Here is a 230,686-nt window from a genome sequence, read left to right on the forward strand (position 1 = left end):
CATTTGAAAAATGATGCCGTTTGTATTGAAACATTGGCGGGAAATCAAGAGGGTAAGGGGAATAGAAAAAGGTTACTATCAAGAGATAGTAACCTTTACCTTTCTTATAAAAGAGATTGAGAGAATTTTAGTCAACAACGGTGATATGGTTGTTGCTAAATACATTCAATTCCAGCTTGTTCATGATGTATTGAATAGCTAACTGCGCTTTCACGGAGTTGCCCGAACCATCCAAAGGAGGAGCAAATGCGGCAATACCGAACTGTCCGGGCAGTACGCCCATCACACCGCCACCTACACCTGTTTTTGCAGGAATACCGGAAGTGTACATCCAGTCGCCGGTATGTTCGTAGAAACCTACGGCGGCAATCATGGCAGTGATTTTAGGAGCCAGGACGGCATCAAAAACTTCTTTTTTAGTCACAGGGTTCACACCACCGTTGGCGATTGTACCGGCTGCGATGGAAAGCTGCAATGCAGTAACTCCCAATGAACACTGGCGGGTGTAAAGGTCTAATGACATATCCGGGTCATCATAAATCCGGTTGTAATTCTTCAGCAGCCATGCGATAGAACGGTTGTTGAAGTTGGTGTCCGATTCCGACTTGTACAATTCATCAATCAGTTGCGGGGCACTGCCGCATAGGTCTGTCACATTTCCTACGATGGCATCCCATTTCTTGGCAGAGTCACCGATAGGTTGCACCATACTGCAGGCAGAGATGGCTCCGGCATTTACCAGTGGGGTAGACGGATGATCGTTCTCCAACAAGATAGCGATGATTGAATTGAAGGGCAAGCCTGTTGCGTCGGCTCCAATCTTGTCCAGAATTTCTTTAGCACCGTATTGACGCAGTGCCAGGATAGCCGTATGTACTTTGGATACGGATTCTATACCGAAGCGATAGTCAGTATCTCCCACATGGATGGTCTGCCCGTTGAGCAGGCAGACACTGATTCCAAAGAGATCCTTGTTGACATTTGCCAGATAAGGAATATAGTCGGCATTCTTGCCGCCGGTATTGGTCTTTACCTGATCGTATGCCTCCTGTACCACTTCTTTCAATTGAGCGAGTGTTACTTTTTTATCCATAGATCATTTTTATTTTTTTACGGTTTTACGACGACCACCGTGGTTGAACATCTTGACTTCTACCGGAAGATTCTTTTCTTGAGCCATACGGGTAGGAGTTGGATATTCCAGTTTTTCCAGTTCGGCGATGGCATTGTTGATGTCGCCCAGAAGCATATCTGCCATGTCACGGCTGAATCCCTGACGAACAACGACACGCATCACTACATAATCTTCCAGTTTAGAAGGCAATGTATAAGCAGGAACCATCCAACCATGTTGAGACAGTTTGTCTTGCAAATCATACAAAGTCCATTTGGCGCTCTTTGCATATTCCGGTTTCAGATACCAGATGAATAGCGGGTTCACAACATCTTCTGAGTAGTTAACGAACGGAACCATCTTGGCTATTTCACTATGGATATATTTGGCAATTTGCAGGGAGTTGTACTGCACTTCTTTGTAACCCTGGAATCCTAAGCGGATGAATTGATAATATTGTCCCAGAATTTGTGCGGCCGGACGAGAGAAGTTCAAACCTACCTGTGTAATGTTGGCGCCCAGATAGTTGACGCTGAATGACATTTCTTCGGGCAGATATTCTTTGCCTTTCCAACAAACCCATCCGAGTCCCGGATATACCAAACCAAACTTGTGGCCGGATACGCTGATAGAAAGTACCCATTTCAAACGGAAGTCCCATTTCTTTTCCGGATACAGGAACGGAAGGATGAAACCACCACTGGCGGCATCTACGTGGATAGGAATGTCATAACCGGTCTTGGCATTGTAAGCATCCAGAGCTTTATCCAATGCTTCGACATCATCATTCAATCCAGTCCATGTAACACCTTGAATCGGTACGATACAGATGGTGTTTTCATCACACATTTTCAAAGCTTCTTCGGGGTCAAGAGTGGTTTTTTCAAGTGTCAAAGGCACTTCACGCATTTCAATCTGCCACAACTGTGCAAACTTTTCCCAAACAACCTGGAAACCTGTAGAAATCACAAAGTTTGGTTTATCAAATGGTTTGCCCTGTGCTTGTCTTTTCTTACGCCAACGCAACCAGGCAGCTACACCACCCAACATACATGCTTCTGAAGAACCGATAGCCAAAGCACCTGTTTTCCAGGTATCTTTTTCAGGAGAGTTCCACAAGTTGGCAACGATGTTGATACATTTACCGTTCATCACAGCGATACGCGGATATTCTGTTTCATCAATGTAGTTGATGTTGATGGCCTCATTCATCAGCTTGGTAGCATATTCGTCCATATAAGTGGTAACGAAAGTAGCCAGATTCAAACGGGGCTGAGTTTGAGCAAATGTTTCATCTTTCACCATTTGATAGGCGACTTCAGGAGTAGTAGGTCCATCAGGTATTTTCTCTACCGGAGAGGGTTGTAACATTCTGTCTGAACCAAATACATCGGTTTTTGCATCACCTTTTCTGAAATTTAAATCTTCCATACTAATTTGTTTTTTTAAAGGTTTAGGGCGATGGGGATTTTCCCCGTCGAATTTCCCACAACAACAGCAGATAGGTTTGAAAGTTTCCGGCTTTTACATTATTTGGCGTTTATTAAGGGGGCGGGTTTTCCTGTATGGAAGAGCTTCCCGGCACATTGGCAGATCTTGCTTTGACTTCCTCCTAACAAAGGAACATTCTCATCGCAATGAGAAAAAATTCTCACTACGATGAGAAATTATTCTCATTACTATGAGAATTTTTTCTCAAAGGGATGAGAATGGTTTGAGAATAGAATCCTGCTCATAGCACCTTGTAGCATCATAATCCACTGATAACGGTTGACTGTTTTTTTATCTTATTCCTGAATTTTATTGATTCAAAGAATGGTTTTGATGCTTTTAAAGCAATAAAGTCCGGATATACGTCTTTTGAACTTTATAAGGCGACTATTGTTTTCTTCAAACCTAAACTTTTAACGAATAAGCATTATGAAGATACAGACGGGACGAGGAACAATTCCTCTTATTACTTTAATTGCCATCTGGTCTATTTCGGCATTGACTTCATTGCCGGGACTGGCTGTTTCACCTATATTGGGTGATCTTACGAAGATATTTCCGGAAGCTACGGATCTGGACATACAGATGTTGACTTCGCTGCCATCACTGCTCATTATTCCTTTTATATTGCTGGGTGGTAAACTGACAGAGAAAGTCGATTATGTCCGTGTATTAAAGGTCGGACTCTGGCTTTTTGCCGCGAGCGGCGTTTTGTATCTGATTTCCAATCGAATGTGGCAATTAATTGTGGTAAGTGCTTTGCTCGGTATCGGTTCCGGTTTGATTATCCCTTTATCTACCGGATTGGTTTCCAGATACTTTGTAGGAACCTATCGGGTGAAACAGTTCGGATTAAGCTCCGCTATTACTAATTTCACGTTAGTGATAGCAACTGCCGTAACGGGCTATCTTGCAGAAGTTAGCTGGCATTTGCCTTTCCTTGTCTATCTTCTCCCATTGATTTCTATTCTGCTGGTAGGACATTTGAAAGAAGACCGGACGGGAGAAGTCGCTTTTACACCCTCTCCTTCCTCTTCTGCAGATACTACAAAAGACAACGAAGCCTCCGAACAATCTACTTCCATAGATATAGGAGGTAGCAAATACGGTATTCACATCAAACATCTGATAGAGTTGATGCTCTTCTATGGCGTGATAACATATATCGTGGTAGTAGTGATCTTCAATCTACCTTTCTTAATGGAGAAACATCACTTCTCCAGTGGCAATTCCGGATTGATGATTTCGCTTTTCTTTCTGGCCATCACTGCTCCGGGTTTTTGCCTGGACAAGATTGTAGCCCTGCTGAAAGGACGTACAAAAGCATACAGCCTGCTGTCGATGGCATTAGGATTGTTATTAATCTGGATAGCTCCGATCGAATGGCTGATTATTCCCGGATGTATCCTGGTTGGTTTGGGATATGGCATTATTCAACCTATGCTTTATGATAAGACCACCCAGACCGCACTGCCGCAAAAGACCACATTGGCTTTGGCGTTTGTGATGATGATGAATTATCTGGCTATCTTGCTTTATCCCTTTATTGTCGATTTTTTCCAGTGGATATTCCATACCCAATCACAGGAGTTTCCTTTTATCTTTAATCTTCTGATAACTATTGTTACTCTTTTCTGGGCATATCGGCGCCGTAATACCTTTTTGTTTAACGACCAATTAAAATAGAAAATGAAGAATAAGAAACTGGAAGCCAATCTTAGCATGGCTGTCTCGAAAGTATTTAGCGGTTTAAATATGAATGCCTTAAAGTATCTTCTGCCTTTGTGGATGAGTCCATTGACAGGAGCCACGCTTCGTTGCACATTTGCAGCAGCTGCTTTTTGGGTGATCGGGTGGTTTATGCCTCCGGAGAAATCGTCAGCCAGAGATAAATGGCTCCTCTTTCTGTTGGGGGCTTTGGGACTTTACGGCTTTATGTTTCTCTATCTGGCCGGATTGAGTAAAACAACTCCTGTCTCCAGTTCCATATTTACCAGTCTCCAGCCTATTTGGGTTTTTCTTATCATGATATTCTTTTATAAGGAGAAGGCGGGCGCTAAAAAAATAATAGGAATTTCTATCGGTCTGATAGGAGCGTTGGTTTGCATCCTAACCCAGCAAAGCGATGATTTGGCCTCTGATGCTTTTACGGGGAATATGCTTTGTCTTCTAAGTTCTGTGGTGTATGCTGTCTATCTGATTCTTAGTCAGCGCATCCTCACGGCCATTGGAGCGATAACGATGTTGCGATATACCTTTTCCGGTGCTGCCGTGTCTGCCATTATAGTCACGTTTATTACAGGATTTGATGCCCCGGTATTCTCCATGCCGTTTCATTGGACGCCTTTCCTTATTCTGATGTTCGTATTGATTTTCCCGACCACTATCAGTTATATGCTGTTGCCTGTCGGTTTGAAATATCTGAAGACAACGGTCGTCGCTATCTACGGTTATCTGATTCTGATTGTGGCGACCATTACCTCCCTTGCTCTCGGACAAGACCGTTTTAGCTGGACGCAGACGTTTGCAATCATTTTTATTTGTATTGGAGTTTACCTGGTTGAAGTGGCCGAAAGTAAAGAAAAGTAAAGAAAAAAGGCATTCCATCACGGAATGCCTTTCATTATTTCATCATCATGTTTTATAGAGAGGAGTTGATTGCTTGCGCTATGGACTTGAATTCTTCATCCGACAATTTCAGTTTCGGATTCGAAAACAACATATCCGATTCCTTTTGAATAGGAATTAAATGAATATGTGCATGAGGTACTTCCAGTCCGATAACAGCTTCGCCTACCTTTTGGCAAGGGAATGCTTTTTTAATGGCACAGGCTACTTGCTTTGCAAACACATGCATAGCAGCCAGGTCTTCATCGCTCAAATCGAAAATATAGTCTACTTCCTGTTTGGGCACTACCAATGTATGTCCCTTTACCAACGGATTGATATCGAGAAAAGCAAAAAACTTGTCGTTTTCCGCCACCTTGTAGCAGGGGATTTCTCCTGCGATGATTCTACTGAATATTGTTGCCATAACTTTTATTGATAAATTAAGGCAAGCCCCACATGGAGACCTGCCTTTACGTTAAATTGATATGTTTACTACTTCCAGTGCAATTTTACCTTGTGGAACAGTAATTTCTGCTACATCACCCACCTTCTTGCCAAGCAGACCTTGTGCAATCGGGGTGTTAACGGAAATCTTTCCTTCCTTCAGGTTAGCTTCACTTTCTGAAACGATGGTATAAATCATCTTCATGCCATTCTTTACATTCTTCAGTTCCACCTTATTTAAAATCTGTACGGAATCTGTTTTCAATTTAGATTCATCGATGATTTTTGCATCTGCAATGGTAGCTTTCAATTTGTTGATACGCATTTCGAGCATACCTTGCGCTTCTTTTGCTGCATCGTATTCAGCGTTTTCAGACAAGTCTCCTTTATCTCTGGCTTCGGCTATTGCCGCAGAGATCTTCGGGCGTTCCACTGTTTCCAGTTCCTTCAGTTCCGCCATCAGTTTCTTGTAACCTTCTTCTGACATATAAGCCATGATGTTTTCCTCCTTTAATTGTTTTAAATGGTCATATAAACAAAAAAGAATTCCAACATGAGCCATGTTGGAACCCTCTTTTCATTATTTCTTTGCAAAGATAGCCTTTTAAGTGATACGTGTCAAGTGAAAAAAGATGCTATGTAACATATTTAAATGAAATATGCTAAATTATAACAACTTAGAGTAATGACTTGACAGCTGCTTCCAAATCCTTAATATCTTCGCCACGAAGCTTCAATTCGTTGTTACGATTAATCAAAAAGATAGATGGAACCTGACGAACATTATATACAGCTACGTTGGTAGAGTAAACTCCGTTTCCATCGCGCACACAGACCCATGGAAGGTTGTCTGCCGCTGTTTTCCAGTAGTGTTCGTCCGCGTCGAGAGATACCTGGTATATTTCCAGTCCTTCTTTAGCGTATGTATTATACAGTTCGCGAAGCATCAGGTTGTGAGGAGCTCCGGCAGGCGACTGGAATACAGAGAAATCGAGCAAAACGACTTTGCCTTTCAGGTCGGTCAGCTTGCGCACATTTCCTTTCACATCACGCAAGGCAATGTCGATAATACCGGTTTCTACGATTTTATCCTGCGGAATTTCCAGAGCTTTCGTTTGCGGCTGGCGCGTATTCTTCATTCCTTTGATTACAATATTATAAAGGTTCTTGGAACGTACCGCATGAGGGAACGCGTTGTTGAGGCTCGTAGCAACAGCTGCGAAGCATTTCACGTCGTCTTTATTGTTCAACGGATCGAATATCAGATAATTATTGAGCTTCTGGAACAGGGCAAAGTAAGCTGCCGCCGTGTTGGGAGCAGCAAAAATATAGTTCACTTTGACATCTTCCTTATAGTTGTTGAGCAATGTTGCCAAGCTGTCTTCAAACACATCATGCCCTATTCCGTTGCTGCGCAGGGATGCCAGTAAATTGTCCACCTCTTTTTGAAGGCGAATCTGCTTCAACGTCAGTTCTTTTATCTTATTGCTGTTTTCCGAACCTTCCACCGTATAAGTAGTAGAGAAATCCACATACGGAGCTTTGATTTGAATCGTTTCGATAGAATCTACAGAAAAATTGATGATTTTGTCGTCGATCCGCAAACGGTAAAATTCGGGTGACTCGGGACGAGGCTGCTTGAAACTGAATGTACCTTCCTCTTTCAGCTTCACTGAATCGAGCGGAACAATACCTTCCAGACCGGAAGCTTCGAGATAAAGCATTTTACCGTCGGCTCCTGATACATCCCCGTTCACCTGGAATTTAGGGCCGGAACTACAAGCAGTAATAGTAAGTGCGGCGAGCGCTGCAAAAGTAACCTTTTTCATATAGTGTGTGTTATTAACGAGATGCAAATATACTTCTTTTCGAGATTAGTCAAAGCATTTTGCTGTGTTCTTCATCCTAATTTTGAAAAAAAATCAGTTCGCCACTAACTTTTTACCTCATTTCCACCTAATTACCACGATAAATGTATATCTTTGCAGGAATTTTGAAAGAAAAAGTATAGATAAAACAATTTTTATGATTAACCCAATTGTTAAGACAATCGAGTTACCTGATGGAAGAACCATCACACTCGAGACGGGAAAGTTGGCAAAACAGGCAGACGGTTCTGTAATGCTCCGCATGGGAAACACCATGTTGTTAGCTACTGTTTGTGCCGCTAAAGATGCAGTTCCCGGAACAGATTTTATGCCTTTACAGGTAGAGTACAAAGAAAAATTTGCGGCATTCGGCCGTTTCCCTGGTGGTTTCACCAAGCGAGAAGGTAGAGCTTCTGATTATGAGATTCTCACTTGCCGTCTTGTCGACCGTGCTCTCCGTCCTTTATTCCCCGATAATTATCACGCAGAGGTATATGTGAACATCATCCTCTTTTCTGCTGATGGTGTGGATATGCCGGATGCATTGGCAGGACTTGCCGCTTCTGCAGCACTTGCCGTTTCAGATATTCCTTTCAACGGACCGATTTCTGAAGTACGTGTAGCACGTATCGACGGTCAGTTCGTTATCAATCCTACTTTTGAACAACTGGAAAAAGCTGATATGGATCTGATGGTAGCCGCTACTTATGAGAACATCATGATGGTAGAAGGTGAAATGCACGAAGTATCCGAAGCTGAATTGCTGGAAGCAATGAAAGTAGCTCACGAAGCTATCAAGGTTCATTGTAAAGCACAGATGGAGTTGACTGAAGAGGTTGGAAAAACAGTGAAACGTGAATACAACCATGAAGTGAACGACGAAGATTTGCGTAAGGCTGTTCGTGAAGCATGTTACGAAAAAGCTTACGCTGTTGCCGCTTCCGGAAACAATAACAAACACGAACGTTTTGCTGCTTTCGAAGCGATCCGTGAAGAATTCAAAGCTCAATTCTCTGAAGAAGAGTTGGACGAAAAGGGTGCGTTGATCGACCGTTACTACCACGATGTAGAAAAAGAAGCCATGCGCCGTTCTATCCTTGACGAAGGTAAGCGTTTGGATGGTCGTAAGACTACTGAAATCCGCCCGATCTGGTGTGAGGTTGGTCCTCTGCCTGGTCCTCACGGATCTGCTATCTTTACTCGTGGTGAAACACAATCACTGACTTCTGTAACTCTGGGTACCAAACTGGATGAGAAGATCATTGACGATGTTTTGGAACACGGAAAAGAACGTTTCTTATTACATTATAATTTCCCTCCTTTCTCTACAGGCGAAGCAAAAGCACAACGTGGTGTAGGCCGTCGCGAAATCGGTCACGGTCACTTGGCTTGGCGTGCTTTGAAAGGACAGATTCCTGCTGACTATCCGTATGTAGTACGTGTGGTTTCAGATATTCTCGAATCTAACGGTTCTTCTTCTATGGCTACTGTATGTGCCGGAACATTGGCATTGATGGATGCTGGTGTGAAGATCAAGAAACCGGTATCAGGTATCGCTATGGGATTGATTAAGAATCCGGGCGAAGAGAAATATGCTGTATTGTCTGATATCCTGGGTGACGAAGACCACTTGGGTGATATGGACTTCAAAGTAACAGGAACAAAAGATGGTATTACGGCTACTCAGATGGATATCAAGGTAGACGGTCTGTCTTACGAAATTCTGGAACGTGCTTTGAATCAGGCAAAAGAAGGACGTATGCACATCTTGGGTAAGATTACTGAAACAATCGCTGAACCACGTGCCGACCTGAAAGAACATGCTCCACGCATTGAAACGATGACAATTCCTAAAGAATTTATCGGTGCTGTAATCGGCCCTGGTGGAAAGATTATCCAAGGTATGCAGGAAGAAACCGGTGCTGTGATTACTATCGAAGAAATTGATGGTATGGGACGCATCGAAGTTTCCGGAACAAACAAAAAATGTATTGATAATGCAATGCGCATGATTAAAGCAATCGTTGCTGTTCCTGAAGTGGGCGAAGTTTATAAAGGTAAAGTTCGTTCTATTATGCCTTACGGTGCATTCATCGAATTCTTGCCGGGCAAGGATGGTTTGCTGCACATCTCTGAAATTGATTGGAAGCGTCTGGAAACAGTAGAAGAAGCTGGAATTAAGGAAGGTGATGAAATCGAAGTAAAACTGATTGATGTTGACCAGAAAACTGGTAAATTCAAACTTTCAAGAAAAGTGTTGATGCCAAGACCGGAAAAGAAGTAAAAGAGTCATATCTTCTATATAATGAATAGTCTGAAAACTAAGTTTTCAGACTATTTTTTTTAATTCCACTTTTCAGAAAGCATGGTATCAATGAGGCGATACCTTCCCCTTGAAGCGTGATTGTTCAAGGGCTTTTTTGTGTATGGATGTATAGGAATCTATTCGTTGCGAATTTCGAATATCGAAACTTGAATTTTGCGAATTGTGTGAAATTCGCAAATGCTGATGTGTTACCAATACGCTTTTTGCATTTTACAATATATGTGCCTTTGATTTGCATAATCAGTTGTTATTCAATTCGTTTATTGCTTATATCAGAAATGGATATAATTCATAGAGTTATGCGAATTCACGATATTTGCATATTGAGAATAGAGAGAGAATTTGATGTTGTGTAAAAGCAAACAATGAATGATGAAGAGTGGTAATAGAATATATAGAAATTGGCTTTACGCGTTATTGCTGATTGTCTTTTCTTCTTGTATAGATGAAACTTTCACCGAGAATTCTGTGGAAGGGACATTTCTGACAGTGAGAGGAATAACACCTCTGGGAGCTACACACGAGGGTACTCCGGAAGATCGGGTAGTGCGCACCCTGCGTATTCTGGCATTTGACAGAACAACGGGAAATAAGATTAGTAATGTATATTATACAGCATCAACAGGAGATATCATTCGGCATCCTATTGATCCGGGAATGTATGATTTTGTGTTTCTGGCTAATGAACCTCCCCATATACCGGTTAAAACGAAGTTGGAAGCCATAAGTAATTACAGTGATTTGGATCATATTGCTTATCCAGCAAGTTTTTTTTCATCGGAACAAGTCATTCCGATGATGCAGGAGATAAAGAAGGTAACCGTACTTTCCGATGGGCAGGGAGCCACATTGGAAAATGGTACGACAGTGTCCATGCTACTATTGGCTTTGGAGCGACTTGGAGTGAGGGTAGATGTTGAACTGAAGGCGGTAGATAATCTGAATGGTGCTTTTAAAGGAGTAATATTCAGTAATATCCCCAACCTTGTTCCGCTGACCGCAGGTTATGATGGTCCGGCTATTGAAAGGAATGTAGTACGTAAGTTTACCTTAACCGACAATGGAAATTATTTTGCCGACGGCACTCCTACGGTCGAATGGGGATGGGACAAGAAAGTCAACCGTATTATCTTGCCGGCAAGCGAACCGGCATCTGTCAATGATGAAGATGAGGCCGTGGTTTTCACGGTTGATATGTTGGATAATTATAGTCCTTCTTGTGAGTTGAAGATAAATTCGAGCCCGGTGAATTATAGTTTACCTAAAAATACGAAACTCGATCTGACAGGATATATACAAGACCCGTTGCAGGTAAATATTGTAGCGTCGAAGTGGGAAGACGTGGATGAAGATTGGGACATAGCAGGTATTAAAGTATTGAATGTCTCTACTTTGGAAGCCAGTATCACCGATTTTAATGGAGTGCGAATCTCTTTCAGTTCTAATATGCCGATAGTGAAAGTATTATCCGAACTATATGTGGGGGATACAGGGACGGCTAAAACTGAAACTGGAAAAATATTCAATGATCTTGTACTAAGATATAATGATACCAAAGACGATGGAACCACGATAACATATGCCACTTCCCGTTTTCTATACACTTATGACAGGACATCTCAAACTGGCTCGGGGTATATGGATATACTGCTTGATGAGCGGAATGTGAAAGATGCACAGGAAACTTATCGGATTATCCTGTCTGTAGAAGACGAAGATGGTGGTAAGCTACAAAGAGAAATAAAAGTCAAAACGAAGCAATACGGAAAGCGTTTTGATTTTAATTCGTATGGTTCCGGTTATATAGGTGCTTTTTTTAGAGATGATGAAACAGGCGAAAGAATTATTACCGGTCAACAGGGTGTGATAAGTGGAGCAGGAGAGCGCCCGGAAGATTTAGGAGCACCAGCCCCTTGGAAGGCGACTGTGGAAGCGGGTGATTTTGTTGTCTTGAGTTCTTCTCCAAGTTTTGATCCGCATGTAGGGACGGATGATCCGGGAAATCCTGAACATTATCAGGTGTTGCCTGATGCTTATAAAGGAGAAAAAGGTACTTATGTGGAGGGCAGGGGACGTATCTACTTCCGTATTGGTGTAAAAGAGAAAAATTCGGGAACGACTCCGAGATATGCTAAAATTAAAATAGAACGTTACGGTGGCAGATGGGGGACAGGAGACAATCAAGTGTGGTATAATACAGGATATATGTATATCCGGCAGGGAGAAGAGCCCGATTATATCATGCGACCGGGCACTGCGGACCCTATATCTAAAGGACCGCTAAAGGATGCTTCACGTAATTATGCTCGTAAAATATCACCTTTTAATCTGACTTCTCCGGCTTATTTTAGTGGCAGTAATGCTCTCTACACACCAGTGGATCATAAACAGGCTAAGTTTGTAAAATATCCAACTCAAGCAGGAGCTTTCTTCCAATGGGGGCTTCCTAAAAAGGCAGATCAGTCCTATTTCCGATTGGCTTATCATCCTACTGCTCTTACTATGGACTATTGGATTAGGGATATACTGTTTTTCGACGAATCGCATAAACTGTTTTTACCGGTATGGGGAGATGCTCCTGTGCCACCGGAAACTGTATATGATTATGGATACTCGGAGGTTTTTGAATCTTGTCCTGAAGGTTATCATCGTCCGTCGGACGGGTATATTGATAGGATTTCTTATAATGGCCCGTATCCCAATAATATAGATCAGGATAATGATCCTGTTATTGTGAATGCCTATAAAGAGGTTATAAAGACTCAAATAGTGGATTATAGTGATGAAATCGCTTTTTCCGAGTTACGTCAATCCTTGTTTATAAACCCGTTAAGTGGAGATGTCGGTGTGAATGAGAATATTGGAGGGTATGATGGTTCGGTAGAAGCAGGTGGAATTAAAGTAGACCGCTATCAAAACTTTTGGATAGATAGAAACGATCAGGTTGAAGCACAGGAACATATAAAATTCTTTATAGGGTTTTATGCCGATGGCTTTTTTGATCGACGACCTATCAAGATGGGACCGGGCGAGGGGAATTATCCTTATGGTGTATCGTCAGAGAATGCACAGGTTGCCTATTTTGGAATCTTGGTCTTTAATGAATCAAATAATGCTTCTGTTTTCTTCCCTTCGGCGGGAAGGCGGCGCAATCTGAATAGTACTTTGGAATATGCGGGGCAGACTGGTTATTATCATACCTCTTCCATAGCTGCATCATCTGCTGAAGATCCTCACGCTGTATGGAGTATGACTTTAGGTAAATGGCCAAATCCGGGACTTATGTATCAGTTGCCGACCTTTGGTCAATCTATTCGCTGTGTTAAAGATGAAACAGCTGGTACGAGATAGTCAATAGTATTTTGTTATCTGACTCTGACTTAATTTATTGCTTTGGTTAAGTCGAGTTTGTTTTTCTTTGCATTAAATCCCGTTTTAAAAAAAACGGGATTTTTTATTAGTATCATTTGGAGTTGAGCTGTTTTATATATAGAGCCAGTCTATATTAGATTTACCTGTTTCTTAAAACTTCTAAGAAGATGAAAGACAAACGATTATACCCTCTCCAAAAAAAGAATCGGAAAGTACCCCCATACTTCCCGATTCGAAACAGTCAAAAATCGACCTTAATCAATTTATTAACTTAACACGTCGCAAAGATATGAGAAAAATTTCTTTGAAAGAGCTTTTTTATTTAAAAAGTTTATGATACAGGCAAATATACCTGCAAATAAGGCTGTTTTTTCTTCCTTTAAAACCAAAGCTTTCTTCCTTTTAAAGGAACGACCCCTTCCTTTAAAAGGAAGAGGCCGTTGGTTTAAAAGGAACTGGTGGGGTATTTATATAGAAAAAAGGATTAATGATTTTTCGATTATATAGGTCGGTTTATTAGTTTGTTTTATACTCCTCTTCTATTCGTTTTATATGTGCGAGGTTTCTTTCCAGTAATTCATTTAGTTCGTGATTAGAAAAGCAAGCTCCTAGATAGATCGTGTTTTCTGCTTCAAAGTCAAATGGTTCATTGTCTTCATTCACCACAATCTCAATTTTTCCATGTGCATCTGTAGAGATTACTACATTGTATTTATCCATCAATCCTTTGAGCTCTTTTATGAATCTATATTCTTTGTTTGTTAATATTCTTTTCATGTCGGTTAGCTCTTTTGTTTTGCTATTCTTTTGTGTGGTAAAGTTCGTAATTATTTAACACATTACACGCTATTTGATGTATTCATTTTATTCTATTTGGCAGGTTGTAATATTCCTTTTATCCATATTATCACATCTATTCGTTTTTTTCGTATATTTGCTTCGAGCGAAACTTTTCATTTGTATATTTGTTGGATTTTAAAAAGAAAGAAAATAAAAATGGAAACAGAAGAATTGACAATTGGGAGAGTCCATCACGGACGCAATATACGTCGTACCCGTATTGAAAAGGATATGAACCAGGAGGGTTTGAGTGAATTAGTACATCTCTCACAGCCTGCTGTTTCTAAATATGAGAAGATGAGAGTGATTGATGATGAAATGTTGCAACGTTTTGCACGGGCGTTGAATGTGCCTTTCGATTATCTCAAGACTTTGGAGGAGGATGCACAGACGGTGGTGTTTGAGAATATTACAAATAATGGTAATGCAGCCACAAATGCTAATATTGGATTTGTTGATGAAGTTGGTGAGGACAATCGAGTTAACAATTTCAATCCTATCGACAAAATCACCGAACTTTATGAGCGTCTTTTAAAAGAAAAGGATGAAAAGTATGCCGCTTTAGAACGCCGTTTGCAGCATATTGAAGAAAGTCTGCAGAAATAAAAAAACAGATAAACTGAAAGGAATCGCAATATGATGAAACAAATACCTTATGGAATAACTGATTTTGGTCGAATCCGGAAACAAAATTATTATTATGTGGATAAGACGATGTTCATTGAAAAAATAGAAATGCAACCGCCTTATCTATTTCTGATACGTCCCCGTAGATTTGGAAAGAGTCTGACTTTGGCAATGTTAGAAACTTATTATGATGTAAGTTACGCAGAGCAGTTTGATGAACTGTTTGGTCAGTTATACATAGGCCAGCATCCGACGAAACTTCACAATCAGTTTCTCATTATGCGGTTTAACTTTTCAGAAGTGAGTTCTAATGTCAATGAGGTTGAACAATCGTTTAAACTTCATTGCTGTAACAAGCTGAAGGACTTCGTGTACAAATACGAGCGTTTGCTTGGAAAAGAAATCTGGGAGATTCTGGATGAAGGTACACAAAAAGACCCCGGTGCTTTTTTATCGGCAATCAGCACCTATGCTAGCCGTAAAGGAAATCTCCGCATTTATTTGCTTATTGATGAATACGATAATTTCACCAATACCATTCTTTCAACCTACGGTACCGAGTTTTATAGAAAAGCAACGCATGGTGAAGGTTTCATTCGTGGCTTCTTTAACGTGATAAAATCCGCTACAACAGGAACAGGGGCTGCCCTTGAACGGTTGTTTATTACCGGGGTGAGTCCGGTGACGATGGATGATGTCACAAGTGGATTTAATATCGGAACTAATATAACGACTGATCCTTGGTTTAATGATTTGGTTGGCTTTAGTGAGAAGGAATTGCGTGAAATGCTGACATATTATAAAGAGGAGGGAGTACTTGAAGAATCTATAGATGAAATAGTTGCCATGATGAAACCTAATTATGACAATTATTGCTTTAGTGAAGATACATTGGAGCAGTGTATGTTTAATTCCGATATGACTCTTTATTTTCTGAAATCTTTTGTACTTCATCATAAAAAGCCTAAAGAAATTGTAGACCCCAATATCCGTACCGACTTCAACAAACTGACATACTTGATAAAGCTCGATCACGGATTGGGAGAGAATTTTTCCGTTATAAAAGAGATAGCCGAGCAGGGAGAGATTACTACTGACATCGTTACTCATTTTTCTGCATTGGAGATGACGGATCCTAGTAACTTCAAGTCTTTGCTATTCTATTTCGGGCTTCTCTCCATTAAAGGTGTAGATATGGTGGGAAGACCCATTTTGCATGTGCCGAATTTAGTTGTAAGAGAGCAGCTATTTAATTTCTTGATACAAGGCTACATCAAGCACGGTATCTTTAAAATTGATATGAACAAGATGAGTGCTTTATTTGAGAATATGGCTTTCAGGGGGGACTGGAAACCTTTGTTCGATTTTATTGCCGACGCTGTTCGTGAGCAAAGTCGTATTCGTGAATATATTGAAGGTGAAGCGCATATTAAAGGTTTCTTGCTTGCGTATTTAGGAATGTATCGTTATTACCAGCTCTATCCGGAATACGAATTGAATAAAGGCTTTGCAGACTTCTTATTCAGACCTAGTCCGTCGGTTCCTGTATTGCCTCCTTTCACTTATCTGCTTGAGGTGAAATATGCAAAAGCCGGTGCTTCGGAAAAAGAAATACGTGTCCTTGCCGATGAGGCACGTGGGCAGTTGCTTCGTTATAGCGAAGACGAACTGGTGGCAGAAGCCAGAGCAAAAGGTGGGCTGAAGTTAATAACGATTGTTTGGCGTAGTTGGGAGCTTGCCTTATTGGAAGAAGTAACCCTTTCTTAAGAGACAAGTAGCATACGTGTTGCTATAAGGTGTGTGGCTCATCTATCTTTTCCTGATTTTGAAACGTTGATGAATAAGGAGATCATTTTTTCCTTTTAATGAATATCCCCTAATAAGTCTTGAAGAATAAAATTTGCCTCTGCTATGGATTTCCATAATAGAGGCAAACTTATCAACATGAAACTTAATTAAACAGTCCCTTGTTTTTTATGAATTTAACGAACCTTTTTTAGGACTTTAGAGAAGGAGTAAGGAAAACTTTCCTCTTCTGTTCCTCTGTTTAAATTGGGCTGACTTCCCATTTGGAAGTTGATGTTTCCTCCTTTTAATAAGTCTTCATTGTGTAGATAGTTCTTTTTATATTCTGTGCCGTTCAGATTCATTGTTTGAATATACATATTCTTCTTGTTGTTGTCGGTTGCCTGGATGATGAGGCTGTTACCGTTTTCAAGATGTAAGGTTGCCTTTTTAAAAAGAGGAGCACCAACGACGTATTCGCCGGTTCCCGGACATACGGGGTAAAAACCTAATGCGGAGAAAACATACCATGCCGAAGTTTGCCCGTTATCTTCATCTCCACAATATCCGTCAGGTCCCGGTGTGTACATTTTATCCATGACCTGGCGTAGCCAATACTGCGCTTTCCAGGGTTGACCGGCATAGTTGTATAGGTAGATCATGTGTTGGATTGGTTGGTTGCCATGCGCGTAATTCCCCATATTCATGATTGTCATTTCACGAATCTCATGAATAACCTGCCCGTAATAACTTTCATCAAAGACAGGAGGTACGGAGAATACAGAATCCAGCATAGTGATAAACATATCTTTTCCTCCCATTAAGTCAATTAATCCTTGTGGATCGTGGAATACAGACCATGAGTAGTGCCAGCTGTTTCCTTCGGTAAATGCATCCCCCCATTTCAATGGTGAGAATGGAGATTGGAATGTTCCATCTTCATTTTTTCCTCGCATGAGCTTGGAGTCTTTATCGAATACATTCTTATAGTTCATCGCCCGTTTGGCAAAGAGCTGTATTTCTTTTTCCGGTCGCTTTAATTCTTTGGCTAATTGATAGATACACCAGTCGTTGTAGGCATACTCCAAAGTTCTGGCAGTGTTTTCATTGATTTTTACGTCATAAGGGACATAACCCAGCTTATTATAATATTCGTATCCGCGTCTTCCTGTGGAAGATACGGTGGGATGTACGCTCTTTGTTCCGTGTATTAACCCTTCGTACAAGGTTTTCACATCTTCTACTTTAATACCTTTTAAATAAGCATCTGCCAGTACGGAAGCAGAATTATTTCCTATCATACAGTCTCTGTGTCCGGGGCTGGCCCATTCGGGGAAGAATCCGCTTTCTTTGTAGGTATTGATGAGCCCTTCCTGCATTTCTTTATTCATCGACGGATACATCAGATTCAGTAATGGGAAAAGACACCGGAAGGTATCCCAAAATCCGGTGTCGGTAAACATATATCCCGGTAGAACTTGCCCGTTATAAGGGCTGTAATGAACAGGTTTTCCGGCTTCGTCCAGTTCGTAGAATTTTCGGGGGAAAAGTAACGAACGGTATAAGCAGGAGTAGAAAGTGCGGTATTGATCGAGGTTTCCTCCTTCCACTTCGATTTTTCCCAGTACCTGGTTCCATGCTTTCTGTCCCTTTTGTTTTATCTGCTCCAGATTGTCATTTCCTAATTCTTTCATATTCCTTGCAGCCTGTTCGAAGCTGATAAAGGAAGAAGCGATGCGTGCATGTACTTGTTCTCCACGTTGAGTTTTAAAGCCTATAATGGCTCCTGCATGGTCAGTAGTCTGTTCGGTTGCATTTTCTTGAATGCTTCCATTATTCACAGTGGCTTTATAGGTGAAAGGCTTATCGAATTGAATAATGAAATAGTTCTTGAAGTTTTCGGGAACTCCTCCGCTATTGCGTGTACTATAACCGATAATTTTGTTTTCTTCTGGGATAATCTGAATAAAAGAACCTTTGTCAAATGCATCGACTGCAATATACGAATGTGCGTTTTCCGGGAAAGTGAACCGGAAGAGAACAGCACGTTCGGTCGGAGACATCTCCGTGACAATATCGTATTCGGCCAGATACACCTTGTAGTAATAAGGAGTTGCTTCTTCTCCTTTGTGTCCGAACCAGCTAGCCCGCTTTTCTTCGTCGAATTCAGGTTTACCCACCATCGGCATAATGGAGAACTGTCCGTAATCGTTTATCCATGGGCTGGGCTGATGGGTTTGTTTGAATCCACGGATTTTATTGGCTGTATAGACATATTGCCATCCGTCTCCCATTTTTCCGGTCTGTGGCGTCCAGAAATTCATTCCCCAAGGGCGGGCAATGGCGGGGTAGGTGTTACCTGTTGATAATTCAAAAGATGATTGTGTTCCCATTAACGGATTAACGTATTGTGTCCAGTCTTTGGACTGGGCAAGAAGCGTGCAGCTAAGCACTAAAAATAATAACCAACATTTCTTCATAATTTTCTTTTTGAGTTTATAGCTTGCGAAGTAATCACAGCGTTTTCATGTGTTGCCAACGTTGAATGTTCCAACGGGTTGAGACATGACAAAAGTATAGCTTCGTGGTTAAGGTCGTGGTTAAAATCGTGGTTAATGCGATGGCTAATAGGCGCTTTTTTTATTAACCCCGCTAAAGAAACTATCGCAAAAGTGTTTTTTTTACTATGTTATTCAACTATCTATGTGAAATAGACAAATATACCTTACTGTTATTATTTGTATTAGTGTCCTTTTTTGTCGAACCATGTATGTGCTCAAGGCTTAAAATTTCAGAGAGACGAAAATTCGATTGAAAACAGAACCTCATACAATGACTTTGCCTATAAAAGTCGCATGTTTAAAGACCGGCTTGATATTGCCATTGACTATGCGTCCACCCTGTAGGGAGGAAATAAGATAATAAAGGCATGAATCAACATGCCTTTATTATTCTCTTTATTCATTTTGCAGTAGTTTGTAATTCAAAGACATGTGTGCCTGGTTCCAAAGCAACTGTACGACTGTCTTTTATATTAGCAGGCATTGTGAATGTTGCTGTACAGTTAGCAGGAATTGTCACTTCATAAATTATCTTTTTCCCTTTACGTTTCCAATTGGAAACAATCAGACCACTTGGCGATTGATAACTGATGTTGGCGTAATTTAACCCTTTTACGAAATGGGGGGCAAGAAGAATATGCCTGAATCCAGGGTGTTCGGAGTCCGGTTTGATTCCTCCCAAAGCTTTATAGAACCATGCTCCAATCTCTCCGAACATCATGTGATTATCCGAAAATTCACCTGCGCCTTGGTAATCCCAGTTCTCTACCAGTGCCGTTGCTCCGTTGCTAATCCACCATCCCCAGGAAGGATAGTCTTTTTGAGCAGCCACCTGAAAAGCCAGATCGGCATAACCATTTTCACTTAAAGCATTCAACAATGCTTTGCAGCCTAATACTCCTACATCTACATGACATCCGTCTTTCTGTACTTTGTTCGCAAGATTTGCGGCTACTTTGGCTTTCATATCTTCCGGAACCACTCCCCACATAAGTGGAACACTTAATTCTGTCTGACTGCCTCCGGCATATATGCCAGTATCCCGGTTCAGGTATTTCTTGTTAATCGCTTCTTTGATATTTTCAGCTAAAGCAGTGTATTTTTCGTAGTCATCCTGTTTCCCGAATAGCTTGGCCGCATGTGCCAATATGTTGGTATCTACATAATAATAAACGGAAGAAGTTAGTTCTTTGGATGATAGTGTTTTGACAGGTACCCAGTCTCCGCGTCCCCAATCACTTAAATATTGCGGGCTATTACGATCTACATAATCTACATACCTTTTGATGTTTTCGTAACAGTCTTCCAGTAGTTTACTGTCTCCATAGAATAAATAGACATTCCAGGGAATAAGTGCGATTGTACTTGTCCAGTCAAGTCCGTTCTCTGTTCCATATCCCCATCCCGATGTCGGAATAATATCAGGGAGAACCCCGTTGGGTTGTTGTTCATCCCGATGATCTGCAAGCCACTTTTCATAGATAGTCAGTGCGTCATAGTTATACAATCCTGCTTCTATTCCCAGATGTCCGTCTCCTGTCCAACCGTTCTTTTCCCTTTGCGGGCAATCGGTAGGATATCCGAATAAATTAGAAAGATAAGATACATTTGTAGCCTTCCATATTTTATTAATGATTGGATCGGAGGTAGTTACATTTCCTACTTCCGGTACATCATTATGCATGAAATAACCGGTCAGGCATTCTTTCTTTAATTCCGTCGGCTCACTACATGACACTTCCACATACCTGAATCCTTTATAATTGAATTTAGGCATAAAGGTGTCTTTCCCTTTTCCGGAAAGGATATAAGTATCGGTTTGAAATAAATCCTCTTCATCCGTCGGACGATGGAAATTGCTGATACGTCCCAAATCTACTCTGCCGTTTGGTGAGAGCCGTTCGGCATGTATCAGCCGGACAATCGTTCCTGCTTTTCCTTCAATTTTCAGTTGTGTAACTCCTGCTATATTTCTTCCCAAATCGAATACATAGAGTGAATCATTCAATTTATTCATGTATTGTGCCGGGATTGTTTCTACATTCCGGATAGGATATAACTGTTGAGCCACTATATTCTGTGACGGAGCAGAGCGGAAACTGACATCTGTCCAAGACGAATCATCAAAATTTGCTGTATTCCAACCTTTCTGTTCCCGGTCTGCATCTTGGTTTTCACCGGTATAGATGTTATTGCGGATGATGCTTCCCCCTGATGTCCTCCAATCCAATCCGGTAGAGACGACTTCCGTAGTATTGTCATCGTAAGTGAGACGTAAATCTAAACAGAAAGTGGGACGATTTCTCCAGGGGGCATCGGCGAAGCCCCATACTCCCAATGCTTGGTGGTTGTACCAACCATTTCCCAAAATAACGCCGATTGCGTTTTTCCCTTTCCGGATATGAGATGTTACATCATACGTTACATATAATATTCTCCGGTCATATCGGGTGAGCATAGGATCCAGCCTATGATTTCCAACCTTTTCTCCATTAAGAAAGAGTTCATACAAACCACCTACTGCTATATAGGCACGGGCAACCTTAACAGGTTTGCCCGAATGAAAAACTTTACGAAAATAAGGTGAAGGGTGATGTTCTTTCGATTGTCGGTCGGTGATCCAAGCCCCTTGCCAGTTGTCGACTTTCATCATACCGGTTTCGAAAGCCTGTACTTTCGAACTTGTTTGAAGGGTATCTGGTTGCTCTTCTACCTGTACTTTCCAGAAATAACGTGTAAAGGGGAGGAGCTTGTTTCCTTGATAGTGGGATAGCGTACAATCTGATTCGACTATTCCGCTATCCCAACTATTTCCTTTACCTTGAGTGACAGCGAGAGAATCAGTCCCTACGATGATGCGGTATGAATGTTGTGTCACTCCTTGCCGGGAACTTTGGAGTTTCCAGGAAAAACGTGGATGGGTAGCATCTATTCCTAGTGGATTTACTAGATGTTCGCATTGCAAGGCGGTAGGTGTCATGGCTTCCTGCGCTCCTATTCCTACCATTCCATATAAGGAGCCGAGAAGGATAACAACGATTCGTTTCATCAGTTCACTCTTTATTTTCAATGATTTTATTTTAAAGTATTAATATATTGTTGGGTCTCTTCCGGATAATACTGCATCCGGATGCGCCAGATCAGCTCTTGTACAGATATCACTTTAAAATCATCGCCCAGATGACGTTCTACCAGTTTGGCTGCACTCGCTCCCTTCAGGTTACCTGTGTTCTGCGGGTTCATTTCCGAAGTTTCGCTTGGGTTTTGTCCCATATCATTGAAGTTACTCCATGCATGAAGTGAAATGACAGAGAATGTCTGTCCGTTCGTCTGGGCACTCTCTTTCATTAGTCTGGCAAGATACGCCGGAGAACCTTCGTTGCGCATATTGTTACCCTCATGGTTCCATAAAGCATAATGGGCGGTGATAACAGGTATGTGGAGTCCGTCTTTATTTGTCAGCCAATATGTTTTTCCTCCACCATCTGCGTAACCCGTCAGACTGATAACCAGAATACCTTCCAGTTGATCGTTGGCATCGATAAATGCCTGGTAGGCTTCTTTGCAAGCTTCTTCATTGGTGTAATCTTTCGCATGTAACCCCAATACTTTAATTCGGTGTTGACGCATGCTGGCAGCAACTTTCGCAGCAGCCTTTTTCAAGCTCTCTGAACGGCCTTCCGGCGCATCTTTCCCGAATGTGTCGATATACATATATCCACCTCCTAATGCTTCAATCAATGTATAGTTTGATTTCTGCATATTCATAATCTCCTTAAACTGGTCCGGTGACTGCATGGCTATGTTGATGACCGGAATACCGAATCCCATATACGTGGATTCTGCGTTTGGATCCATATAATACTCATCCACAAAGTGGTTCATCATCCATTGTACATTATCTCCGTCACTTAGATAAAATGAATAGAAATTTTTATGCAAGGAATAGTCTATATTCTTGGGATTGACTACTTTGGCAAGATTGGCCGACTGACGATTCTTATAGTCCAGTGAGGTAAATGCAAGATTATAGCTCCAGTCATTAGGTATCCAGATATGTCCGGTCAGTGATGCTGGCCCTACAAAATCCACTTCAGGAATAACCTGTTCCCAACCATAAACGGGAGCACCGGGAGCAAGCCAGGCAAGTACCTCTTTCAGTAGTTCTTTGTTTGCTCCGTCAGGTACGGCATAACTGCTATTTAAGTTAATGACAAAATATCCGTGTTGGATGGCAAAATCACGTAGTTCACCCGTATTGACCGGCATCAATACCAATCCTTCGTTGTTGCATTTATCCTTGAATTCTTCCCAAGCATTGCGGGTTGTTTTGTTACGGGCATCATACTTCATCTCATAACCTGCATTTTTAAACGTCTGTTCGTCGCGTACATCTACTATGATAGAATTGTGTACATGAGCGGCAACTGAAGCTACAATACTGCTTTCCGGATTATTCCGTACATCCGTCAATACATATCCTTCGAATAGATGTCGTACATTTCTTTTGAATCCGTCCTCATCCGGGTAAGTGTTGATAGCTAATTCAGTACCGGTTTGTAATCCCTGCTCTGTGACATCCATTGCCTGAACTCCGTTCAATGCCACCGCATAAGAATCCCTGTGTTCTTCATCTCTTAACCAGATACCTATATCACTTTTCCCTTCGTCTACCGCTCTGTTCACCAAACCGGCAATAGACTGACAAAGCAAATGATACTGTACTCCCTTGCTATCCAAGTCCGGAGCATTACGGTTAGAGCCTACCAGTGCATCAATGCATGACCAATAACGTGCCGGTTTTCTTTTCATTTCCGGAAAAGTGTATTGCCCTGCATCGTGAATAGGGTCAAACAACGTTTCATACGATATGGTGCCTTCCGAAGAACCATTCCCGTTATCTTCAATCTCATAATCATTATTATAGCCATACTTTACATCGGAATCATTACAACCGGTAATTGTTATTCCAAAGAAACATATTACTGCAAGTATATTCATTTTCAGGTTCATAGTGCTTTTATTTAAGATATTAATATTCTTATTGTTTTATTCTTTTTCGATGCCCCAGTTTGGATTAGGAGCAGCTCCCATAGTCAGTTCAAGTATACCACCTGCGACAATGTCTTTAAAATCAAGATAACATTTGTTGTACTCTCGATTATTGAGACGGGCTTTCTGGATATACCGGTTTGTTTTTGAATTGTTCAAAGTTCGAATGACAAACTTCTTACCTTTGAAATAATCCGGGTCCAGATGAATACGGATCTCGTTGAATACGGGACTGGTTATTTCATAACGCGTACTTCCGGGGCAGGAGGGATGTATCCCTGATGCAGCCAGCACATACCAAGCGGACATTTGTCCCACATCTTCGTTACCGACTATACCTTCCACTGCATTCCTGTAAGCCTTGTCACAAATATGGCGTGTCCATTTCTGTGTCAACCATGGAGCATCTAAATGATTGAACAAGAAAGGAACAAGGTGCACAGGTTCATTTGCATGATTGTAATATTGATTCCAAAGCAGACTCTCGGGAGCCTTTTCGAAAAAAGAAGATAAATCGTTCAAAGTTTTCTCTTTTCCTCCCATCAATTCAATCATACCCGGAATATCATGGGGGACAAACCATCCCTGTTGATACAAGTTAGACTCTACACATCCGTAACTTTCTATTGTGCGTGCATTTTCAGGCCATAAGTCATAAACACCGTCTGCATGGCGAGGACGGAACCATCCGACTTCCGGATCGAAAGTGTTACGATAGTTTTGCCCGCGGAGCATATAGTGAGAGGCGTCTTCCTTATGTCCTAAAGCAGTTGCCAGTTGTGACAAACACCAGTCAAAATAAGCATATTCCAGCGTTTCGGAAACGTTTAATACTATGTACCCCCGTTCTCCGTTACCAAATTTGTTGGCGGTATTTCGAGCATACTTATAGGCCTTATTTACGTCATATCCCCGTATCCCTTTTAGATAGGCGTCAGTCAGTACTGATAAAGCAGGATTACCAATCATGCAACCACTGTAGGAATTCAGAAATTCCCAGCGTTCGTAATATTCGTACCCACTTTGTTCGGCTAATGAAATTAATGAGTTTATTTCATCGTTCACCATCTTCGGGTTAATCAGAGTCTGGAGTGGAAACTGGCTGCGGAATACGTCCCAACCGCTGAAGATAGAGCGTTTGGTAAATCCTTCCTTTTCATACACTTTCCCGTCTCCTCCAACATATCTTCCATCCACGTCGGTAACAATACGGGGATCAATCATTGTATGATATAAAGCCGTATAGAAGACTGTTTTTTCCTCCTCACTGCCTCCCTTTGCTTCCATGCGAGACAGCTCATTGTTCCAGTTCTCAACCGCTTCCTGCCGGATTTCATCGAAGTCTTTTGCTGCGATTTCCTGCTTGTAGTTGTTCTCTGCCCCTACCATGTCGACAAATGAAATACCGACTTTCATGGTTACTTCTTCATTTGCTTCTGTTGCAAACTCTGTGAAAAAGCCGATATGTTTACCTTCTATTTCATTAACGTCTTTAATAATTGGCGCCTGGCTTACTTGCTGCAGATAGGAATCACTTACTACATCATCTTTCTTACGGTTCCAGTCATCCGGAATCTCTGCATTCCAGAAACCGTAGTGATTCAGTGGTTTGCTGAATACAGCGTAAAAATAGACTGTATAATCCGCTTTCCCATCACCATTTCCCCAACCGCCTCCTTCAGGAGTACACTTCATCCAGCCACGAATGGCGTGTTTATCTTTAACCTGAATGTATTGGGTAGTGGAAGTGCCTCCAACCCGTCGTGCCAGATCAATCTGGATACGGGATTGAGAGTTGGCAGGATAGGTAAACCGGAGAATACCACTATGTGAGGCGGCTGTTGCTTCCGCCTTGATGTTATAATCGGTCAGTGTAGCACAATAATAACCGGCGGAAGCTTCTTCCGAACTTTTGTCATACAACGAGCGGTATCCTTGGATGGAACCGTCTTCACGTCCTGCGATTAGCTGAAGCTTACCGGTAGTAGGCATAGTCAAGAAATTCCCCAAATCGCCATACCAGCCTACACCACTCATTTGTGTAAAGGCGAATCCCTCTATCGTTTTATGTTCATAGCTGTATCCGGAAGAATTATCTCCACCAGTGATGGTTTGAGGACTTACCTGAACCATGCCGTAGGGAGTTGTTGCTCCCGGAAAGGTTTTACCCATTCCATGATAAGTTCCGGCTAATCCGGTACTTGTGCTCGCTCCGATAAACGGATTGACATATTGCGACGGATTGGCTAATCTTTCATTACTACAACTCACTAGTAAGAAGGAAGCGACGATTACGCTGATAATATACCTCATTGTTCTCATTATTTATCTTTCTGTTACTACCATTCGATGCTGACTGCAATTCCGTCAGGATGATTCTCGCAAGAAAGCAGACAAGTTTTACTGCTTGCATCCCATTTCCATTCCACAGTCGACTGAAGTCTGTCGTCATTATTCGTGACTGTGCAACTCTTTGGGCGTGCGGGTAATAGGATACGCATCATTCCGGATGTATTCACAGGAGCTTTTCCTGTGAATGAATAAGTGTGCGCAGTACTTTTTTCATCGTATATCCTGCAGGAAGATGCTAGAACCTGGCTTTTCTTCTTTTTATCCACTCGATCCATGTCAATCAGTAAAGCCTGTGTACCGGGGGAAACTTCTTTTATTTCCAATACAGGTAATTGGGGATCAAAAAGGTCGATGTATTTCCCTTTTGCGATATACGGTTCATTAGTCACGCTTTCATCCAGTACTGCAATAATCTTATACATTCCTCGTTCAAGCACGAAAGAATTTTTAAAACAAAGAGATTCTTTCGTTTTCTTCTGGTAGAGGGTGGATACTGTTTTTACCAACTCTTCATCACCTCCGGCAGATAATACATATTCTTTCGGGTCGTTCCGGAGAATAAATACAGTTCCTTTTCCATACTTGTATTCTCCTGTTTGTGGAAAAGCTGTCATCTCCATCATTTCAAAGAGATGAGCGGAAGGATTTAGATAAGATTGGTTTCCTGTATTCCACCATTCCTGAACAGACTGAAATGGATCATTATCCCGGCCACTGTATACAAGTATGCCTCCTTGATGTACCCATTGAGAAATAAATTTATGGGCGTCCGGTGACATCGGTTTCATGTTCGAATAGGACATAAGAAGAATCTTCAGTTCTTTCCAGGTTTCGGGATATTCCACATTTTCTATATGTACGGTAGATACCGGTACTCCACGTTTCAGAAAAGGAAGAACTTGTCCTAAAAAGTTGGATAAATATGGATCGCTATACCCGGCATGTTCCGGAAAACGCTGGAACATTAATGAGTTGCTCATCAATGCGCTGATTCCCTTGTTGCCGCTGACTTGATTATCAGATACAGGCATGTGGTTCAGTGCATTAATCATAATCTGCATTTGGGTGGAATAATGGCGCGGAATTCGGATACGTTCGTCGCTATTGGCGCTTGCCCGATACCAACCCTCGTAGATTCGTTCCGGCCAAGGCATGATCTCATAGTTAGAGATACGGGGATAAAGCAGTTGTGCTGTAAAGGTAGCCTCGTAATTCTTTTTATAGTCACTCCAATCCCGTGGCTGGTCTTCGATCGGATCAGTCAGGAAAGTCATCTTACGTCCTGTAGGTGCTGTCATTGATTCCATGGAACCATATTCGACGAAGGCAGTTTCGAACACCCGTTCTTTTTGGATACCGCTGTAGAAATTAGGTTCCCGTGAAGTACCTGTCCATACCTGTGCGATGTATCCGTCCACACAATCCAAAGATGCGAGGCTGGCCTCCGGACTTACAATCATCCATTGAGAATAATTGAGAAGCGAATGAGTAGGCACATAGCAACGTACATTCATCCCTTTACTTCTACCATATTCTTTAGCGTAAGTGAATACCTCCTTCAAAGCATGATAATACAACTGGTATTTCAACTTATTCGACAAATAGGTATTATTCGGCGATTCATGTTGAGGCTGCCAATCAAAACCATAATATTTCTTCCATTCCCGTTTGAAAGCCTCGCTGTATCCACCACGTGCCCAGAATTCGGGCTCTTCCATATAGATGGCATCAATGCCTGCATCAATGGCCTTCTTTACATGTGCTTCTTTTATATAGGCCAGATAATTCTCTGTAGGAACAATGTAGGGCACTTGATGTCCGTGCCAGATAGTATCTCCTTCTTGCCTCACTTGTCCTTCGTCCATGTGAGGTACTCCGTCCCATTTTCCGGTAAAATAGTCCTGATATTCTCCCCAGGCGATCCCTGTCATGAAATGAGTGGTATATCCGCGATCGCGCCAGGAGTGTACACGTTGTGCAAAAGGTACGGCCCGCGTTTTGTCGGTCGGATTTCCATTGATTCCATATATGATGGCGACATCTCCTCTGTTATCCAGTGTCGGACGCCACGGCTGCGATGTCTGAAACATCGTTTGCTCTTTGGAATGTTGTGCAATACAACTTATACCACCGAAAGAGAATATACAAAACAGAATAAAACTACTTTTCAATACCATAATTTTTTGTTTAAGGTAGGTTTGCCCGGTGTTTTACTACCAGAGCAAACCACTGTCATCCATTTATTTTAGATTTACCCATTGAAAATTTCCTTTCAAAGAAGCGAAATACCTTCCTGTCAAATCTTCGACATTGTTGAAATCATCAGGGAGTCTGTTGAAAGGCCATCCGCACACCAGATCAGATTCGTCTCCGGTTACCAACAACTGATATTGAGCCAGTTTCTTAATATCCGATTCAGATTTGGCAGATTTCCAAATGTGGAAGTGCTTAATATATCCTTCTACTTTACGATCTCCCTTAATACCACTGACCGGATCCATTTGACCGAATGCCACCATTGCTGTATTTTCGAGAGTATTGGAGGTATAATTTCCTGCCATATCTGATTTTGCCCGTGTTGTCTTGAGTTCACCGTTCAGGTAGATTTTGCAGATGATCGGGCTACCGCTGCCGTTCGTTTCTCCGTTGAAACCTTTCTCATTCATTACGGCTGCAAAATGTACCCATTCGTTGAGCGTGTTGAATTCGAATCCTGGTTCCATCAAGTTCCAGTTATCGGAAGCATAACTCATACGTAATGATTTTTGGTCGAACAGATTTACGCACCAGCCTTTGCGATAATGGTTCGGATCGTTGTCATCTCCTTTCTCCACAAAGGTAGAAATGACGGAACCAAAACCTTCTTGAGATTTTACTTTCATCCAAAGTTCGATAGTGAAAGTCTGTTGTCCTTCCGAGCCAAAACGGGAGAAATTAGGACTGACTCCAAAATCAATATATCCGCCTTGATGACCATTCACATAAAGTTCGTAATCTTCGTTAGGATCCACATAGTCGGTAGTGCGGATGCTTTCTTTGAAATTGGAGATAGCCCGTTTGGTTTCTGCCAGTAGTTGCTCAAACTTACTTTTGGCAGGCTCCACATAACTTCCGTTTGACAGGTTCTCTATGACTTGTTCCAGTTTCTCAATGGCGCTATTAAGAATATCTTTACTTTCTTCGGGATACATTCCCTGTTGGAGACCATAAGGAGAATCGTCTCTTAATGCTGCCATTTCACTAATCTGCTCTTGAAACTTAGTAACATAAGTATTTATCATATCTTGCTCCGAACTATTTTTGTCATCGTCCGAACATGCCGAGAAAGATAAGGATACTACCATTGATAACATGAACATCAGAGTCATGTACCAGTTTGTATTATATCGTTTTTCCATATACGTTCTGTTTTTCATTTTATTAATTAATCCCATCCGATGTTTTGTACCAGATTTCTGTTTATGTTCAAGTCTTTCTGCGGAAGCGGGAAAAGATAATGCTTCTTTTCGAAGATGCGGTCTTCTACTTTCGTACGTACAAAGAAGTCGTTACCGTCTTTATTGATATTCATTCCATGAATCGCTTTACTTTCTGTTTCTTCGGCAATACACCATCTTCTCACGTCAAAATAGCGTTGAGTTTCGAATGAAAGTTCTACACGGCGTTCATCTCTGATGGCTTGACGCATATCTGCCGGAACGGGAATTTGTCCATTACCATTTCCATATTGAGGGATTCCGGCACGTTCGCGAATCAGGTTCAGATAAACGAGAATGTCCGGATTACCAGGATCACTTTCATTTAATGCTTCAGCGTAATCCAGATAAATCTGGGCTAAACGGATTAAAATACAAATGCGGTCGCTTACATCCCATTCAGCCAGCGGAGCTGATTTGCGTACTATATATCCCGTCTTCGAGTAGTCGTTAGAGTTACCTACCCCACGACCGGAATTACCACTATATTGCAGACTTGTATAAACCACTCCGTCACTTTCATTCAACCACTTCTGTCCGTCAAATGTGATATCGGCATAGAATCTCGGTTCACGTCCTACCCATGCTTTTAGTGCTCCTTTGGGAGCAAATATGCGTTTGGTTACAGGGTCCAGATAATCGGAAGACGAGAAACCATTATCTTCGTAGCCTGAAACCGTGTTGATAACAGGAGTTTTATTATCCGATTCATATCCGTTAATCGGTTTCAATCCGTTGGCCATGAAGTAAGAATCCACCATTTCCTGGGTAGCAGCCATACTACTGGAGGCACTGACACTACTGGGTAGTCCGAAATGTTTCGGAGTTCTTTCGTAATGAATATCTGACGCTTTCACTCTTTCTCTGAAAAAGATCATTTCGGCAGCCGAACCGGATGAAACATTCAGCATTTCTGAAATGTAACCTCTTACAGCTTCGCGATAAGACAAATAAGGATCTAATACACCGTTTGTCTTGATACGGCAGAGATCATAACCATTACCGACATAACGGTCTATAAATTCTTTCGCATCATTGGCTGCATCTGCCCATAACTGCTTCTTTTGTTCTTCACTGTAAGCGGGGAATAGTTTTTTTCCATCTTTGTTGGTTAATCCCGCATAGTATGGGTTACTTCCGTTGAAGAGATCACTGGCTGCCAACATTCTGGTTTGAAGGATGAATGTTTGCGCAATGGCTCTGTCAATATGTCCCAGACCATTATATTTTGAACTTAACGTTTTTGAGAGTTTGATATTGTCTATCAATCCTTCTCTTTTGGCTTCCTGCAGTTGAGTAATAATGTAATTGACTACTTCTTCCACACTGTTACGTGAGATTTGCAGGCTTTCTGCAGAAGCATTTTCCGAGATTACTTCCTCCAGGATAGGAACAGGCCCATATAACCGGAAGAGATAATAATAATAAATCGCTCTTAACGCTTTGGCTTCGGCCGTCCACTGGTCATAGTCTCCCGGTGACAAATTGGGACACCGGTAAAGGTTCTCTATAAATAAGGTGGCTGAACGTATTCCTTTGTAGTACTTATACCAATAATCATAAACGAAACCGGATTCAGGAGTATAGGAAGCATTGTTTATTTGTTGTGTTTCGCAGAAATCCCATGCAAATTCAGCTTCGTCACATCCTGCTACCCATGCACCGGAAGTACCTTGAGTATTAACACCGTTGGCAGAGTTTCGCTGACGAAACTCATCCGGTAGATAAGTGTACACAGAGGCTAAGTATTTCAAAGCCCCTTCGCGGGTTTCGAATATCTTCTCCAGAGAGAGCATGTCTTTCTCGGGCACCTGGTCGAAATAATCATTACAAGATGTTATTGTAAGTAATAACAGTATTAATGTACTCCAATTTATATATATCTTTTTCATATCTGTCTGCTTTTAAAAACTGAAATTAAGTCCTATCGTATATGCCGTCGTATTCGGATATTTGTTACCGTCATTCGTTCCCAGTTCAGGGTCCCACAGTTTCCAGCCGGAGATGGTAAACAGGTTGGTTCCCATCATATAGACACTTGCATTTTTGATATTCAATTTGTGGCATAAAGTCTCGGGGATACGATATGAAAGTTGCAGGCTTTTCAAACGGAAGAAACTCATATCTTTTAACCACCAGGTGCTGTTTACATAGTTATTCTGATTTCCCGGTGCATCGTTGCCATAAGAAAGGCGGGGATAGAATGCATTCTGGTTAGGATTATTTTCTGTCCAGCGGTCGTCGATATTACTGAAAACATTTCCAGCGGAAGAATTATTGAAGGCATGCACAAATCCGGAAATCAAACGGTCGGCTTTGGCAGTTCCCTGGAATAATGCTCCAATAGAGAAAGCTTTGTAATCAAGGTTGAATCCAAATCCATAGTTAATCTTGGGAATATCTCCGTTTCCTATCCAGGAAATATCATCATCATTGATAGTGCCGTCTCCATTCAGGTCTTTGTACTTGATATCACCGGCACGCACTTGGTTCAAGCCTACCTTATACGGAGTAGGGAAAGGTTGTGCCGTATTTTGTCTTTGCGCTTCCGGCAATGCCAGCCAGTTCTTTATGGCGTCGATATCCTGTTGCGTATATAGTCCGTTGGCGGTAAAGCCTTCCAGAGCTTTCAGGCTATGTCCCTCTCTGTTTCTCCAGGGAAACTTTTTGTCAGGAGTGTCATCATCCACCCAGACCACATCCGTATAAGTGAAATTACCTCTTACGGTCAGTGCCAGGTCTTTATTGAATTGCTTGAAATATTCCAGTGACAGGTCGTATCCTTTTGTTCTGGTTTTACCTACGTTGCCATAAGGTGTTTCCTGAAATCCGGCGAATCCGGGTAGGGAGTTGGTGCGGTTTAATAGAATTTGCTTTCTATTTTCCTTGTAGAAGTCAACAGTAACGGATAGCTCGTCACGGAAGAATTTCAAGTCGATACCTAAATCCTGCTTGTGAGCAATTTCCCAAGTTAAGGGAGTAGCTGGGTTTTTAATGCGGACTCCGTCAACTCCGACGTTGCTACCGAAAGTATCCCCATAGTCAGCCGCCCAGTCATATTGGTCAATATACATAAAACGTCTGGCTGCACCGTCCACGTCGCTGCTACCGACACGACCGTTTGTATAGCGTACCTTCATGAATGAAAATACATTTTGAATCGGTTCCCAGAATTTCTCGTTGGAGAGTACCCAGCCGACACCGAATGCAGGGAAAGTACCGAAGCGTTTGCTTTTAGGGAAGTTCTCCCCACCATTGTATCCGATATTGAATTCGGCAAAATAACGGTCGTGCCATGAATAAGTAGCCCGGCCGGCAATACCTTGCAGGCGATAAGGTAATGAACCAATAAAATCACCGGCGTCATTGATGGTTTTGCTTTGTTGGGTATATACGAACATTGCTCCTACACGATGCTTACCGAATACGCGGTCGTAATTCAGGGAAGCTTCGAGATTATCTTTGCGATAACCACCGAAAGTTCCACTGAAAGCTAGGGCATTACTACCCTGATCCCAAGTAGTTTTTAAGATGGGATTTCCGGCTGCATCATACGGTTCACCTGTGCGGTCGGCGAAGTAATATGTATTTTCTCTTTTTGTATAAGAGGATTCACGACGATTGGAAACGTCGTATGCATACATGACACTTAATTTTAACCCTTCGGTCAGCATACTTAAATCTTGGGTCAATCGTACATTCGCCATGATTTTATTATCTATCGTTTTGCGGTATCCTGTTTTAGTAGCTTCTGCATATGGATTACGGTTACCACCTTGCGTGTGGAGTCCCGGAACATATTCTACTCCATTAGCACGAAACATCACCGGGTACAAAACCGGGTTAACTTCGATGGTTGAGGAGAAAATCGATTCGGTATTAACTCCCGGATAATTACCATTCCCCAAATGTCCCTGTGCTCCGATTTCTACGGTAGTTGAACTGGTGACTTTCATAGACAGATTGGTGAGGAAGTTGTACCGGTCATAATTGATGCCCGTATTATAATTCTCATAATCATTTTCCCGTACCATTCCTTTTTCGTTGAAATAGCTGATAGAAGCATAGAATTGTGCCATTTGGCTACCTCCCCGTATATTTGCATTGACGCGTCGCTGATGTCCCCAATCTTTGAATACTACTTTTTGCCAGTCTACGTTCGGATATAGAAGCGGGTCCATGCCCGATTCTGTATTTTTAATGTAAGAGGGCAGATACATTGGCGATAACCCGTCGGTGGTTAATGCCTCGTTGGCTGTATTCATATAAGTGATACCATCAGCGAATTTAGGCTGTTTGGTGAATTGGGTAAAACTTTCGTAATAGTCTACATTGACTACCGGCTTGCCTATGATACCCGGTTTCGTTTTTACGATAACCACTCCATTTGCACCACGCACACCATACACAGCAGTAGCGGACGCATCTTTAAGTACGGTAATAGATTCTATATCTCCCGGATCGATATCATTGAACGGACGTTCCACTCCGTCCACAATCATCAGCGGGTTCGAATTGTTGGGCGTGGAATATCCTCGAATCCATATATCCGATGCATCCTTTCCCGGTTCTCCCGTACGCTGAACGGCAATAACGCCAGACAATCTACCCACCAAAGCGGAAGTCAGACTTGCGGAAGGCATTTTTATATCCGATACTTTCAATGAGGATTGCGAACCGATAGAACTGATTTTCCGTTGTTGGCTATAACCTACCACTACCAGTTCGTCCATTTCATTAATAGTTTCTTCCATGATAATGTCGTAAACGGAAGCACTACCGATATTGATTGTGACAGGATTGAATCCAATATAGGTAAATGCGACCTGTGGATTTTTATCTGATACATTCAATGTATATAGTCCGTCCAAATTAGAGATCGTTCCATTTTGAGTACCTTTCTCCATTACATTAACGCCAGGCAGTGGCTCACCTTCTTTATTAGTGACACGTCCTGTTATTCTTTTCGTTTTCGTCTGATTTTGCCATACGATCTCGCTGTCTGATTTGCCTTCCTTCTTTTCCGTCTTTTCTGATGCGGATGAAGGAATGCTTAAAAACATCAACAACAGAACCATTAAGGAACTTTTTGTCGAACAGGGTTTCAATGCATTTCTCATACAAGGTTAATTCAATTAATTATTTGACTACATTTCTTTTGTTATGAATCACTTTTCAGTGTTTTCATGTGTTGCCAACGTTGACTGTCCCAACCGGTTGAGACATGACAAAAGTATAGCTTCGGGGTTAAAGTCGTGGTTAAAATCGGATTAATGCGGCGGTTAATGGGGGCTTTTTTTGTTAACCCCGCTAAAGAAACTATCGCAAAAGTATTCTTTTTATTATGTTATTCAACTCTAAAAATATATCTTTGTTCCGCATGAATCTATAAGATCAGTCATCATCTATGTGGAATAGACAAATATACCTTACTGTTATTGTTTGTATTGGTGTTCTTTTTTTGTCGAATCATTTATGTGCTCAAGGCTTAAAATTTCAGAGAGACGAAAATTCGATTGAAAACAGAACCTCATACAATGTCTTTGCCTATAAAAGTCACACGTTTAAAGACCGGCTTGATATTGCCTTCGACTATGCGGCACCAGAAACGTCGATGAGAGGAAATGTGCTCCGTATCAAGAATGAAAAGCAGAATCTTATTTATACATTGTCCTTTAATAGTGAGGAACAGGATGTAATTTTCAAGCTGAATGAAGAAGGAAAACAGAATCTGGTTACGTTACATTTGAATAAGGAAGAGTTCAATCGCCGACGATGGCAACAGGTGCAAATCCTATTTAATCTGGTTAAAAACGACGTCACATTAAAGGTTAATAAAGAGAGATCAACTTGTCCGGACTTAAATTTTGCAGAGCAAAGCTGGAAGCCGGTGATGTATTTCGGACGTAGTGAATATATTATTGATATTCCTTCTTTCGGAATTCGTAATTTGTCCGTCAAAGATGATAAAACTACTTTCTTATTTCCCCTGAATGAAAACAAAGGAAATGAAGTGCACGATTTGGAGGGAAGCCGTATCGGTGAAGTGGTATGTCCGGTATGGATGATAAACGATGCTTATTTCTGGCGACATAAAGTAACCTTTGAATCGAATGAAGTGGCGGGGGCTATGTTTAATGTTCACAACCAGGAAATTTATTATTTTAATGACAAGCAGATAACAACTTATAATACAACGAACGGCACTTCCAACACGAAAGAATATGCTGCTCCTTGTCCGATGAAATTCCGTTTGGGCACGAGTTTTGTCGATACCGGGCAAGAACGGTTGTATGCTTATGAAGTTTATGATCCGCCTTTTAGCGGGTATGCAAGTGCATGGTATGATTGGCATAATAACCAGTGGACTCCATTGAGCTATGATGTTCTGCCTACACAACTGCATCATCATAGTGCCTTTTATGATGAGACCAATCATCGGTACATTATTTTTGGCGGTTTTGGTAACCATCGTTTTTCCAATCGGTTCTATGCGATGGATGTGGTGACAGGGAAATGGAGTGAAATCAAATATACGGGCGATCATATTGATCCGCGTTATTTTACTTCTATGGGATACGAACCGTCTTCCAATTCTCTGTATATCTTTGGAGGAATGGGGAATGAGTCCGGGGATCAGGCTATTGAGCGAAGATACTACTATGACCTCTACAAACTGGACTTGAATACGAATCATCTGAAAAAGATGTGGGAAATTAAATGGAATCAAGCAAACATGGTGCCGGTAAGAAATATGATTTTACCAGGGGATTCTACTTTCTATACTTTGTTCTATCCGGAACATTATTCCCAGTCGTATTTGTGCCTGTATCGGTTCTCCATATCCGATGGGTCTTACCAAGTATACGGTGATTCTATTCCTATGCGTTCTGATAAGATAGCAACCAATGCTAATCTTTATTACAATGCAAATAGAAACGAACTTTATGCAGTGACTTTAGAATTTGATAATCAAGATCAGGCATCAGTTTCCAATATTTATAGTCTCTCTTTTCCACCCATCACAAAAGAGCAGATGGAAGTAGACGACACTTCGAGTCTATTTTTCTGGATCATGCTTGTTGGCGTTATTGTCATTGCGGCTTTGTTGGCTGTTGTTTCTATTTATATTTTTATAAAAAGAAAGAATCGTTCCGAAAATCAAATTGATAATGAGGAACTGGAGTTGCCGGAGGGAGAAGGGGAAATTGTGGATAACCTGCATAATCGTCCTAATTCGATTTATTTATTTGGAAACTTTTCAGTCAGGGATCGGCATAATCGGGAAATTAATTACCTGTTCAGTCCTAAACTAAAACAAGCTTTCATCTTGATTTTCGAATATAGTCTTTCCGAAGGAATCACCTCGCAAGAATTGAGTGAACAATTATGGCCCGACAAGACAGAGAATAAGGTAAAGAATATCCGGGGAGTTACCCTGAACCATCTGCGGAAAACACTGGCTGAATTGGATGGCATTTCTCTTGTTTATGAGAAGAATGTTTTTCGTTTGATATTGCAGGAACCTTGTTATTGTGATTATCTGCAATGTATGGAGATATTGACGGGTAATCCTGTAGAAGAACAATATGAACGACTCTGTGAGATTGTATCGCAGGGAGCTTTCCTGAAATCATTGGATATTCCTTTATTCGACCATTTCAAGGCACTGGTGGAGGCGCAATTAGAACCTACATTAAGCAGACAGGCAGAAGTGTGGTATGAAGAAGAGAAATACACCAAAGCTATTGCGATGGCTAATGCTAGTTTTAATTTAGACCCGTTGAATGAAAAATCATTGCGTATAATCATCGGTGCTTATTGTAAGCAGGGGCTATATAAGGAGGCAAAGACCAGATATAAACTTTTTGCAAAGCAATATCAAATGCTACAGGGGGAAAACTATTCTGTAACTTTGCAGAGTTTATCAGGAGGAGTTGTCCTTAATTAAAGGAAACAATGTCGTATTTATAACTGAATAGCCTTTTTGTGCGACTGCCTATTTATAGATTTGTATCGGCAATTCCCCCTTTAGTGCTCCTATGGCATTAAATGCTAACGACTCCATTTCATTCTCTCCGGGATAAACATAGATGGGAGCCAGGAAAGAGATTCTCTTTTTCAGTCTTGAAATCACATGGTCCGAATAGGCGATACCTCCTGTCAGAAGGATGGCATCTATCTTCCCACAAAGTACGGTGGCACTGGCTCCTATTGCTTTTGCAACATTGTAAATCATGGCATCCAGTATCAGTTCCGCTTTTTTATCTCCTTCTTCGATAGATTGTATAATGGCGGGAACATCGGTTGTACCTAGATGGGCGGTCAGTCCGGCGCGTCCGGAGATACGTTTTTTCAATTCGTCTTTGGTGAGTTGACCGCTAAAACATAGGTCGATCAGTTGACCGGCGGGAAGTGTACCGGCACGTTCCGGTGAGAAAGGACCTTCACCGTCCAATGCATTGTTGGCGTCAATGGCTCGTCCGTGGTGATGGACTGCGACAGAGATGCCACCTCCCAGATGGCAGATAATTAAATCCAGATTTTCGTATTGGGTTCCCTGCTCTTTGGCAAAGCGGCGGGCGATTGCTTTCTGGTTTAATGCATGCCAGATGGTGATCTTCGGCATTAAAGGAGAACCTGTAATGCGTGCTATATCCTCCAGTTCATCCACCACTCCCGGATCAGCAATGAAAGCCGGACAGTTGGGTAATGTAGAAGCCAGTTCGCTGGCAATTAATCCTCCTAAGTTACAGGCATGGGTACGCATGGCATGTACGGTATCACGTTTCATGGCCTCATTTACCTCATACACTCCGCCCGGTATCGGTTTCACTAAACCGCCGCGTCCGATGATTGCATCAAAAGAAAAAGGTATCTTATTGTTTTCCAATTCTTGTAACACCAGGTTTTTCCGGAATTCAAACTGGTCTATCACCTCAGGAAAAGCGGATAGTTCTTCTACAGAATGTTTTATATTACTGACAAACAGCGGAGTTTCATTTTCGTAAACTGCTATTTTAGTAGAAGTAGAACCGGGGTTGATAACCAGAATTTTCATGAATAGTAGGCTTTTAGTGGTGAATTTAGAATGATGAGCCGGTGACTTGGCTGACTTGTTTTCTGCATTTGCAATCTCCTGACACTTGTAAGCATGCCATTGCAATGCTGTAATATTTGGACAAGCCGGAATCACTACGCGATGGAAGTACTACAGGGCAAATAGGACCTTGCAACAATCCTGCCATTTCTGCTTGTGCGAACAGAGAGACGGATTTGTAGAATGCATTACCCGATTCAATGTTCGGGAATATCAAGACATCTGCCTGTCCGTTGATAGGAGATACAATCCCTTTAATATCACCACTTGCTTGCTCGCAGGCAGTACGTACATCCAGCGGACCGTCAATAATCACATTTCCGAATTCTCCCGCTTCGGCAAGTTCTACGATATTCACATAATCTAGTGAATGAGGGAACTTGGCACTCACTTTTTCTGTGCAGTGAATCAATGCGACACGCGGTTGCTCGATGCCAAAGTGACGGCAGGTGCAGATAGCATACCAAATCATTTCTATACGTTGCTGTAAAGTAGGACGCGGAATGACAGCGGCATCCGAGAAGAAAAGCAGTTTATGGTAAGTAGGAATTTCCATTACTGCCAGATGCGTGAGGATTTTCCCTTTCGGTAACAAACCTTTTTCTTTGTCGAGTATGGCATGCAGTAAGTTGTCCGTATTGATAATCCCTTTCATCAAAATATCCGCTCCTCCTTCACGCACAATGCGGACAGCTTCGCGCGCCGCTTCATCCGGATTTTCTATGTGGATGGTTTTTACGTATTCAGGATATTGTTTGAGCGTGGGATATTTCTTCAGAATGGTAGAATCTCCAATCATCAGAAATTCTGCAATCCCTTCTTCCAAAGCACGGGAGATGGCATATTCAGTGTTAGGATCGTTCGCACAGACCACGGCAATTCGTTTTCTATGGTTTAGTTTTTTAAGATGAGCCGTTAACTGGGCAAAATTTAGAATAGGTTCCATAACGTTAGATTTTTAGCAAATATCAGAAAAATGATTGAAAAAATAATGATTATAACCCGAAAAATTACATCCATTATGTAACATTTTGCTATATTTTATTTGTTTTGGCTGTTGGATGTGCATGGAACCGTTTTTTCCTGTATTTTTGCAAATAAATCCCCCAATAAAATAAAAGCACCATGAAACAGTTTAAAAATCTATTATTTCTTAGTTTTATTCTCCTTTGTTGGACGCTTGTTTCCTGTAAAAGCAGCAAGACGTCTTCCGGTTGGTCTTTGATCTGGGAAGAGAACTTTAATCAGAAAAAGAGTTTCGATTCACAGGTCTGGAGCAAGATTCCACGAGGTAAGTCAGACTGGAATAACTATATGACAGACTTTGATTCCTGCTATGCCATGCGTAAAGGCAAACTGGTGTTGAGAGGTATTGTCAATCATACCCAACGCAATGACACTGCCCCTTATTTGACAGGTGGTGTGTATACAAAAGGTAAAAAGGCTTTTACGAACGGGCGTATTGAGATTTGTGCCAAGTTGAATGCGGCGGGAGGAGCATGGCCTGCCATCTGGATGTTGCCTGAAGGAGCGGCATGGCCATCTGGCGGTGAGATTGATATCATGGAACGTTTGAATAACGATTCTATTGCTTATCAGACAGTTCATTCCCATTACACTTATACGCTGGGGATCAAGGATCATCCGGTATCACATTCTACGGGAGTGATTCACCCTGACCGCTACAATATTTTTGCAGTCGAAATGTATCCGGATAGTCTTTCATTTTATGTCAATGATGTACATACGTTTACTTACCCCCGCATACAAACGAAAGAAGAAGGACAATTCCCTTTTAATCAGCCCTTTTATCTGCTGATTGATATGCAGTTGGGAGGTTCGTGGGTGGGAGCAGTCTCTCCCGAGGATCTTCCGGTAGAAATGGAAGTGGACTGGGTGCGTTTTTATCAACGAAAGTCAATAAAATAAGAACATATATGGATATTCAATTTCCTCCCTTTTTGCAGAAAGGTGATAAAGTGGTTATTGTATCACCTTCGAGTAAGATAGACCAACAATTCCTGAAAGGAGCCAAGAAACGGATGGAATCATGGGGCTTGAAAGTGGCTATAGGAAAACATGCCGGAAGTTCATCCGGAAGATATGCCGGGACAATCAAGCAGCGGCTGAAAGATTTGCAGGATGCGATGGACGACCCTAAAGTGAAAGCTATTCTTTGCAGCCGTGGAGGGTACGGGGCGGTACATTTGATCGATAAAATTGATTTTACGGCCTTTCGTGAACATCCGAAATGGTTACTGGGCTTTAGCGATATAACCGCTTTGCACAATCTGTTTCAGAAAAATGGATATGCTTCCCTTCATTCATTGATGGCCCGTCATCTTACGGTGGAACCGGAAGACGATCTTTGTGCGAACTATCTGAAGGATATTCTATTGGGAAATATTCCTTCTTACATGTGCGAGAAGCATAAACTGAACAAGCAGGGGACGGCACAAGGCGTTTTGCATGGCGGTAACATGGCGGTAGCCTACGGTTTGCGTGGCACTCCTTATGATATTCCGGCGGAAGGCACTATACTGTTTATTGAAGATGTTAGTGAACGTCCGCATGCCATCGAACGTATGATGTATAATTTGAAACTGGGGGGCGTATTAGAAAAACTGTCCGGATTGATTATCGGTCAATTTACAGAATATGAAGAAGACTGTTCGTTGGGCAAGGAACTGTATGCTGCTTTGGCAGATTTAGTAAAAGAGTATGATTATCCCGTGTGTTTCAATTTCCCGGTGGGACATGTGACTCATAATCTCCCGCTTATCAACGGTGCAAAAGTAGAGCTTGTGGTGGGAAAGAAAAATGTGGAACTAAAGTTTATATGTTAATAATCCATTCCATCTGAACGATGCTGTGGTGAAAATGACTAATTTTGAGGCTTTAATAGATAAAAGGACGATGAAAAAGAAAACTATGATAGTATTAATGAGTGCCTTTTTGTTATTATCAGCATTCTCTTGCGGTGGAGGTAACAAGGCAAATAGTACGAGTGAACAAGACGAAAAGACAGTTGTGAATGTACCTCAGTTTGATGCGGATAGTGCTTATTTGTATGTAAAGAATCAGGTAGATTTCGGACCTCGTGTTCCTAACACTAAAGAACATGTTGCCTGTGGCAATTACCTTGCCAGTCAATTAGAGGCTTTCGGTGCTCAAGTGACTAATCAATATGCTGATTTGATTGCTTATGACGGTACGCTGTTGAAAGCGAGAAACATTATCGGTTCTTATAAGCCGGAAAGTAAAAAGAGAATCGCTTTGTTTGCACATTGGGATACACGCCCATGGGCTGATAACGATCCTGGCGAGAAGAACCATAAAACTCCGATTCTGGGTGCAAATGATGGTGCCAGTGGGGTAGGAGCTTTGCTCGAAATAGCTCGTCTGGTCAATCAGCAACAACCGGAATTGGGGATTGATATCATTCTGTTGGATGCAGAGGACTATGGTGCGCCACAGTTTTATACAGGAAAGCATAAGGAGGAATTCTGGTGTCTGGGATCGCAGTATTGGGCACGTAATCCTCATGTACAAGGATATAATGCACGTTTTGGTATCCTGCTCGATATGGTAGGAGGTGAAGGCAGTGTGTTTATGAAAGAAGGGTATTCGGAAGAATTTGCTCCGGACATAAATAAGAAGGTTTGGAAAGCGGCAAAGAAAGCGGGTTACGGAAAGACTTTCATGGATGGAAACGGAGGATTTGTAACAGACGACCATCTGTTCATAAATCGTCTGGCACGTATTAAAACGATCGATATCATTCCCTACAATCAGGAAGGTGATTTTACCCCGACATGGCATACTGTCAATGACAATATGGAACATATTGATAAGAATACGTTGAAAGCAGTCGGTCAGACGGTATTGGAAGTGATTTACAATGAGAAATAATAGAATTGAGAAATAATATAATAAGGTGTTGATAGATTGATATGCCGGTTTTAAATACGGCATCTGCTATTCGCACACTGGTATATTGTCTAATTAAATAATTACTATAATGTCAATTAATGAACTACAAGATGAAGTGATTGCGGAATTCAGTGACTTCGACGATTGGATGGACCGTTATCAATTACTTATTGATCTGGGGAATGAGCAGGAACCACTTGAAGAAAAATATAAGACGGAACAAAATCTGATTGAAGGATGCCAGAGCAGGGTATGGCTTCAAGCGGATGATGTGGATGGTAAAATCGTTTTTAAAGCAGAAAGCGATGCTTTGATTGTAAAGGGGATTATTGCCTTGTTGATTAAAGTCCTTTCCGGACATACTCCTGATGAAATCTTAAATGCAGATCTTTATTTTATAGACAAGATCGGACTGAAAGAGCATCTATCGCCAACGCGTAGCAACGGTTTGCTGTCGATGGTAAAACAAATACGAATGTATGCATTAGCATTCAAAGCGAAAGAGGGGAAGTAAAAACTTCCCTTTTTTATTGCTGCTTTTGGGAAGTCAGGTGGTTCATGGTCAGTATGATACCGATAAACAGGAGGATTGACCCGAATAGGACGATGAGATACGGGGTACCGTTAATCAGGTCGTCCATATTTTCTGCTTCGGGATATTTGATGCTAAGATAGACTGACAATGAGTTGTTTAGTACATGCATCAGTATACAAGGTATCAGACTGCCTGTTTTGTAATAAGTCCATGCCAGCAGGATACCGATCAGAAAAGCCGGAAGGATCTGGGCGGGATTTATATGAAAGACACCGAACAGAAGTGCGGAAATCAGAATTGCTTTAGTCGGATTGTATTGCTGAAGTAAAGCGTGTGTAATGGCTCCGCGAAACAATAACTCTTCAAGTACGGGACCTACGATGGCTATTGCAAGAATGCCGCCCCAACCGGATTGGAGAATGTTGAAAGATTGTTCCATGATATTGGGAATCCAATCCAGCAGGCTCATTAGTGAGGAGACTGCAAACCCGCAAGTGAGGATTGCAATGGCACTACAGACCAGATAAGGGGCTGACACAGGTAACCATGTTGCCTTCTTTTTACTGATATAACCGGCTTTCCATAGATAAATACCCATCATAATCTGACCGGCTAGTTGTGCCGGGATCATAATCATTTGCGTCAGAGTGACTTTATCCAGATTTCCCGTGGTGACGAACAAATAGATCGTACAGGGAATCATAATCAGGATTGGAGCAATAATCTGCGCAATGAGAAGGTCTATTAATACTAACTTGATAGCCGTTTTCATGTTTTTTTATTTAGTGGTAAAGAAACTATAGATAAACATAGCTAACATGGATATAGCTATTACCACCAAAGAGATGCTCATAAATGACTTTTGCATAAGAATCTATTTTTTAAGAATTGTTTCTGTCTCTTCAGCATCCTTATGGAGCTGTGTTATTAACTCGTCGATACTGGAGAATTTCAGTTCGGGACGTGTCCGTTTAACAAAAGTAAGCCGGATGAATTTATCATATATGTCAGAATGGAAGTGGAGGATATTCACCTCAATCGTCCGGTTCGGACCATTGTCTATCGTCGGGCGGACACCTATATTCAGCATCCCCATATACGTTTCTCCGTCAAATGTTACCCATACGGCATATACGCCATCGGCAGGAATCAGTTTATCGGGATCATCCACCCGTAAATTGGCTGTTGGGAAACCTATCTTTCTGCCTACCTGATAGCCGCCTACTACGATCCCGTCAAGGAAATATTCATATTTCAGACAATGGGCGGCCAGGCTAACTTCTCCTTCATGAAGAAGTTTACGGATCAGGGAAGAGCTCACCGGAATGTTGGGCTCGTTCCCTATTTTTATATTGCTGGTATACGCTTTGGCGCGAATCACTTCTATGCCAATTTCTTTTCCATAACGTACATAATCCTCGAAGCCTTCGCTGCGGTTATGTCCGAAACGATGGTCATAGCCGATAACCAGATATTTTACCTGATAACGTTCTTTTAGCAACTGTGTCATAAACTCCCGGGCAGTGAGCCGGGAAATTTCCGGAGTGAAATCAAGCATCAGGCAGTAGTCTACCCCGATGTCTGCAAGCAGACTTATTTTTTCTTCGGGGGTAGTCAGAAGTTCCGGACGATACTCCGCATTCATCACTTTTCGGGGATGAACGGGAAAAGTAACCAATGCAGAGCGTAGACCTTTGGCGGCGGCTATCTCTTTCACTTGCTGAATCAGATAGCGATGTCCTGCATGTACTCCATCAAAGAAACCGATGGTAGCTACGCAGGGTTCCGGGGTAATTGCCGATGTGTCACGTATAATCTGCATATCTCTAAAATTATTTGAGGTTGAAAAGATGGCTCCAGTCTTCGCCTGCTTTCGCTGTATAGGTAGAAATTCCTAAATTTTGGGCTGTCTTACAGTTCATTTCAGAGTCATCAATAAAAAGCGTTTCTTTCGGCTCGATACCGGCATCCTCTATGATTGCCTTGAATATCTCCGGTTCGGGCTTGGCCATTTTCATTTCAAAAGAGAGATACGTTTTTTCAAAATAATCTTCCACCTTAAAGGTGCGGTAAGGAAACAAATGAGCGCATGTCCATTCCCAATGAATTTGGTTGGTATTGCTCAATAAATAGACGACATATTTCTCACGTAATTTTAATAATAAATCCAGTTTTTGTGTGGGTATATCTACCAGAAAGCTATTCCAGGCTGCATCTATTTGTTTGTCGCTAATTGCTTTGCCTATCATTTTACGAACTCCGTCGCGGAATTCGGCAGATGTAATCAATCCTTTTTCCTGTTGCATCAGGAGTCCGTCCTGGTTCTGGATATCCAGCAATTCATCCACGTTTTTGAGCCCTAACTTCTGAAAGTGCTCAATGCAACGTTGGCGGTCGAGATTGATAAGTACACCACCTAAATCAATAAGAAGGTTTTTTATTCCTTTACTTTTCATTTCTGTCTTTTTTGTGAATAATACGTTGAACAAGGCGAACAAGTTCTCCAACCCATAACACCGTGGACGAAACGCCTATAATAAGAAGCCAGGTTTGCCAGTCGAGCGGTTCCGTGCGGAATACGGCTCCACCGAACTGTACAATGAGGAATTGTCCGGCAAGAATAGCCAGTACAATAAGCTCCATCCCGTACGATTTGGAAAGTCCCTTGAATGCCGAATCGGTAGTACCGAATACACGGGCATTGAACAGATTCCAGAATTGCAGCATGACAAAGAAGGTGAAGAAAATAGTCAGGTTGTGTACATTCATTCCTTGCGTGCTGTGGTCGAAATAATAAATCATTCCGAGCAGTACGATGAGGAAGATAGAGCCCACGCCTATTATATTAGCCCGCATTGCCTTACTGATAATAAAATCGGTACTGCGACGAGGTTTCTCAAGCATCACCGTTTCGCTGGGTGGAATGGAGGCAAGAGCCAAAGCGGCAAAAGTATCCATAATCAGGTTCACCCATAACATTTGTGTTACAGTCAGCGGAAGTTCCGTACCGATTACGGAGCCTAGCAGAACGATAAGCAATGCCACAAAGTTGATCGTTAGCTGGAAAACGATGAAACGCTGGATATTTTTATACAGTGAACGTCCCCACATAACAGCGGTTCCGATACTGTTGAAGGAGTCATCGAGCAATGTAATATCACTGGCTTCTTTAGCTACAGAAGTACCTGTACCCATTGACAAACCTACTTGAGCATGATTCAAAGCCGGGGCATCATTCGTTCCGTCTCCGGTTACCGCTACCACTGCTCCTTTTTGTTGAAGCAGTTGTACCAGACGTTGTTTGTCTGTCGGACGGGCGCGAGACATGATTTTTAAGTCCATCACTCTGTCCAGTGCTTCTTCATCGCTCAATTCGGCAAATGCAACACCGGTGATTCGATTTCGTTCCGTATCAGTTTCAGGGTTCCAAAGACCTATCTGGCGTGCGATTTCCGTGGCAGTTCCCGGAGTGTCACCGGTCACGATTTTGATACCGATACCTGCAGACTGGCATTTCGCAACCGCAGCAGGTACATCCGGACGAATCGGGTCGGAGATGGCAACCACTCCCAAGAAATTGAGGTCGTTGGCTGAAACAAGTTCCGTGCAATCGTTCGGCTCATTTTCTCCGACAATCTTGAATGCAAATCCAAGTGTACGCATAGCCATATTCTGATAGCTCAACAGTTGTGCTTCCACTGTAGAACGATACTCTACCGCATCCACTTGCCGTCCATCCAGAACAACTTCTTTACACTTACCCAAAACAATTTCAGGAGCTCCTTTTATATAAAGTATTTTTTTGCCGATCAATGGAGATTCAACAAGAGTCGCCATGAATTTCCGTTCGGTAGAGAAGGTGAGTTGATCGAGAACATGAGCTTGTTCGCGGAGTTGCAGGTAATCTCTTCCCTGTTTGTTAAGCCAGAGCAATAAAGCCACTTCGGTTGGATTTCCTACGCCTTTGGGTTTTTCTCCATTGGTTGATTCTTCAAGGAAAGCTGTTGAATTGGCGCTGATTCCTTCTGCGATAAGTGCGCTGATATCGTCATCAGACAAGTCACTGCCATTTTTGATACCATAGAAATTGGGTTCGTGCACTTGCATCAGATTTTGAGTCAGTGTACCGGTTTTATCCGTACAAATCACGGTGATGGCTCCCATTGTTTCGCAAGCATGCATTTTCCGCACCAGATTGTTGGTGGAAAGCATACGACGCATGTTCAATGCCAGACTAAGCGTGACACTCATTGGCAATCCTTCAGGTACAGCTACTACAATCAGCGTAACTGCCATCATAAAATATTTCAGTGTCCGTTCGAAAACCGGAAGCCACTCATGCCATCCGTTCAGCGAACTGAAATCAAAATATAGTACTACATCTTTCACAAAGAAAATAAGGAAAGCCAGACCGGCAACGGTGAAACCGATCTTTCCGATCAGATTTGCGAGTTTGGTGAGCTGTATGTTCAGCGGGGTGGGTTCGAGGTTATCCTCTGTACTCTGTCGGGCTACTTTTCCGATTTCAGTAGCATCTCCCACATGCAGCACGCGCATGCTACCATGTCCATCCACCACTGTAGTGCCACGCATCACCAGATTGGAGGCATAAGTGGCTTCTTCATCAAAATCAGCTTCCACGGTAGTTTTATTAATAACAGGTTCTCCGGTCAAGTTGGATTCGTTCACTTGCAGAGAGATAGCTTCCAGCAACTCTCCATCAGCGGGAATTTCTTCACCTGTTTCCAGAATGACGATATCACCTACCACTATGTCTTTACGAGGGATTTCCTGTACGCGTCCGTTTCGGACCACTTTTACCAGGGTTTCTTCATTGACCGCATTCAGCAGATCGAACTTCTTACTGGCATCATATTCGAAGAAGAAACCGATTCCGGTAGCCAATAAGATAGCGGCTATAATTCCGATTGTTTCGGCATATTCGTTTTCGATGATGGAGATGATTAATGAGAAAGCGGCTGCTACTAATAATACACGGACAACCGGGTCTTCAAATTTTTCCAGATAAAGTTTCCAGAGAGAAGGACGCTTGGGGGGCGTTAACAGGTTAATACCATTTTTCTCCCTGCTTTGTAGGACTTCGTCATCAGTAAGTCCTAAATGATAATAGTCATTTTTATTTGTACTCATGCAGATACATGCGTTTAGTTTGAACCGCAAAAATACAACATAAAATTGTGATAGAATGTTTAATTAAAACTTTTTATGAAGTCGTTTTTGTTAGCGTGGTTTACCACATGACCGGTAAGGAATTGTAAACCAGAATGTAGAGCCTTCACCTTCTACGGAATCCGCCCCGATTTGACCGCCAAGTTTGGCGACAATAGTTTGAGATATGGAAAGTCCCAGTCCGGCTCCTTTTTTATCTTTATTCAGTTTCACGAAGCGCTCGAATACATCCGGTAATTTCTCTGCTGGAATTCCGGCTCCGGTATCCTTGACATAAAAGTAAAGCTCGGTGTTCCTAGCTTCATAGCCGAGGCGGATGCTACCTTCATGGGTGAACTTAATGGCGTTGCCGGCAAAGTTTGAAAGCACTTGTGCCACCCGGTTCCGATCTGTTTGAATCATGCAGGAAGAACAGGATGGTTCCGCTATAATTTGTATCTTTCCTCCGGCGTCATTAACCCTCATTTGAAAAAGTTGTTGTAAATCTGAAAGTAACTGGTTGACGTCAACCGTTGTCTGTACAAATTCCAATGTTCCGGCTTCGATTTTTGACATATCGAGAATGTCGTTGACCAGTTGCATCAGGAGGTCGGCATTCATTTTTATGATTTCTTGATATTGAGCCTTTTCCTCTTCTGTTGTTGCGCTGCCTAATACCTCTGCAAATCCGGTAATAGCATTGAGAGGGGTACGGATTTCATGGCTCATGTTGGCTAAAAAGGCAGAGTTTGAAATATCGGCTTTTTCTGCTTTTTCTTTGGCTAGTTGTAGTTCCTTTTCAGCTTGTTTTCGGCGGGTAACATCGTGTACGGTGATTACCATGTTCTCTTCTTCATTCAGAAGGAAGTAAGAACCGGATATGACTGCATCACATTCCACGGTAGTATTATCAGACGTAACTACGGATAAAGTGGCTTCAAGATCCGTGAAGTTTCGTCTCTGTTCGAAAGCTTGGCGTATGGCGGTACGTATCGGGCAAGAACCACAGAAACTATGTGTGCCGCAACCTCCTTCGGCTGCCAATGCATTGCGACATTGCAACAAGTCGCCCACTCTTTTCTCTTCTGTTCCTTTTCTGGTTCCGGTTTTTTGGTAATAGTTGGTCTTCAGTACCTTGAAATCATTGTCTATTAATAGGATAAAGGCATGCACATTTTTCAAGATGGCACCGGCGATATGGCTGGTACGTTCCAACTTTCTGGATTCACGGAACAATCGTTGTTGCATCCGCAGGCATTTCCTACGTTCCCATAAAAAACTGATTAGTAGGACTGCGCATAAAATTATTAAGGTAGACAATAGTGCTATAAGCATAGTATAATATTGTTGTTTTAGCTTGATAATATGACTACAAAGATAGTTTTTTTCTTTAGTTTAAAAATAGTGTTGAACAAATATCTTGCTATTTGTGTTATATTATTTAGAAAACCAATTAAAAATACGAACGTTATGAAAAAGTACATTTGCACGGTCTGTGAATATATTTACGACCCCGAACAAGGAGATCCGGAAAGTGGAATTGAACCGGGAACAGCATTTGAAGATATTCCTGATGATTGGACTTGTCCATTATGTGGAGTCGGAAAAGAAGACTTTGAACCGTACGAAGGATAAAACCAAGAGAGAGATTTATTAAGAGGAGAATGACTGGGTGTATAAATATATACCCGGTCATTTTTTATTTTTATGGTTGGAAATTATTCTGCTGATTATAAATGTGATATCTTTGATGCAAAAAACGGAAGTTATGTATAATAGAGCAACCGTCATAACCGATCTAAGGTATCTATCATACCCTGTAATCTTTGTATTATTGATATTCAGCCTTTTGATGGCTGGTTGTAGCGACGATGAGAATGAAGAGCAACCTCCTGCTCCGGATGTTCCGGATTATAGCACGCTTGTAGTAAAAGATATACAGAATATACCTGCGGACTTCACATTTGACCGGGTTGAGGTGAAAGTGACGGGTGTTGATTGGCAAGTGATTGAGACTCTTAGCTTTCCTTATGAGAACGGGCAAATAGTAATGACACTTCCCACTAGTTTTCCTTCGGAAAAGCTTCAGACAGTAGACCGGCGTAATGGTATGGGTGGTTACTGGACCGGAACCTCAGATGATGCGGACGCTCTTGTGGCGACGTTAGGAGATTTCTTTGTTTTTAATGGAGATAAAAGGGTGGGGCGAATTGCTATTTCCAACTGGTCAGGTAAAGGGTCTTCTGCCGGAAAAGCTACATTGGTGAGTTATCAGTATGCCGACCGTCCTTTTACATTGACAGGCAGTGACAAATCATACTATTATAGTAACTGCTCTTTTAATAAGGGATGGAATATTTTTGCCAATATAAATCCGGCCTCGGAAGGCGGGACTGCAAAAGTGCTTCGTACAACTACTGTTCCGGAATCTACATTGTTCTGGCGTTTGGCTGAATCATACGTATATAATTGATTTTATAAAAGATACTATTAGATATAAAAAGGAGAATCAGGTATGTATTGATACTACTGATTCTCCTTTTTTATTCTTTATTTTATCTGTTAAGAAGCTCTTTTCTCTTTCACATCACTGCTGGCTTCTACTACATTCACTACATAGTCACCAAGTTTCTCGCATTCGGCGATAATATCCATGTAGTAAACTCCCATCTGATAATCATATTCTTTGTTGTTCACATCCAGAATATTCTGATTCTTCAGTTGGTTACGATAATTATTAATTTCGTTTTCGATGTTGAAGGATTTGTTGATGTCAATGCTCTGATGCTCCGGTTTTTCTACTACCACAATCATTTGGGCAAGTGCATCGTTAGTCAACTTCATCATGAAATGAATATGCTCATATTGTTTCTCGGTAAAGTCTTGATTAGTCTGACGTTTCCGGTTGATGGTACGTGCCAGATTATAGCAGCTGTCGCCAATACTTTCAATTTCTGTCACTTCACGCAACATGGCGCGTATCTGTAACTTACTTTCAGAACTCAAACGGCCTTCGGATACCTGATTCAGGTAGTTGGCTATTTCAAGTTCCATATTGTCGCTGATATTTTCATATTTCTCTATCCGGCTGAACAGCTTATTGAAATCGTCATCCTTTTCCGTATGCAACAGATCCTGCACCATGCCGAACATCCGGTGGGTACGTTCTGCGAAAAGATGGATTTCCTTACGTGCCTGAAGGATAGAAAGTTCAGCAGTGGAAAGCATACCACCAGTGATAAACCGCAGGCGAGGTTCTTCGTCTTCTTCTTTCGGATGAATTAAAGCGCATACGGTACGCTCAATCAGTTTCACACCCCAAATCAGGATACAGACGTTGCAGATATTGAAGATAGAGTGGAAAGCAGATAGCTTGTAGGAAATAGCAACCTCTGGATTACTGCTTTGAAAGAAGGTGTCTACTACCCAGTTTACTAGATCCATGAAAGGATGGAAGACAATCAATACCCAAATGACCCCAAACACGTTAAAAACAAAATGGGCCAATGCTGCCCGCTTAGCCTGTGTGTTGGCTGTAAGTGCGGCAAGATTGGCCGTGATTGTAGTTCCGATGTTCTCTCCTAATACAAGTGCTGCTCCCAGTTCCAGACTAATCCAGCCGTTGGCACACATAATTAATGTGATTGCCATGGTGGCTGCTGAGGCCTGCACAATCATGGTCAGTATGGTACCGATGAGCAAAAACAGAATAATGGAGAAGAATCCCATATCTGTGTAGTTCTGTACGAAGGCGAGCATTTCCGGGTTGGCATTGAGGTCGGGGGCGTTTGCTTTTAAATAAGAGAGCCCCATGAAAAGGAAAGAAAAACCGAAAATGAATTCACCGATGGACTTGCGGTTGCTTTTGCCGGAGAAGATAAGCGGAAGGGCGATGGCTAGAAGTGGAAGAGCAAAGGCAGCCATGTCGACCTTAAATCCGAAAATTGAAATGATCCAGGCAGTTACAGTAGTACCGATATTGGCACCCATAATAACGCTGATGGATTCGGCAAGTGTAAGTAACCCGGCGTTCACGAAACTAACGACCATCACCGTCGTTGCTGAAGAAGACTGGATAAGGGCTGTAATCAACACTCCTGTTAGAACTCCCGTTACCCGGTTGGTGGTCATTGCCGTTAGAATACTTCGCAATCTATCACCCGCGACCTTTTGTAAGCCCTCGCTCATGATTTTCATTCCGTAGAGGAAGAGTCCCAATGAGCCTATGAGCTTTAAAAAATCATAAAAAGAATATTCCATCTATAATATTTTTAATGGTTATTTGTTCTCAATCTGATTATAAGTATATTAGTCCCAAATTATTCACCTTTTAACGAACTCGATGAAACAGATGTTACAAATATGTTGCAAAAATAACAATAATTCCAAAGAATTCCCTATCGGAAGCTCACTTTTGGATATTTATTACGGTTTTAATCTTAATTTTCCTTATCAAGTAGTGAGTGCCAAGGTCAATAATCGCTCCGAGGGACTTAATTTCAGAGTATATAATAATAAGGATGTAGAGTTTCTGGATGTGAGAGATCAGTCCGGTATGCGTACTTATGTCCGTTCGCTTTGTTTTGTCTTGTTTAAGGCTGTCACGGAACTCTTTCCTGAAGGAAAATTGTTTGTGGAACATCCTGTATCAAAAGGTTATTTCTGTAATTTGCGGATTGGACGCCCCATTGAGCTCGAAGATGTGACGCGTATCAAGCAACGGATGCAGGAGATCATTGCGGAAAATATTCCTTATCACCGCATTGAATGTCATACGGCGGAGGCGGTACGGGTTTTCAGCGAGCGGGGAATGAATGATAAAGTGAGGTTACTTGAAACTTCCGGTTCTCTTTATACCTATTATTATACGTTGGGTGATACTATTGATTATTATTATGGTAATCTGCTGCCCAGCACCGGATATCTTAAATTGTTCGATATTGTGAAGTATTATGACGGGTTGCTACTCCGAATTCCGAGCCGGGAAAACCCGAATATGCTCGAAGAGGTCGTGAAGCAGGAAAAAATGCTGGATGTCTTTAAAGAATATCTGAACTGGAGTTATATCATGGGGCTTAATAATGCCGGAGATTTTAATCTTGCCTGTGAAGAAGGACATGCCACTGACTTGATTAATGTGGCGGAAGCATTGCAGGAGAAAAAGATAGCACAGATAGCCGATACTATCTTCCATCGTGGTGAAAACGGCAACCGGGTAAAACTGGTATTGATTGCCGGACCGTCTTCTTCGGGAAAGACAACATTCAGCAAACGGCTTTCTATTCAGCTGATGACAAATGGCTTGAAGCCATTCCCGATCTCTTTGGATAATTATTTCGTAGACCGTGAGGAAACCCCTTTGGATGAAAACGGAAACTATGATTATGAATCACTTTATGCGCTCGATCTGGAATTGTTTAATCAACAGCTGCAGGCGCTTCTTCGTGGCGAGGAGGTGGAATTGCCCCGTTTTAATTTCTCTCTTGGCAAAAAGGAATATAAAGGTGATAAACTGAAAATAGAAGATAATACCATTCTGATTCTGGAAGGTATTCATGCCTTAAATCCGGAACTGACACCGCATATACCAGCCGAACGGAAATTCAAGATTTACGTTTCAGCATTGACCACTATTTCGTTGGATGACCATAACTGGATTCCAACTACTGACAACCGCTTGTTGCGCCGTATCATCCGCGACTTTAATTATCGGGGATATTCTGCACGTGAAACCATATCACGCTGGCCTAGTGTACGTGCCGGTGAAGACAAATGGATATTCCCTTATCAGGAGAATGCTGATGTCATGTTTAATTCAGCGCTGCTTTTTGAGTTTGCTGTACTTCGATTGCATGCCGAGCCTATTTTGATGGGTGTTCCGCGTAACTGTCCTGAATATTGCGAAGCCTACCGGTTGTTGAAGTTTATCAAATACTTTGTTCCGGTACAGGATAAGGAAATTCCGCCTACTTCTTTGTTGCGTGAATTTTTAGGAGGAAGCAGCTTTAAATATTAAGCAGAAAAATTAGGATATATTCGTGAATTGTGTTTCCTTTGCAGAAAATACAAATAAACCTTTTGTTGTAGTGAAGCAAGGGAACACAAAAATAAACAATATTTGAGTGATATTTAGGGAAAGAATGTTATGGTTGTTATGCAAAACTTTAAAATATTGAACCTTTGATTACTTTTGCTGTTAAGAAGGGACTACATGCAACAAAAAAAATGTGAATATGATTTTTTATAATAGTCTTTTAGCAAAGTGGTTCTTAGGAAAAGGGAAGAAACACTATTTTATGTTAGGCTGGTTTTTCTTTACCCGCTATAAATATCTGGAAGTCTGGGAAGATATGGAACTCCGAATTCATGCCAGACAGTATTGGGAATGTTTTTCTTTAACCCTGATACCAGCACTTATTTTATCGTTACTGTTTTCATGGTGGTGGATGGTGTTACCATTCGTGACTTATCACATACTTTATTGGTTTGAAAAGATCATCTGTTACCATTCTATCTTTAATTGGGAGGCGATGAAACATTGTGGCGATACGCTTTATCTCAGGAAGAGAAAAGCGTATGCCTGGAGGAAATGGTACGGGAAGAAAGATTTGCCCGCATCCAGATGGAATGATTAAAACTTCACTTTAAATGCTTCTTTATCCAAAGCAGATGTCCATACTCGGTATCGTTGGAAGTCCAATGCTCATTAATGGGAGTAATCAGTGCTTCTTTCGGACAGTTTAGTACATTGTATACGATGTAGCTGGTTGTCGGAGGACATACATCATCGTTGAATCCCCATGTCATATAGGTATCTGCTTTGATTAATTTCGCAAAGTTCACAACATCATAATAGGCCATTGTCTTTATTTTTTCAGGAGTATCCATATCTACCGAATTCCTGAAAAAATGAGGATATCCGCCGGCACGTCCGGCTTTATAGCCTGCCATGTCACTTAATGCAGGATGATTGGCGACACAGGCTGTCACCCGTTGATCCAGTCCCGCAGTGATTAATGCCAAGGCTCCTCCCTGGCTACCTCCTTGTGCTATTACGTTTTTACCATCCCACTCCGGTAGGGAAGTCAGGAAATCAATAGCGCGTACACAGGCCAGATATACTCGTTTCATATAATAATTGTCGCGGCTATCGAGTCCATTGGTTAAGTAGCCGTTCTCTCTGCCATTAAAAGCATTGCTGATTTCTTTGAATGCTTCGTCACTCATTTCCGGATGAAGGCCGTGTATCTCGATCTCAAAACGGATGCAGCCTTGCTCTGCATAATATTTGTGTCGCAGTGGTTCTTTGATTGTTTTGATTCCTGCTCCCGGAGGGCATAATACAACTGGAAATTTACCCTCTTTCTTTGGATAGAACAAATATCCGTAGACGCATTGCCCACGTTTGTTCAATTGCAGCTTTACGAGATAACAATCTATTTTATCGGTTGAGTACTTTTCTACATGTTCTTTGGTGTACGTTAGAGGAAATTCTTTTTGTTCCGCTTTCGCTTTTTCCCAGAATTCATTGAAATCGGAAGGCATGGTAGTGTACGGAAGAAGCTTTTCCGGTGAAAATCCAACTTTTACATGGTGTGAATAAGTCTTTCCATCCACGGTGGCTTTCAGTCGACAATCACGGAAGCCGGGTTCTTTCATTGTGCCGAGAGGAATTACGGCTTTGCCGTTTTTCAAAGTCACACTCCCTTTGGTGTCAGCGGTAGGCATCATGTCTCCTCCTATTTCATAGGTGACGGTTACGTTATCCCTGGGGATACCATATTTATAGAATTGTACTTCTACAGTTGCTTTTTCTCCCGTTTTATAGAGCCAGTCGGCATGGTTGGGAACTGTGACCCAAAGTACATCACTTTTATAAGGGTAGTTTTCGGCTACGGCAGATAACAAAGTTAGTGACAATAGCCATACGGATAAAAGTAGTCTCTTCATGGTGTTATTCATTGTTTTTATGGATTTGAAATAGTAAGTTGTTTTAATTCTGTTGCAATATTACGCAAGATTCGGGAAAAGGAGGGTAGAAAAAATGTGATTTTAGATGGACTATTTGGTACCCTGACAAAAAATAGCGGAAGTTTTTCACCAGGATGAAAAGCTTCCGCTATCGAACAGAAGAAAGGTTCTTCTTTTATCTGGATGGAACCTTTTATCTTAAAGCTTCCACTTCTTCCGGCGTCAAAGGTATTTTCTTACCCAGTCTGCGGGCACCGGTTTCTGTAATCAGATAATCTTCTTCATTGCGGATACCGCCGAAGTTCTTATAAGTTTCCACTACATCATAGTTAATGAAATCAGTGAATTTCTTTTCTGCTTTCCACATATCGATCAATTCCGGAATAAAGTAAATACCCGGTTCTACCGTATGTACGAATCCCGGCTCCAATGGGATGGCGAGGCGTTGCGATTTGCGACCGAACTGTGTGCTCTTCGGCTGGCCGTTGTAACCTACCCATATCTCTCCCAGATTCTCCATATCATGTACATCCAATCCCATCATGTGACCTAATCCGTGCGGATAGAACAACGCATGGGCACCTTCGCGTACAGCATCCTCGGTATTCCCTTTCATCAATCCGAGCGCCTTCATGCCATCCACCATGACGCGGGCCGACAGCTCATATACGTCCATATAAGGAATACCCGGACGGAGAGCCTTTACGGATTCCAGGTGCATGGCGTTCTGAATCTCGTATACTTCACGCTGACGGATAGTGAACTTCTTATCGGCAGGAATGGTAGATGACATATCACCCGCATAACCTGATTCTACTTCTGCACCGGCATCGATTAAGAACAAATCACCCGGTTTCACTTTATTTCCGTGATAATGATTGTGCAGAGTCTGCCCGTTGATAGTGGCAATTGTAGCGAATGAGAGCTGGCAGTTATTAGATTCGGCCACCCGATTCATTTCAGCTACCACTTCATATTCGTACATACCCGGACGAAGTACCTTCATGGCTGTAATATGCATATCGGCAGTTACATCGCAAGCCTTTTCTATTTCTACGATTTCTTCTGCAGATTTATAGTTGCGTTGAGCAATCACGGCACGGATGAATGGAACAGAACCTTCCTGATGTGCGGGAGGAATACCCAGCCAGTCCATCAGTTTCAGTTTATGTTCAGGACGGTAAGGAGGCAGATAGTGAACTGCTTTCCCTTTCTGTACACACTGATGGAGATAGCTTACAATGTCAGCAGACGGCATCAGATTTTTTACGCCTACACGTTCGCATTTTTCGTGTAATGTCGGCTGTGATCCCATCCATACGATTGCGTCGATAGACAACTCATCACCAAAGATAATTTCTTTGTCTTCATCTATATCAATAATAGCCGAAAGTCCGGCACATGAAAGTCCGAAATAATAAAGGAAAGTGGAATCCTGACGATAACGGAATGTGTTATCTTCGTAATTCAGTCCGCACTCGTCATTTCCGAGAAATAACAACACTCCGGAGCCTAAGTTCTTTTTTAGCAGGGCTCTCCGCTGCATATACGTTTCTTTGGCAAACATATTGTCCTAGTTTTTAAGTTCGTGCAACAAAGATAACGAATTTTGTGTTATAGGATTAAAAATTATCTCCCTAATCTGTGTAATCTCTCGTTAAAAAGTTACTTTTGTAGCGAGAAACAGTAGAAAGCAAAAACGAATATGGCACAAGGTTCCCGTCAAATACAATCTCAGGCGCAACAGCAGGTACAGACGCTCTCGCCCCAGCAGATTCTGGTCGTGAAACTGTTGGAGCTTCCCGCAGTAGAGTTGGAAGACCGTATCCATGCTGAACTGCTTGAAAATCCGGCACTTGAAGAAGGTAAAGAAGAGAGTGCTACGGATAATGAATATTCCGATACCGAGAATGCAGAGGATGGCATGGATAGCGATGCCAATGACTATGATTCTTTGAGTGACTATCTGACAGAAGACGATATTCCCGATTATAAATTGCAAGAGAACAACCGTTCGAAAGATGAACAGGCGGAGGATATTCCATTTTCCGACTCCACCTCTTTTTATGAAATCCTGAAAGAACAGTTGCGTGAACGCAACCTGACAGAGCACCAGTGTGACTTGGTGGAATACCTGATCGGTTCATTGGATGATGACGGATTGCTTCGCAAATCTTTGGAAAGTATCTGCGACGAACTGGCGATTTATGCCGGTATCGAATCGACCGAAGAAGAACTGGAAGAAGCATTGAACATCTTACAGGACTTCGATCCGGCAGGTATCGGTGCGCGTAGTCTTCAGGAATGTCTGTTGATACAGATTCGCCGGAAAAAAGAAGAAGAGAAAACTCCCAGTCCTATCTTGAATCTGGAAGAAAGGATTATCAGAGAATGTTACGAAGAATTCACCCGTAAACATTGGGAGAAGATTATAAAGAAACTGGATATTGATGAAGAGACTTTCCAGGAAACCATTACTGAAATAACCAAACTGAATCCACGTCCGGGAGCTTCTTTAGGAGAAGCAATCGGCAGGAATCTCCAGCAGATAGTTCCCGATTTTATGGTGGAAACGTATGATGACGGAACCATCAATGTAAGCCTCAATAACCGCAATGTTCCCGAACTCCGTATGAGTCGTGACTTCACGGAAATGGTGGAGGAGCATACAAAAAACAGGGCTAACCAGTCTAAGGAATCTAAAGAAGCGATGATGTTTCTGAAACAGAAAATGGATGCGGCACAAGGATTTATCGATGCTGTCCGTCAGCGTCAGAATACCTTGATGACTACCATGCAGGCGATTATCGACCTGCAACGTCCTTTCTTCTTGGAAGGAGATGAATCGCTATTGAAACCGATGATTCTGAAAGACGTGGCGGAACGTACGGGATTGGATATTTCGACAATCTCCCGTGTGAGTAACAGTAAATATGTACAGACGAATTACGGTATCTATCCGCTCAAATACTTTTTCAGCGACGGATATACTACAGAGGATGGCGAAGAGATGTCTGTCCGTGAGATTCGTAAGATCCTGAAAGAGTGTATTGAAGGCGAGGACAAGAAGAAACCCCTGACCGATGATGAATTGGCGGATATATTGAAAGAGAAAGGTTATCCCATTGCCCGCAGGACAGTAGCCAAATACCGTCAACAACTGAATATCCCCGTGGCGAGACTACGGAAATGAGAGTATAAAGTATTAAGTATAAAGTATTAAGTATAAAGTATTAAGTATTAGTGCTGATGGACAGAGAGAGAGAACATATCATAGCGGATAAGACGATGTTGCAGGTGGCGAGAGTCACTTCGATGGTCTTTACTCCATTTTCTATTCCGTTTTTATCGTTTCTGGTGTTATTCCTGTTTTCTTATCTTCGTATCATGCCGATACAATATAAGTTGATAGTGTTGGGAATCGTTTACTGCTTCACCATACTGACACCTACTATTACCATTTTCCTGTTTCGTAAAATCAATGGATTTGCCCGTCAGGAGTTGAGTGAACGCAAGAAACGTTATGTGCCTATTCTACTGACCATCATCTCGTATGTGTTCTGTCTGCTGATGATGCGTAAGCTGAATATCCCGTGGTATATGACTGGTATCATTCTTGCTTCCCTGGTAGTGTCTATCATTTGCATTGCAGTAAACCTCAAATGGAAGTTGAGCGAGCACATGGCAGGAATGGGCGGGGTGATTGGAGGCTTGATTTCTTTCAGCGCCTTGTTCGGTTACAATCCGGTCGTATGGCTATGCCTGTTTATTTTGATTGCCGGTATATTGGGCTCTGCACGCATTGTTCTGGGGCATCACACGCTGGGTGAGGTGCTTTCCGGTTTTGCTGTCGGTCTGATATGTGCCCTTTTGGTACTTCATCCGGTGAGTAACATCTTATTTCGAGTATTTTTATTTTAAAACAGTATAAATCCTAAAAACTAATCATCATGAACTTTCCACAGAATTTAAAGTACACGAACGAACACGAATGGATTCGCGTTGAAGGAGACATTGCATACGTTGGTATCACCGATTATGCACAGGAACAATTGGGCGATATTGTGTTCGTAGATATCCCGACTGTTGGTGAAACGTTGGAAGCCGGTGAAACTTTCGGAACGATTGAAGTAGTGAAAACTATTTCCGATCTTTTCCTGCCGATAGCAGGTGAGGTGCTCGAACAAAATGAAGCATTGGAAGAAAACCCGGAACTGGTTAATAAAGATCCCTATGGCGAAGGTTGGTTGATTAAAGTGAAGCCGGCTGATGTGAAAGCGGTAGAAGATCTGCTGGATGCTGAAGCCTATAAAGCCGTGGTAAACGGATAGTGCAAACAGAAATATAACTAATATAAGTTGAATGTAGCTGAACCCCCTCTCTTCGTGAAAGGGCTGTGAAGAGGCTTTTAATTTTTATTCTATGACTCCAATTGTAAGTATTATCATGGGCAGCACGTCCGACCTTCCTGTTATGGAGAAGGCTGCACAGCTGCTGAATGATATGCATGTACCGTTCGAAATGAACGCTCTTTCTGCTCACCGCACGCCCGAAGCTGTGGAAGAGTTTGCGAAGAATGCCCGCAACCGTGGCATTAAAGTAATTATCGCTGCTGCCGGAATGGCTGCCGCCCTTCCCGGTGTAATTGCGGCTAACACTACATTGCCGGTGATCGGAGTACCTGTAAAAGGTTCCGTGCTCGATGGTGTGGACGCACTTTATTCTATCATTCAGATGCCTCCGGGCATTCCTGTAGCAACGGTTGCCATCAACGGAGCGATGAATGCCGCTATCCTTGCCATCCAGATGCTGGCATTGAGCGATGAGAAACTGGCAGAAGCTTTTGCTGCTTACAAGGAAGGACTGAAAAAGAAAATCGTAAAAGCAAACGAAGAACTGAAAGAAGTGAAGTTTGAATATAAAACGAACTAATGGATCTATTCAATTATTTTCGAAGAGAAACCACAGAAGTAAATATTGGGGCTGTGCCGTTGGGCGGCCCCAATTCTATTCGTGTCCAGTCGATGACAAACACGTCTACGCAGGATACACAGGCTTGTGTGGAACAGGCGAAACGTATTGTTGATGCAGGTGGAGAGTATGTCCGCCTCACAACCCAGGGCATCAAAGAAGCCGAAAACCTGATGAACATTAATATCGGACTGCGTAGCCAGGGATATATGGTTCCGTTGGTTGCCGATGTGCATTTCAATCCGAAAGTGGCAGACGTGGCTGCTCAATACGCCGAAAAGGTGCGAATCAATCCGGGAAATTATGTAGATGCTGCGCGTACTTTTAAAAAACTGGAATATACAGACGAGGAGTATGCGCAGGAAATACAGAAAATCCATGACCGGTTTGTCCCGTTCCTGAATATCTGTAAAGAGAATCACACAGCTATCCGGATCGGAGTAAATCATGGCTCTCTGTCCGATCGTATCATGTCCCGTTATGGCGATACCCCCGCAGGGATGGTAGAGTCCTGCATGGAGTTTCTCCGTATCTGTGTAGAGGAAAACTTCACGGATGTGGTGATTTCTATCAAGGCTTCTAATACGGTAGTCATGGTAAAAACCGTCCGCCTGTTGGTAGACGTCATGGAAAAAGAAGGGATGGCTTTCCCATTACACCTCGGGGTGACAGAAGCCGGAGATGGAGAAGACGGACGTATCAAGTCCGCCCTTGGCATCGGTGCGCTGTTGAGTGACGGATTGGGAGATACTATTCGGGTATCTTTGAGCGAAGCTCCTGAAGCAGAAATTCCGGTGGCCCGTAAACTGGTGGATTATGTTCTGTTGAGGCAGGATCATCCTTATATTCCGGGATTGGAAGCACCGGAATTCAATTATCTGTCTCCCGAACGTCGCAAGACAAAAGCCGTCCGTAATATCGGAGGTGAACATGTACCTGTGGTTATTGCCGACCGCATGGACGGGAAGACAGAGGTAAACCCGCAATTCACACCGGACTATATTTACGCCGGAAGAACCTTGCCCGATCAACGGGAAGACGGAGTAGAATATATTCTTGATGCGGATGTATGGCAGGGAGAAGACGGAAGCTGGCCTGCATTCAATCATGCACAGCTGCCGTTAATGAGAGAATGCAATGCAGAGCTTAAATTCCTGTTTATGCCCTACATGGCACAAACGGATGAAGTGATAGCCTGTCTGAAACATCATCCGGAGGTAGTGATTGTCTCCCAAAGCAATCATCCGAACCGTTTGGGTGAGCACCGTGCACTGGTACATCAACTAATGACGGAAGGTTTACAAAATCCGGTTGTCTTCTTCCAGCATTATTCGGAAGATGATGCGGAGAATTTGCAGATAAAGTCCGCAGCCGATATGGGAGCCTTGATTTTTGACGGTCTTTGTGATGGCATCTTCCTGTTCAATCAGGGTAACTTGAGCCATGCCGTCGTTGATGCTACTGCTTTCGGAATCTTGCAGGCTGGACGTACCCGCACCTCCAAAACAGAATATATATCTTGTCCCGGTTGCGGCCGTACACTTTACGACTTGGAAAAGACTATTGCCCGTATCAAGGCAGCCACTTCACATTTGAAAGGGCTGAAGATCGGCATCATGGGATGTATTGTGAATGGTCCGGGTGAGATGGCAGATGCAGACTATGGCTATGTAGGAGCAGGACGGGGGAAAATCAGTCTCTATAAAGGCAAGGTGTGCGTAGAGAAAAATATTCCTGAAGAAGAAGCGGTAGAACGACTTCTGGAGTTTATCCGGACAGACCGGGAAGAAAACCAACAATGATATTGATTAGATATGGATTACACGGATGAATACGGATTTAGTTAAAATCAGGAGTAGGAATCCGCATAGTCCATATCTAAATAAAAGCCATTTTAGAAGGTAATATTTATATCTTTCCCATTCTCTGTGTGATATGTTTTCACGGGCTTTCCATTACGTAACACACAGGTCTTTATTTTATTTCCTTGTCGTTCAACGATAATATCAAACGGCGAAAATGCAAATGCCGAAACATTATTCAATCTCATCGAATTCCATTTATCAGGTAGTTGTGGACAGAGTGAGAATGAATTAAATCCTGTCGGACGAATACCAAAAATACCTTCGGTTACTATACGGCAATACAAAGCACTTTCGGCTGACAAATGCCGTTGGTTTCCTTCGGGCCAGGCCTCGATAGGATATGGAACATGTTCCCCAAGCAGGCGTTGCTGTGAGTAATATGCCATGTGTTCCATTGCCCTTTCCCTTGCTCCTGCGCTATACACTCCTCGTAGAGCGTAAAGAGTAGACCTGTCCCAGAAAGTATCTGTTCCGGCTTGCGTCAATAAGCCGTCTTTGCTCCACAAACGGGGAGAGAACAATGCTTCAACGGTTCCTGTCTTCTTTTCAAAGATCCCGACTGTCAGAGGGATAGCTATCCATGAACGTAAAATATCATTGCCTTCATAATAGCGGTAACTGTCGAAACCTTCTATATGGCTGCCAAAATAATTGTTTATATTATTTCTTAATACTTTCGCCTGCCGGGCATATTCTTTTGAAACAGAAGACTGCTTGCCAAGTTCTTTGGCAAGATAGTTTGCCGATACCAGAGCGTCATAATACAAACTTGATGTACAAAGGTTTGCGTTACCTGCAGGAAAGCGTCCTTCAAGTTCATCAGCATCTGAAGTCACAACTCCGGAAGCATTTATTTTTCTTTTGCAGTATTCCAGACACCACTCAATCAAGGGCCATAACTCTTGTGCTTCCTTTTTATTTGCTTTGGCTAGTGCATAACGGGCGGCCCCATAAGCTATCATCGCTGCATCGCCACGATCGCCAGCCCCGTTCCAGGTATCCTTCCCCTCGGCAATGATAGAGCTGGGTATGGGTTTGTAATCAGGATTCATGAAGCGGGCAAACAGCCTGAATGAGTTTAATGCGGACGCGTTTCCGGTATCATAACCCAGAAAGGGAAAGAAAGGATTGGCATACTCCGCTTGGTCATTCGCCCAAACAGCTGCATAATATGATTCTCCTCCGGGGCTGTGCATGAATCCTCCTTCGGTAGCAAAAATACTCTCTGCTGCTCTTACTTTAGCAAAAGCAAATGCAGTATTTACTACCGGATCAGGGGAGACAAAGCTAAGATTGTTCCATATCTTGTCGACAAAAGCCATTCGTTTATGTTCCTCGTCTGCCAGATCGACTATCAATTCATTCTCTCCTTTTTTATAAGCCTGAACAGAAGCATCGAAAGTCAATGATTCTTTAGGAGCAATAGTGTATAAACAGTCTTCCTTATTTTGTATAGACGTAACTATAGTGTATGATCCATCCACTCCTTTTGCTGGATCGGTTTTGTAAACGGCTTTTTGAAAAGGTACAATAACAGAAATCGGTTTCGATGAGATATTCTTGACCGTATAACGTTCACAAAGCATCGGTTTGTCTGTTGAAGGAAAGAATGATCTCGTAAGTTCGACTACAGGTACTGGCTCTCTACTGCGTGCCGTACCTGTATTCTGGTATCCAATAGCGAAAAGGCTTACTACCGTGAGTCGTCCGTCGATACATATCGATTTCACTTTTTCATTGTTGAGAGCCATACCATTAACCAACAACAAAGAGGCGTAATCAATTGCAAATCGTTGCATCAGGCTTGCATGTGTATTGTTGGGTATCGTTCGCAACATAGGCCATATCATTGAACGTTCCATCACAAATTGCCCATCGCCGTTTACGCCATAACGTAATACCGCTGAAACCTTTAAACCGCTCATTTCAATATGGTCATAATGGGGGAGCCGACTGTCTATCTGCCATTCTATCGCCCCACTATCCAGGATACGCCAGCGAGGTGTAGCATTAGCATAATCTGCAAGGCAGAACAATACAAAAAGCAATAAAACGATTTTCATCCTTTTGGTAAACATACTATTAGTCTATTTCTATATAATCGAGATAAAACTGTCCGTTATCACCAGCGTCCCGTTGAAAGGCTATTTGATTTATGCCGGCTGCCAACGATACCTGAACCATTTTTTCGCTCCAGTTGGATTGTTCCTGAAATCCAAGTTGAGATTGTTTTTGACCGTTGACATATAAGCTACACGTAGCTGTCCCTTTGGAATAGTTGTAGCCCATGACATGCAATGTATATGTACCGGCGGCATCAACCTCTACATCAAACTCAACACGTGCATTTACGTTTTCAAGTCCTTTGACATAAAAGCCTTCGACTTTAACATTCTGATTGTTATCGTCTTCTGTCTCACCCTCATTGCTACAACCTGTGCAAACCAGTAATAGGGCGAGAACTACAAACCATAAATATTGAGGGTATCTTTTCATAATCATTATCTATTTATAACTGCACCATTTCTAAGTGAGGCAACAGCCGCTTTGTATCTCTTTGAATTGGTTTTGATACGTAAAACCTTACATGAATGTGGTTCAAGTCTCACAGAGTACCGACCCGACATTGCACCTAAATCCTGATGCAGCCACAAATCACGTACATTCTTCACCTTTCCACCTTTAATTCCCAGTTCTTTTTCAAAATCAATACCATATTCAAGTGCTGTTGCTTCTCTATTAAACAGTCCGACAATCCAATCTCCATCAGGAAGTTGTCCTATCCATCTCGAACTGTTTTGTTTATCCCATATACTGGTACTAAGTGGCTTACCTACAAAACCGACTTTATTTAATTCCAGCATCTCTGTGTTTTTGTAGAATTTGGCGCAATCACCAATCGTATTATACTGATCGGTGATACCAATTGGAGAACCGCTAACCAGCAACATTGAGATATGAAACTCTCTTTCGGCATCGCTTGCCAATGTGTTGAGTTGAACAAAATCGGGATCCATTATAGTTTGTCCTTTCACCCCGATAATATCAGCCCATCCGATTAATCCATCAAAAGCACTCCGGTATTTATCACCTTGTCCGCTTTCGTTAACCTGTCCGCGCTCTTTGTCGCTGATAAACCACCATCCGCCACCGTCACAGTCAGTACTTATGCGAATCATATCCGCATAAATAATCTCGTTGCGGGCATCGTTGCGGCAATTAGGAACAGAGTAACTAAGCAACATTTCATCTCCGGCTTCTTCAGCCATCCATTTCAATGCCTTGATGTATCTATTGGTTCCGTAATCCCGTTCATAGTAACCAAGAAAGTCTATCTTCAGCAACTCTATTCCCTGATCTATCATTGTTCTGATACAGCCTTTCACCCACTGTTCCGCTCCTGGTTTGTCAGTATCTATCCAGTACAGATGATCTTCAAACTTTGTAGTGCCCACCACATCAGTTATCGGAATGGAAGTTCCTTTGATATTATTATTCTGCACATAGGCAGCTTTAGGTACCCATAATGGGTTGAAATAGAATCCGAATCTCATGCCTTTACTTTTGAGATAATCGCCCCAATACTTCAGTCCGTATGTCCACGAACTGTCATATTTGGTCAGATAACCATATTGATCTATAGAATTGAGGTTAAATAACCAACCGTCAGTAGCTGCCATATCATATCCATAAGGTAAAAACTCCTCGGCAAGCCAGTCGATATTCTTTTTCCAAACATCTTCAGGCATTGATGTTCCATACCAGAAATTGTATTGGTACATATTCCAAAACAATGGTCCGCTGCCTCGCTTCGTAAATTTGCTTTCTCTGGCAAAGATACCTGCTGGTATTGTAAGCAATACCAGCAAAAGTGTTAAAAATTTAAATCTGTGTTTCATCTTATTGAATTATTTTTCCAATCATTGTAGAAAGTTGTTTTACTTGCAATTCGGCCATACCGACAACGATGTAATCCACACCGTTGAGGCCATAGGGAGCGTTGTATGCACTGGAAATTACAATTTTCAGGAATCGTCCCTTTTGTGGCGTTATCGTTTCACTGTCACCGAACCAGATGGTTTCATTCTGTCGTGGAGTGTTCTCTTTAGAAAAGAGAAGCGTCCAGTTATTCAGTGCCACAGCCGAGTAATCAGCAGATGTTCCTCCATCGGCAATCGTTTTGAATAAAAATTGAGGATCGTCCGAAACATAGAAATCTATCTTCTTAATGTTCGCGTTATCTCTTCGTTGAGTCAGTCCGATATCGCTTACTTCTATTGAATTCTTCATATCTATGACAATTGTGATAGGTGTTCTCATTCCATCAAAACAATGATAATCAGTGAAGCCATAGTGATAGTCGTCTTTATTATTGAATCCATTGACATCTTTTCCCCAATAACTCGAATGCCAGTGATTGTCGAAAATTCCATCTATGATGGCTCCGGCCCCGATATTATCCCCATCCGTTGATGATGGGTTCTCCATCTTCTGGTCGCTGTTGCATAGCAATATTTTCCATTCCCTGTTGTCGGGAATAACTTGCGGATCGGCAGGTACCACAACAGTCAGGTAATAAATCTCGTCCGATACCTCTATTTGTGGGGACGAGGGAGCTGCAAACTTCAACGGAAGAAGATATTGTTTATCTTTTTGCAATGTTGAACTTGCTACTGTCAATGTCGTTGTCGCATCATCATTGCCATTTGCAAAAGAAAAATCATTCACATGGTAGGCACCTGCGGGAAGCGCTTCATAATTGGTTGAATGAAAATCATTATATGCAGACACCAGTTGCGCGTTTTGTGAGAAATCGAGTCCGCAAGAGAAATTGGATATATTATCTGCAATTTCGGCTTTGAGTTTTACACTCATTGAACTATATGTCGCACTTTCAATCTGTATATCCTTTTTTCCCCATTCCACTTGCTGCCCGTTTATATCAAAAACATATAAAACCCGGTTCATTTCAACATTCACAATACCCTCTTCTGTACTTTCCAACTGGAGTGCCAAAACAAGTTTGGATTCAGGTGCCGATTTGATTAACTGATATATTTTAGCTACATCAAAATTCAGATAAAGATATTTCGACGTCTCGTTAGTTACAAATGTTAGTTCGTGAACTCCGTCTTTAAATGAATATGCATCAGGCGTTATTGTCTTGTAACTTTGATTTTCGGGCTGGCTATAATTTTCATCGATTTCCTGCTGCGTCAATGCACGGACGTTAACCGTTGCAGTCAAAGACGGGTCACTTCCTGCCTTAATGACCAGAAGAGGCTCTTCGACCATATTTTCAGAAGCCTGCCAACTAAAAATATGCTTGCCCTCGTTCTTGAAATACAATATTTTGTGATATTCTTCAGGGAATAACTTATCATTCGAATATTCGTTGCTACATGAATATACAATCTGACATACACCAAGTATTAAAATTAATTTCAATAATATCGTTTTCATAATTCTGGTAATTCTAAATTAATATTCGGGCGACTGTACTAGTTGGGGATTGCTGTATATCTCCGAGTCATTGATCGGAAGAAGATACATTTTGTTGGTCCACATAAAAGGTTGGTCCACCTTTACTCTTTGGTTAAACTCACGGAACGATGGATCTTTTTTTGCGATGGCATTAAGACCTTCACGGACACCGGCTTTGAATACCTCCGGAGCAATTGTCCAACGCCGGGCATCAAAATAGCGGTGTCCTTCAAACCATAGTTCGGCATAACGTTCACTGCGCACCCAATCCATTAAACTCATATCAGAGTTTATGTCAGATAATTCTAAATCGGGAATACCTGCACGATTACGAACAATGTTCAGGTTGTCCAAGACATCTTGTTTGCTGTTCAATGCAGCATGACATTCCGCCAGATTGAGGTATAATTCCGCCAAACGTATGACTGCCAGTGGAGTATGAGCGTAATTATTGCCATTATCTTGAGAACGCCATTGGAAGTTAGGTTGTATTCTCTTTTTGGAAAAATATCCGGTTGCATTATTATCTCTATTATATCTGTCAGGGTTGTACCCATGTTTTTGCGAGTTACGCGCTTCAAGTATCAGTGGTGAGCCATCGGCTATGAACGAACTATATTCACCTCCATCGTAACAAACCCATGCATAGAAACGCGGTTCACGATTGACATTCAGTTTTATGATATCCGGATTGGACAAACCAGCCGATTCAAACCAGTCCGATTTATCGGGAAAAGTATGATCGTATTGGGGCAATTTTCCATTCTTTGTATAAAATCTCTCAACAGAATTCAAGAAAACAGCAATACCTCCCCATCCTCCTACAGGAGAGCCGTTGTAAGTGGTGACGCCATGAGGTATTTGTGAATAGATGCCATAGTTGTCACCGCTTCCGATGGCAAAGATTACTTCTTTATTGCCATCAGTCTCACGTGTCGTATTGAGGTAACGCATGAGCATTACCGACTCTTTAAACTGGTCATCAACCCCCTCTATATTAGGTAATGGAACTCCTTGGTTTATTCTGATACTGGTGGAAGTGGCAAGGTCGAACAGTTTGCGGTTACCTTGAGTCAGTGCCCAATCAAGAGCCTCGTTGCAAGCTGTCAGGGCGCGTTTCCATTTGTTTTCATCGTATGTTCTGCTGACTAATTCCTTTCCATATCCCGGAGTCTCAAAGTTAGTGTTCTTCCAGTTTGAATAAGGGAACGAGCCATTCCACAGGGGGGAGGCGGCATAAACCAACAATCGCGCTTTTAAGGCTTTGCAAGCTGTTGAAGTAGCACGTCCCAGTTCGCTGTTCTGTACTGTTGGCGGTAATTCGAAGGCAGCCCGGTCAAACCATTCGGCTATGGAGTCTACACATACGTCGAAATGCGATCTGCCCGGAAAATCCTTTTTGTCAAGGTTTTGATTGTAATGTTCAGTCACTAAGGGTATAGGTCCGTATGACTCTAGTAACATAAAATGGTAGAGTGCCCGACAGAACAAAGCTTCGGCTTTCCAGCGTCTTTTATCGCTCTCGGTTACTCCCGTCGGGTTGCTCTTGTCAAGCTGATCCATGAATAGATGACATCGTCCTATTCCATCGTAACAACTATTCCACGGGGCGGTTTGACTGGAAGGAGAAAGCTGGTTCCATGCCGCTTTCTGTCCGTCGTCAGCCCATAGTAAGGGGCGGGCATATTCATCGGTCGAGTTGATGAATGAGTTTTCGACTGTGTAAAACCACTCGAAATAAGTATAGCATGAATGAAGGAAACCCAATGTGGAAGCTCTGTCTTTCATTGCGTCGGGCAAGTCGGCTGTTTCATCCGGGACAACGTCCAGATAGTTGCAAGAAGCCATGCAACATGCGGCAGTCACACTTAGTATGAATCGTGATATGATCTTAATGGTTTTCATATTTTATATTTTGGTTATATAGAACTTAGAATTTTAGCTGCACTCCAATATTGATAGTCCGTTGAAAGGGATACGCATTCCATGACAATTCCGGGTCCCATTCTTTAAAAGGACTCCACACAGCCAGGTTATCCCCATTGATATAAACACGGCAGTACGGAAAACTATATCCGAGTTCAAGGGTCTTAAAACGGATAAAACGTCCGTTGTGCATCCAGTAGGTGCTGTTGACAGAGTTGTTTGCCACTTGACTGTCAGTAATACCTAATCGTGGAAATTTCGCATCCGGATTCGGATTGGCTTCGCTCCAGTAGTCGTTGGCGATAAACTGCATCACGTTTCGATCACCGGTCGAAGCATCACCGCGAAATGGCATAATGCCTGATACCATGATTGTCCGTTGGGCAGAACCATTGAAAAACATTCCGAAATCGAAAGATTTATATGTCACGTCTAGCCCGATTCCATACTGAATGCGCGGCACGTTGCCATATTGCGAAATCATAACCTGATCTTTTGAGTTTATTTTGCCATCACCGTTCACATCGCGATATTTGATATCACCTGGCATTACCGTACTTCCCAATTCATCCTGCGAAGGGCTCATTTCTATATCCGCCTGGTCTTTGAATAACCCTTCGGCAATATATCCTATCGTATTACTCAAGGGTTTACCAGTTTCCGACTGCCACACGTAAGGGTAATCCGGTTCATCTTTGTAGATGTATTTATTCTTGTTGTATGTTAAATTGAAACGTAGGTCCATATTTAAATCATTGGTGATTTTCTTTCGCCAATTGACAGCCAGCTCGATGCCTCGATTGTCTACTTTACCAATGTTACTCCATGGCACAGCATTAGCGTATCCCAGTAGTCTTGGAAAAGAACCTCGTTTGAGAAGGATGCGATCTCGTTTGTCATGAAAATAGTCGAAAACAATATTAAGCTGGTTGAATAGATTCATGTCTATACCGATATCGAACTTTTTCACTCTTTCCCAATGTGCATTTCTGACAGCATAATATGAAACGCTGGGTCCTTTGGCGACAACACTTCCATCAGGTCCGGTTCCATAACTCAAATCGTCGAGCTTTATATCATTTATATAGAGAAAGTGGGCAGCTCCCGCACTTTTTCCCGTATCATCGCTGCCTACCAGTCCATAAGATCCCCGGAGCTTGAGGAAAGACACAATTGAACGCAATGGAGTCCAGAAATCCTCGTTACTGATAACCCAGCCTAAAGATATGGCGGGAAATAGCTCGAACCGTTCTCCTTCTGCCAGACGTTCCGTTCCGTTATAACCGCAATTTATTTCGGCCAGATATTTCTGGTCGTAATCGTAGGTGATACGGGCAGATAATCCTTGGTTACGGTTGGGTAATACGCTGGATCTGTATTCACGCATCATATACATCAACATTCCCGATACGGCATGTCGGCCGAACTGCCTGCTGTAATTGATGCGTCCGTCCATATAAAAGGTATTGTCCTGGTAGCGCTCTATATCCGACTGGGATATATATTCAGATCCCGAAGTCAGTTGCTCCAATGCATAAAGGTCGGGCGAATCGACATTCCAACTACCATCCTGTACGCGATAGTAATAGGGAGCAAGTGATTTGGTATAAGATGAGTTTGAATAGTTTTTCCAGTTAACCAGAATAGAGGCGGAAAGTCCCTTTGTCACAAAATCAAAGTTCTGATTAATACGGACAGAGGTGTTGATGGTATTATGATTGGATCCTCTGAAATTATTTATCATATATGCATAAGGGTTGTTATACATCGAATTTCCACTAAGCATTGCCCCTCCGAAACGTATATGCTTGTCACCTTCTTCTGCCGGAAAAGATGCCGGAAATGCCACCGGATTGGTGTTGTAGGTAAGATAGAACAGGTCGGAAGTCGAAAAAGACGGTCCTTTGGCATATCCTATCTGGTCGTTCATGCGTAGCTCGACAGTGGTTGTCGGAGTCATTTTATAGGATATGTTACTTTGGAAAATGTACTCCCATCTGTTGATGTTCGTATCAAAAGAGTAACGCTTGGGGGAGTTGAGCATGCCGCTATCATGATTTGCTTGCAAACTCATGTAATAGGTAACCTTCGAACTACCTCCCTGTACATTAATGTTTGCCCGTTGATTCATGGTCGAGTTTTTGAAAAGCAGGTCATACCAATCCACGTTCGGATAAACATACGGATTGATTCCGCTTCTTGTATATTCTATGACGTCATCCGAATATTTGGGTGTTGCGCTTGGAGTACGAGTCACCAAGGCTTCATTGTACATATTCATAAACGTAGGACCATCGACGAACTTCAACGTGTTTGCCGGCCTTAGAAATGAGTTTTCGAACGTGATATTTATCTGTGCCCGCGTGTTTTCCATACCGTCTTTCGTTTTGATAAGCAGCACTCCATTAGCACCGCGAGCGCCATAAATAGCAGTTGCCGATGCATCCTTCAGGATTGAAAAGCTGGCAATCGATTCGGTAGGGATATTATTAAGGTCGCCACTCGAAATTTCGATATCATCCATCAGAATTAAAGGTGTTGCACGTCCCCCGAATGTTCCGATTCCCCTGATATAGAAATCGGATACGGAACCCGGTTCTCCACTGGTGGTCATCGATACCACCCCTGCCAGCTTTCCCGTAAGATTATTGGTCAGTGAAGAACTCGGTGCACGCAATTCTACACCTTTTACAGTAGAAATAGCACCGGTTACGGATACTTTTTTCTGTGTGCCGGCTCCTACCACCACCACTTCATCCAGCACCTCGTTGTCCGATTGCATTTTCACTTTCAAAACTCCCAAATCGCCTACACTCAATACCTGCTGTTTGTATCCGATATAAGAAAATGTTAACTCTGTATTATTTGAAACCTCTATTGAAAACTTACCATCTAAATCTGTAATTGTTCCTGTTCCCGGAGAATCTTTTACAGAAATACTGACCCCCACCAAAGGATCGCTGGAAGAAGCATCCGTAACGGTTCCTACCAATTTGCGCTTTTGTTGTTTCGAATCCTGCGGACGTTGCTGTGTAGGCAACTCTTCTCTTTTCAGAGAAATCTGCCGGTCTTTAATTTCATACCGGACATCTGTATTCTTAAATAACTGATCGAGAATAACGGTTATCGGTTGGTCCTTTACAGACAAACTGACTATACGTTTCGTATCAATCGCTTTGCTATAATAGAAAAAGATAAATTCACTGTTTTTTTCTATATAATCAAGCACTTCCTTAACGGTTTTATTCCGCATTTCAATCGTTAAATTTTTCTGTTGAGCATACGCTCCTATGTTCACCGCATAAGAGTGTAAAGAAAGAAAACAAACACTAAAAAGAAATAATATGCGAGCCATTCTCACCCTTGTAAGAAATATGCTACTGGTATTTTTCATATATTTACAACGTTTTTAAGAAATTAAACAATAAAATGTTGTTTGATTTTTCGGCTGGATGATACTGCAATTATCATTCAGCCTTCTTTTTAAGGACTTTTGTTTCTCATAATATTACGTATAAAGGTTTAACAATAAATGAACTATACTTATTTCTTCCTCACATATATTTTATCACCCACTTCTTTATATTCTATGGGGGCAGAATAAGATATAGTATGTAAGACGTCTTCAAGTTTATCTTTTAAATCCAGCTTTCCGGAAACCTGCATTCTCTCCACCTCCGTATCCAATACGAATTCTTTGCCGTAGTATAGATTTAATTTTCTAAAGACCTTATCCAAAGAATCGTCCGTGTACATTAGAATATTCTTTATCCAACAGATATAAGGCTCAACATCTACATTTTGAGGAGTGTCTAGTTGATCGCTATGAATGTTAACCAGTTCTCCCGGAGCGAGTTTGACCTGTTGCCGATTGTGGCTTTTTATATTCACACTTCCTTCCACCAACACCACGGAAGACGTTTTCTCCGATGAATATGCCGATATATTGAATGAAGTACCTAATACCTGTACTTGAAAATCTTTAGTTCTCACTATGAAGGGGGCCTTCTCATTGCGGCGTACATCGAGGAACACTTCTCCTTCAACATAAATTTCACGCTGGTCTCTTTCAAAATGAGTTGGATAAATCACCCGTGTTCCTGAATTTACCCATAGATGAGTTCCGTCTGATAAAGTCAATTGAGTCCTTTTCCCTTTAGGAGTTATCAGCTGGTTGAATTCGGGCTTCTTCTTTTGTGGCTGAATCTGATTGACTGTATCAGAGTTGACCACCACCAAACCATTCTGTGAATAAATGATATTTGCATCGGTATCACTCACCTCTATATTCTTTTCTCCCGGTATCAGCAATAGAATATCTTCTTGTAATGGGGCTGCCTGCATTTTCAATGCGAAATCGGCTAATGCGCTGTCGTCTGCATGGTAATAAGAGATGAACTGTTTACCCAGCCAAAACATACATAGCAGGATTGCGGCAGCTGATGAGTAAGTTGCCGCATAAAGTAATCGTCGATGCAACTTTTTCTTTTTGGTTGCATGGATTTGTTTTTCGATAAGTCTCCATGATTCATCCAGTTCGGTCGTTGAGACATTTCTCTCCTGTTTCCGAACATGTAGAATTACTTTGCGTATCACTTGATGTATATTTGCTTTCTTGCCTTCCATTTTTTTGCTTTTATATTTAAAACGGGAGAAAAGAAAAAGTCTACTCACTTTTCTTTCATTTTTTTGCAGAAAAAGATTTCTTCAGTAAATTGAGGGAACCGGACAAAGGAAATAGTAGCGTTTAAGAAAGAAAAAAAGGAAGGAAAAAGAGATATTCTTTTAAGGTCATTTTAGAGCGAAGGCTCGTCAGTGCGCGGGATACTAAATTCATGGCAGATTGGGGATTAATCTCCAGGACAGCTGCAACTTCTCTATAGGATAAGCCTTTAATGTAACGAAGGTAAATCGCCATCCGTTGATTCTCGGACAGTTGTTTATAAGCCTCTTGCAGATTTTTAATCATTTGTATATCTTCATCATTATCCTTAAATAAAACTTCCAGTGAGGTGTCTTCTATCGTTAAGTCGAAGGGAAGTGCATTGATGTCTTCGGTGGATTTTAAAGATGAAAGTTTATCGAATATAAGGTTTTTCAAAGAAGTCAGCAGATAGGAACGTACATAATCGGTGGGAGACAAACGGGTGCTGCTGCAAAGTTTCACGAAAAGATCCTGAATGCAGTCTTTAACAAATTCTTCATCTGAAACATATTTGAGTCCAAAATTCAATAGAAGCTCGTAATGTCTCTTATACAATACCTCTAATGGCTTCGTGTCACCTTTCAACATGATGTTCCATAAGGTGATGTCTTTCATATTATAATAAGATTCCCGTTGCACTGAAATATATTAGTTTGCGGCAAAAGTAACAAAAAAACTTCTCGAAACAAGGTTTATCCGGAGATTTTCCCGTAACCTAACTCTATGATAGTAAAAGAATTGTAAAAGGGTTTCATTGCAGTATGCTTTCTTTGTTACGATCATATTTGTTCTTTGAAAAATGATAAAACTTAATCTTTTATATTAGTAACTGTGATTACTGTAACCACGGTTACAAAGATGTTTATTCTGAAGGGAACAGCAAACTTTTTCTTTCTTTTATAAATTCTTTACCCTCCCCAATTAAAAATTTTATGATCGTTCTTATTGATTTATACCTGTTTTATTGTCAAACTGTCAGGATTGTATTTAAGTATTTGAATATCAGTATTATATCACCTGATAATAGATGCTGATAATAGGCTGACAATAAAATATATCTACTTTTACTGTCAGCCTTATTTTTATCTCTTATGATACCTTTAATAACTTGATAAACAATAACTTTATGGGAATATTCCGAAATAATACCGCATTTTTCTAATAGCTTTCCAAAGTGATATCCTTTCATTAATATACCTATATAGTTCCGCTAACATGCCTGTATAGTTCCTCTAGAGTGTCGGTATTGTTCCACTAAAGTACCGGTATCTTTAGTTCGTCACAGCCGTGGTAACTTCTTCTCACGGCCGTGACGAATTCCTACCACGGCCGTGGGAAGATCTCGTCACGGCCGTGGGGAGTTAACAATACCTACACTTTAACAGGGAAAACGCATTATACTCTTTCCTTAATCTTTTATACATTTATCTTACACCAATATTGTCTTTTCATCTTATTAATAAGATATTTATCTTTCATTTACAATATTATTTGAGTACATTTACGTGATTATAAATCACAATTAAAATGAAGCAAGAAACTAAAAGAAAGATTGAGATCAGCAACCTACATGAATTTGCTGATTCATTAATATTGATAGATAACCGGATAGACCGTTGTAAAAAACATCAGGCCAGTACCATTGTTCTTATTGCAATTTCTGCTGTTATATGTGGCGCTGATACTTGGAATTCAATAGAAGACTTTGGTAAAAGTAAAGAATCTTTTTTTGCAGCCAAGCTTTCCAATTTTAATGGTATCCCTTCCCATGATACATTTAATCGCTTTTTCTCGGCATTAGATCCTTTAAAATTTGAAGAATCTTATAGGCAATGGGTCCAAAGCATTCTCAAATGTTATTCGGGGCATATAGCCATTGATGGTAAAACCATACGAGGAGCCTATGAATCCGAACAGGACAAGCGTCATCGTAAACAAGGAGTGCTTCCTGATTCGAATACGGGAAAGTACAAATTGCATGTCATCAGTGCATTTGCAACAGAACTGGGAATCTCCCTTGGACAGTTATGTACACAAGAAAAGGAAAATGAGATAGTTGTCATTCCTGAATTATTAGATATGTTGTGTATAAAAGATTGTATTATTACAATTGACGCTTTAGGATGCCAGCGTACAATTGCAGAGAAAGTCATAAAGGGAGAAGGTGACTACATTTTTATAGTGAAAGATAATCAACCGAAATTAAAGGAAATAGTACTGTCAGTAACAGAAAGTATTGTATCAAAAGGTACAACAGTACGATTTGACAAATATGAGACGCATGAAGAAGGACATGGCAGGAATGAGTCGAGAATCTGCTATTGCTGCAACGATCCTGGTTTTCTGGGAGCAGATATTAGAAAGAAGTGGAAAAATATACAGTCTTTCGGATATATAGAGAATACCAGAAATACAAACAAAGGCACTACAGTGGAAAAAAGATGTTTTATATCTTCCTTGGAACCTGATGCGCAGAAGATACTTAAAAATAGTAGAGAACACTGGGAAATTGAGAATAATCTACATTGGCAGCTAGATGTCAATTTCCATGAAGATAATACCAGAAGAAGAAATATATCAGCATTAAACTTCTCCGTACTGGCGAAAATTGCATTGGCTACATTAAGAAACAACAAAAGAGAGATACCAATCAATAGAAAAAGATTAATAGCAGGGTGGGATAATGAATTCTTATGGGAACTTATTTTACATGATTTATAATGCGTTTTCCCTGCTACACTTTAATGAAACAATACCTGCTTGGTAAGTGAAAGATACCGGCTATGTAGCATTCATTTAATAAGGGCGTATTCATTTTATAAAGCGTATGTGTTCCTTATGCCGATGGTATTGTTACTGTAGACAATGATAGTCTTCAGTAGTTTAACAATGGATCAAGCTGGGAATTAAGTCAGAGTATATCGACACATTGGAACGAATCTTATAATCTTGCTCCAAAGGGATCAAAGAACAGGCTGACAATAGAAGTTCTAATTTTTTATTGTCAGCCTATTGTCATGGCTTATTGTCAGCATGTAAACCGATGATAATCATTATACTATCGGGGAAAAACTTTAGCTGACAATAAGAATCATTAAATTTATATGTAAATCTGATATCTGTCTTTCCAATAGTACACATCTTTACAAAAATAGAGGGGAACTCCTGGATGAATCCATTTGTTCCCCTCGAGGGTATTGCTAGCCTTTACCTCTTATATTTTCAAAGGCAAGTGGTAACATCTAAATGTTACGTTTTCGACTTTGCAGTCGTTCAGGTGCCGCTCCATCCGAATTGACTTGCCTTTGTAGTTATTACTAATTTATTGTTTGTATCTATTGCAAATTTATAGGCACAAAAAAAGCGGAGAGCATTTGCCTATCCGCCAGTGAGGGAGTCCAAGCCCTAACGCACAAACAGGAAACACTCCCCGCATATTGCAAGGAGCATTTATCTGTTTCATGTGCGTTGATTTTATTTGGACTTTTCACTGGCACAGAAATCAGCTAAACGCTTTTTTTCTTAAAACAAACAATACAGTCGCGCTACGACTGACTGTGCAAAGATAACAATTAATTAAGTTACACAGTCTTTCATGCTTTATTTTTTCTCTGTACAGAGTGTTTTTGTTCTATATCTCGTAAAATCGTTTGAAATAGTCCGGTTCCCTTGTTATGACTATACCTCACAGGATTCATATCGTTTATCTTTTATATTTTTACCAAATCTCTCGAAGTTGTGCGAATTATTATTATTTTTGCCTCACATAATTTCTAAACAATAATTAAATTATTTATTCGTATGAAAAAGGCCTTATTATTATTCGCTTTAGTAGCGATAAGTGCGGTGAGTATCAATGCTCAAGACAATCTGAAATGGGGTGTGATGGCAGGTATGAATGTTAGTAAATACACCATTACAGGTTTTGACAGCAGGATAGGTTTTCACGCAGGTGTTAAAGCAGAGTTGGGATTGTCGCAGGATGCGAATGGTAGTGGTGCCTATATGGACTTCGCTGCATTGCTTACATTGAAAGGTGCTAAAATTGATGGAGGATCACTTGCGAGCATAAAATTTAATCCATACTATTTAGAAGTGCCTGTACGTGTTGGGTACAAATATGCTGTAAATGATAATTTTTCGTTATTTGGTAGTGTAGGTCCTTATATTGCTGTCGGACTGTTTGGAAAAGCAAAAGCAAAGGTTGACGGTGATTATTTTGATTTTGATGAAATAGGAGGCAATTCTATGTCTGAAGATATATTTGGAGACGATGGTCTGAAACGTTTCGATTTCGGTCTTGGACTGAAAGCAGGGGTTGAGTTCAGCAAGAAATATCAAGTTGCCATCAGTTATGATTTTGGACTCGTTGAAGTGGCAAAAGATTTAGGAATGAAGAACAGAAACCTGATGATCTCGTTGGGATATATGTTCTGAAACTGATTTTGCAACTTTGTTGCATGAATCATTTGCTACCTTTGCATCAACTAAATGATGAATGTTATGGGACATTGTAGTTGTGGCGCTCATTCATGCGCAGCAGAAAAAAAGGTTGATGCAAAGGTTTCGGTATTCCATGAATATGGGAAAGTGATATTTTCTCTCCTGCTTCTGGCAGGTGGAATAATTATGAATGCTCTCGATTTAGCATTCTTCCGTGAAGGATCTGTTGCCTTGATATGGTATATCGTGGCCTATCTTCCGGTAGGAATTCCAGTGATGAAAGAAGCCTGGGAAAGTATCAGGGAAAAAGACTATTTCAGTGAGTTCACTCTAATGATTATAGCTACTTTGGGAGCTTTCTATATTGGTGAATATCCGGAAGGAGTAGCCGTGATGTTATTCTATACAGTAGGAGAACTGTTTCAGGATAAAGCGGTAGATAAAGCCAAACGTAATATCGGAGCCTTATTGGATGTAAGACCCGAAAAAGCATTAGTGCTCCGGGAAGGCAATCTTGTTATTGAAAGCCCTAAAAAGATAAAAGTCGGTGAAGTTATAGAAATAAAGGCAGGTGAACGGGTACCATTGGATGGAACCATGCAGAATGAAGTGGCTGCCTTCAATACAGCCGCATTAACGGGGGAAAGCGTTCCTCGTAATATTCGGAAAGGTGAAGAAGTACTTGCCGGAATGATTGTAACCGATAAGGTTATCCGGCTCGAGGTAACGAGACCTTTTGATAAGAGCGCACTTGCCCGAATATTGGAACTTGTTCAGAATGCTTCCGAACGTAAGGCTCCGGCTGAATTGTTTATTCGTAAGTTTGCGCGCATTTATACACCTATAGTTATAGCGCTTGCAGTATTAATTGTTTTGTGTCCGTTTGTCTATTCACTTATTAATCCTCCATTTGTATTTGCATTTAACGATTGGCTATACAGGGCTTTGGTCTTTCTGGTGATTTCGTGTCCTTGTGCATTGGTGGTTAGTATTCCGTTAGGCTACTTTGGGGGAATTGGAGCGGCATCCCGGTTGGGTATTTTATTCAAGGGTGGTAATTATCTGGATGCTATCACTAAGATCAATACAGTGGTATTCGATAAAACAGGAACCCTGACAAAAGGAACCTTTGAAGTACAGGCCTGTAAAAGTGCAGGTGAGGTTTCGGAAGAAGAATTAGTGAAACTGGTTGCTTCGGTAGAAAGTGATAGTACTCATCCGATTGCTAAGGCTGTTGTGAATTATGCGAAAGAACAAAATATTGAACGTGTAGCTGTTACCGGTACGAAAGAATTTGCCGGCTATGGTTTGGAAGCAACGATAGACGGGACTACGGTTCTGGTCGGTAATTGCCGGTTACTGTCTAAGTTTGATATATCCTATCCGGAAGAACTGTTGGAAATAACGGATACCATCGTAGTCTGTGCTGTTGGAAACCGTTATGCAGGTTATCTGCTGCTGGCTGATGCCTTGAAAGAGGACGCAAAGGTAGCTATTGATAATTTGAAAGCTTTAAATATTGAAAACATCCAGATATTATCCGGTGATAAACAGAGTATTGTTACTAACTTTGCAGAAAAGCTCGGTATATCGAAAGCTTATGGTGACCTGTTGCCGGAAGGAAAAGTGAATCATCTGGAAGAGTTGCGGCAGGATGAGGCAAACTGGATTGCATTTGTCGGTGATGGAATGAATGATGCGCCGGTGCTCGCTCTAAGTCATGTTGGCATTGCTATGGGCGGACTGGGTAGTGATGCGGCTATTGAAACAGCCGATGTCGTGATACAGACAGACCAGCCGTCAAAGGTAGCCGAAGCTATAAAGGTAGGAAAACTGACACGAAGAATCATCTGGCAGAACGTATCACTGGCATTTGGAGTGAAATTACTTGTATTGATTCTGGGAGCCGGTGGAATTGCTACTCTTTGGGAAGCTGTCTTTGCAGATGTGGGTGTTGCGCTGCTTGCCATTATGAATGCTGTCAGAATACAGAAAATGATAAAATAGGAGAAAGATGGAAGAAGATATTTATTTGGATAAGTTGGACAGAAGAGGTATCAAGCCAACTGCCATAAGACTTCTGGTGATAAAAGCGATGATGCAGGCAGAGCGTGCGGTGTCATTGCTTGATTTGGAAACACTGCTCGATACAGTCGATAAATCGACTATATCCCGAACAATCGCTCTTTTCTTGTCTCATCATCTTATACATAGCATAGATGATGGAAGCGGCTCTTTGAAGTATGCTGTTTGCGACAATTCTTGCAATTGTGTGGTGCAGGATTTACATTCGCATTTTTATTGTGAGAAATGTCATCGCACTTTCTGCCTGGAAGGTACACATATCCCAGTGATTGATTTGCCTAAAGGATTTACTTTGCATAGTATAAACTATGTACTAAAAGGAGTTTGTTCCGAATGTACTTCTCAAAAATGACAGATATTTTATAAACTTCGATGCGCAGTTTTATTCCATTCACTAATTTGGATAGGATAATCACTATATTTCGCACTTTGAGTACCTGTAACTTCAGTTTAGGTACTTTCCCCATTTTGTCTATTTTTTTAATTGACGAATTATCCCCAACTTTGCATAGTCATTTGAATTGGAGTCTTGAAAGATTTATAGACTAAGTGGGGGGGATATGTGATATGTAAGTAATTGGAATAAAAGCCGAAAAAGAGAAAATACATCTCTTTTTCGGCTTTTTGCTAATATTGTTTGATTAGTCAATATTGGGATTCAATGCGTGCCAGTCTTTAATAGCTGGGATGATCCCCATTTCAATCACTTCATCACGAAGTTTGCATAAATGCTCGTAGCTCTTTTCCAATTCTTCCTGTTCGGCAGGAGTTCCGGCTACTTCTTTATAAGTGACGCCGTCTTTAGTTATTGAAGTTTCCATCGCCATCATGATATGGTCGAACTTACCGTTAGAAACATACGTTCCGGCAGGCCAGCGGAAAGGTTGTCCACCCATAGCAGCGGCAATCATTTCGATAGAAAGATAAGCCGGGCTTTGGAAAGAAGAACGACCGCGCAGGTCGATAATATGCTTACCACCCTGGATGACACGAACTTTCAGTGCTTCCCAATCTGCCAATGGAAGGCGGGTAGTGCCGATGAAATCGGTCAAGGGCTCTCCTTTTATTTTGGTTGTAGATGCGAATACAGCCATTTGTTCGCCATGACCACCATACGTACGGCAATTCAGAATGTCGGAAGCCGGGATATGGAAGAATTTCACCAGTTCGTTTTGCAGACGGGTGCTGTCCAGGGCAGCCAGTGTAGAAACTTGAGAGGGTTTCAAACCTGAATACAACAAAGTAATCAATCCGGTGATGTCTGCAGGATTAAAGATCACAACGATGTGTTTTACGTTCGGGCAATATTGATGAACATCTTTACCGAATTGAGCGGCAATTTCTGCATTTCCCTTCAGCAAATCTTCGCGGGTCATACCTGCTTTACGGGCAGCTCCACCGGAAGAGACAATGTAAGAAGCTCCTGTCAGCGCTTCTTTGATATCGGAAGTAAATGTAAGGTTGACACCTTCAAAACCGCAGTGATACAATTCTTCAGCTACTCCTTCCAGAGCCGGGGCAAATGGATCATACAGGCAAATATTCGGAGTGAGTTTCATCATCATGGCTGTTTGTGCCATATTGGAGCCGATCATTCCGGCAGCTCCTACAATCGTAAGTTTCTCGTTGGTTAGAAATTCCATAAGTTTATATGTTTAAAGGTGAATAATTTACTTTTTCTTTTTGTCGCTACAAAGTTAACATCTTAGAAAGCAGATTGTTCATTGCAAATAGTTTTGCCCGATAACGAAAAGTTATAGTAGGATTCCTTTTAAAATGGCAAAAAGAGATTGCAGATTTACCCGCAATCTCTTCCTGCCTATTGAAAACAAATAAAACGTGAATTTGAAGTGTACTTTAAAAAGCTCTTAACCCATAATCGAAATCCATCTTGTTTGTTCCCTGAATTTCTACTTTGATTGTATTCTTACCTTTCTTCAATAAGGAAGAATAATCACTTAGGTTGTATTGGTTATATTGTTTGGTCATCCGGATATCTTGAAGGAATACTTCAACACCATTCAACCATACTTTGCCTGTTCCTGCGGCACGTAACCACAAAGACAGGTTCTTCAATGGCTGGTTTAAAACAAATTCCGTTTCAGAAACGACCGTTGCTTTCGGCTGGACGGAATAAGGCAACATCACTTGTTTCATCTCGCTGCCATTAACGGATACCTTACGTTGATTTTTAGCTCCGCCTTGTCCGTCGGGTACTAACGTAATGGCTTTGGCAGGTGCTACATTATATAAATCGTTATGTAAGATATGCAGGAGCGAAGTCGGCATTTTCGTAACCTTGCGATCATACGTCAGTAGGCCGTTCACTTCTCCCTCCACATCTGTTGTCTGTGTGTAAATGGCTGCGCTTAGACCTTGTGCAACGAGTGTTTTTAAATCGTGTATCACTCTACCGTAATTATCCATTAAAGCCATCGCACCATCAATATTCTTATATCCCCAGTTACGCATTTCCGGATTCCAAAGATGTTCTTTGATGGCCCATCCGTATCCTCCGAATTCTCCTAGAACCGAGATACGGTCACCGTTGTATTCAGGAAGGATCATGGACGAAACCGGATAGTTATGTACGTCATACATGTGTCCTACACCTCTGTCGGCCCATCCTGTCACACCGTCGATGATGCGGCTTTTATCATAACTCATCACTTTGTTTACGATTTCAGCGGTATTGTGTTGTCCCCATCCTTCGTTGAATACTACCCAAGTAGTGATGCAAGAATAGAAGCGCAGACGGTCGATCATTTCAAACATCTCTTTTTGCCACTGTGCGGAATGTTCGGCAGGAGCATTCCAGTCATTTGCTGCACCGGCAGCTACATGCTCTGCTTGTTTCCTTTCGGTCGAGAAGCCGGAAACCATATCCTGCCACAGCATCAATCCCAGTGAATCGGCATAGTAATAATACTGTTCCGGTTCCACTTTGATATGTTTACGGATGGTGTTGAATCCCATTTCTTTTAATTGCACCATGTCCCACAACATCGCCTCTTCCGATGGAGGAGTGAGCAGACCGTCGGGCCACCAACCCTGATCTAATGTACCGAACTGGAAAATAGGTTCTCCGTTCAGACAGATGCGATTGTAACCGCATGCATCTTTTTTGATGCCGGCCTCCCGAAGAGTGAAATAGCTTTTTACGTTATCAACGATTTTTCCGTTGACGGACAGTTCCACATTCAAATGATAAAGTTGGGGAGAAGCCGGTGTCCATAATACGGCATCGGGAATCTCGATTTCCATGTCAGTTGTACCCTTTTGCTCTATGGTCTTGATGACTTTTCTCTTATCCAGTACTTCGACTTTGATATTTTCCTGTCCTTTGGCTCCAGCTACATCCAGATGCAGTTTCACTGTCTTTTTATGAATATCCGCTTCGGGTAATATCTGACGTATGTATTGCGGATTGACAGCTTCCAGCCATACAGTCTGCCAGATTCCGGATACCGGAGTGTACCAGATACCTTTCTGATTTAGTTGCTGTTTTCCTCGTGAGATCGATTCCTGATCGGTAGGATCGACCACAGAGAGTTCAACCATCTGATCGCCGCTTTTATTTATGAATTTCGTTATGTCAAACTCAAAAGGATTGTTTCCTCCTTTGTGCGTACCTGCCAGTTTATTGTTTACCCATACTTGACATTCATAATCCACCGCCTGAAAATGCAGGATGATATTCTTGCCTTTCCAGTCTTCATCTATTGTAAAGTTGTGCTGATACCATAATTTATCGGTAGGAAGAAAAGTGCGTTGTACTCCTGAAAGAGAAGACTCTATGGCAAATGGAACCAGAATTTCTCCCTCATATTTCACTTGTTTTTTTGTTGTGGCCTGGTCTGTCACCGCAAACTTCCATAGCCCGTTCAGGTTCATCCATTGCGAACGCTGTAACTGCGGGCGTGGGTAGCTTCTCCATACATTTTCCGGCGTCACTTTTTCTGCCCATACAGTTCTGATTTTATCTCCTTTCGGGCTCCATGCAGCAAAAACGGAAGTCTGCAATAAGGCACCCAACATGATTGTCAATACGTGTTTCTTCTTCATTGTTATTACTTGGTTTTGTATTCTTTTAAATCTTTTTTCCGTCCTTGATTGTAGGTATTCCACATTTTCGGGAAATACATGACATCACTCTTGTCCGCCCATTCGAAATAGGCATTTTCCATCTCCTTGACCCGTTCCGGATATTGGGAAGACAGGTCGTTCTGTTCGGTGCGGTCTTTGGTTATGTTGTATAGCTCCCATTTATCTTCTTTGAAATAGGCTGATACAAGTTTCCAATCTCCTTTTCTCACCATTCTGTTTCCCTCGTGCTCGGCATAAATATAGCGTTCTTTCAATTTCTCTCCTTGTAGGATGGGCAGGATAGACGTACCTGCTGTAGGAAGAATTTCTCTTCCCTGATAAGTCCGGGGATATTTCGTTTCTGCCAGTTCGACGCATGTCGGCATGATATCTGAAAACTGGCAGGGTTGATGGTCAATCTTCCCTTTGTTTTTCACCTTGTTTCCCCAGTAGGCGATGCAGGGGGTGGAAATACCTCCCTCGTATGCATAGTGCTTGTACAAGGAGAGTGGGGTGCAACAAACGTTTGCCCAACCCGTTCCGTAATGATGATAGGTACCGGGAAGTCCCATGCCATCCAGTTCTTCTCCCACGTGTGTGTGATAGGCAAGTCCGCTGTGTCCGTCGAAACCGAATTCATGCCATTCGGCACATGCGCCATTGTCCGACATGAATATGATGAACGTGTTGTCCAGTTCTCCGTTCTTGTCCAGTTTGTCGACAACACGGCCGATGTTTGTATCCATAATATCCACCATGGCTGCATAGATTGACATTCGTCGGGCTAAGTCCGTTTGTTGTTCTTTCGTTAAAGAATCCCATGCAGGCAATGGATGTGCTTCGTCCATAAAGAAGCTGCCGGGCACTACACCTCGTGGACTTAATTCCGGTTTCCCCTGCAACAGATTCATTCCAACGATACGTTTCCAACGTTGGTCGCGTATCTTATCCCAGCCTTGCAGATAGGTTTTCATATACTTGTCGATCATCGCTTTAGGAGCGTGCAAGGGAAAGTGGGGTGCATTATAGGCTAAATATAAAAATAGAGGTTTGTCTTCATTGTGTGCCTGGTCGATAAAGTCGACAGCGTAGTCAGTGATTACATTGGTGGCATAGAATTCCCCTTCGGCATATTCGTGCAGGGGGCGGTCTTTGGGCAGGCGTGTATATACTTTGGGATTCCAAAAAGAATTGAATCCGCCCAGTAGTCCGTAGTATTCCTGAAATCCCCGTTGCACGGGATTAACTTTTCCCAGATGCCATTTACCTGCCATGGCGGTAAAGTAGCCGGCTTCTTTCAAGACCTCTGCAATCGTCACATTGTCCGAGTTGGAGCGGAATCCGGCATAGCCTTTCGCCTCTTTGGCATGGCTGCCCGTCATGTGCCCCAAACCGGTTTGATGGGGATACAATCCGGTCAATAGATTGGCACGCGAGGGACAACTGCGTGCGCTGTTATACATTTGCGTCATCCGGATTCCCTGTGCGGCCAGATGATCTAATACCGGAGTTTCTATCTCTCCTCCGTAGCAACCCAAATCGGAGAAACCTAAGTCGTCCGCTAATATCAGAATGATATTGGGCTTTTCTTGTGCGGTAACTGTACTTCCCAGTGCCAGTCCGCCTGCTATCAATGCCAGTTTATTCATGGAGTGTTTGTTGTTAGTTTGAATAGAGAATTTGTTTTACTGAAAAGATTGCACTTCATCCGGTCCGGGAGTTGCGTAATGCGGATCGATGGCGCGGATATATACATCTCCGTCCGGTAGGATTTTTACGTCCAAAGGCACAATGGTCGTCCCTAGTTTGTTGATGGTCTGTGCGTCCTCTCTCAAGTCCCGTTTTTCAATACCGTCCGGATCCAGTGGCGGTCGGTTGCCATTGAAGAAGGCGGTACACCACCATTTGCCGCTTTTGTCCTGAAAAGGAGTGCCATGTCCTAAGAAACGTCCCACAAAGCGACGCTCGCTGTAAGGACCTGTGATTTTATCGGACGTGCAATAATATAAATTATAAGACCCTTTGCGTCCCTGGTCGGTAGACCATGCCGTACCGAAATGCACGTATTTCTTTCCGATCTTACGCATGGTAGCCCCTTCGTGTCCGATTCGGCGGTTAGACGGATCGATGCGCACCGGTTCTCCCGCCAATCCGGCAAAGTCCGGTTTCAGAGGGACAATAAGTGTGTTGCTGAATAGTAGATACCACGTTCCGTCGTCATCTTTGAAGAGAGACGGGTCATGCTTTTTCAGGAATGCTTCCGGGTTGGGGTGCTTCCAGGGACCTTTGATATCTTTTCCGCTACTCAGAGCCAGTCCGCTATGTTTTTGCGGACAATACACAAGTGCCCAGCAGTCACCGGTCCAATGTAGTTCGGGTGCCCACAATGGATTTTTGGTAGCCATTTCTTCTCTTCCTTTGAAAGTGGGTGAATCTTCTGCCAGTGAATAAGGAGCACCCAAAGATTTCCAATGAGCTAAATCGTCGCTGCACCATACTTGTACCTGATAACCTACGATGCTTGTTTTACCTAATCCCGTGTTATATTGGTCGTCCTGTTCTCTCGGATCGCCGGCAACAGGGGTCGTTCCAGTCAGGTAATATTTTCCGTCCGGTCCCAACACAATATAGGGGTCACGAATCCATCCGCCTTTGATATGGAGGGCTTTGTCATGCGACTTCACACCTGCCAATATATCTCCGGCACTTAATTGCGCTTTTGTGGTGACCGACAAAAACAGAAAAAATAATGGTAAAAATAAGTTTTTCATATAGTGTAATATGTTTAGTGTTACTAATAGATCAGACTTACAGCTCTTATATGCATTTGCAAATAAAGGATTTTATATGGAAATAGATGCGTAATATTTCGTTCAAAAGTCGTTCATATTTGTAAAAAAAGGAGGAATAACACATATTTCCACTTCCTCTGAACATATTTACGGATGGCAAGATGAAAAAAACTCTATATTTGCATAAACTAAAAGCACGATACGAGTTATGAAAAGCATAAATGTAAGAAGATTCTTACTGACAGGTTTATTCCTATATACAGCGATGAACCTATGCGCAACTATCCATTATAATAATTTGCGGTTTAAACAATTTGAGACTTTAGACAAACTACCTCATAAAACGATTAACGCCATCACACAGGATAATTCGGGATTTCTTTGGCTGGGAACCCGGAACGGACTTTGCCGGTATGACGGATACAATATTGTCACGTATCAATATCATGAAAATGATTCGAATTCGCTCTGCCATAATTTTGTAAACACACTCTATAATGACAGTTTGCAGAATGCAATCTGGATTGCTACTGAAGAGGGAATCTGCAAGTATTCGTCTTCCACCGGGCGTTTTGTACGTTACCGGATTGAGGGGAATACCAAGCCGAATGTGGTTTTCCTGAAAACTTTCGATAAACAGTTGCTGGCAGGATGCAGCAATGGAGTGTATGCCTATGATGAAAAGAAAGATGCTTTTGTGCCGTTTCTGCTTACCGACACGGAGGCCAGCCTCGTGTCCGGATTGGCGGAAGACCATAATGGCTTTTTATGGATCAGTACCCCGAAAGGTGCCAGGTGTTATAATATGCATAAAAAAGTCTTTATGAAATTGCCCGAAAGCGTATCGCGCATATCGAGCAAACTCTATGTCGATAAATTCAATCGCCTGTGGTATAATATGAACCAGCAAGTGAATGTTTATGATATAAATAATCAACAAAATTACTCCATCAAGGAAAGTAAACAGTTTAAAATCTTTAAGTCTATTGCTCTCGATGGAATGGATAACATTTGGTTGGGAAGCGAGTATGGTATTTTTGTTTATGGAAAAGATTTGCGACTGATTCATCATTATCAGCAGACCGAGGGGGATTTGAGCAACCTGAACGATAACCCGATTTATAGTCTGTTTATGGACGCCAATCATAATATGTGGGTGGGTACTTATTTCGGTGGAGTGAACTGCTATATTGATGCAACAGACAGTTTTCATGTATTCTCATACGGAAATTCCAGAAATCACCTGAGCGGAAAGGCAGTGAGACAGATAACCGGAGGTCCTGATGAGGATATATATATTGCAACTGAAGACGGAGGTTTGAACCGTATCGACAAGTCCGGACAGATAACCCGCTCGGAAGCATTGCATCAACGAATGGATATTGGAGCTACGAACGTACACTCTTTATTACTAAATCATGAGGGGGATTTATGGATTGGTCTTTACGAGAAAGGAGCCAGATGTTATAACTTCCGGACGCAGCATACAAAGGTTTTTCTTCCGATGGATTTATACAGGAGGCATTCCGGTTTCTGCATGATAGAAGATGCGGAGCATGACATCTGGTATGGAGGTCTGAATGGTTTTGTCATCTTCAGGAAAGAGGGGAAAGGGTACGAAGTGATGAAGTTTAAAAAGCCTTTCTTAAAGTTTATATTCTGCATGGTGAATGCTCCTGATGGAACCGTTTGGGCGGGAACACGAAGAGACGGAGTCTTTCGGCTTGACAAACGCAAACAGACGGTTGAGAGAATTGCGACTTTTCCTAATAAAGAATTATTTATCACCGATCTTTATGTTGATTCTCAAAATCAGATATGGGTGGGTACAGATGATAATGGAATGTTGCTCCTGAACAGTAAAGGGGAGTATATCACGTCATATACGGAAGAGCAGATTGGCTCCAACTCTATCAAAGGCATTGTAGAAGATAATGCAGGTAATATCTGGTTCGGCACAGTGAATGGCTTGTGTTGTATTCGTGCAAAGGGAGGAATCATGCGTTATACAACCGAGGATGGATTACCTACCAACCAGTTCAACTATTCCTCCGCTTATAAGGATGCCCGTGGAGTATTGTATTTCGGAACCATCAATGGACTGGTTTCGTTCCATCCCGAACGAATATACAAATATCCATCCCGTTTTAATATTGCCCTGACCGCCATTTCATTGAACGGTGAGTTGATTACTCCATCTACTTCCGACTCGCCTCTTGAGAAGACAATCTCCGAATGTACTTCGATTACCTTGACGCACAAGCAGGCAAGATCCGTACAGATAGAATATTCGGGGATGAACTATCGCTATAATAACAACACAATGTATGCCATGAAACTGGAGGGTGTCGACAAGAAATGGCAGAATATCGGTGAGCAACATCAGGTACGTTTCTCGAATTTACCTGCCGGTCATTACCGGTTGAGAATTAAGGCGGGCGAAGATGGTATTCACTGGTATGAGAAAGGAGAGAAAATAATCAATATACGTGTGCTTCCTCCTTTTTGGTTGTCGGGATGGGCTTATGGTTTCTATGCTGTTTGTTTGTTAATGTTGGGATATATCGGATATCGCTATACGAAGAACCGGTTGAGGCTGGTCATGAACCTGAAGACAGAACACAATCTTCGTGTGAATATGGAGAAACTGAATCAGCAGAAGATTAACTTCTTCACCTACATCTCGCATGATTTGAAAACACCGCTCACATTGATTCTCTCGCCTTTGCAACGTCTGTTGTCGCAAAAGGAAATAACGAACCATGACAAAAAGAATATCGAAATCATTTATCGTAATGCCAATCAGATGAAGTATCTGATAGACGAGTTGCTTTCTTTCAGTAAGATTGAGATGAATCAGGAAAAGATAAATGTCCGCAAGGGAAATATAATGCTCTTTTTGAAAGAACTCTCCAATATATTTGAGATAGTTGCCCGAGATAGGGAGATTGACTTCATTGTTAAATTGGATGATACGGATGAAGAAGTATGGTTTTCTCCTTCCAAACTGGAGCGGATTATGTACAACCTGTTATCAAATGCTTTTAAATACACTGCTCCCGGTGATTATGTGCAACTCACTGCTTCTTTGCAGGAAGAGGATCAACAGACCTTTGTACACATTTCAGTGAAAGACAGTGGACGGGGGATTCCCGACGGAGTGAAAGACCGGATTTTTGAACCTTATTATCAGGTTTCTCCCAAAGATCACAGAGAGGGTTTCGGATTAGGGCTTTCGCTCACCAAATCGCTTATCCAGCTGCATCGAGGACGGATAGAAATAGAAAGTAAAGTGGGAGAGGGATCGAACTTCATCGTTATTCTTAACGTATCGGAGCAGGCTTATGAAGCCGCTGAAAGACGGCAGGACGGCATTACGCTGGCCGAAATACAGAAGTATAATATGCGCCTCAAAGAAACGGTGGAAATACTTCCCGATAAACTAACACAGGAAAAGCATCCCTTGCAGGAAGAACGGCAATCCATCCTTATTGTAGAGGATAACAATGAAATGAATAATTACCTGAAAGAGATTTTCATGGAGAACTATCAGGTGATTCAGACGTATAACGGTAAGGAGGCTTGCGAAGTGATGCAAAAAGTATATCCAAGTCTGATTATCAGTGATGTGATGATGCCGGTGATGGATGGTCTCGAACTAACCCGGCGCGTGAAGCAGGATATAAACACCAGTCATATACCTGTTATTCTTTTGACGGCAAAAACCGATGAGGGAGAGCAGACACAAGGATATTTGTGTGGGGCGGATGCTTATATTCCCAAACCTTTCAACGCGAAGAATCTCGAACTTCTGGTCAGGAACATGCAACAGAACCGAATGTCGGGTATCGCGCATTTCAAGCAGACAGAGGAACTGAATATCACACAGATCACCAACAATCCACGTGACGAGAGATTCATGAAGGATTTGGTGGAATTGATTATGGCTAATATTTCAAAGGAGGATTATGGAATCACTGAAATCACTTCTGCTTTATGTGTAAGCCGGAGTCTGTTGCATACGAAGTTGAAAATGCTGACAGGTTGTTCTGCTTCGCAGTTCATCAGAAGTATTCGGATGAGGGAAGCCAAGAAACATCTGTTGGATGGCATGAATGTGGCTGAAGCTGCTTGTGCTGTGGGAATGACTGACCCTAACTATTTCACGAAATGTTTCAAGAAAGAGTTTGATGTCACCCCCACAGAATTCACTAAAGAGCACTTGGCATAAGGTTCGTGTTATTGCTTGCCTTTCTTTTTCTCATGCGGTCCGAATGAAAGTGGAACTACTTTTTTACCGGACTTCTTTAGATTGCGCTGGTATTTCCTCATCAGTTCCATCCCTTTCAGGCGGGCGTTTTCGCCGTTGGCAAGCTCTTCCGGCATTTGGTTGATCCAGTTCAGATACATCCCGAACAGTTCTTTATACTTTTCGGGGTACTGATCTTTCAGCCCGTGTTTTTCCTGGGGATCGGCTTCGATGTCATACAGGTCATAGTCTTTTTCAAAGTGCGGGTCGGAAACCAGTTTCCATTTACCTTGCCGGATGGCGAATTCATTTTTGAATACCTGATTGTTGCTTTTCTTCTCCGTACTCCAATATAGTACATCGTGCGGCTCTGTCCGGTCTTTGCCCGACAGGTAAGGCAGCAGGTTGACACCATGCATATCAGCATGAGAGAGTCCGGCGAGTTCCATCACTGTAGGGGCGATGTCGATACTCATCACGGGTTTGTTGTAGATGGTTCCTTTGGCCAGTTTGGCTGGATAGCTGACGATGAATGGCACGCGGATGCCTCCCTCGTAGTATGACCCTTTCCGTCCTCTGAATTCCCATTTGTCACTGTATTCCACGGCTCCGTTGTCACTTAGGTAGAAGATGATGGTATTGTCGCGCAATCCCAGTTGTTCCAATGTTTCTACCACTTTTCCCACTCCTTGGTCGAGCGCGAAAGTCATAGCACGGGCAATATCATCCTTGCCGATTTCTTGCGGATTGATTGCCAGTTCTCCAATTAATTCTTCAGGTGCCTGCAAAGGAGAGTGTATGGCATTGTAAGGCAGATATAGGAAGAAAGGGTGGTCGGCATTTTTCTGAATAAAATCTACTGCGCGTTTGGTGTATTCGTAGGTGGAATATTCCATCTCCGTCACAGGTTCCATATTATCCAGTGTAAAAGCAAGTCCATTGTAGACTCCGTCCCATGAGCCTCCTACCAGCGGATCATAATAATCATGCAACCCGTTGATGAAACCGAAGAACGTCTGGAAACCACGATTATTGGGGTGGCTTCGGATATAATCTCCCAAGTGCCATTTGCCGATACATGCAGTGTTGTATCCGTTTTCCACCAAGTATTCACTTAATAGTTTTTGATCTTGGGGAATTCCACCTACGTGTGGAGTGGAAAGCCCATAGAAGCCGAAACTCTGCTGATATTTTCCGGTCATCAACCCGGCGCGTGTGGGGCTTGACAGATGTCCTGATGTATATCCCTGCATGCACTGCACACCGCTTGCCGCCAGTTTGTCGATATTGGGTGTTACAATCTTTTTGATGTGCGGATAGCAGTTCACGCCTCCATATCCCTGGTCGTCAGCTAGGATGATAACGATATTGGGTTTATCGGGATGGGAGGGAGTGGTGTGTTGTGCGGACGCTTTCGCTATGGGCAGTATTGCCAATAAAGCTGTTGACAGAGTACTTGTCTTTCTTGCTGATATTTTCATCTTGTTCTATGATTGATTCTTATGATACTATGAGTCTCCGGTTTCATTAGTATATTGTTACCAAGTCTCAATACGCAGATCATCTATAGGATCACGACGTAATACGAGCTTTTCATCAACCTGATAACGCTTTCCGTCCATCTCATAGATATATTTCAGTGCAATTTCCGGGCAAGGCACGTCTCCATTACCGTTGAAAGTATATTCTTCACTTTTGTGGATGTAGTTTCCGGTTATTGCTTCAACGGGACGGAAGCCTTTTTCAGTACTGATCTGTACTTTATAGTTGCCACCGAAATTTCCATTATTTTCAAATGTTAGTCGTAGATTGTCCTTTTTGTCAGTTGTCGGATCTCCAATCCCCGGACGAATGAGTTCACTCTTGCTTAATGTTGTCAATACGCAGGTGGGACTTTTGATAATGTCCTGTTTATCACCATACGATTGTCGTGTAGATTCTATCGGGTTTCCGGCTTCGTCCAGTTCTACCACATTGCCTGTCAGATAATAGGTTCCGGAGAAAGAACTTGCATATTTGATAGCAACAACAGATGTTTCTCCTCCCTCGCGAATTTGATCCATAGAACTTTCTGTCACTCTGAAGGGCAAGGCATAGTGTACTTCATGGGTTAGTTCGTCAGCATAGAAAGCATCCGTGAATTTGATTTCTACATCTGCAACGGGTAGAGTGGATTTGCGTACCCGGAATGTTTCCGGGTCGCCCAGTGTGTAATAGTTACTCGGCAGAAGTGTGAATCCGGTGCCGTTGAGTAGTGATTCGTCAATGGTGAATTTGGCCCAGTCCGTCTTGTCCACTTCGCGTTTTCCTCCTAAAGAAACACCTACATAGATCGACATGTTACGGTCGGATATAACGGTTCGCAGAGGATTGCTGATGGCGAATCCGGCAGAAGTCGTTTCATAATCTTCTATGTAATCTTCATAACAGGAAGTGAGGCCGGTCAATAGGAATAACAATGCTATTTGAAGTTTTTTCATTTTCATAATCATTACGTTTATTAGTTATTATCCCATCCGATATTGTTTTTCAGATTGGGGTTCTTTAATAGTTCTGCGTGAGGAAGAGGGAGATAGTAGAAACGTACGTCGTTGAACTTCCGCTCTTCTACTGTTTCTGTGGCATAGGACAGAGTACCGTTAGCGTCTCTTGTCACAATCACCCCTTTTACTGATTCGTCTAATGGCAGCAACCAGCGACGCATATCGAAATATCGTTGATTTTCGAAAGCCAGTTCGAGTCTGCGTTCATTCTGAACTAACTTGCGGAACTGTTCTTTGCTGGCACTCATTTCTTCCAGATAAGCATCGTTTTCGGGAAGTCCTCCAGATAGGTGACGAATCATTTTCAGTACGTCATAGGCTGAATACTGACAATCCGGTCCTTTCACTTTCGGTCCCCAGGCTTCATTAGAGGCTTCTGCAAAGTTCAGGAATACTTCTGATTTGCGGAGAAGTGGGTTGTAATGAATGGCCGAAAGCATCTGGGTGGGAGTTAGCATATCTTTTTTCTTAGACATGAACTTGGCGAGATAATATCCCGTGCGACTTGCTTGGTGATGGAACTCTTTAGAGTCCTTTCCTCCGGCAACAACATCTATAAAGGTACTGTTATCGCCAAATTGGCGTCCTTGGTAATAAATGTTCAAGTCCAGACGTTTATCGCGGTTGGCATACGGGAAGTCCGGATCATATTGTTTACTAACACCGATCGGATAACCGTCGATGGCCGGAAAAGCATCCACCAGATTTTGTGACGGAACCGTGTGGGCGGCTCCTCTGTAGAAAGGAGGAAAATGATTGGTTTCCATTCCGTTTGTATTATAATAGTTTCGGAATACAAAATCAGCGGGTGTCGTGGTCGGGGCATCGGCCAGATTGCTTGCTGTCAGCGGGGTATAGCTACCAAAACCATCCAATAACAGTACTGCATTAGAAATGAGAGCGGCATATTCCCATTGTTTCTGATAAGCCTCCTGATCGGCAATTGAATAATCGGCTCCATGATTCAGAGTAACAATTTTCGAGGATTGGAAAGCGGGACTTGCACTGTATAATGCTACTCTGGACTTCAGAACGGCGGCTGCCAACGAGGTGGCACGTCCCGTATTTTCTATACCTACGATTGCGTCGTCACCTGTGTAAGTGTCGGGCAGCTTCTTCATTGCCTGGTCGCAGTCTTCCATGATTTGACGCACGCATTCCTGATATGTGTTCCGTTTGAAATTCTCCGGGTGTTTTCCTTCTTCAATCGTTATGAAACGGGTGGTGATGGGGTAGCCTAAGGCTTCGCCATCATCCGTACGGCCACCGTAACGTTGAAGTAGGGCAAAGCCCCACCAGGCACGAAGAAATAAGGCTTCGCCTTCCAACCGTTTTTTGATTGCTGCATCAGTTTCCGGATTGACACGGTCGTAGGATAGGTCGTCGCGTAATCCTTTTTCCATAAATTCATGGATGTTCTGCATTTGTTTGTAACAGACGTCCCAATTCCCTATGGGATTGTCGGCTCCTGTAATACCTCCGATGGCAGCTTTGTAGATATTTGAAGCGTATGAGTTTGTGACAGCATTGTCGGTTGCTACATCCAAAAAGTTGATGTCAAAACAGTTGGGGGTATTCGGAATGGCGGAGTAGGCCTGCATTAATACACCTTGTGCCAGATCTGAAAGGTTCCAGACTTTATTTTCATCCCATTCGTTGACTGTCTTTGTTTCCAATACATCTTCGCAGGAGATGAACAGTGGTGTCAAGACGGATGATAATATGAGTATTCTACCTATTTTCATATATTGTTTTTACTTTTATAAGTTCACTAAATGTTCTTTTTTAGAAAGTCACGGCAAGTCCTCCTGTGTAAGTGGAGAGTACCGGATAATTGGTGATACCTGCATCCGGACGTTCCGGATCCATATTCTTGAAGCCGGAAATCACCAGTAAGTTGGCTCCTCTTGCAAATAGTTTCAGATTTTGCGCAATGTCTTTTTTCTTGAATTTGAAGGTATAACTCAATTCAACATTCTTCAAGCGGAAAAATGCGCTGTTCTTTATCCAATAACTTGAGTTGCGGAAGCTGTTCTTTCCATCGGTGGAAGTCAGGCGCGGGTAACTGCCTTGAGGGTTCAGTGTTTCGTGATAGCGGTCGAGCACCATGTCGGAATACTTACCCAGACCGGTGTTCCAGTAGTAACTGTTCGACAGGAGTTTGTTCACTCCGGTTTCGGCTACTCCCTGGATATACAATCCCCAACCCTTATAGTTCAAGTCTATATCCATGCCCCACGAGATTCTTGGGAAGTTATTGCCTACTATTGTTTCATCCCGGCTGTCGATGACACCGTCTCCGTTCAGGTCGGCATAGGCAATGTCTCCATTCTGGTAAGGACCGAAACTCTGGGGAGTATGACCGTTCAAGGGGACGTCTTTACCGAACAAACCTTCTGCCTGCAAACCGAAAATGTGGTCGGTGGGTTGTCCGATTTTCTTTCGGTAGCTTTCTATGTTTTCAAGTTCGTCTGCTTTTATCAGCTTGTTTTTGGAGAAAGTCATGTTTAATCCGATTTCATACGAGAAGTTTTTGGTCGGTCTGTCAAACCAGCTGATGTATGCTTCCACTCCCTGATTCTTGACTTCCGCCAAATTTTCTGCATATAAATAGTCTCCGATGATATCTGCATACTTTGTGGCGTTTGTACCTATGATGTCCCAGCGTCTTTCGTGGAAATAGTTAATCTCACCACGCAGGCGGTTTTCCAGAAAACGTCCCTCGATACCTATATTCAACTCGGCAGACTTTTCCCATTTCAAATCCGGATTTCCATAACGCACAAGGGAAGTGACATAGGCATTGCTCTTATTTTGTTCGCCGAAACCTACGGTTCCGTTTTCCTTCCAAGCAGTGTGAAACAGTTTATAACCTGTATTTCCTGCATACCCTAATACTCCAAAACTGGCTTTCAACTTCAGGAAGTTGATCTTTTCGATTTTCTTCATAAACTGTTCATTGGAAAGTACCCAACCTACTCCGAATGTAGGCGATAAGAAGTATTTATGATCGTCCATGAATTTGTTGGAACCCATATAAACCAGTGCTGTTTCTACCAGATAACGTCTGGCATATCCGTAGTTCAGGCGAAGGGAATAGCTGGCATCTATGATGTCTTGAGTCTGATTCTGTCGTTCCATCTTATAATAACGATAAGCAAGGTTCGCTCCGAGGTCATGAACACCGAATGTCCGGTTGTAGGATATATTGGCTCTCCATCCGGAGGTACGGCTCACTTTATTGTTGGAGATGGAGTGGTCTTTCGGTAAATTCTGTTTTCTCTTTTGCGTGAACAGTATCTGTTCGCTACCTGTTTCGTCCATGTAAGGGCGAATGTCATAGGTAGGATATACATTGGATAAGGATTGACGGGTAATATTGTAGTTGTCGAAAGTAAGATACCCCTCTGCTGTCAGTCCTTTGACGTATTTATTGAAATCCAGGTCGAGTCCGAAATCGGCTTGGCTGGACATATACCGCTCTGATGAGTTGCCGCCATATACAACGTCCGCATAGAGGTTATCGGAGAAACGGTCGCTTGTACCGAAATAAGGTACTCCATCTTCGGTGGGAGGCAGGCCGATAGCATCCGGCGCAATGGTGAACGGATATTCATTGGGACGATTGGTAGAAATGGCATTATAGATACCTGTTCCGTCTTTACTTCCCCAGTCTTTGATTTCCAGTCGTGCTCCTACGCCGGCTCTGATATTCATATAGTCGGTGATTCGGATTTCCAGATTGCCCCGGAGATTCAAACGATTCAGATTTTGCCTTTCACCTAATTTTTCCAGACCGTTTGCTCCTGTATAGCCGGCTACCATTGCATATTTCATGTTTTTACTTCCACCGATAAATTCAACAGTCGCTTTCCGGTAGAAACTTTGTTTGCGTGTGAATTCATCCATATAGTCTACGTTGGGATACAGTAAGTCGTTGACACCTGTACTGTTCTTATATCCCTCCAATTGTGCGGGGCTATAGATGGGAGCCAGACCGTCGTTTGCACGGGCTTCATTGTATAAAGTAGCATAATTGTAGGAATCCAAATAATTCGGTGTGCGGGTTACATGCATGATACCACCCTCTACTGTTGTGCGGATTTTCCGTTTTCCTACTTTCCCCTTTTTGGTGGTAACTTTGATGACTCCATTGGCGGCTGCCGGACCATATAGTACTTTGGCAACAGCATCTTTCAGGACCTCTATAGACTCGATTTCATCTACCAAAAGGTCGTCCAGAGAACGTTCTATTCCATCTATAATGACAACAGCCTGATTGTTTCCATTGCTGTGCTGACCACGTATGAACAGTTCGGAAGAGTTGAAACCTAAACCTCCGTCCCCCCATCTGACGACAAGTCCGGGTGCTTTTCCCTGTAGGGCATTGATAACATTCAAGTCCGGAAAACTTCTTAATTCTTCGACAGGTATGGAACTGACAGCACCTACGAAGTCTTTGTGCAGTGTGATTCCTCCGTCCAACCGTTCTATGGTAGCCGTGTCAGCGGCAAGTATCTCTCTTTTTGATGTTTGAGCCGTCGCTATGTCCGGGTAAAGCGTACAGATACCCACTGCAAGGAGGGTCCATTTATATATGATATGTCTTTTCATGTGATACAATTTTTAAATGAGTAAATTACCATCCCGGGTTTTGCTGGAGAGTGCCATTGCTGCTTGCAATGTCCGTTTTCGGAAATGGATACCAGTAGTTACGCATAGCGAAGTTGCGTGTTTCGGGAGTTACGTCTACTACTGTATAAGTAAACTTCATTTTGTTTACGGCAACTTTCGGGTCAACCGGGGTCGCTTTGATTCCTTTAATCGGATATGTCTCTTTGAACAGCTCATGAGCAATCATCCACCGTCTGATGTCCCACCAACGATGATTTTCGAACATTAATTCGACAGCTCTTTCTCTGCGTAGTGCCTCTCTGAATAAGTCCGGATCACTCACCCGGTCTTCTGTCAAAGCAGTGATACCGGCACGTGCACGAATGATATTCAGTGCATCTTCAGCGGACAGACTGCATCCTTCTACCTTTTGTGTGGCACTACCTGTTGCTTCGAAAGATGCTTCGGCGAAATCCAGATAAACCTGTGCTACACGGATATATACTGTAATGACGCGATATTTCTCCCATAAAGCTGTATAACGGTTAGCTTCGGGCCATAAGAACTTTTTGCATAAATACCCTGTCTGTTGGCGGCTGTTGATATTCTTCAATGTTTTCATGTCCTCCGTAGCTTTTCCTCCTTCATAAGTGGTGATGTACAGAGGTTTACTACTGGCATTCTTTCCCCATTCTTCACCGGGTACCAGAATGTTGTTTTTAAATCTGGGGTCACGATTGTCGTATGGTTTTTGGTCATCATATCCTGCCCGGGAATCTTTTATCGGATAATACTTTCCGTCAGGGCCCTTTTTCTCAAAGAGGTCGACCATGTTTTGCGTGGGAGCATTGTAAGTAGAAGCTGCAACCATTGTCCCTCCTGCCAGATCAGCGTAAAGCCACAGACCTTTTACAGTAGTGATTCCTCCCATGGGAACGCGGTTGTACCAGATGTGTTCCGGTTGATGGCTAGGAGGGAAAGTGAAATAAAAAATATCCTTATATTCACTTTGACTCATAAGACGGTATTGTTCAGTATGCGTATCAATATAGTCTATCGCATTCATTGCCGATTTGGCAGCTAATTTAGCTCTTTCCCGGTCATATTCTCTAACTTCTGTAGAATTTAGATCATTCTGCATGAGTGGACTGGCGTCGTATAATTGTGCCATTGACTTAAAGGCCATTGCTGCAATTTTGGTCGGTCGTCCGGTATTGCTGTCATCCCAAGTATCCGGTAGCATGGTTATAGCATCCTCTATATCTTCCATCATCCATTGATGGGATTCATGATAGGTGACACGGGCAATCTTTTCTTCTCCATTCTCGGTGAATGGATGGTCGAAAATAGGCATGCCTCCATAACGTTTGAGGAGTTGGAAGTAGAACCAAGCTCTGTAAAAATGTGCTTGTCCGAGAATCTCTCTGGTTTGTTCTTCTGTCATTCCCGGAACTCTTGTATAGTTTGCAAGTACCAGATTGGCGATTCGAATAGCTTTGTACGCCGAGTGAATACAAGTTGCCCCTTTCACTCCGAGTTCAAATGTCTCGTCCTGTTTGGCTCTTAGCCAGTTGCCGGAGTGCAATGTCAATACCTCTGACTTGTTGTATATAGTTGCCATTTCGTCCGAGAAACATCCTACAAAAGGACTACCATTTGCGGGAGTATCACTCCCGAATATTTGCTCGAGTTCGGTGTAGCAGATGTCCAGAAAGCCTCTGATTGTCTCGTAACTTTTGTATACGTCTTTGTCGGATAATCCCATATCTGGCGATTTGTCTAGAAAATCTTCGCAGGAACTTCCAATGGTTAACAATGCAATCGCTATAAATAATATTTTGATTCGTTTCATTGCTTACTAATTTAAATTATTAGAATGTAATACGTGTTCCAACTGTGTAGGTGCGCACAATAGGATAACTGTCTGCACCGCCTGTTTCAGGATCTATACGATTATCCACTCCTGAGAATGTCAGTAAGTTGTTTCCCTTGACATAAAACTGGCATGCTGTTATACTTAATGGTTTCAGTAGCTTTTTAGGAAATTTGTAACTGATTTCCAGTTGCTTTAATCTTAGATATGAGTGGTTAGCATATGAATAGGTACTTTGTACTGCATTATGTTTCCTATCCAGATGTGTTGCAGGGCGCATTATCTGATTTGAATTTATTTTCTCCGGAGTCCAGCGGTCCAGCGTGTTTGGCTGTGCCTTGATATTTCCTTCGGGGAAGTCCCATAGATATTGATCGAATTGTAGTTTGTATACACCTAGAGGAGCATAAAGCATTGCATTAAGTCCCCAACCTTTGTACTCGAGCCCCAGGTTCAGAGACATGGTGGTTTGTGGATAATTCATTTGTGAAACGGCTGCTTTATCATTGATATTGATAATCCCGTCCCCGTTATAATCGATATAGACTAGATCGCCTGGAATGATTTTCAGAGGAGAAGCCTGCTCTATGGCTGTTTGTGCGTAATTGAACACATCGTCGATAGTGCCATAGTTACCGACTGCCAGAAAACGTGCCTGCCAGTCGATGGGCTTACCAGCTTCTTTTAGGTGTCTTTCCAAATCTGCGGGGTCATCTCTGAATACAATCCGGTTTTCGTTCATTGATAAACTGTAATTTATAGAATAACGCCAATTCTTACCGACTTTATCATGCCAACCCAGATCCAACTCAAATCCATGGTTTTTCGTTTCTCCCATATTCAGAGAAGGTAAGCCCACACCATACCAGGCAAGGGTGGTTCGTGGAGCCATTAGAATGCCGGTACGACGTTCGTCGAATAGATCTATGCTCATCGAAAGTTTCTCCCATAAATTAAATTCTATTCCCAGATTTTGCTTAGTAGCTACTTCCCATGTAGATTCTGGGTCGGCCATTGTGCCCTCTTTGAAAGTAGGTCCGAAACCCACATTTTGCGAATCTCCGAACTGGACATTGCTGGCCTGATTGTAAATCTGGATATAATTGAAACGGGGAGCACCTGCATCACTACCTACCTGACCGTATGAATATCTGATTTTCATATTAGTAAGTACCTTGCCGAACTTATTCTTGATAAATGGCTCTTCCGAAATTCTCCATCCGACAGAGAAAGAGGGGAAAAAGCCAAAACGATGGCCGGGTGCAAATTTCTCCGAACCGGTATATGCCATGTTTACTTCTCCCAAGTAGCGTTCTTTCCAGTTATAGGTGATACGTCCTACCCAGTCTTCCGTATAGGATGGGAATTGCATGACATTGTCAGTTCCTTTACTTTCTATGATCTGTCGATTCATTAAAGCTAATGCGGAAACTTTATGTGCTCCGAACTGACGATTGTATTCTAGTGCAAATTCATAATATAGTCTTCTGCCTACATCATTTAAAGCGTCATAAGTTGTATTCACCGGGAAAGTCTCGTCTTGTATATATTCACTTGGGAACCGGTTGTTTTGTTTCAATGGATAGGAGACTGTTCCGTCTGTATTATAAATAGGATTTGCGTAATCATATTCACGATAATATCGCACGGATGAATTTTTCTCGGCATTCGAACCGTTTGTTCCTTGTACCAATCCTACAATAAGTTTTGAATTTGTGGTCATGTATTGATTGTAGGATACGCGTGCCTTAGCAGATAACCCTTTGGTGATAAATGATAAATCCTGTTTTAATATGAAATCATACCATCCCTGGAATTTCTTGAACATATTCTGTCCTTTGGTGTTCATATTAGCAATAAGGTTATAACCTGACTCGGAAACATCTCCCCAATATCCATCACTATATTTGATAGGAAATATATTAGTAGGAGCCTGAAATGTTTTTGCAAAGTTGGCACTTCCGCTTGGCTTGTTTTGGTATCCCATATTGCCAGCTACATTGGCAGAGAAAGTTGTGGTACTTGTTAGCTTAAAATCGAAGTTTGCACGCCAATTATAGCGACGGTAGTAATAACGTGGGTCGAAGTCGGCTTGTTTGTCAATGTTATAATTACCTCCATCATACTGATAACCCAGTGAAATGAAATAATCCATTTTTTCCATGCCACCTTCTACATTGATGTTGTAGTTTTGAGAAAAACCGAAATCTTTGGTTATTTCATCAAACCAGTCCACTTCCGGGAAAACATCATTGTACGGACCATAATTTCCAGTGGCATACGCTTGTTCCCATGCCCGGATGGTTGAGGTTGGCACTTGTTTGTCCCAGTTGTTGTCATTGGCCAATGCTTCGTTGTACATTTTCATAGAAGTGATGTAATCTGCCCAATCCAGTTTGGTGGTCATCTGTTTGAATCCCATATTGGCGGAGAATGTTACTTTGGGCTTTTGTTTGGATCCACGTTTAGTGGTCAACAGGATGACTCCGTTGGCCCCTCTTACACCGTAGACTGCAGTTGCGGATGCATCTTTTAAAACGGAGATGGATTCAATTTCGTTGAAATCAACGTCATTCATATTACGTTCGATTCCATCCACCAGTATCAGCGGAGAGGTTCCGTTCCAGGAGGCTTTACCCCGGATAAAGATGGTTGCGGCATTCTCTCCGGGCATTCCGGTAGAGTTGATTGCTACTACGCCATTTAGTTTCCCTTGTAAGGCTTCGGATACGCTGGTCAGATTGCCGCCTTTCAACAAATCCTCTCCTTTGGTAGTAGAGATGGATGCTACGGTAGATGCTTTTTTCTGAACGCCATAACCTACGACAATCACTTCATCCAATTCTTCACTGTCGCTTGATAAAGCTATCGTACCGGCTTTGGATGCTTCTTTGGCATCAATAATCAGCTTTCTGTACCCTATGTAGGAGATGACTAACTTGTGATGGGGTTGAACATTCAACTGGAAGAATCCGTCAAGGTCAGTTATTACGCCTTGAGAAGTTCCTCTGACGCTGACGGTAGCCCCGATTAGAGGACGAGTGTCGCTACTGTCTACCACTTTGGCCCGGACTGTTATGGTTTGCTGTGCATATCCTGACTGAGATAGTAGGAAAATGATTACAAACCATAGGCATCGTTTAAACTTAATGTTGCTCATGATATAAGGATATAGTTAACAATTTAATCAAAGAATATCTAACGGATAGATTCATCTTTGTATCTATCCGTACTAATTATTTACTGAAAGTGCTTTTGCTGTGCGACTACTTGAATACAGCTCTAAATTCAGCTTGCAGAGGAAGTTTGTATTTTCTTCTTGTTAGGTGTACGAGGGACATCCTTGTCTGCTCCTGTATCCTTTTGCTGTTCCATCCATTTTTTTAGTTCCTGGATAAGTTCTGCTTTTTTCTGTTTATATGCTGCTTTATCAGCAAGATTATTGAATTCATACGGATCTTTTGTTATATCATATAATTCAAATTCTGGACGATGTTGCCAGCGATTCAGTATTTTGTGTGCTTGCTCCGTATCTGCTGCTTTCCAGGAGAGATACCATTCATTCTTCTCAACATGCTTCTCCAAATAGGTTGCTTCGGGAGTTAAGTTCCATATCAGACGATATTTTCCGTCCGAAATGGATCGGATAGGATAAGCCGGACCCTCGGGAACATTGTTATGAACATGATAAGCATATTTGTGATGTGTTTTTGCTTTACCTTGCAATACACCAACGAAACTTTTTCCATCTATTACATCTGGCGCTTTGCCACCTGCCACATCAATGAATGTAGGAAGAATATCTTCATATTGTATGATGGCGGAAGTTTCAGTACCCGGTTGCGTGACACCTTTCCAAGAGGCAATCATCGCTGACTTCACACCTGCATTCCAGTTAGTCCATTTAGCTCCGGCAAATTGTGTCCCTTGTTCTGAAATGAAGATGACGAGAGTATTCTTCAGTAGATCTTTGTCTTTCAATATCTGTATGGCATCGCCCACTTGCTGATCGAGTAGACCGATTTCTGCCAGATATCTGGCATAATATTCGCGCGTCACTTCCGTATCAACAAACTGTGGTGGTAATTGAAGTTTTTTCCGGTCGAAAACGGAAGCGTCTCCTCCTGTCCACGGTGCATGAGGATTGATGGAGGCAAGGACTAGACAGAAAGGTTGGGAATTGTTACGCCCCATGAATTCTTTGATTCCATCTGTTGTGTAGTCGGTATTTGTACTTGTGCATCCTTTGGGGAATCCCGGTACGTCTTCAAATGGAAAATTTGCCAATGGTTTGATATGCCATTTCCCGGATAGTCCTACCCGATAACCTAATTCTCCCAAGTAGCTGGGAAGAGATTTTACATCAGCATTTACTGAACTATGGTTTGCATAACCTCCGTGATGCATTGGAAACATCCCCGTATAAAGGCAATGACGGGTAGGAGTACTCATAGAAACGGAGTTATATGCACAATTGAATTTTATTCCCTGACGGGCTAAGGCGTCTATGTTGGGAGTTTTGTTGTTGACAGCTCCGAAGCAGCCGATATCGTAATATGAGCAGTCATCAGCCACTATTAATAAAATATTAGGTTTTGCAGGAACTTGAGCAAAACAGTTTCCTATCGATAATCCGCTTAATAAACACAGACTAATTAATGATTTTTCCATATAGTATTATTTTATTGGGTTGTTTATTTTAAGGTGTATATAGTATACAGCCATTCGTGTAATTATACTAGAATGGTTATATGTAGACACATCTCTATCAATTTTGATTATTTGTGATTAAGATTAATGTATGGGCTTATACATACCATTGCGAATGGTGAAAGCAATGGCATGAATAATCATTGTCTTATGCTATATTCTGATATTAATGCTTTTTGTTTCTTTTTTTCTTGCCTTTGGTTGATTGATTGTTTCTCTTCTCTTTGGTTGTAGTATCCTTCTGTAGATTGCTAGCTAAATGGTTCAATGCATCCATTTCCGTCTCTTGCCCCTTATCTCCACAATATTTCATCCAGCCTTTCAGCTGTTTATCCAGTTCGTTGATTTTTGTTTTATAGTTGGGATCATCTGCCAGGTTTTTCATACAATAGGGATCTTTCTCCACATCATATAATTCGATAGCCGGACGATATTGATATTTATGTGTCATTTCCCGGGCATGTTTATCAGTCTCTCCTTTCGCTTCCCATTGTTTGAATAAAGGAGAAAAGACTTCTGTATTCTGGAATTTGGCTTCCGGAGTAAGATTCACGATGTAGCGGTATCGTCCGTCTGATACGGAGCGGATGCCATAAAACGGAGAACCTTTGTAAATACCTCTGGTTGTCTGCAGCGAGAAAGTATATTGTTTGTGTGTCTTTTCTTTGCCAGTCAATACGTTTTTGAAACTTTTCCCATCTACCGGAGCAATCGGTTTTCCTCCTGCGATATCAATGAAAGTGGGAACTATATCCACATATTCTATCAATGCGTCACTTTCTGAATGAGGTTTTATTACACCAGGCCAACGAACGATACAGGCAGAATGTACACCTGCATCATAACAGGTCCATTTGGCAAATGGCAGGCTGTTTCCCTGTTCACTTAAATATACTACTACTGATTTGTCAGTCTCTTTTTGCTGATCGAGGATAGATAATAAGGTGCCGAACTCATTATCCATATAGTTAATCTCAGCCAGATAGTGTGTCAACATTCTGCGTGTTTCAGGTATATTTACATACATTGGTGCAACAGTTAGTTTATCTGCGTCAAATTGGGAAGCATCCCCTTTATTCCAAGGAGTATGGGGTTGACGGGAAGCTACTAGTAAGCAGTATGGTTCATGTTTATCTTTGCACTCGGAGATGAATTTGCGGATGGCGTCGAAATCAATATCCCCTCCCTGCAGTGTCGGTGCGTAAAGATCGAATGGAAATACCGAGTCGGGAGCCACATGTGATTTTCCTACTAAAGCTACTTTGTAACCTTGAGGATGAAGTTGTTGAACCACACTCAAAGTTCCTTCATCGGCGCGGGTATGGTTGGGGAATGCTCCACTTCTTACAGGCCATACGCCTGTATATAAGTTGTGACGAGTGGGAGAAGACATTGGAACAGCCTGGTATGTTTTCGTGAGGCGTATTCCTTGTGTTGCAAAGCGGTCGATGTTTGGTGTTTTGGAATCCGGGCTTCCATAACATCCGAGATCATAAAACGAACAGTCGTCGGCTATAAATAATACCAAGTTCGGTTTCTCCGTTTGTTGTGCATACATGCTGGCTGTGCATCCAGCCGCCAGTGCAAGGCTTACTAAATAGTTTTTCATATTTTATTGATTTATATGTCTGGTCATTTTATTTTCCAAAGATAGGTTCTGGTGTAAATGACAAGTAGAAAAAATCTATCTAAAAATAGGAATTATGTGTTTTCACCTCTCCACAGACCCTATATAGCCGTATTCTACTTTTATTTTATGTCTAGTTCAACATCATCTATCCAGATTACTCCATCTGATTTTCCTACATAAAATACTAGCTGATAATTTCCATTCTCCTTGATTGGAATATCTTTGAATTCGAAAGTACGGACATCAGTAGTAAGGGAAAGGGGGGCATCAATGAGCTTTGTAGCCAGGTTCTGCTCTCTCTCCAATCGGAATATAATTGGGGTCTTTTTTTCTGCTTGTACTTTGAATCTGATGGAGACCTTTTCTCCGGCTTTGGCATTGAACATCCATTTCAGAAATCCATTTGCCGGTTTGTCTCCACTTTTTTTGATATCGATACGGGCTGTTTTGTCTCCACTGATTGTATGGACACTGTCTATAGAAAAATAGATTTCTGCTGTGTTGGTAACACCATACTTCCAGTCGCCAAAGTTATCATCGAATTGTCCGTTTATACACCGACGTTTGTAATCACGTCGACGTTCTCCATAAGAACGTGTATCCAGTGGGAGTGCCTCCACTTTGTTGGCCCATTCTTTCCAAGCTGCGTATAATTCATTCTTTTTTTGAGGATAGGTGGTCGCAAGATCATTTAGCTCTGTCGGATCCGCGTTCATGTCATATAAGTGAATGGCGTTTTCGTCAAATGATTGTCCTTCGATCACTTTGGTGACTATCTTCCATTTTCCCTCTCTTACAGCAATATTGGCTTCATGCTCCCAGAATGTTTTCCCGCGTTTTGTGCTTTTTCCGATGAAATTCGGTCGGAGGCTGACTCCTTGCATCGGAACAATGGTATGTCCTTTATATGTGGTAGGATAGGATGCTTTACCGAAATCTACGCATGTGGCCATGATATCTGTGATATGTCCGTATTCATTAACGAATGAGTTATCGAGCTTTTGGGAGATTCCTTTCGGATAATGAACAATTAGAGGGGTAGCGATTCCACCCTCATTGGTATGGTGTTTATATTCTTTGTAAGGCGTGCTGCTTACATTCGCCCAATTTCTGCGGTAACTTTCGAAAGTATCTTCCTTACCATCTACTGCCTTTCGTTTTCCGCTACTGATAAATTCAGCACAGGCTCCATTATCACTTAGGAACATAATAATTGTATTGTCCAGTTGCCCCTTTTTACGCAGTTCTTCTACAACAAGTCCCACTCCTTGATCCATTGCATCAATTTGGGCTGCATAAATAGCCATGCGCATGGCAAATTCTTTTTGTTCTTCCTTTGAAAGGCTATCCCAGGCCGGAACAGCTTCATCGCGTGGAGACATTTGCACGTCTGGAGAAAAGAGTCCCATTTTTTTCTGGCGTTGGAAACGGGTCTCACGTAGTTGATCCCATCCTGCTTTGTAGACATCCACATATTTATCTATGTCTTTTTGTAGAGCTTGAAGTGGCCAGTGTGGTGCAGTATATGCCAGATAAAGAAACAAAGGTTTTTCTTCGAATGAATGCTGTTTGATGAATATTGCGGCACTGTCACTGATTGCATGCGTAAAATAGAATGTGCCGTCTTTAGGGGAATGAAACTGTTGATTGTTCCGGTTATACTTCATATTGAAATAGTTGGCTGCTCCTCCTACGATACCATAAAATTCATCAAATCCCCGTTGGTTGGGCCAATGTTCCTGAACGCCTCCGGAATTTTTTCTTTCGCTACTGACGTGCCATTTACCGCTCATATACGTACTGTAACCTGCACTTTTTAAAACTTCAGCAATGGTTACACATTCGTTGTTGAGGCATCCCTGGTAGGGAGGACGTTGCATGTCGGCAGTAGTCATCCATCCCATTCCTGCTTGGTGTGCGTAAAGACCAGTTAATAGACTGGCACGTGTCGGGCAACTTCTGGCTCCGTTATAAAACTGTCGATAACGTAATCCCGCGCTTGCCAATTTATCTAAATTCGGCGTTTGTATCTCTCCACCATAACAACCGATGTCCGAGTATCCCATGTCATCCGCCAAAATAAGGATGATGTTCGGACGATTGTCTGTTGTTTGAGCCTGGCAACAATTGGTCAGAATCCAGGGTAATGCAGGCAAAACTGCCAGATAGATGTTTTTTCTGTTCATTTCCATTTTGTATTAGGTGTGAGTATTTAAAGTTGCCTTGGGATATAGAGAACGGTCGCTAAATTACGTCTCTTTCATGTTTCTCCATTAGAAAAAATGTTCATAGTTTCTGTATTTATGTGTTCCGTCTTATATTTTTCCCCAATGACATGCAGTATTTCAAGTAAATCACTACTTTTGTAATAAACCTTGAAAGTATTAATATAATAGATAAGAATATGAGCATCGAATTAGGAAAGTTCAATCAGCTTGAAGTCGTGAAAGAAGTAGATTTCGGCGTATATCTCGATGGTGGGGAAGAAGGTGAGATTTTGTTGCCTACCCGTTATGTGCCCGAGGACTGTAAGATAGGAGATTTTTTGAATGTGTTTCTTTATCTGGATATGGATGAAAGACTGATTGCTACGACGCTGACTCCGTTGGTGCAGGTAGGTCAGTTTGCCTGTCTGGAAGTCTCCTGGGTGAATCAATATGGAGCTTTCCTGAACTGGGGATTGATGAAAGACCTGTTCGTTCCGTTCAGTGAGCAGAAGATGAAAATGCAGGTTGGGCGGAAATATGTGGTTCATGCGCATTTGGATGAAGAGAGTTATCGTATTGTGGCTTCAGCAAAGGTGGAACGTTATCTGTCGAAAGAAAAGCCGGAATATACTCTGGAAGCAGAAGTGAATATCCTTATCTGGCAGAAGACGGATTTGGGCTTTAAAGCGATTATAGATAATAAGTATAGCGGTTTGCTGTATGAAAATGAAATATTCTGTCCGTTGGAAACAGGAATGGAGATGAAAGCTTTTGTGAAACAGGTGCGTGAAGATGGTAAGGTAGACCTGATTCTTCAGAAACCCGGTTTTGAAAAGATTGACGATTTTTCGAAAACGTTGCTCGACTATATCAAAGCGCATGGAGGACGAATCTACTTGAATGATAAAAGTCCTGCGGAAGATATTTATGACACGTTTGGTGTTAGCAAGAAAACCTTTAAGAAAGGAGTGGGCGACTTGTATAAGAAACGTCTGATTACCTTGCATGAGGATGGCATTGCTTTGGCGGATTCCTAAACAGAATAGGGATTTCCCTACATACGAATAGAGAGAATCATTGGGGTGGGGAGTTTCCTCACCCTATTTTTGTGCTATCAGATTAAAGATATAAATAATAAAAACTAGATAAGCTATGCGTAAGATTATAATAAGTTTCTGCATCCTGTTCGCTGCCCTCTCCTTACAAGCGCAGTCTGTTAACGGAATCCGTATCGATGGCGGGAATACTCCGATTCTTGTTTACCTGGGAGGGAACCAGATATGTTTACCTACTACTACCTGCTTTATAGCCAATTTAAATCCCGGACATTATACTGTTGAAGTGTTTGCCACCCGCTTTACCCGTGCGGGAGAGCGAGTTTGGAAAGGAGAAAAATTATATAAAGATCTCGTTTATTTTGATGGGAGAGGAGTGACAGAAATATGGGTAGACGGACGTGATAACATGCGCCCGGAAAGACCCGGCCGTCCCGAACAGGGAGAACATCGTCCGGGATATGGCTACAACAGGGTGATGAACGATCAGCTCTTCCAAACGTTTTATAAAGAGATGAAGAATGAGCCTTTTAAAGATGACCGTATGAAGTTGCTCAATGCTGCATTGGCTGGTTCTGATTTCACATCTGCCCAATGTCTCCAACTGACCAAACTGTATACATTCGATGATGACCGGATGGAGATTATGAAGATCATGTATCCCCGGATTGTAGATAAGGAAGCTTTCTTTACGGTGATTAATACCCTGACATTTAGCTCCAGCAAGGAAAAGATGAAGGATTTTATCATAGGGTACGGTAAACGTTGATACTATTAACTAAAAACGATACGGTTATGAAAAAGATACATATTATGCTGTGTTTGGCATTGGGAATATTGGTCAGTGGCTGTTTTACCAGCTATGTATCTACCAAACAGATGATGGGTATATATCAGGGAATGACTCAATCTCAGGTAGAGTCCGTTTTAGGAAAACCTGATTTCCGGCGTTTTGACGGTGATATGGAAGAATGGGAATTCCATCGTGATAACGGTACGCCTGTACTTACTTCGGAACCTGTGACGATAATCGTTCAGTTTGTAAATAGAGAGGTGGTTAGTATGGATACGTTCAAAGGTTATGGCAGACCTGCACCGATGCATTCCGTTGTAGTGCCGCCTGCAGTGAACACTACTGTTGAAGTTTTTCCTAATCATGAACAGGTGGAAGAAGCTCGTTTAATGACTGATTCGGAGTTTGATGAATTTATCAATAAGCTCAAAATAACGGTTATGAATGAAGACCAGAAGAAGCTTGTCGATCGGATGTTGAGAACGTATGATGTCACTTCAAATCAATGTGTGAAAATAGTGAAGGAGATTTCGTATACTCCTGACCAGGTGGAGATGATGAAGAAGCTGTATCCTTATGTAAGGGATAAGAGAAATTTTAATAAGGTGATCGATATTTTATTTTCTAATGCATATAAAGATGAGATGCGTAAGTTTATTGAGGAATATCATCAGAATAATAAATGATAGGAGATTGAATTATGAAACGAATACTGTTTTTACTCTTTGCTGTCGGTCTGACTGCCAATATGACCGTAATGGCTGGAATGAGCACTAGCAAGGTACGTAAGGAGACGCGTTTTCTTACCGATAAGATGGCATATGAATTGAGCTTGAGTACACAGCAATATAATGATGCGTATGAAATTAATTACGACTTTATTTATTCTGTCCGTAATATCATGGATTACGTAGCACGTGGTTACGAATGGGCATTGGATGATTATTATGAAGCGCTGGATATCCGTAATGACGATCTTCGCTGGGTATTGAGTGATGCACAGTATCGCCGGTTCCTCGGTGCCGAGTATTTTTATCGGCCAATCTATGTTACCGGAGGGAAATGGAGCTTCAGGGTTTATGTAAATTACCCGAATCGTAGTTTGTTTTATTTTGGTGTGCCTTACCATTACCGTACTTATTGTGGAGCACATTATCGTCCACACTTTCACCATGTGAGTTATTATCGGGGCAGATATACTAATTTCAACCATTATTCTGCACCACATCGGGTGAGAGATCAGCGAGTATTCCACTCTTATCGTCGTTCGGATTTCGGTTCTGTCCGGTTCCGTCCGAATACTTCCACTCGTCCGCATAATGCACCGACACGTCCGGGTAATTCTTCCCGTCCGGGTTCATCGACAACGCGTCCTGGTACGTCTCGTCCAGGTACCTCTACTCGTCCTGATGCTTCTACTCGTCCCGGAACGACAACAAGACCTGGTACGTCAACACGTCCCCGTCCGGAATCTGGAGGAGATCGGCCTTCGACTTCTGTCAGACCATCTACACCGTCCGGAAGTGGAAGACCTAGTAACAATGATAAAAATGGGAATACGAATAGAGTAGAAAGTGATCGTAATTCTGGTCGTCGTCCGGAAACAGGTTCCGGTTCTTCAAGCTCTAATCGCAGACCAACAAGCGGAAGTTCAACTGGTTCCAGTTCCTCCAATCGTGAAAGTGGAAAAACAAGTAGCAGTTCGAGAGAAAGTTCAAGTAGACGAAACGATAGTGGTTCCTATAATAGAAATAACAGTTCCGAGAGAAATAATAGCTCTTCCGGTTCCAGTCGCGGTAGTTCCAATCGTAGTAGTTCCAATCGTAGTAGTTCTAATCGTAGTAGTTCCAGTCGCAGTGATTCTGGTCGCAGTAGCGGTAGTACTACCAGTCGTAGCAGCAGTACCACTTCTAACCGGAGTAGCGGTAGCTCGAGCTCTACTCGAAGCGGCGGTAGCTCTACCCGGAGCAATGTTTCTAGTGGACAAACAGAAAGACGTTCTTCTTCCGGAAGTACGAGAAGCAATAGCACTCAAAGCTCTTCCCGTTCCTCTGAAAGAAATAGCAGCAGTTCAAGAAGATAACCTATTCCTTTATTATTTATATCAATCTCATTACTCCTCAGCGGCAGGAGAACTAGACTCCGGGTTTTCACCGGCTAGACTATTCCGGGCAGCGCCCGTAACTTGGATATCGGGGCGGATACTATCCGCCTCGATTTCACTTATTACTCCTTTCTGTGCAAGCCGCTTGGCAATCAACTTATAATAGCCTTCCATATTCTCCTTTAACTGTCCGCCTTCTGCAAAAGAGCTGCGGAAATGCTTGGGCTTCGGGATAATGGAAGCCAGGAAAATACTTTCTTCCGTGTTCAGTTGTGAAGGGCGTTTATTGAAATAATAAGCAGAAGCTTCCTGAATGCCATAAACGAGCGGTCCCCATTCAACAATGTTCAGGTATACTTCGTACATGCGTTCTTTAGAAGTTAATTTTTCATTTTCTATTAGCCATACAATCAATGCCTCTTCCAATTTACGTGCAAAGTTCTTATTACGGTTCAGGAATACATTCTTTACGAGTTGCATGGTGATCGTGCTTCCTCCACGTGCAAAGCGTTTCACTTGCAGGTCGTAAATCAATGCTTCCCGTAGGGCATCGGGCAGGAAACCGCGATGGTAAAAGAATGCTCCATCTTCACTTTGCATAACGGACATTCTTAGGATGGGTGAAATGCTATCCAATGGTGTAAAGTGTTTGCACGAGGGGCCAATAGGAAAAGTCCGCACCGGTATTCCATTCTCATAAGCTGTATAAATGAACTCGCCGGACATTTTGGAGAGTGAAGTGGCTCCATAGCTTGTGATGCGGAAGTCTTTCTCTTTCAGTTCGGATTCCAGTTTGAGACTATCTAGTTGTGCAAAATCAATATCTAATAGAAAATGATAGGCCAACTCGCCACTTGTTTTTATGCCTTCCAGATTGCTGAATAATCCTTTGGGGAGAGAGCTGAACAGATCATCTGCCGGAAACCAGGATTTGTTGACCGCAGCAGTGAAATGCCAGTTTCCTTTCTCTTTCTCGGCTCGCAAATAAGGATGAAACTGGAGTTTGTTGAAATCAACGATGGTCGTGCTATCCAGTTCGAGTGAGTGCCCGCTTATATTCATCTCGTAACAGAGTTGTCCACGATCGAGATGAATTACTTCAGGAGAGAGGGCTTTATGAAATACGTCAAGTCCGTTCACTCTCGCTTTTCCTTTGAGGAGCAGTTGATTGGATGCATGCTTATCTTTAGTCATATTATAAGATAGGGTGTCGAAAGTGACTTCTGCTCCAAAACGGCGGGTAATATAAGGTAGTGAGATTTTTCTTTTTTCCGGGGCAAAGACAGATGCTTTTAATGTATAGTCTCTTCTGTTTAGTTCGCCGGTGGCTTCCCATAGTTGTTGAGGAAGTGTATCTTCTTTTATCTGAATGGTTGATTGGAAATGATTGTTCTCAATAATAAAAGAAGGAATGTTGACTGCAACGAAATTACTATCTTTACGTTCGGTTATATTGATTTGACTGAGTTGCCCGTTTTCAGGCAGGAAACCGTAAATGAGGTTTAATATCCGGTCAATACGGTTGGCATAGTCACTTTCTATGACAGGTTGGGGTTCTGCTTCTTGTTGCCGTTTAAAGAACAAGAAATCGTAGTTAGCTATGCTATCACGCTTGATGAAGTTGATTGCCAGGCCATTCATAAGCACATTCCGTACTTCTATTTCTCCTTTTAGCAATTCCCAAAAACTTAGTTTTACATTGACGGATTGTAATGTCAGGAGGGTATCCCGTTGGTTGGGAACAATAGAAAGTCCTTGTAAAGCCACTTCATTGCAGCCTTTCATTCGTAACTCCTGATAATGAATTTGTAGACCGTATGTTTGTTCGGCACGTGTAGCTCGTTTGTCAACGATATGGCATAAAATGACATTGCGGAATGCAAAGAGACAAATAAGGCTGGTAAGCAAGATACCGGTAGCCGATAGAATGATAATTCTTTTTTTGCTGGACGTTTCCATCTTCTTTTTCTTGATATGATAATCGCTGCAAAGGTAGATAATAATTCGGGCAACAAGCGGAGTATTTTCCCATTTTTAGAGTTATATTCATCAGTAGAAAGAAGAAAATACAAAAAAAGGCGCTTTATTTGCAATATTAATCTTTTGTTAAGGTCTGTATTAATCTTTTCGTTTACTCGTTAATGTTACTTTTACGCTCAAAACCAATACTTTTGAAATTATGATGCGAATGAACAAACCGATGACTACTGCAATGTTTTGCATGGCATTATTGCTTGGAGGACTCTCATCTTGTACCACAAATGATGTGGAAGATATACAGGGAGATGGTGAACAAGACCTTTATGAAATTAAGGATCGTGCGTTGGGAGAATACCTTGTTTATAACTGTAGCCGTACAGACGAAAACAAGCTTCCTTATGAAATGGCTGTTGCGGAAAATGGCAAATTCTATCTGAACACCCAAAAAGCCGCTACCGTGGAAAACCTCTATCTGGTAAAAAACGATGCGCAGATATCTAAATTGGAGAGTGCAGGGTTGGCTACGGCTGCAGTGAAAATTGTAGATATGGACGGTTTGCAGTTCTTTACCGCTCTAAAGACATTGAAGATCACCTCCAATTCAGTGGAACGTATGGACCTGACCGCATTGACCCAACTTGAAACGGTTGAGATGAACAACAACTGCGTTGCAACACTGGACTTATCACAGAACACTAAACTCGTTCGCTTTCGTTATGGTGGGAACACTACTACCGATACGTCTACCAAACTTTCGACAATTAGCTTCGCAAATAATAATGTGATAGAACATATTTATTTAAAGAACCAGAATCTTCAGGAGAATGGGTTTACTCTTCCTTCAAACTATTCAGCATTGAAAGAACTTGATTTGAGTAATAACCCGGCTGCTCCTTTTGCTATTCCGGAGGATTTAATGAACCAATTGACTACTGCTGTCGGAGTGGTGGCTGACTCTGAAGGAGGAGGCGACGAAGACGGTGAATTGTTCACGATCCCGGATCAGGCTTTTGGAGAGTACCTTTATTATCTATCGACAACAGCTGGCAAGTTGCCACAAGGACTTGTTGTGAAAGAGGGGAATGAATATCAATTGGATAAGACAATTGCAGCTACTGTCACTTCTGTGAATGTGTCCAAAACGACCGCTATTATCAGTGAACTGGTTACAGCGGGTCTTGAAACAGCAGAGACCTTGGTAAGTTCTGCAGATGGATTACAGTTCTTTACTGGATTGGTTGAGTTCACTGCTACCTCAAATAAGTTTACTGAGGCACTTCCGATTACTGGGCTTAGTAATTTGGAAGTCTTGCAAGTGAACACGGCAGGAGTTGGCTCATTGGATTTGAGTGGTAGTCCCAAATTACGTATTCTGAACTGTAACGGTAGTACGAAAAGTGGATATGGCACGTTGTCGTCTATTAATCTTTCATATACGTCCAATCTGGAGACTCTTAATTTGAAAAATAATAAACTGGAGGCAATCAATGTGACGAATCTGGTTAAGCTAACAGAACTCGACTTAAGTGGTAACCCTGGTGCAAACTTCAGGATTCCGGCAGGAATATTTAATAATTTGACTACTACTAAAAATAAAGGCGTAGAAGCTGAATAATTCAAATAAAGGATACTATGATGATATATATAGGTGCATTTATAGCCTTACAAGTAATTGTATTGGTGGCTTATTGGCTAATGAAAAAGAATAATCCGCAGGGAGTATTGATGGTAGCCGGAATTCTGATGTTGGCACTTAGTATGCTGCTTGGTATGCATTCGCTAAGTCTGACTGAAACAACGGGAACGCCAGTTTTCGATCTCTTCCGGATTATCAAAGAAACTTTTTCATCGAATATGCTTCGTGTCGGTTTGATGATTATGACTATTGGAGGTTATGTAGCTTACATGAAAAAGATAAAGGCTAGTGATGCATTGGTATATGTGTCTATGCAACCGCTGGCCATATTCAAGAAATTTCCTTATATCGCTGCTTCCATTGTTATTCCTATCGGGCAAATGCTTTTCATTTGCACACCGAGCGCAACGGGACTTGGACTGTTGCTGGTCGCTTCTATCTTTCCTATTTTGGTAGGCTTGGGAGTGAGTCGTTTGACGGCAGTATCTGTTATTTCTGCTTGTACCATTTTTGATATGGGCCCCGGTTCGGCCAATACTGCCCGGGCGGCGGAACTTGTCGGTCAAAATAATATGCTGTACTTTGTTGAACACCAGCTTCCGCTGGCCATTCCGCTTACTATTTTGCTAATGATTGTTTACTATCTCACCAATCGTTATTTTGACCGCAAGGATCGCCAGTCTGGACGTACACAGCCTGAAATGGTGGATACGAAAGATTTCAAGGTAGATATTCCTTTGATTTATGCGATTTTGCCAGTGTTGCCATTGTTCCTGTTAATCATATTCTCGAAGTATGTACACTTGTTCGATCCTCCGATCGAGTTGGATACCACTACGGCAATGTTCGTCTCTTTGGCAGTTTCCATGTTGTTCGAGTTGATACGGCTTCGTTCCTTTAAAGCGGTTTTTGTGACTATGAAATCATTCTGGGAAGGGATGGGTAAGGTATTTACCAATGTGGTGACACTGATTGTTGCAGCAGAAATCTTCTCTAAGGGATTAATTAGTCTTGGCTTCATTGATGCGTTGGTCGAAGGATGCACCAGTCTGGGATTCTCTGGAACTTTGGTTTCTATTGTCATTATCCTGATTCTTTTCCTGGCTGCCATCCTGATGGGAAGTGGCAATGCTTCTTTCTTCTCGTTTGGCCCGCTGGTTCCGTCAATCGCTACCAAAGTCGGTATGGCACCCGTGGATATGATATTGCCTATGCAATTAGCATCGAGCATGGGACGGGCGGCGTCACCTATTGCCGGTGTGATTATTGCTATCTCGGAGATCGCTGGTGTATCGGCTACCGATTTGGCCAAACGCAATATCATTCCGCTGACAATCACACTGATTGCCATGATAGTTATTCACTTTTTTATTTAACAAGTAATACTGATTATGATGTTCAAACTGATTCAAAATATACATCTTTATGCTCCTGAAGACAAGGGGATGAACGACCTGCTTATTTGTGGTGAAAAGATTGCTTGTATCGCACCCCATATCGATATTCGTGGAATAGAAGTAGAAGTGATCGATGGAGCAGGCATGAATGCTGCTCCCGGCTGTATCGACCAACACGTACATATCATTGGCGGAGGCGGACAAACCGGATATTTCTCTCTGGCTCCTGAAGTGCCGCTTAGCCGTTTACTGGCTTGTGGAACGACTACGGTAGTCGGACTATTGGGAACCGATGGCTTCGTGAAGCAATTACCGGCACTTTATGCTAAAACAAAAGCACTATGCATGGACGGTATATCAGCTTATATGCTTACCGGCTACTATGGACTTCCCACTCCTACATTGACAGATTGTATTGCCAATGATTTGATTTTCATTGATAAAGTGATCGGCTGTAAGATAGCTATAAGCGATGACCGTAGTTCCTATCCTACCAAAAGTGAGCTGATGCGTATCATTCAGCAAGTACGTCTGGGGGGCTTTACTTCTGCCAAGGGTGGAGTGATGCATGTGCATTTGGGAGCTTTACCCGGAGGCATTGATCTGTTGCTTGAGATAGCGCGGGAATATCCTTCATTAATCAGCTATATTTCTCCTACCCACATGGGACGTACGCACGATCTGTTCTTGCAAGGAATTGAATTTGCCCGTATGGGGGGAATGATCGATATTTCCACAGGCGGAACGAAATATTGTGAACCCTATGAAAGTGTATTGGAGGGATTGAATGCCGGAGTATCTATTGATCGTATGACTTTCTCATCGGATGGTAATGCCGGTGTGCGTCGTAAAGACCCGGTTACCGGGGAAGACAGTTATACTGTGGCACCCTTACATCGAAATCTGGAACAGGTAATCCGGTTGATAGTGGATGGAGGTATTGCCCCTTCGGATGCTTTCCGCCTGATTACAACGAATCCTGCCCGTACAATGAAACTGAAAGGAAAAGGAGAACTCTGGGAAGGATGGGATGCGGATATAACGCTGTTTGATGATAAATGGAAATTGCAGGGTGTCTACGCTCGTGGTGCGGAAATGATGCATGAAGGCATCGTGATACGTAAGGGAAATTTTGAAATGTAATACTAAAACAACATGGATATGAAAAAATATCTATTATTCCTGATAGGGCTATTCTTGTTCCTTCCGCTAATGGCGCAGACAGACGAAGGCAGTGATGACGCCGAAATAGTGGAAGCCAGCGATGAAAGTTTATCAGATATCGACAACAAGGTAGTCCTCCATCGCTATAAAATGGGGGATGGTTTAAGACTCACAACACAGGGCGGCAATAAGCTGGTTATTAGCGGAATGGTACAAACCTCGGTAGAAAGCCGTCGCTTTGAAGATGTGGATCAGATGTACAACCGCTTCCGTGTGCGACGTGCCCGTGTGCGTTTTGATGGAAGTGTCTATCATGATAAATTGCGTTTCCGCTTGGGACTCGACTTGGTGAAAGGTAGTGAGACGGACGATGATTCCGGTTCCTTATTGATGGATGCTTATGCAGCCTATCGCCCTTGGGGTTCTAAACTGGTCGTTTCGTTTGGACAGCGTTCCACTCCTACGGATAACTACGAATTACAGATGAGTTCCCACACTTTACAGTTTGGCGAACGTAGTAAGATCACTTCTGCATTTAGCACGATTCGTGAATTGGGAGTCTTTGCCGAAAGTTCTTTCCGGGTAGGCAGCAAAGGTCTTCTACGTCCTGCTATTGCCATCACTGACGGTTCCGGTCCGATTTCGGAAGGAAAACGTTATGGTGGATTAAAGTATGGTAGCCGGCTGGATTATCTTCCTTTTGGAGCTTTCCGTTCGATGGGAGGAAGCAGAGAAGGGGATATGGCTTACGAACTGACTCCGAAGTTAAGTGTGGGTGTTGCTTATAGCTATGCGGACGGCACATCCGACCGTCGTGGCGGCCGTAGTAACGGGGATATTCTTTATATGAATGACCGTGATGAAATAGATCTTCCCGATTATGCTAAATTGGTGGCAGACTTTGCCTTTAAGTATCGCGGATTTTCCATGTTGGGCGAATATGCGAAGACCTGGGGATATGTTCCTTCTTCTATTACGAAACGGGTAAGAAACGATGGTACCACCGCTACTACCTTTGACGTGAACGGAGAGCAGAATGTAGAAGCTTATATCAAAAATAGAATGATGTTGGGGCAAGGGTTTAATATTCAGGCAGGATATATGCTTCGCAGTCTTTGGAGTTTTGACTTGCGTTATACATACCTTAAGCCGGACGAATATTCATATATGAATAATAATCTGTATTTCAACAGACATAACTTTTATGATTTTAGTGTCTCCAAATATCTGACACGTAATTATGCTGCCAAAATACAATTAACTGTCGGACTGGCCCGTAGCAATGGTGAAAACCGTACTCCCGATAGTACATACACCTATAATGGTAATGAGTGGATAGGAAACCTATTGTTCCAATTTAAATTCTGATGAAGCTATGAAACGAATATTATTAATACTCTGTCTTTTATTATCCGGTCTTCCATTCTATGCTCAACAGACCGGAAAGGTGACGGCGAAGTTCTTCCCCGACCCACAGGTCGACATGGATACACCGGCATTTGCCAAGAAGCATGGTTTCACCACTTATCGTGAGTTGATGACGTTCTTGCATGATTTGGCTACCGCTCATCCGGAATGGGTGAAACTTCAAATTGTAGGTCGTACCCAGCGTGGACGTGAAATTCCTATGATAAAGGTGAGTAAAGGAGGAAGTGATAAGTTACGTGTCCTCTATACAGGATGTGTACATGGAAATGAACCGGCTGGTACGGAAGGACTTCTATATTTTATGAAGCAACTGACCCGTGATCCTCAATTGTCTGCCCTGCTTGATAAGATGGATTTCTATATCCTGCCTTCGGTAAATATTGACGGAAGCGAACAGGGAGAACGGCTCACTGCCAATGGTATAGACCTGAACCGTGACCAGACTCTTTTGTCAACCCCGGAAGCACGCACTTTACAACGGGTTGCTCTGACAGTCAAACCTCATTTGTTTATTGATTTCCATGAATACAAACCGCTTCGTGTCTCTTACGAAGAAGTGACCGACGGGCTTCTGGTTACCAATCCTAACGACTTTATGTTTTTGTGGAGTAGCAACCCGAATGTATCTCCCGCATTACGTACTGTTGTAGACGATTTTTATGTGCCTGAAGCTAGTCGTATGGCTGATGCGGAAGGACTGACACATCATACCTATTTTACTACTAAAAGTAATCGTGGAGAAATTATATTCAATATCGGCGGTTCCTCTCCTCGTTCTTCCACTAATATCATGGCATTGCGTGGAGCTATTTCAATGTTGATGGAAGTACGTGGTGTCGGCTTGGGACGCACTTCTTATAAACGTAGGGTATATACTGTTTATAAATTGGCAGAGTCATTTGCCCGTACTACTTTTGAGCATGAAGATCAAATACGAAAAGCTGTAGATGAATCTGCTCATTATAATGGTGATATTGCCGTGACTTTCCGTTCGAAACCCGCTTCCGACTATCCGTTGAATTTTATCGATATGCTAGCCTGTAAAGAGATAACTGTGCCTGTTGAGGCCCGTATCGCTCCCGAATCGGAAGTTGTACTGACCCGCCAACGTCCTGTTGCCTATTATCTGGACGCCAATCAAAATCGTGCTGTGGAAATATTGCAGCATTATGGGGTTGAACTGGAACGGCTGGAATCTCCTGAAACGGTTGAACTGGAGTGTTACACTGTTACAAAAGCAGTAGAAAGCCATGATTTGGTAGCCGGTATTTTACCGTTGAATGTGGCAACAAATACCAGTAACCGTACGATTACTCTTCCGGCCGGCAGCTATCGTATTCCCATGTCCCAACCTTTGGCCACCCTTGTGACAGTATTGCTGGAACCGGAATCAGCCAATGGTTTCGTCAACTACCGCGTGATTGATGCTGCAGTAAACAATACGCTGGGCGTCTATCGTAAAATGAAATAGATTAATTAATGACGATAAATAGAATACAAGATATGAAAAAGATAATAATAGGAGTTTTCTCCTTGATTTTGGCTACAGGTATGTATGCTCAGACAATTGGAAACGAGGCATTTCCGCAACTGAAAGATGGTTTGCTTGACTTGAACTTGAGAACACCCGGTCAGAAACTGCGTTTTGGCGGTTATCTCCAGGGATCAGGTTATTATACGGACATCAAGAACGCAGAGTCGGAATATGGATTTGATATTGAACATGCTTATTTAAGTCTGGAAGGTTCGTTCCTGAATGAGAAACTGGGATTCTTTTTACAGGCAGATTTTGCAGATTCCTACCCTTTGTTGGATGCATGGGTTTCGTATGCTCCCTGGAAACAGTTGAAAATCAGTGCCGGACAGAAACAGACTTTTACCAATACCCGGCAGATGATGATGCTCGATCAGGGACTTGCTTTTGGTGAACATTCATTGATGGATCGTACTTTCTCCCGTACAGGCCGTGAGTTGGGATTATTTGTTGAAAGCCGCTTGTCACTTGGCAAACTCGGATTCGATTTGGGCGCTGCTGTTACTTCCGGTGACGGACGCAATTCATTTGGTTCATCAAGCACTGACCCTGATTTGGGTGGGTTGAAATATGGCGGACGTGTCACTGTTTATCCGTTGGGCTTCTTTACGAGCGGTAATGAAATGGTCTTTAATGATTTCATTCGTGAGAAATCTCCCAAATTGGCTATCGGTGCGGCCTATAGTTATAATGTCGGTGCCAGTAATATGGTAGGTGAGGGACATAATGATTTTCAGATGTATGATAAAGAAGGTGCTGCGGATTATCCCGACTATCGTAAGTTGTCTGCCGATTTACTCTTCAAGTGGAATGGTTTCTCCTTGTTGGCAGAGTATGTCAATGCAACAGCGAACGGTTTGAACGGGCTTTATGTAGAAAAGGATGAGGGTGCAAAATTGAAACCGCATCAGATAGCCAATTACCTGGCTTTGGGAAATGGATTCAATGTGCAGGCTGGGTATCTTTTCCATAAATTATGGGCACTTGATGTTGCTTACAGTAAAGTGAAACCCGAGTGGAAGGAGACTGAACAGAGTGTTTTGCGCGAGGCGGATAACATCACTTTCGGAGCATCGAAATATTTCAATAATAATACGTTCAAGCTACAGCTGGCAGGTTCATATACCTCATACAATCAGTTGGTGGGGGCAGGATCTAAGGAATTTCAGGTTAAGTTGAATCTTCATATTCTCTTTTGATAATGATGCGTGTAGCAAACTTATTGATTTTAATCATTGCCGTATTGATGACGAGTTGTTTTAAAGACGACGAATCGGAATCTTTGGGAGAAACCTCCGGGTTTCTTCCGGGAGACGGTATCGTGACATATTCCGGATATGCGCCTTTGGCCGACCGGCCTGTCCGCATACATTTTCATATCCCTGTCAACGGGGATATGAAAAAAATGCCGGTGTTGTTTGTATTTCCCGGATTAGAAAGAAATGCCGATGATTATTTGAATGCATGGCGTGCAGAAGCATCCAATAGGGAGGTAATAGTCTTTGTGTTTGAGTTTCCTACGGAGACTTACTCTACTGCACAGTATATCGAAGGAGGTATGTTTCAGGGAAATACGTTGCTCGATCGTTCAGAATGGACATTCTCACTTATTGAGTCTGTTTTTGATACTGTCCGGAAAGATACCGGTTCTTCGCGGAATAAGTATGATATGTGGGGACATTCTGCCGGAGCGCAGTTCGTGCACCGGTATCTGACGTTTATGCCTGATACCCGTGTTGATAGGGCGGTAAGTGCCAATGCGGGTTGGTATACATTGCCCGATGTGGATGTTGCTTATCCTTATGGCTTGAAAAATACGGATGTCGCAATGACCTCCCGGGTGGCATCGTTGTTTGCCCGTAAACTGATTGTTCATTTGGGCACGGCAGATACGGATCGTAACGGATTGAACACTTCAGCAGGTGCCGAAGCACAAGGGGCAAACAGGTATCAGCGTGGTAAGTATTATTTTTCAGAAGCGAAGCGTATCAGTACCAAAGACGGTTGTTCATTGAACTGGGACAAGTATGAGGTGGCAGGTGTTGCACATGAGTATGCCAAGATGGCGGCAGCCGGAGCAAAAATACTCTATTAAGTAAGACTAAAATTTTGAGCCATCGGTTAAATAGCTTATTTTTGTTGACCTATTTATCAGACAGGTATTTAAAATGTTTCTATCGGCATCGTACATACAAGGATTGTATTCTTTAGGGCAAAAGATTATGCTATTGATATTCTGCCTCTCTTTTACTGTATCCGTACGTGCTGTACCTCCCGCAGAAGAGATTAAGAGAGTGAAGGCAGATCAGATACTTGATACCAAACAGTTTAATTATCTGGATAAAGGGAGCATTATCACATTGCAGATTGTGCTTCCCGACCAGGATAAAGTGGTGTTTGAGTCGCTGATGCGCATTGAAAGTACAGATAAAGAATTATATAATCTGATTCTTTCCCGTTCTCCGCAGGCAGGTACTGAACTTCTGTGGGTGTGTAATTCAGAGGTTGAGAAAGTGCGGATAGGCTCTCCAAAAGATTCAATCCGGACTGATACCATGTCAGTAGGCTTTTCGGTTCGTTTCCCGGCAGATTCGGTTTATATATCCGCAAATGAACATTCTTATGCATTTTCGTCGCATGGCATTCGCTCGGACCGGGGGTATCGATTTCATATTCTGGGTGATAAACGTTCCCATTTGAAGTTGGTGGAGGGGCATGCTGAATTGTTGTCGATTGGAAAGGAGGAGCAACATCTGTCCGCCTGGTACTGGATTTTATTGATTATTGTGGTGGATATGATTGTGTTCCTGGGAATGCATTGGCGGCGTAGGCGTCAGAAGAGATTGAAGGCAAGCAACCGGATTGAGATACTCACCTCATTTGGCGATGAAGGAGAAAGGGTTAAGTTACCCCGGTATAATGCCGTTTACCTGTTTGGCGGATTGCAGGTTTTTGACCGTAATGGTGAGGAAGTCTCGCAACGTTTTTCTCCACTTCTGCGTGAGCTGTTTGTTTTGTTGATTTTGCGGTCGGCGGAGAATGGAATATCGTCGGAAGAACTCACGACCATGTTGTGGTTTGATAAAGATGATGTAAGTGCCAAAAATAACCGTGCAGTAAATCTTTCCAAGTTGCGTGTGTTGGTAGAATCTGTTGGTGGTTGCACTATCTCCAAGATTTCGGGTAACTGGCGGGTGCAATTTGATAAAACAGCTTTTGTGGATTACTATGAATGTCTTCCGGAACGGATTCGTCCCGATAGCCTGACAACTGAACGAATTAAAATCATAGCAGCACTAACAGCTAAAGGCGGCTTGCTGAATGAGTGTGACTATCTGTGGCTCGATACTTTTAAAAGCCGGATAGCAGATAGCCTGATTGAATCTTTATTAAAGTATGCCACTTTATTAGATGAGCATGAAGCTTATGATACCAAATTATTAATATCCGATATTATCTTCCGGTTCGATTCCGTGAATGAAGCGGCTCTTAGACTCAAATGTGCCACTTATGTATCTATGCGTAAGCAATATATGGCTAAGACTACTTATGAACATTTCTGCAGGGAATACAAATCACTGTATGACGAACCTTTTGAGCATTCTTTTAATAGCATTATTAGTCAGTAAATTATTTCCTTATTTGTTCGTTTTTTAATGGGTTGTTCGCTTTTGAGCGTACAACTGTTCGTTTTCGTACACCGTTCTGTTTTATGATTTCTCTGATTATTAGTTAGTTATCGTTTTGGCACGCTCGTTGCATCTCTATAGTCGCAAGCGGGCAACGAAGAAAAATGAAAAAAACTTCAGAAGGTTGCAACCGTTTGAGACGCTTGATCCGTCTAATAAACAGAAGAACAAAAACAGAATGTTGAACAAATAAAAAATATACAATTATGAAGACTACAGTATTATTCAGAATGATCGTTTTGGTTGCTATGGTATTTGCAGGAATCGCTAATACAACAGTGAAGGCACAGGGTAATAACTTTATTACTAATGAAGAAAGAGTAGATGATCTTGTAGTATCGAAAGTGATTTACAGACTCGATGGTTCTCTCTATCGCCACATGAAATATGATTTTACCTATGACGATCAGAAGAGAATGTCTTCCAAAGAAGCTTTCAAATGGGATGCTTCTACTGAAAAATGGATACCGTATTTCAAAATTGATTATACTTATTCATCTAATGAAATCACTTTGGTATATGCACGCTGGAATGACTCTCACAGGGCTTACGACGCATCTGTTGAAAAGAGCGTTTATGAACTGAACGACGCTAATATGCCGGTTGCTTATATGAACTATAAGTGGAATGATAAATGGATTGAAGAATCCGCTGCTAGCTGGGCTATGAATGTATCTACTCCGGCAACTAATGAAGCAACTCTGCTGACTGCCAGCAGATAAAAATAAATCGGAGTTGTGAAACTCCTTCTCTCTCTTTTAATTTAACTACATTAAAAACGGTGGATTATCCCATAAGGAAATCCACCGTTCTGTTTTTCTAATGAACAGTTACGATTAGCTTTTGTAACTCTTCAATATCTATTTAACGAGTGGTAGATATTCTCCATAACCTTCCTCTTTCATTTTATCTTTCGGGATAAAACGAAGTGAAGCGCTATTGATGCAATAGCGTAATCCACCTTTCTCTTTCGGCCCATCTGTGAATACGTGTCCCAAATGAGCATCTCCGGTTTTACTGCGTACTTCCGTACGTATCATGCCGTGCGAAGTATCTTTCTTTTCTGCGATTAGATCTTTTTGAATCGGTTGGGAAAAGCTTGGCCACCCGCAACCTGAATCAAACTTGTCGGTAGAGACAAACAGAGGTTCTCCGGTAGTAATATCCACATAAATGCCGGGACGATGCTCATTCCAGTATTTATTGTGGAAAGCAGGTTCAGTGGCATTCTTTTGGGTTACGGCATATTGTTCCGCCGACAATTCCTTACGAAGGGTTGCATCATCCGCTTTTTGATACGCTTTAGCTTTCGGCGCATTCGCTTTGCGTGCCATTTCGAATAAAGCGGGATTGATATGGCAGTATCCACCCGGATTTTTATCCAGATAGTCCTGGTGGTAAGTCTCTGCCGGATAGAAATTTGTCAATGGCTTTACTTCTAGGACGATAGGAGTTTTATATTGCGCGGATAATAGTTGAATCGCCTGCTTGATGACAGGGAGATCTTCTTTATCTACATAATAAATTCCGGTTCTATACTGCGTTCCCCGGTCATTACCTTGCTGGTTGAGGCTGGTAGGATCGATTGTCTTGAAATATAGATCGAGCAGTAAATTCAAATCTACCGTTTTCGGATCATAAACCACCTTTACTGTTTCGGCAGCATTGGTTTTTCCTGAACAGACCTGTTCATAACTCGGATTGGCAACATTACTGTTGGCATACCCTACCTGAGTATTTTCTACTCCTCGAATTTGTTTCAGGAAATGTTCTGTCCCCCAGAAACATCCTCCCGCAAAATAGATTTCTGCTTGATTCTTCATTGGTTTAGCAACTCCTAAAAATGTATTACTAATCATTACAATCACTAGGACGATAAAATACTTCATATCCGTTAGTTCTTTCTATAATAACGAATGAACCAACGGATATGTTTTAAGGAACTACTATACTAAACTCAACTTTATTTTTTTTCATTCAATGACCTGTCCTTTGTAGAAATCCAGAATTTTAGTCCGGAACAGGTAGTCATATTTTGCCTGCAACTTATCCGAAAGAGCTTTCGTCAGATTAAGTTTGGCTTCATTGTATTCCACAAAGGTAGCCTTGCCGTTATTGAACTTCTCACTCATCAGGCGGAAAGATTCTTCGTTGGCTTTTACTGCCACTTCACTGGAGTTGTATTTACTTTCTGCTGCCAGAGCATTGTACCAGGCTTGCTGAATTTCTTTATAGAGTATTTTTTTACTGTTATCCAACTTCAAGGATAAATCTATTTGTTGCAAACGAGCGGTGCGTACCCGGTTTCTTGTGGCAAAACGGTTGAAGATTGGCACGCTCAAATTAAATCCTATATATTTATTCAGATTGTTTTTCATCTGACTGCCGAAGCTGCTCTCTGATCTTCCGCTAACCGTATAATAATTACTTCCCAGACCGGCACTGAAAGAGAGTTGTGGATAAAACGCACTTTGGGCAATACGAATACTATTAAGACTACCTTGTAAACGATATTCTGCAGCCTTAATGCTTGGTTTGTAAGTAAGCGCCTGTGTATATATGTCATCCGGCGGAGTGAGAGATTCGAACTCTAATTCTTCCTTAGGGCTTTCGAGTACAAATCCTTCAGGCGTGGGTAATTCCAAGAGTTGGGTGAGATCCAGTAAGGACAGTTTGTACGTATTGTCTGATTGTACAGCAGTCATTTCATCCTGTGCAACACGGGCTTGTGCTTCGGCCACTTCAGAAGAGGATGCCTTACCCACTCCCTGAAGACCTTGAATACGTTTTAACTGGTCTTTGCTTAAATCGACCTGATTATGAGCAATCTTACTTAATTCTTGATTGAATAAAACCTGTAAATAAGCCGAAGTGACATTGATTGCAATATCCTCTCTGGCTTTATTCAAATCTTCTATAGCAGCTTTTAAATCCAGTTTGGCAAGTGAATATTGGTTGGACAATTGCAAACCGGTAAATATAGGTATGTTTGTTCCCAAGCTGAAACTGGTATTGGCGCTGTTGATGTCACTATACGAGTTGTCTATCGGAGAAGCGGTACGACCCCAACTCCAGTTTTGACTGGCACTACCACTCAAATTCGGAAGGCGTGCCCATTTAGTGGTGTTTACGCTCACTTTGCCTGCTTCGACATTATTGGCCGATTGACGGATTTCTATATTATGCTCAATGGCATAGTCGATACATTGCCGCAGCGTCCACGCTTGCGAAGAGTTGTTCTGTGCCTGGATGGAGGTGATTCCGACTCCGGCAAGCAGAAGGGCTGATATGGTTTTACGAATTATTTTCATCGGATTCAATTATTTATCTTTTTTCTCTGCACCACGTATTTTGTCCTGAATGGTTACCCCTTTCTTGATTTCTATCTTGATTCCGTCACTCATACCGGCAGTCACCTGTGTACGCTGGAACTTTTGTTCGGGCACTGAATCTGTCATGATGTACACAAATGTAGAGTCACCACTAAATTCAACAGTGCTTTCGGGCACTGCCAATACCTGATTGGCTTTTTGTAATACGATTTCCGCATTAGCCGAATATCCGGAACGAATCTGAACAGAATCCGGAATGGTAATCGCAGCCTTGATTTCAAACTGGTTGGCTCCATTGGTTTCCACCCCTTTCGGAGAGATATATTCCAGAATGGCATTGAAAGTCAGATTTTGTAAAGCTCCGATGGTCAGCTTGATTGGCATTTGTTCGTGGATACGTCCCACTTCTGTTTCATCAATATTGCCGCGGAAAATCATATCGTTCATGTTGGCTACCGTAGCAATCGTGGTTCCATCATTGAACGTATTACTCATAATCACCGAATTACCAGCTTTTACAGGTATGTCCAGGATTAGCCCGTCAATGGTAGAGCGAATCATCGTGCTACTGAAAGAGGCACTGTTTTTGGTAATTCCTTCTTTTACGATTTCCAGATTGTCTTTGGCCGTCTGTCTCTCTTCGCGAGCCTGTTTCAAAGCCACTTCACTTTTCTCGTATTCCTCCCGGCTAATTAACTGACCGTCATACAACTTCTTCACACGGGCGAAATCCGTTTCTGCCTGGGTTGCATTAATTTCTGCCAGGCGCACACGGCTTTCTGCAGAATTCAGTTGTCCGAGTTCAGGGATTACTTTTACTTTGGCAATAACTTCCCCTTTTCTTACAGCTTGTCCGGCTTCTTTATATACTTCGTCGATAATACCCGAAATTTGCGGTTTGATTAAAATTTCGTCTCTCGGTTCCACCTTTCCGGTAGCTACAGTAGTTTTTTGGAGGTCAGTCATTTCCGGTCTAACTGTTTCGTAAGTGATTACCTTAGGCTTGGATTTCTGATAAAGGAATACGAATGTTCCGACAAGAATGATAGCAATGACTACCAATAATGTGATTTTCAGATACTTTTTCATGATTTTATTTATAATTTTATTATTTACGATTGATGATTGAAACTAAACTCCTCACATATCCAGATAACTGTTCCACTTCCTTATTCATCCCGAATCGCCTCAATCGGTTTGATAGCCATGGCCCGGTAAGCAGGTGCCAGACCTGCCAACATTCCCAGTGCAATTAGAAGGGCACAAGTACCGATTGCCAGTCCGAAAGTAACTTGAAAACGGGTGTCCCCTCCGTCAGCGTTGGCTCCCATCTCTACAAGTTGCAACACCATGACGGCAAAGGATATTCCACACATTCCTGCAATGGTGGTAAGTACCATACTCTCTGATAGAATTTGTTGCAGAATATCTTTCGGTCGTGCACCGATCGCCCGGCGGATACCGATTTCAGTGGTACGTTCTTTAACGGTCACCATCATAATATTGGATACTCCGATGGCACCTGCCAGCAAAGTTCCCAATCCTACCATCCAAACAAGTATGTTGATACCGGTAAACAGGTTATCGACCATAGAGAACATGGCTTCGGCATTCAGGCACATAACAGCCTGTTTGTCATCCGGGGAGATATAATGTGCGGTTTTAATGACCTGTTCCATTTTGGGTTGTATTTCAGACACTTTGACTCCATGCTTCGCAGTGAAACAGATCACATCAATTCGTCCTCCCAGATTATATGTTTGCTGCATCGTAGTGAAAGGAAGAGTGACGGCCTCCGAAGCCCGTCCCTGTATATTCATGTCCCCTTCGGAAGAAGACATGCCAATCACTTGATAATAAATGCCATCTACTCTTACATATTTGCCACACGGGTCTTCTCCCGGTTTGAAAAGACTTTCATAAATTCGTTTTCCGATGACACATACTTTGCGTGCTTCCTTTATATCCACCTCATTGATGAACCTGCCGTATGCCATTTCCTGTGATTCAATGTGGAGATAATCCGGATACAATCCTTTCACGCTACAATCATATTTCTTATCTTCGTATACGGCTTTGGAACCCCAACGGGCTACGGACGGAGTAATGATCTCCACCTCTTTCACTTGGGAGCGAAGACGGTCGATGTCGGTAGATTCCAGATTCCACCATCTTCCTTTACGGAAGCCTTTGTAAGCCTCGCCCGTTCTTTGCGAGACAAGGAAACCGGAATTGGTGGCAAATCCTTCAAAGTTCTTTTTCATCATGTCCTCCAATCCTTGCCCGCCGCCGATAAGGGCTACGAGCATAAAGATTCCCCAGAAAACACCGAATGCAGTCAGCAGGCTTCTCGTTTTATTTCTTGTAATGGTAATGAGGATTTCCTCACAGGTATCCATGTCTATTCTCATAGTCTTAATCTGCTCTAAGTGCTTCGATCGGTCGGATGCTAACTGCTTTTCGGGCAGGGAATAATCCGGCTAACGTACCAGCTATTATTAATGTGAGTGTAGCCTGTATGGCGATTCTTATATCTACTGTCGGATTCAGGAAAACGGTTTCCGTCCACATTCCGGTGTCCATGGTCTGATTGCCGAAAGCGCTGTTCATCCATTCGGTCACTCCGATACCGGCTACCATCCCGATATATCCGAATATGGTGGTGATGGTGACACTCTCTACAATAATCAACCAGAGAATGGAAAGCGGTTTGGCTCCCAAAGCCTTACGAATACCAAACTCGCGGGTACGTTCTTTGACGGTAATCAGCATGATGTTGGAAACTCCAACGATTCCGCTAAGTAACGTAAAGATGCCGATTACCCAGATGGCGATACGCAGCATGCCCGAACCTTTCTGCTGTTGCAGATAGTTGGTAAACCGGTTCCATATCCAGATAGCACTGTGGTCCGTTGGGTCAAACCGATGGTTGGCTCCCAATACTTTACGGTAATGGGCTTCAAAAGCCTCATTAGCCTCTACTGTTTCCAGATTTTTGGTAGTCATGACCAGGTTATTCAGTTTGTCTCCTTTATTATAAATCGTTTGTAGAGTGGTAAAAGGAATGTAGGCATCGCTGTCTCCGCTATCTCCTTTATCATTATAAAGACCTACTACCTGATAAACCACATTTCCGGCATTGACAAACTGTCCGATTGGCTCGGTATGAGTCTTGTTAAAAAGGATTTCTGCTGTTTTCTTATGAAGCACAATAACTTTCCGGCGTTCCTTGATATCAATTTCATTGATAAAACGTCCTTCGAAAAGCTTCACGACTTCTACCTCTGTATGATTGGGATATACGCCGGAAAGGTTCAGGCTGACGTATTCTTGCCCGAAACTAAGATTTACGCCTCCCTGCCACACGGTTGCTCCGGCCTTGATGACATGATTCGGGAAATAATGACTGGTAGCATCCATGTCTTTATTGTCCAGTTGCACCCGTCTTCCTTCTTTCAGACCGTCGTATGATTTACTGGTCCATCCCGGAAAAATCTTGATGGAGTTCATGGCACGTTCGGAAGCCGATTGCTCGAATGCGTGGATCAGTCCGTTGCCTGCACCTAGTAGGACGATAAGCATAAAGATTCCCCATGCCACGGCAAATCCTGTGAGAAAAGTCCTTAGCTTGTTGCGTTTGATGGTACTATATATTTCTTGCCAGATGTCAATCATGATAATGTTTGTATAGTGGTGGATTTTAGATTATTTCATGATACCGTCTTTTCCGAAAGGAGAAGCGTCATGGTCGATATTATCTTCAATACGTTCGATGATTCCATCTTTGATATGTATAATCTTGTCTGTCTGGTTGGCGACTCCACTTTCGTGGGTGACAACGACAATCGTCATTCCCAGTTTATGAAGATCTTTCAGAATCTGCATCACTTCCACAGAAGTTTTGCTATCTAAAGCTCCTGTTGGTTCATCTGCCAGAATGATTTGTGGTTGGGTGATTAAAGCTCGTGCAATGGCTACACGTTGTTTCTGACCGCCACTCATTTCGTTCGGCATGTGATGTGCCCAGTCTTTTAAACCCAGGCGGTCGAGATATTCCAAGGCAAGCGCATTTCGTTTTTTGCGACTTATACCCTGGTAAAATAAAGGAAGTGCTACATTCTCTACGGCATCTTTAAAGGAAATCAGATTGAATGACTGGAAAATAAATCCGATCATACGGTTCCGGTATTCGGCAGCTTTGGTTTCGCTCAAGTTTTTGATAAGTACGTTGTTCAAGTAATAATCTCCGGTATCGTAGTTGTCGAGGATTCCCAATATGTTGAGTAAAGTTGATTTCCCAGACCCGGATGCTCCCATGATAGAAACAAATTCTCCCTGTTCAATGTTGAGATTGATACCTTTAAGTACATGGAGAGGCGCTCCGTTGTTGTAGGTCTTGTTGATATTCGTTAGTTGTATCACAATTTTCTTTATTTAGTTTCTGTTTTCTGATAATTTTCTACTATTAGACGTGCGAAAGATACGAAAAGTTGCAAACAGGTTGAACTTTTTTCAAAAAACATTTTGTAGACTCAATCTTCTTTACGTAATTTGTGTGCAGTAAACTTAATGATTAACTAACCCTTTTAAATAAAAGTATCATGAATTCAAACATGGAAAAACCCTACGTAGTAGGTATTGACATAGGCGGAACGAATACCGTCTTTGGAATTGTAGACGCACGCGGAACTATTATTGCCAGCAGTTCAATCAAAACATCTGGTTACCCTACAGTAGAAGAATACGCTGATGAAGTGTGTAAAAGTCTGCTTCCATTGATTATTGCTAATGGTGGTGTTGATAAAATCAGAGGTATTGGTATCGGTGCTCCGAATGGCAACTACTACACGGGAACGATTGAATTTGCTCCGAACCTGCCTTGGAAGGGAATTCTTCCGTTGGCTGCCATGTTTGAAGAAAGACTGGGTATCCCCACTGCTTTGACAAACGACGCAAACGCTGCTGCTATCGGTGAAATGACTTACGGTGCTGCCCGTGGTATGAAAGACTTTATCATGATTACACTGGGTACTGGTGTGGGTAGCGGTATCGTTATCAACGGTCAGATGGTGTATGGTCATGACGGTTTTGCAGGTGAATTGGGACACGTTATCGCCCGTCGCGATGGTCGTCTTTGCGGTTGTGGCCGTAAGGGATGTCTGGAAACTTACTGTTCGGCTACCGGTGTAGCTCGCACAGCCCGTGAATTCCTTGCTGCCCGTACGGATGCTAGCTTGCTTCGTAACATTCCTGCAGAAAACATCACTTCAAAAGATGTGTATGATGCAGCTGTACAAGGTGATAAACTGGCACAGGAAATCTTTAACTTTACAGGTAACATCTTGGGTGAAGCACTGGCAGATGCTATTGCATTCTCCAGCCCTGAAGCAATTGTATTGTTTGGTGGTTTGGCTAAGTCCGGTGACTATATCATGAAACCAATTCAGAAATCAATTGATGATAATATCCTGAATATCTATAAAGGCAAGACTAAACTGCTCGTTTCCGAATTGAAGGATTCTGATGCTGCTGTACTGGGCGCCAGTGCATTGGCTTGGGAACTGAAAGATTTGAAAGAATAACATTTCATTATTATAATAAAGGTAATGAAGCCTCGGGAGTTTATGACTTTCGGGGCTTTGTTTTATTTAGTCCTTTCTGACGTGTACGGCTTATTCAGACAAAGGGTTATTCTCACCGGAGTGAGAAAATATTCTTATACCTTTGAGGAATTATTCTCATTGCAATGAGAATTTTTTCTCATAGGCATGAGAATGTTTGAGAAAATATACAATAAAAAAGGGAACCTCATAATGAAGTTCCCTTTTTTATTTCGAATCGAAAAGTTCGGCTTATTAGTTAGCTCTTTTTTCTTTGATTCTAGCTTTCTTACCAGTAAGAGCGCGCAGGTAGTACAATTTAGCGCGACGAACTTTACCTACCTTGTTCACTTCGATGCTATCGATAGCCGGTGATTCGATTGGGAAAATTCTTTCTACGCCTATAGTTCCTGACATTTTACGTACAGTAAAACGTTTCTTGTCTCCGTGACCGGCGATTTTGATAACAACACCACGGTACAACTGTACACGTTCTTTGTTACCCTCGATAATACGATATGCTACTGTTACAGTGTCTCCTGCTTTGAAGCTCGGGTGCTGTTTTCCGGTAGCAAATGCTTCTTCTGCAATTTTAATTAAATCCATTGTTGTTATTATTAAATTGTTTCATCGTTACAACGCAACATACCAAGTATCTCTTCTCTTGACAGCGATTGCGCGAAAGCGGTGCAAAGTAACGAATTATTTGCCAGATAGCCAAATGTTTTTGTATATTTGTAGCATATCTAAAAATAGCGAACATGAAACAGACTTATGCAAAGTATCTGATGGTGGCAGCGTTGACAGGAGCCCTCCTGTTTACTTCCTGCCGGACTGCACGCGAGACTACGGCACAGTACGAAGTAACCAAAGTAGAGGGTAGCATGATAACGATTGATTCTGTTTGGGATACCCATCCCAATGCAAAAGCTGCCGAAATATTAAAGCCTTATAAGGAAAAGGTAGACGCGATGATGTATGAAGTCATCGGTACCAGTGCAATGAAAATGGATAAAGGAGGTCCCGAAAGTTTGCTTTCCAACCTTGTTGCGGGTGTTTTGCAGCAAGCAGCGGTTCAGGTGTTGGGGAAACCTGCCGATATGGGACTGGTAAACATGGGCGGCTTGCGCAATATCTTGCCCGAAGGGGATATCACGGTAGGCGATGTGTTTGAAATTCTTCCTTTTGAGAATTCTCTTTGCGTACTGACTATGAAAGGAACAGACTTGAGACGTCTTTTTGAAGCGATTGCATCTCTACACGGAGAAGGAGTGAGCGGTATCCGTCTTGAAATCACCAAAGATGGAAAGTTGCTGAACGCCTTTGTCGGTGGAAAACCACTAAAGGATGACCAGCTTTACACGGTGGCTACTATCGACTATCTGGCAGATGGAAACGGACGGATGGATGCTTTCCTGCAGGCGGAAAAGAGAGTATGTCCCGAAGACGCAACCTTACGTGGCCTATTTCTTGATTATGTACGCAAACAGACTGCCGAAGGCAAAGCGATTACCTCCAAACTGGATGGACGTATTACCATAAAATAAAAAGGAGAATCTAAAAATATTGAATATGAAAAGATTTCAGATATTATTCCTGTCATGTCTTGTATTGAGCTTTACTTTCTCAATTTTTGCGCAGGATAAGGATACCAAAGAAGTGATTATTTTACAAACAAGCGATGTGCATAGCCGTATCGAACCTGTCAATCAGAAGGGGGACGAATACTATAATAAAGGTGGTTTTCTTCGCCGGGCTGCTTTTCTCGAACAGTTCCGCAAGGAGCATAAGAATGTGCTGCTTTTCGACTGCGGAGATATTTCTCAAGGGACACCTTATTATAATATGTTCCGCGGAGAAGTGGAAGTTAAACTAATGAATGAGATAGGTTATGACGCTATGACTATCGGTAACCATGAGTTTGATTTCGATGTGGATAATATGGAACGTATTTTCAAGATGGCTAATTTCCCGGTCGTTTGTGCCAACTATAATCTGGATGCTACGGTATTAAAAGATATAGTCAAGCCCTACGTCGTTCTTGAGAAATATGGTTTGAGAATTGGCGTGTTTGGCCTTGGAACCCAACCGGAAGGGATGATTCAGGCTAATAAATGCGAAGGGGTCGTTTATGAAGATCCTATCCGCGTATCCAACGAAATAGCTGCTTTGTTGAAAGACGAAGAAGGGTGTGATTTGGTAGTATGCCTGTCTCATCTGGGCATTCAAATGGATGAACATCTGGTTGCCGGAACACGCAATATCGACGTGATTCTGGGCGGGCACTCTCATACATTTATGAAAGGACCCAAAACATACTTGAATATGGACGGAAAAGAGGTGCCTGTTATGCACACGGGAAAAAATGGTGTTCGTGTAGGCCGTCTTGATTTGACTTTGAAACATAAATGAAGATAATCCCCTCAATAGTAACGTTTTTATTCCTTATCGCGGCCGGCACGGTTTCAAGTCCGGCGCAGAATGCTACAACCGTTGAACCTCTGCTGGTGTATAAAGCCCTTCAGGACAAAGACTGCCGGCACTGGGTTGATTCGGTTATGGATAAGCTTTCCTTTAAAGAAAAGGTAGGGCAGTTGTTCATCTATACCATTGCCCCGGTAAATACCAAACGAAACCTGGAACTGTTGCGCGAAGTAATCGACACCTATAAAGTGGGCGGACTTCTCTTTTCCGGTGGGAAGATGCAGAATCAGGTTGAACTGACAAACCGGGCGCAACGTCAGGCAAAAGTCCCTTTGATGATTACCTTTGATGGAGAATGGGGACTGGCCATGCGTCTGCGTGGCATGCCTGTTTTCCCACGGAATATGGTATTGGGATGTATCCGTGACAACCGGCTGCTCTATGAATACGGGCGTGAAGTTGCTCGTCAATGCCGACAGATTGGAGTACAGGTCAACTTTGCTCCGGTGGCGGACGTGAATATAAATCCTGAAAATCCCGTAATCAATACCCGTTCTTTTGGAGAAGATCCGATACAGGTGGCTGATAAGGTTATCGCTTATGCTTCCGGTTTGGAAAGCGGAGGGGTTTTATCTGTGTGCAAACATTTTCCCGGACATGGAGATACCGATGTTGATTCGCATAAGGCGCTTCCGGTACTTCCTTTCACTCGTGAGCGTCTGGACAGTGTGGAACTTTATCCTTTTAAAGAAGCCATCCGTGCCGGATTGGGCGGTATGATGGTAGGACATTTGCAAGTTCCGGTGATAGAACCGATTGGTGGACTTCCGTCTTCCTTGTCCCGCAATGTCGTATATGATTTGCTGACAGATGAGTTGGCGTTCAAAGGACTCATATTTACGGATGCGCTTGCCATGAAAGGAGTGGCGGGAAATGGAAATGTCAGTTTGCAGGCTTTGAAAGCTGGTAATGACATGGTATTGTCTCCCCGAAACTTGAAGGAAGAGATACCGGCCGTACTGGAAGCCATTGAAAAAGGAGAGTTGACCCGCGAAGATATTGAAAGCAAATGTCGTAAGGTCTTGACTTATAAATATGTGTTGGGACTGAAGAAAAAGTCGTATGTACAATTATCCGGTCTGGAACAACGGATTAACAGTCCGCAAACGCGTGATTTGGTTCGCCGGTTGAATTTAGCGGCAATAACAGTTCTGAACAACAAGAATCATATTCTCCCCTTGCATACAGACAAAGAGCAGGCGATTGCATTGCTCGAGGTAGGAGATCCCGGAGAAACTGATGCGTTGGCGAAACAACTTTCCCGCTATACGTCTTTGGCTCGTTTTTCCCTTCGTGCCAATCAGACGGAAGAGGAAAATCAGCGGTTGCGTGATTCTTTGTCTACCTATAAACGGATTATTGTAGCCGTCAGTGAACAGCGGCTGGCTCCTTATCAGCCTTTCTTTGCTAAGTTTGTTCCCGAAAGCCCGGCCATTTATCTGTTTTTTACTCCCGGGAAGATGATGTTGCAGATTCAGCGCGCGGTGGCTCATGCTTCGGCGGTGGTGCTGGGACATAGCTATAGTAGTGACGTGCAGCGCCAGGTGGCAGATGTGCTATTTGCCAAGGCATCTGCAGACGGACAGTTGTCGGCAAGTCTGGGAGAACTGTTCCCAACGGGAGCAGGAGTGACTATTACCCCTAAAACGCCGTTGCATTTCGTTCCGGAAGAATACGGGCTTTCCTCTGCTCATCTAAAACGGATTGATTCCATTGCATTGGATGGTATTCGTCAGGGAGCCTATCCTGGTTGCCAGGTGGTGGTACTGAAAAACGGTCATATTATGTTCGACAAGGCTTTCGGTACTTATACGGGTAAAGGAAGTCCTCGTGTCGAATCTACGAATATCTACGATCTGGCTTCCCTTTCAAAAACGACGGGTACCTTGCTTGCCATTATGAAACTCTACGATAAGGGACGTTTTAATCTGACAGATAAAATTTCGGATCATTTGCCGTTCTTGCAACGTACTGATAAGAAAGATATAACGATTCAGGAAATTCTGTATCATCAGTCCGGTTTACCTTCCTGGATTCCTTTTTATCAGGAAGCCATCGATAAGGATAGCTATGACGGAAGATTGTTCAGCGCACGTAAAGATGTCCACCATCCGGTACAGATTGGTACGACTACGTGGGCGAATCCGAAATTCAAATTCAAGAGTGAATATATTTCTCCGGTCAAGACCGGTGATTATACTGTTCAGATCTGTGACAGTTTGTGGTTAAACCGTTCTTTCCGAAAGGTGATAGAAGAGAAAATTGCAGAAGCTCCGTTAAAGCAGAAGCGCTATGTATATAGTGATGTCGGATTTATACTCTTGGGAATGTTGGTGGAACAACTGGCCGGTATGCCTATGGAAGCCTATTTGCAACGTGAGTTTTATGAGCCGATGGGGTTGGAACATACAGGTTACCTGCCTTTACGCCGCTTTGCCAAATCGGAAATTGTTCCTTCTAATAAAGACCGTTTCTTGCGTAAAGAGACTTTGCTGGGATTTGTACATGATGAGGCTTCCGCTTTCTTTGGCGGATTGGCTGGAAATGCCGGACTTTTCTCTACTGCCCGTGATGTAGCCCGCGTTTATCAGATGTTGCTGAATGGTGGAGAAATAGATGGACAACGTTATCTTAGCAAAGAAACTTGCCAGCTGTTTACTACTGAAACCTCGAAGATCAGCCGGCGTGGCTTAGGCTTTGACAAGCCGGATGCAGACGATTCGAAGAAAGGAAATTGTGCGCCTGCCGCACCTGCCGAAGTGTATGGCCATACCGGATTTACCGGTACATGTGCCTGGGTGGACCCGGTCAATGAACTGGTTTATGTATTCCTTAGCAACCGGATTTATCCGGACGTAACGAACCGCAAATTGAACCAGCTGCACATTCGTGAGCGAATACAGGGAGCTATTTATGATGCGATGAAGAAAAAATAAAAAAAGAAAGGTAAAAGGTATCTATATTAAAAGCTACCTTTTACCTTTTTTATTATTAACGTAATATTCTGATAGTTGCAGTTCTTTTTAGAACGATACACCCAGGCGGAAACCGAAGTTGCTCAATCCATCTACACTGTAATGCAGTACATCAGCTTTGTTGGTACCATAGCTGTAGTACAAAGCAAAGTGCAAGCCCGGTCCGTAAACCCATGGGAATACATTGATACCTACTTCAGGAGAAGCATAGAATCCCCAACTGTTTTCTCTTGCTTCCAACATGCTGAAATTAGAGCGGATTTTAGCATATTCAGCACCTAATTTAGCACTGACATAAGGTTGGAAAGATCCACCGCGATTCCATTGGTAACGTGCAGCGGCACCGAAAGGCAATTGGAAAATGGTATGTTGCTGATCGGTAGTCACTTCACCGGCACCCATCTGGAAGGTTTCGCGACCTACATATTCGTGGTTGCTGTGATAGTTGAGGAAAAGTCCCAAGCCAATGTTAGGAGTCACGAAATAACCACCTTCAAAGTTCATACCCCAACCGCTTGCTTTATCTGCAAAGTGATTACTTAGGGGAGCATTGAACTGCCAGTCGATATTCGCATATCCATTGTCTGATAGCTGTGCCTTAGCCGGCATGGCGAAGGCGATGGCAATAGCCGCCAAGGCTACTACCTTGAAGTATATATTTTTTCTTGTTTTCATAACAGTTGTAGTTGATTATTTGTTAGTAAGATAAGGTGACTGTGTAAATGATTGGTTGACAGCTTCTACTGCAAGAGTACGGTTGATAGCTTTGGAACCAGTTTCAAATCCGGTCAGATAACTTGTCCATACAACAGGTAGTTTTTTACTGTCTCCCTGTTCGGCTTTCAAGTTCACCATTTCTGTCAGGAAGGAGTTGGTGCTATAACTATAAGTTACAGCGTACGGGTAGTACCATCCACCACCCCAGTTGCCACCCCAGTAGCCAGGTCCCCAGTATCCGGGATAACCCCACCACCATTCAGGTTGTGTGTAGCTGGTGAAATAATAAGTACTTGCGATGTAGCTCACTTGGATACCAAGATCTGCACTTTCTTGGTCTGCTGCTGCTTCGTAGCCTCTGGCTACCATATTGTCTGTATAAGCAGCCAGAATTTGTTCTGCGCCTTCACCTTCGAGATATTCCGGTTCTTTACTGTCACTAATCACCAGAATCTGGGGTGCCAGATAGAATGTAGGAACTTTGAAATCGGCTTTCTTGTCATAGTTAGTGTATACCAGATAATTGTCATCCAGTTTACCCATGTCCGGGTCTTTTTCACATGAAGCGAGTGCAAAGACCGCCAATAAAATAGGAATTAATTTCTTCATATCTTTTATAATGTTTAGGTTATATAAAAATCGCGCCCAGGTACCTTGGGCTTTTGATAGAAACAACAAGAAAGGTGGAAAAAGGTTCAGATGGAAATTTCTTTTGCCGGAAAATTAACATATATCTTTTGCCCTGTTTAAAGAAAAACGGTGAGCACTCTGCCCCATTATCAGGGAGTTTGCTCACCGTTCATTATTTACAGATAATTGTTTGAAAATCCGTTTATTTAAACAGGGGTTTAAGTAGATCGGGTATCTCTACCTTATCAAGTTCCAGTTCATTTACTCGCTGCTTGCCCGTATGGGTCAGGTGGAAGTACATCTGTCTCCGGTCTTCGCTTCCGAGCGACCGGACGATCAGTCCTTTTTCCTCCAGTATTCGCAGCATTTTAGATGTGTGTGAGGGGCTTAGCTCGGTTTGCTTGGACAGGTTGGTAGCCGTCACTTTCTCCGATGCCTCTTTGAGGGCACACAATATCATTGCTTCATTTAGCGTTATCTGGTACATTTTTTCAAATGCTGTTTCAAAGTTTCCCATTGCTTTGAATACATCACGCATTGCACATATTGTTTTCATACCTTATTTGAATATTTTATTAGTTCATTTTTTAAATAAATAGATTAACGTTTGCGTTATCCGCCCGTTCCATATACGTTGCTACACCGCCAATGGTCACCTCGTCCAGGAGTTCTTCTTGTTTGACTCCCATCACGTCCATTGACATCTGGCAAGCGATAAATTCCACACCGTTTTCCAGAGCTTGCTGGCGCAAAGATTCCAGTGAATCAATCCCTTTTTTGTTCATGATATACCGCATCATTTTTCCGCCTATTCCGCCCATGCTCATCTTAGAAAGTTTCAGTTTCTTGGAGCTGGAAGGCAGCATCATACCAAACATTTTTCCGAAAATATCCTTTTCGGTTTCCGGTTTGTGCAACTTCTTGATAACGTTCAGTCCCCAGAAAGTGAAGAAGATGGTGACTTTTTGTCCCGTAGCTGCTGCGCCGTTTGCCAGTACAAAAGTAGCCAAGGCTTTGTCCAAATCATCACTAAACATGATGAAGGTTTTTCCTTTGCCCTCACATGAAGTAACAATATTGCACGATTTTGGTTCTCCTTTTTCTATTACAACAATAGATTTTCCTCCGGAGGTATCTTTCGAAATCAATTGATTACCCGTCGAACTACACCATGCGGCGGCGTCGCGCGGAAAACCTGGATCGGTTGAGGTGATTTCCACCCGTTCGCCTGAAACCAGTGTATCCATTGTTTTCTTCATTTTCAGAATCGGACCGGGACACTGTAACCCGCAGGCATCCACCCGGACTGTTTTGGCAGGGGTAGCGGAAGCATCAGCTGCAGCAGTGACGGGAGCCGTAGAAACGTTGGGTTGACTGGTTTGGGAAGCGGTTTCCTTTTGTATGGGTGATTCGTCTATTTCGTTTCCATTTTCTTCCCGTATGATGATGGGAGTAGTGGCAGCCCGATAAGTCTTTAATCCTCCCGAGAGATTACGTACCTTGTCAAATCCGTGTTGTGTCAGTATACGGTAAGCAAGATACCCCCGTAACCCGACTGCACAGAATGTATAAATCATTTTATCTTTCGGTAATTCTGCCAACCGGTCGCGAAGTTCATCCAACGGAATATTCACGGCACCCGGTAAGCTACCCAATGAAAATTCATCCGGGGTGCGGACATCCAACAGGAACTTATTTTCCATTTCAATGTCTCGCAATTCTCTCCAATACACAGGATTGTTTTTGCCTGTGATGATATCTTCAGCTACATATCCTGCCAGTGCTACCGGATCTTTGGCCGAAGAGAACGGAGGAGCATACGCTTGTTCCACTTTCATCAGATCGTAGATTGTTCCCTCGTGCTTGATGACAAGTGCGAGTTCGTCAATCCGTTTGTCCACCCCATCGTAACCAACGATTTGTCCGCCATACAATCTTCCTGTCTTTTTATCGAAAGTGATTTTAATGCTCATCGGCATGGCATCCGGATAGTAACCGGCATGGGAAGCGGGATGAATGGTAGACGACATATAGTCTATCTCTTCCTGACGCAGACGCTTGCCGGGTAAGCCGGTTGAAGCAACGGTCATGTCGAAAACCTTTGCGATTGAAGTACCGATAGAGCCTTCGTAAGGAATCTTTGCTCCGAGGACATTGTCCGCAACGATGCGTCCCTGACGGTTGGCGGGTCCGGCGAGATAGTTGAGCCAGGGTTTGCCCGTGATCGGGTGGCGGAACTCGATCGCGTCACCGATGGCATAAATAGACTCGTCAGAGGTTTGCAGGTAATCGTTTACAGCGATACCTCCTGCAGGACCGATAGTCAGTTCGGCAGCCCGTGCCAGATTGGTTTCCGGACGTACGCCGATAGATAGAATAACGATGTCGGCAGAGATTGACTGGCCATTCTTGAAAGTAACTTTCAATCCTCTTCCATCCCGGCTAAAAGAGGCGACAGCTTGCTCCAAATAGAGGTTTACTCCTTTATCCATCAGATGTTGATGAACAAGTGATGCCATCGAAAAATCAATAGGGGCCATCACTTGATTGCCCATTTCCACAATCGATACTTTCGCTCCCTGTGCATGTAAGTTTTCCGCCATTTCAAGGCCGATAAATCCGGCTCCTACGACAACGGCTTTTCGTGGGGCGTGGCTCTTGATATATTCTTTGATCCGATCTGTGTCGGTGACATTTCTTAGTGTGAAAATTCCACTTAGGTCGATTCCGGGAAGAGGGGGGCGTACCGGAGAGGCTCCGGTAGATATGACTAACTTATCATAGCTCTCTTCATAAGTATCTTCACTGCTTTGCCGGATGGTCACTGTCTTTCTTTTCCGGTCAATGAAAATCGCTTCGTTTTCTGTACGTACATCTACGCGAAAGCGTGTAGAAAAGGCTTCGGGCGTTTGCACGAACAATTTATCCCGTTCCTCTATCACTCCCCCTATATAATAGGGTAGGCCACAATTGGCGTATGATATGTACTTTCCTTTTTCTAAAAGGACAATTTCAGCTGTTTCATCTACTCGTCTGATTCGGGCAGCAGTGGTGGCTCCTCCTGCAACTCCCCCAATAATAATTATTTTCATCTGTTTATAGCGTAAATAGTTTCCTGTGGAAAGAACAAACTGTATGGAAGAAATGTTCATGGATTCAGATAAAAAAACTATATTTGCGCACCCTGTTTTTCATTCTTCTATTTAATGTAGATAAATTGTATGAATAAAATTCTTATTATTGACGATGAAGTCCAGATTCGCAGCCTTTTAGCTCGTATGCTGGAACTTGAGGGCTATGAAGTGTGTCAGGCAGGTGATTGCAAAGCTGCCCTCAAACAACTGGAAATTCAATCGCCCGACGTAGCTTTATGCGATGTTTTTCTTCCTGATGGAAACGGAGTAGATCTGGTGTTGAATATCAAGAAAATAGCTCCCAATGTAGAGGTGATTCTTCTTACTGCTCACGGCAATATTCCCGACGGGGTGCAGGCTATTAAAAACGGTGCATTTGATTATATAACGAAAGGAGATGATAATAACAAGATTATTCCTTTAATCAGCCGTGCCGTGGAGAAAGCAAAGATGAATGTCCGTTTGGAAAAACTGGAAAAGAAAGTCGGGCAGATGTACTCGTTCGATTCTATTCTGGGTGAGTCAAAGGTGTTGAAAGAGGCTGTATCTCTGGCGCAGAAAGTGTCTGTGACAGATGTTCCCGTATTACTGACGGGGGAAACAGGAACAGGAAAGGAAGTCTTTGCGCAAGCTATACATTATAGTAGTAAACGGAGCAAACAGAATTTTGTGGCGGTCAACTGTTCGTCTTTCAGTAAAGAACTGCTCGAAAGCGAGATGTTCGGACATAAGGCTGGCTCGTTTACCGGTGCGCTGAAGGATAAGAAAGGACTTTTTGAAGAAGCTAATAACGGAACGATCTTTCTGGATGAAATCGGAGAGATGGCTTTCGAACTGCAGGCAAAGTTACTGCGTATCCTTGAAACGGGAGAATATATAAAGATCGGTGATACCAAGCCGACAAGAGTCAATGTGCGTATCATTGCTGCTACCAACCGCAACCTGCAGGAGGAGATCAAAGCAGGACATTTCCGTGAAGACTTGTTTTATCGTCTTTCGGTTTTTCAGGTGCATCTTCCTTCGCTTCGTGAACGTACCGGTGATATCAGAATTCTTGCAACTGCTTTTGCCAAAAGTTTCTCCGAAAAACTTTCGTATGCCATCAATGAGATGACTCCCGCTTTTCTGGAAGCGCTGGAACAACAGCCGTGGAAAGGGAACATCCGTGAATTGAGAAATGTGATTGAGCGTAGCCTGATTGTGTGTGAAGGGGGGCGACTGGATATTTGTGATCTTCCTTTGGAAATCCAAAACACTCATTATGAATGTTCGGATGATAGTATAGGCAGTTTTGAGTTGGCCGCAATGGAACGCAGACATATTGCACGTGTGTTGGAATATACGAAAGGGAATAAAACGGAAGCTGCCCGTTTGTTGAAAATCGGACTTACCACCCTGTACCGGAAGATAGAGGAATATAAAATCTAAGTATACATTTTCTTAAGTCCTTTTATGCTGCCTTTGGGATATAGCATTTCAAAATAGGCAAAAAGGACTTGAGAAACCATACCATAGGGACTATCGGAAGATTTTTGCATCTTCTTCCTCTTTGTCAATCAAAGTTGTGGCACTGCTTTTGATGGCTTGAATAATAGAAGAAGTGAAGCCTTTGTGCTCCAGTTCGTTCAATCCTTTTATAGTGGTTCCGCCCGGAGTGGTTACTTTCTCTATTTCCAGCAATGGATGAGTGTTATGATTCAGAATCAGTTCTGTCGCTCCTTCCATGCTATACGCTGCCATTTGCATGGCATCCTTGCCGGGAATCCCTAGTTCAATCCCTGCCTGCATAACCGCTTGCATATATTTTAAGGCGAAAGCTATTCCGCTGGAGGTTAATGCGGAAGTGGTATCTAGTTGTTTCTCTTGCAGGAACAAGCATTTTCCTCCTTCTTCAAATATCTGTTTTATTAATTGCTGATATTCTTTATCGGTTCCGCGGGAAGCTATCAAAGTGAGGCTGGAACGTTCTGTAATGGCCATATTGGGAACTGCCCGAAAGATAGGCATCTCGGCTTCTGTCAAATGAGCCAGGTGGGAGATACATACTCCAGACACGAGAGATACGAGGATTTGTGTACGTGAGAAACGTAGAGGAGACAATACTTCATCTACTTTCCAGGGATTGATGGCGAGGACGATTACTTCAGCTTCCGATATGGCTTGTTGGTTATCGGTCGTTATGTGTATTGCAGGGAAATGTTCTTGCAGTCTCTCCAGTTTATCAATGTTTGGATTGGAGACAATAATGTCTTTCTCATTGTAAAGATGTCCTTGCGCCAGACAAGTGACGATTGCACTCCCTATGTGTCCGGCTCCTATAATAGCTATTTTCATCTCTTTATTTTTTTTATTTGGCTTTTAGATGTCTCTTTTTATCCGGCTTTGAATCAGGCTGCGCACTGACTCTCAAAAAATTGTCTGGATAGCGAACCAATCAGTCTGTTTTTATCTGTGGTATGTACAGATAGTGTGAAACAATGATCGCTTCCTCCATAAGAAATGAGAGATACGGGGATATCTTTGATAGTATCCATAATATGGCTTTCTACTTGTGTGCGTTCCCAATGAAGGGAGCCGATGATATGTATTACAGACATATTTTCGTCCATAACCATTTCGGCATATTTGTGTAGTTCCCTTTGAATGATTCGCAGGGTGTCCCGGCTGGCTGTCAGCATCATCGAGATGGATACATTGGATGAGGCCATTGAGATGACATTGATTTGATATTTGTTGATAACTTCCAATATCTTACCCATAAACAAATATCCGGGCAATACATTCAATGAGGTAAAACGCACAAAAGTAGCCGAATCCTGTGAGAGGATGGCCTTGACACTGTTGCCTGTGTCATGGGAAGATATATAGAGTCGTTCTGTTGACAGATCGTGTGTATCGGTTAGGCGGATAACTATATTGGAGCGTGCCGCAAGGGTTATACAATCTGCGTAGAGCAGGTGTACTCCGCTGTTAATCAGTTGTTCGGCTTCTATGTAAGTTAGTGAATGTTGTTCTCGCAGGCAATTCCGGTTTGCGTAGATATGGTTGATAGGGGTGGATAACAGTATTTCGTCCGCTTTGAATAGGGTGGCAAGCACTGTTGCATAGTAATCATTGCGTTGTTCGCTCATGAAGTCTATTTCACCATACACATTTCTGCAAATGGAAAGTGGGGCGATAAAAATATCCACATTCCGGTTCTCGTCAATGTATTGTTGGATAGATTCTTGAATATATGGGATGTCCGGCTTTCTTTCCAGGTTGATCTGTATAAGTTTGCCGGTATCTAATGTTTGGGCACGAAGACCCTGTTGACGTAAGCAATAAGTGAATAAATCGCTGGATAATCCGTATATTTCCGCTTTTATCATTTTATCAATCAGTAAATCTGCTTTGTCTTCTACAAGTATATGTATTTTCTTTATACACTCCAGAATCCGGTTTTTAATTTCCTGATTTAAGTGCGAATCTGTAATGAGATGATTGGCAAGGGTACAGCAATATGCTTCGATGGCATTGACTGTGGTATGAGAAACTTCATCTTCTTCGTGAAACCAACTGATGGAAATAGCCTGTAACCACTCCTGTAATTGTGCCAATATAGGGACTACAGCTACATAAGGATGTTCTTTCTGAATACAATTGATTACTTGCTTCATTTCATCCTCATCTTTAATTTTCTCGAATTTACAAACTTTCATTGTTATCTGGTTATTTATTGGTTACTACTCTTTTCAAAATGATATGCCTTTTTTCAAAAGAGAAAGATATTTAAGAATCATTCCTTAGCTTTAGAATATGGTATATCTGTATAAATCAATCTGTTAATGTTGCAATCAATGTTTTTAATACATTTCTTTACTATAAGTAATCTGCTAATACCATACCACATTGGGATATGAAAATAAGATTTCTTATCTTTGTTGCGTAATTGATTGATAAACCAGCAATATTCATCCATTTATGAAACTCTGCATATAGCTACGCTCAACGAATAGCATCATTTCTAACAGGGCTATTCAGCTATCCGACAGGCAACTACTCGCCTGCCAAAGAGTTTTATATCCATTTTTATAAATTTACGGAACTGTGTGCTGCTATGATGTGGTATACCGTATCGTGTTATTTTTAAGTTGAGCAATGAATTATACATATAAGCAAATATGGCTCATCAACTTTCCTGTGATGATGAGCATTCTGATGGAACAATTAATCAATATTACCGACGCTATTTTCCTGGGGCATGTGGGAGAAGTCGAACTGGGAGCTTCTGCGCTTGCCGGAATCTATTATTTAGCTGTTTATATGCTGGGCTTCGGATTTAGCATCGGGCTGCAGGTGATGATTGCCCGGAGAAATGGGGAACAACATTATAAAGAGACGGGACGTACATTTTTTCAGGGAGTATATTTCCTGTCGGGGATGGCAGTCATTCTTTGCCTATTGCTCCATTTGGCTTCTCCCTTGATCCTGTGCCGGTTGATAACTTCGGATGAAATTTATCAGGCAGTGATTCATTATCTGGATTGGCGTAGCTTCGGTTTGTTATTCTCATTTCCTTTTTTAGCTTTCCGGTCTTTTCTGGTAGGGATAACAACGACCAAAGCATTGTCCGTGGCAGCTATCATGGCTATCTGTATCAATATTCCTTTTAACTATCTGCTGATATTCAAACTGAATCTGGGTATATCCGGGGCGGCGATGGCTTCTTCTTTGGCAGAGTTCGGAGCTTTTATCGTACTCCTATTATATATGTGGGTGAGGGTAGATAAAGTGAAATATGGGCTGAAGGTCGTCTATGATGGGAAGTTGATGATGAAGTTGTTGAGGCTATCTGTATGGAGTATGCTTCACTCTTTTATCAGCGTTGCTCCCTGGTTTCTGTTCTTCGTTGCTATCGAGCATCTGGGAAGGACAGAGCTTGCTATTTCCAATATTACTCGTAGTGTTTCTACCGTCTTTTTTGTGATTGTCAACTCTTTTGCATCCACTACTGGTTCATTAGTCAGCAATCTAATTGGGGCGGGGCAGGGGAAGGAACTTTTTCCCGTTTGCCATAAAGTTCTTAGGTTGGGTTATGCCGTGGGGGGGCCATTGATAGTTATGGCTCTTTGGGGTAACCAATGGGTTATCGGATTTTATACGAATAACGATAATCTGGTGAGACTAGCTTTCTATCCTTTTATAGTTATGCTGTTGAATTATGCTTTTGCACTGCCCGGATATGTTTATATCAATGCTGTTACCGGTACAGGAAAGACGAAGCTCGCCTTTATCTTCCAGTTAATCACCATTCTTGTATATTTGATTTATCTGTATCTGTTAAGTGAATGTTTTCATGCTTCTCTGACTGTGTATATGACGGCAGAATATTTGTTTGTTATTTTATTAGGGATACAATCTATCATTTACTTAAAGAGGAAATCCGACTAGAATATGTATTTTTGTACTTTCAATACTTGATACTTCCTCGAAATGACTGAAGATATAAAGAATAAACTTTTAATGTGTGCGGAGATGTATCATCGCGCAGACTTTATACAAAGCGATCCGGTGCAGTTTCCCCATCGTTATACGCTGAAACAGGATATCGAAGTCAGCGGTTTGCTGACGGCAATTATGAGTTTTGGCAATCGCAAACAGATATTGAAGAAGGCGGAAGAGCTGCACGGGCTAATGGGAGATTCACCTTATCAGTATGTATTGTCCCGTCAGTGGGAGGGGGATTTCCCACCGGGGGCAACCGGTAGTTTTTATCGGATGCTGTCACATGCTGATTTCTATGGATATTTCCAGCGATTATACATTGCTTATACACAGTTTGAAAGTCTGGAGGAAGCTTTGATGTTATATCCCGGAATACCAATGGAAAAGTTATGTGCATTTCTTGAAGTTTCTGCCAAAAGTCCTCAAAAGAAACTGAATATGTTTTTGCGTTGGATGATTCGTCGGGATTCGGAGGTCGATTTGGGGATTTGGGAAAGTTTTGATCGCAGAGATTTGATTGTTCCTTTAGATACACATGTATGCCGGGTAGCACATTATTTCAAGTTGACGGATACGGAAACTTTTTCTCTGAAAAATGCCCGTCAGATAACGACTGCATTGGCAGAGGTCTTTCCGGATGATCCTTGCCTGGGCGATTTTGCTCTGTTCGGCTTGGGGGTGAATGGGGAGATTTAAATAGATAAACTAATAGTACTGATTTTTCCGGCTATTATCGAAAATGTAGTGTTTTCTTAAGTTATTTCGATTATAACCGGAAAAGTCGATATTAAACCAACTTTATTCGATTATAATCGAAAAACTGGAGAACTGTTAGAACGTTGTTATCTTGTTTGTGAAATCCCTCCAACCATTTGCGTTCTTATATTTTTCCACAGATTCGGCAGGAACACGAATGACGGTAATATCATCCGGAAATCCGTACCATACTTTTTCAAATACCTGCGGAGGTGTTGTCCCTTCTACCTTTACTTCTTTAATACCTGTATTATTGAAAGCCGAAAAATTAATCTGTGTGACGTTTGCCGGAATGGTTAATTGGGTCACTTTCCTATTACCACCCAGTAATCCCTGTCCCAATATCCGAATACTTTCAGGTATTTCGAAGCGAGCCAATTTCGGACATCCTTCAAGACAATAGGGGTGGATCATAGCTTCGGGGTCATCATTGAAAGTACTCCCGTAGGTGGTCACTTCCGCCAATTCCGGGCAGTAATAAAAGGCTCTTTGCGCCATGGTTGTAACGCCGTTCGGTAACTTCACGGTTGTAACGCTACTTTCCCGGAATGCTTCCAATCCGATTGTTTTTACATTTTCCGGAATCTCAATCGTTTTCAGTTGAGATGTCTTAAGGAATGCCTGTGCTCCGATTTCTTTCAGTGTCGCAGGCAGCAGCACTTCTTCAACGCCCGCATATACAAAAGTGCTGGCGGGAAGTTTGGTGAGTTTCGTTTGGCTTAAATCTGCTTTTTTCAAATTCCGGCAATAGTAGAAAATGTTTTCCTCCATCTGTTCCAGGCTTGATGGAAATACTATTTCCTGAATGGCCGAATTGAAGAAAGCCATATCTCCAATCGATTTTAATCCTTCATTGAGTACTACCTTTGCTGTTTGGCTGTTGCTGAAGGCAGCTTTCGGGATTGATCTCACGCTATTGGGAAGTATGACTTCATTGTATCCTTTCAATATTTCCGTCAATACTCCGTTTTCTATACGGACGGGTGAAACCTGAACAGAAAAGCTTTTCTGTTTTCCTTCCAGTGTGATGGTTACTTCTTGTTTTTCGACAGGCGTGGATGAAGAGAAACCGCTGATCTGTTCCGGGGTAACTTTTACAGGCCGTTGTTTCCCGTCATCATATTTGCCTGTCACGTTAAGGCCGGTTAAGTCTATATTCTCTCCTAATGCATAAATTGTTTTTGAGGGTAGCTGTTCTATGAAGAAATCTTCAAGTGAAGCCTCTATGGGTTCAACAGGATTTGCTGCCGAAGGTGAATCTTTCCTGTATTCGTCATTTTCGGTGCTGCAACTTAGTAATATTGTTCCCAAAAACATTTGCAGGCAAAGTGCTGTAATTATATAAAGTCTAGTTTGCTTCATGTGATAAAGGCTTAGTTAGGGAATTGGGTTAAACGTATTTCTACTTTTACGGCTTTTCCGGCTTCTACGGTTTTGCCGGAAGACCATATCTGATAGTTGTTAGGGCCGCCCCCTTCTTGTACCACGAATGTCAGGAACCGTTGCGACTGCGTTGCAAACCATTCCTCTCGTGGCAGTACAAAGGTGGCCATACCACTTTCATTTGTCTGTATGATTGCAGTAGGCAAAGTTAAATTATCTTTTTCAAAAACCTTATAATCCTTTTCATTATACATTTTTACGGGAACGCCCGTTGCAATTTTTCCATTCTCATCATAAACGGATACCACTACTTTTGCTTCTTTCATTTCTTCGTTTCCTTTTTCGCATGCTACCATGAAAAGCATGGCGCTTAATAGAATAACAATCTTCTTCATAATCTTTTCTTTTTTCTAATTTTTCGAATGCAAAAGTAATAAGATTGCATCAAATTCGGGTTGTGATGCAATCTCGCAAATCTAACACTTTGATTTAAAGTATATTGATATTCAATGGATTATGAAAGATGTATTCTAAGATTTCTAACACAGGTCTAACACCTATCCGAAAAGTGCTAAAAACAACTCTTTATTGGCCGTTTCTGCCGATTTGATACGTGATTTGAGCCGTGACTTGCGAGCATATACATTAGCTACCGTATCTTTCATAAACAAACTGATTACTTGTGGAGAGAAACCTACAAAAATATAACAAAGCAGTCGTATGTCAGCTTCTTTCATTGACGAAAATTCATTCCGCAACTTCTCCATTACATTATCATGGCAGGTATTTACGATAAGTTCCAGTTCTTGCAACATTGCATTGTTCTCTGCAAAATCGGTGATAATCTGTTTCACTTCGTGGAACATGGCTGCTTGTTGCGATGCGGTATTCTCACGTTCATAGTAAGTCTTTCCCAGTTTGTCAATGATGTCGAATCGTGAAGCTATCAAACCTTTTAAATGGCTTTCTGCATTGCGCTGTCCTTCCATGTGTTCTGTCAGGGTTTTGTATTGGGCGTTGGCTTCTTCCGCCAATAGCAGGTAGCGGTCGGTACGTTCGCGTTGCAGGCGCAGACGTTGACGGATGATGTAGTATGCTACCCCTATTATTAGAAAAATTACGCTTGCTATGGTAATCTCCCAGGTAGTACGGTTCTTCATCCGGTATTCGGCAAATTTGGAGCGTTCCTTGAAATAGTCACGTTCCACCATGCCGGCGGAGAATTGCATATTTGAACGTGTCAGCGAGTCAGTCAGATAGATATAATGGTGTATCTTCTCTGTCGCTTTCTCGAAGTTTCTGGCCTGCGCTTCAATCCGATAAGCGGTGTATTGCAGGTCTGCCATGTCACGTATATCGGTGGAATGTGTTTCTGCAAGTGCCAGATAGAAGCGTGCGCTGTCTATACGGTTTTTTAGTAGATTCACATCTACTAATGTATGGTATCCGTATAACGTATCTTGCCGGGCAGAGAGTTCGATGCGTTGCAGTAGGTCATGAGGAATTTGTTTCTTGCCTGACACCACATAGAGAGAAGCAAGGTTGGTGAGACTGGCTTTGGCTAACTTATTGTACTTGTGCTCATCAGCCAAATCGAGTGCGGCAGAATAGAGTCGCATGGCTTTCTCCATATCTTTTGAATTGAAAGTTGCGGCTGCCATATCGAGAGTTGCCTCTGTTTCTTCACGAGTGTTATCAGTCTGCCGGAAGTTATTGCGAGCTTCACGAAAATAATGATAAGCCCGGCTATAGTTCATTTGGTCATAATACACTTCACCGATTTGACTGTATAAAAGCCCTGCATAATAAGGCTCATTGGTATCTTTCAGTTTCTCTTCAATTTCTAGGAAAAGACGTAACGCTCCCGGTTTGTCTCCTGCGCGCAGTTTAACCCGTCCCCAATAATAGAGAGTTTTGCATTGGCGGCGTAAATCTTTGGGATGATGTTTGTAATACTCCCAAGCCCGACGGATCAGCGAATCATTCGTTGCTTTGATGTGATTTTTGTCTAAAGCCTCTGAATAAAGCAACGCATATCTGGCCTGTTCAGCCTGGCTGCCTTCCGATTTGAGTTGTTGTAATATTGTTAAGGCACTATCCGGCTTATTTTGTAACAGTGCTTCCGCCTCGTCAAGCCGGGAAATCTGTTCTCTGTTATAACATCCTGTAAAAAAGAGAATTGCTAACAGTTCGAGTATAATTCTGCATTTCATGCTGTGAATGTAGTGAAAATATTTCGAGTTTAGTATGGAAACGTCATATCTTTTTTGAGAACTATCGTGTACATGCATCTAAATATAGGCTATATGTGATTTTATATTGGAATTATTTCTGTATATATTGTGGATTATATGTATTTGAAAACAATTCTCTTAAATAATAATTGTGATTTATCCGTTTTGGGTTTGATTTATATAAATAATTTGTACTTTTACGATGATTTAGTTAGGATATTTAAAAGTGTAAATAACTTTATTATGAAAGAATTACCTAGAAACATAAAACGTGATGATATTCTTCAGGGTATCCGTAAAGTAGAAGAAGAGGGTATTCCACCTCAAGCTCATTCGTCCACTTATGATCTGTTATACAATGGAAAAAGGTTTCCACCCAAATTGGTTTTAGCTTATGCTAATATTTTTGCAAATGGAGAAGAATTAGATCGTAATGAATTTGAAGGCGGAAAAGGTACTACTTGTTTTAAGATATTGAAAGATAATGGTTTTAAAATTGTTTTGAAGAACGAATCCAATTCTATATCGGAAACATTAGTAAAGTTTTTGGAACAAGCTAAAGGTAATAGTTTGAAAACTAAGGATTATATAAGGTATTTTGATGATTTGCAAGTGAAAGTAAGCTTCGGAATGGCTAGTTTAGCACGTGTACCATGGATTTCTTTTTTAGCACAGGGACAAAAAACTAGTAATGGAATATATCCTGTATATCTCTTTTACAAAAAGTATAATATTTTGGTATTGGCTTATGGCATCAGCGAAGGGACTGTACCGGTTGTTACCTGGAATTTAGATACTAATGTAGAAACGATTAATTCCTATTTTAAAAAAAGAAATATAATACCGGATAGATATGGAGATTCTTATGTTTATGCGGTGTACGATACAACCAAACCTTTGAATTATACTTTAATTGAAGAAGACTTGAAAAGAATAATAGCCCAGTATAAGAACATAATAACTTCAGATAAAAACTCGTTGATTGCTTTATCTGGTCAAAGTAAAAAGTACGACGAGAAAGATTTTGAGCCTGAATCATTTATGAACGATTTAAATTCTACAGGGCTTGTTTTCTCATCAGAGTTTGTTTCTCGTTTTATCTTGTCATTGTTGACAAAGCCTTTTGTTATTTTAAGTGGTTTAGCTGGTTCTGGTAAGACACAATTAGCTATGATGTTTGCAAAGTGGATTTGTGAAGATATAGATAAACAGGTTTGTATGATTCCTGTTGGAGCAGATTGGACAAATCGAGAATTCTTGATTGGATATCCCAATGCACTGGAAAAAGGGGCTTATGTAAAACCAGATAATGGAGCATTGGATCTTATAATAGAAGCAAACAAGAATCCAAGAAAGCCATACTTCTTAATTCTTGATGAAATGAATCTAAGTTATGTTGAACGTTACTTTTCTGATTTTTTGAGTGTAATGGAGTCAGAAGAAGGGATTCCTTTAATGAAGAATTGTATAGATAAAGAAATTACTCCTGTTACAAAATTGCCTCGTAACTTATTTATAATAGGAACGATTAATGTAGATGAAACGACTTATATGTTTAGCCCTAAGGTTTTAGACCGTGCTAATGTCTTAGAATTTCGTATTATGGAGAAGGACATGAAAGATTTCTTGCAGAAGCTTCAGCCTATTCATAAAGATATTATCAATAATAAAGGCGTTGAGCAAGCAACTTCCTTCGTAAAAATGGCAGTTGATTCTTGGGGCTTGCAAATCTCTGAAGAGCATAAAGCGTCTATTATTACTTCTTTAGAATGTTTCTTTTATGAGTTGAAAAAAATACATGCAGAATTTGGGTATCGCACAGCCTGTGAGATTTTTCGATTTATGGCTTTAGCAGAGAAAGTTAACACAAAGTTGGAAGGTGATGCTATTGTTGATGCCGCAATTATACAAAAATTGTTGCCAAAACTACATGGTTCTCGTAAGAAAGTGGAACCTGTACTAAAAGCATTATGGAATCTTTGCCTTATTAAGGGTTCCGAGTTAACCCTGGAAAATACAATAGAGTTTGTTCATAATGACCAATTTAAATATCCGCTGTCTGCAGAAAAAATATGGCGTATGTATTGTGTAGCGTTGGATAATGGTTTTACTAGTTTTGCTGAAGCATGACGTATGGATGAGTTATCAATACATATTGCTTTAAATAATGGTGATTGTACAACCTTATATGTTTTTGCTAGGCGAAAGAATACTTTGTTTAAAAGTGAGGACGCCAAAGAATATGGAGAATCTCCTTTTCAATTACAAGAAGGTTGTATGTATGATTTTGAGCTTGATAAGAATAGCTACTATTTACAAGAAGATAGAGATATTTTAACTAATAGCAAAAGTCGCCAAGCAATTAGTCGTGGATGTATATCTACAGGAATTTATGTGGGTACATATAGTATTGATGTTTTACAAAAAGAGGATAATAAAAAGGTAGGTGAGGTTGCTTTTGAGATTCGTTCCGCCAAAGTCGATTATCGTGATGACTACCGTAGAATGTTAGAGGATATCACAGAGTTTTGTACAGAGCTACTTATGCAGCAAAGTTCTCCTGTGATACAACGTTATGAGGTAGATATAACTAAAGATCCTAGATCAGATTATCAGCGTTTTGCTTTTGTTCGTTCGCTTGTTGATAGTGACTCTTTTGCAGATGCGATGTATCAGATTCAATTGTCTCCAGTTAAGAGATGGATTGATTCAGAAGAAGAAAGGCAACTTTGTAATGTAAAACGTTGGGGGCAACATACGCTAAGGCAACTTGCTTGTGCAACTAATAGAGTTTCTTTGTCTAATCAACATCCTTTGAAAGATCGTTTCGATACATTGCCACGCTGCGTGCCTGTTGCTTTTAGAAAAGAAACTGCCGATATTCCAGAAAATCGTTTTATAAAGTATGTATTGCGTTCATTTTTAACATTTTGTTCTTCTATACAACATCATTCTAAGGCTGGACAACGATTAAAACAGGAAGCTTCTTTAGTTTGTGAGAAGTTGTTACAGTATCTGTCATATCCTTTGTTCCGTAATATTTCAGAAATAAATGTACTACCTTTAAATAGTCCAATTTTACAAAGAAAAGAAGGGTATCGGGAAATCTTTCAGAAATGGTTAATGTTTGATATGGCTGCTCGACTTACTTGGCAAGGTGGTGAAGATGTGTATGGAGCTGGAAAAAAGGATGTTGCTAGATTGTACGAGTATTGGCTTTTCTTCAAATTATTAGATGTTTTGAGCCAGAAGTTTCACATTCCCTCAAAAAGTAAAGAAGAGCTCATTGATTGTAGTAATGAGTTAAACCTAACCTTAAAGCAAGGTAAAATGATTATGTTGAGTGGCATATATGAGACAGATAGTCGTAAATTAAATATATGTTTTTCTTATAATCGAACTTTTAGTTATACAGATAACTATCAATTATCAGGAAGCTGGACTCGGAATTTTCGTCCCGACTATACATTGACAATATGGCCAGGAGACATAACTAGTGAAGAAGCTGAACGAGAAGAGTTGATTACGCATATACATTTTGATGCGAAATATAGAATAGAACAATTATTTCTTCGTGACAATACAAATAAGAATAATGATGAAGTATCCGATGACTTATCGGAGATGAAACGAGAGGAAGAGCGAGGAACTTATAAGCGCGCTGATTTATTAAAAATGCATGCCTATAAAGATGCTATTCGAAGAACAGGAGGAGCTTATATCCTTTATCCAGGAACAGAAAATCAAGTTATTCATGGCTTTCATGAAATCATTCCTGGGCTAGGAGCCTTTGCTATTTCGCCTAAGGATTATGATAAGAGTATACAGGCTTTTCTAACTTTTCTTGATGATGTAGTTGATAATTTCTTAAATCGTACCTCTTTACGTGAGAAGCTAGCTTATCATACATATTCTGTATTGAGTAAAAATAATAATCGTAGTTTACGTGAGCCTCTGCCAGAACCTTATGGGGCCAATCGTGATCTATTACCTGATGAGACATACGTCTTAATTGGGTATTATAAAAATGAACAACAATTAGATTGGATTCTAAAAAGAAAATTATATAATACTCGTACTGGTAGTGCTAATGGTTCTCTACATTTGAGTAAAGAAGTTATATCTGCGCGTTATTTATTATTACATGGCGAACGAGAATTATTGACTGGAAGATTATATAAATTGGTGCCTAAAGGACCTCGGATCTTTTCGAGAGAAAAGTTGGAAAAAATAGGGTATAAAGAACCTTCGGGAGATTACTATTTAGTTTATAATATAGAAGGAATACCTGAACCTGAATTTGAAGGCATGAAATGGGATATAAGGCTTTTAGAAGGATATAAGAAAGGAAATTTGTCAGCAAGTGCTTTTTCTGTTTCGTTGGCTGATTTGATGAAAGTTAAAGTTTTTAATGAATACGAGTATACTAATGAAACTTAATTTCCTGTTCTGTTATAGCGCCATTCGTTCCTTGACAAGATTGGGTATATATCTATTTTTTTCATATATATCACCTAATCCGAGTTTGGGGTATATCATTCCACCAACTCCGGGTAATACACTTCCTTGCGCATCTTTGGATGTATCGATAGCAAATGTCAGAAATTCGAATTTATTGCTTATAGATTCAGGAAACTCTTTTTGCAAGTTCTTTTGAGCATCCTTATACATTACTGGAGATAATATATAAATATTAAGCGGGTTCATTTTTTCCACCAATCTGGTTAGTTGTGTTTTTACCACACAGGAACTGCTTATAATTGATTTTACAACAATTAGAGTTTGACACTCTTCAATCGGCTCTATATAAGATTTTACAATCGGACTATATTCCAATTTTGTTGTTTCATCCAAAGTGATTCTCTGATTCCAAAAAACGGCTAATGCAACATTTTTCTGTGAAATAGAGCTTAAAACACCTTGTGTCAACCAGTCAGCATCTTCTGATGCACATGCCAGCATGGTATTTCCATACCTGCTATGTTTCTTTTCATCCAGCAAAGCTCCTAGTGCTTTGCCTAGTTTGTAGAAGGTATTACGATAAACTTCAATTGAGGTACTGGGATTGGATAAGATATGCATCAATTGAATAATATCTCTGTTCTTTTCGTATGTTATATTGGTATAAGTTCTCATATTTATTCTATTTCAACTTACAAGTTTCCCATGTTAAATCTTTCACATCTTTTAGTTGATGATAGGTTTTATGAGCATTAGGTTCTTCAATAAAAAGATCATCAACAAAGGCGTCATGTAGTTGTGTCGTTAGGTGGACGTTACTTAATTGGGTAATATATTGATTCATAAATGAAACAATTTGGTAAGTTGCGTAGTAGCTTTCATAGATAGCTCCTTTGCTATTATTTTTCCCACCTTTGTGTTTATTCTTCAGATATTTCTTTTCTTTCTGGGTAATAGGCATATATTTCTTTTTCTGTTATTTCTTTAAAACGATCTATTTTAATACCATTTCGTACTATCTTATCAAAAAACATAGTTTTAGGACGGACCCATATTTCATGCTTACCATATAATGCCTGATAAACAACCATCTCCTCAAGTGTCTCACTATGCTGGGCAATACCCAACATTTTATACAGTCCACCTTTAAAATGAATGAAATATCGTTCTTTTTCCATAATACTACCATTGTTCTTATGCAGATATAAAAGTAGTAAATTCTTAGATAATAAGAGCCGGTTGTTTCTGATATTTTTTTTAACGTTGTATAACCTGTCGTTGTTAAATGATATCGCTATTAAATAAGGTATGATTTCTTCGTTGCGTCATTTTTTCATATTCTTTCTCCACCTCTGAAACCCTCTCATCAAACTTTCCTCTTCCACCGACTCTGCCATATCATACTTTACCACAAACTCATGCATTGACTTTATATACATCACCCCATTTTTGAACTTATTCTCCAACAGGAATGAATAAAGCTCTGCTTTCATTTCCACCTCAATTTCCTTTTCAATAATAAAGATACTGTTCTGACCGAAGTAATTGTAGATTTCCGGGTTCTTGCCCTGCCTTGGGCTAGGAAGAACAAAAGTGATATTTCCTGTCTCTTTCCAAGAGACGCCTTGCGGATGAGGAACGGACAATTGATGCAGGAAGTGATAAATGGGAGTGAGGTGGGAGAGGTGGATTGGAATGGGGAGCCTTGACGGTGGATTGTTATGGGATAGAAGTTCTAAACTTTGTCCGTACCGGACATACATATACCTCGCCAGATATGGCTTGATGGCAAACGTGACTGTAACCATGGGATTTGAATTTTGAATTGTTGAAATTTGTTGTATACTGATTGCCGCTTCATGCGGCAGATTCCGTCGTATTTGTTGGAAAAAATCCCATGGGTTACGGGGACGGAATTCTAATTCGGTAAGAAGTTGAAATTCAAATGGTTACAAATGCCGGTTTTTCCTTTAAAACCAACGGGCCGTTCCTTTAAAAGGAACGACCCGTTGCACACCGAGGAATGACCTCTTCCTTTTAAAGGAACGGACGGCTCCCTAAAATCCATAGTGCAAAGCTATGCCTAATATTCTGATTTTTCAAAAGAAAAAATAGCGGTAGTTTTTGTGTAATGTAAAGAAATATCATAAATGATATACATCTCTAATTTATGCGTATGCATATTGGAGATATGTAATAAAAATATACTGATTACTAGAACGTGTATTTTAACTATATTTATCAGATAACTATTCTTAAAGTGGAAAAACTTTTTATTCCATTTCTTGTTTCTTGCGTAACAGGCGGAAAAATAGTTCTGATAAGTAAGGTGAACTTCGTACTTTTACGTCTCAAACAAAAAAAGCAAGATATGATAACATCAGTGAAACTTATGCTGAACAAGAGCAGGATATTGAATAATGGCAGTTATCCTTTAGTATTTCAGGTGATACACAATCGGAGAAAAAAGTTACTGTATACAGGCTACCGGATGAAAGAAGAAGTGTTTGACGAGTCGGAAGGGAAGATTATGAATGGCGTAGGTTCTACTTTTACCGCTACGGAGGTCGTGAAAATGAACCGCGAGCTACGGAAGATGCGGAATCGGATTGATACACGGATCAGGCAGCTTGAGCGGACAAGGGAAGAATTTACAGTGGAGGATATTCTGGCTCAAAATGCTTTTGGTACAGGAAAACCACAGTTTTATTTATTGCGATATATCAATGCGCAGATTGAGCGTAAGCAGGAACTGAAGAAAGTGGGAATGGCTGCGGCCTACAAGAGCACGCGTTCGTCGTTGGCAAGATTTATAGGTCGCCCTGATGTGCGGATGTCAGAGGTTGATTTGGCGTTCGTCAGGAGATATGAAGATTTTCTGTATAGTAATGGTGCTTCCGGCAATACGGTAAGTTATTATCTGCGCAATTTGCGCTCTTTGTATAATCAGGCGGTAACGGATGGTTATCATCCCCGTGGCGAATATCCGTTTGCGAAGGCACAGACCCGCCCGGCGAAAACGGTGAAACGTGCTTTGTCGCGCACGGATATGCAGAATTTGGCGGACTTGAAACTAGAGAATGAACCAGAACTGGAATTTACCCGCAATCTGTATCTGTTCAGCTTTTATGCGCAGGGAATGGCTTTTGTCGATATTGTCCTTTTGAAGAAAACCGATATTTGTAATGGTGTGCTGACTTATTCCCGCCATAAGTCGAAACAGCTGATTCGTATAGTGGTGACTCCGCAGATGCAGGGCGTGATAGATAAATATAACACAGAAAATGAGTATCTCTTTCCGATAATCAGCGGTGAATATGCTTCTGGATACAAACAGTATCGTTTGGCGTTGGGCCGTATTAATCGGCATTTGAAGAAAATCGCTGTTGTAGCTGATATTAAAGTACCGTTAACGACATACACGGCACGCCATACCTGGGCTACCCTTGCCCGTGACTATGGAGCACCAATTTCTGTGATTAGTGCCGGACTAGGGCACACTTCGGAAGAAATGACACGCGTCTATTTGAAAGATTTCGATGTATCCATGCTTAATCAGGTGAACAGCATGGTTACAAATTTATCCAAGTGAAATGAAAATTTGTAATTTAATCTGTTGAAAATTAGAAGATATAATATTTTTATTTATCTTTGCGGTATTGTAATCTATTCCGTAATAGAGATTATATTAAAATCTCTTTGTTGTTTTGAACTGTTTCACGCTGCAAAGTAAGTTTATTTATTTATAATAGGAATTATCATAAAGTACATATTTTTATTCATTTTGTACACGTCGCGTGGTTATCCTCATAAATAGGGCTGTTTTCGGTCTGGCAGCGTTCCATTAACTGTTTGGCGGTGCATCCGAAATACAGTTTGCAGTGACGGTTGAAGTTACTCTGCGAATCAAATCCCAATTCTTCAATGGCGTCTTTTATACATACTCCCGGTTCGGTCATTTTTTCGAGTATCCTCTGGTTCTTTTGTTTCAGCATCCATTGTTTGGCAGTCATTCCGAATACCTCGTTGAATTTGGAAAAGAAGCGGCTTCTTCCCAGGTTTGATAGTGAAATGAGCTGTTCTATATTATCTACTTTGGTATGGTTGCGCATGACAAAATCCTTGAAGTCCATTTCTTTTCCGATGATAGGATGAAGCAGGGTTGCAATCTCCCGCTTTTCATAAAATCCGCGCAGGAGAAAGAAGAATTCCCGTTGCATCAGGGTGTGCAGGTGTGCACAACTCATCCCGTTCTTGATACAGTGGGTTAACACTTCGAGGAATGGTGTCAGCGGGTAGTGTATTCTAATCGGTGAGAAGTCATATTCAATGTTGTTACATAGCTCTGATAAAGATTGCAATATGAGCTTGTCACAGTTTCCTTCGGGCATATCGAAAAACATGGAGAGCAGGTTTGAACCGGTTTCCGCAATTCCTTTCAGCCGGGAAGAACGGGGGATGAGTATCATCTCTCCGGCATGAAACGACCTGTTGTGGAACTGGTTGCAAGTTATGGTGAAATCACCTTTCAGGAAGAATAGAAGATAATTCTTACTTGTAGTGTCTTCCTCAAATTCTGTGTTCTTATCGAACTCAAGATACTTGAATCCGGTTTCAATCGTTGTCATGTAGTTTTGGCATGACAGGTGTTCTTCGATGTACAGCAATTCGCTTTTCATAAGTTTTGTTTCCATGGCAATACCTGTTTTGATTGTTTGGTCTGTTACCTATCTGTTTGTTTCACAATTGTTTCAGTATCTGTATTTTTAATGAATTATATATCAGAATATTATTTTCTGTTTTGTTTGCTATGATTCATTTTCTCATGATGCTGAAACGTTATATGGGTGCTTTATGTGATATAAATCATTGGTAATTAGGTTTTTATTGTTTGTATTCTTTTGTTTCATCTCTATTACGGAATAGAGATGCAAGAGAAGCAATAATAAATAATAAGACGACATGAAGAAATATCTATGTTTAATCGGAGTCTTGGGAATACTACTTTGTAATACGGGCAACTCTTACGCCCAAAAGGTTGCAGTAAAGACTAATTTGCTTTATGACGCTACTACTACAATGAACTTGGGGCTGGAAATAGGTTTGGGCAAGAAATGGTCTCTCGATTTATCTGGAAATTATAACCCTTGGAAGTTTGATGATGAAACGCGTCTGCGCCACTGGGGCGTACAGCCGGAACTTCGCTACTGGCTTTGTGAGAAATTCAACGGTCATTTTCTGGGTCTGCACGGACATTACGCCAAATACAATGTGGGTGGAATGTCATTTTTGAGTGATAACATGGAACGTCATCGTTATCAGGGACATTTGTGGGGCGGTGGAATATCCTATGGTTATCAGTGGTTGCTCGGTAGCCGCTGGAGTATGGAGGCTGTACTTGGAGTCGGATATGCGCGGCTGGATCATTCTAAATATCCCTGCGCCACATGCGGGAGCCTGCAGAAGAGCGAGAAGAAGAACTATTTCGGCCCAACAAAGGCTGCAATCAATATCATATACATTATAAAATAAGAGAACGATGAGGAAGAATTATATATTATATATGGTGATGGTGGCGTTTGCCACAGTCTCTGCCCGGGCGCAGGAAATAAGCATAGCAAACACCACCGCCCGGAAAGTGAGTGACGACAAGGTAGAAGTCTCTTTCCGTATGGATTGCAGCGGGTTACAGCTTTCCACCCGCCGGCAGCTTACCGTCACTCCGATCATCGTCAACTACGCGGATTCCGATTCCCTATCCGGCATGCCCCGTTCACTGGCACTTCCGTCCGTCCGCATTGCGGGCAAAAACCGCTACCGAATGAACGAACGTCGTAAAAAACTGTACGGCAGTATGACCGGTGAGACTCCTTATATGTTCCGCTTCAGCAAAAAGCGCCGCCCGATGATTGAGTACAGCGAGACGGTTCCCACGGAGAAATGGATGTCCGGGGCATGTGTCGAGGTACGCCGCGAATGGCAGGGATGTGCCGGATGTGGTGAGGTGCTGGCCGATGTCTTTCTGGCCGATGTTCCTCTATTCAAGGAAGAAAAAGATACGGTGGAACGTCCCCACCTGGAACTCATGGTGGCGGAAGCAGTAGAGAAACACCGTTCCTTCACTCGAAGCGCTTACCTGAACTTTAAGGCGGGACAGTCCGTATTGCTTGCCGACTACATGAACAACCCGTCCGAACTAGCGAGGATCTATTCTTCGATAGACTCTATCCGCAATGACGAAATCTACCGCATTGATGAAATCAGCATTGTGGGTTATTCTTCGCCCGAAGGCAGCTACGTGTCCAATGCGCGTCTTTCCGAACAGCGTGCCCGGGCATTGGAGCGCAACCTGAAACAGGCCTATAAACTGGACGACCGCACGCTCCGCTGCAGTTCGGTGGCGGAAAATTGGGAAGGGCTTGCCGCCTGGCTGGAAGAATACCGTCCTTCCTATATGCAACGGGTGCTCGACATTATCGAACAAACCCCCAATCCCGATGCCCGCGACGCGAAGATAAGGGCTATCGACGGCGGTAAAATCTACAATGCCCTGTTGAGCGAAGTATATCCCGGCCTGCGTCAGGTGAAATATACGGTCAACTATGTGATCATCCCCTTCACTGTGGAGCAGGGGCGTGAAATCATCCGTACGCGTCCCGACAAGATGAACCATAACGAAATGTACCGCGTGGCGGAAAGCTACGGCAAAGGCTCGGAAGAGTACTACCGGATTATCCGCATGATAGCGGAGCGCTTCCCCGACGACAGGATAGCTATCAACAACGCCGCTATCGTGGCATGGGAAATGGGGGATTACGGTGCGATGCGGATGTACCTGAAACGTTTGGAAGATTTGAAGGCTGAATGATACAACCTGAAACTTATATTTGGTAATTAACATTTTAGTATTAATTAAATTTTTAGAATTATGAAATTAGACAAGATCTTTACAGCGCTGTTTGTCGGTTTGGCGATGGCAGCATGTAGTAATGATGATGAGATGACGACAGGCGTACAAGACCAGTCTCCGGTAACAGGCGGAACGGCATATATGTCCGTATCCTTGAACATGCCGAAAAGCACAGGAGGCACTCGTACTTCGGGACTAGACCACGGTTCAACGGCTGAACAGAAAGTGGGCACGGTGCTGCTTGCGTTGTTCGATGCCAGCGACATCTGTGTGGGAACAAAAACATTGTCGGCTGGTGAATATCAGTTGACGGTGGGCGGTACTCCAGGTACTGTCGGATCAGCTATTCAGGTTCCTGCCACTACTAAAACAGTATTGGCGGTTATCAACCCGAATACCGATTTCCAGAATCGTTGTGTAGTTTCCGCCGGTTGGGCGGCAATTAACGCTGCCTTGGCAACGTCTGTAAAGGACGTGATTGGAACGGCAGAGGACAACTTTATGATGATTAATGCCGGCGATGCTACAACTCATAAAGCATTAATAGACGTTTCCGGATATATAAAGAAGGTTGGAGATGGTTATGTTGACGCTACTAATGCGAAGGTTGCTGCTGTAGCTGACCCTGCGGTTATTTACGTAGAACGCGTAGTGGCAAAGGTTTCTTTGGAAGAGGCTTCTGGCGGTGTAATGGTTATGGCTCCGGGTGCAACCTGTACGTTCGGTGATTGGGCATTGAATGTCACCAACAAGGATATGTTCCCTTTCTCTGAAATTGTGACACCTATCGGTAGCATGAGCGCCAATTATAGAAAAGACAATAACTACGCCGCAGGAGAGTTCAACAAGTCAAAATTCAATTATCTGACACTTGACAGTAACGGTGCTCTTCCAGCTGATTTCACCACCATGGGCGTAGATAAATACTGTCTGGAGAATACAATGGATGCTACCGAACAGAAAATGGCACAGACTACTTCTGCAGTGGTTTCCGCAGTGTACACTCCGGCTGGTTATACTGCAGGTAAGAGCTGGTTCCGCCTTCTGGGTACCAGTTACGAAGCATTGACTGATTTACAGGCTGTATATACAACAGCGAAGACTGCTGTTACCGACGGATCGGCATCAGATTTGCAAAAACAGCAGAAAACCCTTTGCGACGAGTTTTATGTACGTATAGCCGCTATGGCTACTGCCCAAAGTAAAACTTGGAATGCTTCCGATTTCGCTTCTCTTGATATTGATGAGATGGATGCTATCGTTAATGGCGGTGAGGCTTCCAAGCCTGCTGTAGTACCTGATCCTATTGATCCTGTTAATAACCCTGACATTGTACAAGACCTGGGTGTTGAGTATTTCAAAGAAGGAACCTGCTATTACAGCATCCTGATTCGTCACGACGACGCTGTTACCGGAACAATGGAACTGGGTAAGTACGGTGTGGTACGCAACAACTGGTATACCTTGACAATCAAAAGTGTTAAGCAACCGGGTACTCCGTGGATTCCTGATCCTACTAATCCTATTGACCCGACTGATCCGGGTGAAGACAATGACGAAGCCGAAGCATTCCTTGCAGTAGGTATCACTGTCAACTCGTGGACAACTTGGAGTCAGGGCGTAGATCTTTAATGAACTGAAAGTTGACTAGTAAAATTAGATAATGGAAGAAGGCGCTGATTAAGGCGTAGGGCATGAGGCAGTGCCTTCTTCTTTCTAATAACTTGCGACCTGCCGCATCATTAGCTTTGACCTGAAACTGATAACTTGACAACATGCTACTTACAACTTGGTAACATACAACCGGTAAGAACCTGCCTGCGGAGGCATACATCCGTGAGCGGCGACCACCTTTTGAGGACTGGTGGCTGTAAACACCGACAGGCTTCGGGCTTGTCCACTAAAATAGATTATCCGGAGAAAAACAAGGACTGTTTTTCCACACTATATATAAAAAGGTAAGAAAATAAATAAGAACCATTAATATGAAACAGATAATGAAAATAAAGGATATTGCCCGGAGGTTGGGATGCGGCATCTGCCTTGCACTGCTGCTGACGCACTTCTCCTGCGATTCCATTCATGAGACGTTGCCCGAATGTCGGCTGTATGTCGACTTCCGGTATGACTACAACATGGAGTTTGCCGACGTCTTCGCCGGTCGGGTAGACCGGATTGACGTATTCATATTCGATAAGGACGGCAAATTCATCCTGCAGAAAAACGAACAGGGCGAACGTCTCGCGGCAGGCAACTACCGGATGCCTCTGGATCTCCCTTTGGGAGAATACCGGATATCCGCTTGGGGAGGAATGAGTGACGATTTTGAAATGCCCCGTCTCGTAGTGGGGCAGTCCACACCGGAGGATCTGACCGTGAAGATGAATCGGGAAGCGACCTTGATATACGACAAGGAACTGCATCCCCTCTGGTACGGAGAACCGATAACGGTGAACTTTACCGGACGCGGGGAACAGACGGAAACCGTCCGTCTGGTGAAAGACACGAACAAATTCCGCTTCATCCTGCAAAACCTGGGCCCCGGCCTGGCACTGGATCCCGACGACTGCCTGTTTGAAATCCATGCGGACAACGGCCACTGCAACTGGGACAACAGCCTGCTGGCGGACGACGTCATCAGCTACCGGCCTTATTATCTGGCGGACGTGGACGACATTGGGCTCGTGGTGGAGATGAACACGATGCGTCTGCTGGAAAACAAGAAAGTCTATTTCATGCTCACACGCAAGTCCAACGGCGAGCGGCTATTTAAGGTTGACTTGATCCCCTACTTGCTGCTGACTAAAATGGAGGGACACAACATCCCCGCGCAGGAATACCTCGACCGGCAGAGCGAGTACGCGCTCGTGTTCTTCTATAATTCGGAACTGATCAGCTTCCTTGCCGCAAAGATTGTGATAAACGGCTGGACAATCTGGCTGAAGAACGAAGACCTTTAAGGGAATAAAGAAGAGGATATTGGGATTTTGATGTAATAAGTATATGTACATTTATGAGATATAAGGAAAAATATAATTGGTTGTTGTTACTGTCTGTAGCGATCTGCTGCTTTGCCTGCACGGCGGAACGTGAACCGACTGACGGCTACACGCTGGCAGGAACGAGGGCGGAAGTTCCGATGAGCGTGCATCTCGGCGTGCAGGGAGCAGCAACCGATCCCGAGCAAATCAATACGTCAGAGGCCGCTATCCGCCGGCTGCGTCTGTATGTGTTCGACGGCAATGTGCTGGACAAGATGTATTATTGGGACAACATCAACACAGTGGAGACTTATACTACTCCGACATTTATGGTAAAGGCCGGAACGGGTAAAAGTGTTTATGTTATTGTCAACGAACCAGAAGATGCGGATACTCGGGCACAGTTGGAAGCGGTGACTCATCCGGTTCACCTGCCGGAAATAAAATACAGTCTTTCTGCCATGGGGCTGGAGGGCAATGTACTAAGTAACGATGGGACTTATAGGTATAATTATCTGCCGATGTATGGAGAACGGGGTGGGGTGGATGCGTTGCCTTCCTCTACTGCTACCTCACCGCAGCGGTTGGAGATTAGCGTGGATCGTGCTGTGGCGAGAGTGGATGTGTATGTGCGGAAAGACTATAAAGACTATGCGAATGGAGTGACTGATGATTTTGTGTTAGAATTTATACGGACTTCTGACCACTTAGATACAGGGTTTATCTCTTCTCATTCTTTGCTGGAAGCAAATGAAGAGTCGCAGGGCTATGGTGATAAGTATTATGGGGAATCTATTCAGGAGACGGAAAAAAGAATGTACTCTTTTTATGTTCCCGAATTGGATTGTAGAGACAAGAAAGTGAAGATCACTTTAGAGTTTGTCATTAACGAATACACGGGAGAAGGAGGTATACGCAAGAAAGTTACTGTTGAATTAGGAGGAGGTGACGACACATCATCTCCTTTGGAAAAAATAGAGCGCAATCATGTATATAAACTCCATTGTTCTCTGACGAAATTAGCCCGATGGGAAAACACTTTGGAGATAGACGACTGGGAGTATAATCATTTGCAGGCGGTAGAAGTAACTCAAGATGTTCGGGTAACGAACTGTTACGTTGTTCGCCCGGGCGAGACTATTGACATTCCGTTGAAGAATATATATGCGGCATGGGCATGGGCGAGAGAACTAGGAGGCGGTATTCCGAAAGGACGACATATCGACGTGACATACGTATGGCAGGATGTCCCTTTTCAGACCGTAGCAGATAAAGCTATAATGGGTGGTGGTAAAGACAGAACCACTGATTATATCCGTGTGAAGGGAATAAACGAAGGTAATGCAGTTATTGCCTTGACGGTGGATGACGTTATTTACTGGAGCTGGCATATTTGGGTGACGGATTATGACCCGAACAAACTGGACGGATGGAAGTCCGTAAATGGCAGGATATGGATGGACAGGAATCTGGGAGCCATGTCCGGTGAATATACACCGGACGGGGCTGCAAGAGGACTGATATATCAATGGGGACGTAAAGACCCTTTCCCGGGGACAAAAGGCTTTGGGGATAATACGCCCAAACCGGTGTATGTGTACGATGCCGGTGGTAGTCCGGAAAAGTATATAGAGTATATAAGCAAACAAACTGATGGAATTAATTTGATGTATTCGCTGCAACATCCTGATCAAATTATATATGCATTGGACGAAAGTGAAGAGAGTGACTGGTATACAACAAATACACAAGAGTATGCGAATAATCAGCTGTGGAGTGCAGATAAGAAAACTATATTTGACCCGTGCCCGGCAGGGTGGCGCGTTCCCGACAATGAAGCGTTTGACCGGGACGGTGATGGTGTGACGGATCTCATTTACAACTATGACAATAGTGTATGGGGAATGTTTTCTACCAATAAAAGGATATATTTTCCATACACTCCCCGTTACAGGTCGGGCGCTTTCTTTCAAGAGAATCAGGATTATAATATCATGAATCTGTGGGGGTGCGCTTCACGTACACATCCGGGTGAGATCGCGGGATGTTTTGAGAGTGTATCATTAGTGCCCGGAGGAAATATTTCGCTTTCGCATAGCCGTCACAAGGCTGATGCTCTGCCTGTTCGTTGTATCAAAGAAAAATAAAAAAAGAAGTTGATAGTATGAAAAAATATCTGGCATTTATATTATTGTTTTTCGGCATAGGATGTATCTGTTCATGTACGGCTATTGACGAACTGGGAGATACTTCCTGTGTTCCCGAGGGAATGATAAGGGTGGAAGTTCCCCTAAGCATTGCTTCATCTGTGCAAACGACGGAAGGCGTGACAAGAGAAATAGAGGATCGGTGGGAGCCGATAGAAGATTTGGAAGTACAAATGTGGAGGAGAGATATGTACTCTAATTACTATACTGTAAGCTTGGATCCTTCTAATCTGACACCTGTTACTGGCGAGAACGGACAGAAACAATATATTCTCAAATTTGACATACCGGAGATTATTCTGCAGAGTGATGATGCTTTTCTGGATAAAACATTTCTGGTAGGAGTACGCGCTAATCTAAACTATTTTTCACCTTACGGCAGTATTAACCCAACTCCACCGGCTTCCAGTCCTGTCTATATGTCCGGTGAGGGAGAATGGCGATGGGATGGGGAAACATTTGTGCAGGATGCCCCAATACGCTTGTATCGTTCCATCTGCAAACTGCGGACTTTAGTACGTACAGTCGACAAGAGTGTGCTGGGAGACTGGGAAGTTTATCCGGAGCTAACAGAAGTCCAGTTGCTGGATGCTCCGCCTTATGCCCGTAAATTTCATCCTACAATAGCTTTGGTTTCGAATTGGAATTGGGACTATGTAGATCCTACAGTGTATGTAGATTATCCGTCAATGGTATTGCGGGATTTTCCCTCTGACCAGATTGTTGACATATACTTAGGTGAACATACAGTGGATAAGGAGCTCTTCCGCGTTTATGAACAATACTTTTTCGAGAACTATCTGGAAGATGTATCGAAATATAAGGCAGGGGTCAATATCACTTCCCTCAAGGTTAAGATACATTTGTTCAATAAAGAAACTGTGGAGAATAAAATTATAGAACGGGTGATTCCTATCAATGACTTCGGCTACGACTGGGGTAATGTGTCTGGGCATGATTGCCGGCTTATGAGAAACACAGCTTATCTATTGGATATACAAGTGCTCTCCCCAGAAGACATAGAAGTCAATCTCCACTTGCAAGACTGGTGGGCCGAAGAGACCGTTGATGGTGACATCCCGGGCGTAAGCTTCATGGTGGACAAGACGGAGGTGCCTGTGATTCCTTACGGTGTAACTGATCCTGCCCCCGCATTTGAGGTTGTTCCTGACGACCCGGCTTTTTTGGATATATCCCTTGTCGACAAGGATTACAAGTCTGTAGACCAGTCAAACGGCTTTGTCTTATGGTACAAACTACCGAAAGACGGAAGTCTGACGAAAGCCCCATCCGATAATCGCATAAGGATTAACGTTACAAATATGGGATTGCGAATGTTTTTTACCACTGTGAAGAATGGAAATCCGGGTGGATTCTTCCGGGTGACGTGCGGAAGGTCAACACGCTATATCCCTATCATAACCCCCAAATATGTTCGTACGGATGAAATGTTTAACAAGAGTATGACTTCCAACTGCTATATAGCGGAGAAAGAGGGAGGTTACAGGTTTGCCGGGACTGTCATGGGAAACGGGGCAGACGGCCTTCCGCCTGCAGTGCAGGCGTCAATGCTGCCATATAACGCGAACGGATATCTGATGGGCGCAACGCCCAGCCCGGTTATTGCTCCGAAGTCCGCCAAATTGCTTTGGCAGGATGTAGACGGACTGATTACCCAGGTGGGATTCGATACCAATACTACAAGCCGGGGAGATGTGGTGTTTTATGTCTCGGGTACAAAGGGACCGGGCAACGCGGTTATTTCTGTTTATGACAAGGCCGACCCGAATGACCCCGCTGCAAAGGTGCTTTGGAGCTGGCATATCTGGTGCGCGCCGCGTCCGGAGGAAATGTCTACCAGCGGTTCGGCGGCAGCTGACGACGACGGCAAACGTATCTATACATTTATGGACCGCAATCTCGGCGCCACCACTGCGGACGGGAGTAGCAATAAAGCAGAAGGACTGCTTTACAGGTACGGACGTAGTGTCCCCATGATACATTTCGCTAGTAAATGGGGTTCATATAAGCGGATTTACAATATTCTGGGTGAGGATATAACGAGCCTGATAGTTTGGGGAGAAGGACCGGGCGGTAACTATACGGGACGGAACTGGGACAATATTCTCTTTCCGTTGAACTACTATACGGCTGCCAGATCCAACCTCGAATCGGGTATGTGGGGGGAAGGTGCCGTAAGTGAGGTCGGCACCTTCAATGATAAAACAATTTACGACCCGTGTCCACCTGGATATAAGGTTCCTACCTACAGGGCTTTTGAGGCGTTGAATGAATTGTATTATAGCCAGAATAAATTCCGGCAGGAGAGTTCCGGAATCTATTTTACGGGCTTGAAGGGAGGAACGCTATGTTTCCCATGGGTGGATTATTTTTGGGGAGAACCGGGTACAGCAGGACAATGGTATGATACACGCGGCAAGTCTTTGACGTATTATTCGGCTACTATTGATGGGGTTTCCGATAATACTTATCCTGGTAGTATCTATACGTTTTACTATTTTTGGCAAAGCGATCCGGGATCTAACAGTATGCCCAGAGTGATAATAGATTCAACGACTCTTCTCCCTGTTCGCTGTGTCCGGGAGCGGGAGAAGGAATAACCTGTACGGATTGGGATATAACCAGTATGAATCAAACTATAAAGAGTTAAAAACAACCAAGAATAAGTCATTATGAATAACAAATTTATCTATACTTTATATTGTGCCGTTTGGTTGGTGTGCTGCAGCCTGATTGTGCAGGGCTGCACGGACGAAGAAAACGTCGGCGCTACTCCTGATGAGGGAACCCTGTTGCGACTCTCCATAGCGGACCTGGAAGAGGTGCAGGTACGGGGGCTGGCAGGAGAATCGTCCGCCGAATATAGGACACAATGTTACGACATATTCGTTTACCGGGGGACGGACTGGGAAGCGACTCCATACTATCATTCGCATAGGGAGAAGTATGAGGAATACGTGCCGGGGATGTATGGCGACGGTTCTTCTTCTCCTGTTATCGACCTGGGGATAGCACCGCAAGACGGCGACCGCATTTATGTGTTCATAAATTGTCAGTGGGTCGACTACGTTGACGGCAACACACCCGAAAATGTATTTTACGGGAGTGATAAACTAGCATTATCGAACGCACGTGTGGTACAGTTCCCTGGTTGTAAGGCTTTTAGTGGATACATCGATTGGAAAAACGGGCAGGATAATTTAATCCGCATGGAACGTCTGACAGCCAAGGTAAGGGTGAAGATAACTACACTGTACACTAACAAGACGTATGGAGGATTGATGATTTGCAATGCGCCGAATTATACATTGGCATCGAACAAGTACAACGGACTGGACTATGAGGAAACCGGCGAACTGATAGGAGTTCCGTTTAAGTGTGGACCGGAGATATCGTCCGGCTGGTACGATGAACAGCCGGGAGTGGATATACCGGAATACAGGTGTTCTGAACACACCGCCCTATCGGGAGGAAGGAGCCTTGACTCGAGAGTGTTCGACCCGCAGCGTATGGCCGTGATACTGGTGCTCAACGAAGAGCAAGACGGAAACCTAAAACGTTCTTACTATCGGTTAGACTTTATTGATGATCAGACCTTAGGGTACTATCGTGATGTCATACGCGGACATCGCTACACGTTCCTCATCACGAAAATCTATTCCGAAGGCTATGCTACCCTTGAAGAGGCAATATATATGCCGGCCAGTAATCTGGAATATACGGTTACGGTAAACAATGACTGGACGGAGAGTTTTGAATATAACGGGCAATGGCAGTTGAATATCGACCGGGAAGTTGCCGAATTGCTGCCGAACATTATGGATCCTGTTCCCGTTGCGAAGGTGGAACTACAGAATAACAATAAAGGCACAGCTGATTTTTCAAAATTAACAACCCGCCAGGTGAGTCTGGTTTCTCCGGATCTAGAAGTGCTGGATGAAGACGTTTTGGGTGCTCCCGTACCTATCCAGCTATGGTGTTACAACCCCACGACGGGGCAGACCGTGAAAGCACCCGGTAATGTGGCGGATGCCTCTATGCTGACAGGGACTTCGTGGGTGTTCTGCTGTACGACTGATGCGGATTTTGTTTTCGGTGGTGTTCTTGCGAGTTGTTGGCTGAAGATAGTCATGGGAAACATAGTGAAATATATTCGGATAGACTGTCTTTCGTTGAGCGATAGGTTTACGGAAGAGTTTACGGAACTGGATAAATCTGACGGAGGCACAGCTAACTGTTATATTGTCTCCCCTTTGGGTGGAACGTATTCGTTCAACGCTACCGTTATGGGAAATGGCGTCAAGGGAATTACGGTCGCAAATACTTTCCAGAGCGCGAAAGGCTCGGCCTACCTGACACCGGGCAATGTGGCGGATGTCACTATCGCCCCGCAGTCGGCGAAACTGCTTTGGCAGGACAAGAAGGGGTTGATTTCGCAGGTGGCCTACCACGATGGCAGGGTGGAGTTCATTGTTTCCGATAGCGGACAGGCGGGAAATGCCGTTATTGCGGTGTATGACAAACCCGACCCCAATGCCGCGGATGCGACGTTACTTTGGAGCTGGCATATCTGGTGCGCGCCGCGTCCTGTGGATATACCTGTGAAGCCGGAGGCAGGTGCGGAACTCGTAGCGGGAGAGAAATACATATTTATGGACCGCAATGTGGGTGCAGAGGATTCGAAGGAAGTGGGCATGCAGTATCAGTACGGACGCAAGGATCCGTTTATTGACTATGAGACTAATGGGCATGAATACATTTATGACCTTTTGGGGAAGGACGTGACGGCACTTCTCAAAACAGTACCTAATCCCCCCGAACAATATGAGAAAATTCGTTTTCCGCTGACATATTATGCTGGCATTTATTCTATGGACAGACCCTCTACGGGTAAAAGTAATGGATTGTGGGGGACTGATAGACCAGCTTACAAGGATGTGATTTCTGATGATGTGAAGACTATTTATGACCCATGTCCGCCCGGTTATAAAGTACCGGATATGCGTCCATATAAAGTTGTAAGGGATAAGTTCTTTCTAACCGGGAAGTTTGATTTTAAAGTTTCTGATTCTTATGTAAGTTTTGTTAGTTTTCAAACTTCTCCAAGAACACTGTATTTTCCTAATGGAGGTAGATACTATGTGGGAGAACGTGGTGGCTCTATACTTTATGCCTGGACTACTGGTGTAGTTACCCCTAATGAAAGCCATATAGTTTTTACGTGTACTTATAATGATTCCAAGAAGGAATTTGACGTATGCAATATGAATGCAGGAATAGTTGATGAGAGCTTTACACAAGTCCGTTGCATAAGTGAATGATAAAATGACAAACATCTGTAAACGATATAACTGACTATAAAAACAAAGAAAGAAAAAATGAACAAAACGGAATTAATTAAAGAGGTGGCTCTTAAAGGAAAACTAAGTTTCAGAGAAGCCGGGTATGCGTTGGACGTAATTATCGACACGATTACGGAAACAATGCAAAAAGGAGAAAATATCACGTTAGTGGGATTCGGCAGCTTTGTCATTCAGGAACGGAAAGAACGAAACGGTCATAATCCGTCAACAGGCGGCTCAATGGTGATTCCCGCCAAACGCCAGGTGAAATTTCGTCCGGGAAGCAAAATGAGACTGGGATAAGAAGTAAAATGGGGCTGAAATAAAAGGTTGTCCCGGATTTGAACAAAAAGAATGAAAACGGATTTGTCATACGGATTGTATTTGCTGGCGGATGTACTGTTAAAGGGAATCTATCTACTGGCGTTTGTGATGTGTTTGCTGGTGGCTATGCCATTTTCATTCATTTTATATGTTTCTTCGGCGGCGTTTCGCAGATATGTGGGATAGTGGAACGTACCGGTATCAGATTTTTATAAAACTAGAAAAAAGTATGAAAAAGAAAATTCTTACAGTTGCATTGGTATTATCATCAGTCTGTGCCATGGCACAGCAAAAGGAAAATCGTGACACGGACGGAAGTATTCTCCGTGGCCCGTATGAAACGAATAGTTTCTGGAGTAACTGGTATATTGGTGTAGGCGGTGGAATCAATATCTATGAAGGCGAATTGGATAACAAGACATCGGTAGGCAACCGTATTGCTCCCGCATTAGATGTTTCGTTGGGTAAATGGATTACTCCTTCTTACGGAGTCCGTCTGCAATATTCGGGTCTGAAAGCCAAGGGGCTGACGGATGCAAGCGGGATGTATGCCAAAGGGGCGCATCGCGGTTATTACAAGGAAGAGTTTAATGTATCCAATCTCCATGCGGACTTTATGTGGAACTGGTCGAACGGTTTCCTCGGATTCAATGAGAAACGTGTGTGGAATGTGATTCCGTTTGTCGATTTCGGCTGGGCACGTTCGTGGGGAAACAGCACGCATGATAATGAAATTGCCGCCAACATCGGTATTTTGAATACGTTCCGCCTGGGCAAGCGTCTGGACCTGACTTTGGAAGGACGGCAGATGCTAGTGAAAGAGTGTTTTGACGGAACGGTAGGCGGCAGCAAAGGTGAAGGAATGAGTTCGGTGACACTGGGTCTAAGCGTGAAGTTGGGCAAGACCCGTTTCAATCGTGTCGAGAAAGTGGCTCCGGCAGATTATTCATCTTATAATGAACGTATCAACGCGCTTCGCGCCAAGAATCATGATTTGAGTACCGAAGCACAGCGCCTTGCCGCCGAACTGGAAGCTGCCAGAAATCGGAAACCGGAAGTGGTGAATGAATCGAAAGTGACTGCTTCGCCGGTAGCCCTGTTCTTCCATATCGGCAAAGCTACCCTGGACAAGAAGGAACTTACCAATCTTGAGTTTTATGTGAACAACGCCATCAAGGCGGATAAGAACAAGACTTTCACGCTGATTGGTTCGGCGGACAGCGCTACGGGTAGCAAGGAACTGAACCAACGTTTGAGTGAACAACGTATGGAATATGTGTACAATTTATTAGTCGAAAAGTATAAAATTTCCCCTGAACGTCTCGTGAAGAAAGCGGAGGGCGATACGAACAACCGTTTTAGTGAACCTGAATTGAACCGCGTCGTAATCGTCGAATAATAGTTTTATTTCATTTCAAGGTATTTCAGGTAACATTGCGGGGCTGTCTCGTTTTCTTCTATGTCGGGACTGAAAGCGCTTTGTCGTTACAAGGTGGGCTTGTTGGCCGGTAGTTGGATGGTCTTTTGCAATGTTGCTTTTTTGAATGAAGAGGAGGATATGATAATATATAATAGTCTGTTGGCGAAAACTTTTCTGAACAGGAAGAAAAGGCATTATTTTATGATTTTCGGTTGTTGTTTCACCCGGTTCAAATATTTGGAAGGGTGGGAGGAGATGGAACTTCAGATTCATGCGCGGCAGTATACGGAATGTTTCTTCTTGGCATTATTGCCTGCATTGGTGCTATCCGTCTGGCTTTCGTGGTGGTGGATGTTGCTTGCGTTCATGAGTTATCATCTGCTTTACTGGCTGGAGAGGTGGTTCGGACACCATTCTTCATTTGACTGGGAAGCGTTGGAGCATTGTAGCGATGCGCTTTATTTGAGAAAGCGGAAATCTCGTGCTTGGATGAAATGGTATGGGAAGAAGTCGTTGCCGCCTTCGGAATGGGAGGATGATTAGAGAGAATAGTATATCTTATACGAGTAGAAAAAGTAGATTATGAAAACGAAATTTATAGCTGAAATGGTGGGCACTATGGTGCTTGTCTTAATGGGATGCGGCGCTGCTGTATTGAATGGCGGCGCGACATCGGTAGCCGCGGTGTTGACGATTGCTTTCGCGTTCGGTTTGTCGGTGGTGGCAATGGCGTACACAATCGGTCCTGTTTCGGGCTGTCATATCAATCCGGCCATCACTATTGGTGTCTGGCTGAATGGCGGACTGTCGGTAATGGAAGCCGGTGTGTATATCGTAGCGCAAGTGACGGGCGGAATACTTGGCTCTGCATTGCTGTGGTTGATTACCGGCACAATGGGGATGGAAGGTACGGGAGCCAACGGTTTTGAAGAACCGTATCTGCTGGCTGCATTTGTTGCCGAGGCGGTGTTTACGTTCATCTTTGTGCTGACTGTGCTGGGCACTACCGACCGGGATAATAGCAGTCCTCATTTTGCCGGGCTGGCTATCGGATTGACTTTGGTTCTGGTGCATATTGTGTGTATTCCCGTTACGGGGACATCGGTTAATCCTGCCCGTAGCATTGGTCCGGCATTGTTTGCCGGAGTGGAGGCTATCAGCCAGCTTTGGTTGTTTATTGTGGCTCCGATTGTCGGTGCGGTGGTAGCAGTGCCTGTCTGGAAAACAATAAAAGGAAATTAATTGTTTCATTTCATGTTTTTGTGAGAATAGAAAAAGATGTAGGTTTTCCCCATATAGTATAATAAATGAGTTTAATGGCCTATATCCTTTATGTCGCTGTGAAGCGCCTCATTTCCCCAAGGGAATCCGTGCCCCTGCCATTTTTCTTTTTATAATAGTAGCATAGGAAAAATGGAATCATGGGTTCTACGCTGCCTGTGAAGGTCGCTCTATTGTTTGTTTTGTTTGTGTGGTGCATCTTTTTCCCGGTGGGGAAGAAGGTGCACTCTTTTTGTATAATGTATTAATGGTCGGAAGTATTACATACGTCCATAGGCTTCCCAATATGGCATTAAAGCCTCTTGCAGCCAATGTGCCACCTCGGAGAATGAAAGGCTATTTTTGATAGTTGCCTTTTTTAGAAATGTTGACCATCGTAACTGCATCTGCGTATGGTTGGGAAAGTCTTTCCTGAAGAACATCGTATCTGCATTATAAAGAGTATGACGATTCTCGAAAGTGCGGTTGATAGCATCCTGTAATATGGTATTGTCATATTTGAATGATGTGAGCAGGTGGTAGATGTCATAATAGTCTTTCATCCGGCTGCTTTGGTCAGCTAAGTCTATGATGGCGTGCATCTTCTCCGCAATTACGGTTTCAGTGGAATAGGCAAGAATGTTTGCTTCTGGCAGTTCTTCCAATAACAATGGGTAATCTAATGATACAGGATGTGGTGTTACCACATCTCCAAAACCAATGTCCATTGTCAGCACTTGGGCAATGGTGTCCATTGTCGCCGGAATACTTAGACGGATACCGTGGTAGTCTTTGAACTCGGTGATGTTCTGTGCTGCAAGCTTGTCGGCAGCAAACCTTACTCCGTCTTCCTCACACTCTACAGCGCATATTTCACGGAACGCCTCGGCGATGCGTTCGCCATCATTGCTGATATGCGTGCCAAGAAAATCAATATCCAATGTCGGACGTGCAGCAAAGTGTTCGTATGCATACATCAGTGCTCCACCTTTCAGGTAGAAGTTCTCACGGTAATGAGTTTGTGAGATACGGTACAATAGGCGTTCCTGAAAATATCTGGTCAGAATGGTCTGGTAGAACACATCCTTCTGCTTGGCTACATTGAGCAGCTTTGCCCGGATGGACTTTCCAGGATTTTTGATTTCACTCATAGTTTTATTGCAATATACTGTTCGAGGATTCGTTTTACTCTTAGTTTGTCGGCATAATCCATCAGCAGGGATAGATTTCTGTCTGGCTGGGAAATGTAGTTATTCACCACTTCGGAACAAACATCCATGCCTATCTTGTTGCGGTACTTCACTGCATCGCACACGCATCGCTCTTTATTATATATATGTATGTGGTAACCGCTTACAACCAGTTCCTCGACACCTATGTCAAACATCGTGTCTGTGATATGATGGAGCTCTATCTTGGGAAATGTTGGAAGCGTGATTTTGCGACCTCTTTTTACCGCCACATGGTATGCCTGAGGCAATGAGGTGGTGAGCCCATGCACATTCCATGCGGAGAAAAGGCACAGCACACCGCCTGGAATGATGGCTTCCACATCTATCATCGTGTCCGCCAACTGCTCGGCTGTGGCATATACGCCCCGTTTGATGCGTACCGCGTCTCCGTCACGCACACTGTCCAGCAGCTTATAATAGGCTGTCCGACCTTCTTCCTTTACCATACTAGAGGAAGTAAAACTGTTATTATATCTCTTGCTTTCCATGCCTATACTCTTTATTTTAGTACAAATATACCACATTTATTCGTGATTGTAGTGCGTTTGTACAGGGAAATGCTTATTTACCATGAAATATTAACATATATCAGACAATCTTGCCCGAATCATCTCGCAACAATCTCGGCAATTCTTGGTTTTCATTGCTTTCGATATACCGGCATAATTGCAGTTTGCTCTCTTTCAATATACGGTATCTGGCTATTGACAGCCTTGAGCGCCTAAAACTTTCCATGCTTTTTAGTATGGTATTTATTAGTTTGAATATATTTGTTTGTTTATTATTCTCCCCCGGCTATCGGTTTTGTCGCTTTTTCCTTGCTTTTTGTCGTTTATTTAGTTCCTTTATGTCGGTTGCGTATGTCTGAAATGCTTTTTAGTACTTTTCTGATGAGGCTATTAGGTGTCGTTTCATCTCCGTGGAAGATGCTGCATCTTTGCATCGTTAACGTTAGCGAAGTGATAATTAAAACAGTATTTATTTAAAAAAGAAAAGTAGTATGGCTATTAGATTTAGAAGGGTGTCTCGCCTGTGTGACCCTACAAATAAAGAAGCAGGAAAGAAAGTGTATCCGGTGATTTCTTATCAGTATGATACGAGTGCAACGTTGGATGAGTTTGCAAAGGAGATTGCGTCTGCTTCCGGTGTCAGCGAGGGTGAAACGATTAGTGTATTGAAAGATTTCCGTACGTTATTGAGAAAGACATTGCTGGGTGGCCGTTCGGTGAATATCGCCGGTCTGGGATATTTTTACCTTTCTGCCCAAAGCAAAGGGACGGAGAAGGCGGAAGATTTTACGATCGCTAATATTTCAGGGCTTCGTATCTGTTTTCGTGCTAACTCGGACATTCGTCTGTTTACCGGGACGACTACCCGTTCGGATGGATTGAAGTTCAAGGATTTGGATCATATTAATGATTCGGGTAGTGTTGGTGACGGTTCGGATGATGGGGGTGAAACTCCGGATCCGGATGGTGGTTCGGGTGGTAATGGTGAAGCACCAGACCCAGCTGCTTGATTCATGAGCCGTTGAGAACTGTCTGGTTTGTATGGAATGGGGCTTCGGCCTCATTCTTTCTTTATAACTACGTAAAAATATAAATATGCAAATAACTACAATCCTTGCTTTTATTACCGCTATGGGTGGTTTGGAAGCTGTGAAATGGTTAGTGAGGTATATCACTTGCCGCAAGACGGATGCACGAAAAGAGGAAGCATCCGTGAACAGTATGGAAGAAGAAAATCGCCGTAAAAAGGTGGACTGGTTGGAAGAACGGCTGACTCAACGTGACGAGAAGATAGACGGGCTTTATATTGAACTTCGCAAGGAGCAGGAAGAGAAGATTGACTGGATACATAAATGTCATGAAGTGGAGTTGATACAGAAGGAGTCGGAAGTGAAGAAGTGTGAGATTAGAGGGTGTGTGAAGCGTATGCCACCTTCGGATTATTAACTGGTGCGTTTGAACTAATAATGAATTATCATGAGAAATATAGATTCTATCATAGTACATTGTTCGGCTACGAAAGCCGGGCAGGATTTTACTGCCACAGATATTGACCGTTGGCACCGGGAACGTGGGTTCAACGGTATCGGGTATCACTATGTGATCCGTTTGGATGGGAAATTGGAAAAGGGGCGGGATGTGGCTTTGCCCGGTGCTCATTGTAAAGGTTGGAATGAGCAGAGTATCGCGATATGTTATATCGGTGGATTGGATGGGAACGGGCGTCCGGCAGATACCCGGACGAATGCTCAAAAACGGGTGCTTTATCAGATTATTATGGATTTGCAGCGGGAATATAATATTCTCCAAGTGTTGGGACATCGGGATACTTCACCGGATTTGAATGGTGACGGAGTGATTGAACCTTATGAATATGTGAAGGCTTGTCCCTGTTTTGATATGAAGGAGTTTTTGAGGAGTGGGAGGGAGTTACTGTTTGTATTGGTGGTGGCTTTGGTTGTGCCTGTATTGCTGTCGGGATGTAGGAGTAAGAAAGAGGTGATAAACAGGGAGAGTGAAGTTAGGGTTGATTCAAGTTTAAATAGTAGCTCCGGGAAAAGTCTTGTTAAAAATAAGGTTGCTTCAGAAAAGGATTTGGAGGTGGTGGAGGAGCATATCGAGCAGGTGTTGTTTGTATTTCCTGTGGATACGCTTAGATTGAAGGCTGGGATGGTGGTGAAGACTGTGGTGGATAGGAAAAACGTTAATGAGAAACAACTTCTTCAAGAAGTGAATTCACAGTCTGTGAGCTTATCGGATATGAGCGCTAAGACAGAGATTCATAAAACGGGAGTTGAGAAAACTACTAATAGGACAACCGGAAGTGGGTATTGGTACGGAATTATTTTGCTGGTTCTGGTTCTTGTGTGTTGGATTTGCAAAGTGAAGAGGAAGTGAGATGTTGTTTGTCTGGTACAAAGTTAGTTTTGATGAAAAATGGAGTCATGGTAGTGCTGTCTGTGAAACTGTGTACTTTTTTGTGGAGTTTGTATGTGTATTCCCATGGAAATGCGTATCTTTGAATAATCAAAATAGAGGAAAAATCATGGACGGGATATTACGTAAACTTCCTATTGGAATACAGACTTTTGCAGAGATTCGTGAAGAAAATTATCTCTATGTAGATAAGACTGCTTTTGTGTGGCGAATAGCTAACACAGGTAAACCTTATTTCTTGAGCCGCCCTCGCCGTTTCGGCAAGAGTCTTCTTCTTTCTACTTTTGAAGCTTATTTCGAAGGTAAGAAAGAATTATTTGAAGGGTTGACCATAGCTGATATGGAAAAGGAATGGAAGACATATCCGGTATTTCATTTGGATTTAAACGCGGAAAAATATGATTCTCCCCAGGCTTTAGTCGAAATTCTTAGCAGGCAGTTGACGCAATGGGAACTGAAATATGGCAAAGGGGAGGATGAGGAAACTCTCTCCGGACGTTTTGCGGGTGTAATTCGCCGAGCCTGTGAACAGTCTGGTCGTGGAGTCGTAGTCTTGGTGGATGAATATGATAAACCTTTGTTGCAGGCATTGGGTGATGACGCTTTGCTTGATGACTATCGTAAGACATTGAAGGCCTTCTATGGTGTACTGAAAAGTTCTGACCGTTATCTTCGTTTTGTTTTCCTTACCGGTGTGACTAAGTTTGCGCAAGTCAGTGTGTTCAGTGATTTGAATCAACTGAATGATATCAGTATGAAGCCGCAGTATGCCACGATTTGTGGTATTACACGACAAGAATTGGAGGATACTTTTATTCCTGAACTGAATCGATTGGCAGAAACAAATGAACTGACTTATGAAGAAACATTAAATAAGATGACGGCTTTATATGACGGTTATCATTTTTGTGAGTTTGCGGAAGGAGTATTCAATCCATTCAGTGTGCTTAACGTTTTTGACGGGTATAAGTTTAGTAATTATTGGTTCCAAACCGGTACTCCTACTTTTTTAGTCGAACTGCTTAAAAAGAGTGAGTATGATTTGCGTACGTTGATTGATGGGGTAGAAGCCAATGCTTCTTCGTTTATGGAATATAGGGTAGATGCTAATAATCCGATTCCGTTGATTTATCAGAGTGGCTATTTGACTATAAAGGGGTATGACAAGCGTTTTGGAAACTACCTGCTGAAATTTCCCAATGATGAAGTACGATATGGATTTATGGATTTTTTGGTTCCTTATTACACATCAGTGGTAGATGATGAACGGGGCTTTTATCTAGGTAAATTTGTACGTGAATTGGAGAGTGGTGATGTTGACGCTTTTCTTACCCGCTTACAAGCTTTCTTCGCAGATTTCCCTTATGAACTGAATGAAAAGACCGAACGACATTATCAAGTTGTATTTTACTTAGTATTCAAATTGATGGGACAATTTACCGGAGCAGAGGTTCGTAGTGCCCGCGGACGGGCGGATGCAGTGGTGAAAACTCCGAAGTATATTTATGTATTTGAATTTAAACTGAATGGTACTGCCGAACAGGCTTTGCAGCAGATTGATGAAAAAGGCTATCTGATACCTTATCAGGTAGACGGGCGTGAGTTGGTTAAAGTTGGAGTGGAGTTCAGTGCAGAAAAAAGGAATATAGACCGGTGGTTGTATTAGCTCGATAACCATGTTGTTAAAGGAGTTACAGAGCCGTTTGAGATTGTTCAAGCGGCTCTTGTTTTGCGGGTAGTTCTTTTAATTTTCGATGTTATATTCTATTACAGGAATCGACAACTGGGTGAAGAAACAGAATAAGTCAAAGTTAGCTTGTGCATAGCCCTTGTGGCTGCCACATAAAGCATACTTTTATCAATATTGGAATGATAGTTCTTATCATCTGTTTGCGGAATGATTACTTCGTCAAATTCCAGTCCTTTCGCCATATGGGCGGAAGTGATGATAATCCCTTTTACATAAGCAGAACTTTGATTGGACAAAAGTGAGATGTCGTTTGCATATATCTGGAGCTTTTGAACAAGTTCTTTTGCTTGGGATTCTGTTTTGCAGATAATCCCTAATGAGGTATAATGGGAGTTCCTGAAGGAGTTTACTAAATCCGCAATACCTTGGATCTCTTCTTCTGTATTTTTGAATGGAAGAATCTTGGGGTGTTCCCCATGTCTCATAATCGGTTCTAATTCATTGTTCGGTTGAATTTTTTGTGCAAAACTGGTGATCTCAAAAGTAGAACGATAGCTTTTGCAAAGTTTCATTATTTCTCCTGTTGCAAATGCTTTCTGAATCATATCGGCAGTGGAAGATCCATAAGGATTGACGGATTGTGAAGCGTCTCCAAGAATTGTTTTTCGACACGGATAAAGTTTTTGAATCACTTTGTATTGTATGGGAGAATAGTCTTGCATTTCGTCTATCAGAAGGTGTTTGACGTAAGATTGGGCGTTATTCCCATTTAATGCGATATGCAGATAAGCCAAAGGGGCTAAGTCCGCATACTCTAGTATGCGGTTTTTGCGTGTCTTGAACATCTCCGGTTTTCCGATCCACTCAAAAAAGTCTTTATAGATTTGGAGATCGTTATTTCCCGCGAACATCTTTTTTATCTCTTTCTTTAGTTGGTTTTTCTCCGGAGTGCTAACTGTGAGATTATATTGTAGTTGCATCATTTCCAGAATGTAATCTGTCATAGTCTCAAATCGTTGACGTATGGGATAGCGGTGGAATCGTTTGAACTGTTCGTTAATAAATTCGGCAGGAATAGTGATGTATTTGGTGAGTTTTACGTCTGTTGCTTTGAAATAGTTGTTTTCCATGTAAAGGATGAATTTGTCAAGTAGTGATATAAACTCGAAGGAGGCTTTGTATTGAATCCGTTCGATAAAGTCGGGTGTCGGGTTTTCTAATAGTTCCGTCACTTGGTCGAAGAAATTCTGGTGTTTATATTTGTTGTCAATTACGTCCGACAGAATTTGCTCCATGCTGGTTTCGGGAACGGTCTCTTCGCCAAGTTCCGGAAGTACATTAGAAATGTAATCGGCAAATACTTTATTGGGGGAGATGATTAATATGTCTTTGGAAGAAATCTGTCCTTTCTGTGCATAAAGTAGGTAGGCAATACGATGGAGCGCGATAGAGGTTTTTCCTGAACCGGCAACACCTTGTATAATAAGTACAGAAGCGTTTTCATTGCGGATGATCTGATTCTGTTCCCTCTGAATTGTCGTGACGATATTTTTCATTTTATTGTCGGCATTGGAACATAGTTCTTTTTGCAGAATATCGTCATGAACAGTTACGGAACTTTCAATCATATACTCCATTTTTCCTTTGCGAATACGATATTGGCGTTTGAGTGAGATCGCTCCGTTAATTTTGCCTGCCGGAGAGGAGTAGAACGCCTCGCCTAATTCATGATCGTAGAACATGCTTGAAATAGGAGCTCGCCAATCGTAAATCAGATTCTTTTTTTGATTGAGGTCATAGAAAGTATGTATTCCTATATAGATCGGACTAACTTGGCTTTTGTCTTTCTTTTCCTGAAAGTCGATTCGTCCGAAATAGGGGATATCCAGTATTTTGCTTAGTCGCCTGCGTTTGTCAATTACATTTTCACCTAATGCAAAATGATTTAATATGCTTTCGCGCATGGAACGGATTTCGTGCGGATCGATATCTTTGTTCGACCATAGATAATCTTTGTACTCCTGCAGGGTGTCTATATACTCTTTGACGGAAGTACTGGTGGTGTTGATCGTATCATGGATAGTGGTTATGACTTGCTGTAAATACTCTTTTTCCTGTTTCTCTGTTTGATTGAATATCATAATCTCTTTTTAGTTGTATGGTGAAGAATTGAATTTGCGGACAAAGTTAGCTCAACCCATCAAGGGATTAAATAGTTATTTATAGCTATATATGTATCCTTTTTCGTATTTTTGCATACTTACTTAATAAGGATAAAGATGAATATTCTTGAATTGGCAAAACGTAACCAGCAGAAAGCTTGGGAGATTATAGAGGATACCCGTATTGTTCGGATATGGGAGGGGATTGGTGCCAAAGTGAATCTGGTAGGTTCGTTGCGTACAGGATTATTGGTGAAACATCGGGATATTGATTTTCATATTTATACTTCTCCTTTGGATTTGTCTGCCAGCTTTCGGGCGATGGCTGAATTGGCGGAAAATACGTCCGTAAAGAAGATTGAATATACGAATTTATTACATACAGCAGAAGCGTGTATAGAGTGGCATGCATGGTATCAGGATATGGAAGGAGAACTCTGGCAAATGGATATGATTCATATCCAAGAAGGCTCTCGTTATGATGGCTATTTTGAAAGGGCGGCCGAACGCATTTCTGCGGTATTGACAGATGAAATGAGACTGGCTATCCTGAAATTAAAATACGAAACGCCTGATACGGAAAAGATTATGGGAGTGGAGTATTATCAAGCTGTGATTCAGGATGGTGTACGTAGTTATCCGGAATTTGAGGAATGGAGAAGATTGCATCCGGCGGTGGGTGTGGTGGAATGGATGCCTTAGACAGACTGGTAGCTTCGGGAAGAGTGCGTATGGGTTAATTAACTTAGTAGTCCGGTTTCCTGTCCCAAGCGAATGGCTTCGATGGAATTTTGCACACCTAATTTGCGTAACAGATTCTGCCGGTGAATATTGACAGTGTGAATACTGATACATAGCTTGTCTGCAATCTCTTTACTTAACAACCCTTTTTGAATAAGCCGTAATATCTCTATTTCCCGATTAGTGAGGTTGAGCGAAGAAGGCATTAGCAAAGAGGAAGGAGAGAAGAATTCCCCGTTCTTCAGATTTAGGACAGTGCAGTCTACTGTTTCGGAATGTTTTTGGTCGGGTGAAATATCCATATTGCCTATTACGAGCCATGCTTTGCCGTTACGGTCTTGTTCCAAAACTTGATGTCGGCTAGTGACACGTATATATTGCTGCCTGGCATTGAGTATACGGAAACTGTAAATGTTGGAATAGTCGTTTCGCTGTTCGAGAGGCAGACTGTAAATGAACTGGCTTAACGTGACCTGTAATGCTGCCAGTTGCGCACGGTCGTCCGGATGAATACGTGATTCTAAATAATCTCCCTGCTTTTCCAAAGTTTCTATCTTGTGACTGTCATACCCCAGTAAATCAACGAAATTCGAGGATGCATACGTGTAATTGCATTTGTAAACATCGACAACAAATGTGCAGTTGTGACAGATTTTTGAAAGTTGGTGAAGTATGGATTTATCCCGTTCCCACACAGCGTAATCAATATCGGTAGCAGACAAGCATTGCTTTGCCCACATTTCTTCCCGAGTGATATTGTTTGATTTATTCATAGCGAATGTTTTTGGGTACTGATAATCTGTTTTGAGAAATCGTTTATTTACCAATCAATTTCTTCTATTCCCTTGCTATGCAAGAAAGCATTGGCTTTACTGAAGTGTTTACAACCGAAGAAACCATATTCGGCAGAGCGGGGAGAGGGATGAACAGTGGTTAGTACCAGATGTTTGTTGGTATCTATCAAAGATCGTTTCTCTTTCGCATAACTTCCCCAAAGCATAAATATCAAATTCTCCCGTTTTTCACTTAGTTTCCTGATAACTGCGTCTGTGAAGATTTCCCAACCCATATTTCGATGAGAACCGGTTTCGTGCGCACGTACAGTAAGAACAGAGTTTAGCGGGAATACACCTTGAGCTACCCAACGATCCAAATTACCAGAAGTTGGAATTGGCTTTCCCAAATCTTGGTGTATTTCTTTGAAGATGTTGCTTAGTGAACCTGGGATAGCTACTCCATCAGGCACAGAAAAACAGACTCCATAATATTGTCCGGGATTGGGATAGGGGTCTTGTCCAAGGATAACTACTTTTACCTTTTCGAAGGGACAGGAATTGAATATATGAAAAATCTGATGTCCGAGAGGGAGGACGTGTGCCCGTTTGTATTCATCTTTGACGAATGTAACCAACTTTTCGAAGTATGGTTTGTCAAATTCTTCTTGTAATTGTTGTTTCCAACTTGGTTCTATTCTGACATCCATAAAGTGGGACTTGATAATTTATGTAATGGCAAAAGTAGATATATTACAAGAGAATATCAAGAATGATAGGCAAAATTGTGTATCTCGCCGATTTAGGATGAATTGTGTGCTAATAAATGATAATTATCGTCTTTCTTCCGAAAAAGAACGGGTATAAATGTATTATTCTGATTTATTGTGTTACCTTTGTACCAAGAGTTTGAGTTACGAATCATTATCGTATAGTTCTTCTTTATAATATTTTATTAGCAAGCAGTCCTTGTCTTTAATTATCCTCCTCACTCCAAATTAGTATTTATTTTAATAAAATTTTAAATGAACATTTACATTTCAGGTTTAAGCTATGGCACTAATGATGCTGACTTAACAAATTTATTTGCAGAGTTTGGAGAAGTTTCTTCAGCTAAAGTAATTTTTGACAGAGAAACTGGTAGATCCAGAGGATTTGCTTTCGTAGAAATGCCGAATGATACAGAAGGACAAAAAGCAATTGACGAACTGAATGGAGTTGAATACGACCAGAAAGTTATTTCAGTAAGCGTGGCACGTCCTCGTACTGAAAGACCGTCTAACGGTGGTGGCCGTGGTGGTTATAATAACTCTAGAAGATATTAATATCCGAATAAAAGCAGAAGATAATATCTTCTGCTTTTATTTAATAAGTTATTTCCGTTTCATGATTCAACGGAGGAATCTTCTGATTGACACAGGGGAAGACAAAAAATCATATTACATTTAAGTTCTGCTAATTCTGGCTCTTTTTCTGTGCAATATCAGGAATATCTACTCCTGCACTTTCCATTCTGAAAATAGATTTATTAGACTTTTTTGTAATACACAATACTCTTGAAGAAGTCAGGAGTAAAGGTTTAATAAATTACACCCAACAAGGCAAATAGTCAATGACAGGGCCAATCTTGAGCGCTTGAATAAAGTGTGCTCACACTGTTTATCTTGTTCAATTGCTCTAAAGCAAAATAAAACATATGAAATCATTCTTTATAGGAAATATTGAGATAAAAACACCTGTAATACAAGGTGGAATGGGAGTAGGTATCTCGCTCTCGGGTTTGGCTTCGGCAGTAGCAAACGAAGGAGGAGTAGGCGTTATATCATGCGCAGGTTTAGGTTTGTTATACCCCAAAGGGAAAGGTACTTATCCTGAAAAATGTATTAACGGGCTGAAAGAGGAAATCCGGAAAGCACGTGCGAAAACAAAAGGTATTATTGGCGTAAACGTCATGGTTGCTTTATCGAATTATGCGGATATGGTGCGCACCGCAATCGAGGAAAAGATTGATGTGGTATTTTCCGGTGCCGGGCTTCCACTCGACCTGCCTTCATATCTGACTCCGGAGAGTACAACCAAGCTAGTGCCTATTGTATCTTCTTCACGAGCAGCCAAAATCATCTGCGATAAATGGCAGAAGAACTATAATTATCTGCCCGATGCAATCGTGGTGGAGGGGCCTAAAGCCGGTGGACATTTAGGATTCAAAAAAGAACAATTACAGGATCAGCATTATGCTTTGGAAGCTTTGATTCCGGAAGTGGTAATGATTGCATCCAGCTATAAAGAACAGAAACAGATTCCGGTGATTGCCGCCGGCGGCATTTCGACAGGTGAAGATATTGCACATTTTATGGAACTGGGAGCTGCAGGGGTACAAATGGGAAGTATATTTGTTACCACCCAGGAATGTGACGCGTCCGAGACGTTCAAGGAAGTATATATTCACTCCAAGTCCGAAGATGTTCTTATTATTGAAAGTCCTGTGGGAATGCCAGGACGAGCTATTGACGGGGAATTTATTCACAATGTGAATAGTGGACTGGAGAGGCCTAAGAGTTGCTCATTCCATTGTATCAAAACATGTGATTATACAAAAAGCCCTTATTGCATTATTAAGGCTTTATATAATGCAGCCAAAGGAAATATGAAAAAAGGCTATGCTTTTGCCGGTAGCAATGCTTTTCTCGCTGAAAAAATCAGTAGTGTAAAAGAAGTAATGAGTACACTGGAGCGCGAGTTTTTCTTGGCAACCCATAAACTGGCTTAACCTACGGGATTTTCATTCCCATGATGGAGTTTGTCAGTCCCTTTACAATATAAATTAATAGCTGTTTTGATACAGCAAAAATAACAATTATGACATTTAAAGAATTAAATATAACCGAACCGATTTTAAAAGCTATTGAAGAAAAAGGATATGCAGTGCCCACTCCCATTCAGGGAGAGGCAATTCCGGCTGCATTAGCAAAAAGAGATATATTAGGCTGTGCGCAAACGGGAACAGGTAAAACTGCTTCGTTTGCTATTCCCATTATACAACATTTGCAAATGAATAAAGAGGCAGCCAAGTGCCGGGGGATTAAAGCGTTGATTTTGACGTCCACCCGTGAACTTGCCTTGCAAATAAGTGAATGCATTAATGATTATGCCAAATATACCCAAGTGCGGCATGGGGTTATTTTTGGCGGAGTAAATCAACGTCCTCAAGTTGACATGTTACACAAAGGAATTGATATCCTGGTTGCTACACCGGGACGTTTGCTTGACTTGATGAATCAGGGACATATCCATCTGGATAAGATACAATATTTTGTACTTGATGAAGCAGACCGTATGCTTGATATGGGATTTATTCATGATATCAAGCGGATATTACCAAAACTTCCGAAAGAAAAACAGACTTTATTCTTCTCCGCTACAATGCCTGATACAATTATTTCTTTAACGAATTCTTTGTTGAAGAATCCTGTACGAATCAGCATAACTCCGAAATCATCGACTGTGGATGCTATTGAACAGATGGTTTATTTCGTAGAGAAAAAGGAAAAGAGTCTTTTACTGGTTTCGATTTTGCAAAAATCAGAAGATCAGTCGGTGTTGGTATTTTCACGTACGAAGCATAATGCTGATAAGATCGTAAAGATACTGGGCAAGGCGGGAATTGGTAGCCAGGCGATTCATGGAAATAAAAGTCAGGCAGCGCGGCAGTTGGCTTTGGGCAATTTCAAGTCGGGCAAAACACGTGTGATGGTGGCTACTGATATTGCAGCCAGAGGTATCGATATTAACGAACTTCCTTTAGTTATCAACTATGATCTTCCTGATGTGCCGGAAACGTATGTGCATCGTATCGGACGTACCGGAAGAGCCGGGAATACAGGGACAGCACTGACATTCTGCTCGCAGGAAGAGCGTAAACTCGTTAATGATATTCAGAAACTGACGGGTAAGAAGCTGAATAAAGCCAGTTATACTATTTGAAATCAACAAATAACAATCTCTTTAAAATTAATATAAAACTAAATATAAATTCTATGGCAAAATCCATGACAGTTGGTAAACGTGAAAATGAAAAGAAAAGACTCGCTAAACGAGAAGAAAAACTGAAAAAGAAAGAAAGCAAGAAATTATCGGGCAGCTCAAATAGCTTTGAGGATATGATTGCCTATGTAGATGAGAACGGAATGATAACTTCGACTCCTCCGACAGAGGATATAAAGAAGGAAGAAATTAATCCGGATGAAATAATTATAGCAACTCCTAAAAAGGAAGAAGAGGAGCCGACGATTTTGAGAGGACGGGTTGAGTTTTTTAATGAGTCAAGAGGATTTGGCTTTATTAAAGACCTTTCAGGTGTTGAGAAATACTTTTTTCATGTGAACAATGTCATTGGCAATATTGCAGAAAATAATATCGTAACATTTGACCTTGAGCGTGGAGTGAAAGGCATGAATGCGATCAATATCTCTTTGGAAAACAAATCTACATCGGAAGATTTAGCTCAATCTAAACCTGTATAGGGAAGTGTATATTCTGCTTGTGTGTAAAATAAAAAACAAAATAATTAGAGATATGAAAAAAGGTAATATAATGCGTGATGTTATTTCATCCAGTCAGTTTACTGAAAATGTTATTAAAGAGTATAAAAAGGGTTTGGGAGATATGGTATTGGTAGCAATAACTCCGCGGACTACCATTGAACTTCCTGCGCATTTGACTCAAGCAGAAATAGATGCTCGTGTGGAGATTTATAAAAAACTGCATAGTTCTAAAGTATAGGCGGTTGCAAATTGCAATACGAGGAATAAAAAAATCCCTTGAACTTCAAAAGTTCAAGGGATTTTTTATTACCGAATCATTAGTGGTGCCACCAGGAATCGAACCGGGGACACAAGGATTTTCAGTCCTTTGCTCTACCAACTGAGCTATGGCACCTCATGCTTGTTCGGTCCGGTAATATCTCTTTTGCGGTTGCAAAGGTAGTGAAACTTTTGGATTCTGCAAGTCTTATGGAAATAAAAAACACTGATAAAAAGTTAGTCGGCTAATTATCAGTGTTGTATAAGATGAAAAATATTTCAGGTATGTGATGAAATCTATTGCTTATCTTCTTTTAATGGATTCCATCCCTGTGCTTTTAGTTCGAATTCTTGTCCATCACGGGTAATCAATGCACAGCCAAGTTCGGGTTTGGTAATATGTCCGATGAGACGAACTCCTTCCATTTGTGAAATTTTCTCATGATCGGCGATGGAAACAGTAAAGAGTAGTTCATAATCTTCTCCACCATTCAAGGCACAAGTCGTAAGATTCATGTTAAACTCTTCAGCCATAACAGCAGTCTGATAATCGATTGGGATATGCTCCTCGTAAACGCGGCAACCAGCATTGCTTTGTTTGCAGATATGCATCAGTTCTGATGACAGGCCGTCGGAAATGTCCATCATAGAAGTAGGGACAATATTGGCGGCTGCCAATTTCTCAATGATATCTTTGCGCGCTTCCGGTTTCAATTGGCGTTCTAATAAATACTCTTTGCCGGAGAAATCCGGTTGGACATCTTTATCACCTTGCAATACGACTTTTTCACGTTCCAAGAGTTGTAAACCCATATAGGCTGCCCCCAAGTCGCCGCTGACGCAGATCAGGTCAGTGTCTTTGGCGCCATTACGGTAAACTACTTTATCCTTGTCGGCATCGCCAATACAGGTGATGCTGATAGCAAGGCCTGTCAAGGAAGAAGTGGTATCGCCTCCCACAATGTCGACATTATATTGCTGGCAAGCCAGACGGATACCGGAATAAAGTTCGTCCATATCTTCCACGCTGAAACGCTTGGAAAGACCAAGAGATACCGTAATCTGCCGGGGAGTACCGTTCATGGCATAAATATCGGAGAAATTAACTACTGCTGATTTATATCCCAAATGCTTCAAGGGAACATAAGTCAGGTCAAAATGCACACCTTCCATAAGCAGGTCGGTTGTTACCAGTACTTGCTTTTCTGAAGGGTAGGAGAGAACGGCGGCATCGTCGCCCACTCCATATTTGCTGGATTCGTTTTCCAGTTTGATTCCCTCGGTGAGGCGGTCAATCAGACCAAACTCACCGAGAGATGCTATTTCAGTTCTCATAAATCGGGATGATTGTTTAGGCACGGTTGATAAGTTCGCGCATGATCGTGGTCATTTTCGGTTGAGCAGCGTCAGCGGCTTTCTGAACTTCTTCGTGTGTTACTTCTACGATTTTTCCTTCTACTCCTAAGTCGGTAATGACGGAAATACCAAAAACTTTGATACCACAATGGTTGGCTACGATAACTTCCGGAACGGTAGACATACCAACTGCATCAGCACCAAGGATATGGAATAATTTATATTCGGCAGGAGTTTCGAAAGTAGGACCTTGCGTACCAATATACACTCCGTGTTGTACTTTAATTCCTTTTTCTTTGGCAATCTCGTCAGCCTTACTAATCAATTCCTTGCAGTATGCTTCGCTCATGTCCGGGAAGCGAGGTCCGTAAGGGATATTTTTTCCGCGAAGCGGATGTTCGGGGAAATAGTTGATATGGTCAGTGATAATCATCAGGTCACCGATTTCGAAATCTGCATTTGTACCGCCACTGGCATTGGATACAAACAAGGTTTTGATACCTAATTCACGCATGACACGTACAGGGAAAGTTACTTCTTTCATCGAATAACCCTCGTAATAGTGGAAGCGTCCCTGCATAGCCATGATATCCTTATTGCCTAGTTTGCCGAAAATCAGCTTACCGCTATGACCTTCGACGGTAGATACCGGGAAGTTGGGGATATCCGAATACTTTATTTCATACTTCTCGGTGATTTCGTTTGCCAAACTGCCAAGCCCGGTGCCTAGTATAATAGCAGTTTCCGGACTGGTATGCATCTTACCTTTCAGATAAGCTGCGGTTTCTTGTATTTTCTCTAACATAGTCAATAATATGTTGGTTAAATTTATCTTGTTGATTTTGTAATATTTCAATTTCAATAGGCAAGGCGTAGATAAATGGTTTCAATTCCTTGTCCAAAGCCGGATGGTTAATCAGGCGTGTTGCATCTTTCTCGGTGGTAATAATCAACCGGTGTTCTCCTTTCAGTTTATGAAACCGTTCTTTGATAAGCTGTATATCCCGATGAGTGAAATTGTGGTGATCGTCAAACGATAGTAAATCTATTTGTTTGGTACAACCTTCCAGTCTTTCGAGAATAGGGGCAGGTGAGGCAATTCCCGTCATCAATAATATATCAGTGTTTGTCAGTGAGGACAAAGCAACCTCATGGTTTGTCGAAATTGCATTTGTGTCCGGAGACATGGTAGGGAACACTGGTTGCAGGTTACCATACCGGAACGATGAGAAGAATAACTGTTGATATGGATAAAGGTTCAGCCGTTTCGTGATAATGTTATAATCAATAGGCTTGATGTCTTGCGGGCATTTGGTGACAATAACGATTTGCGCCCGATTCTTGCCGCTAATTGGTTCACGAAGCCGTCCTGCGGGGAGCAAAGTGTCATCACAGAATAATCGGTGATAATCCGTTAACAGAATACTCAATCCCGGTTTGACGTATCGGTGCTGGAAAGCATCGTCCAATAGGATAACATCTATTGAAGGCTTTTGCAGTGCAAGCAACTTTTCTATGCCATGACAACGCTTTTCATCGACAGCTACTGTGACAGACGGGAATTTTTGATGCATCTGGTAAGGTTCGTCGCCAATGCTTCTTGCCGTACTTTCCGGAGTTGCCAATACATAACCTTTCGTGTGCCGTTTATATCCCCGGCTTAATACAGCTACCTTATATTGATTACAAAGAAACTTTATCAGATATTCAGTGTGTGGAGTTTTTCCTGTCCCTCCTACAGCGAGATTACCCACGCTGATAATAGGTATATCAAAACTCTTTGATTGAAGAACTTCCCAGTCAAAGAGTTTATTTCTCATCATTACCACTGCTCCGTAGAGCCAGGAGGCAGGGTAGAGCCACTTATGTATCTTGATAAAGTGTTCGTCCATGTATTACGGTTTATTTTATATTCAGTTCGAACGGAATACGTGCCTGAATCATGGATTGTTCTTGCAGATTTTTCAGTAAGCCGAATTGCTGGTAGTACTCGCCTAATTTACTTTTCAGTAATTGTGATTCTACATAATTCGTCGGTTTCGTATCAAGCAGGGAAGACAGGAAATCTTGTTTCTCAGGATAAGACACAACGGTATAGCCTTCGATACCGGCTTTTGCGACAGCAATATCCAGTGCCTTGTCAATGCCACCTAATTCGTCTACTAATCCCAGTTCTTTAGCAGTTTCCCCAGTCCATACACGGCCTTCAGCAATCTTCTCGATAGCTTCCTTCGTCATGTGACGTCCTTCGGCACAACGAGTTACAAAGGTATCATATCCTTCAGTTATCATCATTTGAAGCAATGATTTCTCATCCTCGTTAAACGGACGCATGATATTTCCGAAATCAGCGAATTTATTCGTTTTTACGACATCATAACTTAAACCGATTTTATCAGTCAATCCTTTCACATTAGGAATCATACCGAAGATTCCGATAGAACCGGTCAGGGTAGTAGGCTCTGCAACAATCGTATCGGCAACGCAAGAGATATAGTAACCTCCTGACGCGGCATAATCACCCATAGAGACAATGACCGGTTTCTTTGTTTTCAGCTCTTTCACAGCATGCCAGATTTGTTCCGAGGCGAAAGCACTTCCACCTGGAGAATTGACACGAAGTACAACAGCTTTCACATCATCATTATCTTTCAATTTGCGCAGGTCACGAATGACTTTCGAACCGACAATCCCATCTTCGGAAGTTGCAGAGCTCGGATAGTCTGTAATTTCACCGGATGCATAATAAACAGCTACGATATTACCGCTTTTATCTTTCGGCACATTTTTCCTTACGTTCATCATGTCGCCCAATCCTAATATAGGAAGATTATCATCTTCATTGATCTCTACCAATTTCTTAAGATAATTGCGCACATCATTGCGATAAATCAGAGTATCAGCCAATCCGCATTTTACACTCTCTTCTGCCGGATAGAACATGAGCATGCGATCTGCATAGACATTCAGTGAGTCTACAGAAATATTACGTGAAGTAGATACCCCTTCCGTAACCTGTCCCCAGATAGAAGTGATAAATGTGGTAACCTGTTCGCGGTTGGCAGGACTCATTTCCGTAGCAATAAACGGCTCTACGGCAGATTTGTAAGTTCCTACCTTGAACACCTGCATCTCAACTCCTATTTTTTGCAGCAGATCTTTGTAGAACAAGGGAGCAGAGGCGATACCCCGCCATTCAATCATTCCTTTGGGGTTGAGCAACACCTTATCGGCTGCGCTGGAAAGATAATAAAGTCCCTGCGTATAGGAGTCTGCATAAGCAATAACGAATTTTCCACTTTCTTTGAAGTCGAGCAGTGCGTTGCGGATTTCCTGCAAAGAAGCATAGGAGGTGCCTAATGAATTTGCCTGCAGATAAATCCCTTTAATATTTTCGTTTTCTTTAGCCTTCTGGATAGAAGAAAGAATATCGTCTAGTCCGTACGTGTTAGATCCGTCACCCAACAACTGTGATAAAATACCCAGCGGATCTTCTTGCGTACGTTCAACCAACGTTCCATTTAAGTCGAGCATCATTACAGAATTCTTTTTTACGATTGTTTCCGTGTCCGAAGCAGACATGATGCCAAACAACGTTACCATGCTGATTATAAATAATACAATACTTGACAAAATGATACCTGTCACCGTGGCAAGTGTAAATTTCAAGAAATCTTTCATTATACTTATTGTTTTTTGCGCCAGCTTGTTATTAAGCTAACAAAGATAAATAATTGAGTTGATATTTATTCAATAAGTCGTACGAATTTTTGTTTTATCACAGCGAATCCACATAAATAGGAACTTCCTCCATTTAAGATTTAAGTATATTTGTCTGTATCAAATCCTTTTAAATGAGAAGAAATCTCTAATTTTGTGGCACAACTATTAATACATTGAATAATACTATCATGAAAAAACTCACATCTATTCTTTTATTGCTCTTGTTTGTATGGACGGTACAAGCGCAAACTGTTCGTGAAGAGATCCGTGCAAACCGGTATTTATCCGCTAATAATTATTATGCATATCCTACGCCTACTGCCAAGCAGACAGCTGCTCCTAAGGGGTACGAACCTTTTTATATCAGCACATATATGCGTCATGGTTCACGGTATCTGATTGATCCGAATGATTATCGTTTCCCCAAGCAAACTTTATTAAAAGCCGACTCTTTAAACAAACTTACTACAACAGGTAAAAACACACTGGATATTGTTTTGCGCATGGCTGATATGGCGGAAGGTCGTCTTGGTGAACTGACTTCGGTGGGAGCACGCCAACACAGAGGAATTGCAAAGCGTATGTATACTAATTTCCCACAGATATTTGCTGATGGAACAGAAGTGGATGCCCGTTCCACAGTTGTCATCCGGTGTATATTATCCATGACATCCGAATGCCTCCAATTGCAGGCGATGAATCCCAATCTATGTATCAAGAATGATGCAAGTTACCATGATATGTATTACATGAATCCTCCTGCTAAGGATTTGAGTAAAATAGCTAGTTCCGATAAAGTGACAAAGGTTCAGAAAGATTTTGAAGCTACCCATGTACGCCCGCAACGGTTGATGAAAACATTGTTTACAGACGAAGCGTATGTAAAAGCAAATGTTGATGAAGCGCGCCTGATGAGACGTCTTTTTGATTTGGCTTGTAATATGCAGAGTCATGATACAGATATGCAGCTATATTCTCTTTTCACAGATGAAGAGTGTTATGATCTATGGAGTTGTAACAACTTATATTGGTATCTGACACACGCTTGTTCTCCTGTAACGGATGGTTTGATGCCCTATCGGGAAGCCGACTTGTTGCGTAATATTTTAGATAGGGCAGATGCTGCTTTGAAAGAAGGTAAGAACCAGGCCACTTTAAGATTTGGTCATGAGTCTTGTCTGTTACCGTTAGTCGCTTTATTGGAACTGAATCATTATGGAGAATCTTACCCTGACGTAGAAAAGTTATCCGAACAATGGAGAGCGTATGATATTTTCCCGATGGCTAGTAACGTGCAATTCGTCTTTTTCCATAAAAAAGGAAGTAACGATGTATTGGTAAAAGTATTACTTAATGAAAAGGAAACTAAACTACCGGTGAAAACAGACGTAGCTCCTTATTACCACTGGAAAGATGTAGAAAGCTACTATCGTGAAAAATTAGATAAATATCAGCATATATAATGCGACATTAACTTAACATTATTATATTTACCATGAGAAGAAAAACCCCTTTTATGGCTGCAACTCTGGCAGCAGGCTTGTTTTTTTATTCTTCTTGTACTCCGGCTGAAAAGACGGATACAAAAGATTATACTCAATACGTTAATACCTTTATCGGTGCTGCAGATAATGGTCATACATTCCCCGGGGCATGTTATCCTTTCGGTATGATACAAACCAGTCCCGTAACGGGTGCAGTCGGTTGGCGCTACTGTTCCGAATATGTTTATGAGGATTCTCTGATTTGGGGATTCACACAAACACATTTAAATGGAACCGGATGTATGGATTTAGGCGATATTCTGGTGATGCCGGTCACGGGTACACGTGTCCGTGCATGGGATGCTTATCGTAGTCATTTCCCTAAAGACAAAGAAGCGGCTACTCCGGGATATTACACTGCAGAGCTCTCTGATCCACAGGTAAAAGCAGAACTGACTGCCTCTATCCATGCTGCCCTTCACCGCTATACTTATCACAAGGCTGATTCTGCCTCTATATTGATTGACTTGCAACATGGTCCTGCATGGAGAGAAGAACAATATCATTCACAAGTCAACAGTTGTGAAGTGAACTGGGAAGATGCTCAAACACTGACAGGACATGTCAATAACACGGTATGGGTCAATCAAGATTATTTCTTTGTGATGAAATTCAACCGTCCGGTAGTCGATTCACTTTATCTTCCGATGGGCGAAACAGAAAAAGGAAAACGCATCATTGCTTCTTTTGACATGCAGCCGGGAGACGAGCTGATGATGAAAGTGGCTCTTTCCACCACCAGCATAGACGGGGCTAAAAAGAATCTGGAAGCAGAAATTCCTGCCTGGGATTTTGAAGGAGTAAGAGCTACCGCCCACAATGAATGGAATAACTATTTGAGCCGTATTGAAATAGAGGGTACCGATGATGAAAAGACAAATTTCTATACTTGTTTCTACCACGCATTGATTCAGCCTAATCAAATTTCGGACGTAGATGGTATGTATCGTAATGCTGCCGATTCTATAGTGAAAGCCGGAACGGGTACTTTCTATTCCACATTCTCTTTGTGGGATACTTATCGTGCTGCTCATCCATTTTATACATTAATGATTCCCGAACGTGTGGATGGCTTTGTTAATTCTCTTATTGAACAAGGTGAAGTGCAAGGTTTCTTACCCATTTGGGGATTGTGGGGCAAAGAGAATTTCTGTATGATTGGTAATCACGGCGTATCAGTTATTGCCGAAGCCTATCGTAAAGGATTCCGTGGTTTCGATGCTGAACGTGCTTTCAATATAATAAAGAAGACGCAGACGGTGTCTCATCCGTTGAAGTCCGATTGGGAAGTTTATACAAAATATGGTTATTTCCCGACAGACCTGATAAAAGCTGAATCTGTATCTTCTACTTTAGAATCGGTATATGATGATTATGCTGCTGCCGATATGGCACGTCGTATGGGTAAAGAGGAAGATGCGGCATATTTTGCAAAACGTGCTGATTATTATAAGAATATGTTCGATCCGCAAACGAAGTTCATGCGTCCGCGCAAGGCTGATGGAACTTGGAAAGCTCCATTTAATCCAAGTGCACTAGGACATTCCGAAAGTATCGGTGGAGATTATACAGAAGGAAATGCATGGCAATATACCTGGCATGTACAACATGACGTACCGGGATTGATCCAGTTATTTGGCGGTGAAGAGCCTTTCCTGAATAAGTTAGATTCATTGTTTACCGTTAAGTTGGAAGGCGAAAGTCTGTCAGATGTAACCGGACTGATTGGGCAGTATGCTCATGGCAATGAGCCAAGTCATCATGTAACTTATTTATATGCACTGGCAGGTCGTCCGGAACGTACACAAGAACTGGTTCGTGAAATATTCGATACTCAATACAAGAACAAACCTGATGGACTTTGTGGAAACGATGATTGCGGACAGATGTCTGCCTGGTATATGCTTAGTGCGATGGGATTCTATCCGGTAGATCCGGTGAGTGCAGAATATGTATTCGGTGCTCCACAATTACCAAAAATGACCTTGCATTTGGCTGATGGCAAGACTTTCACAATTATTGCAGAGAATCTATCGAAAGAACATAAATATGTAGATAGTATTACATTGAATGGTGAACCATATACGAAGAAAACAATCTCACATGAAGATATTGTAAAAGGTGGTACACTGGTGTATAAGATGAAGTAATTCTCAAGCATTCTCACCGTGATGAGAAAAAATTCTCATCGCGGTGAGAAACTTTTCTCATTACGATGAGAATTAATTCTCGTTACTATGAGAATAATATCCTTATTAAAGTATACGGAAACGCCCTTTTTGAATTAGTTGAACCACTCTTTGCTTATTATTGCATAGTCTTGCTCACTTCTATACGCTGCTTTTCAAACTTCTCGCTATTGTTGCTACGATTACTGACTGCTTTGCACTGGATGGGTGCACTCATTTCGAGCAAGCGCAAGATCTCATTCAAAGATTCACCCTCAAAAGTCGCCTTATAGGAATATTTTCCTAATTCGGCATCTTTCAAAATAAACTCCACATTATAAGTTTGTCCCAAACGTTTGAATACATATTCCAGTGGGTCGTCTCTAAAAATGAGTACTCCATCTTTCCATGAGCACCATTTGTAAGTATTGGTTTTGTTGACGTTATACAAAGAAGTTGCCAGATTATAGTCTATTTTCTCTCCCGGTGAAAGGGAAATTGTTTTTTTCTTGTCAAGAGTTACTGCTACCTTTCCTTTTACTAATGTCACTGCTGTTACATTGTCCGAGGTATATGCATTCACATTGAATGCTGTGCCGGTAGCTTCTACAGTCAGTTCTTTCGTTTTTACGATGAACGGATGCTCCTTGTCGGATTCTACTTCAAAATAGGCTTCACCTTGCATTGAAACCACTCTTTGCTTATCATTGAATTGAGTCGGATACTTTAGAGAACTTCCGGCATTTAGCCAAACCTTAGAGCCGTCGGGCAGATTCACTACCGACCAGGTACCGTAAGGAGTGAATAACTCCTGATAAGTTTCTGCAATTTGAGAAGCAGGTTTCAAATAAAGATAAGCGGATACTATCAGCAAAGGGAGAAGCAGTATAGCTGCAATTTGTTGCCAGTAGTACAGAAAGGACAACTTTGGACGAACCGATGTCGGCTGATTTTGATGAAGAATCTGCTCCATAACTTTTCTGTGCGCGCTGTCCACATCTATCTCTTCCGGATTAAAAGCCGGGTGACTGACTTCCCACACATTCTTTTGTGATAGAAAGCTCTTATAGTTTTCGGGAGTAGCCGATATCCAATCTTCCAGTACCTTTATTTCTTCTGGTGTAGCCTCTTTCGAGAGATATTTGGAAATTATAATTTCTATGTCTGAATCTTTATTTATCATATGCATTTTACCTTATATATAATAAGACGTTTCAGAAAGAAAATCCCACATCTATTAGTGGAAAAGAAAGAAAAAAAGTAGCAAATAAAAATCTTTTAATAAAATGCGAAGCTGTTTCAAAGCCTTGCTGATGCGTACTTCCACTGTTCTGACAGAGATGTTGAGGCGATTGGCTATTTCCTGATATTTAATATTTTCTAACCGGCTCATTTCAAATACTTCTCTTTCCTGGGGAGGTAATTGTTCCAATGCATTTTTGAGTTGCCGGCATAAATCGGAGTAAAGTATGTAGTTTTCCGTTGTATCTATATCTATAGAACCCGATTTAAGTTCATAAGCAACGTGCTCATCTATAATCCTGCGATGGCGCAATTCATCCAGGCAGTAGTTTCGGACAGCTTTCAGTAAATATGATTTTAGTGAGTTCTCAATTTCCAGTGTTTTCCGGTCATTCCATAATTTGAGAAAGATATTCTGTACAATATCCTCACAGGTGGATTTCTCTGGAATGTAAGTACCGCCAAACAACACCAGATCTTTATAATAGGCATGGAATAATCGGGTAAAAGCCTGTTTATCATCCTGTTTCAGTGCTATTACCAGAAAACGGTCGTCGGAAGTCTGTTGTTGGATATTTGACATAGTATTGTAGTAGAGATTCTATTGTTGGGGGTAAAAATAGAAAGATTATTTGGGATAAACGATAGTTTGATGAAAAAATAGTCCGGATGAAAAAATAATGTGATATGGGATGTGGCTTTTATTTTTAGAAACGTCTTATTGATAGGAACGAGAGAAAAACACATTTATTAACCTTTAAATAATACAAGCCATGGGAAAGACATAATCAGTGAATTTTACTTCCGAAAAAACTGATAAAAAAGGAAGGTCTGACTCACCTTCCTTTCCTAAGATTCAGTTATTCGTTAATCAACTTATTTGTAGAACCAATAACCAAACATGTAAAGGTATGAAACTTATTTCAATTAGAAAAATGAAAAAGAGAATTAATGTACCTGCGAATGTAAAAATGGGGAGAATTTGTGCTATATGGTTGTTTTGTATAGCTCTGCAAGCCGTCAGTATACCTATCCTTGCACAATCCGCCAAAATTACATTGCGACTGAAGAACGTGACTGTAGAGGAGGTCTTGACTAGTATCGAAAATCAGACAGAATATCGCTTCCTGTATAACAAAGATATTGTTGATGTTAGCCGTATAGTGAGCATTTCTGTGAAGAATGAACTGATGACTCTGGTACTGGATAAACTTTTTAAAGGCGAAGGAGTATCTTATACGATTGAAAAACGCCAGATTGTATTAAACAAAGTTTCATCTCAACAGCAGGATAACAAGCCGACAGTCAAGGTGACAGGAAAGGTCGTGGACGAATCTGGAGAGACTCTTCCGGGAGTGACTGTGATGATAGAGGGGGTGACTCAAGGAACCATCACCGGTATAGACGGCAATTATCAGTTGCAGGTTCCGGAAGGTTCGACACTGAAATTTACTTCAATAGGTTACACTACATATACGCAGAAAATAACCAGGCCGATGACGTTGAACGTGACGATGAAAGAAGATTCAAAACAATTGGATGAGGTTGTTGTGGTAGGTTATGGAACGACCACCCGTAAGAATCTGACCACTTCCATAGCAACGGTCAAAACAGAAAAAATATCAAGAGCCGCAACAAGTAATATGTCGCAGATGTTGCTTGGACGGGCAGCCGGACTGGAAGCTACGTTAACAAGCCCACAACCGGGTGGAGCAGTCGACCTTTCCATTCGTGGTGCAGGCACTCCTATCTTTATAGTGGATGGAGTAATGATGCCTTCCACTTCTTTAGAGGTTGGAAACGGAAATCAGGTCATGCCTAATTCTATCAATCGTTCGGGATTGGCAGGACTTAATCCGGCCGATATTGAATCTATCGAAGTATTAAAGGATGCATCTGCCTCCATCTATGGAATTGGCGCAGCCAATGGTGTCGTATTGATTACTACGAAGAAAGGTACTGAAACTCGTCCACAGATCACTTATGAGGGAAATTACTCTATCGTGAAAAACTATCCGTATCTGGAACCTTTGAGCGGAGAGGAATATATGAATGTTGCTAACATTTTCAATAAGGAAAACTATTTATTTACGAACGGCATGTATCCCTATGGCGATAAACCTTTTGATAATAAATGGGTGCCTCAATTCTCACCTCAACAGATAGCTGCCGCTCAAACAACAGACTGGCTGGATTGTGTGTTGAAAGATGGTAGTATCAATAACCATAACATCACAATTACAGGAGGATCTAAACTACTGAAATATTACTTGTCCGGAAACTATTATAAACAGGAAGGTACGGTAGAAAACTCTGCAATGGAGCGTTATGCTCTTCGGACGAACATATCTTCACAATTGCTTCCATTTCTTAAGTTGACTGCAATTGTCAATGTAAATGAGAATGAATATACAAACTCAACTTCCGGTGGTGGAGGTGGTGGTAATGGTTATGATGCTATCCAATCGGCATTGACCTATCCTTCTTATTTGCCAATCAGGGATGCGGCAGGAAATCCTACTTTATATTCGAACTACCCCAATCCTGCAGAAATGGTAAAAGTGAGCGACCGCACCAAAACGAGTGGTTACTATCTAAACTTTGCTGCCGATGTGGATATTATCAAGGATATGCTGTCGTTCCGTTTGATGTATGGTATCAATAAGGAGAATGCTAATCGTAACCTGTATATTCCTTCTGATATTTATTTTATGGATATGTATAAATCGAGAGGACATCTGGGATATGTTGAGCGTAGAAACCAAACCATGGAAGGTACACTGACTTTCAAAAAGCAGTTTGGAGATTTGTTGCGTGTTGATGCCGTAGTGGGTATGGGAAGATATACGAACGATTCAAATGGACTTGAACTTGACTACGAGCAGATTAACGATCACATTGCTGCTGATAAAGTGGAAGCTGCGGAAGGTGCTTTCTATCCGACTTCTTTCAGGGCAGCCGACGAACGTCGTTCTCAATTTGCCAGGGCAAGTGTGGATTTGCTTGACAGGTATGTGGTTGCGGCTACTATCCGCCGGGATGGAACGGATAAATTTTTTCCGGGAAAGAAATATGCCTATTTCCCTTCAGTGTCATTAGCCTGGAAATTATCTAACGAACCGTTTATGAAGAATATATCATGGATTGACCAGTTGAAGATTCGTGGTAGTTATGGACAGACAGGTAATGACAACCTGGGCAGTTCACTTTATGGAACTTTTAGTCTGGCAGCACAATACATTAAATTCTCTAACAATTCAGTGACTTATGTACCCTATCTGCTTAGCGGTCCTGATTACCCGAATGTAACTTGGGAAAAGACTACCATGAAGAATATAGGTGTAGACTTTTCTGTGTTGAAGGATAGAATCTGGGGAAGTTTCGATATGTTCCGTAATGATGTAACCAACTTGCTGGGATATGATTCTTCCTCTCCGCTTAGTATGACATCTTCCGTCCCGATGAACTATGGACATTATGTACGTTATGGATGGGATGCAACTATCAATTCACTTAACTATGAAATCCCCCGTGTGTTTAAGTGGACGTCACAATTGACCTTATCACATCATAATGCCGTTTGGAAAGAACGGATGCCCAACTATTATTATGAAGAATATCGAATCCGTAAAAACGAACCGGTAAATGCTTATTACTATTATGAAACGGAAGGCGTAATCAATATAGATAAAAGCAATATGCCCGAATCGCAGAAATCTTTACCGGCGGATGCACAACAACCCGGCTATCCGATTATAAAGGATGCGAATGGGGATAATAAAATAACGATTGATGATGTAAAGATGAGGAATACACTTCCGAAAATTCACATCGGATTTGGAAACACATTTGTGTACAAGGATTTCGATCTGGATATATTTATGTATGGACAATTCGGACGTACACGTTATAATTATGCATATCGTTGGGCGCTTGTCGGAGATGTGTATTACACAAGTCCCAAGAACTCGAACAAATATGTATATACTATCTGGAACTCTCAAACGAACCAGAATGGAAACCGGCGTGGCATTGCTTCGACAAAGGCTGTTGCTTTACCCGGCAACGTAGGTTTTGAAGAAGATTATCAGAATGCTTCGTTCGTACGTGTCAGGAATATTACTTTGGGATATAATCTCTCGGGGAAAAAGCTGGGAAGAATAGGTGATTATGTAAGTTCTATCCGGGTTTTTATTGATTGTCAGAATCCGCTGACTTTTACCAAGTTTGTTGGGGTCGATCCTGAAATAAAGACGGGTGGCGACGGCTCCAAGGCGGAATATCCGATGACAAGAACATACTCCTTCGGAGCAAAAATATGTTTTTAAGAGAACCTGTAACGAAAGAAAAAATTGAAAATATGAGCAAGAATAAATTATTTAAAGTATTTATCATGATTGCATTTATCATGTGCAGTTGTGAGGATAATTTTGATCCGAAGATGTATGGCACATTGAATGTTTCTAATTATCCGGTGACTGAAGCCGAATACGAATCATTTATGATGACCTGCTATATGCCTTTTACTACTACATGGACCTATTGGATTGGTGCCGGTACAAGTGGCAACCAGCATGGTTGGTATATACCTGCCGGAGGCGTACTGAAATTCTTTGATTATCCGACCGATGAGATGGCGGTGTGGAATAATGGTTGGGGAGGTGGATACTACTTCCTTTCCAAAGCCGATTTCAGTCAGTGTGTCTATTATACGAGTGGTACGTTAAGTGACGAAAGGCCGAATCATTTTCCGAAAGTAAGTGAGATTTCCTACTTCACCAATGTGATTGGAACTTTGGAGAAGGCTTCTACCGAGGTCGTTTCCGAGGAACGTAAAAGGGAGTTTATTGCCGAGGCCCGTCTTTGCCGGGGATTGATGATGTATTATTTATTGCATGTATATGGACCTGTTCCTTTGATTGTTGATCCGAACGATCTGATTAATCCTTCAAAACTGGAGAATCTGGTACGTCCGACATTGCAGCAAATGACGGAATGGATTATGGCTGATTTTGATTATGCTTATCAGTATATTGCAGATACGCAGCCGGAACAAGGACGTTACAATAAGGACTATGCACGTGTGTGCATCATGCGGCATTGCTTGAATGAAGGTTATTATATGTCCGGTTATTATCAGAAAGCGATTGATATGTATAGCGAGTTGAAGGGGCGGTATAGCCTTTTTAAAAAAGGAGATAATCCTTATATCGAGCAATTTAAAAATGCCAATAACTTCAATTCGGAAGTGATTATGGCTGTTAGTTGTGATGAAACGGCGGATGGTACGAATAAGTCCGGTAATTTTAATCCGCTGATGATGCTCGCTACTCCTGATAATGCGGCGAGAGTGGACGATCAGGGCAATCCGACTCCTTTCTATCTGCAAGGGCAGGGATGGGGGCAAACCTTTAATGTATCTCCGAAATTCTGGGATACGTATGATCCTTCGGATAAGCGTCGTGACGTTATCCTGACTAAGTATTATACGACAGCCGGAACTTGGATTGACCGGAATACAACCACATGGGACGGATTTATAATTAATAAATTCCCGGTTGAAACGGCTACGGCTTTTCAGGGGACTGATATACCGTTGGCCCGTTGGGCGGATGTCTTGTTGATGTATGCGGAAGCCGAAGTTCGTAAAAACAATGCTGCTCCGTCTGCTGACGCTGTTGCTGCAGTGAATGAAGTGCGCAAACGCGCCGGACTGGATGATCTTCCGTCATCGGCAACAGCTAGTGCCGAAGCTTTCCTGGATGCTTTACTTACCGAAAGAGGACATGAAATGTTGTATGAAGGAATGCGTAAAATAGACCTCATCCGGTTTAATCAATATGCACAGCGTACGGCGAAGATAAAAGGAGTGGCTCCTACACATCAATATGTGCCTATTCCTAATTATGCGGTTCAGCAAGCTTCGGAATCTTATGGAAAAGTGTTGGTACAGACATTCGAGCGTGAGGGATGGAAAGCGGATCTTGCGGCAGCTCGCAATTAATGTCGTCATTCATGATTGTTAAACTAGAGATCTTAAGAAAAATGAAAAAGATATACGTACTATTCATATCATCGCTATTGCTCTTTTCGTGTGCGAAAGATGATATTAGTAAGCCAAGTGAATGGCCGGAGTGGCCTACGCCTTCAAAACCTAAAATAGAAAATGCTGTATTGCGGGGAGTGAATGGTGAAACGGTTGTGGCGGCTGGTGATAAAGTTAAATTCACCGCACAGATAAGTGATGAGTATAATGATCTGGTTTCATTCCAATTATTGGTGACAATGGACGGAGCCGAGATTTTGAATTTGTCTAAGGGATTGAGCGGACGCTCTGCAGTTATTGAAGAGGAAGCAACTTTGCCTTTTGTTGCCGGTTTTCAGAACGGGCGTCCTGTGGTAACTATCAAAGCTGTAAATGATTTGGGAGGTAATGAATCGACACTGACCCTGGATGAGGCTGCAAGCGTGAAAGTAACCCGTCCGGAAACACCTTCCAAATTATATATTGTTGATGATCTCGGAAATGTATATGAAATGGACAAGGCAAATCAGAGTGAATCGGATTATGGCTTTCGGACGAATGCTGCGGATCTTGCAGGGATCGGAGATCATTTTAAAGTTGCCGAGAAGGTGGTAAATAATAAACCGGACTATTCCGGTCTGGTTTGGGGGTATGCGGATGATAAAATATCCATTGTGACGGATGATGCGGCAGCTTCAATTCCGACTCCTAAGGTGGGAAGTTATACATTGGAGAATATCACTTTCGATATGTTGTCTTTCCTGGCTGATAAGACACTGACGTATAGTATTGATATTGATAAATCCCGGTTCTTTGATGTGGGAGGAGGATATATCCAGTTGGATGTTGAACTGGTGGAAAGTGCCAAGGTTAATTTTATCGGCTTTGGTAATGATGTCACCAATATGCTCCGGCCGGAATTCTTTAAAGATGTTTCCGGTGCCAAGGCAAAATTCGATGGTCCGTCGGTACTTTATAACTTGAAATACAATACATCAAATGGTTTTATGTATATGGAACGGCCGCGGGATGTGTTTTATCCGGAAGTGATGTATATTGTTGGTACCGGAGTTGGATTCCCGCGTGAACCCTATGTTGCCACACTTGCTTGGGATTTCTCATATCCTCACCAGTGGTTCTTCTTTAAGAAGGTAGGTGCAAGTGCTTTTGAGGCAGTCGTATATATCGACCAGACGATGGGATTTAAGTTCTATAGAGGATATGGCTGGGCGCAAGAAGAGGATACGAAGAATTTATATACGGTTGAACCGGCTAACTTGGTTACGAGAAGTGCTCCCGGTGATTTGATTCCCGGTCCTGATTTTAAAGCTGGTCTTTATACGATACATATCGATAAAGCTAGTGAAATGATACGATTGATTCCTTATAATTGAGTTGGGAATCGGGATTAGTAGTCTTTAATTTAATATTCAATAGAATTATGTATATATCAATGAAAACATATAGTAAGAAGTTTCTGGTTGCATTCTTTTTTTCAATGTTGCCAATGGTGTTGATGTCTTGTTCGATGGAGCCGGAAAAAGCCTCTTTCTCTATTTCCGGAAATTTGGGGAAGTTGCAAATCAGCAATGAAGGGTTTACAGAAGTTTATTCGATAAAGTCTAATACGGAGTGGAAATTTGTTAATGAGACCGATCAGTCTTGGGCCACCATTTCCCCGGTTAAAGGGAGTGGGAACGGAAAAGTGACAATTACTGTAAGTGCAAATGCGGGAACCGGTCGTACTGCCGTATTCCGTGTGGTGCCTAATGGGGTGAAAACGCAGGAAATAGAGATTATTCAGGGAAACTCCTATATCCCGGAAGCTGATGGAGTATTTCCGATTATAGCATGGACTGGAGTGGAAGCAGACAAATCACTTGAGAAATTTCCGGTGATGAAAGCATCCGGCATTAATATTTATCTGGGATGGTATAATGATTTGGAGACAACACTCAAAGTGCTTGATGCGGCACAGAAAACCGGAGTGAAGATGATAACTTCCTGTCAGGATCTATTGTCTGTTGGTACTGCCGAAGAGGTTGTAAAAGCGATGATGAATCATCCGGCATTGTATGCCTATCATTTGAAAGATGAGCCGGAGGTGAATGATTTACCGGGCTTGGGGGAATTGGTAAAGAAGATTAAGACGGTGGATAGTCATCATCCCTGTTATATAAACTTGTATCCGAACTGGGCCTGGGGAAAAGAACTTTATTCTGAAAATGTAAAGTCGTTTATAGAGCAGGTGCCTGTGCCGTTTATATCGTTTGACAATTATCCTATTGTGTCTATAAATGGGGCTCCCAGCATTGTTCGGCCGGACTGGTATCGTAATTTGGAAGAAATATCAGCAGCTGCTAAAGAGAGTAATAAACCTTTTTGGGCATTTGCACTTGCACTTTCTCATAAACTGGATGAAACTCATTTTTATAAAATACCGACATTGCCCGAGTTGAGATTACAAGTTTTCAGTGATTTGGCTTACGGCGCACAGGCAATCCAGTATTTTACTTATCGCGGACTTCAACATGATGAACCGACCGAAGTATATGATTTGGTCAAGACAGTCAATCAGGAGGTGCAACAGCTTGCAGGTATATTCTTGGGAGCGCAGGTTATTTCAGTGTCTCATACCGGAAGCGAAATACCGGAAGGAACTACGGCGTTGGGAAGTTTGCCGGCCCCTATAAAATCGTTGACAACGAGTGATACAGGTGCTGTTGTTTCTGTATTGGAGAAAGGTAGTAACCAGTATCTTGTAGTTGTAAATAAGGACTTTCGTAATCTGATGAATCTGGCAATTGATGTGGATGGTTCTGTAAGCAGAGTGCTGAAGGATGGTTCAACTGTAAGTCCGGATGGTTCTACGATAGCGGTTGAACCGGGGGATATGGTTATATTTACGTGGAGAAAATGAATAAAGGTTTCTAATTAGATAAAGTAAATTCGATTATGAAAAAGATATTACTCTCATTTTTTATTGGCATTATGTTAATTGCCTGCAGTCAGAAAACAGTCTCTGTTCGTGAAGTCTGGACAAAAGAACAGGCTAATGAATGGTATCAACAATGGGGATGGCTCCGAGGGTGTGATTTTATTCCGAGCACGGCAATCAACCAATTGGAGATGTGGCAGGCTGATACTTTTGATCCGGTGACTATTGACCGTGAACTAGGCTGGGCAGAAGATATCGGAATGAATTGTATGCGTGTATATTTGCACCATCTGGTTTGGGAAATGGATAAGGAAGGTTTTAAGAAACGTATTAATGAATATCTTACTATTGCCGCCAAGCATCATATCTCTACCATCTTTGTCTTTCTGGATGATTGCTGGAATCCTACTTACCAGGCAGGAAAGCAACCGGAACCACAACCGGGAGTACATAATTCGGGATGGGCGCGTGATCCGGGAGATTTGTATTATAAAGGTGATACGGCAGTGATACTTCCGGTCTTGGAGAATTATGTGAAAGACATTCTTACCACCTTTAAGGATGATAAGAGAATTGTGTTGTGGGATTTATATAATGAGCCCGGCGGTTCGGGTGGATATAGATACGGTGAAAGAAGTCTGCCGTTATTACAGAAGATATTTACGTGGGGACGAACGGTTAACCCGTCGCAACCCTTGTCAGCCGGAGTTTGGGATATGAGTTTGACTAATTTGAATAAGTTTCAGTTGGAAAACTCGGACGTGATAACCTATCACACGTATGAAGGTCTGGATTCGCATCAACAGCTCATTGACACATTGAAGCAATATGGGCGTCCGATGATTTGCACGGAATATATGGCACGTACTCAAAATAGTACTTTCCAGGATATTATGCCGATGCTGAAGAAAGAAAATATCGGTGCAATAAACTGGGGACTTGTAGCCGGAAAGACAAATACAATCTTTGCATGGGATACCCCGTTGCCTGACGTAGCTGAACCGTCCTTGTGGTTCCATGATATTTTCCGTAGCGATGGGACACCTTATTCGACAGAAGAAGTGGAATGTATTCGTTCATTAACTAAATAATTCCCTTATGATAACTATGAGGAATATATGGATAATGATGTTGGGGATATGCTTGTTTGGTTGTGGGGCTGGTAAACAGCCCCCTTCCTCACAGCTCTCTTTAACATGGAAACTGGAAAAAGATAGTGTGGAAGCCAGATATTTTAAGAATACATTCTGTTTGACGAATAACGGGAATAAATCCTTGGCTGATGATTGGGTGATCTATTTTAATCAGACACCAATTTATTATCAGCAACCTATTAATGCCCCGTTGGAAATAGAATGTATTGGTTCGACTTACTATAAAATGTATCCTACTGAACACTATCAGGCGTTGGCACCGGGTGAAACACTCTCTTTTACTATATTGAGTGAAGGAAATGTGATTAATGTATCTTCGGTTCCTGAAGGGGCTTATATTGTAGCTACCGATGAAAAAGGGAAAATGTTGCAGCCGCAAAATATTCCGATTGAGATCGGACTGTTTACGCCCGATGCCCAATGGATTCGTTCGAAGAATAGTTTTCCCTATGCAGATGGAAATTATTTGTATAAGCAGAATGATGATTTCAGCAAGCCTGTAGAGTGTGATATACTTTCTCTCTTTCCTACTCCTAAAAAAGTTGAGAAGACGGGTGGTGTTTCTACTTTCTCTCCAAAGGTAGGTCTGAAGTTTGACGGTGTATTTAAAGAAGAAGCTCTTTTGTTGAAAAAGCAATTGACTTCACAGTTAGGATGTACCGTTTCTGAAAAGGATGAAGAAACAATCATTGAATTGAAGAAAACAGAACTTCCTGCCACCTGTCAATGTCCGGATGAGTATTACGAAATTGTGATAAAGAATAACCTGCTGACTTTGAAAGCTAATGATGCGCATGGCATATTTAATGCTTGTCAGACATTGGTTGCTTTATTGGATAACATGAAGCTAGCTTCCTCTCCGCTCCCCAATCTTCATATTACCGATTATCCGGACATGGGACATCGGGGAATCATGCTGGATGTAGCCCGCAATTTTACAAAGAAGACGGACTTATTGAAACTGATAGATATACTGTCATTCTATAAAATGAATGTACTGCACCTGCATTTGAGTGATGATGAGGCTTGGCGTGTAGAAATACCCGGATTGGAAGAATTGACAGAAATAGCCTCTCGCAGAGGACATACTACAGATGAACTGACATGTCTTTATCCTGCTTATGCTTGGGGATGGAATGAGGTAGATACCACCTCATTGGCTAATGGGTATTATTCTCGCAGTGACTTTATGGATATTTTGAAATATGCAAAAGAAAGGCATATCAGAATTATTCCTGAAATAGATATTCCCGGCCATTCACGGGCAGCAATAAAAGCCATGAATGCCCGTTACCGGAAATATATCGATACGGATCAGTCGAAAGCGGAAGAATATCTTCTGATTGACTTTGCAGATACTTCCCAATATCTATCGGCACAAAATTTCACTGATAATGTTATTAATGTCGCCATGCCTTCTACATACCGTTTTCTTGAAAAAGTGATTGATGAAATCGGGCGGATGTACCAGGATGCGGGAGTAGAATTGCCTGCTTTCCATGTAGGTGGAGATGAAGTGCCGGAAGGCATTTGGGAAGGTTCTTCTATCTGCCGTACTTTTATGAAAGAACATGGATTGGCTAAGATACGGGATTTGAAAGATTATTTTCTGGAGCAAATTCTGGAAATGTTGAATAAACGCAATATACAGGCAGTTGGATGGCAAGACATTGTTATGAAGCCGGATAATACCGTGAACGAACATTTCAGAAATAGCAAGGTCTTGAATTATTGCTGGAATACAATTCCGGAACAGGGTGGGGATGAAGTTCCGTATAAGTTAGCAAATGCGGGCTATCCTATTATACTCTGTAATGTGGGTAATTTCTATTTGGATATGGCCTATTGTTATCATGTGGAAGAACCGGGATTGCGTTGGGGTGGTTACGTAGATGAGTACGTAACGTTTGATATGTTGCCTTTTGATATTTACAAGTCTTTACGGCGAAATCTGAAAGGTGAATCTGTGGATGTAAAAACAGCATCAAACGGTAAGCAACCCTTGACAAAAGAGGGTTATAAGAATATCAAAGGTTTGTCCGGACAAATTTGGGCGGAGACAATCCGTAGTTTCGAACAAATAGAATATTATCTTTTCCCAAAAGTTTTTGGGCTGGCAGAACGCGCTTGGAACGCTCAACCATCGTGGGCATTATCTCCGGACAGTAAGGTATATGCAGATGCCAAACGAAAATATAATGCTGGTATTGTAACTTATGAGTTGCCCCGTTTGGCAAAACGAGGTATTAATTTCCGGGTATCTCCTCCAGGTATTATAGTAAAGGATGGATTGTTGTTTGTCAATACCACAAATCCGAATGCGGTAATCCGGTACACCACCGATGGTAGTGAACCAACGGAAAATTCCGTGAAATGGCAAACTCCGATAGCATGCGATGCTCCACAGATAAAAGCAAAGGCATTTTATTTAGGGAAGGAAAGTGTAACTACAGTATTGATAAACGAGTAGTATTCAATAGTGTGCAAAACCCTCTGAAGAAGAATTTCTTTGGAGGGTTTTATTGTTTATATACTTCTATGGGTGGGGTGGATGCACGCATTTTGATTTCTGCGTTCAGCACGATTGAGTGGTTCGGTGATGCCGGATCCTTGATCTTTTCTAAAATCAGTTCGGCTGCACTTTTCCCCATTTGGTACAGAGGTGGTTCGACGGTAGTCAGTTTGGGATAGACTATGTTGGAAAGCTCAGTTCCTGAAAAGCTGGCTACGGCAATTTCGTCCGGTATCTTTTTTCCAAGTTCTTTCAATCTGTTCATGGCTCCAATGGCTAGTGTTTCCGTGAAAGCAAAAACAGCATTGAAAGGTATATTTCTTTCCATTAATATATCCGCTGCTTTTTTTCCTTCTTCAAAAGTTATACCGGTTCTTATCAGCATATTATCCTTATCAAAAGGAATCCCGAATTTCGCCAAAGCGTCTTTGTATCCTCTGACACGTTCTATGGAGTTATAAATATCGTCCGGTCCCTGTATATGAACAATCTGCTTGCGCCCGCTTCGGATAAGACTTTCCACGAGAAAGAAGGATTTCATATAATCGTCCACTATTACCTGTGGAACTTCAAGCCCATAGGGAATACGATCATAGAATACCATAGGCATTCCTGCTTCCTGTAAACGGAAATATTCCTCCTTGTTTCTTTTATAACTGCAAAGACAGATGATGATACCATCCACCATGAATCGTTCCATCAGTTGCAAGTTCTCTTTCTCTTTTTCCGGATCTCCTCCTGACTCTGCAATAATCACCTTTATATTTTTAGCATGGAGCACTTCTTGTATCCCGTTTATTACTCGTGAAGCAAACGGGGTAACCATTTCAGGAACTATCACTCCCACGGCATTAGTATGTCCGTATTTAAGGTTGGTTGCTACAGGATTGGGTCTATATCCCAATTCTTTAACCGCTTCCATCACCTTTTCTTTCGTTTCCTTACGGATATTTTTATCATCCCCCAATGCACGAGATACAGTGGAGACAGATATTGACAAATGTCTGGCTATGTCTTTAATGGTTATATACTTCATGGTTGATGATTGTTTAAATCAAAACAAAGATATCGGTTTCGATCAACAAATCCTAATTTTTAAGAACGTTTGTGCTAGAAGCCGAATGCCGTTCATGTTTATGCAATGCTTTTGTAACGTTTGCAGATTTTGGGAACGTTCCCGCAATCGTTTGCAGGAAAAAGATCTGCAAAAAAACATTTTTCCAGGTTCCCATTCTTTATCTTTGTTACATCATAATTATGTCGAACTAAATCTAAAGAAAGTATGAAAACACAATTCTTTTCTTGTAAGTGCGATCCAAAACAAATCAAAGTTTACTATACATTGAATCGGTAAGATTCTAAATATATGAATGATTTTGAAATGATTCATTTTGAATTTAACACCAAAGTTAAACTTAAGGATAAAAATAGGAATGGACAAGAAAGTACTAAGTATGGAAATCACGAAGCGGGGTCCAATAGTGGGCAACTATGATGTAGTTGTTTGCGGTGGAGGGCCTGCTGGTTTTATAGCAGCAATTGCTGCTGCTCGATGTGGCGCGAAGACTGCTGTTGTGGAACAATATGGCTTTTTAGGTGGAATGGCTACAATGGGGCTTGTAACTCCTTTGAGTGTATTCACTTATAATAATGAGAAGGTGATAGGTGGCATTCCATGGGAGTTTATCGAACGACTTGAGAAAATGGGGGGCTGTATCATTGAGAAACCTCTCGGAAATGTGGCTTTTGATCCGGAGCTTTACAAACTTTTATGCCAGCGAATGATGCTCGAAGCCGGCGTGGATATGTATATGCACTCTTATCTAAGTGGTTGTCAGATAAAAGATGGCAAAATATCCAGTGTCCTTTTTGAAAATAAGAATGGGACAGAGGCTATCAGTGCCGATATGTATATCGATTGCACGGGTGATGGTGATCTTGCTGCTATGGCAGGTGTTCCAATGCAGGCTGATGAATGTAAACCTCTGCAACCTCTTTCAACCTATTTTATTTTAGGAGGTGTGGATACGGATTCACCTATAATAATCGATGCCATGCACCATAACAAACAAGGGCAGAATTGTCATTGCATTGCAGTTCGTGAGAAACTTCTTGAAATGAAAGATGTGCTTGGTATCCCCGAATTTGGAGGTCCCTGGTTTTGTACAACTCTTCGTCCGGGTGAAGTAACGGTCAATATGACTCGTACTGCAGGAAATGCTGTCGATAATCGAAATTTTACCGCAGCCGAATGTCGTTTGCGGGAAGATGTATTCAAAATAGCACGAATCCTTAAAGAAAACTTTGAAGAGTTTAAAAACAGTTATGTGACGACGGTTGCCGTACATGCCGGTATTCGTGAGACACGTCGTATCAAAGGTATACATACAATCACAGGAGAAGAGTATGTGAACGCTTATAAGTATCCTGATAGCATATCACGCGGCGCACACCCTATAGATATCCATGTTGCAGCAGGTGCAGCACAGAACGTTACTTTCCTTAAAAAAGCTGCGTATGTACCTTATCGAGCTCTTGTAGCTGATAACTTCCCGAATTTGCTTGTAGCCGGGCGTTGTATAAGTGCCGATAAAACTTCTTTTGCATCGCTTCGTGTTCAGGCAAGTTGTATGGGGGTAGGGCAGGCTGCAGGAGTGGCGGCCGCGCAATGTATAAGGGCTGGTGTGACAGTACAAAAGGCTGATGTAGACAAACTCATAGAAGAATTGAAGAAACTTGGAGCAATAATATAAAGTATATGGAATCTTTAGACTATTTTGTTATCTTACTCTACTTTCTCGGATTGATAGCCGTGAGTGTTGTGATGTCGCGGAAAATTAAAAACTCCGAAGATATGTTTATTGCCGGGCGAAATTCTTCGTGGTGGCTGTCGGGAGTCTCTTCTTACATGACCATTTTCTCGGCAAGTACCTTTGTCGTTTGGGGAGGCGTTGCTTATAAATCAGGTATAGTTGCGGTAATTGTTGCACTTTGCCTTGGTGTGGCATCATTTATTGTCGGTAAATGGATCTCCGGCAAATGGCGTCAGTTGCGTATCAAATCGCCGGGGGAGTTTCTCACGATCCGCTTCGGACACCGCACAGTGAGTTTTTACACGATTTCAGGAATTGTAGCCCGTGCGGTGCATACGGCAGTGTCTCTGTATGCGGTAGCGGTTGTGATGTGTGCGCTTATCAAGGTCGATGGCGGCAGTATTTTTGCGAGTACAGGTATGCTAGGCGATTCACCGGAGGGTTATCTTAGCATTTGGTGGGCACTTCTCATACTTGGTGCCATCGCTCTTGGATATACCATTGCCGGAGGTTTTCTTGCCGTACTAATGACCGATGTGATTCAATTCGGAGTACTTCTGGCTGTGGTTGTATTTATGATCCCTCTCTCATTTAACGCAGTTGGGGGCGTAAGCGCATTCATCGATAAAGCAAATGAGATACCGGGATTCTTCTCGGGTACGTCTCCGACCTATACATGGGTATGGCTTTTATTGTGGATATTTCTTAATGTAGCCATGATTGGTGGCGACTGGCCGTTTGTACAACGTTACATAAGCGTGCCTACTACAAGAGATGCGAAGAAGAGTACTTATTTGATAGGAATACTTTATCTCGTCACTCCCCTCATTTGGTATCTGCCTACCATGATTTATCGTGTAATGGAACCCGGACTTGCACTTGATTTGGATGCAACTACAATGACTTTCAACGGTGAACATGCTTATGTGAATATGAGCAAACTCGTGCTCATGAAAGGAATGGTAGGCATGATGTTGGCAGCGATGCTATCGGCCACATTGAGTAATGTTTCGGGCATTTTGAATGTGTATGCAAATGTATATACTTATGATATTTGGGGACACAAAGAGAAAAATCGTCAGGCAGATGAGAAAAAGCGTATAAAGGTAGGTCGTCTCTTTACATTTGTTTTCGGACTTGTGATAATTGCCTTGTCGATGTTCATACCTTTTGCTGGAGGTGCAGAAAAGGTTGTGGTAACCCTTCTTACTATGGTGATGTGTCCTTTATATATTCCGTCAATATGGGGACTGTTCTCAAAGCGGTTGACAGGTAACCAACTTATTACTGCAATGGTGCTTACTTGGTTCGTGGGTATTATGGCTCGTATCATCATTCCTGCCTCCGTCATTAGTCCAAGCATAATAGAATCGGTTTCCGGTTGTGTACTTCCCGTACTTATTCTTGTAATGATGGAAATTTGGTCGGTACGCAAAAAGTATGAAGACAATGGCTATCAAGCCATTTGCGAATATACTGATCCTGATGCCGACCGCGAGCCGACCTCAAAGGAGAAAAAAGCGGTACGAAATTATTCGCATTTGGCCGTTAACTGCTTTTGTATAACCCTTGGAGTCGTTGTACTCTTGCTGGTTGGTCTGCTCATTGTCGGCGATCCAAAGACTCTTGCGGTAAAAAATATCGTAATAGGAAGTATCGTACTGATTGTTGCCACTATACTTGCTTATGTGATATACAGAATCATGTATGCAAAGCAGGTGAAAATATCTAATTAGTCATTATTAATTAACCCTAAATACTAATCAAATGAACCTAAAGATGTTATTGTTTGCAAGTGTGTCGCTTGTTATTTTTGCATCTTGTCACGATTCGGATACTCCGTACATGACACTCGCGACAAAGACACTTGTTGTAGAAGCAGAAGGTGGTCTTTTCACCGTTGATCTTGAATCAAATCTCTTTTACAGAGTCAATAACGACTGCCAGGCCGAAGGAAGCGATAGCCATTGGGCAGTTATTGATTCTCATGAGACACAAGGTGAGATTACTAAATTTACAATCAAAATTTCTGAAAATTCATCGGCTACTTCTCGTACTGGTGCAATTCGTTTCATTGGTGATGATGTAACTCCTCTAAAGCTGGCTATTACTCAGAAGGGGATTGTTCCTAAGGGCATCAGCCCTGCCACCGAATCGGTTGATGCAGCTACAACGGAATCTTCGTTCAAAGTCTTTGGCGATAAAGAGTGGAGAGCTGTTTGTATAGATGCGGATGTGACCGTTTCTCCTACAAATGGGGTAGGCGAATGTGACATTAAACTTACTTTCCCGGAAAACAAGACATTTGTAAAGCGGACAATAGAAGTAACGGTAACCATCCTGGATGATAAAGACTATACATATACTCTTGTACAAGATGCTTTTTCGGGTATTTTAGCTGATTGGGATTTGAAGAGTTTAACCAGCAATACGAGTGGAACATTTGCTGATGGTGAAGCACAGTCGGTATTCCCGGGAGCCAATGGCAAGTATATTGCTCCAAGTGCCGGAAGTGGTAAAATAGAGTATTGGGCATGTGACCGAACAGGTTATATAGCGCAGACAGCTATTTGCGACCGCGCAGTGGGCGGTAATGGTGACCCGTATGTATCAGGAGCTATTCCTGGCGATTATTGGTATATCTGTGGCGATGCGAAAGGTGCGATAATCCCTGCCGGTACAAAGATCCATTTCTATTTTGTGACTAAATTGGGAACGATGTGTTCTAGCTACTGGATGATCGAGTTCAAGGATGGGGAGGAATGGAAACCGGCTCTTCCGATTTCGACTCTTCTGGAAAGTGCGACAGAAACGATATCGGGTGCTTCCATTGATTATTCGGCAACAATTACCTACAATTTTGCAGGAATGTTGCTTGATACCAGCAACAATGGTGCATATATCCCTGCCGAAGGAGTATTTACGACAACTAAAGATATGGATGAGATTGTCTTAAGATTTGGACAAGCAGGTCGTTTAGGTCTTAGTGGTGCTAGATATTCTGGAAAATATATCGACTGCACACACGCAAGTGGTCAGACACGTTTTTCGGCGCAACATCCGAGTAACCCTGAAACAGGTGCGGCGATCAAAGAGTATAACCAACATGTATTGCTTGAAATCGTAGAATGAATATTATGAAGAAAAGTATATTAAGCCTGTTATTGGCATGTTTCCTGCAAATCAATCTGGCTTTTGCACAGAATGTAATGAAGGGTGTCGTTAGCGATGCCAATGGTCCTCTTGTCGGAGTTGTGATCCATGATAAAAACAATGGAAAAGGTACTACCTCCGATATGTCGGGAAAGTATGCGCTTAGTGGTGCGGAATCAGGGCATACAATAGAATTCCGTTATCTGGGTTATATGACCGAACATGTTGTATGGGATGGTAAAAGTGTGGTAAATATAAAACTTAAAGAGGATGCTGTACAGCTTGAAGAAACGGTCGTTATCGGTTATGGATCTGTAAAGAAGAAAGATCTTACAGGTGCAGTCGGTGTAATCAACAATTCATTGATCGAGAGGCAGAGTACTTCGCAACTTTCGCAATCTTTGCAAGGATTGATTCCGGGACTTACGGTTACTCGTTCAAGCAGTATGCCGGGAGCGAGTGCTACGGTGCAGGTTCGTGGTGTGACAACCATGTCTGATTCGAGTCCGCTTATCCTTGTCGATGGTATGATGGTCAGTAGCCTCGATAATATAGCAAGTGAAGACGTGCAGCAGATTACTGTACTTAAGGACGCGGCTTCTGCATCCATTTATGGTGCCCGTGCTGCTGCCGGTGTTATCTTGATAACAACTAAGGAGGCAACCGAGGGACAACTTTCGATCGGTTACAACGGGGAGGTTTCCTTATCTTCTCCTACCGAATTTCCGAAATTCCTGACCGACCCTTATCATTACATGACAATGTATAATGAATGGTCATGGAACGATGCCGGTAATCCTGCAGGAGGCGAGTTTGCCAACTATTCACAGGATTACATCGACAACTATGCTACCAACAACAGGTATGACCCCATTCAATATCCTATCTATGATTGGAAAGATGCCATTCTTTCGAGCACCGCTATGCGCCATAAGCACAATTTGACAATGACGTATGGCAACAAGGTAATCAAGAGTCACACTTCCGCTACTTACGAAAATGCTGACGCTGTCTACAAAGGTTCAAACCACGAAAGAATCTCTATCCGTTCTCGTAATAATCTGAAGATTAGTGATAAACTCTCCGGTTCTATTGATTTTTCGGTACGTTATGCCACGAAAAATGACCCCACTTCCGGTAGCCCGATTCGTGCGGCTTATATGTATCCTTCCATTTATTTAGGACTTTATCCGGACGGTCGTGTAGGTCCCGGTAAAGACGGCAGTCTTAGTAATACACTTGCCGCTTTATTGGAAGGCGGAGAAAAAAAGACTGTATCTAATACAATGACCGGTAAATTCTCGTTGAGCTATAAGCCTATAAAAGATTTGACCATTACTGCTAATTTGACTCCTACCATTGGAAATGTTTCAATCAAGGAGATGAAGAAAGCCATACCTGTTTATGATGCATACGAAACCGATGTTATGTTGGGATATGTTTCGGGGTATACTTCTAATTCGCTAAGTGAAGAACGCCGTAACATCAAATCATTGGAGAAGCAATTCATCGCTACATACGATAAAACCTTTAGCAAGGTACATAACTTCAATGCCATGGTCGGTTATGAGGATTATAGCTATACGTATGAAACGATGTCGGGGTCGACAAACGATATGTCTTTGTCTTCTTTCCCTTATCTTGATTTGGCGAATAAAAATGCTCTTGCTGTAGCCGGCAATTCTTATCAGAATGCCTATCGTTCATTTTTTGGCCGTATCATGTATAATTACGACAGCCGCTACTACCTCCAACTCAATGCTCGTGAAGACGGATCTTCACGTTTTCACAAGGATCACCGTTGGGGATTCTTCCCCTCGGCATCGGTTGGTTGGGTAATTTCTAATGAGAAATTCATGCAAAATATAACCCCGGTAAGTTATCTGAAGTTTCGTGCCTCTATCGGTACTCTCGGTAATGAGCGGATTGGAAATTATCCTTACCAGACATACATTTCGTTCAACAATGCCATTATGTATGACAGTGCAGGATCTACTCCTCAATCTTCAATGTCCGCCGCACAACAAGATTATGCGTATGAGAATATCCATTGGGAGAAAACACAGAGCTGGGATATAGGGGTGGATGCCGCTTTCTTTGACAACCGCCTTGACTTTAGCGCAGACTATTATTATAAAAAGACAACAGATATGCTCTTGTCGGTGGCAATCCCGTCGTTTACCGGTTACTCGGCACCTGACAGGAATGTAGGTAAAATGCACACCCGCGGTTGGGAAGTAAAACTTGGCTGGTCTGACCGTATCGGGGATTTTAGTTATGCGGTAAGTTTTAATATCTCTGATTACAAGTCTATTATAGATAATCTTAACGGCAAGCAGCAGTTTAACAGCGATGGTACTATTATTACTGAAGGTGCAGAATATAACTCATGGTATGGATATAAGACTGCAGGTTTGTTCCAGACCGCAGAGGAAGTCAGCGAAAGCGCTTTGCTTTCGGCTTCTACCAAACCGGGTGATGTAAAATATGTAGATATCAGCGGACCAGATGGTACTCCTGACGGAATTATCAATGAGACATATGACCGCGTAGTGCTTGGCAGTTCGTTGCCACACTATCTTTATGGAGGTTCTATTAGTTTGGGTTGGAAAGGCATCTCCTTCTCTCTACTTTTCAATGGTGTCGGGAAACAACTTTCACGCCTTACCGAAAGTATGATTCGTCCCATGCAGGGACAATGGCTTCCGGCTCCGTCAGTCCTTCTGAACGACAATGGTGACCGTAATTACTGGAGTGTGTATAATACAGCAGAACAGAACGCATCAGTCAGGTATCCTCGCTTGAGTCATCAGGGCGGTGAATACAACAACTATAAAATGTCAGATTTCTGGCTTAGGAGTAGCGCATATATGCGTATAAAGAACATCAATATTGGCTATACAGTTCCTAAAAAAATCGTCTCTAAGGTCGGAATCAAGGGACTTCGGGTGTATGTCAATATCGATGATCCATATTGCTTTGATAGTTATCTTTCTGGATGGGACCCTGAAGCAGGCGCTTCTACCTATATCACACGTACTTATACGTTTGGAGTTGATATTAAATTCTAATAGAGTATGAAAAAATTACATAATATGAAAAAAATACATGTATTGATTTACATGATAGTTCTTCTATCTGTAACTTCTTGTGTGAACCTCGACCTGAATCCTCCTTCAGCTGCATCCAGTGAAAACTGGTTCTCGTCACCGGAGGAAGTTCGAATCTCATTGAATGATTTTTATCGTAGTACCTTCTTTGTTATAGAAGAAGGTTGGACGTTGGACCGTAATACAGATGACTGGGCGCAACGAACCAATATTTATACAATTGCGGCAGGTTCACTGAATGCGTCTTCTACAAGTAATCCCAACATTAAGACTGTTTGGAGTTACACTTATAAGAACATTAGTCGTGCAAACCGGATTTTGGAGGCACTCGACAATCTTGAAGGTAAATATTCCACCACAGAACTTAATACGCTTCGTGCCGAAGCCCGTTTTTTCAGGGCGTTTGCTTATTCACGTTTGATTACTCTTTGGGGAGATGTTCCTTTCTATCTGACTTCAATTACTCCAGAGGAAGCATTTGAGATGGGACGTACCGACAAAGCTGTCGTTTTAAAACAGGTTTATGAAGATTATGACTATGCAGCAGAAAATTTGCCGGTCGCAAATAATAATAGCGGTGCCACCCGTGTGGATAAAGGAACGGCCTATGCTTTCAAGGCTCGTACAGCTCTCTATCAGCACGACTATGGGACTACCGCAAAGGCTGCACAAGACTGTATGGATCTGGGAGTATATGATTTAGCCCCTGATTATGGAGAACTTTTCCGCGATAAGACAAGAGGTAGCAAGGAAGTCATCTTCTCTGTTGTTCACTCAAGTGACCTTGAATTGGATGAAAACGGTCAGCCTACTACACAGTCTATCGGTTCATTCATTGCCCGTTCGGCAGGTGGTACACATAATGCGCAACCTTCATGGGAACTTCTTGCTGTCTACGAAATGACGAATGGTAAGACGATCGATGAGCCCGGCAGTGGTTTTGATCCTCGCGATCCATTTGCCAACCGTGATCCCCGTTGTTTGGAAACATTTGCTGCTCCCGGTAGCCGTATCTATGGTATTGAGTGGAATCCTGCGCCAAATGCACTTGAGGTAATGGATTATACGCAAAATCGCATGGTTACAAACAAAGATTCAAAAGGCGGTTCGGATGCTTCCAACTGCGCTTACAATGGTTGCTGCCTGCGCAAAGGCGCGCAAGAGTCATGGCGTACTACTTTGTATAACGACAATCCCGTCATTCTCATGCGTTATGCCGATGTGTTGTTGATGTATGCCGAAGCTAAGATTGAACTGGGAGATATTGATGCTACTGTTCTTGCTTGTATCAACGATGTCCGTGCTCGTGCTTATAGCACTACCCGTACGCAAACCAACGACTATCCGTCCATCACCACCACCGATCAGACAGTATTGCGTAAAGTGCTTCGTCGTGAGCGTCGTGTGGAGTTTGCATGGGAAAATCTGCGTTATTTCGATTTACTTCGTTGGCATCAGTTTGAGAATGCTTTCGGACACAATATGTACGGATTTACTCGTACGGCCAATAGAGCAAAGGAATATTTTGCGGCAGGCAACTGGTTCTGGCCACAGACTCCGGCATTTGATGAAGACGGATTCCCTTCCTTTGAAGCGATGGCTGATGGGACTTATATCGTTCAGCATGGAGAACGTAAGTTTGATGAGAAGATTTATTTGTGGCCATTGCCAAGTGATGATGTACTAATCATGAATGGCAAACTTGTTCAGAACCCAGGGTACTAACTTTATTAAATAAATGATAATATGAGCATTGGAGAAATTTTATTGCACAGTCGGTATCAACCATTAAAGAGGGTGTTGAGCTATGATGTATTCAACACAGGCTTTAACGGCTGGATGACATTGATGCCTAATTTTACGGAATATCCGAATTTTGATGTTCCTAAGACATTGGTCAATAAAGATCAGTGGCCACCGGTCATGCTTAGTTCCGCTACCTTTAGGTATCCGGGTACTCATGGGGCAATGTCCGGTACTTATTCTCTTAAACTCTCGACAAGACCTATTGCAGCGCCTTATACGGAGATTCCGGCAGAGGGATGCCTGGGACATGCCATTAAGCGACTTTCATTCTCTCGTCCGGGCTGCAAATATTTGCAGATAGAATGCTGGTTTACATATACGGCGGAGCAGGATGTGGTTGATGGCGGTGATCGTCCGCAACCGGGTTTACATGAGAGTTCAATCCGCGACTTCGGTATGGGATTTGATGTACAGGAAGGTGGAAAACGCTATCATGTAGGAATACGCTATCTCAATGCAGTGGACGGAAAGTTAATGCAGAAGTGGCAGTATGAACATTCGGATGAAGACGTTACAGATCGTGATTGGGCTTATGGACTTGACGGAGATTGGTGTAAGAAGGGTGTCGATCCTTGGTGGTTTGGTCGTCGTTATCCTAATGGTGACCATGATGGGTTCAAAGATTTGAATGATGGTCATCAGAAACTCATTTACAATGAGACTGATTGCAAACTCAATTGGCAATATATGCGCCTGAAACTTGACACACAGCTTCGCGAATATGTGGAGTTCCAATGTCAGGACAGAATTTGGGATATGCGTGGCATTGCAGCCGATACTGTTGATGGATATAACCGTATCGACAACCTTATCAACCCTCTTTTCTGGGTGGGTACTGATACCAATCGTCGTGTATTCTTTTATATAGATTCAGTTGTTGTTTCACAAGAATAAGGAGGAATGTAATATATGAAAATGTTTAATGATTCCCATCTTGAGGTAAAGAAGTTTTTTAAAGGAACTTTCTTCACTCATCCTTACGAGGCTGGTTGGGCAGATGAGGCTATATTCTTTGTTATGGTTGAGAAAATAGAGGGAGATCCTGTATTCGAAGGTCGTGTACAACTATCGCAAGACGGTGTGCATTGGGCTGATGACGGCAGTATTCCTACGATCTTCAAAGGACTTGGCCAACATATTATAAAAGTGAATTCAAATTTTGGTAATTATATTCGTCTTGCCGTCAGCATTGAAGGCGGAGAGATGTTTTTAAATCTTCATATAGCATGCAAAGGTTAATATTTATTTTCAGTTTGTTCATCCTTGCGATTGTAGGATGCAGTTCTAATGAATCTCAATCATTTTTGATTCGTCCGGACGGAGGTGAAGAAGGTGGAGATGACTCTGCCACCGAAATAGAGATAGGTAAAACTATTCCTGCTTGGCAAGAAGGTGTGATGGATATTCATTTCATCAATACAACTACGGGTGAAAGCGTGTTTGTAATATTCCCGGATGGTACGCAAATGCTTATTGATGCTGCAAGTTCGAGTGTTGCGACCAACTCTAATGGTAATACGACCAACACCGGTATTCGTAGTCGTTGGGAT

164 protein-coding genes and 1 tRNA gene (1 of these 165 cut by a window edge) are annotated in these 230,686 nt (G+C 42.1%); 85 read left to right on the top strand and 80 right to left on the bottom strand.

Features of this window, described 5'->3' with window-relative positions:
- Positions 1 to 127: 127 nt before the first annotated feature.
- A complete protein-coding gene (glsA, locus tag NQ505_RS08410; RefSeq protein WP_004296270.1) occupies positions 128 to 1,093 on the bottom strand; it encodes a glutaminase A in 966 nt (321 codons plus the stop codon).
- A gap of 9 nt (positions 1,094 to 1,102) precedes the next feature.
- Positions 1,103 to 2,545 carry a glutamate decarboxylase gene (locus NQ505_RS08415; RefSeq protein WP_004296269.1) on the bottom strand — a complete coding sequence of 481 codons (1,443 nt, stop codon included), beginning with the start codon at positions 2,543 to 2,545 and terminating at the stop codon, positions 1,103 to 1,105.
- A 489-nt stretch (positions 2,546 to 3,034) separates the two neighbouring features.
- Between NQ505_RS08415 and NQ505_RS08420 the strand changes: the two genes are divergently transcribed.
- Positions 3,035 to 4,291 (top strand): MFS transporter, encoded by a 1,257-nt coding sequence (locus tag NQ505_RS08420; RefSeq protein WP_009000228.1) that lies wholly within the window; start codon positions 3,035 to 3,037, stop codon positions 4,289 to 4,291.
- 3 nt (positions 4,292 to 4,294) lie between these two features.
- The gene (locus NQ505_RS08425) at positions 4,295 to 5,194 is read left to right on the top strand and encodes a DMT family transporter (RefSeq protein WP_009000227.1); all 900 of its coding nucleotides are present in this window, start codon (positions 4,295 to 4,297) and stop codon (positions 5,192 to 5,194) included.
- A 52-nt stretch (positions 5,195 to 5,246) separates the two neighbouring features.
- Here NQ505_RS08425 and NQ505_RS08430 read toward each other — a convergent pair whose 3' ends face one another.
- From NQ505_RS08430 to NQ505_RS08440, 3 genes are all read right to left on the bottom strand, one after another.
- Positions 5,247 to 5,639 carry an HIT family protein gene (locus tag NQ505_RS08430; RefSeq protein WP_004296262.1) on the bottom strand — a complete coding sequence of 131 codons (393 nt, stop codon included), beginning with the start codon at positions 5,637 to 5,639 and terminating at the stop codon, positions 5,247 to 5,249.
- A 51-nt stretch (positions 5,640 to 5,690) separates the two neighbouring features.
- Positions 5,691 to 6,155 (bottom strand): transcription elongation factor GreA, encoded by a 465-nt coding sequence (gene greA / locus NQ505_RS08435; protein WP_032844195.1) that lies wholly within the window; start codon positions 6,153 to 6,155, stop codon positions 5,691 to 5,693.
- 181 nt (positions 6,156 to 6,336) lie between these two features.
- Complete coding sequence (locus NQ505_RS08440) at positions 6,337 to 7,488, bottom strand: DUF4369 domain-containing protein (protein ID WP_009000226.1); 1,152 nt, start codon at positions 7,486 to 7,488, stop codon at positions 6,337 to 6,339.
- 196 nt (positions 7,489 to 7,684) lie between these two features.
- Here NQ505_RS08440 and pnp point away from each other — a divergent pair, with 196 nt between their 5' ends.
- Both pnp and NQ505_RS08450 read left to right on the top strand, forming a co-directional pair.
- Entirely contained in the window at positions 7,685 to 9,811 is a 2,127-nt protein-coding gene (gene pnp / locus NQ505_RS08445) for a polyribonucleotide nucleotidyltransferase (RefSeq protein ID WP_004323285.1), read from the top strand.
- Positions 9,812 to 10,222: 411 nt separating this feature from the next.
- Positions 10,223 to 13,204 (top strand): hypothetical protein, encoded by a 2,982-nt coding sequence (locus tag NQ505_RS08450; protein WP_009000225.1) that lies wholly within the window; start codon positions 10,223 to 10,225, stop codon positions 13,202 to 13,204.
- Between the two features lie 537 nt (positions 13,205 to 13,741).
- Here the strand turns inward: NQ505_RS08450 and NQ505_RS08455 are convergent.
- On the bottom strand, positions 13,742 to 14,002 hold the full coding sequence (locus NQ505_RS08455; protein WP_009000223.1) for a hypothetical protein: 261 nt from the start codon (positions 14,000 to 14,002) through the stop codon (positions 13,742 to 13,744).
- A 219-nt stretch (positions 14,003 to 14,221) separates the two neighbouring features.
- On the opposite strand from NQ505_RS08455, the gene NQ505_RS08460 reads away from it, so the two are divergent.
- Both NQ505_RS08460 and NQ505_RS08465 read left to right on the top strand, forming a co-directional pair.
- Positions 14,222 to 14,671 carry a helix-turn-helix domain-containing protein gene (locus tag NQ505_RS08460; protein ID WP_009000222.1) on the top strand — a complete coding sequence of 150 codons (450 nt, stop codon included), beginning with the start codon at positions 14,222 to 14,224 and terminating at the stop codon, positions 14,669 to 14,671.
- 30 nt (positions 14,672 to 14,701) lie between these two features.
- Positions 14,702 to 16,459, top strand: a complete 1,758-nt coding sequence (locus NQ505_RS08465; protein WP_009000221.1) for an ATP-binding protein — start codon at positions 14,702 to 14,704, stop codon at positions 16,457 to 16,459.
- 215 nt (positions 16,460 to 16,674) lie between these two features.
- Here NQ505_RS08465 and NQ505_RS08470 read toward each other — a convergent pair whose 3' ends face one another.
- The 8 genes from NQ505_RS08470 to NQ505_RS08505 all read right to left on the bottom strand — a co-directional run bounded on the left by NQ505_RS08470 (position 16,675) and on the right by NQ505_RS08505 (position 35,038).
- The gene (locus NQ505_RS08470) at positions 16,675 to 18,957 is read right to left on the bottom strand and encodes a GH92 family glycosyl hydrolase (RefSeq protein ID WP_009000220.1); all 2,283 of its coding nucleotides are present in this window, start codon (positions 18,955 to 18,957) and stop codon (positions 16,675 to 16,677) included.
- 481 nt (positions 18,958 to 19,438) lie between these two features.
- A complete protein-coding gene (locus NQ505_RS08475) occupies positions 19,439 to 22,087 on the bottom strand; it encodes an alpha-L-rhamnosidase (protein ID WP_009000219.1) in 2,649 nt (882 codons plus the stop codon).
- 26 nt (positions 22,088 to 22,113) lie between these two features.
- Complete coding sequence (locus NQ505_RS08480; protein ID WP_009000218.1) at positions 22,114 to 24,051, bottom strand: GxGYxYP domain-containing protein; 1,938 nt, start codon at positions 24,049 to 24,051, stop codon at positions 22,114 to 22,116.
- Between the two features lie 36 nt (positions 24,052 to 24,087).
- Positions 24,088 to 26,403, bottom strand: coding sequence for a GH92 family glycosyl hydrolase (locus NQ505_RS08485; RefSeq protein ID WP_009000217.1), 2,316 nt, complete (start codon positions 26,401 to 26,403; stop codon positions 24,088 to 24,090).
- 26 nt (positions 26,404 to 26,429) lie between these two features.
- Positions 26,430 to 28,619, bottom strand: a complete 2,190-nt coding sequence (locus NQ505_RS08490; protein ID WP_009000216.1) for a hypothetical protein — start codon at positions 28,617 to 28,619, stop codon at positions 26,430 to 26,432.
- A 63-nt stretch (positions 28,620 to 28,682) separates the two neighbouring features.
- Entirely contained in the window at positions 28,683 to 29,840 is a 1,158-nt protein-coding gene (locus NQ505_RS08495; RefSeq protein WP_009000215.1) for a DUF4972 domain-containing protein, read from the bottom strand.
- Between the two features lie 26 nt (positions 29,841 to 29,866).
- Entirely contained in the window at positions 29,867 to 31,810 is a 1,944-nt protein-coding gene (locus NQ505_RS08500) for a RagB/SusD family nutrient uptake outer membrane protein (RefSeq protein ID WP_009000214.1), read from the bottom strand.
- 12 nt (positions 31,811 to 31,822) lie between these two features.
- Positions 31,823 to 35,038 carry a SusC/RagA family TonB-linked outer membrane protein gene (locus NQ505_RS08505; RefSeq protein WP_009000213.1) on the bottom strand — a complete coding sequence of 1,072 codons (3,216 nt, stop codon included), beginning with the start codon at positions 35,036 to 35,038 and terminating at the stop codon, positions 31,823 to 31,825.
- A gap of 494 nt (positions 35,039 to 35,532) precedes the next feature.
- Here NQ505_RS08505 and NQ505_RS08510 point away from each other — a divergent pair, with 494 nt between their 5' ends.
- Positions 35,533 to 37,869: a hypothetical protein gene (locus NQ505_RS08510; protein WP_050547482.1), complete on the top strand. Its 2,337-nt coding sequence runs from the start codon at positions 35,533 to 35,535 to the stop codon at positions 37,867 to 37,869.
- Between the two features lie 48 nt (positions 37,870 to 37,917).
- Here the strand turns inward: NQ505_RS08510 and buk are convergent, their stop codons facing one another.
- Positions 37,918 to 38,979 (bottom strand): butyrate kinase, encoded by a 1,062-nt coding sequence (gene buk, locus NQ505_RS08515; protein WP_009000211.1) that lies wholly within the window; start codon positions 38,977 to 38,979, stop codon positions 37,918 to 37,920.
- 25 nt (positions 38,980 to 39,004) lie between these two features.
- Positions 39,005 to 39,964 carry a phosphate acyltransferase gene (locus NQ505_RS08520; protein WP_004296252.1) on the bottom strand — a complete coding sequence of 320 codons (960 nt, stop codon included), beginning with the start codon at positions 39,962 to 39,964 and terminating at the stop codon, positions 39,005 to 39,007.
- A 179-nt stretch (positions 39,965 to 40,143) separates the two neighbouring features.
- On the opposite strand from NQ505_RS08520, the gene NQ505_RS08525 reads away from it, so the two are divergent.
- The 4 genes from NQ505_RS08525 (at position 40,144) to NQ505_RS08540 (ending at position 43,465) form a co-directional block, all read left to right on the top strand.
- On the top strand, positions 40,144 to 40,947 hold the full coding sequence (locus tag NQ505_RS08525; protein ID WP_009000210.1) for a glycoside hydrolase family 16 protein: 804 nt from the start codon (positions 40,144 to 40,146) through the stop codon (positions 40,945 to 40,947).
- An 8-nt stretch (positions 40,948 to 40,955) separates the two neighbouring features.
- The gene (locus NQ505_RS08530; protein ID WP_009000209.1) at positions 40,956 to 41,864 is read left to right on the top strand and encodes an LD-carboxypeptidase; all 909 of its coding nucleotides are present in this window, start codon (positions 40,956 to 40,958) and stop codon (positions 41,862 to 41,864) included.
- A gap of 70 nt (positions 41,865 to 41,934) precedes the next feature.
- The gene (locus NQ505_RS08535; protein WP_032853760.1) at positions 41,935 to 42,930 is read left to right on the top strand and encodes a M20 family metallopeptidase; all 996 of its coding nucleotides are present in this window, start codon (positions 41,935 to 41,937) and stop codon (positions 42,928 to 42,930) included.
- A gap of 109 nt (positions 42,931 to 43,039) precedes the next feature.
- On the top strand, positions 43,040 to 43,465 hold the full coding sequence (locus NQ505_RS08540; RefSeq protein ID WP_004306960.1) for a SufE family protein: 426 nt from the start codon (positions 43,040 to 43,042) through the stop codon (positions 43,463 to 43,465).
- A gap of 13 nt (positions 43,466 to 43,478) precedes the next feature.
- Here the strand turns inward: NQ505_RS08540 and NQ505_RS08545 are convergent, their stop codons facing one another.
- The 5 genes from NQ505_RS08545 to NQ505_RS08565 form a co-directional block, all read right to left on the bottom strand.
- Positions 43,479 to 44,258, bottom strand: coding sequence for a CPBP family intramembrane glutamic endopeptidase (locus NQ505_RS08545; protein WP_004296247.1), 780 nt, complete (start codon positions 44,256 to 44,258; stop codon positions 43,479 to 43,481).
- A 102-nt stretch (positions 44,259 to 44,360) separates the two neighbouring features.
- Positions 44,361 to 45,308, bottom strand: coding sequence for a riboflavin biosynthesis protein RibF (locus NQ505_RS08550; RefSeq protein WP_009000207.1), 948 nt, complete (start codon positions 45,306 to 45,308; stop codon positions 44,361 to 44,363).
- 10 nt (positions 45,309 to 45,318) lie between these two features.
- On the bottom strand, positions 45,319 to 45,942 hold the full coding sequence (locus NQ505_RS08555) for an HAD family hydrolase (RefSeq protein ID WP_009000206.1): 624 nt from the start codon (positions 45,940 to 45,942) through the stop codon (positions 45,319 to 45,321).
- Positions 45,932 to 48,637 (bottom strand): calcium-translocating P-type ATPase, PMCA-type, encoded by a 2,706-nt coding sequence (locus NQ505_RS08560; RefSeq protein WP_009000205.1) that lies wholly within the window; start codon positions 48,635 to 48,637, stop codon positions 45,932 to 45,934. Before NQ505_RS08560 ends, NQ505_RS08555 begins: the two co-directional genes overlap by 11 nt.
- Positions 48,638 to 48,727: 90 nt before the next feature.
- Entirely contained in the window at positions 48,728 to 49,903 is a 1,176-nt protein-coding gene (locus NQ505_RS08565) for a sensor histidine kinase (RefSeq protein WP_050547481.1), read from the bottom strand.
- Between the two features lie 222 nt (positions 49,904 to 50,125).
- On the opposite strand from NQ505_RS08565, the gene rd reads away from it, so the two are divergent.
- Entirely contained in the window at positions 50,126 to 50,290 is a 165-nt protein-coding gene (gene rd / locus NQ505_RS08570) for a rubredoxin (RefSeq protein ID WP_004306971.1), read from the top strand.
- 115 nt (positions 50,291 to 50,405) lie between these two features.
- A complete protein-coding gene (locus NQ505_RS08575; RefSeq protein ID WP_009000203.1) occupies positions 50,406 to 51,128 on the top strand; it encodes a hypothetical protein in 723 nt (240 codons plus the stop codon).
- An 89-nt stretch (positions 51,129 to 51,217) separates the two neighbouring features.
- Here the strand turns inward: NQ505_RS08575 and NQ505_RS08580 are convergent, their stop codons facing one another.
- A complete protein-coding gene (locus NQ505_RS08580; protein WP_009000202.1) occupies positions 51,218 to 52,915 on the bottom strand; it encodes a Na/Pi cotransporter family protein in 1,698 nt (565 codons plus the stop codon).
- Positions 52,916 to 52,997: 82 nt separating this feature from the next.
- On the opposite strand from NQ505_RS08580, the gene NQ505_RS08585 reads away from it, so the two are divergent.
- Together NQ505_RS08585 and NQ505_RS08590 are read left to right on the top strand one after the other, a co-directional pair.
- Complete coding sequence (locus NQ505_RS08585; RefSeq protein ID WP_009000201.1) at positions 52,998 to 54,671, top strand: nucleoside kinase; 1,674 nt, start codon at positions 52,998 to 53,000, stop codon at positions 54,669 to 54,671.
- Positions 54,672 to 54,888: 217 nt separating this feature from the next.
- A complete protein-coding gene (locus NQ505_RS08590; RefSeq protein ID WP_009000200.1) occupies positions 54,889 to 55,290 on the top strand; it encodes a hypothetical protein in 402 nt (133 codons plus the stop codon).
- A gap of 4 nt (positions 55,291 to 55,294) precedes the next feature.
- Here NQ505_RS08590 and NQ505_RS08595 read toward each other — a convergent pair whose 3' ends face one another.
- Together NQ505_RS08595 and NQ505_RS08600 are read right to left on the bottom strand one after the other, a co-directional pair.
- On the bottom strand, positions 55,295 to 56,605 hold the full coding sequence (locus NQ505_RS08595; protein ID WP_009000199.1) for an acetylxylan esterase: 1,311 nt from the start codon (positions 56,603 to 56,605) through the stop codon (positions 55,295 to 55,297).
- 214 nt (positions 56,606 to 56,819) lie between these two features.
- The gene (locus NQ505_RS08600; RefSeq protein ID WP_009000198.1) at positions 56,820 to 58,193 is read right to left on the bottom strand and encodes an aminopeptidase P family protein; all 1,374 of its coding nucleotides are present in this window, start codon (positions 58,191 to 58,193) and stop codon (positions 56,820 to 56,822) included.
- Positions 58,194 to 58,331: 138 nt separating this feature from the next.
- On the opposite strand from NQ505_RS08600, the gene rpoN reads away from it, so the two are divergent.
- From rpoN to NQ505_RS08625, 5 genes are all read left to right on the top strand, one after another.
- Positions 58,332 to 59,819 (top strand): RNA polymerase factor sigma-54, encoded by a 1,488-nt coding sequence (rpoN, locus tag NQ505_RS08605; protein WP_009000197.1) that lies wholly within the window; start codon positions 58,332 to 58,334, stop codon positions 59,817 to 59,819.
- 56 nt (positions 59,820 to 59,875) lie between these two features.
- Positions 59,876 to 60,547 carry a phosphatase PAP2 family protein gene (locus tag NQ505_RS08610; protein ID WP_009000196.1) on the top strand — a complete coding sequence of 224 codons (672 nt, stop codon included), beginning with the start codon at positions 59,876 to 59,878 and terminating at the stop codon, positions 60,545 to 60,547.
- A 29-nt stretch (positions 60,548 to 60,576) separates the two neighbouring features.
- On the top strand, positions 60,577 to 60,957 hold the full coding sequence (gcvH, locus tag NQ505_RS08615) for a glycine cleavage system protein GcvH (protein WP_009000195.1): 381 nt from the start codon (positions 60,577 to 60,579) through the stop codon (positions 60,955 to 60,957).
- 91 nt (positions 60,958 to 61,048) lie between these two features.
- The gene (gene purE / locus NQ505_RS08620; RefSeq protein ID WP_004296231.1) at positions 61,049 to 61,558 is read left to right on the top strand and encodes a 5-(carboxyamino)imidazole ribonucleotide mutase; all 510 of its coding nucleotides are present in this window, start codon (positions 61,049 to 61,051) and stop codon (positions 61,556 to 61,558) included.
- A complete protein-coding gene (locus NQ505_RS08625; protein ID WP_009000194.1) occupies positions 61,558 to 63,399 on the top strand; it encodes a 4-hydroxy-3-methylbut-2-en-1-yl diphosphate synthase in 1,842 nt (613 codons plus the stop codon). Before purE ends, NQ505_RS08625 begins: the two co-directional genes overlap by 1 nt.
- Before the next feature lie 92 nt (positions 63,400 to 63,491).
- Here NQ505_RS08625 and NQ505_RS08630 read toward each other — a convergent pair whose 3' ends face one another.
- The 8 genes from NQ505_RS08630 to NQ505_RS08665 all read right to left on the bottom strand — a co-directional run bounded on the left by NQ505_RS08630 (position 63,492) and on the right by NQ505_RS08665 (position 76,192).
- Positions 63,492 to 65,540 (bottom strand): hypothetical protein, encoded by a 2,049-nt coding sequence (locus NQ505_RS08630; RefSeq protein WP_410492473.1) that lies wholly within the window; start codon positions 65,538 to 65,540, stop codon positions 63,492 to 63,494.
- Between the two features lie 4 nt (positions 65,541 to 65,544).
- Positions 65,545 to 65,958, bottom strand: a complete 414-nt coding sequence (locus NQ505_RS08635; protein WP_032853769.1) for a CBM35 domain-containing protein — start codon at positions 65,956 to 65,958, stop codon at positions 65,545 to 65,547.
- Positions 65,959 to 65,963: 5 nt separating this feature from the next.
- Complete coding sequence (locus NQ505_RS08640; protein WP_032853759.1) at positions 65,964 to 67,361, bottom strand: alpha-galactosidase; 1,398 nt, start codon at positions 67,359 to 67,361, stop codon at positions 65,964 to 65,966.
- 1 nt (position 67,362) lies between these two features.
- The gene (locus tag NQ505_RS08645; protein ID WP_009000193.1) at positions 67,363 to 68,925 is read right to left on the bottom strand and encodes a BT_3987 domain-containing protein; all 1,563 of its coding nucleotides are present in this window, start codon (positions 68,923 to 68,925) and stop codon (positions 67,363 to 67,365) included.
- Between the two features lie 18 nt (positions 68,926 to 68,943).
- Positions 68,944 to 70,851 (bottom strand): RagB/SusD family nutrient uptake outer membrane protein, encoded by a 1,908-nt coding sequence (locus NQ505_RS08650; protein ID WP_009000192.1) that lies wholly within the window; start codon positions 70,849 to 70,851, stop codon positions 68,944 to 68,946.
- Between the two features lie 25 nt (positions 70,852 to 70,876).
- Positions 70,877 to 74,266 carry a TonB-dependent receptor gene (locus NQ505_RS08655; protein ID WP_009000191.1) on the bottom strand — a complete coding sequence of 1,130 codons (3,390 nt, stop codon included), beginning with the start codon at positions 74,264 to 74,266 and terminating at the stop codon, positions 70,877 to 70,879.
- Between the two features lie 149 nt (positions 74,267 to 74,415).
- A complete protein-coding gene (locus tag NQ505_RS08660; RefSeq protein ID WP_032853758.1) occupies positions 74,416 to 75,498 on the bottom strand; it encodes a FecR family protein in 1,083 nt (360 codons plus the stop codon).
- A 121-nt stretch (positions 75,499 to 75,619) separates the two neighbouring features.
- A complete protein-coding gene (locus tag NQ505_RS08665) occupies positions 75,620 to 76,192 on the bottom strand; it encodes an RNA polymerase sigma factor (RefSeq protein ID WP_032853768.1) in 573 nt (190 codons plus the stop codon).
- Positions 76,193 to 77,104: 912 nt separating this feature from the next.
- Between NQ505_RS08665 and NQ505_RS08670 the strand changes: the two genes are divergently transcribed.
- The 4 genes from NQ505_RS08670 to NQ505_RS08685 all read left to right on the top strand — a co-directional run bounded on the left by NQ505_RS08670 (position 77,105) and on the right by NQ505_RS08685 (position 82,457).
- A complete protein-coding gene (locus tag NQ505_RS08670) occupies positions 77,105 to 78,298 on the top strand; it encodes an ISAs1-like element ISBaov2 family transposase (protein WP_004296414.1) in 1,194 nt (397 codons plus the stop codon).
- Between the two features lie 1,080 nt (positions 78,299 to 79,378).
- Entirely contained in the window at positions 79,379 to 80,014 is a 636-nt protein-coding gene (locus NQ505_RS08675; RefSeq protein ID WP_009000187.1) for a porin family protein, read from the top strand.
- 66 nt (positions 80,015 to 80,080) lie between these two features.
- Positions 80,081 to 82,027 (top strand): heavy metal translocating P-type ATPase, encoded by a 1,947-nt coding sequence (locus NQ505_RS08680; protein ID WP_009000186.1) that lies wholly within the window; start codon positions 80,081 to 80,083, stop codon positions 82,025 to 82,027.
- A 7-nt stretch (positions 82,028 to 82,034) separates the two neighbouring features.
- Positions 82,035 to 82,457, top strand: coding sequence for a Fur family transcriptional regulator (locus NQ505_RS08685; RefSeq protein ID WP_004296218.1), 423 nt, complete (start codon positions 82,035 to 82,037; stop codon positions 82,455 to 82,457).
- A 289-nt stretch (positions 82,458 to 82,746) separates the two neighbouring features.
- Here NQ505_RS08685 and NQ505_RS08690 read toward each other — a convergent pair whose 3' ends face one another.
- The 4 genes from NQ505_RS08690 to NQ505_RS08705 form a co-directional block, all read right to left on the bottom strand.
- Entirely contained in the window at positions 82,747 to 83,748 is a 1,002-nt protein-coding gene (locus NQ505_RS08690) for a malate dehydrogenase (RefSeq protein ID WP_009000185.1), read from the bottom strand.
- Between the two features lie 214 nt (positions 83,749 to 83,962).
- Positions 83,963 to 86,170, bottom strand: coding sequence for a glycoside hydrolase family 2 protein (locus tag NQ505_RS08695; protein WP_009000184.1), 2,208 nt, complete (start codon positions 86,168 to 86,170; stop codon positions 83,963 to 83,965).
- A gap of 5 nt (positions 86,171 to 86,175) precedes the next feature.
- Positions 86,176 to 87,840 carry an arylsulfatase gene (locus NQ505_RS08700; RefSeq protein WP_009000183.1) on the bottom strand — a complete coding sequence of 555 codons (1,665 nt, stop codon included), beginning with the start codon at positions 87,838 to 87,840 and terminating at the stop codon, positions 86,176 to 86,178.
- Between the two features lie 36 nt (positions 87,841 to 87,876).
- Positions 87,877 to 88,962 (bottom strand): family 43 glycosylhydrolase, encoded by a 1,086-nt coding sequence (locus NQ505_RS08705; RefSeq protein ID WP_009000182.1) that lies wholly within the window; start codon positions 88,960 to 88,962, stop codon positions 87,877 to 87,879.
- A gap of 229 nt (positions 88,963 to 89,191) precedes the next feature.
- Here NQ505_RS08705 and NQ505_RS08710 point away from each other — a divergent pair, with 229 nt between their 5' ends.
- On the top strand, positions 89,192 to 93,214 hold the full coding sequence (locus tag NQ505_RS08710; protein ID WP_009000181.1) for a hybrid sensor histidine kinase/response regulator transcription factor: 4,023 nt from the start codon (positions 89,192 to 89,194) through the stop codon (positions 93,212 to 93,214).
- Positions 93,215 to 93,222: 8 nt separating this feature from the next.
- Here NQ505_RS08710 and NQ505_RS08715 read toward each other — a convergent pair whose 3' ends face one another.
- The 9 genes from NQ505_RS08715 to NQ505_RS08755 all read right to left on the bottom strand — a co-directional run bounded on the left by NQ505_RS08715 (position 93,223) and on the right by NQ505_RS08755 (position 110,788).
- Complete coding sequence (locus NQ505_RS08715; protein ID WP_009000180.1) at positions 93,223 to 94,713, bottom strand: sulfatase; 1,491 nt, start codon at positions 94,711 to 94,713, stop codon at positions 93,223 to 93,225.
- A gap of 57 nt (positions 94,714 to 94,770) precedes the next feature.
- Positions 94,771 to 95,718: a DUF1735 domain-containing protein gene (locus NQ505_RS08720; protein WP_009000179.1), complete on the bottom strand. Its 948-nt coding sequence runs from the start codon at positions 95,716 to 95,718 to the stop codon at positions 94,771 to 94,773.
- 14 nt (positions 95,719 to 95,732) lie between these two features.
- Entirely contained in the window at positions 95,733 to 97,520 is a 1,788-nt protein-coding gene (locus tag NQ505_RS08725) for a RagB/SusD family nutrient uptake outer membrane protein (RefSeq protein WP_009000178.1), read from the bottom strand.
- Between the two features lie 40 nt (positions 97,521 to 97,560).
- Positions 97,561 to 100,389, bottom strand: coding sequence for a SusC/RagA family TonB-linked outer membrane protein (locus NQ505_RS08730; protein ID WP_009000177.1), 2,829 nt, complete (start codon positions 100,387 to 100,389; stop codon positions 97,561 to 97,563).
- A 25-nt stretch (positions 100,390 to 100,414) separates the two neighbouring features.
- Positions 100,415 to 102,241 (bottom strand): RagB/SusD family nutrient uptake outer membrane protein, encoded by a 1,827-nt coding sequence (locus NQ505_RS08735; RefSeq protein ID WP_009000176.1) that lies wholly within the window; start codon positions 102,239 to 102,241, stop codon positions 100,415 to 100,417.
- A gap of 19 nt (positions 102,242 to 102,260) precedes the next feature.
- Positions 102,261 to 105,422 carry a SusC/RagA family TonB-linked outer membrane protein gene (locus NQ505_RS08740; RefSeq protein ID WP_009000175.1) on the bottom strand — a complete coding sequence of 1,054 codons (3,162 nt, stop codon included), beginning with the start codon at positions 105,420 to 105,422 and terminating at the stop codon, positions 102,261 to 102,263.
- A 128-nt stretch (positions 105,423 to 105,550) separates the two neighbouring features.
- The gene (locus tag NQ505_RS08745; protein ID WP_009000174.1) at positions 105,551 to 106,933 is read right to left on the bottom strand and encodes a sulfatase; all 1,383 of its coding nucleotides are present in this window, start codon (positions 106,931 to 106,933) and stop codon (positions 105,551 to 105,553) included.
- A gap of 205 nt (positions 106,934 to 107,138) precedes the next feature.
- Entirely contained in the window at positions 107,139 to 108,581 is a 1,443-nt protein-coding gene (locus tag NQ505_RS08750; protein WP_009000173.1) for a sulfatase, read from the bottom strand.
- 140 nt (positions 108,582 to 108,721) lie between these two features.
- A complete protein-coding gene (locus NQ505_RS08755) occupies positions 108,722 to 110,788 on the bottom strand; it encodes an arylsulfatase (RefSeq protein WP_009000172.1) in 2,067 nt (688 codons plus the stop codon).
- Between the two features lie 218 nt (positions 110,789 to 111,006).
- Between NQ505_RS08755 and NQ505_RS08760 the strand changes: the two genes are divergently transcribed.
- The 4 genes from NQ505_RS08760 (at position 111,007) to NQ505_RS08775 (ending at position 114,740) form a co-directional block, all read left to right on the top strand.
- Complete coding sequence (locus NQ505_RS08760) at positions 111,007 to 111,846, top strand: S1 RNA-binding domain-containing protein (RefSeq protein WP_009000171.1); 840 nt, start codon at positions 111,007 to 111,009, stop codon at positions 111,844 to 111,846.
- A 115-nt stretch (positions 111,847 to 111,961) separates the two neighbouring features.
- Entirely contained in the window at positions 111,962 to 112,633 is a 672-nt protein-coding gene (locus NQ505_RS08765) for a DUF4476 domain-containing protein (protein WP_004296215.1), read from the top strand.
- 26 nt (positions 112,634 to 112,659) lie between these two features.
- Positions 112,660 to 113,343, top strand: a complete 684-nt coding sequence (locus tag NQ505_RS08770) for a DUF4476 domain-containing protein (protein ID WP_009000170.1) — start codon at positions 112,660 to 112,662, stop codon at positions 113,341 to 113,343.
- 14 nt (positions 113,344 to 113,357) lie between these two features.
- Positions 113,358 to 114,740, top strand: coding sequence for a hypothetical protein (locus NQ505_RS08775; protein WP_009000169.1), 1,383 nt, complete (start codon positions 113,358 to 113,360; stop codon positions 114,738 to 114,740).
- Between the two features lie 30 nt (positions 114,741 to 114,770).
- On the opposite strand, the gene NQ505_RS08780 is transcribed toward NQ505_RS08775, so the two are convergent.
- Positions 114,771 to 116,720, bottom strand: coding sequence for a transglycosylase domain-containing protein (locus NQ505_RS08780; RefSeq protein WP_009000168.1), 1,950 nt, complete (start codon positions 116,718 to 116,720; stop codon positions 114,771 to 114,773).
- 220 nt (positions 116,721 to 116,940) lie between these two features.
- On the opposite strand from NQ505_RS08780, the gene NQ505_RS08785 reads away from it, so the two are divergent.
- The 9 genes from NQ505_RS08785 (at position 116,941) to NQ505_RS08825 (ending at position 128,311) form a co-directional block, all read left to right on the top strand.
- Positions 116,941 to 118,356: a leucine-rich repeat domain-containing protein gene (locus NQ505_RS08785; RefSeq protein WP_032853756.1), complete on the top strand. Its 1,416-nt coding sequence runs from the start codon at positions 116,941 to 116,943 to the stop codon at positions 118,354 to 118,356.
- A gap of 20 nt (positions 118,357 to 118,376) precedes the next feature.
- Complete coding sequence (dcuC, locus tag NQ505_RS08790) at positions 118,377 to 119,753, top strand: C4-dicarboxylate transporter DcuC (protein WP_009000166.1); 1,377 nt, start codon at positions 118,377 to 118,379, stop codon at positions 119,751 to 119,753.
- A gap of 18 nt (positions 119,754 to 119,771) precedes the next feature.
- The gene (gene iadA / locus NQ505_RS08795) at positions 119,772 to 120,917 is read left to right on the top strand and encodes a beta-aspartyl-peptidase (protein ID WP_009000165.1); all 1,146 of its coding nucleotides are present in this window, start codon (positions 119,772 to 119,774) and stop codon (positions 120,915 to 120,917) included.
- An 18-nt stretch (positions 120,918 to 120,935) separates the two neighbouring features.
- Positions 120,936 to 122,306, top strand: a complete 1,371-nt coding sequence (locus tag NQ505_RS08800; protein WP_009000164.1) for a hypothetical protein — start codon at positions 120,936 to 120,938, stop codon at positions 122,304 to 122,306.
- Between the two features lie 7 nt (positions 122,307 to 122,313).
- Entirely contained in the window at positions 122,314 to 123,837 is a 1,524-nt protein-coding gene (locus NQ505_RS08805) for a M14 family metallocarboxypeptidase (RefSeq protein ID WP_009000163.1), read from the top strand.
- 32 nt (positions 123,838 to 123,869) lie between these two features.
- Positions 123,870 to 125,099: a porin gene (locus tag NQ505_RS08810; RefSeq protein ID WP_009000162.1), complete on the top strand. Its 1,230-nt coding sequence runs from the start codon at positions 123,870 to 123,872 to the stop codon at positions 125,097 to 125,099.
- A 2-nt stretch (positions 125,100 to 125,101) separates the two neighbouring features.
- Positions 125,102 to 125,995 (top strand): hypothetical protein, encoded by an 894-nt coding sequence (locus NQ505_RS08815; protein ID WP_032853755.1) that lies wholly within the window; start codon positions 125,102 to 125,104, stop codon positions 125,993 to 125,995.
- Between the two features lie 127 nt (positions 125,996 to 126,122).
- Positions 126,123 to 127,529: a hypothetical protein gene (locus tag NQ505_RS08820; RefSeq protein WP_009000160.1), complete on the top strand. Its 1,407-nt coding sequence runs from the start codon at positions 126,123 to 126,125 to the stop codon at positions 127,527 to 127,529.
- Positions 127,530 to 127,795: 266 nt separating this feature from the next.
- Positions 127,796 to 128,311: a DUF3836 domain-containing protein gene (locus NQ505_RS08825; RefSeq protein ID WP_009000159.1), complete on the top strand. Its 516-nt coding sequence runs from the start codon at positions 127,796 to 127,798 to the stop codon at positions 128,309 to 128,311.
- Between the two features lie 138 nt (positions 128,312 to 128,449).
- Here the strand turns inward: NQ505_RS08825 and msrB are convergent, their stop codons facing one another.
- The 6 genes from msrB to NQ505_RS08855 form a co-directional block, all read right to left on the bottom strand.
- Positions 128,450 to 129,478: a peptide-methionine (R)-S-oxide reductase MsrB gene (msrB, locus tag NQ505_RS08830; protein ID WP_008649821.1), complete on the bottom strand. Its 1,029-nt coding sequence runs from the start codon at positions 129,476 to 129,478 to the stop codon at positions 128,450 to 128,452.
- Positions 129,479 to 129,562: 84 nt separating this feature from the next.
- Entirely contained in the window at positions 129,563 to 130,900 is a 1,338-nt protein-coding gene (locus NQ505_RS08835) for a TolC family protein (RefSeq protein WP_009000158.1), read from the bottom strand.
- A 9-nt stretch (positions 130,901 to 130,909) separates the two neighbouring features.
- Positions 130,910 to 132,010: an efflux RND transporter periplasmic adaptor subunit gene (locus NQ505_RS08840; RefSeq protein WP_004327146.1), complete on the bottom strand. Its 1,101-nt coding sequence runs from the start codon at positions 132,008 to 132,010 to the stop codon at positions 130,910 to 130,912.
- An 80-nt stretch (positions 132,011 to 132,090) separates the two neighbouring features.
- Positions 132,091 to 133,332, bottom strand: a complete 1,242-nt coding sequence (locus NQ505_RS08845; RefSeq protein ID WP_009000157.1) for an ABC transporter permease — start codon at positions 133,330 to 133,332, stop codon at positions 132,091 to 132,093.
- Positions 133,333 to 133,336: 4 nt separating this feature from the next.
- Complete coding sequence (locus tag NQ505_RS08850; protein WP_008649823.1) at positions 133,337 to 134,596, bottom strand: ABC transporter permease; 1,260 nt, start codon at positions 134,594 to 134,596, stop codon at positions 133,337 to 133,339.
- A gap of 30 nt (positions 134,597 to 134,626) precedes the next feature.
- Positions 134,627 to 135,343 carry an ABC transporter ATP-binding protein gene (locus NQ505_RS08855; protein ID WP_004296202.1) on the bottom strand — a complete coding sequence of 239 codons (717 nt, stop codon included), beginning with the start codon at positions 135,341 to 135,343 and terminating at the stop codon, positions 134,627 to 134,629.
- A 179-nt stretch (positions 135,344 to 135,522) separates the two neighbouring features.
- Here NQ505_RS08855 and NQ505_RS08860 point away from each other — a divergent pair, with 179 nt between their 5' ends.
- Positions 135,523 to 136,503 (top strand): ROK family protein, encoded by a 981-nt coding sequence (locus NQ505_RS08860; protein ID WP_004307000.1) that lies wholly within the window; start codon positions 135,523 to 135,525, stop codon positions 136,501 to 136,503.
- A gap of 273 nt (positions 136,504 to 136,776) precedes the next feature.
- On the opposite strand, the gene rplS is transcribed toward NQ505_RS08860, so the two are convergent.
- Positions 136,777 to 137,127, bottom strand: a complete 351-nt coding sequence (gene rplS / locus NQ505_RS08865) for a 50S ribosomal protein L19 (protein ID WP_004296199.1) — start codon at positions 137,125 to 137,127, stop codon at positions 136,777 to 136,779.
- Between the two features lie 155 nt (positions 137,128 to 137,282).
- Between rplS and NQ505_RS08870 the strand changes: the two genes are divergently transcribed.
- Genes NQ505_RS08870 through NQ505_RS08880 form a run of 3 tightly spaced genes read left to right on the top strand, consistent with a single transcriptional unit; the run spans position 137,283 to position 141,941 of the window.
- Positions 137,283 to 138,068, top strand: a complete 786-nt coding sequence (locus NQ505_RS08870) for a 5'-nucleotidase C-terminal domain-containing protein (protein ID WP_004311967.1) — start codon at positions 137,283 to 137,285, stop codon at positions 138,066 to 138,068.
- A 25-nt stretch (positions 138,069 to 138,093) separates the two neighbouring features.
- Positions 138,094 to 138,933, top strand: a complete 840-nt coding sequence (locus NQ505_RS08875) for a bifunctional metallophosphatase/5'-nucleotidase (protein WP_004327149.1) — start codon at positions 138,094 to 138,096, stop codon at positions 138,931 to 138,933.
- Positions 138,930 to 141,941 carry a glycoside hydrolase family 3 N-terminal domain-containing protein gene (locus tag NQ505_RS08880; RefSeq protein ID WP_009000155.1) on the top strand — a complete coding sequence of 1,004 codons (3,012 nt, stop codon included), beginning with the start codon at positions 138,930 to 138,932 and terminating at the stop codon, positions 141,939 to 141,941. The genes NQ505_RS08875 and NQ505_RS08880 overlap by 4 nt, the downstream gene beginning before the upstream one ends.
- A gap of 87 nt (positions 141,942 to 142,028) precedes the next feature.
- Here NQ505_RS08880 and NQ505_RS08885 read toward each other — a convergent pair whose 3' ends face one another.
- The 4 genes from NQ505_RS08885 to NQ505_RS08900 all read right to left on the bottom strand — a co-directional run bounded on the left by NQ505_RS08885 (position 142,029) and on the right by NQ505_RS08900 (position 146,419).
- Positions 142,029 to 142,655, bottom strand: a complete 627-nt coding sequence (locus NQ505_RS08885) for a porin family protein (RefSeq protein WP_004296194.1) — start codon at positions 142,653 to 142,655, stop codon at positions 142,029 to 142,031.
- A 15-nt stretch (positions 142,656 to 142,670) separates the two neighbouring features.
- The gene (locus NQ505_RS08890) at positions 142,671 to 143,306 is read right to left on the bottom strand and encodes a DUF4136 domain-containing protein (RefSeq protein ID WP_004307006.1); all 636 of its coding nucleotides are present in this window, start codon (positions 143,304 to 143,306) and stop codon (positions 142,671 to 142,673) included.
- 223 nt (positions 143,307 to 143,529) lie between these two features.
- Positions 143,530 to 143,883, bottom strand: coding sequence for a MarR family winged helix-turn-helix transcriptional regulator (locus NQ505_RS08895; protein ID WP_004296191.1), 354 nt, complete (start codon positions 143,881 to 143,883; stop codon positions 143,530 to 143,532).
- 31 nt (positions 143,884 to 143,914) lie between these two features.
- Positions 143,915 to 146,419, bottom strand: coding sequence for an FAD-dependent oxidoreductase (locus tag NQ505_RS08900; RefSeq protein ID WP_009000154.1), 2,505 nt, complete (start codon positions 146,417 to 146,419; stop codon positions 143,915 to 143,917).
- A gap of 129 nt (positions 146,420 to 146,548) precedes the next feature.
- Here NQ505_RS08900 and NQ505_RS08905 point away from each other — a divergent pair, with 129 nt between their 5' ends.
- A complete protein-coding gene (locus tag NQ505_RS08905) occupies positions 146,549 to 147,889 on the top strand; it encodes a sigma-54-dependent transcriptional regulator (protein WP_009000153.1) in 1,341 nt (446 codons plus the stop codon).
- A 90-nt stretch (positions 147,890 to 147,979) separates the two neighbouring features.
- On the opposite strand, the gene proC is transcribed toward NQ505_RS08905, so the two are convergent.
- Together proC and NQ505_RS08915 are read right to left on the bottom strand one after the other, a co-directional pair.
- Positions 147,980 to 148,795: a pyrroline-5-carboxylate reductase gene (gene proC, locus NQ505_RS08910; RefSeq protein WP_009000152.1), complete on the bottom strand. Its 816-nt coding sequence runs from the start codon at positions 148,793 to 148,795 to the stop codon at positions 147,980 to 147,982.
- 53 nt (positions 148,796 to 148,848) lie between these two features.
- Positions 148,849 to 150,162 carry a hypothetical protein gene (locus NQ505_RS08915; RefSeq protein ID WP_009000151.1) on the bottom strand — a complete coding sequence of 438 codons (1,314 nt, stop codon included), beginning with the start codon at positions 150,160 to 150,162 and terminating at the stop codon, positions 148,849 to 148,851.
- 439 nt (positions 150,163 to 150,601) lie between these two features.
- Between NQ505_RS08915 and NQ505_RS08920 the strand changes: the two genes are divergently transcribed.
- Both NQ505_RS08920 and NQ505_RS08925 read left to right on the top strand, forming a co-directional pair.
- The gene (locus tag NQ505_RS08920) at positions 150,602 to 151,894 is read left to right on the top strand and encodes an MATE family efflux transporter (protein ID WP_009000150.1); all 1,293 of its coding nucleotides are present in this window, start codon (positions 150,602 to 150,604) and stop codon (positions 151,892 to 151,894) included.
- Between the two features lie 42 nt (positions 151,895 to 151,936).
- Entirely contained in the window at positions 151,937 to 152,644 is a 708-nt protein-coding gene (locus NQ505_RS08925; RefSeq protein ID WP_032853752.1) for a TIGR02757 family protein, read from the top strand.
- 135 nt (positions 152,645 to 152,779) lie between these two features.
- Here the strand turns inward: NQ505_RS08925 and NQ505_RS08930 are convergent, their stop codons facing one another.
- The 3 genes from NQ505_RS08930 to NQ505_RS08940 all read right to left on the bottom strand — a co-directional run bounded on the left by NQ505_RS08930 (position 152,780) and on the right by NQ505_RS08940 (position 156,300).
- On the bottom strand, positions 152,780 to 154,066 hold the full coding sequence (locus NQ505_RS08930) for a leucine-rich repeat protein (protein ID WP_009000148.1): 1,287 nt from the start codon (positions 154,064 to 154,066) through the stop codon (positions 152,780 to 152,782).
- An 11-nt stretch (positions 154,067 to 154,077) separates the two neighbouring features.
- Positions 154,078 to 154,482, bottom strand: a complete 405-nt coding sequence (locus tag NQ505_RS08935) for a hypothetical protein (protein WP_008649835.1) — start codon at positions 154,480 to 154,482, stop codon at positions 154,078 to 154,080.
- Between the two features lie 162 nt (positions 154,483 to 154,644).
- Entirely contained in the window at positions 154,645 to 156,300 is a 1,656-nt protein-coding gene (locus NQ505_RS08940) for a hypothetical protein (RefSeq protein ID WP_032853750.1), read from the bottom strand.
- Between the two features lie 264 nt (positions 156,301 to 156,564).
- Here NQ505_RS08940 and NQ505_RS08945 point away from each other — a divergent pair, with 264 nt between their 5' ends.
- Positions 156,565 to 158,451: an McrB family protein gene (locus NQ505_RS08945; protein WP_032853748.1), complete on the top strand. Its 1,887-nt coding sequence runs from the start codon at positions 156,565 to 156,567 to the stop codon at positions 158,449 to 158,451.
- 3 nt (positions 158,452 to 158,454) lie between these two features.
- The gene (locus NQ505_RS08950; protein ID WP_009000145.1) at positions 158,455 to 160,761 is read left to right on the top strand and encodes a DUF2357 domain-containing protein; all 2,307 of its coding nucleotides are present in this window, start codon (positions 158,455 to 158,457) and stop codon (positions 160,759 to 160,761) included.
- Positions 160,762 to 160,773: 12 nt separating this feature from the next.
- Here NQ505_RS08950 and NQ505_RS08955 read toward each other — a convergent pair whose 3' ends face one another.
- The 4 genes from NQ505_RS08955 to NQ505_RS08970 form a co-directional block, all read right to left on the bottom strand.
- Positions 160,774 to 161,457, bottom strand: a complete 684-nt coding sequence (locus NQ505_RS08955; RefSeq protein WP_009000144.1) for a hypothetical protein — start codon at positions 161,455 to 161,457, stop codon at positions 160,774 to 160,776.
- Positions 161,458 to 161,464: 7 nt separating this feature from the next.
- On the bottom strand, positions 161,465 to 161,743 hold the full coding sequence (locus NQ505_RS08960; protein WP_009000143.1) for a hypothetical protein: 279 nt from the start codon (positions 161,741 to 161,743) through the stop codon (positions 161,465 to 161,467).
- On the bottom strand, positions 161,703 to 161,960 hold the full coding sequence (locus NQ505_RS08965) for a DUF1653 domain-containing protein (protein ID WP_009000142.1): 258 nt from the start codon (positions 161,958 to 161,960) through the stop codon (positions 161,703 to 161,705). Before NQ505_RS08965 ends, NQ505_RS08960 begins: the two co-directional genes overlap by 41 nt.
- Positions 161,961 to 162,107: 147 nt before the next feature.
- A complete protein-coding gene (locus NQ505_RS08970; RefSeq protein WP_009000141.1) occupies positions 162,108 to 162,590 on the bottom strand; it encodes a hypothetical protein in 483 nt (160 codons plus the stop codon).
- A 563-nt stretch (positions 162,591 to 163,153) separates the two neighbouring features.
- On the opposite strand from NQ505_RS08970, the gene NQ505_RS08975 reads away from it, so the two are divergent.
- Positions 163,154 to 164,374 (top strand): site-specific integrase, encoded by a 1,221-nt coding sequence (locus tag NQ505_RS08975; protein ID WP_009000140.1) that lies wholly within the window; start codon positions 163,154 to 163,156, stop codon positions 164,372 to 164,374.
- 187 nt (positions 164,375 to 164,561) lie between these two features.
- On the opposite strand, the gene NQ505_RS08980 is transcribed toward NQ505_RS08975, so the two are convergent.
- A complete protein-coding gene (locus NQ505_RS08980; RefSeq protein WP_009000139.1) occupies positions 164,562 to 165,476 on the bottom strand; it encodes a helix-turn-helix domain-containing protein in 915 nt (304 codons plus the stop codon).
- A gap of 268 nt (positions 165,477 to 165,744) precedes the next feature.
- Between NQ505_RS08980 and NQ505_RS08985 the strand changes: the two genes are divergently transcribed.
- The 11 genes from NQ505_RS08985 to NQ505_RS09035 all read left to right on the top strand — a co-directional run bounded on the left by NQ505_RS08985 (position 165,745) and on the right by NQ505_RS09035 (position 181,229).
- Positions 165,745 to 166,314, top strand: coding sequence for a DUF3575 domain-containing protein (locus NQ505_RS08985; RefSeq protein ID WP_009000138.1), 570 nt, complete (start codon positions 165,745 to 165,747; stop codon positions 166,312 to 166,314).
- 7 nt (positions 166,315 to 166,321) lie between these two features.
- Entirely contained in the window at positions 166,322 to 167,650 is a 1,329-nt protein-coding gene (locus NQ505_RS08990; protein WP_009000137.1) for a DUF3868 domain-containing protein, read from the top strand.
- A 60-nt stretch (positions 167,651 to 167,710) separates the two neighbouring features.
- Positions 167,711 to 169,324 (top strand): Mfa1 family fimbria major subunit, encoded by a 1,614-nt coding sequence (locus NQ505_RS08995; protein WP_009000136.1) that lies wholly within the window; start codon positions 167,711 to 167,713, stop codon positions 169,322 to 169,324.
- 353 nt (positions 169,325 to 169,677) lie between these two features.
- The gene (locus NQ505_RS09000; RefSeq protein ID WP_009000135.1) at positions 169,678 to 170,652 is read left to right on the top strand and encodes a FimB/Mfa2 family fimbrial subunit; all 975 of its coding nucleotides are present in this window, start codon (positions 169,678 to 169,680) and stop codon (positions 170,650 to 170,652) included.
- Between the two features lie 53 nt (positions 170,653 to 170,705).
- Entirely contained in the window at positions 170,706 to 172,820 is a 2,115-nt protein-coding gene (locus tag NQ505_RS09005) for a hypothetical protein (protein WP_009000134.1), read from the top strand.
- A gap of 17 nt (positions 172,821 to 172,837) precedes the next feature.
- Positions 172,838 to 175,501: a hypothetical protein gene (locus NQ505_RS09010; protein WP_009000133.1), complete on the top strand. Its 2,664-nt coding sequence runs from the start codon at positions 172,838 to 172,840 to the stop codon at positions 175,499 to 175,501.
- Positions 175,502 to 175,573: 72 nt separating this feature from the next.
- Entirely contained in the window at positions 175,574 to 178,222 is a 2,649-nt protein-coding gene (locus NQ505_RS09015; RefSeq protein WP_009000132.1) for a hypothetical protein, read from the top strand.
- Positions 178,223 to 178,279: 57 nt separating this feature from the next.
- On the top strand, positions 178,280 to 178,546 hold the full coding sequence (locus tag NQ505_RS09020; RefSeq protein WP_009000131.1) for an HU family DNA-binding protein: 267 nt from the start codon (positions 178,280 to 178,282) through the stop codon (positions 178,544 to 178,546).
- Positions 178,547 to 178,796: 250 nt separating this feature from the next.
- Positions 178,797 to 179,966: an OmpA family protein gene (locus NQ505_RS09025; RefSeq protein WP_009000130.1), complete on the top strand. Its 1,170-nt coding sequence runs from the start codon at positions 178,797 to 178,799 to the stop codon at positions 179,964 to 179,966.
- Positions 179,967 to 180,125: 159 nt separating this feature from the next.
- Positions 180,126 to 180,530: a hypothetical protein gene (locus NQ505_RS09030; RefSeq protein WP_008649874.1), complete on the top strand. Its 405-nt coding sequence runs from the start codon at positions 180,126 to 180,128 to the stop codon at positions 180,528 to 180,530.
- A 39-nt stretch (positions 180,531 to 180,569) separates the two neighbouring features.
- The gene (locus NQ505_RS09035) at positions 180,570 to 181,229 is read left to right on the top strand and encodes an MIP family channel protein (protein WP_009000129.1); all 660 of its coding nucleotides are present in this window, start codon (positions 180,570 to 180,572) and stop codon (positions 181,227 to 181,229) included.
- Between the two features lie 299 nt (positions 181,230 to 181,528).
- Here NQ505_RS09035 and NQ505_RS09040 read toward each other — a convergent pair whose 3' ends face one another.
- Both NQ505_RS09040 and NQ505_RS09045 read right to left on the bottom strand, forming a co-directional pair.
- Positions 181,529 to 182,398: a nucleotidyl transferase AbiEii/AbiGii toxin family protein gene (locus NQ505_RS09040; protein WP_004323247.1), complete on the bottom strand. Its 870-nt coding sequence runs from the start codon at positions 182,396 to 182,398 to the stop codon at positions 181,529 to 181,531.
- Entirely contained in the window at positions 182,395 to 182,967 is a 573-nt protein-coding gene (locus NQ505_RS09045; protein ID WP_004323246.1) for a hypothetical protein, read from the bottom strand. The genes NQ505_RS09040 and NQ505_RS09045 overlap by 4 nt, the downstream gene beginning before the upstream one ends.
- 512 nt (positions 182,968 to 183,479) lie before the next feature.
- Here NQ505_RS09045 and NQ505_RS09050 point away from each other — a divergent pair.
- From NQ505_RS09050 to NQ505_RS09065, 4 genes are all read left to right on the top strand, one after another.
- Positions 183,480 to 183,998 carry an HU family DNA-binding protein gene (locus NQ505_RS09050; RefSeq protein ID WP_004323245.1) on the top strand — a complete coding sequence of 173 codons (519 nt, stop codon included), beginning with the start codon at positions 183,480 to 183,482 and terminating at the stop codon, positions 183,996 to 183,998.
- Positions 183,999 to 184,083: 85 nt separating this feature from the next.
- On the top strand, positions 184,084 to 184,434 hold the full coding sequence (locus NQ505_RS09055; RefSeq protein ID WP_004296148.1) for a hypothetical protein: 351 nt from the start codon (positions 184,084 to 184,086) through the stop codon (positions 184,432 to 184,434).
- 30 nt (positions 184,435 to 184,464) lie between these two features.
- Positions 184,465 to 185,385, top strand: a complete 921-nt coding sequence (locus NQ505_RS09060) for an N-acetylmuramoyl-L-alanine amidase (protein ID WP_004323242.1) — start codon at positions 184,465 to 184,467, stop codon at positions 185,383 to 185,385.
- Positions 185,386 to 185,533: 148 nt separating this feature from the next.
- Positions 185,534 to 187,090 (top strand): ATP-binding protein, encoded by a 1,557-nt coding sequence (locus NQ505_RS09065; RefSeq protein WP_032853761.1) that lies wholly within the window; start codon positions 185,534 to 185,536, stop codon positions 187,088 to 187,090.
- Positions 187,091 to 187,191: 101 nt separating this feature from the next.
- Here the strand turns inward: NQ505_RS09065 and NQ505_RS09070 are convergent, their stop codons facing one another.
- A complete protein-coding gene (locus tag NQ505_RS09070; protein WP_259828256.1) occupies positions 187,192 to 189,255 on the bottom strand; it encodes a HelD family protein in 2,064 nt (687 codons plus the stop codon).
- Positions 189,256 to 189,393: 138 nt separating this feature from the next.
- Here NQ505_RS09070 and NQ505_RS09075 point away from each other — a divergent pair, with 138 nt between their 5' ends.
- Entirely contained in the window at positions 189,394 to 189,978 is a 585-nt protein-coding gene (locus tag NQ505_RS09075) for a hypothetical protein (RefSeq protein ID WP_009000127.1), read from the top strand.
- A 38-nt stretch (positions 189,979 to 190,016) separates the two neighbouring features.
- Here NQ505_RS09075 and NQ505_RS09080 read toward each other — a convergent pair whose 3' ends face one another.
- Both NQ505_RS09080 and ung read right to left on the bottom strand, forming a co-directional pair.
- The gene (locus NQ505_RS09080; protein ID WP_004310616.1) at positions 190,017 to 190,790 is read right to left on the bottom strand and encodes a LuxR C-terminal-related transcriptional regulator; all 774 of its coding nucleotides are present in this window, start codon (positions 190,788 to 190,790) and stop codon (positions 190,017 to 190,019) included.
- Positions 190,791 to 190,837: 47 nt separating this feature from the next.
- Complete coding sequence (gene ung, locus NQ505_RS09085) at positions 190,838 to 191,500, bottom strand: uracil-DNA glycosylase (protein ID WP_004310617.1); 663 nt, start codon at positions 191,498 to 191,500, stop codon at positions 190,838 to 190,840.
- A gap of 315 nt (positions 191,501 to 191,815) precedes the next feature.
- Here ung and NQ505_RS09090 point away from each other — a divergent pair, with 315 nt between their 5' ends.
- From NQ505_RS09090 to NQ505_RS09110, 5 genes are all read left to right on the top strand, one after another.
- Positions 191,816 to 192,115 (top strand): RNA recognition motif domain-containing protein, encoded by a 300-nt coding sequence (locus NQ505_RS09090; RefSeq protein WP_004296140.1) that lies wholly within the window; start codon positions 191,816 to 191,818, stop codon positions 192,113 to 192,115.
- Between the two features lie 371 nt (positions 192,116 to 192,486).
- On the top strand, positions 192,487 to 193,560 hold the full coding sequence (locus NQ505_RS09095; RefSeq protein WP_004296139.1) for an NAD(P)H-dependent flavin oxidoreductase: 1,074 nt from the start codon (positions 192,487 to 192,489) through the stop codon (positions 193,558 to 193,560).
- 89 nt (positions 193,561 to 193,649) lie between these two features.
- Positions 193,650 to 194,774, top strand: coding sequence for a DEAD/DEAH box helicase (locus tag NQ505_RS09100; RefSeq protein WP_009000126.1), 1,125 nt, complete (start codon positions 193,650 to 193,652; stop codon positions 194,772 to 194,774).
- A 53-nt stretch (positions 194,775 to 194,827) separates the two neighbouring features.
- Positions 194,828 to 195,313: a cold shock domain-containing protein gene (locus NQ505_RS09105; protein ID WP_004307024.1), complete on the top strand. Its 486-nt coding sequence runs from the start codon at positions 194,828 to 194,830 to the stop codon at positions 195,311 to 195,313.
- 52 nt (positions 195,314 to 195,365) lie between these two features.
- Positions 195,366 to 195,572 (top strand): hypothetical protein, encoded by a 207-nt coding sequence (locus NQ505_RS09110; protein WP_004307025.1) that lies wholly within the window; start codon positions 195,366 to 195,368, stop codon positions 195,570 to 195,572.
- A gap of 83 nt (positions 195,573 to 195,655) precedes the next feature.
- Here NQ505_RS09110 and NQ505_RS09115 read toward each other — a convergent pair.
- The 5 genes from NQ505_RS09115 to sppA form a co-directional block, all read right to left on the bottom strand.
- Positions 195,656 to 195,728, bottom strand: a tRNA-Phe gene (locus NQ505_RS09115).
- Between the two features lie 161 nt (positions 195,729 to 195,889).
- Positions 195,890 to 196,927 (bottom strand): thiamine-phosphate kinase, encoded by a 1,038-nt coding sequence (gene thiL / locus NQ505_RS09120; protein ID WP_004298938.1) that lies wholly within the window; start codon positions 196,925 to 196,927, stop codon positions 195,890 to 195,892.
- A gap of 16 nt (positions 196,928 to 196,943) precedes the next feature.
- Entirely contained in the window at positions 196,944 to 197,753 is an 810-nt protein-coding gene (locus tag NQ505_RS09125; protein WP_004298940.1) for a purine-nucleoside phosphorylase, read from the bottom strand.
- The gene (gene lpxK / locus NQ505_RS09130) at positions 197,710 to 198,840 is read right to left on the bottom strand and encodes a tetraacyldisaccharide 4'-kinase (RefSeq protein WP_004298941.1); all 1,131 of its coding nucleotides are present in this window, start codon (positions 198,838 to 198,840) and stop codon (positions 197,710 to 197,712) included. The genes NQ505_RS09125 and lpxK overlap by 44 nt, the downstream gene beginning before the upstream one ends.
- 10 nt (positions 198,841 to 198,850) lie before the next feature.
- Positions 198,851 to 200,629 (bottom strand): signal peptide peptidase SppA, encoded by a 1,779-nt coding sequence (sppA, locus tag NQ505_RS09135; RefSeq protein WP_008649902.1) that lies wholly within the window; start codon positions 200,627 to 200,629, stop codon positions 198,851 to 198,853.
- A 230-nt stretch (positions 200,630 to 200,859) separates the two neighbouring features.
- Between sppA and NQ505_RS09140 the strand changes: the two genes are divergently transcribed.
- Positions 200,860 to 202,134 carry a histidine-type phosphatase gene (locus NQ505_RS09140; protein WP_009000125.1) on the top strand — a complete coding sequence of 425 codons (1,275 nt, stop codon included), beginning with the start codon at positions 200,860 to 200,862 and terminating at the stop codon, positions 202,132 to 202,134.
- Between the two features lie 32 nt (positions 202,135 to 202,166).
- On the top strand, positions 202,167 to 204,365 hold the full coding sequence (locus NQ505_RS09145; protein ID WP_032853746.1) for a GH92 family glycosyl hydrolase: 2,199 nt from the start codon (positions 202,167 to 202,169) through the stop codon (positions 204,363 to 204,365).
- Between the two features lie 157 nt (positions 204,366 to 204,522).
- On the opposite strand, the gene NQ505_RS09150 is transcribed toward NQ505_RS09145, so the two are convergent.
- Positions 204,523 to 205,566, bottom strand: coding sequence for a FecR family protein (locus tag NQ505_RS09150; RefSeq protein WP_009000123.1), 1,044 nt, complete (start codon positions 205,564 to 205,566; stop codon positions 204,523 to 204,525).
- Between the two features lie 54 nt (positions 205,567 to 205,620).
- Entirely contained in the window at positions 205,621 to 206,208 is a 588-nt protein-coding gene (locus tag NQ505_RS09155; protein WP_009000122.1) for an RNA polymerase sigma-70 factor, read from the bottom strand.
- Positions 206,209 to 206,536: 328 nt separating this feature from the next.
- Here NQ505_RS09155 and NQ505_RS09160 point away from each other — a divergent pair, with 328 nt between their 5' ends.
- The 6 genes from NQ505_RS09160 to NQ505_RS09185 are packed head-to-tail and all read left to right on the top strand — an operon-like array spanning position 206,537 to position 218,212.
- Positions 206,537 to 209,953, top strand: a complete 3,417-nt coding sequence (locus NQ505_RS09160; protein ID WP_009000121.1) for a SusC/RagA family TonB-linked outer membrane protein — start codon at positions 206,537 to 206,539, stop codon at positions 209,951 to 209,953.
- 32 nt (positions 209,954 to 209,985) lie between these two features.
- Positions 209,986 to 211,629: a RagB/SusD family nutrient uptake outer membrane protein gene (locus tag NQ505_RS09165; protein ID WP_009000120.1), complete on the top strand. Its 1,644-nt coding sequence runs from the start codon at positions 209,986 to 209,988 to the stop codon at positions 211,627 to 211,629.
- Positions 211,629 to 213,044, top strand: a complete 1,416-nt coding sequence (locus NQ505_RS09170) for a hypothetical protein (RefSeq protein ID WP_032853744.1) — start codon at positions 211,629 to 211,631, stop codon at positions 213,042 to 213,044. The genes NQ505_RS09165 and NQ505_RS09170 overlap by 1 nt, the downstream gene beginning before the upstream one ends.
- Positions 213,045 to 213,091: 47 nt before the next feature.
- The gene (locus tag NQ505_RS09175; protein ID WP_009000118.1) at positions 213,092 to 214,570 is read left to right on the top strand and encodes a BACON domain-containing protein; all 1,479 of its coding nucleotides are present in this window, start codon (positions 213,092 to 213,094) and stop codon (positions 214,568 to 214,570) included.
- 35 nt (positions 214,571 to 214,605) lie between these two features.
- The gene (locus tag NQ505_RS09180) at positions 214,606 to 215,679 is read left to right on the top strand and encodes a cellulase family glycosylhydrolase (protein WP_009000117.1); all 1,074 of its coding nucleotides are present in this window, start codon (positions 214,606 to 214,608) and stop codon (positions 215,677 to 215,679) included.
- A gap of 7 nt (positions 215,680 to 215,686) precedes the next feature.
- Positions 215,687 to 218,212 carry a family 20 glycosylhydrolase gene (locus NQ505_RS09185; RefSeq protein ID WP_009000116.1) on the top strand — a complete coding sequence of 842 codons (2,526 nt, stop codon included), beginning with the start codon at positions 215,687 to 215,689 and terminating at the stop codon, positions 218,210 to 218,212.
- A 49-nt stretch (positions 218,213 to 218,261) separates the two neighbouring features.
- Here the strand turns inward: NQ505_RS09185 and NQ505_RS09190 are convergent, their stop codons facing one another.
- Positions 218,262 to 219,290, bottom strand: coding sequence for a LacI family DNA-binding transcriptional regulator (locus tag NQ505_RS09190; protein ID WP_009000115.1), 1,029 nt, complete (start codon positions 219,288 to 219,290; stop codon positions 218,262 to 218,264).
- A 397-nt stretch (positions 219,291 to 219,687) separates the two neighbouring features.
- On the opposite strand from NQ505_RS09190, the gene NQ505_RS09195 reads away from it, so the two are divergent.
- The 8 genes in view from NQ505_RS09195 to NQ505_RS09230 are tightly spaced (at most 31 nt apart) and all read left to right on the top strand, a layout consistent with a single transcriptional unit that may run on beyond the window.
- Entirely contained in the window at positions 219,688 to 221,007 is a 1,320-nt protein-coding gene (locus NQ505_RS09195) for an FAD-dependent oxidoreductase (RefSeq protein WP_009000113.1), read from the top strand.
- Between the two features lie 5 nt (positions 221,008 to 221,012).
- On the top strand, positions 221,013 to 222,803 hold the full coding sequence (locus tag NQ505_RS09200; RefSeq protein ID WP_009000112.1) for a sodium:solute symporter family protein: 1,791 nt from the start codon (positions 221,013 to 221,015) through the stop codon (positions 222,801 to 222,803).
- A gap of 31 nt (positions 222,804 to 222,834) precedes the next feature.
- Complete coding sequence (locus NQ505_RS09205; RefSeq protein WP_009000111.1) at positions 222,835 to 224,199, top strand: BACON domain-containing protein; 1,365 nt, start codon at positions 222,835 to 222,837, stop codon at positions 224,197 to 224,199.
- A gap of 5 nt (positions 224,200 to 224,204) precedes the next feature.
- The gene (locus NQ505_RS09210) at positions 224,205 to 227,291 is read left to right on the top strand and encodes a SusC/RagA family TonB-linked outer membrane protein (RefSeq protein WP_009000110.1); all 3,087 of its coding nucleotides are present in this window, start codon (positions 224,205 to 224,207) and stop codon (positions 227,289 to 227,291) included.
- Between the two features lie 24 nt (positions 227,292 to 227,315).
- The gene (locus NQ505_RS09215; RefSeq protein WP_032853741.1) at positions 227,316 to 229,055 is read left to right on the top strand and encodes a RagB/SusD family nutrient uptake outer membrane protein; all 1,740 of its coding nucleotides are present in this window, start codon (positions 227,316 to 227,318) and stop codon (positions 229,053 to 229,055) included.
- A gap of 21 nt (positions 229,056 to 229,076) precedes the next feature.
- The gene (locus tag NQ505_RS09220) at positions 229,077 to 230,030 is read left to right on the top strand and encodes a DUF6772 family protein (RefSeq protein ID WP_009000108.1); all 954 of its coding nucleotides are present in this window, start codon (positions 229,077 to 229,079) and stop codon (positions 230,028 to 230,030) included.
- Between the two features lie 15 nt (positions 230,031 to 230,045).
- Positions 230,046 to 230,375 (top strand): hypothetical protein, encoded by a 330-nt coding sequence (locus NQ505_RS09225; RefSeq protein WP_009000107.1) that lies wholly within the window; start codon positions 230,046 to 230,048, stop codon positions 230,373 to 230,375.
- Positions 230,363 to 230,686, top strand: the start of a protein-coding gene (locus NQ505_RS09230; protein WP_009000106.1) for a ComEC/Rec2 family competence protein. Its footprint extends 1,062 nt past the window's final position; only the first 324 of its 1,386 coding nucleotides appear in the window; it begins with the start codon at positions 230,363 to 230,365; the stop codon falls past the right edge of the window. The genes NQ505_RS09225 and NQ505_RS09230 overlap by 13 nt, the downstream gene beginning before the upstream one ends.

The organism is Bacteroides sp. D2 (assembly GCF_025147085.1).
In the GTDB taxonomy this organism is placed as follows: Bacteria; Bacteroidota; Bacteroidia; order Bacteroidales; family Bacteroidaceae; genus Bacteroides.

Coding starts and splice junctions, on each gene's coding strand:
- proC (WP_009000152.1), bottom strand. CDS start 148,795: ATGAAAATAGCTATTATAGGAGCCGGACACATAGGGAGTGCAATCGTC.
- pnp (WP_004323285.1), top strand. CDS start 7,685: ATGATTAACCCAATTGTTAAGACAATCGAGTTACCTGATGGAAGAACC.
- NQ505_RS09180 (WP_009000117.1), top strand. CDS start 214,606: ATGAAAAAGATATTACTCTCATTTTTTATTGGCATTATGTTAATTGCC.
- NQ505_RS09055 (WP_004296148.1), top strand. CDS start 184,084: ATGCAAATAACTACAATCCTTGCTTTTATTACCGCTATGGGTGGTTTG.
- ung (WP_004310617.1), bottom strand. CDS start 191,500: ATGGATGTCAGAATAGAACCAAGTTGGAAACAACAATTACAAGAAGAA.
- NQ505_RS09020 (WP_009000131.1), top strand. CDS start 178,280: ATGAACAAAACGGAATTAATTAAAGAGGTGGCTCTTAAAGGAAAACTA.
- purE (WP_004296231.1), top strand. CDS start 61,049: ATGACTCCAATTGTAAGTATTATCATGGGCAGCACGTCCGACCTTCCT.
- NQ505_RS09110 (WP_004307025.1), top strand. CDS start 195,366: ATGAAAAAAGGTAATATAATGCGTGATGTTATTTCATCCAGTCAGTTT.
- NQ505_RS08880 (WP_009000155.1), top strand. CDS start 138,930: ATGAAGATAATCCCCTCAATAGTAACGTTTTTATTCCTTATCGCGGCC.
- NQ505_RS08935 (WP_008649835.1), bottom strand. CDS start 154,482: ATGAAGAAGATTGTTATTCTATTAAGCGCCATGCTTTTCATGGTAGCA.
- NQ505_RS08875 (WP_004327149.1), top strand. CDS start 138,094: ATGAAAAGATTTCAGATATTATTCCTGTCATGTCTTGTATTGAGCTTT.
- thiL (WP_004298938.1), bottom strand. CDS start 196,927: ATGAGAACTGAAATAGCATCTCTCGGTGAGTTTGGTCTGATTGACCGC.
- NQ505_RS08780 (WP_009000168.1), bottom strand. CDS start 116,720: ATGGAAACGTCCAGCAAAAAAAGAATTATCATTCTATCGGCTACCGGT.
- glsA (WP_004296270.1), bottom strand. CDS start 1,093: ATGGATAAAAAAGTAACACTCGCTCAATTGAAAGAAGTGGTACAGGAG.
- NQ505_RS09205 (WP_009000111.1), top strand. CDS start 222,835: ATGAACCTAAAGATGTTATTGTTTGCAAGTGTGTCGCTTGTTATTTTT.
- NQ505_RS08690 (WP_009000185.1), bottom strand. CDS start 83,748: ATGGAATTTCTAACCAACGAGAAACTTACGATTGTAGGAGCTGCCGGA.
- NQ505_RS09045 (WP_004323246.1), bottom strand. CDS start 182,967: ATGGAAAGCAAGAGATATAATAACAGTTTTACTTCCTCTAGTATGGTA.
- NQ505_RS08915 (WP_009000151.1), bottom strand. CDS start 150,162: ATGAAAGTTTGTAAATTCGAGAAAATTAAAGATGAGGATGAAATGAAG.
- dcuC (WP_009000166.1), top strand. CDS start 118,377: ATGATATATATAGGTGCATTTATAGCCTTACAAGTAATTGTATTGGTG.
- NQ505_RS08415 (WP_004296269.1), bottom strand. CDS start 2,545: ATGGAAGATTTAAATTTCAGAAAAGGTGATGCAAAAACCGATGTATTT.
- NQ505_RS08845 (WP_009000157.1), bottom strand. CDS start 133,332: ATGAGAATAGACATGGATACCTGTGAGGAAATCCTCATTACCATTACA.
- NQ505_RS09100 (WP_009000126.1), top strand. CDS start 193,650: ATGACATTTAAAGAATTAAATATAACCGAACCGATTTTAAAAGCTATT.
- NQ505_RS09065 (WP_032853761.1), top strand. CDS start 185,534: ATGGACGGGATATTACGTAAACTTCCTATTGGAATACAGACTTTTGCA.
- lpxK (WP_004298941.1), bottom strand. CDS start 198,840: ATGGACGAACACTTTATCAAGATACATAAGTGGCTCTACCCTGCCTCC.
- NQ505_RS08640 (WP_032853759.1), bottom strand. CDS start 67,361: ATGAAACACAGATTTAAATTTTTAACACTTTTGCTGGTATTGCTTACA.
- NQ505_RS08425 (WP_009000227.1), top strand. CDS start 4,295: ATGAAGAATAAGAAACTGGAAGCCAATCTTAGCATGGCTGTCTCGAAA.
- NQ505_RS08820 (WP_009000160.1), top strand. CDS start 126,123: ATGCTATTGATATTCTGCCTCTCTTTTACTGTATCCGTACGTGCTGTA.
- NQ505_RS08540 (WP_004306960.1), top strand. CDS start 43,040: ATGTCAATTAATGAACTACAAGATGAAGTGATTGCGGAATTCAGTGAC.
- NQ505_RS09060 (WP_004323242.1), top strand. CDS start 184,465: ATGAGAAATATAGATTCTATCATAGTACATTGTTCGGCTACGAAAGCC.
- NQ505_RS09185 (WP_009000116.1), top strand. CDS start 215,687: ATGATAACTATGAGGAATATATGGATAATGATGTTGGGGATATGCTTG.
- NQ505_RS08465 (WP_009000221.1), top strand. CDS start 14,702: ATGATGAAACAAATACCTTATGGAATAACTGATTTTGGTCGAATCCGG.
- NQ505_RS08495 (WP_009000215.1), bottom strand. CDS start 29,840: ATGGAAAAACGATATAATACAAACTGGTACATGACTCTGATGTTCATG.
- NQ505_RS08695 (WP_009000184.1), bottom strand. CDS start 86,170: ATGAAGAAGAAACACGTATTGACAATCATGTTGGGTGCCTTATTGCAG.
- NQ505_RS09070 (WP_259828256.1), bottom strand. CDS start 189,255: ATGATATTCAATCAAACAGAGAAACAGGAAAAAGAGTATTTACAGCAA.
- NQ505_RS08680 (WP_009000186.1), top strand. CDS start 80,081: ATGGGACATTGTAGTTGTGGCGCTCATTCATGCGCAGCAGAAAAAAAG.
- NQ505_RS08995 (WP_009000136.1), top strand. CDS start 167,711: ATGAAATTAGACAAGATCTTTACAGCGCTGTTTGTCGGTTTGGCGATG.
- NQ505_RS08725 (WP_009000178.1), bottom strand. CDS start 97,520: ATGAAAATAGGTAGAATACTCATATTATCATCCGTCTTGACACCACTG.
- NQ505_RS08950 (WP_009000145.1), top strand. CDS start 158,455: ATGGATGAGTTATCAATACATATTGCTTTAAATAATGGTGATTGTACA.
- NQ505_RS09155 (WP_009000122.1), bottom strand. CDS start 206,208: ATGTCAAATATCCAACAACAGACTTCCGACGACCGTTTTCTGGTAATA.
- NQ505_RS09220 (WP_009000108.1), top strand. CDS start 229,077: ATGAGCATTGGAGAAATTTTATTGCACAGTCGGTATCAACCATTAAAG.
- NQ505_RS08475 (WP_009000219.1), bottom strand. CDS start 22,087: ATGAAACGAATCGTTGTTATCCTTCTCGGCTCCTTATATGGAATGGTA.
- NQ505_RS08580 (WP_009000202.1), bottom strand. CDS start 52,915: ATGGAATATTCTTTTTATGATTTTTTAAAGCTCATAGGCTCATTGGGA.
- NQ505_RS08655 (WP_009000191.1), bottom strand. CDS start 74,266: ATGAAAAATACCAGTAGCATATTTCTTACAAGGGTGAGAATGGCTCGC.
- NQ505_RS08810 (WP_009000162.1), top strand. CDS start 123,870: ATGAAAAAGATAATAATAGGAGTTTTCTCCTTGATTTTGGCTACAGGT.
- NQ505_RS08660 (WP_032853758.1), bottom strand. CDS start 75,498: ATGGAAGGCAAGAAAGCAAATATACATCAAGTGATACGCAAAGTAATT.
- rd (WP_004306971.1), top strand. CDS start 50,126: ATGAAAAAGTACATTTGCACGGTCTGTGAATATATTTACGACCCCGAA.
- NQ505_RS08555 (WP_009000206.1), bottom strand. CDS start 45,942: ATGAAAAGTAAAGGAATAAAAAACCTTCTTATTGATTTAGGTGGTGTA.
- NQ505_RS08630 (WP_410492473.1), bottom strand. CDS start 65,540: ATGTTTACCAAAAGGATGAAAATCGTTTTATTGCTTTTTGTATTGTTC.
- NQ505_RS09225 (WP_009000107.1), top strand. CDS start 230,046: ATGAAAATGTTTAATGATTCCCATCTTGAGGTAAAGAAGTTTTTTAAA.
- NQ505_RS08805 (WP_009000163.1), top strand. CDS start 122,314: ATGAAACGAATATTATTAATACTCTGTCTTTTATTATCCGGTCTTCCA.
- NQ505_RS08905 (WP_009000153.1), top strand. CDS start 146,549: ATGAATAAAATTCTTATTATTGACGATGAAGTCCAGATTCGCAGCCTT.
- NQ505_RS08825 (WP_009000159.1), top strand. CDS start 127,796: ATGAAGACTACAGTATTATTCAGAATGATCGTTTTGGTTGCTATGGTA.
- NQ505_RS09000 (WP_009000135.1), top strand. CDS start 169,678: ATGAAACAGATAATGAAAATAAAGGATATTGCCCGGAGGTTGGGATGC.
- rpoN (WP_009000197.1), top strand. CDS start 58,332: ATGGCACAAGGTTCCCGTCAAATACAATCTCAGGCGCAACAGCAGGTA.
- NQ505_RS08985 (WP_009000138.1), top strand. CDS start 165,745: ATGAAGAAATATCTATGTTTAATCGGAGTCTTGGGAATACTACTTTGT.
- NQ505_RS08920 (WP_009000150.1), top strand. CDS start 150,602: ATGAATTATACATATAAGCAAATATGGCTCATCAACTTTCCTGTGATG.
- NQ505_RS09080 (WP_004310616.1), bottom strand. CDS start 190,790: ATGAATAAATCAAACAATATCACTCGGGAAGAAATGTGGGCAAAGCAA.
- NQ505_RS08510 (WP_050547482.1), top strand. CDS start 35,533: ATGAGAGGAAATGTGCTCCGTATCAAGAATGAAAAGCAGAATCTTATT.
- sppA (WP_008649902.1), bottom strand. CDS start 200,629: ATGAAAGATTTCTTGAAATTTACACTTGCCACGGTGACAGGTATCATT.
- NQ505_RS08610 (WP_009000196.1), top strand. CDS start 59,876: ATGGACAGAGAGAGAGAACATATCATAGCGGATAAGACGATGTTGCAG.
- rplS (WP_004296199.1), bottom strand. CDS start 137,127: ATGGATTTAATTAAAATTGCAGAAGAAGCATTTGCTACCGGAAAACAG.
- NQ505_RS09015 (WP_009000132.1), top strand. CDS start 175,574: ATGAATAACAAATTTATCTATACTTTATATTGTGCCGTTTGGTTGGTG.
- NQ505_RS09215 (WP_032853741.1), top strand. CDS start 227,316: ATGAAAAAAATACATGTATTGATTTACATGATAGTTCTTCTATCTGTA.
- NQ505_RS08670 (WP_004296414.1), top strand. CDS start 77,105: ATGAAGCAAGAAACTAAAAGAAAGATTGAGATCAGCAACCTACATGAA.
- NQ505_RS08480 (WP_009000218.1), bottom strand. CDS start 24,051: ATGAACCTGAAAATGAATATACTTGCAGTAATATGTTTCTTTGGAATA.
- NQ505_RS09140 (WP_009000125.1), top strand. CDS start 200,860: ATGAAAAAACTCACATCTATTCTTTTATTGCTCTTGTTTGTATGGACG.
- NQ505_RS08850 (WP_008649823.1), bottom strand. CDS start 134,596: ATGATTGACATCTGGCAAGAAATATATAGTACCATCAAACGCAACAAG.
- NQ505_RS09145 (WP_032853746.1), top strand. CDS start 202,167: ATGAGAAGAAAAACCCCTTTTATGGCTGCAACTCTGGCAGCAGGCTTG.
- NQ505_RS08750 (WP_009000173.1), bottom strand. CDS start 108,581: ATGAAAAACTATTTAGTAAGCCTTGCACTGGCGGCTGGATGCACAGCC.
- NQ505_RS08530 (WP_009000209.1), top strand. CDS start 40,956: ATGGATATTCAATTTCCTCCCTTTTTGCAGAAAGGTGATAAAGTGGTT.
- NQ505_RS09050 (WP_004323245.1), top strand. CDS start 183,480: ATGGCTATTAGATTTAGAAGGGTGTCTCGCCTGTGTGACCCTACAAAT.
- NQ505_RS09200 (WP_009000112.1), top strand. CDS start 221,013: ATGGAATCTTTAGACTATTTTGTTATCTTACTCTACTTTCTCGGATTG.
- buk (WP_009000211.1), bottom strand. CDS start 38,979: ATGAAAATTCTGGTTATCAACCCCGGTTCTACTTCTACTAAAATAGCA.
- NQ505_RS08960 (WP_009000143.1), bottom strand. CDS start 161,743: ATGCCTATTACCCAGAAAGAAAAGAAATATCTGAAGAATAAACACAAA.
- NQ505_RS08800 (WP_009000164.1), top strand. CDS start 120,936: ATGAAAAAATATCTATTATTCCTGATAGGGCTATTCTTGTTCCTTCCG.
- NQ505_RS08600 (WP_009000198.1), bottom strand. CDS start 58,193: ATGTTTGCCAAAGAAACGTATATGCAGCGGAGAGCCCTGCTAAAAAAG.
- NQ505_RS08760 (WP_009000171.1), top strand. CDS start 111,007: ATGAGCATCGAATTAGGAAAGTTCAATCAGCTTGAAGTCGTGAAAGAA.
- NQ505_RS08765 (WP_004296215.1), top strand. CDS start 111,962: ATGCGTAAGATTATAATAAGTTTCTGCATCCTGTTCGCTGCCCTCTCC.
- NQ505_RS09175 (WP_009000118.1), top strand. CDS start 213,092: ATGTATATATCAATGAAAACATATAGTAAGAAGTTTCTGGTTGCATTC.
- msrB (WP_008649821.1), bottom strand. CDS start 129,478: ATGAAGTATTTTATCGTCCTAGTGATTGTAATGATTAGTAATACATTT.
- NQ505_RS09105 (WP_004307024.1), top strand. CDS start 194,828: ATGGCAAAATCCATGACAGTTGGTAAACGTGAAAATGAAAAGAAAAGA.
- NQ505_RS08975 (WP_009000140.1), top strand. CDS start 163,154: ATGATAACATCAGTGAAACTTATGCTGAACAAGAGCAGGATATTGAAT.
- NQ505_RS08815 (WP_032853755.1), top strand. CDS start 125,102: ATGATGCGTGTAGCAAACTTATTGATTTTAATCATTGCCGTATTGATG.
- NQ505_RS08730 (WP_009000177.1), bottom strand. CDS start 100,389: ATGAAAAGACATATCATATATAAATGGACCCTCCTTGCAGTGGGTATC.
- NQ505_RS08545 (WP_004296247.1), bottom strand. CDS start 44,258: ATGAAAACGGCTATCAAGTTAGTATTAATAGACCTTCTCATTGCGCAG.
- NQ505_RS09190 (WP_009000115.1), bottom strand. CDS start 219,290: ATGAAGTATATAACCATTAAAGACATAGCCAGACATTTGTCAATATCT.
- NQ505_RS09035 (WP_009000129.1), top strand. CDS start 180,570: ATGAAAACGAAATTTATAGCTGAAATGGTGGGCACTATGGTGCTTGTC.
- NQ505_RS08745 (WP_009000174.1), bottom strand. CDS start 106,933: ATGGAAAAATCATTAATTAGTCTGTGTTTATTAAGCGGATTATCGATA.
- NQ505_RS08685 (WP_004296218.1), top strand. CDS start 82,035: ATGGAAGAAGATATTTATTTGGATAAGTTGGACAGAAGAGGTATCAAG.
- NQ505_RS08420 (WP_009000228.1), top strand. CDS start 3,035: ATGAAGATACAGACGGGACGAGGAACAATTCCTCTTATTACTTTAATT.
- NQ505_RS08890 (WP_004307006.1), bottom strand. CDS start 143,306: ATGAAGAAATTAATTCCTATTTTATTGGCGGTCTTTGCACTCGCTTCA.
- NQ505_RS08715 (WP_009000180.1), bottom strand. CDS start 94,713: ATGAAAATATCAGCAAGAAAGACAAGTACTCTGTCAACAGCTTTATTG.
- NQ505_RS09210 (WP_009000110.1), top strand. CDS start 224,205: ATGAAGAAAAGTATATTAAGCCTGTTATTGGCATGTTTCCTGCAAATC.
- NQ505_RS08770 (WP_009000170.1), top strand. CDS start 112,660: ATGAAAAAGATACATATTATGCTGTGTTTGGCATTGGGAATATTGGTC.
- NQ505_RS08930 (WP_009000148.1), bottom strand. CDS start 154,066: ATGAAGCAAACTAGACTTTATATAATTACAGCACTTTGCCTGCAAATG.
- NQ505_RS08835 (WP_009000158.1), bottom strand. CDS start 130,900: ATGAAAATAATTCGTAAAACCATATCAGCCCTTCTGCTTGCCGGAGTC.
- NQ505_RS09195 (WP_009000113.1), top strand. CDS start 219,688: ATGGACAAGAAAGTACTAAGTATGGAAATCACGAAGCGGGGTCCAATA.
- NQ505_RS08860 (WP_004307000.1), top strand. CDS start 135,523: ATGAATTCAAACATGGAAAAACCCTACGTAGTAGGTATTGACATAGGC.
- NQ505_RS08705 (WP_009000182.1), bottom strand. CDS start 88,962: ATGAAAAACTTATTTTTACCATTATTTTTTCTGTTTTTGTCGGTCACC.
- NQ505_RS08450 (WP_009000225.1), top strand. CDS start 10,223: ATGATGAAGAGTGGTAATAGAATATATAGAAATTGGCTTTACGCGTTA.
- NQ505_RS08440 (WP_009000226.1), bottom strand. CDS start 7,488: ATGAAAAAGGTTACTTTTGCAGCGCTCGCCGCACTTACTATTACTGCT.
- NQ505_RS08430 (WP_004296262.1), bottom strand. CDS start 5,639: ATGGCAACAATATTCAGTAGAATCATCGCAGGAGAAATCCCCTGCTAC.
- NQ505_RS08665 (WP_032853768.1), bottom strand. CDS start 76,192: ATGAAAGACATCACCTTATGGAACATCATGTTGAAAGGTGACACGAAG.
- NQ505_RS08490 (WP_009000216.1), bottom strand. CDS start 28,619: ATGGTATTGAAAAGTAGTTTTATTCTGTTTTGTATATTCTCTTTCGGT.
- NQ505_RS08965 (WP_009000142.1), bottom strand. CDS start 161,960: ATGGAAAAAGAACGATATTTCATTCATTTTAAAGGTGGACTGTATAAA.
- NQ505_RS08940 (WP_032853750.1), bottom strand. CDS start 156,300: ATGAAATGCAGAATTATACTCGAACTGTTAGCAATTCTCTTTTTTACA.
- NQ505_RS08945 (WP_032853748.1), top strand. CDS start 156,565: ATGAAAGAATTACCTAGAAACATAAAACGTGATGATATTCTTCAGGGT.
- NQ505_RS08525 (WP_009000210.1), top strand. CDS start 40,144: ATGAAACAGTTTAAAAATCTATTATTTCTTAGTTTTATTCTCCTTTGT.
- NQ505_RS08595 (WP_009000199.1), bottom strand. CDS start 56,605: ATGAAGAGACTACTTTTATCCGTATGGCTATTGTCACTAACTTTGTTA.
- NQ505_RS08775 (WP_009000169.1), top strand. CDS start 113,358: ATGAAACGAATACTGTTTTTACTCTTTGCTGTCGGTCTGACTGCCAAT.
- NQ505_RS08590 (WP_009000200.1), top strand. CDS start 54,889: ATGATTTTTTATAATAGTCTTTTAGCAAAGTGGTTCTTAGGAAAAGGG.
- NQ505_RS08650 (WP_009000192.1), bottom strand. CDS start 70,851: ATGAAAACCATTAAGATCATATCACGATTCATACTAAGTGTGACTGCC.
- NQ505_RS08455 (WP_009000223.1), bottom strand. CDS start 14,002: ATGAAAAGAATATTAACAAACAAAGAATATAGATTCATAAAAGAGCTC.
- NQ505_RS08895 (WP_004296191.1), bottom strand. CDS start 143,883: ATGAAAACAATATGTGCAATGCGTGATGTATTCAAAGCAATGGGAAAC.
- NQ505_RS08980 (WP_009000139.1), bottom strand. CDS start 165,476: ATGGAAACAAAACTTATGAAAAGCGAATTGCTGTACATCGAAGAACAC.
- NQ505_RS08535 (WP_032853760.1), top strand. CDS start 41,935: ATGAAAAAGAAAACTATGATAGTATTAATGAGTGCCTTTTTGTTATTA.
- iadA (WP_009000165.1), top strand. CDS start 119,772: ATGTTCAAACTGATTCAAAATATACATCTTTATGCTCCTGAAGACAAG.
- greA (WP_032844195.1), bottom strand. CDS start 6,155: ATGGCTTATATGTCAGAAGAAGGTTACAAGAAACTGATGGCGGAACTG.
- NQ505_RS08710 (WP_009000181.1), top strand. CDS start 89,192: ATGAAAAGCATAAATGTAAGAAGATTCTTACTGACAGGTTTATTCCTA.
- NQ505_RS08470 (WP_009000220.1), bottom strand. CDS start 18,957: ATGAAGAAATGTTGGTTATTATTTTTAGTGCTTAGCTGCACGCTTCTT.
- NQ505_RS08635 (WP_032853769.1), bottom strand. CDS start 65,958: ATGAAAAGATACCCTCAATATTTATGGTTTGTAGTTCTCGCCCTATTA.
- NQ505_RS08585 (WP_009000201.1), top strand. CDS start 52,998: ATGAAACAGATGTTACAAATATGTTGCAAAAATAACAATAATTCCAAA.
- NQ505_RS09160 (WP_009000121.1), top strand. CDS start 206,537: ATGAAACTTATTTCAATTAGAAAAATGAAAAAGAGAATTAATGTACCT.
- NQ505_RS08645 (WP_009000193.1), bottom strand. CDS start 68,925: ATGAAAACGATATTATTGAAATTAATTTTAATACTTGGTGTATGTCAG.
- NQ505_RS08675 (WP_009000187.1), top strand. CDS start 79,379: ATGAAAAAGGCCTTATTATTATTCGCTTTAGTAGCGATAAGTGCGGTG.
- NQ505_RS08505 (WP_009000213.1), bottom strand. CDS start 35,038: ATGAGAAATGCATTGAAACCCTGTTCGACAAAAAGTTCCTTAATGGTT.
- NQ505_RS09090 (WP_004296140.1), top strand. CDS start 191,816: ATGAACATTTACATTTCAGGTTTAAGCTATGGCACTAATGATGCTGAC.
- NQ505_RS09010 (WP_009000133.1), top strand. CDS start 172,838: ATGAAAAAATATCTGGCATTTATATTATTGTTTTTCGGCATAGGATGT.
- NQ505_RS09165 (WP_009000120.1), top strand. CDS start 209,986: ATGAGCAAGAATAAATTATTTAAAGTATTTATCATGATTGCATTTATC.
- NQ505_RS08840 (WP_004327146.1), bottom strand. CDS start 132,010: ATGAAAAAGTATCTGAAAATCACATTATTGGTAGTCATTGCTATCATT.
- NQ505_RS08755 (WP_009000172.1), bottom strand. CDS start 110,788: ATGAACAGAAAAAACATCTATCTGGCAGTTTTGCCTGCATTACCCTGG.
- gcvH (WP_009000195.1), top strand. CDS start 60,577: ATGAACTTTCCACAGAATTTAAAGTACACGAACGAACACGAATGGATT.
- NQ505_RS09040 (WP_004323247.1), bottom strand. CDS start 182,398: ATGAGTGAAATCAAAAATCCTGGAAAGTCCATCCGGGCAAAGCTGCTC.
- NQ505_RS09150 (WP_009000123.1), bottom strand. CDS start 205,566: ATGATAAATAAAGATTCAGACATAGAAATTATAATTTCCAAATATCTC.
- NQ505_RS08500 (WP_009000214.1), bottom strand. CDS start 31,810: ATGAAAAAGATATATATAAATTGGAGTACATTAATACTGTTATTACTT.
- NQ505_RS08485 (WP_009000217.1), bottom strand. CDS start 26,403: ATGAGGTATATTATCAGCGTAATCGTCGCTTCCTTCTTACTAGTGAGT.
- NQ505_RS08925 (WP_032853752.1), top strand. CDS start 151,937: ATGACTGAAGATATAAAGAATAAACTTTTAATGTGTGCGGAGATGTAT.
- NQ505_RS08565 (WP_050547481.1), bottom strand. CDS start 49,903: ATGCAACAACGATTGTTCCGTGAATCCAGAAAGTTGGAACGTACCAGC.
- NQ505_RS08900 (WP_009000154.1), bottom strand. CDS start 146,419: ATGAAAATAATTATTATTGGGGGAGTTGCAGGAGGAGCCACCACTGCT.
- NQ505_RS08740 (WP_009000175.1), bottom strand. CDS start 105,422: ATGAGCAACATTAAGTTTAAACGATGCCTATGGTTTGTAATCATTTTC.
- NQ505_RS09025 (WP_009000130.1), top strand. CDS start 178,797: ATGAAAAAGAAAATTCTTACAGTTGCATTGGTATTATCATCAGTCTGT.
- NQ505_RS09095 (WP_004296139.1), top strand. CDS start 192,487: ATGAAATCATTCTTTATAGGAAATATTGAGATAAAAACACCTGTAATA.
- NQ505_RS08625 (WP_009000194.1), top strand. CDS start 61,558: ATGGATCTATTCAATTATTTTCGAAGAGAAACCACAGAAGTAAATATT.
- NQ505_RS09075 (WP_009000127.1), top strand. CDS start 189,394: ATGAATATTCTTGAATTGGCAAAACGTAACCAGCAGAAAGCTTGGGAG.
- NQ505_RS09030 (WP_008649874.1), top strand. CDS start 180,126: ATGATAATATATAATAGTCTGTTGGCGAAAACTTTTCTGAACAGGAAG.
- NQ505_RS09005 (WP_009000134.1), top strand. CDS start 170,706: ATGAGATATAAGGAAAAATATAATTGGTTGTTGTTACTGTCTGTAGCG.
- NQ505_RS08885 (WP_004296194.1), bottom strand. CDS start 142,655: ATGAAAACAAGAAAAAATATATACTTCAAGGTAGTAGCCTTGGCGGCT.
- NQ505_RS09170 (WP_032853744.1), top strand. CDS start 211,629: ATGTCGTCATTCATGATTGTTAAACTAGAGATCTTAAGAAAAATGAAA.
- NQ505_RS08970 (WP_009000141.1), bottom strand. CDS start 162,590: ATGGTTACAGTCACGTTTGCCATCAAGCCATATCTGGCGAGGTATATG.
- NQ505_RS08870 (WP_004311967.1), top strand. CDS start 137,283: ATGAAACAGACTTATGCAAAGTATCTGATGGTGGCAGCGTTGACAGGA.
- NQ505_RS08720 (WP_009000179.1), bottom strand. CDS start 95,718: ATGAAAATGAAAAAACTTCAAATAGCATTGTTATTCCTATTGACCGGC.
- NQ505_RS08560 (WP_009000205.1), bottom strand. CDS start 48,637: ATGAGTACAAATAAAAATGACTATTATCATTTAGGACTTACTGATGAC.
- NQ505_RS08460 (WP_009000222.1), top strand. CDS start 14,222: ATGGAAACAGAAGAATTGACAATTGGGAGAGTCCATCACGGACGCAAT.
- NQ505_RS09125 (WP_004298940.1), bottom strand. CDS start 197,753: ATGTTAGAGAAAATACAAGAAACCGCAGCTTATCTGAAAGGTAAGATG.
- NQ505_RS08955 (WP_009000144.1), bottom strand. CDS start 161,457: ATGAGAACTTATACCAATATAACATACGAAAAGAACAGAGATATTATT.
- NQ505_RS08550 (WP_009000207.1), bottom strand. CDS start 45,308: ATGCAGATTATACGTGACACATCGGCAATTACCCCGGAACCCTGCGTA.
- NQ505_RS08735 (WP_009000176.1), bottom strand. CDS start 102,241: ATGAAACGAATCAAAATATTATTTATAGCGATTGCATTGTTAACCATT.
- NQ505_RS08785 (WP_032853756.1), top strand. CDS start 116,941: ATGATGCGAATGAACAAACCGATGACTACTGCAATGTTTTGCATGGCA.
- NQ505_RS08700 (WP_009000183.1), bottom strand. CDS start 87,840: ATGAATAAACTGGCATTGATAGCAGGCGGACTGGCACTGGGAAGTACA.
- NQ505_RS08990 (WP_009000137.1), top strand. CDS start 166,322: ATGAGGAAGAATTATATATTATATATGGTGATGGTGGCGTTTGCCACA.
- NQ505_RS08520 (WP_004296252.1), bottom strand. CDS start 39,964: ATGGAACCTATTCTAAATTTTGCCCAGTTAACGGCTCATCTTAAAAAA.
- NQ505_RS08575 (WP_009000203.1), top strand. CDS start 50,406: ATGCAAAAAACGGAAGTTATGTATAATAGAGCAACCGTCATAACCGAT.